203 protein-coding genes, 1 pseudogene and 1 riboswitch (2 of these 205 running past the window's edge) are annotated in these 227,345 nt (G+C 72.4%); of the genes and pseudogenes, 89 read left to right on the top strand and 115 right to left on the bottom strand.

Going from position 1 to position 227,345, the window contains the following annotated elements:
- The 3 genes from GTY67_RS22445 to GTY67_RS22435 all read left to right on the top strand — a co-directional run.
- Positions 1–416: the 3' end of a hypothetical protein gene (locus GTY67_RS22445; protein ID WP_093690694.1), read on the top strand. 688 nt of this gene lie to the left of the window's left edge; only the last 416 of its 1,104 coding nucleotides appear in the window; the start codon falls outside the window, past its left edge; the stop codon is at positions 414–416.
- 124 nt (positions 417–540) lie between these two features.
- Positions 541–1,206 carry a peptide-methionine (S)-S-oxide reductase MsrA gene (gene msrA, locus GTY67_RS22440; RefSeq protein ID WP_093690692.1) on the top strand — a complete coding sequence of 222 codons (666 nt, stop codon included), beginning with the start codon at positions 541–543 and terminating at the stop codon, positions 1,204–1,206.
- 64 nt (positions 1,207–1,270) lie between these two features.
- Entirely contained in the window at positions 1,271–1,705 is a 435-nt protein-coding gene (locus GTY67_RS22435) for a VOC family protein (protein WP_161279783.1), read from the top strand.
- A 90-nt stretch (positions 1,706–1,795) separates the two neighbouring features.
- Here the strand turns inward: GTY67_RS22435 and GTY67_RS22430 are convergent, their stop codons facing one another.
- The 4 genes from GTY67_RS22430 to GTY67_RS22415 all read right to left on the bottom strand — a co-directional run bounded on the left by GTY67_RS22430 (position 1,796) and on the right by GTY67_RS22415 (position 5,046).
- Entirely contained in the window at positions 1,796–2,557 is a 762-nt protein-coding gene (locus GTY67_RS22430) for an isocitrate lyase/phosphoenolpyruvate mutase family protein (RefSeq protein ID WP_093690688.1), read from the bottom strand.
- A 37-nt stretch (positions 2,558–2,594) separates the two neighbouring features.
- The gene (locus GTY67_RS22425) at positions 2,595–2,996 is read right to left on the bottom strand and encodes a helix-turn-helix transcriptional regulator (protein ID WP_161279782.1); all 402 of its coding nucleotides are present in this window, start codon (positions 2,994–2,996) and stop codon (positions 2,595–2,597) included.
- A 148-nt stretch (positions 2,997–3,144) separates the two neighbouring features.
- Positions 3,145–4,524 (bottom strand): NADP-specific glutamate dehydrogenase, encoded by a 1,380-nt coding sequence (gdhA, locus tag GTY67_RS22420; RefSeq protein ID WP_093690684.1) that lies wholly within the window; start codon positions 4,522–4,524, stop codon positions 3,145–3,147.
- Positions 4,525–4,692: 168 nt separating this feature from the next.
- Positions 4,693–5,046 carry a hypothetical protein gene (locus GTY67_RS22415; RefSeq protein ID WP_093690682.1) on the bottom strand — a complete coding sequence of 118 codons (354 nt, stop codon included), beginning with the start codon at positions 5,044–5,046 and terminating at the stop codon, positions 4,693–4,695.
- Between the two features lie 264 nt (positions 5,047–5,310).
- On the opposite strand from GTY67_RS22415, the gene GTY67_RS22410 reads away from it, so the two are divergent.
- Positions 5,311–5,799, top strand: a complete 489-nt coding sequence (locus tag GTY67_RS22410; protein WP_093690922.1) for an RDD family protein — start codon at positions 5,311–5,313, stop codon at positions 5,797–5,799.
- On the opposite strand, the gene GTY67_RS22405 is transcribed toward GTY67_RS22410, so the two are convergent.
- From GTY67_RS22405 to GTY67_RS22395, 3 genes are all read right to left on the bottom strand, one after another.
- Positions 5,763–6,158, bottom strand: coding sequence for a DUF1330 domain-containing protein (locus GTY67_RS22405; protein WP_093690680.1), 396 nt, complete (start codon positions 6,156–6,158; stop codon positions 5,763–5,765). The genes GTY67_RS22410 and GTY67_RS22405 overlap by 37 nt on opposite strands.
- Before the next feature lie 198 nt (positions 6,159–6,356).
- On the bottom strand, positions 6,357–7,622 hold the full coding sequence (locus GTY67_RS22400; RefSeq protein ID WP_093690678.1) for an Ig-like domain-containing protein: 1,266 nt from the start codon (positions 7,620–7,622) through the stop codon (positions 6,357–6,359).
- Between the two features lie 236 nt (positions 7,623–7,858).
- A complete protein-coding gene (locus tag GTY67_RS22395; protein ID WP_093690920.1) occupies positions 7,859–8,263 on the bottom strand; it encodes a hypothetical protein in 405 nt (134 codons plus the stop codon).
- A 153-nt stretch (positions 8,264–8,416) separates the two neighbouring features.
- On the opposite strand from GTY67_RS22395, the gene GTY67_RS22390 reads away from it, so the two are divergent.
- Positions 8,417–8,740, top strand: a complete 324-nt coding sequence (locus GTY67_RS22390; protein ID WP_161279781.1) for a hypothetical protein — start codon at positions 8,417–8,419, stop codon at positions 8,738–8,740.
- A gap of 85 nt (positions 8,741–8,825) precedes the next feature.
- On the opposite strand, the gene hutH is transcribed toward GTY67_RS22390, so the two are convergent.
- From hutH to GTY67_RS22365, 5 genes are all read right to left on the bottom strand, one after another.
- Positions 8,826–10,376, bottom strand: a complete 1,551-nt coding sequence (gene hutH / locus GTY67_RS22385; protein WP_161279780.1) for a histidine ammonia-lyase — start codon at positions 10,374–10,376, stop codon at positions 8,826–8,828.
- A 77-nt stretch (positions 10,377–10,453) separates the two neighbouring features.
- On the bottom strand, positions 10,454–11,608 hold the full coding sequence (locus tag GTY67_RS22380; protein ID WP_093690672.1) for a diguanylate cyclase: 1,155 nt from the start codon (positions 11,606–11,608) through the stop codon (positions 10,454–10,456).
- Between the two features lie 97 nt (positions 11,609–11,705).
- Positions 11,706–12,518: an enoyl-CoA hydratase-related protein gene (locus GTY67_RS22375; protein ID WP_093690670.1), complete on the bottom strand. Its 813-nt coding sequence runs from the start codon at positions 12,516–12,518 to the stop codon at positions 11,706–11,708.
- A 124-nt stretch (positions 12,519–12,642) separates the two neighbouring features.
- Positions 12,643–13,842, bottom strand: coding sequence for an adenylate/guanylate cyclase domain-containing protein (locus GTY67_RS22370; RefSeq protein WP_161279779.1), 1,200 nt, complete (start codon positions 13,840–13,842; stop codon positions 12,643–12,645).
- Between the two features lie 214 nt (positions 13,843–14,056).
- On the bottom strand, positions 14,057–14,968 hold the full coding sequence (locus GTY67_RS22365) for a biotin--[acetyl-CoA-carboxylase] ligase (protein WP_093690666.1): 912 nt from the start codon (positions 14,966–14,968) through the stop codon (positions 14,057–14,059).
- Positions 14,969–15,175: 207 nt separating this feature from the next.
- Here GTY67_RS22365 and GTY67_RS22360 point away from each other — a divergent pair, with 207 nt between their 5' ends.
- The 4 genes from GTY67_RS22360 (at position 15,176) to GTY67_RS22350 (ending at position 17,899) form a co-directional block, all read left to right on the top strand.
- Positions 15,176–16,756 carry an acyl-CoA carboxylase subunit beta gene (locus GTY67_RS22360; RefSeq protein WP_093690664.1) on the top strand — a complete coding sequence of 527 codons (1,581 nt, stop codon included), beginning with the start codon at positions 15,176–15,178 and terminating at the stop codon, positions 16,754–16,756.
- A gap of 43 nt (positions 16,757–16,799) precedes the next feature.
- Positions 16,800–17,006 carry an acyl-CoA carboxylase epsilon subunit gene (locus GTY67_RS22355; RefSeq protein WP_161280224.1) on the top strand — a complete coding sequence of 69 codons (207 nt, stop codon included), beginning with the start codon at positions 16,800–16,802 and terminating at the stop codon, positions 17,004–17,006.
- 86 nt (positions 17,007–17,092) lie between these two features.
- Positions 17,093–17,221: a hypothetical protein gene (locus tag GTY67_RS35340; RefSeq protein ID WP_093690662.1), complete on the top strand. Its 129-nt coding sequence runs from the start codon at positions 17,093–17,095 to the stop codon at positions 17,219–17,221.
- Between the two features lie 66 nt (positions 17,222–17,287).
- A complete protein-coding gene (locus tag GTY67_RS22350; protein ID WP_161279778.1) occupies positions 17,288–17,899 on the top strand; it encodes a nucleoside triphosphate pyrophosphatase in 612 nt (203 codons plus the stop codon).
- A gap of 105 nt (positions 17,900–18,004) precedes the next feature.
- On the opposite strand, the gene GTY67_RS22345 is transcribed toward GTY67_RS22350, so the two are convergent.
- Positions 18,005–18,442, bottom strand: coding sequence for a hypothetical protein (locus GTY67_RS22345; protein ID WP_161280223.1), 438 nt, complete (start codon positions 18,440–18,442; stop codon positions 18,005–18,007).
- A gap of 391 nt (positions 18,443–18,833) precedes the next feature.
- Between GTY67_RS22345 and GTY67_RS22340 the strand changes: the two genes are divergently transcribed.
- Entirely contained in the window at positions 18,834–20,588 is a 1,755-nt protein-coding gene (locus GTY67_RS22340; protein WP_093690658.1) for a biotin carboxylase N-terminal domain-containing protein, read from the top strand.
- A 118-nt stretch (positions 20,589–20,706) separates the two neighbouring features.
- Positions 20,707–21,303 carry a TetR family transcriptional regulator gene (locus GTY67_RS22335; RefSeq protein WP_093690656.1) on the top strand — a complete coding sequence of 199 codons (597 nt, stop codon included), beginning with the start codon at positions 20,707–20,709 and terminating at the stop codon, positions 21,301–21,303.
- Between the two features lie 300 nt (positions 21,304–21,603).
- Here GTY67_RS22335 and GTY67_RS22330 read toward each other — a convergent pair whose 3' ends face one another.
- The gene (locus tag GTY67_RS22330; RefSeq protein ID WP_161279777.1) at positions 21,604–22,575 is read right to left on the bottom strand and encodes a DeoR/GlpR family DNA-binding transcription regulator; all 972 of its coding nucleotides are present in this window, start codon (positions 22,573–22,575) and stop codon (positions 21,604–21,606) included.
- Positions 22,576–22,794: 219 nt separating this feature from the next.
- The gene (locus tag GTY67_RS22325; RefSeq protein ID WP_093690652.1) at positions 22,795–24,234 is read right to left on the bottom strand and encodes an NAD(P)H-quinone dehydrogenase; all 1,440 of its coding nucleotides are present in this window, start codon (positions 24,232–24,234) and stop codon (positions 22,795–22,797) included.
- Between the two features lie 346 nt (positions 24,235–24,580).
- On the opposite strand from GTY67_RS22325, the gene GTY67_RS22320 reads away from it, so the two are divergent.
- The 3 genes from GTY67_RS22320 (at position 24,581) to GTY67_RS22310 (ending at position 27,804) form a co-directional block, all read left to right on the top strand.
- Positions 24,581–25,018 carry a gamma-glutamylcyclotransferase gene (locus GTY67_RS22320; RefSeq protein ID WP_015610940.1) on the top strand — a complete coding sequence of 146 codons (438 nt, stop codon included), beginning with the start codon at positions 24,581–24,583 and terminating at the stop codon, positions 25,016–25,018.
- A gap of 104 nt (positions 25,019–25,122) precedes the next feature.
- Positions 25,123–25,947 carry a purine-nucleoside phosphorylase gene (locus GTY67_RS22315; protein ID WP_093690649.1) on the top strand — a complete coding sequence of 275 codons (825 nt, stop codon included), beginning with the start codon at positions 25,123–25,125 and terminating at the stop codon, positions 25,945–25,947.
- Positions 25,948–26,163: 216 nt separating this feature from the next.
- Positions 26,164–27,804, top strand: coding sequence for a phospho-sugar mutase (locus GTY67_RS22310; protein ID WP_161279776.1), 1,641 nt, complete (start codon positions 26,164–26,166; stop codon positions 27,802–27,804).
- A gap of 77 nt (positions 27,805–27,881) precedes the next feature.
- Here the strand turns inward: GTY67_RS22310 and GTY67_RS22305 are convergent, their stop codons facing one another.
- Entirely contained in the window at positions 27,882–28,532 is a 651-nt protein-coding gene (locus GTY67_RS22305) for a PH domain-containing protein (protein ID WP_161279775.1), read from the bottom strand.
- 195 nt (positions 28,533–28,727) lie between these two features.
- On the opposite strand from GTY67_RS22305, the gene deoC reads away from it, so the two are divergent.
- From deoC to GTY67_RS22290, 3 genes are read left to right on the top strand one after another with little or no spacing between them, the layout of a single operon-like run.
- A complete protein-coding gene (gene deoC / locus GTY67_RS22300) occupies positions 28,728–29,714 on the top strand; it encodes a deoxyribose-phosphate aldolase (protein ID WP_237502876.1) in 987 nt (328 codons plus the stop codon).
- A 6-nt stretch (positions 29,715–29,720) separates the two neighbouring features.
- Positions 29,721–31,157 carry an aldehyde dehydrogenase family protein gene (locus tag GTY67_RS22295; RefSeq protein WP_093690645.1) on the top strand — a complete coding sequence of 479 codons (1,437 nt, stop codon included), beginning with the start codon at positions 29,721–29,723 and terminating at the stop codon, positions 31,155–31,157.
- Positions 31,150–32,067: an aldehyde dehydrogenase family protein gene (locus GTY67_RS22290; RefSeq protein WP_161279774.1), complete on the top strand. Its 918-nt coding sequence runs from the start codon at positions 31,150–31,152 to the stop codon at positions 32,065–32,067. Before GTY67_RS22295 ends, GTY67_RS22290 begins: the two co-directional genes overlap by 8 nt.
- Positions 32,068–32,133: 66 nt before the next feature.
- Here the strand turns inward: GTY67_RS22290 and GTY67_RS22285 are convergent, their stop codons facing one another.
- On the bottom strand, positions 32,134–32,556 hold the full coding sequence (locus tag GTY67_RS22285; protein WP_093690641.1) for a hypothetical protein: 423 nt from the start codon (positions 32,554–32,556) through the stop codon (positions 32,134–32,136).
- Between the two features lie 126 nt (positions 32,557–32,682).
- Here GTY67_RS22285 and GTY67_RS22280 point away from each other — a divergent pair, with 126 nt between their 5' ends.
- Positions 32,683–33,333, top strand: a complete 651-nt coding sequence (locus GTY67_RS22280; RefSeq protein WP_256062276.1) for a uridine kinase — start codon at positions 32,683–32,685, stop codon at positions 33,331–33,333.
- 47 nt (positions 33,334–33,380) lie between these two features.
- Here GTY67_RS22280 and GTY67_RS22275 read toward each other — a convergent pair whose 3' ends face one another.
- Both GTY67_RS22275 and GTY67_RS22270 read right to left on the bottom strand, forming a co-directional pair.
- Positions 33,381–33,833, bottom strand: a complete 453-nt coding sequence (locus tag GTY67_RS22275; protein WP_237502667.1) for a hypothetical protein — start codon at positions 33,831–33,833, stop codon at positions 33,381–33,383.
- 458 nt (positions 33,834–34,291) lie between these two features.
- On the bottom strand, positions 34,292–35,092 hold the full coding sequence (locus tag GTY67_RS22270) for a SigE family RNA polymerase sigma factor (protein WP_161279773.1): 801 nt from the start codon (positions 35,090–35,092) through the stop codon (positions 34,292–34,294).
- Positions 35,093–35,310: 218 nt separating this feature from the next.
- Here GTY67_RS22270 and afsQ1 point away from each other — a divergent pair, with 218 nt between their 5' ends.
- From afsQ1 to GTY67_RS22245, 5 genes are all read left to right on the top strand, one after another.
- Positions 35,311–35,988, top strand: coding sequence for a two-component system response regulator AfsQ1 (afsQ1, locus tag GTY67_RS22265; RefSeq protein WP_078533099.1), 678 nt, complete (start codon positions 35,311–35,313; stop codon positions 35,986–35,988).
- Positions 35,985–37,547, top strand: a complete 1,563-nt coding sequence (locus GTY67_RS22260; RefSeq protein ID WP_161279772.1) for a HAMP domain-containing sensor histidine kinase — start codon at positions 35,985–35,987, stop codon at positions 37,545–37,547. Before afsQ1 ends, GTY67_RS22260 begins: the two co-directional genes overlap by 4 nt.
- An 86-nt stretch (positions 37,548–37,633) precedes the next feature.
- Positions 37,634–38,242: a hypothetical protein gene (locus GTY67_RS22255; protein WP_343238725.1), complete on the top strand. Its 609-nt coding sequence runs from the start codon at positions 37,634–37,636 to the stop codon at positions 38,240–38,242.
- Positions 38,243–38,438: 196 nt separating this feature from the next.
- Positions 38,439–39,011, top strand: a complete 573-nt coding sequence (locus GTY67_RS22250) for a VanZ family protein (protein ID WP_161279771.1) — start codon at positions 38,439–38,441, stop codon at positions 39,009–39,011.
- Positions 39,012–39,143: 132 nt separating this feature from the next.
- Positions 39,144–39,350 (top strand): PspC domain-containing protein, encoded by a 207-nt coding sequence (locus tag GTY67_RS22245; protein ID WP_161279770.1) that lies wholly within the window; start codon positions 39,144–39,146, stop codon positions 39,348–39,350.
- Positions 39,351–39,439: 89 nt separating this feature from the next.
- Here the strand turns inward: GTY67_RS22245 and GTY67_RS22240 are convergent, their stop codons facing one another.
- Positions 39,440–39,742: a hypothetical protein gene (locus GTY67_RS22240; protein WP_093690629.1), complete on the bottom strand. Its 303-nt coding sequence runs from the start codon at positions 39,740–39,742 to the stop codon at positions 39,440–39,442.
- A gap of 134 nt (positions 39,743–39,876) precedes the next feature.
- Complete coding sequence (locus GTY67_RS22235; RefSeq protein WP_093690627.1) at positions 39,877–41,031, bottom strand: adenosine deaminase; 1,155 nt, start codon at positions 41,029–41,031, stop codon at positions 39,877–39,879.
- Between the two features lie 197 nt (positions 41,032–41,228).
- Here GTY67_RS22235 and GTY67_RS22230 point away from each other — a divergent pair, with 197 nt between their 5' ends.
- A complete protein-coding gene (locus tag GTY67_RS22230) occupies positions 41,229–41,906 on the top strand; it encodes an alpha/beta fold hydrolase (RefSeq protein ID WP_093690625.1) in 678 nt (225 codons plus the stop codon).
- Between the two features lie 740 nt (positions 41,907–42,646).
- On the opposite strand, the gene GTY67_RS35335 is transcribed toward GTY67_RS22230, so the two are convergent.
- From GTY67_RS35335 to GTY67_RS22215, 4 genes and pseudogenes are all read right to left on the bottom strand, one after another.
- Positions 42,647–42,769 (bottom strand): hypothetical protein, encoded by a 123-nt coding sequence (locus GTY67_RS35335; RefSeq protein ID WP_272925806.1) that lies wholly within the window; start codon positions 42,767–42,769, stop codon positions 42,647–42,649.
- A gap of 606 nt (positions 42,770–43,375) precedes the next feature.
- Positions 43,376–43,579, bottom strand: coding sequence for a hypothetical protein (locus GTY67_RS22225; RefSeq protein ID WP_161279769.1), 204 nt, complete (start codon positions 43,577–43,579; stop codon positions 43,376–43,378).
- A 317-nt stretch (positions 43,580–43,896) separates the two neighbouring features.
- Positions 43,897–45,183 (bottom strand): annotated as a pseudogene (locus tag GTY67_RS22220) (DNRLRE domain-containing protein); the annotation flags it as partial.
- Positions 45,184–45,302: 119 nt separating this feature from the next.
- Positions 45,303–46,256 (bottom strand): LysR family transcriptional regulator, encoded by a 954-nt coding sequence (locus GTY67_RS22215; protein ID WP_093690623.1) that lies wholly within the window; start codon positions 46,254–46,256, stop codon positions 45,303–45,305.
- 62 nt (positions 46,257–46,318) lie between these two features.
- On the opposite strand from GTY67_RS22215, the gene GTY67_RS22210 reads away from it, so the two are divergent.
- The 5 genes from GTY67_RS22210 to GTY67_RS22190 all read left to right on the top strand — a co-directional run bounded on the left by GTY67_RS22210 (position 46,319) and on the right by GTY67_RS22190 (position 51,263).
- Positions 46,319–47,632 (top strand): MFS transporter, encoded by a 1,314-nt coding sequence (locus GTY67_RS22210; protein WP_093690621.1) that lies wholly within the window; start codon positions 46,319–46,321, stop codon positions 47,630–47,632.
- 155 nt (positions 47,633–47,787) lie between these two features.
- A complete protein-coding gene (locus GTY67_RS22205; protein WP_161279768.1) occupies positions 47,788–48,504 on the top strand; it encodes a L,D-transpeptidase in 717 nt (238 codons plus the stop codon).
- A 121-nt stretch (positions 48,505–48,625) separates the two neighbouring features.
- Entirely contained in the window at positions 48,626–49,666 is a 1,041-nt protein-coding gene (locus GTY67_RS22200; RefSeq protein WP_093690617.1) for a sigma-70 family RNA polymerase sigma factor, read from the top strand.
- A 130-nt stretch (positions 49,667–49,796) separates the two neighbouring features.
- Positions 49,797–50,408 (top strand): TetR/AcrR family transcriptional regulator, encoded by a 612-nt coding sequence (locus GTY67_RS22195; protein ID WP_161279767.1) that lies wholly within the window; start codon positions 49,797–49,799, stop codon positions 50,406–50,408.
- A gap of 120 nt (positions 50,409–50,528) precedes the next feature.
- Entirely contained in the window at positions 50,529–51,263 is a 735-nt protein-coding gene (locus GTY67_RS22190) for an SDR family oxidoreductase (RefSeq protein WP_093690613.1), read from the top strand.
- Here GTY67_RS22190 and GTY67_RS22185 read toward each other — a convergent pair.
- Positions 51,260–52,160, bottom strand: a protein-coding gene (locus GTY67_RS22185) for an IS5 family transposase (protein ID WP_202461527.1) whose coding sequence is annotated in 2 segments (ribosomal slippage) — positions 51,260–51,319 and positions 51,321–52,160 — 900 coding nt in all. Because the reading frame shifts where the segments join, the coding sequence is not laid out codon by codon here. The genes GTY67_RS22190 and GTY67_RS22185 overlap by 4 nt on opposite strands.
- Positions 52,161–52,249: 89 nt before the next feature.
- Positions 52,250–52,606 (bottom strand): STAS domain-containing protein, encoded by a 357-nt coding sequence (locus GTY67_RS22180; protein WP_161279766.1) that lies wholly within the window; start codon positions 52,604–52,606, stop codon positions 52,250–52,252.
- Positions 52,607–52,755: 149 nt separating this feature from the next.
- Here GTY67_RS22180 and GTY67_RS22175 point away from each other — a divergent pair, with 149 nt between their 5' ends.
- A complete protein-coding gene (locus tag GTY67_RS22175; RefSeq protein WP_161279765.1) occupies positions 52,756–56,100 on the top strand; it encodes a S8 family serine peptidase in 3,345 nt (1,114 codons plus the stop codon).
- A 116-nt stretch (positions 56,101–56,216) separates the two neighbouring features.
- Here GTY67_RS22175 and GTY67_RS22170 read toward each other — a convergent pair whose 3' ends face one another.
- From GTY67_RS22170 to GTY67_RS22135, 8 genes are all read right to left on the bottom strand, one after another.
- Positions 56,217–56,807, bottom strand: coding sequence for a Uma2 family endonuclease (locus GTY67_RS22170; RefSeq protein WP_161279764.1), 591 nt, complete (start codon positions 56,805–56,807; stop codon positions 56,217–56,219).
- A 100-nt stretch (positions 56,808–56,907) separates the two neighbouring features.
- Positions 56,908–58,185, bottom strand: a complete 1,278-nt coding sequence (locus tag GTY67_RS22165) for a thymidine phosphorylase (protein ID WP_161279763.1) — start codon at positions 58,183–58,185, stop codon at positions 56,908–56,910.
- Positions 58,186–58,295: 110 nt separating this feature from the next.
- A complete protein-coding gene (locus GTY67_RS35105) occupies positions 58,296–58,718 on the bottom strand; it encodes a cytidine deaminase (protein ID WP_093690605.1) in 423 nt (140 codons plus the stop codon).
- On the bottom strand, positions 58,715–59,977 hold the full coding sequence (locus tag GTY67_RS35100; RefSeq protein WP_093690603.1) for an ABC transporter permease: 1,263 nt from the start codon (positions 59,975–59,977) through the stop codon (positions 58,715–58,717). Before GTY67_RS35100 ends, GTY67_RS35105 begins: the two co-directional genes overlap by 4 nt.
- A complete protein-coding gene (locus tag GTY67_RS22150; RefSeq protein WP_161279762.1) occupies positions 59,974–61,089 on the bottom strand; it encodes an ABC transporter permease in 1,116 nt (371 codons plus the stop codon). The genes GTY67_RS35100 and GTY67_RS22150 overlap by 4 nt, the downstream gene beginning before the upstream one ends.
- On the bottom strand, positions 61,086–62,618 hold the full coding sequence (locus GTY67_RS22145; protein ID WP_256062274.1) for an ABC transporter ATP-binding protein: 1,533 nt from the start codon (positions 62,616–62,618) through the stop codon (positions 61,086–61,088). Before GTY67_RS22145 ends, GTY67_RS22150 begins: the two co-directional genes overlap by 4 nt.
- Positions 62,619–63,031: 413 nt before the next feature.
- Entirely contained in the window at positions 63,032–64,078 is a 1,047-nt protein-coding gene (locus GTY67_RS22140) for a BMP family ABC transporter substrate-binding protein (RefSeq protein WP_161279761.1), read from the bottom strand.
- 174 nt (positions 64,079–64,252) lie between these two features.
- Entirely contained in the window at positions 64,253–65,488 is a 1,236-nt protein-coding gene (locus tag GTY67_RS22135; RefSeq protein ID WP_161280220.1) for an amidohydrolase, read from the bottom strand.
- Positions 65,489–65,746: 258 nt separating this feature from the next.
- On the opposite strand from GTY67_RS22135, the gene GTY67_RS22130 reads away from it, so the two are divergent.
- Entirely contained in the window at positions 65,747–67,408 is a 1,662-nt protein-coding gene (locus GTY67_RS22130) for a VCBS repeat-containing protein (RefSeq protein WP_161279760.1), read from the top strand.
- An 82-nt stretch (positions 67,409–67,490) separates the two neighbouring features.
- Here the strand turns inward: GTY67_RS22130 and GTY67_RS22125 are convergent, their stop codons facing one another.
- Genes GTY67_RS22125 through GTY67_RS22110 form a run of 4 tightly spaced genes read right to left on the bottom strand, consistent with a single transcriptional unit; the run spans position 67,491 to position 72,128 of the window.
- On the bottom strand, positions 67,491–68,525 hold the full coding sequence (locus tag GTY67_RS22125; RefSeq protein ID WP_161279759.1) for a hypothetical protein: 1,035 nt from the start codon (positions 68,523–68,525) through the stop codon (positions 67,491–67,493).
- Positions 68,526–68,535: 10 nt separating this feature from the next.
- A complete protein-coding gene (locus tag GTY67_RS22120; RefSeq protein ID WP_093690595.1) occupies positions 68,536–69,468 on the bottom strand; it encodes an N-acetylneuraminate synthase family protein in 933 nt (310 codons plus the stop codon).
- A gap of 12 nt (positions 69,469–69,480) precedes the next feature.
- Positions 69,481–70,719, bottom strand: a complete 1,239-nt coding sequence (locus tag GTY67_RS22115; RefSeq protein WP_161279758.1) for an acylneuraminate cytidylyltransferase — start codon at positions 70,717–70,719, stop codon at positions 69,481–69,483.
- 20 nt (positions 70,720–70,739) lie between these two features.
- Positions 70,740–72,128 (bottom strand): DUF6716 putative glycosyltransferase, encoded by a 1,389-nt coding sequence (locus GTY67_RS22110; RefSeq protein ID WP_161279757.1) that lies wholly within the window; start codon positions 72,126–72,128, stop codon positions 70,740–70,742.
- A gap of 424 nt (positions 72,129–72,552) precedes the next feature.
- Here GTY67_RS22110 and GTY67_RS22105 point away from each other — a divergent pair, with 424 nt between their 5' ends.
- From GTY67_RS22105 to GTY67_RS22090, 4 genes are all read left to right on the top strand, one after another.
- The gene (locus tag GTY67_RS22105) at positions 72,553–73,053 is read left to right on the top strand and encodes an RICIN domain-containing protein (RefSeq protein WP_093690906.1); all 501 of its coding nucleotides are present in this window, start codon (positions 72,553–72,555) and stop codon (positions 73,051–73,053) included.
- Entirely contained in the window at positions 73,041–75,314 is a 2,274-nt protein-coding gene (locus GTY67_RS22100) for a sialidase family protein (RefSeq protein WP_161279756.1), read from the top strand. The genes GTY67_RS22105 and GTY67_RS22100 overlap by 13 nt, the downstream gene beginning before the upstream one ends.
- A gap of 219 nt (positions 75,315–75,533) precedes the next feature.
- Positions 75,534–76,517 carry a glycosyltransferase family 2 protein gene (locus GTY67_RS22095; protein ID WP_161280219.1) on the top strand — a complete coding sequence of 328 codons (984 nt, stop codon included), beginning with the start codon at positions 75,534–75,536 and terminating at the stop codon, positions 76,515–76,517.
- Entirely contained in the window at positions 76,514–77,887 is a 1,374-nt protein-coding gene (locus tag GTY67_RS22090) for a polysialyltransferase family glycosyltransferase (RefSeq protein WP_161279755.1), read from the top strand. Before GTY67_RS22095 ends, GTY67_RS22090 begins: the two co-directional genes overlap by 4 nt.
- A gap of 85 nt (positions 77,888–77,972) precedes the next feature.
- Here GTY67_RS22090 and GTY67_RS22085 read toward each other — a convergent pair whose 3' ends face one another.
- Positions 77,973–80,300: a glycosyltransferase gene (locus tag GTY67_RS22085; RefSeq protein WP_161279754.1), complete on the bottom strand. Its 2,328-nt coding sequence runs from the start codon at positions 80,298–80,300 to the stop codon at positions 77,973–77,975.
- Positions 80,297–81,850: a glycosyltransferase family 29 protein gene (locus GTY67_RS22080; protein ID WP_161279753.1), complete on the bottom strand. Its 1,554-nt coding sequence runs from the start codon at positions 81,848–81,850 to the stop codon at positions 80,297–80,299. The genes GTY67_RS22085 and GTY67_RS22080 overlap by 4 nt, the downstream gene beginning before the upstream one ends.
- Positions 81,851–82,238: 388 nt before the next feature.
- On the opposite strand from GTY67_RS22080, the gene GTY67_RS22075 reads away from it, so the two are divergent.
- Together GTY67_RS22075 and GTY67_RS22070 are read left to right on the top strand one after the other, a co-directional pair.
- Entirely contained in the window at positions 82,239–83,303 is a 1,065-nt protein-coding gene (locus tag GTY67_RS22075) for an acyltransferase (RefSeq protein WP_161280218.1), read from the top strand.
- 86 nt (positions 83,304–83,389) lie between these two features.
- The gene (locus GTY67_RS22070; protein ID WP_161279752.1) at positions 83,390–85,324 is read left to right on the top strand and encodes a sialidase family protein; all 1,935 of its coding nucleotides are present in this window, start codon (positions 83,390–83,392) and stop codon (positions 85,322–85,324) included.
- A gap of 48 nt (positions 85,325–85,372) precedes the next feature.
- On the opposite strand, the gene GTY67_RS22065 is transcribed toward GTY67_RS22070, so the two are convergent.
- A complete protein-coding gene (locus GTY67_RS22065; protein WP_093690579.1) occupies positions 85,373–86,020 on the bottom strand; it encodes a TetR/AcrR family transcriptional regulator C-terminal domain-containing protein in 648 nt (215 codons plus the stop codon).
- A gap of 38 nt (positions 86,021–86,058) precedes the next feature.
- Here GTY67_RS22065 and GTY67_RS22060 point away from each other — a divergent pair, with 38 nt between their 5' ends.
- The gene (locus tag GTY67_RS22060) at positions 86,059–87,516 is read left to right on the top strand and encodes an FAD-dependent monooxygenase (protein WP_161279751.1); all 1,458 of its coding nucleotides are present in this window, start codon (positions 86,059–86,061) and stop codon (positions 87,514–87,516) included.
- Between the two features lie 4 nt (positions 87,517–87,520).
- Here GTY67_RS22060 and leuE read toward each other — a convergent pair whose 3' ends face one another.
- On the bottom strand, positions 87,521–88,180 hold the full coding sequence (gene leuE, locus GTY67_RS22055; protein WP_161279750.1) for a leucine efflux protein LeuE: 660 nt from the start codon (positions 88,178–88,180) through the stop codon (positions 87,521–87,523).
- 201 nt (positions 88,181–88,381) lie between these two features.
- On the opposite strand from leuE, the gene GTY67_RS22050 reads away from it, so the two are divergent.
- Positions 88,382–89,368: a L,D-transpeptidase family protein gene (locus GTY67_RS22050; RefSeq protein WP_161279749.1), complete on the top strand. Its 987-nt coding sequence runs from the start codon at positions 88,382–88,384 to the stop codon at positions 89,366–89,368.
- Positions 89,369–89,569: 201 nt separating this feature from the next.
- Here the strand turns inward: GTY67_RS22050 and GTY67_RS22045 are convergent, their stop codons facing one another.
- The gene (locus GTY67_RS22045) at positions 89,570–90,688 is read right to left on the bottom strand and encodes a hypothetical protein (RefSeq protein ID WP_093690571.1); all 1,119 of its coding nucleotides are present in this window, start codon (positions 90,686–90,688) and stop codon (positions 89,570–89,572) included.
- The gene (locus GTY67_RS22040) at positions 90,688–91,467 is read right to left on the bottom strand and encodes an RNA polymerase sigma factor (RefSeq protein ID WP_093690569.1); all 780 of its coding nucleotides are present in this window, start codon (positions 91,465–91,467) and stop codon (positions 90,688–90,690) included. Before GTY67_RS22040 ends, GTY67_RS22045 begins: the two co-directional genes overlap by 1 nt.
- Positions 91,468–91,808: 341 nt before the next feature.
- Here GTY67_RS22040 and GTY67_RS22035 point away from each other — a divergent pair, with 341 nt between their 5' ends.
- From GTY67_RS22035 to GTY67_RS22025, 3 genes are all read left to right on the top strand, one after another.
- Positions 91,809–92,984 (top strand): UDP-N-acetylglucosamine--N-acetylmuramyl-(pentapeptide) pyrophosphoryl-undecaprenol N-acetylglucosamine transferase, encoded by a 1,176-nt coding sequence (locus GTY67_RS22035; RefSeq protein WP_161279748.1) that lies wholly within the window; start codon positions 91,809–91,811, stop codon positions 92,982–92,984.
- Positions 92,985–93,099: 115 nt separating this feature from the next.
- Positions 93,100–93,822 carry an HNH endonuclease family protein gene (locus GTY67_RS22030; RefSeq protein WP_161279747.1) on the top strand — a complete coding sequence of 241 codons (723 nt, stop codon included), beginning with the start codon at positions 93,100–93,102 and terminating at the stop codon, positions 93,820–93,822.
- Positions 93,823–93,835: 13 nt separating this feature from the next.
- Positions 93,836–94,123 (top strand): hypothetical protein, encoded by a 288-nt coding sequence (locus tag GTY67_RS22025; protein ID WP_093690565.1) that lies wholly within the window; start codon positions 93,836–93,838, stop codon positions 94,121–94,123.
- Between the two features lie 4 nt (positions 94,124–94,127).
- Here the strand turns inward: GTY67_RS22025 and GTY67_RS22020 are convergent, their stop codons facing one another.
- The 3 genes from GTY67_RS22020 to GTY67_RS22010 all read right to left on the bottom strand — a co-directional run bounded on the left by GTY67_RS22020 (position 94,128) and on the right by GTY67_RS22010 (position 97,339).
- Positions 94,128–94,709 carry a hypothetical protein gene (locus tag GTY67_RS22020; RefSeq protein WP_093690563.1) on the bottom strand — a complete coding sequence of 194 codons (582 nt, stop codon included), beginning with the start codon at positions 94,707–94,709 and terminating at the stop codon, positions 94,128–94,130.
- Positions 94,710–94,784: 75 nt separating this feature from the next.
- Positions 94,785–95,591: a DUF4328 domain-containing protein gene (locus GTY67_RS22015; RefSeq protein ID WP_161279746.1), complete on the bottom strand. Its 807-nt coding sequence runs from the start codon at positions 95,589–95,591 to the stop codon at positions 94,785–94,787.
- Positions 95,592–95,728: 137 nt separating this feature from the next.
- A complete protein-coding gene (locus GTY67_RS22010) occupies positions 95,729–97,339 on the bottom strand; it encodes a family 20 glycosylhydrolase (RefSeq protein WP_161279745.1) in 1,611 nt (536 codons plus the stop codon).
- A 481-nt stretch (positions 97,340–97,820) separates the two neighbouring features.
- Here GTY67_RS22010 and GTY67_RS22005 point away from each other — a divergent pair, with 481 nt between their 5' ends.
- From GTY67_RS22005 to GTY67_RS21960, 10 genes are all read left to right on the top strand, one after another.
- Positions 97,821–98,351, top strand: a complete 531-nt coding sequence (locus GTY67_RS22005) for a 2-oxo-4-hydroxy-4-carboxy-5-ureidoimidazoline decarboxylase (RefSeq protein ID WP_343238756.1) — start codon at positions 97,821–97,823, stop codon at positions 98,349–98,351.
- A gap of 227 nt (positions 98,352–98,578) precedes the next feature.
- Entirely contained in the window at positions 98,579–98,959 is a 381-nt protein-coding gene (gene sdhC / locus GTY67_RS22000) for a succinate dehydrogenase, cytochrome b556 subunit (RefSeq protein WP_026241188.1), read from the top strand.
- A 5-nt stretch (positions 98,960–98,964) separates the two neighbouring features.
- On the top strand, positions 98,965–99,447 hold the full coding sequence (locus GTY67_RS21995) for a succinate dehydrogenase hydrophobic membrane anchor subunit (RefSeq protein ID WP_093690555.1): 483 nt from the start codon (positions 98,965–98,967) through the stop codon (positions 99,445–99,447).
- Positions 99,448–99,476: 29 nt separating this feature from the next.
- Positions 99,477–101,231: a succinate dehydrogenase flavoprotein subunit gene (sdhA, locus tag GTY67_RS21990; RefSeq protein ID WP_093690553.1), complete on the top strand. Its 1,755-nt coding sequence runs from the start codon at positions 99,477–99,479 to the stop codon at positions 101,229–101,231.
- Complete coding sequence (locus GTY67_RS21985; protein ID WP_073877834.1) at positions 101,231–102,007, top strand: succinate dehydrogenase iron-sulfur subunit; 777 nt, start codon at positions 101,231–101,233, stop codon at positions 102,005–102,007. The genes sdhA and GTY67_RS21985 overlap by 1 nt, the downstream gene beginning before the upstream one ends.
- Positions 102,008–102,142: 135 nt before the next feature.
- Positions 102,143–102,745, top strand: coding sequence for a hypothetical protein (locus tag GTY67_RS21980; RefSeq protein WP_093690551.1), 603 nt, complete (start codon positions 102,143–102,145; stop codon positions 102,743–102,745).
- An 18-nt stretch (positions 102,746–102,763) separates the two neighbouring features.
- Positions 102,764–103,606 carry a hypothetical protein gene (locus GTY67_RS21975; RefSeq protein ID WP_161279743.1) on the top strand — a complete coding sequence of 281 codons (843 nt, stop codon included), beginning with the start codon at positions 102,764–102,766 and terminating at the stop codon, positions 103,604–103,606.
- Between the two features lie 95 nt (positions 103,607–103,701).
- Complete coding sequence (locus GTY67_RS21970) at positions 103,702–104,142, top strand: hypothetical protein (RefSeq protein ID WP_093690547.1); 441 nt, start codon at positions 103,702–103,704, stop codon at positions 104,140–104,142.
- Entirely contained in the window at positions 104,139–104,576 is a 438-nt protein-coding gene (locus GTY67_RS21965) for a DCC1-like thiol-disulfide oxidoreductase family protein (protein ID WP_093690898.1), read from the top strand. The genes GTY67_RS21970 and GTY67_RS21965 overlap by 4 nt, the downstream gene beginning before the upstream one ends.
- A gap of 10 nt (positions 104,577–104,586) precedes the next feature.
- Positions 104,587–105,357 carry a TetR family transcriptional regulator gene (locus GTY67_RS21960; protein ID WP_093690545.1) on the top strand — a complete coding sequence of 257 codons (771 nt, stop codon included), beginning with the start codon at positions 104,587–104,589 and terminating at the stop codon, positions 105,355–105,357.
- 40 nt (positions 105,358–105,397) lie between these two features.
- Here the strand turns inward: GTY67_RS21960 and GTY67_RS21955 are convergent, their stop codons facing one another.
- The 3 genes from GTY67_RS21955 to GTY67_RS35095 all read right to left on the bottom strand — a co-directional run bounded on the left by GTY67_RS21955 (position 105,398) and on the right by GTY67_RS35095 (position 108,951).
- Positions 105,398–106,951, bottom strand: a complete 1,554-nt coding sequence (locus tag GTY67_RS21955) for an ABC transporter substrate-binding protein (RefSeq protein WP_093690543.1) — start codon at positions 106,949–106,951, stop codon at positions 105,398–105,400.
- 299 nt (positions 106,952–107,250) lie between these two features.
- Entirely contained in the window at positions 107,251–108,672 is a 1,422-nt protein-coding gene (locus tag GTY67_RS21950; RefSeq protein WP_161280217.1) for a metallophosphoesterase, read from the bottom strand.
- Between the two features lie 33 nt (positions 108,673–108,705).
- Entirely contained in the window at positions 108,706–108,951 is a 246-nt protein-coding gene (locus GTY67_RS35095; protein WP_015610857.1) for a hypothetical protein, read from the bottom strand.
- Positions 108,952–109,084: 133 nt separating this feature from the next.
- Between GTY67_RS35095 and GTY67_RS21945 the strand changes: the two genes are divergently transcribed.
- On the top strand, positions 109,085–110,494 hold the full coding sequence (locus GTY67_RS21945; protein WP_343238724.1) for a D-alanyl-D-alanine carboxypeptidase: 1,410 nt from the start codon (positions 109,085–109,087) through the stop codon (positions 110,492–110,494).
- On the opposite strand, the gene GTY67_RS21940 is transcribed toward GTY67_RS21945, so the two are convergent.
- Positions 110,491–111,435 (bottom strand): YihY/virulence factor BrkB family protein, encoded by a 945-nt coding sequence (locus GTY67_RS21940; RefSeq protein ID WP_161279741.1) that lies wholly within the window; start codon positions 111,433–111,435, stop codon positions 110,491–110,493. The genes GTY67_RS21945 and GTY67_RS21940 overlap by 4 nt on opposite strands.
- A gap of 186 nt (positions 111,436–111,621) precedes the next feature.
- On the opposite strand from GTY67_RS21940, the gene GTY67_RS21935 reads away from it, so the two are divergent.
- Together GTY67_RS21935 and GTY67_RS21930 are read left to right on the top strand one after the other, a co-directional pair.
- Positions 111,622–113,007 (top strand): FAD-binding oxidoreductase, encoded by a 1,386-nt coding sequence (locus GTY67_RS21935; RefSeq protein ID WP_161279740.1) that lies wholly within the window; start codon positions 111,622–111,624, stop codon positions 113,005–113,007.
- A gap of 45 nt (positions 113,008–113,052) precedes the next feature.
- Positions 113,053–113,808 carry a decaprenylphospho-beta-D-erythro-pentofuranosid-2-ulose 2-reductase gene (locus GTY67_RS21930; RefSeq protein WP_161279739.1) on the top strand — a complete coding sequence of 252 codons (756 nt, stop codon included), beginning with the start codon at positions 113,053–113,055 and terminating at the stop codon, positions 113,806–113,808.
- A 16-nt stretch (positions 113,809–113,824) separates the two neighbouring features.
- Here the strand turns inward: GTY67_RS21930 and GTY67_RS21925 are convergent, their stop codons facing one another.
- Together GTY67_RS21925 and trpS are read right to left on the bottom strand one after the other, a co-directional pair.
- Complete coding sequence (locus GTY67_RS21925; protein ID WP_161279738.1) at positions 113,825–114,415, bottom strand: 2'-5' RNA ligase family protein; 591 nt, start codon at positions 114,413–114,415, stop codon at positions 113,825–113,827.
- Positions 114,416–114,517: 102 nt separating this feature from the next.
- Positions 114,518–115,585, bottom strand: coding sequence for a tryptophan--tRNA ligase (gene trpS / locus GTY67_RS21920; RefSeq protein WP_202461520.1), 1,068 nt, complete (start codon positions 115,583–115,585; stop codon positions 114,518–114,520).
- Positions 115,586–115,958: 373 nt separating this feature from the next.
- On the opposite strand from trpS, the gene rocD reads away from it, so the two are divergent.
- Positions 115,959–117,164, top strand: coding sequence for an ornithine--oxo-acid transaminase (rocD, locus tag GTY67_RS21915; RefSeq protein WP_161279737.1), 1,206 nt, complete (start codon positions 115,959–115,961; stop codon positions 117,162–117,164).
- Positions 117,165–117,182: 18 nt separating this feature from the next.
- Here the strand turns inward: rocD and GTY67_RS21910 are convergent, their stop codons facing one another.
- On the bottom strand, positions 117,183–118,370 hold the full coding sequence (locus GTY67_RS21910) for a glutathionylspermidine synthase family protein (protein ID WP_161279736.1): 1,188 nt from the start codon (positions 118,368–118,370) through the stop codon (positions 117,183–117,185).
- A 5-nt stretch (positions 118,371–118,375) separates the two neighbouring features.
- Complete coding sequence (locus tag GTY67_RS21905; RefSeq protein WP_093690527.1) at positions 118,376–118,684, bottom strand: hypothetical protein; 309 nt, start codon at positions 118,682–118,684, stop codon at positions 118,376–118,378.
- 152 nt (positions 118,685–118,836) lie between these two features.
- Here GTY67_RS21905 and GTY67_RS21900 point away from each other — a divergent pair, with 152 nt between their 5' ends.
- Positions 118,837–119,706: a hypothetical protein gene (locus GTY67_RS21900; protein WP_161280216.1), complete on the top strand. Its 870-nt coding sequence runs from the start codon at positions 118,837–118,839 to the stop codon at positions 119,704–119,706.
- Between the two features lie 6 nt (positions 119,707–119,712).
- On the opposite strand, the gene GTY67_RS21895 is transcribed toward GTY67_RS21900, so the two are convergent.
- Positions 119,713–121,113: a PLP-dependent aminotransferase family protein gene (locus GTY67_RS21895; protein WP_161279735.1), complete on the bottom strand. Its 1,401-nt coding sequence runs from the start codon at positions 121,111–121,113 to the stop codon at positions 119,713–119,715.
- A 47-nt stretch (positions 121,114–121,160) separates the two neighbouring features.
- Here GTY67_RS21895 and GTY67_RS21890 point away from each other — a divergent pair, with 47 nt between their 5' ends.
- Positions 121,161–121,685, top strand: coding sequence for a carboxymuconolactone decarboxylase family protein (locus tag GTY67_RS21890; RefSeq protein WP_161279734.1), 525 nt, complete (start codon positions 121,161–121,163; stop codon positions 121,683–121,685).
- Between the two features lie 75 nt (positions 121,686–121,760).
- On the opposite strand, the gene GTY67_RS21885 is transcribed toward GTY67_RS21890, so the two are convergent.
- From GTY67_RS21885 to GTY67_RS21855, 7 genes are all read right to left on the bottom strand, one after another.
- Positions 121,761–122,777: a serine/arginine repetitive matrix protein 2 gene (locus GTY67_RS21885; RefSeq protein WP_161279733.1), complete on the bottom strand. Its 1,017-nt coding sequence runs from the start codon at positions 122,775–122,777 to the stop codon at positions 121,761–121,763.
- Between the two features lie 3 nt (positions 122,778–122,780).
- Positions 122,781–123,215, bottom strand: coding sequence for a hypothetical protein (locus tag GTY67_RS21880; protein WP_202461518.1), 435 nt, complete (start codon positions 123,213–123,215; stop codon positions 122,781–122,783).
- Entirely contained in the window at positions 123,212–125,107 is a 1,896-nt protein-coding gene (locus tag GTY67_RS21875; protein WP_161279732.1) for a hypothetical protein, read from the bottom strand. The genes GTY67_RS21880 and GTY67_RS21875 overlap by 4 nt, the downstream gene beginning before the upstream one ends.
- Before the next feature lie 215 nt (positions 125,108–125,322).
- Positions 125,323–126,312 carry a malate dehydrogenase gene (locus tag GTY67_RS21870; RefSeq protein WP_093690517.1) on the bottom strand — a complete coding sequence of 330 codons (990 nt, stop codon included), beginning with the start codon at positions 126,310–126,312 and terminating at the stop codon, positions 125,323–125,325.
- Between the two features lie 291 nt (positions 126,313–126,603).
- Complete coding sequence (locus GTY67_RS21865) at positions 126,604–127,932, bottom strand: XRE family transcriptional regulator (protein ID WP_161279731.1); 1,329 nt, start codon at positions 127,930–127,932, stop codon at positions 126,604–126,606.
- A gap of 447 nt (positions 127,933–128,379) precedes the next feature.
- Entirely contained in the window at positions 128,380–129,147 is a 768-nt protein-coding gene (locus GTY67_RS21860; RefSeq protein WP_161279730.1) for a DUF3017 domain-containing protein, read from the bottom strand.
- Positions 129,148–129,170: 23 nt separating this feature from the next.
- Positions 129,171–130,052: a bifunctional methylenetetrahydrofolate dehydrogenase/methenyltetrahydrofolate cyclohydrolase gene (locus tag GTY67_RS21855; protein WP_093690511.1), complete on the bottom strand. Its 882-nt coding sequence runs from the start codon at positions 130,050–130,052 to the stop codon at positions 129,171–129,173.
- A 218-nt stretch (positions 130,053–130,270) separates the two neighbouring features.
- On the opposite strand from GTY67_RS21855, the gene GTY67_RS21850 reads away from it, so the two are divergent.
- A complete protein-coding gene (locus tag GTY67_RS21850) occupies positions 130,271–130,897 on the top strand; it encodes an RDD family protein (RefSeq protein WP_093690509.1) in 627 nt (208 codons plus the stop codon).
- A gap of 165 nt (positions 130,898–131,062) precedes the next feature.
- Here the strand turns inward: GTY67_RS21850 and GTY67_RS21845 are convergent, their stop codons facing one another.
- The 3 genes from GTY67_RS21845 to purN all read right to left on the bottom strand — a co-directional run bounded on the left by GTY67_RS21845 (position 131,063) and on the right by purN (position 135,015).
- Positions 131,063–132,586, bottom strand: coding sequence for a DUF2079 domain-containing protein (locus GTY67_RS21845; protein ID WP_161279729.1), 1,524 nt, complete (start codon positions 132,584–132,586; stop codon positions 131,063–131,065).
- Positions 132,587–132,818: 232 nt separating this feature from the next.
- Positions 132,819–134,372, bottom strand: coding sequence for a bifunctional phosphoribosylaminoimidazolecarboxamide formyltransferase/IMP cyclohydrolase (purH, locus tag GTY67_RS21840; protein ID WP_093690505.1), 1,554 nt, complete (start codon positions 134,370–134,372; stop codon positions 132,819–132,821).
- Positions 134,359–135,015 carry a phosphoribosylglycinamide formyltransferase gene (purN, locus tag GTY67_RS21835; RefSeq protein ID WP_093690503.1) on the bottom strand — a complete coding sequence of 219 codons (657 nt, stop codon included), beginning with the start codon at positions 135,013–135,015 and terminating at the stop codon, positions 134,359–134,361. The genes purH and purN overlap by 14 nt, the downstream gene beginning before the upstream one ends.
- 274 nt (positions 135,016–135,289) lie before the next feature.
- Between purN and GTY67_RS21830 the strand changes: the two genes are divergently transcribed.
- Complete coding sequence (locus GTY67_RS21830; RefSeq protein ID WP_093690501.1) at positions 135,290–136,207, top strand: hypothetical protein; 918 nt, start codon at positions 135,290–135,292, stop codon at positions 136,205–136,207.
- Between the two features lie 26 nt (positions 136,208–136,233).
- Here the strand turns inward: GTY67_RS21830 and GTY67_RS21825 are convergent, their stop codons facing one another.
- A complete protein-coding gene (locus GTY67_RS21825) occupies positions 136,234–137,931 on the bottom strand; it encodes a DUF6350 family protein (protein WP_161280214.1) in 1,698 nt (565 codons plus the stop codon).
- 126 nt (positions 137,932–138,057) lie between these two features.
- Here GTY67_RS21825 and GTY67_RS21820 point away from each other — a divergent pair, with 126 nt between their 5' ends.
- On the top strand, positions 138,058–139,413 hold the full coding sequence (locus GTY67_RS21820) for a helix-turn-helix domain-containing protein (protein WP_161279728.1): 1,356 nt from the start codon (positions 138,058–138,060) through the stop codon (positions 139,411–139,413).
- An 87-nt stretch (positions 139,414–139,500) separates the two neighbouring features.
- Here the strand turns inward: GTY67_RS21820 and sucD are convergent, their stop codons facing one another.
- The 6 genes from sucD to GTY67_RS21790 all read right to left on the bottom strand — a co-directional run bounded on the left by sucD (position 139,501) and on the right by GTY67_RS21790 (position 147,394).
- Positions 139,501–140,385 carry a succinate--CoA ligase subunit alpha gene (gene sucD, locus GTY67_RS21815; RefSeq protein WP_093690497.1) on the bottom strand — a complete coding sequence of 295 codons (885 nt, stop codon included), beginning with the start codon at positions 140,383–140,385 and terminating at the stop codon, positions 139,501–139,503.
- Positions 140,386–140,404: 19 nt separating this feature from the next.
- Positions 140,405–141,586: an ADP-forming succinate--CoA ligase subunit beta gene (sucC, locus tag GTY67_RS21810; RefSeq protein ID WP_093690495.1), complete on the bottom strand. Its 1,182-nt coding sequence runs from the start codon at positions 141,584–141,586 to the stop codon at positions 140,405–140,407.
- A 284-nt stretch (positions 141,587–141,870) separates the two neighbouring features.
- Positions 141,871–143,100 carry a VWA domain-containing protein gene (locus tag GTY67_RS21805; RefSeq protein WP_237502869.1) on the bottom strand — a complete coding sequence of 410 codons (1,230 nt, stop codon included), beginning with the start codon at positions 143,098–143,100 and terminating at the stop codon, positions 141,871–141,873.
- 92 nt (positions 143,101–143,192) lie between these two features.
- Positions 143,193–145,679: a DUF5682 family protein gene (locus GTY67_RS21800; RefSeq protein ID WP_237502666.1), complete on the bottom strand. Its 2,487-nt coding sequence runs from the start codon at positions 145,677–145,679 to the stop codon at positions 143,193–143,195.
- The gene (locus GTY67_RS21795; protein ID WP_093690491.1) at positions 145,676–146,800 is read right to left on the bottom strand and encodes an AAA family ATPase; all 1,125 of its coding nucleotides are present in this window, start codon (positions 146,798–146,800) and stop codon (positions 145,676–145,678) included. The genes GTY67_RS21800 and GTY67_RS21795 overlap by 4 nt, the downstream gene beginning before the upstream one ends.
- 135 nt (positions 146,801–146,935) lie before the next feature.
- Complete coding sequence (locus GTY67_RS21790) at positions 146,936–147,394, bottom strand: MmpS family transport accessory protein (protein ID WP_161279726.1); 459 nt, start codon at positions 147,392–147,394, stop codon at positions 146,936–146,938.
- A 153-nt stretch (positions 147,395–147,547) separates the two neighbouring features.
- On the opposite strand from GTY67_RS21790, the gene GTY67_RS21785 reads away from it, so the two are divergent.
- On the top strand, positions 147,548–149,122 hold the full coding sequence (locus GTY67_RS21785) for an SWIM zinc finger family protein (RefSeq protein ID WP_161279725.1): 1,575 nt from the start codon (positions 147,548–147,550) through the stop codon (positions 149,120–149,122).
- A gap of 135 nt (positions 149,123–149,257) precedes the next feature.
- The gene (locus GTY67_RS21780; protein WP_161279724.1) at positions 149,258–150,925 is read left to right on the top strand and encodes a DUF5691 domain-containing protein; all 1,668 of its coding nucleotides are present in this window, start codon (positions 149,258–149,260) and stop codon (positions 150,923–150,925) included.
- 425 nt (positions 150,926–151,350) lie between these two features.
- Here GTY67_RS21780 and GTY67_RS21775 read toward each other — a convergent pair whose 3' ends face one another.
- Positions 151,351–151,764: a cobalamin B12-binding domain-containing protein gene (locus GTY67_RS21775; protein WP_031127384.1), complete on the bottom strand. Its 414-nt coding sequence runs from the start codon at positions 151,762–151,764 to the stop codon at positions 151,351–151,353.
- Between the two features lie 283 nt (positions 151,765–152,047).
- On the opposite strand from GTY67_RS21775, the gene GTY67_RS21770 reads away from it, so the two are divergent.
- Both GTY67_RS21770 and GTY67_RS21765 read left to right on the top strand, forming a co-directional pair.
- Positions 152,048–152,896, top strand: coding sequence for an alpha/beta fold hydrolase (locus GTY67_RS21770; protein WP_161279723.1), 849 nt, complete (start codon positions 152,048–152,050; stop codon positions 152,894–152,896).
- A 207-nt stretch (positions 152,897–153,103) separates the two neighbouring features.
- Complete coding sequence (locus tag GTY67_RS21765) at positions 153,104–154,834, top strand: peptidoglycan DD-metalloendopeptidase family protein (protein WP_093691851.1); 1,731 nt, start codon at positions 153,104–153,106, stop codon at positions 154,832–154,834.
- 87 nt (positions 154,835–154,921) lie between these two features.
- Here the strand turns inward: GTY67_RS21765 and pcrA are convergent, their stop codons facing one another.
- Complete coding sequence (gene pcrA, locus GTY67_RS21760) at positions 154,922–157,363, bottom strand: DNA helicase PcrA (RefSeq protein ID WP_093691887.1); 2,442 nt, start codon at positions 157,361–157,363, stop codon at positions 154,922–154,924.
- A gap of 259 nt (positions 157,364–157,622) precedes the next feature.
- Positions 157,623–157,789: riboswitch (cyclic di-AMP (ydaO/yuaA leader) on the top strand.
- Here pcrA and GTY67_RS21755 point away from each other — a divergent pair.
- Positions 157,788–159,008 carry a C40 family peptidase gene (locus GTY67_RS21755; RefSeq protein ID WP_176727510.1) on the top strand — a complete coding sequence of 407 codons (1,221 nt, stop codon included), beginning with the start codon at positions 157,788–157,790 and terminating at the stop codon, positions 159,006–159,008. (Overlaps the previous riboswitch by 2 nt.)
- 50 nt (positions 159,009–159,058) lie before the next feature.
- Here GTY67_RS21755 and GTY67_RS21750 read toward each other — a convergent pair whose 3' ends face one another.
- On the bottom strand, positions 159,059–159,412 hold the full coding sequence (locus tag GTY67_RS21750) for a hypothetical protein (protein WP_161279722.1): 354 nt from the start codon (positions 159,410–159,412) through the stop codon (positions 159,059–159,061).
- A 265-nt stretch (positions 159,413–159,677) separates the two neighbouring features.
- Here GTY67_RS21750 and GTY67_RS21745 point away from each other — a divergent pair, with 265 nt between their 5' ends.
- Positions 159,678–160,778: a C40 family peptidase gene (locus GTY67_RS21745; RefSeq protein ID WP_161279721.1), complete on the top strand. Its 1,101-nt coding sequence runs from the start codon at positions 159,678–159,680 to the stop codon at positions 160,776–160,778.
- Between the two features lie 40 nt (positions 160,779–160,818).
- A complete protein-coding gene (locus GTY67_RS21740) occupies positions 160,819–161,580 on the top strand; it encodes a GNAT family N-acetyltransferase (protein WP_093691857.1) in 762 nt (253 codons plus the stop codon).
- Positions 161,581–161,651: 71 nt separating this feature from the next.
- On the opposite strand, the gene GTY67_RS21735 is transcribed toward GTY67_RS21740, so the two are convergent.
- Positions 161,652–162,347, bottom strand: a complete 696-nt coding sequence (locus tag GTY67_RS21735; protein ID WP_093691859.1) for a response regulator transcription factor — start codon at positions 162,345–162,347, stop codon at positions 161,652–161,654.
- On the bottom strand, positions 162,344–163,642 hold the full coding sequence (locus GTY67_RS21730) for an ATP-binding protein (protein ID WP_093691861.1): 1,299 nt from the start codon (positions 163,640–163,642) through the stop codon (positions 162,344–162,346). The genes GTY67_RS21735 and GTY67_RS21730 overlap by 4 nt, the downstream gene beginning before the upstream one ends.
- A gap of 243 nt (positions 163,643–163,885) precedes the next feature.
- Between GTY67_RS21730 and GTY67_RS21725 the strand changes: the two genes are divergently transcribed.
- On the top strand, positions 163,886–165,232 hold the full coding sequence (locus GTY67_RS21725) for a PspC domain-containing protein (RefSeq protein ID WP_161279720.1): 1,347 nt from the start codon (positions 163,886–163,888) through the stop codon (positions 165,230–165,232).
- A complete protein-coding gene (locus GTY67_RS21720; RefSeq protein WP_161279719.1) occupies positions 165,219–165,482 on the top strand; it encodes a hypothetical protein in 264 nt (87 codons plus the stop codon). The genes GTY67_RS21725 and GTY67_RS21720 overlap by 14 nt, the downstream gene beginning before the upstream one ends.
- Here the strand turns inward: GTY67_RS21720 and GTY67_RS21715 are convergent.
- The 4 genes from GTY67_RS21715 to guaA all read right to left on the bottom strand — a co-directional run bounded on the left by GTY67_RS21715 (position 165,389) and on the right by guaA (position 169,916).
- Positions 165,389–165,898: a DoxX family protein gene (locus tag GTY67_RS21715; protein WP_093691891.1), complete on the bottom strand. Its 510-nt coding sequence runs from the start codon at positions 165,896–165,898 to the stop codon at positions 165,389–165,391. The genes GTY67_RS21720 and GTY67_RS21715 overlap by 94 nt on opposite strands.
- A 108-nt stretch (positions 165,899–166,006) precedes the next feature.
- On the bottom strand, positions 166,007–167,275 hold the full coding sequence (locus tag GTY67_RS21710) for a hypothetical protein (RefSeq protein WP_093691867.1): 1,269 nt from the start codon (positions 167,273–167,275) through the stop codon (positions 166,007–166,009).
- A 112-nt stretch (positions 167,276–167,387) separates the two neighbouring features.
- Positions 167,388–168,176 (bottom strand): class II aldolase/adducin family protein, encoded by a 789-nt coding sequence (locus GTY67_RS21705; RefSeq protein ID WP_161279718.1) that lies wholly within the window; start codon positions 168,174–168,176, stop codon positions 167,388–167,390.
- A gap of 153 nt (positions 168,177–168,329) precedes the next feature.
- The gene (gene guaA / locus GTY67_RS21700) at positions 168,330–169,916 is read right to left on the bottom strand and encodes a glutamine-hydrolyzing GMP synthase (protein ID WP_093691871.1); all 1,587 of its coding nucleotides are present in this window, start codon (positions 169,914–169,916) and stop codon (positions 168,330–168,332) included.
- Positions 169,917–170,246: 330 nt separating this feature from the next.
- On the opposite strand from guaA, the gene GTY67_RS21695 reads away from it, so the two are divergent.
- A complete protein-coding gene (locus tag GTY67_RS21695; RefSeq protein WP_161279717.1) occupies positions 170,247–170,549 on the top strand; it encodes a chorismate mutase in 303 nt (100 codons plus the stop codon).
- A gap of 337 nt (positions 170,550–170,886) precedes the next feature.
- On the opposite strand, the gene GTY67_RS21690 is transcribed toward GTY67_RS21695, so the two are convergent.
- From GTY67_RS21690 to GTY67_RS21655, 8 genes are all read right to left on the bottom strand, one after another.
- Positions 170,887–172,572 carry a peptidase gene (locus tag GTY67_RS21690; protein ID WP_161279716.1) on the bottom strand — a complete coding sequence of 562 codons (1,686 nt, stop codon included), beginning with the start codon at positions 172,570–172,572 and terminating at the stop codon, positions 170,887–170,889.
- Between the two features lie 128 nt (positions 172,573–172,700).
- A complete protein-coding gene (locus GTY67_RS21685) occupies positions 172,701–174,581 on the bottom strand; it encodes a GMC family oxidoreductase (RefSeq protein WP_161279715.1) in 1,881 nt (626 codons plus the stop codon).
- A 47-nt stretch (positions 174,582–174,628) separates the two neighbouring features.
- Positions 174,629–176,245: a succinic semialdehyde dehydrogenase gene (locus tag GTY67_RS21680; protein ID WP_161279714.1), complete on the bottom strand. Its 1,617-nt coding sequence runs from the start codon at positions 176,243–176,245 to the stop codon at positions 174,629–174,631.
- A gap of 173 nt (positions 176,246–176,418) precedes the next feature.
- A complete protein-coding gene (locus GTY67_RS21675; RefSeq protein ID WP_161279713.1) occupies positions 176,419–178,089 on the bottom strand; it encodes a serine/threonine-protein kinase in 1,671 nt (556 codons plus the stop codon).
- A 166-nt stretch (positions 178,090–178,255) separates the two neighbouring features.
- On the bottom strand, positions 178,256–179,929 hold the full coding sequence (locus tag GTY67_RS21670) for a serine/threonine-protein kinase (protein WP_161279712.1): 1,674 nt from the start codon (positions 179,927–179,929) through the stop codon (positions 178,256–178,258).
- Between the two features lie 144 nt (positions 179,930–180,073).
- Complete coding sequence (locus tag GTY67_RS21665) at positions 180,074–183,439, bottom strand: protein kinase (RefSeq protein ID WP_161279711.1); 3,366 nt, start codon at positions 183,437–183,439, stop codon at positions 180,074–180,076.
- Positions 183,440–183,649: 210 nt separating this feature from the next.
- Complete coding sequence (locus tag GTY67_RS21660; protein ID WP_161279710.1) at positions 183,650–185,839, bottom strand: serine/threonine-protein kinase; 2,190 nt, start codon at positions 185,837–185,839, stop codon at positions 183,650–183,652.
- A 262-nt stretch (positions 185,840–186,101) separates the two neighbouring features.
- Positions 186,102–187,808 carry a glycerol-3-phosphate dehydrogenase/oxidase gene (locus tag GTY67_RS21655; protein WP_093692737.1) on the bottom strand — a complete coding sequence of 569 codons (1,707 nt, stop codon included), beginning with the start codon at positions 187,806–187,808 and terminating at the stop codon, positions 186,102–186,104.
- Between the two features lie 246 nt (positions 187,809–188,054).
- On the opposite strand from GTY67_RS21655, the gene GTY67_RS21650 reads away from it, so the two are divergent.
- Together GTY67_RS21650 and GTY67_RS21645 are read left to right on the top strand one after the other, a co-directional pair.
- Entirely contained in the window at positions 188,055–189,317 is a 1,263-nt protein-coding gene (locus GTY67_RS21650; RefSeq protein ID WP_093692738.1) for a nucleotide sugar dehydrogenase, read from the top strand.
- Between the two features lie 200 nt (positions 189,318–189,517).
- Complete coding sequence (locus tag GTY67_RS21645; RefSeq protein ID WP_343238723.1) at positions 189,518–190,141, top strand: hypothetical protein; 624 nt, start codon at positions 189,518–189,520, stop codon at positions 190,139–190,141.
- Positions 190,142–190,224: 83 nt separating this feature from the next.
- On the opposite strand, the gene GTY67_RS21640 is transcribed toward GTY67_RS21645, so the two are convergent.
- From GTY67_RS21640 to GTY67_RS21625, 4 genes are all read right to left on the bottom strand, one after another.
- Positions 190,225–191,349, bottom strand: a complete 1,125-nt coding sequence (locus GTY67_RS21640) for a GuaB3 family IMP dehydrogenase-related protein (protein WP_093692739.1) — start codon at positions 191,347–191,349, stop codon at positions 190,225–190,227.
- Positions 191,350–191,455: 106 nt separating this feature from the next.
- Positions 191,456–192,958 carry an IMP dehydrogenase gene (guaB, locus tag GTY67_RS21635; RefSeq protein ID WP_161279709.1) on the bottom strand — a complete coding sequence of 501 codons (1,503 nt, stop codon included), beginning with the start codon at positions 192,956–192,958 and terminating at the stop codon, positions 191,456–191,458.
- Positions 192,959–193,087: 129 nt separating this feature from the next.
- Positions 193,088–193,663: a sigma-70 family RNA polymerase sigma factor gene (locus GTY67_RS21630; RefSeq protein WP_084748752.1), complete on the bottom strand. Its 576-nt coding sequence runs from the start codon at positions 193,661–193,663 to the stop codon at positions 193,088–193,090.
- A gap of 278 nt (positions 193,664–193,941) precedes the next feature.
- Complete coding sequence (locus GTY67_RS21625; RefSeq protein WP_003948568.1) at positions 193,942–194,553, bottom strand: response regulator transcription factor; 612 nt, start codon at positions 194,551–194,553, stop codon at positions 193,942–193,944.
- Between the two features lie 451 nt (positions 194,554–195,004).
- Between GTY67_RS21625 and GTY67_RS21620 the strand changes: the two genes are divergently transcribed.
- Complete coding sequence (locus GTY67_RS21620) at positions 195,005–195,346, top strand: WhiB family transcriptional regulator (protein ID WP_093692761.1); 342 nt, start codon at positions 195,005–195,007, stop codon at positions 195,344–195,346.
- A 90-nt stretch (positions 195,347–195,436) separates the two neighbouring features.
- On the opposite strand, the gene GTY67_RS21615 is transcribed toward GTY67_RS21620, so the two are convergent.
- The gene (locus GTY67_RS21615) at positions 195,437–196,327 is read right to left on the bottom strand and encodes a LysR family transcriptional regulator (protein ID WP_161279708.1); all 891 of its coding nucleotides are present in this window, start codon (positions 196,325–196,327) and stop codon (positions 195,437–195,439) included.
- Between the two features lie 81 nt (positions 196,328–196,408).
- Here GTY67_RS21615 and GTY67_RS21610 point away from each other — a divergent pair, with 81 nt between their 5' ends.
- The 8 genes from GTY67_RS21610 to GTY67_RS21575 all read left to right on the top strand — a co-directional run bounded on the left by GTY67_RS21610 (position 196,409) and on the right by GTY67_RS21575 (position 204,720).
- The gene (locus tag GTY67_RS21610; RefSeq protein WP_161279707.1) at positions 196,409–197,077 is read left to right on the top strand and encodes an MOSC domain-containing protein; all 669 of its coding nucleotides are present in this window, start codon (positions 196,409–196,411) and stop codon (positions 197,075–197,077) included.
- 385 nt (positions 197,078–197,462) lie between these two features.
- Positions 197,463–198,137: a PQQ-binding-like beta-propeller repeat protein gene (locus GTY67_RS21605; RefSeq protein WP_343238722.1), complete on the top strand. Its 675-nt coding sequence runs from the start codon at positions 197,463–197,465 to the stop codon at positions 198,135–198,137.
- A gap of 170 nt (positions 198,138–198,307) precedes the next feature.
- A complete protein-coding gene (locus tag GTY67_RS21600) occupies positions 198,308–199,081 on the top strand; it encodes an SDR family oxidoreductase (protein WP_093692743.1) in 774 nt (257 codons plus the stop codon).
- Positions 199,082–199,192: 111 nt separating this feature from the next.
- Positions 199,193–200,317 (top strand): substrate-binding domain-containing protein, encoded by a 1,125-nt coding sequence (locus tag GTY67_RS21595; protein ID WP_161279706.1) that lies wholly within the window; start codon positions 199,193–199,195, stop codon positions 200,315–200,317.
- Positions 200,318–200,442: 125 nt separating this feature from the next.
- Positions 200,443–201,777, top strand: coding sequence for a sugar ABC transporter substrate-binding protein (locus GTY67_RS21590; RefSeq protein WP_161279705.1), 1,335 nt, complete (start codon positions 200,443–200,445; stop codon positions 201,775–201,777).
- Positions 201,778–201,968: 191 nt separating this feature from the next.
- Positions 201,969–202,841, top strand: coding sequence for a sugar ABC transporter permease (locus GTY67_RS21585; protein ID WP_161280211.1), 873 nt, complete (start codon positions 201,969–201,971; stop codon positions 202,839–202,841).
- Positions 202,838–203,707: a carbohydrate ABC transporter permease gene (locus GTY67_RS21580; RefSeq protein ID WP_093692746.1), complete on the top strand. Its 870-nt coding sequence runs from the start codon at positions 202,838–202,840 to the stop codon at positions 203,705–203,707. Before GTY67_RS21585 ends, GTY67_RS21580 begins: the two co-directional genes overlap by 4 nt.
- A gap of 26 nt (positions 203,708–203,733) precedes the next feature.
- Positions 203,734–204,720, top strand: a complete 987-nt coding sequence (locus GTY67_RS21575; RefSeq protein ID WP_161280210.1) for a hydroxyacid dehydrogenase — start codon at positions 203,734–203,736, stop codon at positions 204,718–204,720.
- A 78-nt stretch (positions 204,721–204,798) separates the two neighbouring features.
- Here GTY67_RS21575 and groL read toward each other — a convergent pair whose 3' ends face one another.
- Both groL and groES read right to left on the bottom strand, forming a co-directional pair.
- Positions 204,799–206,424 carry a chaperonin GroEL gene (gene groL, locus GTY67_RS21570; protein WP_093692747.1) on the bottom strand — a complete coding sequence of 542 codons (1,626 nt, stop codon included), beginning with the start codon at positions 206,422–206,424 and terminating at the stop codon, positions 204,799–204,801.
- A 98-nt stretch (positions 206,425–206,522) separates the two neighbouring features.
- Entirely contained in the window at positions 206,523–206,831 is a 309-nt protein-coding gene (groES, locus tag GTY67_RS21565) for a co-chaperone GroES (protein ID WP_003966899.1), read from the bottom strand.
- A gap of 278 nt (positions 206,832–207,109) precedes the next feature.
- Between groES and GTY67_RS21560 the strand changes: the two genes are divergently transcribed.
- Positions 207,110–207,448 (top strand): hypothetical protein, encoded by a 339-nt coding sequence (locus GTY67_RS21560; RefSeq protein ID WP_161279704.1) that lies wholly within the window; start codon positions 207,110–207,112, stop codon positions 207,446–207,448.
- 35 nt (positions 207,449–207,483) lie between these two features.
- Here the strand turns inward: GTY67_RS21560 and GTY67_RS21555 are convergent, their stop codons facing one another.
- Complete coding sequence (locus GTY67_RS21555) at positions 207,484–208,407, bottom strand: polysaccharide deacetylase family protein (RefSeq protein WP_093692749.1); 924 nt, start codon at positions 208,405–208,407, stop codon at positions 207,484–207,486.
- Between the two features lie 183 nt (positions 208,408–208,590).
- Here GTY67_RS21555 and GTY67_RS21550 point away from each other — a divergent pair, with 183 nt between their 5' ends.
- Positions 208,591–209,814 carry a methyltransferase domain-containing protein gene (locus GTY67_RS21550; protein ID WP_161280209.1) on the top strand — a complete coding sequence of 408 codons (1,224 nt, stop codon included), beginning with the start codon at positions 208,591–208,593 and terminating at the stop codon, positions 209,812–209,814.
- 80 nt (positions 209,815–209,894) lie between these two features.
- Here GTY67_RS21550 and GTY67_RS21545 read toward each other — a convergent pair whose 3' ends face one another.
- The 3 genes from GTY67_RS21545 to GTY67_RS21535 all read right to left on the bottom strand — a co-directional run bounded on the left by GTY67_RS21545 (position 209,895) and on the right by GTY67_RS21535 (position 212,798).
- The gene (locus GTY67_RS21545) at positions 209,895–210,581 is read right to left on the bottom strand and encodes a hypothetical protein (protein ID WP_161279703.1); all 687 of its coding nucleotides are present in this window, start codon (positions 210,579–210,581) and stop codon (positions 209,895–209,897) included.
- A 179-nt stretch (positions 210,582–210,760) separates the two neighbouring features.
- Entirely contained in the window at positions 210,761–211,225 is a 465-nt protein-coding gene (locus GTY67_RS21540; protein WP_093692765.1) for a VOC family protein, read from the bottom strand.
- 88 nt (positions 211,226–211,313) lie between these two features.
- Positions 211,314–212,798, bottom strand: a complete 1,485-nt coding sequence (locus GTY67_RS21535) for an MFS transporter (RefSeq protein WP_161279702.1) — start codon at positions 212,796–212,798, stop codon at positions 211,314–211,316.
- Between the two features lie 114 nt (positions 212,799–212,912).
- Between GTY67_RS21535 and GTY67_RS21530 the strand changes: the two genes are divergently transcribed.
- Positions 212,913–213,617 (top strand): TetR/AcrR family transcriptional regulator, encoded by a 705-nt coding sequence (locus GTY67_RS21530; protein WP_093692752.1) that lies wholly within the window; start codon positions 212,913–212,915, stop codon positions 213,615–213,617.
- Here GTY67_RS21530 and GTY67_RS21525 read toward each other — a convergent pair whose 3' ends face one another.
- The 5 genes from GTY67_RS21525 to tsaB form a co-directional block, all read right to left on the bottom strand.
- Entirely contained in the window at positions 213,618–214,193 is a 576-nt protein-coding gene (locus GTY67_RS21525; protein ID WP_161279701.1) for an alpha/beta hydrolase fold domain-containing protein, read from the bottom strand.
- Positions 214,194–214,409: 216 nt separating this feature from the next.
- The gene (locus GTY67_RS21520) at positions 214,410–214,679 is read right to left on the bottom strand and encodes a hypothetical protein (protein ID WP_093692753.1); all 270 of its coding nucleotides are present in this window, start codon (positions 214,677–214,679) and stop codon (positions 214,410–214,412) included.
- Entirely contained in the window at positions 214,676–215,785 is a 1,110-nt protein-coding gene (tsaD, locus tag GTY67_RS21515; protein WP_093692766.1) for a tRNA (adenosine(37)-N6)-threonylcarbamoyltransferase complex transferase subunit TsaD, read from the bottom strand. The genes GTY67_RS21520 and tsaD overlap by 4 nt, the downstream gene beginning before the upstream one ends.
- On the bottom strand, positions 215,785–216,258 hold the full coding sequence (gene rimI, locus GTY67_RS21510) for a ribosomal protein S18-alanine N-acetyltransferase (RefSeq protein WP_161280208.1): 474 nt from the start codon (positions 216,256–216,258) through the stop codon (positions 215,785–215,787). The genes tsaD and rimI overlap by 1 nt, the downstream gene beginning before the upstream one ends.
- Before the next feature lie 29 nt (positions 216,259–216,287).
- On the bottom strand, positions 216,288–216,935 hold the full coding sequence (tsaB, locus tag GTY67_RS21505) for a tRNA (adenosine(37)-N6)-threonylcarbamoyltransferase complex dimerization subunit type 1 TsaB (RefSeq protein WP_093692768.1): 648 nt from the start codon (positions 216,933–216,935) through the stop codon (positions 216,288–216,290).
- A gap of 189 nt (positions 216,936–217,124) precedes the next feature.
- Between tsaB and GTY67_RS21500 the strand changes: the two genes are divergently transcribed.
- Positions 217,125–217,673: a hypothetical protein gene (locus tag GTY67_RS21500; RefSeq protein ID WP_161280207.1), complete on the top strand. Its 549-nt coding sequence runs from the start codon at positions 217,125–217,127 to the stop codon at positions 217,671–217,673.
- 43 nt (positions 217,674–217,716) lie between these two features.
- On the opposite strand, the gene GTY67_RS21495 is transcribed toward GTY67_RS21500, so the two are convergent.
- The 8 genes from GTY67_RS21495 to glmS form a co-directional block, all read right to left on the bottom strand.
- Positions 217,717–217,902 carry a hypothetical protein gene (locus GTY67_RS21495; protein ID WP_093692755.1) on the bottom strand — a complete coding sequence of 62 codons (186 nt, stop codon included), beginning with the start codon at positions 217,900–217,902 and terminating at the stop codon, positions 217,717–217,719.
- A gap of 165 nt (positions 217,903–218,067) precedes the next feature.
- The gene (gene tsaE, locus GTY67_RS21490) at positions 218,068–218,604 is read right to left on the bottom strand and encodes a tRNA (adenosine(37)-N6)-threonylcarbamoyltransferase complex ATPase subunit type 1 TsaE (protein ID WP_161279700.1); all 537 of its coding nucleotides are present in this window, start codon (positions 218,602–218,604) and stop codon (positions 218,068–218,070) included.
- Complete coding sequence (locus tag GTY67_RS21485; RefSeq protein ID WP_161279699.1) at positions 218,570–219,832, bottom strand: alpha/beta hydrolase; 1,263 nt, start codon at positions 219,830–219,832, stop codon at positions 218,570–218,572. The genes tsaE and GTY67_RS21485 overlap by 35 nt, the downstream gene beginning before the upstream one ends.
- Complete coding sequence (gene alr, locus GTY67_RS21480) at positions 219,829–220,998, bottom strand: alanine racemase (RefSeq protein WP_093692758.1); 1,170 nt, start codon at positions 220,996–220,998, stop codon at positions 219,829–219,831. Before alr ends, GTY67_RS21485 begins: the two co-directional genes overlap by 4 nt.
- A gap of 60 nt (positions 220,999–221,058) precedes the next feature.
- Positions 221,059–221,442, bottom strand: coding sequence for a DUF488 family protein (locus GTY67_RS21475; protein WP_161279698.1), 384 nt, complete (start codon positions 221,440–221,442; stop codon positions 221,059–221,061).
- A 139-nt stretch (positions 221,443–221,581) separates the two neighbouring features.
- The gene (locus GTY67_RS21470) at positions 221,582–223,039 is read right to left on the bottom strand and encodes an NAD(P)H-hydrate dehydratase (RefSeq protein ID WP_161279697.1); all 1,458 of its coding nucleotides are present in this window, start codon (positions 223,037–223,039) and stop codon (positions 221,582–221,584) included.
- Positions 223,040–223,438: 399 nt separating this feature from the next.
- Positions 223,439–223,807, bottom strand: a complete 369-nt coding sequence (locus GTY67_RS21465; RefSeq protein WP_093693534.1) for a holo-ACP synthase — start codon at positions 223,805–223,807, stop codon at positions 223,439–223,441.
- 45 nt (positions 223,808–223,852) lie between these two features.
- Positions 223,853–225,700, bottom strand: a complete 1,848-nt coding sequence (gene glmS, locus GTY67_RS21460) for a glutamine--fructose-6-phosphate transaminase (isomerizing) (protein ID WP_093693533.1) — start codon at positions 225,698–225,700, stop codon at positions 223,853–223,855.
- Between the two features lie 151 nt (positions 225,701–225,851).
- Between glmS and GTY67_RS21455 the strand changes: the two genes are divergently transcribed.
- The 3 genes in view from GTY67_RS21455 to GTY67_RS21445 are tightly spaced (at most 16 nt apart) and all read left to right on the top strand, a layout consistent with a single transcriptional unit that may run on beyond the window.
- Complete coding sequence (locus GTY67_RS21455) at positions 225,852–226,724, top strand: VanZ family protein (protein ID WP_161279696.1); 873 nt, start codon at positions 225,852–225,854, stop codon at positions 226,722–226,724.
- Positions 226,725–226,740: 16 nt separating this feature from the next.
- The gene (locus GTY67_RS21450; protein WP_176727587.1) at positions 226,741–226,962 is read left to right on the top strand and encodes a type II toxin-antitoxin system VapB family antitoxin; all 222 of its coding nucleotides are present in this window, start codon (positions 226,741–226,743) and stop codon (positions 226,960–226,962) included.
- On the top strand, positions 226,959–227,345 hold the 5' portion of the coding sequence (locus GTY67_RS21445) for a PIN domain-containing protein (RefSeq protein ID WP_161279695.1). Its footprint extends 24 nt past the window's final position; 387 of the gene's 411 nt are visible here — the first part of the coding sequence; the start codon lies at positions 226,959–226,961; the stop codon falls past the right edge of the window. The genes GTY67_RS21450 and GTY67_RS21445 overlap by 4 nt, the downstream gene beginning before the upstream one ends.

The raw sequence follows: 227,345 nt of genomic DNA, 5'->3' as shown, positions 1-227,345 counted from the left end.
GCAAGGACGCCGACGCCTTCGCCACGGCCGCCGCCGCCCGCGCCCCGCAGGGCTCGCTGCTGGCCGCGCTGCCGCTGTTCGCGGTGTACGAGCACCTGCCGGAGGTCAACCTCGTGCAGGGCTTCTACCGCAGCCAGGTGGTGACCAGGGCGGTCGAGGGCGCGATGTTCGCGGTCCACGCGGCCCGCCCGGACGACCCGATGCTCGCCCACGTACGCCACCTTCTGGTGCTGTTCCTGGTCCACATGGAGCGCTGGTCGGAGGCGATGCACCAGCTGGTCCTGATCGACGGCCACGTGGGCGCCCTGCCGTGGACGGCGGACCCGGACCCGGCGGCGCAGTACACGGTCTACCGGGCGCTGGCGGTGGCGGGCTACGAGGCGAACGGCGGCTCCCCGGCGACGCTGCCGCAGTGAGGGGGGGCGGGGGCCTTGTCGCCCCGGGCTCCTGGAGGCGGCACCCCTGGGGCCGGCCGGAATCCCGGTGAAGGCTCCCTTGTTGTACGTACCGAACCCCACCGACCCCGGAGGAGCCACCCGCATGTTCCTGAACCGCCGCACCCCCGAGCTCCCCACCCCGGAGCAGGCCCTGCGCGGCCGCCCCGTCCCCGAGTTCACCGTCCCCTCCCGCCACACGGTCCTGGGCAACCCGCTGGTGGGCCCGTACCCGGAGGGCCTGGAGGTGGCGGACTTCGCGCTCGGCTGCTTCTGGGGCGCGGAGCGCAAGTTCTGGCAGACCGAAGGCGTCTGGACGACGCTGGTCGGCTACCAGGGCGGCTACACCGAGAACCCGACGTACGAGGAGGCCTGCTCGGGCCTGACCGGCCACACGGAGGCGGTCCGCGTCGTCTTCGACCCGGCGGTCGTCAGTTACGAGGAGCTGCTGAAGCTGTTCTGGGAGTCCCACAACCCGACCCAGGGCTTCCGCCAGGGCAACGACGTGGGCACCCAGTACCGCTCGGCGATCTACACCCACTCCCCCGCCCAGGCAGCGGCGGCCGACGCCTCCCGCGAGGCGTACCAGAAGGTTCTGACGGCCTCGGGCCACAAGGAGATCACCACGGAGATCCTCCCGGCGGAGGGCCGCCCGTTCTGGCCGGCGGAGGCGTACCACCAGCAGTACCTGGACAAGAACCCGGGCGGTTACTGCGGGATCGGCGGTACGGGGGTGTCCTGCCCGATCGGCGTGGCGCCGGTCGAGGGCTGAGCGGCCGCCCCGGGGCGGATAAACCCAGGTGCCGGTGGGCGGCACGCGCCGTTAGGGTGCCCGGATGGCAGAGATCAGGAAGCTCCAGGTCACCTTCGACTGCGCGCAGCCCGAGCGCCTCGCCCGTTTCTGGTGCGAGGTGCTGGGGTACGTCGCCCCGCCGCCACCGGAGGGGTTCGCGACCTGGGACGCGTACAACCGCTCACTGCCGCCCGAGGACCGGGACGCGTGGTTCGCCTGCTCCGATCCCTCGGGGGTCGGCCCGCGCCTGTACTTCCAGCGCGTTCCGGAGGGGAAGGTCGCCAAGAACCGGGTCCACCTCGATGTGCGGGCGGGTATCGGGCTCGTCGGTGACGAGCGGCTCGCCGCGCTAGAAGCCGAGCGCGACCGGCTGGTGGCGCTCGGTGCGGTGTGCGAACGCGTGCTGCTCGCGGACGAGGAGAACGAGTCGTGCATCGGGATGCAGGACATCGAGGGCAACGAGTTCTGCCTCGACTGAGGCCCGTGTGAGGCCTGTGCCGTACGACGGCGGCGGGCGCGGACCTACGTACCTTCCGGACGCCGCGCCGCCGCCGAACAGCGGGACGGGCTACGGCGCCCAGGGGCCGAGCATGTCCTTCATCGCGTCCGTCAACGCCAGCTGGAGCAGCGGGCCGTAGGTGATCCGGCGGACGCCGAGGCGGCGGAAGCGTTCGAGGTCGTGCTTGACGGGGTGGGCCGTGGAGTTCACAGGTACGGAGACGGCGGCCGTCACCGCCGCGAGCAGCTCGTCGTTGTCCTGGATCTTCACCGGGTAGACGCTGTCCGCGCCGGCCTGCTCCAGGGCCCGCAGCCGTTCGATCGCCTCGTCGAGGACGGCGGCGGCGTCGTCCGCGTGCAGGAAGAGGTCGGTCCGTCCGTTGATCCAGACCGGGACGCCCGCGTCGTCGGCCGCCGCGCGCAGGCCCGCGATGTAGCTCGCGTGCTCCTCCGTGGTGCGCACCCGGCCGCCCTCCGAGTGGACGGTGTCCTCGATGTTGAGGCCGACGCCGCCGACCTCGACGAGTCCGGCGATGAGGTCCGCGGGCTTCTGCCCGTACCCGGCCTCCAGGTCCACGGAGACGGGGATGTCGACCGACGCGATGATCGGCCTGACGGCGGCGAGCACCTCCTCGAAGGTCTGCCCCTCCTGGTCCTCGGCCCCCCGGGAGTCGGCGAGGGGATGGCTGCCGACCGTCAGCGCGGAGAACCCGGCGGCGGCCGCCGTCCGGGCCGACCAGGCGTCCCAGACGGTCGGCAGCACGAGCGGCTGGTGGTCGGCGTGCAGGTGCCTGAGGCGCTGAGCGCGCTCAACTGTGGTGCGAGAGTCCATGTCCAGGACCGTACCCCCGGACCGGCCCGATACCCGTTCAGGCGGCCAGCCGCACGCCCGTCGGCCCCGCCGGGCGGCCGGGATGTCCTGCCCGCCCGCCGCCGAGGCTCCGGGCCCGCGCCCCGGAGAGCCTGATCAGCTCCCCCTGGGCCAGCGCGAGGACGTCGGCGAGGCTCAGGCCGAGCGCCTGGGCGGCGGCCGCCAGCACCTCGGAGGAGGCCTCCTTGCGGCCGCGCTCCACCTCGGAGAGGTAGGCCATCGAGATCCGCGCGGCGTCGGCCACGTCCTTCAACGTCCGCTCCTGGGAGTGCCGTTCCTTCCGCAGTACGTCCCCGACGAGGTCGCGCCAGAGCGGCTCCCGGGACGGAGCGGGCCCGGGCGGGGCCGGGAACGGGCGCAGGGGGATGACGCGGGCCTGGTTCATCGCTCGGATGGTCACCGCTCCAGCCTAGGAGCGGTACACCCGGCAGGCACGGCCCGGGCGTTGCGCTCCGGGCGGATCTGCTGACGGCGAAGTGGCGTGACGGAGCGGCGAGACGTCGGCCCGGCGGACGATCCCGTACGGGCCGACGCGCTCGTGCATACGGTCAGATCAGCCCCTGCGCCAGCATCGCGTCCGCCACCAGCTCGAACCCCGCGATGTTCGCGCCCACCACGTAGTTGCCCGGGCTGCCGTACCGCTCGGCGGTCGTGTAGCAGGAGTCGTGGATGTGGCGCATGATCTCGGCGAGGCGCTCCTCGGTGTGGGCGAAGGTCCAGGAGTCGCGGGACGCGTTCTGCTGCATCTCCAGGGCGCTCGTGGCGACCCCGCCCGCGTTGGCCGCCTTGCCGGGCGCGAAGGCGACGCCCGCCTCCTGGAGGACCCGGACCGCGTCGGGGGTGGTGGGCATGTTGGCGCCCTCGGCGACCGCCTTGACCCCGTTGCGTACGAGTTCGAGCGCGTCGGCCTCGTGCAGCTCGTTCTGGGTGGCGCAGGGCAGGGCCACGTCCACGGGGACCGACCACACCCCCGTACCGGCGACGAACCGGGCGTGGGCGCCGCGCCGTTCGGCGTACTCGGAGACCCGGCCCCGGCCCGCCTCCTTGACCTCCTTGAGGAGGGCGAGGTCGATGCCCTTCTCGTCGACGACGTAACCGCCGGAGTCCGAGCAGGTGATGACGGTCGCGCCGAGCTGCTGGGCCTTCTCGATGGCGTAGACGGCGACGTTGCCGGAGCCGGAGACCGCGATGGTCTGGCCCTCCAGCGACTCGCCCCGGCTGCGCAGCATCTCGGCGGTGAAGAGGACCGTGCCGTAGCCGGTGGCCTCCGTACGGGCCTGGGCGCCGCCCCAGCCGAGGCCCTTGCCGGTGAGGACGCCGGACTCGTAACGGTTGGTGATCCGCTTGTACTGGCCGAAGAGGTAGCCGATCTCGCGGCCGCCCACGCCGATGTCACCGGCGGGGACGTCGGTGTACTCGCCCAGGTGGCGGTGGAGTTCGGTCATGAAGGACTGGCAGAACCGCATGATCTCGGCGTCGGAGCGGCCCTTGGGGTCGAAGTCCGCGCCGCCCTTGCCGCCGCCGATGGGCATGCCGGTGAGGGCGTTCTTGAAGATCTGCTCGAAGCCGAGGAACTTCACGATGCCGAGGTTGACGGAGGGGTGGAAGCGCAGGCCGCCCTTGTACGGGCCCAGCGAGCTGGAGAACTCGACCCGGAAGCCCCGGTTGACGTGGATGTCGCCGGAGTCGTCGGCCCACGGCACCCGGAAGATCAGCTGGCGCTCGGGCTCGCATATCCGCTCGATGATGCGGGCGTCCACGAACTCGGGGCGCTGTGTCAGCACGGGGCCGAGCGTCTCCAGGACCTCGCGGACCGCCTGGTGGAACTCCTTCTCACCCTGGTTGCGCCGCAGGATCTCGGCGTAGAGCGGCTCGATCACCCGGTGGGCGGACTCGGGCGTGCGGGCGGGGTCGGGGATGACCGGCATCTGATCAAGACCTTCCGTGGTCGGCTCGTGCGCGTCGGCGCCCTCGTCCCGGAGGGTGCCACCGTCGTACGTCCCGATTGTCCCGCGCCGCCCGATGATCTTCGACGCCCATCCACATGCTGGCCACTCCGGGCGCTACAGCCCCTCCCCTGCCCCACAGCCCCTCCCCTACAGCCCCTCCTCGGAGAACGGGGTGTCGCTCCACCGGAACCAGGCCCGGTCCCCCTGGATGTGCAGCAGGAACTCGGCGACCGCCTCCCCCTCCGGGCCGGCCAGAGCGAGCGTGCGGTTCACCTCGTCGCAGACCCGCTCCCAGGCCTCGGCGCTCTCGTCGCTCTCGTCCTCGTCCAGCCTTTCCAGGAGGGCCAGTTCACGTTCGAAGAGCTCGTGCGTCCCGGTGTCGTAGGCCGGGCCGGGGGTGAACCGGCCGTGCAGCCAGGGGAAGTCGGGGCTGTCGACGGCGATCTCCCCGACGAGTTCCGTGCCGCGCCGCAGCCTCCATATGGTCCCGTTGAATCCCATCGCCGCCCCCGTACGCGTTCGTTCATCCGTTCCCGTCACGGTAAGGGATTGGTGAAGGCCGGTAAGGGCACGGGAGTTACCCGTCAGGAACCACGACACCCCGCCTGACGATCAGTCATGATGCTCCCCATGACGAAGCGACGGGGGCGTCGAAGAGCGCAATCGCCTTATCAGCCAAGGTTGTTGTACGGAACCGGCCGGACCGACGCCCCTCCCGCGCGGCAGCGGCCGACACCGTACGGAGCACCGGCGCGCCAGCCCCGTATCCCCAGGGGCACGGGCGAGACGCGCCGCTATCTGGCGGTCGGGCTGGACTGCTACCTCTGCCTGCTGGTCGTCGGCCTGCTGGTGCACTCGTGCCTGGGCCCGGCGCACGCGGGCGCGGGCCGGACGGCGGCACTGCTCATCGGCCACCTGACCGTGCTGTCCTTCGCCAACCAGGTGCTGCTCACGATGGCCGTACGGGCGAGCGCCGGAAAGCTGATCATGGGCGTACGGGTGATCCGGCTGCCCGACGCGGGCCGCCCGGAGTTCCGCCGCCTGGTCCTGCGCTGGCTGTACGGCCTGTTCTGGCTCCCCCTCCAGCCCTGGCACCACCTCCGCCGCACGACGACCGCCGAGCCCCCGCCCCGGGAGCGCCTGGGCGGCTGTCCCCGCACCGCGCCGGACACGGACCTGGCGGGGGTCCGCCAGGTCCACCGCAGCGACCTGCGGTACTACCGGGAGGCGGTGGAGGGGCGCAGCACAGGCTGACCCCGCTCCGCGCGGTCCCGGGCCGCCCGCATCGCCGCGGCGGTCGCCGACGCGTCGTACTCCGGCCCGACGCCCGGGACGATCACCACATCACCGTCGAAGTGCCGGGTGCGCAGCGGCAGGATCTCCCGGTAGGCGGGGGACGCGTACCAGGCGCGGATCTCCTCGACCCCGGGAAAGGCCACGAGGACCAGCGCCCCCGGCCACTCCCCCTCCACCACCTCCACCTCGGCCCCGTGCACCAGGAAGCGGCCGCCGTAGGGCTCCATGGTGGCCTGGACGCGCTCCAGGTAGCTCAGCACCTCGTCGTGGACGGGGCCGTCGGCGGGGCGCAGGTGGGCGATGGCGTACGCGGTCATGGTCCGCTCCTCCGGGGTGGGTGGCGTCGGGGTGGCCCCCCTGACACCTCCGATGCTGCCGGGCGGGGCGGAGGGCGTCGATTACCTCGGAGGTCATGACGGCGGCCCTGACGGCGGCCACACGCCGAAGGCGGCGGCCCCCGGAGCGTTCCGGGGTGCCGCCGCCTTCAGCAGGTGGGGACGGGGGTGGAGCGGGGGTCAGACGGCGGAGCCGGCCTTCCACTGGGACCAGTCCATGTTCCAGCCGTTGAGGCCGTTGTCCGGGGTGATGGTCTTGTCCGGGGAGTTCTTGACGATGACCACGTCGCCGATGAGCGAGTTGTTGTAGAACCAGGCGGCGGGCTGGTTGTCGTCGTTCGCGCCCTTCACATCCGCGAGGCCCACGCAGCCGTGGCTGGTGTTGGCGGTGCCGAAGATGCCCTTGCCCCAGTAGTTGCCGTGGATGAAGGTGCCCGAGGTGGACAGGCGCATCGCGTGCGGCACGTCCTTGATGTCGTACTCGCCCTTGCCGTCGTCATCGGTGAAGCCGACGGTGGCGCCGTTCATCCGGGTCTCCTTGTGCTTCTCGGAGATCACCATCTGACCGTTGTACGTGGGGTTCTCGGGGGCGCCCGCGGAGATCGGGATCGTCTTGACCGTCTTGCCGTCGCGGGTGACCGTCATCATCTTGGTCTTCGCGTCGACGGTGGAGACCTGGTTGCGGCCGACCTTGAACGTCACCGTCTTCTGCTGCACACCGAAGACGCCGTCCGCGCCCTCGACGCCGTCCAGCGCGAGCTTCAGGGTGACGGTGGAGCCGCCCTGCCAGTAGCTCTCGGGGCGCAGGTCCAGGCGCTGGGCGTTGAACCAGTGGCCGACGACCTCCTGGCCGCTGCTGGAGGTCACGGTGATGCCGTCCTGGACGGCCTTCTTGTCCGTGATCGGCTTGTTGAAGTTGATCGAGACCGGCATCCCGACGCCGACGGTGGAGCCGTCCTCGGGGGTGAAGTTCCCGATGAAGCTGTTGTCGGGCGAGACGGTGGTGAAGGAGCTGTTCTCGTGGGCCTTGCGGCCCTTCGCGTCCTCGGCCGTGGCGTCGATCTTGTACGTGGTGGAGCGTTCGAGCTGTCCGGCGGGCTTCCAGCTGGAGCCGTCGGCCGCCAGCGTGCCCTCGACCGTCTTGCCGTCCGCCGTGGTCATGACGACCTCGGTCAGCTTGCCCTTCTTGACGGAGACCTGGGCGGCGTTGTTGATGCTCGCGTTGGTGGCACCGTTCTTCGGCTGGATCGCTATCTGGGCCTCGGACGCGTCCTCGGCCGCGGCCTTGTCCACCTCCTGGGCCTGCGACGACTCCGAGCTGCCGGCACCCGCCTTCTTGTCGCCGTCGTCGGTACAGGCCGAAAGCACCAGCACGCCGCCGAGCAGTGCGGACACGGCCGCGAGGCCCCTGCGCCGCTTGCTGTCCGTCATCACACGCTTCTCCATCGTTGCCGATTCCCCAAAATCCCCGGACGGGGCCGCCAGGCGGCGATTCCCCGTCGATGTTCCAAGAACACCCGGAACGGGTGCTCCGTTCCACATCCGCCAGGGATGTGGGGAACACCACTCATCGACGCGGCTGCGCCACCGGTGGTTCCCGCTGTCGAGGCCGTATACGGAACTGCCGCACAGCACGGCCCCGGTCCGCGGTGAAGCGGGGCCGGGGCCGGTGTTCTCACACGTCAGGCCCGCTGCGCGAGGTCACCGTCCTCGCCGTCGTTCTTCCCATTGTGCGCGACCGCGTCGCCGTACCCCTCCTCGTCGTCCCCGATCCCGGCCAGGAACGGTCCGTCCTCGTCGTCCTCGTCACCGTCCCAGCCCTCGGCGTCGGGGTCGTAGTCGACGCTCTCGCTGCTCCAGGAAGCCTGCGCGAGCTCCACCCCGGGCACCTCGCTGACCAGGTCGAACGGATCGATCAGCGAGGCGAGGGCCTCTGCTCCGTCTGCCCGGACGGTGGCCTCGGCATGCATCCGCTCCTCGGCGGTGTCGCTCTCGGTGATGCCGGAGACCGGCTCCCCGTACTCGGCGGCGATGGATTCGAGGGCGGTGCCGGTGAGGGCGTCGAGGTCGGTGACCTCCAGCACCATCTCCACGCGAACCCGAACGAATCTGGATGTCTCTTCTGTGCTCATACTCCGGAGCGTATGGCTCGTGGAGGCCGCGACTTTCCACCGACCCGCTGCTTTGCTTAGCATCGGCCCACGGGGCTAACTCATGGTTGTCGCAAGGGGATCGAAACTGTGTCCGTCACTCGCCGCACGCTCCTGACCGCCACCGCCGCGGGAACACTGCTGGCCGCTCTCTGGTTCGTCCCGTCGGCCAACGCGACCGTCGAAAGCGCCTCCCGGAGTGCTGCGGCCACCGGGTCCGGCACCGCGCCCGGCCAGGGCATATCGCCCACCACCGGGGAGGCCGTCGAGGATGCCTCCGGGCCGCAGCTCGCCGAGACCGGGCCGGGGGTGGACACCACCCCGTATCTGATCGGCGGCACGGCGCTGCTGGGCCTCGGCGCGGGCTTCGTCACCTACTCGGTGCGCCGCTCGGGAGCGCTCCCGGCGGCCTGATCCCGTACACAATCCTGTACGTACGAAGAGGGCTGCCGCTCCCCCCGGTGCGGCAGCCCTCCGTACGTGGGGAACCGGCTCAGGCTCAGGCCAGCGGCCCCGTGACCGGCTCCACCGCCGCCACCAGACGCCCTTCCCGTACGAACGTGTCGGCGGCGGCCAGGTCCGGCGCGAGGAAGCGGTCCGGCCCCGGGCCCTCGGCTCCGGCTCCCCGCAGCGCGGCCACGGCGGCCTGCGAGGCAGGGGCGGGAACCAGCCCCTCGGCGGCACGCAGCTCCACCGCCCGGGTCGCCGCGTACAGCTCCACGGCGACGATCCGCGCCAGGTTGTCCACGGCGGTACGGAGCTTGCGCGCGGCCGACCAGCCCATGGAGACGTGGTCCTCCTGCATCGCGGAGGACGGGATGGAGTCGGCGGAGGCGGGAACGGCCAGCCGCTTCATCTCGCTGACCAGGGCGGCCTGGGTGTACTGGGCGATCATCAGGCCCGAGTCGACCCCGGCGTCGTCCGCGAGGAACGGCGGCAGGCCGTGCGAGCGGTTCTTGTCGAGGAGCCGGTCGGTGCGGCGCTCGCAGATGGAGCCGAGGTCGGCGGCGACGATCGCGAGGAAGTCCAGGACGTACGCGACGGGCGCGCCGTGGAAGTTGCCGTTGGACTCGACCCGGCCGTCGGGCAGCACCACCGGGTTGTCGACCGAGGAGGCCAGTTCGCGCCCGGCGACCACGGCCGCGTAGTCGAGGGTGTCCCGTCCGGCGCCGTTGACCTGGGGGGCGCAGCGTACGGAGTAGGCGTCCTGGACCCGGGGCGCGTCGTCCTGGTGATGGCCCGTGAGCCCCGAACCGGCGAGCACCCGCAGCATGTTGTCCGCGCTGACGCCCTGGCCCGGGTGCGGGCGGATGGCGTGCAGCTCGGGGGCGAGGACCTTGTCCGTGCCGAGCAGCGCCTCCAGGGAGAGGGCGGCGGTGATGTCGGCGGAGGTGTAGAGGTTACGCAGGTCGGCGAGGGCCATGACCAGCATGCCGAGCATGCCGTCGGTGCCGTTGAGGAGCGCCAGGCCCTCCTTCTCGCGCAGCTCCACCGGGGTGATGCCGTGCGCGGCGAGCAGCTCGCCCGCCGGGCGGACCGTGCCGTCGGGGCCCTCCGCGTCGCCCTCGCCCATCAGGGTGAGCGCGCAGTGCGAGAGGGGCGCGAGGTCGCCGGAGCAGCCGAGGGAGCCGTACTCGTGGACGACGGGCGTGATGCCCGCGTTCAGCACGTCCGCCATGGTCTGCGCGACCTCCGGGCGTACGCCGGTGTGGCCGGAGGCGACCGTCTTGAGCCGGAGGAACATCAGCGCGCGCACCACCTCGCGCTCCACGCGGGGGCCCATGCCCGCCGCGTGCGAGCGGACGATGTTGCGCTGGAGCTGGGCGCGCAGCTCGGTGCTGATGTGGCGGCTGGCGAGGGCGCCGAAGCCGGTGGAGACGCCGTAGACGGGCTCGGGCTTCGCGGCGAGCGCGTCCACGATGAGGCGGGAGGCGGCCAGCGCGTCCACGGCTGCGGTGGAGAGCTCCACCCGGGCGCCGTGGCGGGCCACGGCGACGACGTCCTCGGCGGTGGTTCCGGACGTCCCCACCACGACAGTGTGCATATCCATATTCAGCAGCGTACGGATTGAAACCGGTTATGTCACTAGTGGTTCCGTGTTGGGACCCTTACCGGCCCGTCCTACGGTCACGGCCGGTTGCCGCGCAGCCTGCGGCGGTCGTGGGCCGACTTCGGCGGGGAGTCCGCGAGCCGGATGACCTCGCCGTCCCGCCCGGCCACCACCGGCCGCAGCGAGCGGGCGGCCTTGGCCCGGTACTGGGCCGCGTCCGCCAGCCGGAACAGCCGGCGGGCCGAGCGCACCGGGCCGATCGGGTCGCCCGTCGACGCGACCCCGCAGGCCACCCCGTTGCCCAGCTCGATCACCGCCGCCCGGTCGCACAGCTCGGTGGCCACCCCCACCACGTCGTCCGCCTCGGGCCCGTCCGCCACCAGGCAGAACTCGTCGCCGCCGAGCCGGGCGGCCAGCGCGTCCGGGAGCATCGCCCCGCAGAGGGAGAGCACCGAGCCGAAACGTTCCAGCAGACGGTCGCCGACCGCGTGGCCGTGGGTGTCGTTCACCGCCTTGAGGCCGTTGAGGTCGCAGACGACGAGGCTGACGACGACCCCGGCGGTGCGGTGCGCCTCGACCGCCTCGTCGAGGCGGATGTCGACGGCCCGGCGGTTGGCGAGGCCCGTCAGCGGGTCGGTGAAGGCCAGCTTGCGGACCTCCTCCAGGCGTTCGGTCTGGGCGATCCCGGAGGCGACCACGGCGGCGAGCACGGTGGCGAAGTTGGCGTCGTCCCGGTCGAAGACCGGCTTCCCGGCCTGCCGCGCCACATACAGCTCGCCCCAGGCCCGCCCGTGCAGCACGATCGGCGCGACCACACAGCAGCCCCGGCCCCGCCTGCGCAGCGCCGCCACCCGCTGGTGGCAGTACGGGCGGGCACCGCGCGCCGGTCCGCCCGCGCCGGGCAGGCCGTCGGCGGTCTCCACCCAGGCGTCGGGCTCACCGCCGCCGGCCCAGCGTTCGTGCAGGAACTCGGTGATCTCCGGGAACTCGTGGACCGGGTAGGCCTCCTCCTCGGGGAACTCCTCCTCCCCCTCGGCCCGCTGCCCCGCGTTGACCAGGACCCGCAGCCTGCCCCGGTCCCGCTCCCACACCGAGAGTGCGGCGAAGCTGCCGCCCAGCGCCTCGCAGGCCCCCAGCGCGGCCGCCCGCCACGACTCGCGCGGTGTGTAGGCCGCGGCCATCGTCTGCGCCAGCGAAACCACGGCCCGCAGCCGAGCATCCTCTTCACCCATTTATCCAGCTTATGTAGATTTGTTCCCTTTTGATCAGTTTGATGCGCAACTAATTTTCGGCGTCACCCGGCGGGCGCCTCACGGCATGCGGGCGCGATCACTCACCCGGCCACTGCGGGCTCCGCTTCTCGTTGAAGGCGGCCACGCCCTCCGCCCGGTCCCCGGAGAAGGCCACCGACCGCCAGGCCGCGTCCTCCACCTCCAGCCCCGCCCGCAGGTCGAGGCCGTGCCCCAGCCGGAGCGCCTTCTTGGCCGCCCGCAGTCCGACCGGCGAGTTGGCGGCCATCCGGGCCCCCAGCGCGAGCGCCTCCTCCCGGTCCCGGCCCGCCGCCACCAGCTCGTCCACGAGCCCCAGCTCCCGCGCCTCGGCCGCCTCCACCCGCCGCGCGGTGAAGACCAGCTCGGCGGCGCGGGCCGCCCCCACCCGGCGCGGGAGCAGCTGCGTACCGCCGCCGCCGGGGATGACGCCCACGGACACCTCGGGCAGCCCGACCTCGGCGGTGGCGTCGGCGACGATCACATCGCAGGCGAGGGCCAGTTCGAAGCCGCCGCCGAGGGCGAAGCCGTGCACGGCGGCGATCGTCGGCATCGGCAGCTCCAGGACACCGGTGTAGGCGGCCCGGGCGGTGGGCCGCTGGCGTACCAGCTCGGCATCCGTGAAGGAGTTCCGCTCCTTGAGGTCCGCGCCCACGCAGAAGGCCCGCTCATGGCTGGAGGTGAGGACGGTGACGCGGACGTCCCGGTCGGCGCCGAGGGCCTCGCAGGCGGCGGCGATGGAGCGGGCCATGTCGGTGGAGACGGCGTTCATGGCCTTCGGCCGGTCGAGGACCAGCTCGGCCACGTGCTCCTGGCCCGCGTGCCGCCGTACGGCGACGAACTCCCCGAACCGCTGCTCGGACGTGACGGTCATGACTGCACCCCTGTCGGTCGACTGCCGGTGAACGCCGGTTAACGCGCGTCATCGACAGGGATCCTAGACAGGGCGTCCGGGGAACCGACAGGGCGAGCCGGGCCCGAGAACGTAAAGACGCGGCTCAGGACCCCGTCTTCCCCCGCCGCGCCAGCAGCCACGGCTCCACCACGCCCAGCCCGCGCACCGGCCGCTGCCACATCGGCTGGAGACCGAAGCGGTACGTGGGCAGCGGCGGCTCGTCGACCGCCTCGCGGCCCTCCTTCTCGGCCAGCCGCGCCCGCTCGGCGGCGGCCGCGACCTCCTCGGCGGCCTGGGCCTCCGACTCCGGGGCGTCCCCGTGCCGGACCAGCTCCTTGGCGAACGCCCCGTCCACCAGGACGGCGTCCTTCGGAGCTATCGAGGTGAGCCGGCTGGCGAGGTTGACCGTGGTGCCGAAGACGTCCCCCATGCGGGTGGTGACCGTGCCGAAGGCGATCCCGACGCGCAGGGCGGGCATCGTCTCGTCCTGGGACATGGCCTCGATCAGCCGGAGCGCTATCTCGGCGGCGGTGCCCGCGTCGTCGGCGGCGAAGAGCACCTCGTCGCCGAGGGTCTTGATGAGCCGTCCGCCGTGCGCGGCGACCAGGTCGGCGGCGGTCGTCTCGAAGGACTCGACCAGCTCGCCGAGCTCCTCCTCCTCCAGCCGCCGGGTCAGCCGGGTGAAGCCGACGAGGTCCGCGAAGCCGACGGCCAGGCGCCGGTCGACCATCTCGTCGTCGTCGGCCGCCTGCACGACCCGCCCGGTCGCGGCGGCCAGCTGGCGCCGCCACACGTAGACGAGGAACTCCTGGAGCTCCGGCAGCAACAGCTCCACCAGCGGATACGTGACCTCGGTCCGCGTCATCCCCGGCTCGGGCGGCTCGGTCAGCCCCTCCAGGAACGAGTCGATCTGCCACTCCGCCAGCCGAGCGGTGGTCTGCCCGGTGGAGCGGGCCACCTGGATCGCCATCGGCTCGCTGAGCAGCCCCGCCTCCACGAGACCCGCGAGCCGGCGCAGGGCCAGCACGTCGGCCTCGGTGAGCGCCTTGGCCTGGCCGATGTCGGCGAACCCCATGGCCCGCCAGAACCGGGAGGCCAGGTCCATGGAGACCCCGGCGGTGCGGGCGGCCTGGAAGGGGGTGTAGCGGCGGTCGGCGCCGAGGATCAGCGCTTCGAGGCGGATCGCGAGGGGGTCGTCGGTCGGTTCGGCCGTGTGGTCGACCTCGTGATGCGGGGTGGCATGGACCGAGGAGTCCGACGGGCGCTCCTCGCCCGCGCCGGACGTCGTGTCGCCGACGGTCACCAGCCGCCTCCTGCCCGTTCCCTGCGCACTGCCTGCCGATCTGTCGCTGATCGCCCCAACAGTGATCTGTCGCTGGATCGCCTCAACAATACGGCAGGTGTGCCCTAGCTCACGTCCTTCGTCGCCCGATACGGGTGCGTCGCGCGTGACATCCGCCGGTTACGCGCTGTCCACCCCATACCCGGACCCCTCGGCGTACGGGCATCCGGTCCTCTCAGGTCAGCCCGCCCGCCGCACCCCGCAGGTGGACGATGTCCCCGGCCGACACCGGCTGCTGGAGCCCGTCCTCGGTGGAGAGCACCAGGCGCCCGTCGCCGTCGATCGCGACGGCCTGCCCGACCAGGGAGTTCCCGCCGGGCAGCTCGGCCCGTACGGTCCGGTCCAGGGTCGCGCACCCGGCCGCGTACGCCGCCTGGAGTCCGCTGGCCGCCGCGTCCCCGCCGGCCGCCTTCCACTCCCCGTACCAGTGCTCCAGCGAGCGCAGGACGGCCCGCAGCAGGGTCTCCCGGTCGGTGGATACGGCTCCGGCGAGCGCCAGGGACCCGGCGGTGGGGGCGGGCAGCTCGTCCGCGCGCAGCGAGACGTTGATGCCGAGGCCGACCACGATGCCGTCGCCTGCGAACTCCCCGAGGATGCCGCCCGCCTTGCGCTCCTCGCTCGGTGGGGTCTCCCCTGGACGGAGTTTGCCGGAGCCCTTGGGGACCGTCACCAGCAGGTCGTTGGGCCACTTGAGTGAGGTGTCGACGCCCGCCGCCTTGGCGAGGCCGGTCGCGGCGGCCACCCCGGCGAGCAGCGGCACCCACCCCCACCGCTCCACCGGCACATCGTGTCCGGGCTCCAGGTAGACCGAGAGGAACAGCCCGGAACGCGGCGGCGCGGTCCAGCTGCGCTCCAGCCGGCCGCGCCCGGCGGTCTGCTCCTCGGCGACCAGGACCGTGCCCTCGGCCAGGTCCTCGGAGCGGGCCCGCTCCGCGAGGTCGGAGTTGGTCGATCCGGTGGTCTCCACGACCTCCAGCTCGCTCCAGAGCGACTCGGGCCGCAGCAGTCCACGGCGCAGCGCGGTCACGTTCAGGGGCGGCCGGTCCAGGTCCGACCAGCGGTTGTGTGACGCATCCGGTGGTGTCATGCAAGCCACCCTAGGTGTGGCAAAGGACGCACTGCCTTTCCGGAGGCGCGCCGATACCCTACGAGTCAGTAGCCGGAGAGTTACGTACGAGAGTTGCGTAACCAGAAGTTACGAGCCAGTAGCCGCAGAGCCGGACAGACGACCGGTCGTCCCCCCGTGACCGCTACCGATCGTCGTCCCCGTGATCAGGCAGGGAGCCGCCCCCCGATGTCCGAGCCGCAGAGCGACATCCACACCACCGCGGGCAAGCTCGCGGACCTGAGGCGCCGCATTGACGAAGCGACGCACGCGGGTTCGGCCCGCGCGGTCGAGAAGCAGCACGCCAAGGGCAAGCTGACGGCCCGTGAGCGGGTCGACCTCCTCCTCGACGAGGGCTCCTTCGTGGAACTCGACGAGTTCGCCCGGCACCGCTCCACCAACTTCGGCATCGAGAAGAACCGCCCGTACGGCGACGGTGTCGTCACCGGGTACGGCACGGTCGACGGCCGCCCCGTCTGCGTCTACTCGCAGGACTTCACCATCTTCGGCGGCTCGCTCGGCGAGGTCTACGGCGAGAAGATCGTCAAGGTCATGGACTTCGCGCTGAAGACCGGCTGTCCGGTCATCGGCATCAACGACGGCGGCGGCGCGCGCATCCAGGAGGGTGTGGCCGCCCTCGGCCTCTTCGCCGAGATCTTCCGCCGCAACGTGCACGCCTCCGGGGTCATCCCGCAGATCTCGCTGATCGTCGGCCCGTGCGCGGGCGGGGCGGTCTACTCCCCCGCGATCACCGACTTCACGGTGATGGTCGACCAGACCTCGCACATGTTCATCACCGGCCCCGACGTCATCAAGACGGTCACCGGCGAGGACGTCGGCTTCGAGGAGCTGGGCGGAGCCCGTACGCACAACACCACCTCCGGGGTGGCGCACCACATGGCGGGCGACGAGAAGGACGCCATCGAGTACGTCAAGTCCCTTCTCTCCTACCTCCCTTCGAACAACCTCTCCGAGGCCCCGGCCTTCCCGGAGGAGGCGGACCTCGCGGTCACCGACGAGGACCGGGAGCTGGACACGCTCATCCCGGACTCGGCGAACCAGCCGTACGACATGCACACCGCGATCGAACACGTCCTGGACGACGCGGAGTTCCTGGAGACCCAGGCCCTGTTCGCGCCGAACATCATCACCGGGTTCGGGCGGGTGGAGGGCCACCCGGTCGGGATCGTCGCCAACCAGCCGATGCAGTTCGCCGGCTGTCTGGACATCGACGCGAGCGAGAAGGCGGCGCGCTTCGTCCGGACCTGCGACGCGTTCAACGTGCCGGTCATCACCTTCGTGGACGTGCCGGGCTTCCTGCCGGGCGTGGACCAGGAGTACGGCGGCATCATCCGGCGCGGCGCCAAGCTGATCTACGCCTACGCGGAGGCGACGGTCCCGCTGATCACGGTCATCACCCGCAAGGCGTTCGGCGGCGCGTACGACGTGATGGGCTCCAAGCACCTGGGCGCCGACCTGAACGTGGCGTGGCCGACCGCCCAGATCGCCGTCATGGGCGCCCAGGGCGCGGTGAACATCCTGCACCGCCGCACCATCGCCGCCGCCGAGGACCCGGACGCCACGCGCGCCGAGCTGATGGCGGACTACGAGGACGCGCTGCTCAACCCGTACGTGGCGGCCGAGCGCGGCTACGTCGACGCGGTGATCATGCCGTCCGAGACCCGGGCCCACATCGTGAAGGGGCTGCGTCAGCTGCGGACGAAGCGGGAATCACTGCCCCCGAAGAAGCACGGCAACATCCCGCTGTAGAACTGGCCGCCCGCTCGCCCGCTCACAGAAAGGTCTGCCCATGATGATCAAGGTCGTACGGGGCAACCCGACCCCCGAGGAGCTGGCCGCCGCCCTGGCGGTGGTCCAGGCCCGCGCCGCGGCGAGCGCCGCCGTCTCGTCCGGCGCGCCCGTCCCGACCGAGCAGTGGTCCGACCCGGGCCGCATCGCCCGTACGGGCCGCCCGCAGCCGGGCCCGAGGGCCTGGGCCCGGACGTACTGGCCGGCCTGAGCCACGTGTCTCCGGCCCGGGCGCCGCTGCCTCTTGAGTACCCGTACTCAGGCGCATCGGCGCCCGGCGGGGGCAGGATCGGAAGCATGCTGTGGTCCGACCCCGAGAACAAGCCGCCGAAGGAACTGCGCGACGCCCAGGACATGATGCGCAGAGCGGGCTTCGTGCTCGCGCTGGCGATGCTGGTCGCGATGTTCGTGCTCGGCACCCGCTGAGCCCTCACCAGGGTCTACGGGGTCAAGGGTCTACGGGGTCTTTCGAGGGCGCGGGCTCCTTCTACGATGGCCGGTATGACTGATCAGCGCCGTCTCGTGCTCGCCTCCGCCTCCCCCGCCCGCCTCGGCCTGCTCCGCCAGGCGGGTTTCGCCCCCGAGGTGATCGTCAGCGGGGTCGATGAGGACGCCCTGAGCGCCCCGACCCCGGGTGAACTGGCCCTGGTGCTGGCCCGGGCCAAGGCGGCGGCGGTCGCGGAGCGCCCAGAGGCGGCGGGCGCCCTGGTCATCGGCTGCGACTCGGTGCTCGAACTGGACGGCGAGGCGCTCGGCAAGCCGGCCGACCCCGAGGAGGCCACCGCCCGCTGGAAGGCGATGCGCGGCCGCTCCGGCATCCTCCGGACCGGCCACAGCGTGATCGACACCGCCTCGGGCCGCCACGCCTCGGCGGCGGCGTCCACGGTCGTACGGTTCGGCGAGCCGAGCGACGCGGAGGTCGCCGCGTACGTCGCGTCGGGCGAGCCGCTGCACGTGGCCGGAGCCTTCACGCTGGACGGCCGCTCGGCGCCGTTCGTCGACTCCATCGAGGGCGACCACGGCAATGTGATCGGCCTCTCGCTGCCGCTGCTGCGCCGCCTGCTGGGCGAACTGGGCATCTCCGTGACGGAGTTGTGGGTCTGAGCCGTTGCGGGTGTGAGCCCGGCTTCCGCGAGGCGGGCGGCGGGCGGCGGGCGGCGGGCGGCGGGCGGCGGGCGGCGGGACAGCCTCCACGGGACGGGCCCCGGCTCAGACCGCCGCCGGGACCGCCTCGTCGCCCACCCGGTCCTCGCCACGGCCCTCGGGCCCGTACGAGAGCAGGGTGAACACCAGCAGGGCCAGCACCACCATCATGAAGGCGAACGCGGCCCAGCCCACCAACCCCACGGTCACCGCGCCGAGCACCCCGTGCACCACCGCGCAGCCGATCAGCGTGATCCGCCCGAACCGCCCCGGCGAGCGGTCCCGGACCCCGGCGAGCAGCGCGATCAGCCCGCACCCGATCAGGAGCAGGGCGGAGACCCCGCCCAGCACCCAGGTCCCGGTGGTCATGGCCTTCGGGTCCATACCGGCCAGCGACATGTTCTGGTTCTCGGCGACCGTGGCGAGGACGGCGTTGACCGCGAAGATGCCCGCCGCCTCCCCGAACAGCACGAGCGCGGTCACGATCGCCACCGATCTGCGCAGCACGGCGCCTCCCCTGTCTCCCTGCTTTGTCACCTGCGGCCCACCTGCGGCCTGTTACCCGCAGTACGTGCGTGTCGCGGACCTTACTCACCGGTATTCCTTCGGACAAGGGGTTCGACCGTCCCGCACGCCGCGCAAAGAATCCCTCGGCCGTTCGTAGGGACTCCACAAAGAAACGCCGTGAGGCGTTGACCTTAAAGACAGAGACCTGCACCACACCCGATGGTTACTGTGCGGTTGTAGAACCCGGCGTACCGTGGTGCCACAAGGGATTTCACTACTGGGGCAAGCCTCGGATCACACTCCGTGTGGGCAAGCTCACCATTGGGGACGGGTCGTAGCGCCGTGTCGGTAGTCCCTAAACTCAGCTTGTTTCAAGGAGGGAGTCATCGTGCGCAAGGTGCTCATCGCCAACCGTGGCGAAATCGCTGTCCGCGTTGCTCGGGCGTGCCGGGACGCGGGGATCGCGAGCGTGGCGGTCTACGCCGATCCGGACCGGGACGCGTTGCACGTCCGGGCCGCCGACGAGGCGTTCGCTCTGGGCGGTGACACCCCGGCCGCCAGCTACCTGGACATGGCCAAGGTGCTCCAGGCCGCCGCGGACTCCGGTGCGGACGCCGTCCACCCCGGCTACGGGTTCCTGTCGGAGAACGCCGAGTTCGCCCAGGCCGTCCTGGACGCCGGGCTGACGTGGATCGGCCCGCCGCCGCAGGCCATCCGGGACCTGGGTGACAAGGTCGCCGCCCGCCACATCGCGCAGCGCGCGGGCGCGCCGCTGGTGGCCGGTACGCCGGACCCGGTGGAGGGCTCCGCCGAGGTCGTGGCGTTCGCCGAGGCCAACGGGCTCCCGATCGCCATCAAGGCCGCCTTCGGTGGTGGCGGGCGCGGGCTGAAGGTCGCCCGCACGCTGGAGGAGATCCCGGAGCTGTACGACTCCGCCGTCCGCGAGGCCGTCGCCGCGTTCGGGCGGGGCGAGTGCTTCGTGGAGCGCTACCTCGACAAGCCCCGCCACGTGGAGACCCAGTGCCTGGCCGACCAGCACGGCAACGTGGTCGTCGTCTCGACCCGTGACTGCTCGCTCCAGCGCCGCCACCAGAAGCTGGTGGAGGAGGCCCCGGCCCCCTTCCTGACCCAGGCACAGAACGACGAGCTGTACGCGGCGTCCAAGGCGATCCTGAAGGAAGCCGGTTACGTCGGCGCCGGCACGGTCGAGTTCCTCGTCGGGGTCGACGGCACGATCTCCTTCCTGGAGGTCAACACCCGCCTCCAGGTGGAGCACCCCGTCACCGAAGAGGTCACCGGCATCGACCTCGTACGCGAGATGTTCCGCATCGCCGACGGCGAGGAGCTCGGCTACGGCGACCCGGCCGTGCGCGGGCACTCCTTCGAGTTCCGGATCAACGGCGAGGACCCGGGCCGCGGCTTCCTCCCGGCTCCCGGCACGGTGACGACGTTCGCCCCGCCGACCGGCCCCGGTGTCCGTCTGGACGCGGGCGTCGAGTCCGGCTCGGTCATCGGCCCGGCGTGGGACTCCCTCCTCGCCAAGCTGATCGTCACCGGCGCCACCCGCGAGCAGGCCCTCCAGCGCGCCGCGCGTGCGCTGGCGGAGTTCCAGGTCGAGGGCATGGCCACCGCCATCCCCTTCCACCGCGCCGTCGTCGCCGACCCGGCCTTCACCGCGGACCCGTTCACCGTCCACACCCGGTGGATCGAGACGGAGTTCGTCAACGAGATCAAGCCGTTCGCCGCACCCGCTGACGCGGACGCCGAGGACGAGGCCGGTCGCGAGACCGTCGTCGTCGAGGTCGGCGGCAAGCGCCTGGAGGTCTCGCTGCCGTCCTCGCTCGGCATGTCCCTGGCCCGTACGGGCCTGGCGGCCGGTGCGAAGCCGAAGCGCCGCGCGGCGAAGAAGGCCGGCTCCGCGGCCTCCGGCGACTCCCTCGCCTCCCCGATGCAGGGCACGATCGTCAAGGTCGCGGTCGAGGAGGGCCAGGAGGTCAAGGAGGGCGACCTCGTCGTCGTCCTGGAGGCCATGAAGATGGAGCAGCCGCTGAACGCGCACCGCTCCGGCACGGTCAAGGGGCTCACGGCGGAGGTCGGCGGTTCCGTCTCCTCCGGCGCCCTGATCTGCGAGATCAAGGACTGACGGCTCAGTTCGTACGGAGGGGCCCGGCCGGCGTCGTCACGACGCGGCCGGGCCCCTCCGCGTGCAGTGGCATCCTGGACCCCACGAGAGGTGCGCGGACCGAGGGAGGGCGGGAGCCATGGCAGGGCCGATCTCGATGGAGACGGGCACTTCACGGCCGCCGGAACGGCCGATGCGCGCGGACGCCCGCCGGAACCACGAACGCCTCGTCGGCGTGGCCCGTACGGCCTTCGCCGAGCACGGCACCGATGCCTCGCTGGAGGACATCGCGCGCCAGGCGGGCGTGGGCATCGGCACCCTCTACCGCCACTTCCCCCACCGCCACGCCCTGATGAACGCGGTCTTCCAGGACGCCCTGTGCTCCCTCCTGGACCGCTCCCGGGAGCTGGCGGGCGCGGAGGCCCCGTGCCAGGCGCTGGTGGACTGGCTGGGGGCGATCATCACTCATGCGGGTGAGTACCGCGGCCTGGCCCGCGCGCTCATGTCGGCCTCGCGGGACGAGAGTTCGGCGCTGGCCCAGTGCCATCTGCCGTTGCGGGAGGCGGGGGCGGGGCTGTTGCGGCGGGCGCAGGAGAGCGGGTCGGTGCGGGGGGATGTGTCGATCGACGACCTGTTGCAGCTGACGAACGCGATCGCGCTGGCGGCGGAGCAGTCGCCGGATGATCCGGGGCTGGCGGGGCGGTTGCTGCGGTTGACGTTGCGGGGGTTGAAGTAGGGCCCACCCGGGCCCGTCTCTTCCCGGAACCGGGGCGCTGCCCCGGACCCCGTCTGTCCTCAAGCGCCGGACGGGCTGAGGTTTCGGGGCTCCGCCCCGTACCCCGCTCCTCAAACGCCGGAGGGGCTGACATAGCGCACCTCGCCCGTCGAACGCCCGCTGACGGCAGACAGCCCGGTCGGCTGACACAGCGCCGCATCTCCGTCACCGAGGGCGGAGGACCGGCAGATCCAGCCCCTCCGGCGTTCGAGGAGCGGGGGTCCGGGGGCAGCGCCCCCGACCGGGCCCCGGGCCCCGGGTCTACCGGCGCCGCAGGTCCGCCACCCTCGCCCGCTCCCCCGACGACGGCGCCTGGTCGGACAAGGAGGACGTGCTGCGGAGCTGCGGGCCGAGACCGCCGTTCCGGCCCGTCGTCGTCCGGCGCTGGCCCGGGAGCGGCATGTCCCGGCGGGGGCCGCGGTCGCCGGACGGGCCGTCGGACGCGTCCGCGTCGGGGCCCGCAACCGTGACCTCCACTCCCTGGTCCGCCAGCGCCTGGAGCTCCGCGGCCGCACGCTCGTCGTGGAGTGGGGGCTCGTCCGTCACCAGGCGGGTGATCAGCTCCGTGGGCACCGTCTGGAACATCGTGTCGGCGCCCAGTTTCGTGTGGTCCGCCAGCACGACCACCTCCGCGGCGGCCTGCACGAGGGCCCGGTCCACGCTGGCCGAGAGCATGTTGGAGGTGGACAGGCCGCGCTCGGCGGTGAGGCCGCTCCCGGAGAGGAAGGCCCGGGAGACCCGCAGCCCCTGGAGGGACTGCTCGGCCCCGCTGCCCACCAGCGCGTAGTTGCTCCCGCGCAGGGTGCCGCCGGTCATGACGACCTCCACCCGGTTGGCATGGGCCAACGCCTGGGCGACCAGCAGCGAGTTGGTGACCACGGTCAGGCCGGGGACCCGCGCGAGCCGGCGGGCCAGCTCCTGCGTGGTCGTACCGGCGCCGACCACGATGGCCTCGCCCTCACCGACCAGCGAGGCCGCCAGATCGGCGATGGCCGTCTTCTCCGCGGTGGAGAGATGGGATTTCTGCGGAAAGCCGGACTCCCGCGTAAAACCGCCCGGCAAGACCGCACCGCCGTGCCGGCGGTCGAGGAGTCCTTCTGCCTCCAGTGCCCGCACGTCCCGCCGTACGGTCACTTCGGAGGTCTGGACGACGCGGGCGAGCTCACGGAGCGATACCGCCCCGTTGGCACGCACCATTTCGAGGATCAACTGACGACGTTCTGCAGCGAACACGAAACTGACAGTAACCTGGCCGCCGGTGAGTTTTCAGCAGTTTGCGCCGAATAACGGAAGTTGTACATCCGGCGGACCTGCAAGTGGTATACGGACTTTCGTTGTTGTCCGGGTGTGATCACCGAGCGGTCACCACCCTCGTCCGGAGTGACGGGGGTTGCCGGGGAATGTCGGAATTCCCCGGCAACCGCAAGGCCTCCACCAGGACTTGACCCGGCGTCAGCCCTCGTCGGTCAGCTTGCGGGTGTGCAGCTGCCGCGCCACTTCCGCGATCGATCCGGACAGCGACGGGTACACGGTGAACGCCTTTGCGATCTGTTCCACGGTCAGGTTGTTGTCGACCGCGAGCGAGATCGGGTGGATCAGTTCGCTGGCGCGCGGCGCGACGACGCAGCCGCCGACCACGATCCCCGTACCGGGTCGGCAGAAGATCTTGACGAAGCCGTCGCGGATGCCCTGCATCTTGGCGCGCGGGTTGCGCAGCAGCGGCAGCTTCACCACCCGGGCGTCGATCTTGCCCGCGTCCACATCCGCCTGGCTGTAGCCGACGGTGGCGATCTCCGGGTCGGTGAAGACGTTGGCGGAGACCGTCTTGAGGTTCAGCGGGGCGACCGCGTCGCCGAGGAAGTGGTACATCGCGATCCGGCCCTGCATCGCGGCGACCGAGGCGAGCGCGAAGATGCCGGTGACGTCACCGGCCGCGTAGACGCCGGGGGCGCTGGTGCGCGAGACCCGGTCGGTCAGGATGTGGCCGGAGTCCTTCAGCCGTACGCCGGCCTCCTCCAGGCCCATGCCCGCCGTGTTCGGGATCGCGCCGACCGCCATCAGGCAGTGCGAGCCGGTGATGACCCGGCCGTCGGCGAGCGTCACCTCGACCCGGTCGCCGACCCGCTTGGCGGACTGGGCGCGGGAGCGGGCCATCACGTTCATGCCCCGGCGCCGGAACACGTCCTCCAGCACGGCGGCCGCGTCCGGGTCCTCGCCCGGCAGCACCCGGTCGCGGGAGGAGACGAGGGTGACGCGGGAGCCGAGCGCCTGGTAGGCCCCGGCGAACTCGGCGCCGGTGACACCGGAGCCGACCACGATCAGCTCCTCGGGGAGCTCGTCGAGGTCGTAGACCTGGGTCCAGTTCAGGATGCGCTCGCCGTCCGGCTGCGCGTCCGGGATCTCGCGGGGGTGCCCGCCGGTCGCGATCAGCACCGCGTCGGCGCTGAGCCGCTCCTCGGTGCCGTCGGCGGCGGTGACGACGACCTGGCGGGAGCCGTCGGCCGCCTGGAGCCCGTCCAGCCGGCCACGGCCGCGCATCACGCGGGCGCCGGCCCGGGTGACGGAGGCGGTGATGTCGTGGGACTGGGCGAGCGCGAGGCGCTTGACGCGGCGGTTGACCTTGCCCAGGTCGACGCCGACCACCCGCGCGGCCTGCTCCTTGTGCGGCGTGTCGTCGGCGACGATGATCCCCAGCTCCTCGTACGAGGAGTCGAAGGTCGTCATCACCTCGGCCGTCGCGATCAGGGTCTTCGATGGCACACAGTCGGTGAGTACCGAGGCCCCGCCGAGGCCGTCGCAGTCGACGACGGTCACCTCCGCGCCGAGCTGGGCGCCCACCAGAGCCGCCTCGTAGCCGCCGGGGCCGCCGCCGATGATCACGATCCGGGTCACGAAAAGTCCGCCTCGCGTGGGTGTCATCCCCACGGCCGTCTGCCGCCCCGGCCGGGGGTCCGGGGGATCGCCCCGGGGGAATGCAGTACGTACTCCATTGTCCCGCACGCGCCAAACAGATTCGCCCCGGGGCCCTCCATACGGGAGCGGAGGCTCCGGACGTACGGGAGCCGAGCCTGCTGACGCACGGGAGCGGAGGCTCCGGACGTACGGAAGCGGAGGCCGCTGACGGACGGGAATCGCCCCGCCCGCACAGCCCTTCGAACCCCCGCCCGGCACTCCCCCGACCGGGGCCTTCGTCACAGGAACCGGCACTCCCGCGCCCCCCTCCCGTACCCTCGGTCCCATGTCGCTCTACGCCGCGTACGCCGGCAACCTCGACGCGCGGCTCATGACCCGCCGCGCCCCGCATTCCCCGATGCGCAGCACCGGCTGGCTCAACGGCTGGCGGCTGACCTTCGGCGGGGAGCAGATGGGCTGGGAGGGGGCGCTGGCCACCGTGGTGGAGGCGCCGCGTTCCCAGGTCTTCGTCGCGCTGTACGACCTGGCGCCGATGGACGAGGACTCCATGGACCGCTGGGAGGGCGTCGGCCTCGACATCTACCGGCGCATGCGCGTGCGCGTGCACACCCTGGACGGCGAGGAGCCGGCCTGGATGTACGTGCTGAACGGGTACGAGGGCGGCCTGCCCTCCGCGCGCTACCTGGGCGAGATCGCCGACGCCGCCGAGTCCGCCGGCGCCCCCCACGACTACGTGATGGGCCTGCGCAAGCGCCCCTGCTGAGCGGTTCCGCGCGGCGGCTTTCGTGCGAAGCCACAAAGCCACCCGGCGAGTCTTTGCACCGGTACATCTACGCGCGTAGGCATTCAGCGGTTACGCTCTTCCGCGTGAACGCATCAGTTATTCCGGACAACATCCAGGGCGACCCGTACGCAGCCGCTGCCGGGGCCGCCGCCCGCCTGCGCGAGCTGACCGGCGCCGAGACCCACGACGTCGCCCTGGTCATGGGCTCCGGCTGGGCGCCCGCGGGCGAAGCACTCGGCGAGCCGGAGGCCGAGTTCCCCGTCACCGCGCTCCCCGGCTTCCCGGCGCCCGCGGTCGAGGGCCACGGCGGCACCATCCGCTCGTACAAGATCGGCGACAAGCGCGCGCTGGTCTTCCTCGGCCGCACGCACTACTACGAGGGCCGCGGCGTCGCCGCCGTCGCCCACGGAGTCCGTACGGCGGTGGCCGCGGGCTGCAAGACCGTCGTCCTGACCAACGGCTGCGGCGGCCTGCGCGAGGGCATGCGCCCCGGCCAGCCGGTGCTGATCAGCGACCACATCAACCTCACGGCGACCTCGCCGATCGTGGGCGCCAACTTCGTCGACCTGACCGACCTGTACTCGCCGCGCCTGCGCGCGCTGTGCAAGGAGATCGACGACACCCTCGAAGAGGGCGTGTACGTCCAGTTCCCCGGCCCGCACTACGAGACCCCGGCCGAGATCAACATGGTCCGGGTCCTGGGCGGCGACCTGGTCGGCATGTCCACGGTCCTGGAGGCCATCGCGGCCCGCGAGGCGGGCGCCGAGGTGCTGGGCCTCTCCCTGGTCACCAACCTGGCGGCGGGCCTCTCCGGCGAGCCCCTGAACCACGAGGAAGTCCTCCAGGCGGGCCGCGACTCGGCCACGCGGATGGGCGCCCTGCTGGCCCAGGTGCTGGACCGCATCTAAGCCCACTCGGGCCACCCCCCAGCCCGTCCGGCGTTTGAGGACCGGGGTCCGGGGCGGAGCCCCGGTTTCGGGAAGGGGCGGGGAGGGGAACAGCCCGCGCAGCGCCCACCCCACCCCACCCCACCCGGCCCCACGCCGACGCCCGGCCCCGCACCGACACCCGCCCCCGCACCCACCCCCGTACGCCCCCTCCGCACACCCCGAAAGGCGGACCCCGTGCAGCACGACCTCATCGCGCAGGCCAGGACCTGGCTGGCCGAGGACCCCGACCCCGAGACGCGCGACGAGCTGGGCGCCCTCATCGAGGCGGGCGACACCCAGGAGCTCGCCGCCCGTTTCGCGGGCACGCTCCAGTTCGGCACCGCCGGGCTGCGCGGCGAGCTGGGGGCCGGGCCCACGCGGATGAACCGGTCCGTGGTGATCCGGGCGGCGGCGGGCCTCGCCGCGTATCTGAAGGACCAGGGCCAGGAGGGCGGGCTCGTCGTCATCGGCTACGACGCCCGCTACAAGTCGGAGGACTTCGCGCGCGACACCGCCGCCGTGATGACCGGCGCCGGACTCCGCGCCGCCGTGCTCCCCCGCCCGCTCCCCACCCCCGTACTCGCGTACGCCATAAGGCACCTGGGCGCCGTCGCCGGCGTCGAGGTCACCGCCAGCCACAACCCGCCCCGCGACAACGGCTACAAGGTCTACCTCGGCGACGGCTCGCAGATCGTGCCCCCGGCCGACGGCGAGATCGCGGCCGCCATCGCCGCGGTCGGCCCGCTGGACGGCGTGGTCCGCCCCGAGGACGGCTGGGAGACCCTCGGCGAGGAGGTCCTGGCCGCCTACCTCGCCCGTACGGACGCGGTCCTGGCCCCCGGCAGCCCCCGTACGGCCAACACCGTCTACACCGCGATGCACGGCGTCGGCACCTCCGTGCTGACCGCCGCGTTCGAGCGCGCCGGGTTCCCCGCACCGGTGCTCGTCGCCGAGCAGGCCGAGCCCGACCCCGCGTTCCCCACCGTGGCCTTCCCCAACCCGGAGGAGCCCGGCGCGATGGACCTCGCCTTCGCCACCGCACGCCGGGCGGCGCCGGACCTGGTCATCGCCAACGACCCGGACGCGGACCGCTGCGCCGTCGCCGTACCCGACCCCGCCACCGAGGGCGGCTGGCGGATGCTGCGCGGCGACGAGGTCGGCGCGCTGCTCGCCGCGCACCTGGTGGAGCGGGGCGTCAGCGGCGTGTTCGCCGAGTCGATCGTGTCGTCGTCGCTGCTCGGCCGGATCGCGGAGAAGGCGGGCCTCGGTTACGAGGAGACGCTGACCGGCTTCAAGTGGATCGCCCGGGTGGACGGCCTGCGGTACGGGTACGAGGAGGCGCTCGGCTACTGCGTCGACCCCGAGGGCGTCCGCGACAAGGACGGCATCACCGCCGCCCTGCTCGTCGCCGAGCTGGCCTCCGTACTCAAGGAGCAGGGCCGTACGCTGCTGGACCTGCTGGACGACCTGGCGCTCGCCCACGGCCTGCACGCCACCGACCAGCTGTCGGTGCGGGTGGAGGACCTGACGGTCATCGCCGACGCCATGGCCCGGCTCCGCGAGCAGCCGCCGACCGCGCTGGCCGGCCTCCCGGTCACCTCGGCCGAGGACCTGTCGCAGGGCACGCCCGCGCTGCCGCCCACGGACGGGCTGCGCTACCAGCTGGAGGGGGCCAGGGTGATCGTCCGCCCGAGCGGCACCGAGCCGAAGCTGAAGTGCTACCTGGAGGTCGTGGTCCCGGTCGCGGACGCCGCCGGGCTGCCCGCCGCACGGGCCCGGGGCGCGGAGCTGCTCGCCGGGATCAAGCGGGACCTGGCGGCGGCCGCCGGGATCTGAGGCGTGCGTACGGAAGAGGACCGGCACCCGGCAGAAGCGCTGGGTGCCGGTCCTTACGCGTCGGACGGACGGGCTCCTCAGCCGATCGCCACCAGCACCGCGAACAGCACCACCCCCACGACGGCCGGGGCGACGACCTCGTACGCCCAGCGCACCGTGCCGGTGGTGGTCCCGCCGGCCGCCTCGCCCGCCCTCTCCGCGAGCCCCCGCAGCTCCACGATCGTCTGGTCGGCGGCGGCGATGGGCGGCGCGCTGTGCCGGTGGGCGTCGGAGCCCGCGCCCGCGCCGGGCGAGAACCGGCCGTAGGCGTCCTTGTGCGGCGCCCGGCCCGCCGCGCGCGAGGCCCGCTTGCGGTCGCGCAGCGAGACGGGGACCGCCCACAGCTGGTACTTGGTGCCGCCGGCCGCGGTCAGCTCGGAGGAGTACCCGGCCCGGACGTCGGCGACCTCCGTCCAGGGCAGCTGGATCGTGCGGAACGGGTTGCGGATACGGATGCGCTCGTCGTTCACGAAGACGGCGGGCCGCAGGGTGAACGCCACGATCAGCGGCACGGCGGTGAGCAGGGCGGCCAGGGCCAGCCACGGGGCCTGTCCCTCGCCCCGGAGCAGGGCGTCCCCGGCCATCACGGCGACCAGCACAAGGAGCAGCACTCCGCAGACCAGCGCGGATGTCGAGCGGTAGGTCCGGTCGGCGAACTGCGGTTCTGCGGGGGGTGTGGGGCTCGTCATGGGGGCGATTCTGCCTGACGGGCCCGAAGGAGCGGCCTCCGACCACCCGGGCCGGGCATCCGGGCCCGGTGGCAGGCACGGGGAAGGGGCCGGGCGGAGGGGGCATCCGCGCCGAGCGCATGTGTGGCGGTGCGCACGGTTGAGCGGGACCCCTGTACAGGTCGCTACGCGCGTAGATATGCTCCCCTGGTGACCATGCCCACCACTGCTCCCTCCCCCAAGCTCTCAGCTGCGTTCGAGCAGGGAGGTACCCCCCTCTCCGACGCGACGGCGTCCGACAGTTCGCTGCGCCGCTTCCTGTTCGGGCTGCCCGGCGTCGACGCCGTCGGCCTCGAAGCGCGCGCCGCCTCCCTCGGAACCCGTTCGATCAAGACGACGGCCAAGGCGTACGCCATCGATCTCGCGATCTCGATGATCGACCTGACGACGCTGGAAGGCGCGGACACCCCGGGCAAGGTCCGGGCTCTCGCCGCCAAGGCCGTCCACCCCGACCCGACCGACCGCACGACCCCGCGCACCGCCGCCGTCTGCGTCTACCCCGATATGGCCGCCACCGCCGCCGCCGCGCTCGCCGGTTCCGGTGTGAAGGTGGCGTCCGTGGCGACCGCCTTCCCGGCCGGCCGCGCCGCGCTGGACATCAAGCTGGCCGACGTCCGTGAGGCCGTGGCGGCGGGGGCCGACGAGATCGACATGGTGATCGACCGGGGGGCCTTCCTCTCCGGCCGCTTCATGAAGGTCTACGAGGAGATCCTGGCCGTGAAGGCCGAGTGCGGGACCGCCCGCCTCAAGGTGATCTTCGAGACCGGTGAGCTGTCCACGTACGACAACATCCGCCGGGCCTCCTGGCTCGGGATGCTGGCGGGCGCGGACTTCATCAAGACCTCGACCGGCAAGGTGGCCACCAACGCCACCCCCGCCAACACGCTGCTGATGCTGGAGGCCGTCCGCGACTTCCGGGCGCAGACCGGCGTGCAGGTCGGTGTGAAGCCGGCCGGCGGTATCCGCACCACCAAGGACGCGGTCAAGTTCCTGGTGCTGGTGAAGGAGACGGCGGGTGAGGACTGGCTGGACAACCACTGGTTCCGGTTCGGCGCCTCCAGCCTTCTCAACGACCTGCTGATGCAGCGCCAGAAGCTCAGCACCGGCCGTTACTCCGGCCCCGATTACGTGACGGTGGACTGATAAGCCATGGCATCCGCATTCGAGTACGCACCGGCGCCGGAGTCCCGTTCCGTCGTCGACATCGCCCCTTCGTACGGGCTGTTCATCGACGGTGAGTTCACCGAGGCCGCCGACGGCAAGGTCTTCAAGACCGTCTCGCCGAGCACCGAGGAGGTGCTCTCCGAGGTCGCACGGGCAGGGGCGGCGGACGTGGACCGGGCCGTGAAGGCGGCACGGAAGGCGTTCGAGAAGTGGTCGGCGCTGCCCGGCTCCGAGCGCGCGAAGTACCTCTTCCGGATCGCGCGGATCATCCAGGAGCGCAGCCGTGAGCTGGCCGTCCTGGAGACCCTGGACAACGGCAAGCCGATCAAGGAGACCCGCGACGCGGACCTCCCGCTGGTCGCCGCGCACTTCTTCTACTACGCGGGCTGGGCCGACAAGCTGGACCACGCGGGGTACGGGGCCGACCCCCGGCCGCTGGGTGTGGCGGGCCAGGTCATCCCGTGGAACTTCCCGCTGCTGATGCTGGCGTGGAAGATCGCCCCGGCGCTCGCCACGGGCAACACGGTGGTGCTGAAGCCCGCCGAGACGACCCCGCTCTCCGCGCTCTTCTTCGCGGACATCTGCCGCCAGGCCGGGCTGCCCAAGGGTGTCGTCAACATCCTCACGGGTTACGGGGACGCGGGCGAGGCCCTCGTCACGCACCCGGACGTCGACAAGGTCGCCTTCACCGGTTCGACCGCCGTCGGCAAGGCCATCGCCCGCTCGGTGGCGGGCACGGACAAGAAGGTCACGCTGGAGCTGGGCGGCAAGGGCGCCAACATCGTCTTCGACGACGCCCCCATCGACCAGGCCGTCGAGGGCATCGTGACCGGCATCTTCTTCAACCAGGGCCAGGTCTGCTGCGCGGGCTCCCGGCTGCTGGTGCAGGAGTCGGTGCAGGACGAGGTGCTGGACGCGCTGAAGCGCCGCCTGTCCACGCTGCGCCTGGGCGACCCGCTGGACAAGAACACCGACATCGGCGCGATCAACTCCGCCGAGCAGCTCGCCCGGATCACCGCGCTGGTGGAGACCGGTGAGGCGGAGGGCGCGGAGCGCTGGAGCGCCCCCTGCGAACTGCCGTCGTCGGGCTACTGGTTCGCGCCGACCCTGTTCACCAACGTCACCCAGGCCCACACGGTCGCCCGTGACGAGATCTTCGGCCCGGTGCTCTCCGTGCTCTCGTTCCGCACCCCGGACGAGGCGGTCGCCAAGGCCAACAACAGCCAGTACGGCCTCTCGGCGGGCATCTGGACGGAGAAGGGCTCCCGCATCCTCGCGGTGGCGAACAAGCTCCGCGCGGGCGTCGTCTGGGCCAACACGTTCAACAAGTTCGACCCCACGTCGCCGTTCGGCGGCTACAAGGAGTCGGGCTACGGCCGCGAGGGCGGCCGCCACGGCCTGGAGGCGTACCTCGATGTCTGAGCAGAACCGACTTGGCGTCTTCAAGACCTACAAGCTGTACGTCGGGGGCAAGTTCCCCCGCTCCGAGAGCGGCCGGGTGTACGAGGTGACCGACTCCAAGGGCCAGTGGCTCGCCAACGTGCCGCAGTCCTCGCGTAAGGACGCACGCGACGCGGTCGTGGCCGCGCGGAAGGCGTTCGGCGGCTGGTCGGGCGCGACCGCGTACAACCGCGGCCAGGTCCTCTACCGCGTCGCCGAGATGCTGGAGGGCCGCAAGGAGCAGTTCGTCCGCGAGGTCGCGGCTGCCGAGGGGCTGTCGAAGTCCAAGGCGGCGGCCGTGGTGGACGCGGCGATCGACCGCTGGGTCTGGTACGCGGGCTGGACCGACAAGATCGGGCAGATCTCCGGCGGGGCGAACCCGGTCGCGGGCCCGTTCTTCAACCTCTCCACGCCCGAGCCGACCGGTGTGGTGACGGTCCTCGCGCCGCAGAAGTCCTCGCTGCTCGGCCTGGTCTCGGTGATCGCCCCGGTCATCGCGACCGGCAACACGGCGGTCGTCATCGCCTCGGCCGACGCCCCGCTGCCCGCGCTCTCGCTGGGCGAGGTGCTGGCCACCTCCGACGTCCCCGGCGGCGTGGTCAACATCCTGTCCGGCGCCACGGCCGAGCTGGCTGCCCCGCTCGCCGCCCACCAGGACGTCAACGCGATCGACCTCACCGGCGCGGGCCCGGAGCTGGCCAAGGAGCTGGAGATCGCGGCGGCGGACAACCTGAAGCGGGTCCTGCGCCCGCGGCCTGCCGAGGCGGACGGCTCGGACGCGTCCACCGACTGGCTGGCCGCGCCCGGCACGCACCGGCTGACGGCGTTCCTGGAGACCAAGACGGTCTGGCACCCGACGGGTGCGCTGGGGGCGTCAGGTTCGTCGTACTGACGTACGTCCAGCCACCCGAAAGGGGCCGCCCCGGTGTGGGGCGGCCCCTTACGGCGCGGGTAGGCGTCAGCCCGTGACCAGGCGGGTCACCTGCCCCACCACCGGCAGGTCGTTGATCGCACCGCCGCTGGTGAGCGGGTCGGTGAGCAGGGCGGTCGACACCGGCTGGAAGTCGGCGACCTGGGTGCCCACCGCGTTGTCCAGCGGGTCCACCCCGGTCTTGGCCAGCGGGTGCAGCTGGAGGTTGGTGACGGGACGGATGCTGTTGGTCAGCGAGGTCCCGAGCGCGCTGGTCACCGCGGGCCCGGCGCTCTCGGTGACCGCCTGGACGGCCGTGAGGCCCTGCTCGGGGATCTCGGCGACCGGAGGCAGCTGGGGAGCGGCCTGCGCGGAGCCCGCACCGGCCCCCAGGGCCGCTCCCAGCGCGGTCACGGTCAGACCGGCGCGCAGCAGGGCGCGGCGTTCGGGCTTGCGTGCGTGAAGTGCCATGTTTCCACCTGATCGACCTGGTCGGGTAATCGTCCGTACGCGCAGAGTAGTTGAGGTGTGACGCTGGATACCAACAGGAGGCCCGGGTGGTCCCCTGCGCGGGTCAATGCCTCACACTTCTGTTCTGTGAGTTCCCGTTCCCTCCCGATCCCGACCCGCGTCGTGCTGCTCGCGGGCCCCTCCGGCTCCGGCAAGTCCGTCCTGGCCGCCCGCACCGGCCTCCCGGTGCTGCGCCTGGACGACTTCTACAAGGAGCACGACGACCCGACGCTGCCCCGGGTCCCCGGCTCCACGGACATCGACTGGGACTCCGCCGCGTCCTGGGACGCGGACGCGGCGGTGGCGGCCATCGCCGAGCTGTGCCGGTCGGGCCGTACGGACGTTCCGGTGTACGACATCGCCACCAGTTCCCGTACGGGCCACGAGGGCTTCCACATCGATCGCTCGCCGCTCTTCGTGGCCGAGGGCATCTTCGCGGCGGACATCGTGGGCCGCTGCCAGGAACTGGGCCTGCTGGCGGACGCGCTGTGCCTGCGCGGCCGCCCCTCCACCACGTTCCGCCGCCGCCTGGTCCGGGACCTGCGCGAGGGCCGCAAGTCGGTCCCGTTCCTGCTGCGCCGGGGCTGGCGCCTGATGCGGGCCGAACGCCGCATCGTGGCCCGCCAGACGGCTCTGGGGGCGTACCCGTGCGCCAAGGACGAGGCGCTGGGCAGGCTGGCGGCAGCGGCGGCGGGGCGGTGCCGACGGGTGACGGTGGGGGCGCGGGTCCCAAAGTAGCCGCCCGCCTCAGCCGGTGGCGCAGCCGAAGGTCTTGGCGGCGGCTTTCACGAAGGGGGCGAAGCACGCGTCCGGTGCGGCTCGCGCGCTTCCAGGTACCGCAAGCCCGGCCTGACCGCCAGATAGAGCGGATCACCCTGGGCACAGGGCAGGATCATCTTCTGCGCGTTCACGACTTCGGCCGCACCGCCCTCCGGGGCCTTGCCCCGGGCCGTGCCCGGCGCCTTCCGCACGGCGGCGGCGAACAGCGGGTCCCGGGAGGCCGTGTACGTCATGAAGCCGGCCGCACGGACGATGCCGGACGGGCCGTCGTCCAGGAACAGGCGGCAGGACCACGGACCGGACGGGGCCTCGTCGGAGACGGGCGGCACGAGCGGTCCGGGCTTCTGGGGCAGATCACCGCAGTGCGCGGCGGCCGCGACGGAGCGAGCGGTGCCGGTGGTCAGTGCGGCGAACGCGGCACGGTCGGAGATGGGCCCGGTGGTGCTGACCCTGACCATCACGGGCTGCTTCGCCGTCCAGCACATTCGTGTTGCGCCAGGCGTGCAGCAGCCCCGCGACCACCAGGACCACAGCGGCCACGACCGCCCAGACCTTCCACGCCGGACGCGTACGGCCTGCTGCGCCTGCTGTGCTCACACGCTCACTTCCTGGTTCGCCGAAGCCGAGGGCATCGTTCGCCGGGGCCGAGGGCATCGGCGGCGACCACACCGTAACGGCCACGGCGCACAGCGAACGGGGCCGTACAGGACCCCCCGGCCCGTACGACCCCGCTGCCTCTCCCCCGTGTCCCGCGCCTCCCCCGAAGCGGCGGGCCGTTCCCCCGTGTTTCCCCCGGACCCCCTCGGATCCCGTTTTCACTGCTCCCCCGTGGTTCCCCCGCACATCCCCCGTGGGTTCCCCGCTTCTCCCCCGTGGCCCCTGCCTCCCCCGAAGCAGTGGCCGTTCCCCCGTAGCCTCAGGCCACCAGCTCGCCGAAGGACTCCTGCTCGTCACGGCCGAAGCTGAGGACCTCGTCCTCGCGCAGCCGGCGGAGGGACCGCCAGATGCTGGACTTCACCGTGCCGACACTGATGTCGAGGATCGACGCGATCTCCGGGTCGGTGCGGCCCTCGTAGTACCGCAGGACCAGCATCGTGCGCTGGAGTTCGGGCAGCCGGGCGAGTGCCTGCCAGAGCACCGCCCGCAGCTCCGTGCCGCGCATCGCGTCCGTGTCGCCCACCGTCTCCGGCAGCTCCTCGGTCGGGTATTCGTTCAGCTTGCGCCTGCGCCAGGCGCTGATGTGCAGGTTGGTCATGGTGCGGCGCAGATAGCCGCCGACCGCCGCCTTGTCGCTGATCCTGTCCCACGCCCGGTACGTCGAGAAGAGGGCGCTCTGGAGCAGGTCCTCGGCCTCGAACCGGTCGCCGGTCAGGTGGTAGGCGGTGGCGTACAGGGAGGCCCGCCGCTCCTGGACGTAGGCCGTGAACGCCGCTTCGGCGCCCTCGGTCTCCGTTCGGGTGCGGTCCCCCGTGACCTCCCCGTACGCGCTTCCCCCGTGGTCCCCCGTGCTTTCCCCCGTGGGCGCCTCGACCACCGTCATGTACGGCTTGCGCGGCTGCTCCGCGGCCGGCTGCGACGGCAGGTGATGACGCCCTGCGCTCCGAACACACCCCCGCAGGTTCGTCGCGTTCATCGCACCGGACTTCTCCGCGCTCCGGCCGACATCGTGGAGACGCGTCACAACTGCGCTTGAGCTGGTGCTGTGCAGTGCGTTCATCTCGCGCCCCCTATCGGTGGAGATCGGTGAAGTCCTTCGTTCGTTTTCCTGCTGACCAAGAGCTTGCCGGGGCAGTTTCATGGCGCTGTCCCCCGACTGTCACAGGCCTGTCACAGGGGCAGTTGTGGCCGTGCCCGGCACGGTTCGCGGCCGTGCCCGGAGAACGGGAGGGGGCCACAGGTCGAACTGAAGCGCCACCATGGGCCAGAATGACGCTCGTGCCTTTCCTGTTGCTGATCGAGGACGACGACGCCATCCGCACGGCCCTCGAACTCTCGCTGTCACGCCAGGGCCACCGTGTGGCCACCGCGGCGACGGGAGAGGACGGCCTGGAGCTGCTGCGCGAGCAGCGCCCCGACCTGGTCGTGCTGGACGTCATGCTGCCCGGGATCGACGGTTTCGAGGTGTGCCGGCGCATCCGGCGCACCGACCAGCTGCCGATCATTCTGCTGACCGCGCGCAGCGACGACATCGACGTCGTGGTGGGACTGGAGTCCGGCGCGGACGACTATGTGGTCAAACCCGTCCAGGGCCGGGTGCTGGACGCCCGGATCCGGGCGGTGCTGCGCCGGGGGGAGCGCGAGTCGACCGACTCGGCGACCTTCGGCAACGTGGTCATCGACCGCTCCGCCATGACCGTCACCAAGGGCGGTGAGGATCTGCAGCTCACGCCGACCGAGCTGCGGCTCCTGCTGGAGCTGAGCCGCCGGCCCGGCCAGGCCCTCTCCCGCCAGCAGCTGCTGCGCCTGGTGTGGGAGCACGACTACCTGGGCGACTCACGCCTCGTGGACGCCTGTGTGCAGCGGCTGCGCGCCAAGGTGGAGGACGTGCCGTCCTCGCCGACCCTGATCCGTACGGTGCGGGGCGTGGGCTACCGGCTGGACTCGCCTCAGTGACGGAGAGAACCAAGCGGTCGATCCGGGCCGGTCTGCGCTGGACCAGCCTGCGGCTGCGGCTCGTCGTGGTGTTCGCGCTGGTCGCGCTGACCGCCGCGGTCTCCGCCTCGGGAATCGCGTACTGGCTCAACCGCGAGGCCGTGCTGACCCGTACGCAGGACACCGCTCTCGACGACTTCCGGCGGCAGATGCAGGAGACGGCGGCGACGCTGCCGGTGCGGCCCCCCAAGGACGCCCTCCAGCGGGCCGCCGGGCAGATGGCCTCCGGCGGCCCCGGCTACAACGTGCTGCTGGAGGACGAGCGCGAGCGCGGCAAGCCGATCGTCGGCTACTCGGACCTGGACGCCTTCACCCTGGACGACGTACCGGAGTCGTTGCAGAAGCAGGTGGCCTGCAAGCAGCCGCTGACCTCGAACAACGAGCACGAATACCACCTGTTCTGGCAGCGTACGAGCATCGCGGGCACCCCGTACCTCGTCGCCGGTACGCGGATCATCGGCGGCGGCCCCACCGGGTACATGCTCAAGTCCCTCGACCAGGAGCGGCAGGACCTCAACTCGCTGGCCTGGTCGCTGGGGATCGCCACCACCCTGGCGCTGATCGGTTCGGCGCTGCTGGCCCAGGCCGCCGCCACGACGGTGCTGCGCCCGGTGCAGCGGCTCGGCGACGCGGCCCGCAAGCTCGGCGAGGGCAAACTCGACACCCGGCTCACCGTCTCCGGTACGGACGAACTCGCCGATCTCTCCCGTACGTTCAACAGGACCGCGAGCTCGCTGGAGAAGAAGGTCGCGGACATGAGCGCGCGGGAGGAGTCCAGCCGGCGGTTCGTCGCCGACATGTCGCACGAGCTGCGCACCCCGCTGACCGCGATCACCGCGGTGGCCGAGGTGCTGGAGGACGAGGCGGACAGCCTCGACCCGATGATCGCGCCCGCCGTGCACCTCGTGGTGAGCGAGACCCGGCGGCTGAACGACCTGGTGGAGAACCTGATGGAGGTGACCCGCTTCGACGCGGGCACCGCGCGCCTGGTCCTGGACGACGTGGACGTGGCCGACCAGGTCACCGCGTGCATCGACGCCCGGGCCTGGCTGGACGCGGTGGACCTGGACGCGGAGCGCGGCATGATGGTCCGCCTCGACCCGCGCCGCCTCGACGTGATCCTGGCCAATCTGATCGGCAACGCGCTGAAGCACGGCGGTTCGCCGGTGGGGGTCCGGGTGCGGACCGAGGGCGAGGAGCTGGTCATCGAGGTACGGGACCACGGCCCCGGCATCCCCGAGGAGGTGCTGCCGCACGTCTTCGACCGGTTCTACAAGGCCAGCGCCTCCCGGCCGCGTTCGGAGGGCAGCGGGCTCGGCCTCTCCATCGCCATGGAGAACGCGCACATCCACGGAGGCGACATCACGGCCGCCAACTCCCCCGACGGCGGTGCGGTGTTCGTCCTGCGGCTGCCGCGCGACGCCGAGAAGCTGACGGGGCGCGGGGCGTCGTCGGACCAGGACCCGAACGGGCGGGACGGGGGCGCCGGCGGCAAGGGCGAGGACGGTGGGGTGTCATGAGGGGTGGTTCCCGGTTGCTCGCGGGTCCGTCCCGGCTGCCGCGGGGTGCGGCCGCCGTGTCCCGGCCGCGCAGGCGTGGTGCCGTCGTGTCCCGGCTGCGCAGGCGTGCGGCCGTCGTGCTCGGCGCCGTGCTGGCCGTCGCCGCGCTGGCCTCGGGGTGCGGGATCCGGACGACGTCCGTGCCCGTGGACGCCGGTGCCGCGCCCTCCCGGGGGCCGTGCAAGGTGCCCTCGGCGGATGTCACGACCCGGTCGCCGGAGAGCGTGGCGGCGTCGGTGTACCTGTTGTGCGCCTCGCAGCTGGTGGCCGTGGACCGGCCGGTGCCCGCCGTCGCGTCCGGCTCGGGCCGGCTGGCGGCCGCCCGCGCCCTGCTGGAGCAGGTGCAGCAGGCACCGCCCGAAGACGAGCGCGTGGCCGGGTTCTCCACGGCGGTCCCCTCCGGGCTGCGGGTGGCGCCCTCGCGCTCCGGCGACCCGGCGGGCACCCTGCGGCTGAGCAGCCAGCCCGAGGACCTGTCGACGGAGGCGCTGGCGCAGCTGGTGTGCACGTACGCGGAGAACGAGGCGCTCGTGACGAACGGCACGGTGGTGCTGGGCGGGCCCGGGGAGTACCCGCCGCGCGGCTATCTGTGCACCTCGCAGACGAAGTCCCGGCCGCAGGACGTGACGACCCCGGACGCACTCGAACTGGACTGAGGGCCGACCGGACCGGACCGGACGACGGTCGGCCGAACCGGACTGAGGACCGGCCGAACCGGACCGGGGGCCGGTCGAACCGGACCGAGGGGCGGCCGGACCGGACCGAGGGCCTGGTCGAACCGGGCCAAGGGCCGGTACGCCGCAGACCCCCGGCGAAGTCACCGGAACCGATCCTGCCGCTCGGGGCGTCCTGGTGGATGTGCGTCAAGGTTCGGACGGTCAGACCGTCATCCACTTCCGCGCGGCGGGGGTCACTCTCCTCTTCGCGCATCTGCTGCTCGTCGGGTGGCTGACGCTGCGCCCGCTGGACGTGCCCTGGATCACCGCCGCCAACTTCGAGCCGCTCGCCTCCATCAGGGCCGACCTCGCGCTGGGCCCGGTCGAGGCCGCGCGCCGGATCGGCGGGGCCCTGGTCCTGCTGGCCCCGCTCGGGGTGCTGCTGCCGATGGCCGGGGGCCGGGTCTTCGTCTCCCCCTGGGTGTCGCTGCTGCGGACGGTGGCGGCCGGGGCGCTGATCTCGCTCGCCATCGAGTTGGGCCAGACCGGGGTGCCCGGCCAGGTGGTCGACATCGACTCGGTGCTGCTGAACACCACCGGTGTGGTCCTGGCCCATCTGCTGGTCGTCCCGGTCTGCCGGGCGCGGCTGCGCCGCCGGGGGGTGCCGGGCGTACGGGACCTCCCCCGGTACCGGCAGGAGGCCCGTCTCAGGGACGAGGCCCCTGGGGGGTCGACCCCGACGATTACCAGGGTCGGCATCGCCCCGTAGAGCGATGCTTTGTCCCCCTCGGCCGAGGCACCATGGATACATCGGGAGCGGCACAGACCGGCTCCCGGCTTCCCGGCGGAGCAGGACACGACAGACCCGCTCCCACCGCTACGTCTCGCGAAGGAGCCCACCATGGCCGCACTGGTCCGCCCCACCGGAGGCCGCATGATCGGCGGAGTGTGCGCGGGGCTGGCACGGCGCTTCGGCACCTCGGCCGCCACGATGCGCGTCATCTTCGTCGTCTCGTGCCTGCTGCCCGGCCCGCAGTTCCTGGTCTATCTGGCCCTGTGGGCGCTGCTGCCCTCGGAGAAGTCCTCCTCGTCCGCGACGGCCTGGTGACGCGAGGGGCCGAGGCGGCCTCCGTACACACGCGTGTGGGGCGCACACCCTGATCAGGGTGTGCGCCCCACACGCGTCTACGGGTTCGGTCAGCCGCCGAGCGGGATGCCGTTGGCGGTCAGGCCCTGCGTGGGCAGTCCGCCGAGCAGGCCGGTGACCGGGGCGGCGGCGTCGGTGGCGTCGCCGCCGAGGACCTTGCCGACGGTCTCCTGGACCGGCGCGTTCTGGGCGGCCTTGGCGACGGTGTCCAGCGCCATGGTGGAGACGGGGAGCGCGCCGGCCGCGGTGTCGAGGGGCAGCGAGGGGGCAGCGGAGGCGCTCCCGGCGGCGGCAGCGGCGAAAGCGGCACCGAGGGCGGCGACACCGAGAGTCTTGGCAGCGGTCTTCTTCATGAAGAATTCATCCTTGGGGAGGGGGATGTGAGCGGCTCTGCACGGTAGTCATCCCGCGGCCCCGTCCGCAAACATCCCGACACGCAGAAGATGGCCGGGATTTCGTATCCCGGCCATCTTCCGTGTCCCGAACGTCAGCTCGCCGAAGCGGCAGAACCGCTGGTCACAGCGGTCTGCCGGAAAAGCCACTCGGACTTCAGCTCGGCATAACCGGGCTTGACGACCTCGTTGATCATCGCGAGACGTTCGTCGAAAGGAATGAAAGCTGATTTCATCGCATTGACGGTGAACCACTGCATGTCGTCGAGTGTGTATCCGAATGCCTCGGTCAGCAGCTCGAATTCACGGCTCATGCTCGTTCCGCTCATGAGGCGGTTGTCCGTGTTCACGGTGACGCGGAAATGCAGCTTCCGCAGCAGCCCGATGGGGTGCTCGGCGTACGAGGTGGCGGCGCCGGTCTGGAGGTTGGACGTCGGGCACATCTCCAGCGGGATGCGCTTGTCCCGTACGTAGGAGGCGAGGCGGCCGAGGGAGACCGAGCCGTCCTCCGCGACCTCGATGTCGTCGATGATCCGCACCCCGTGGCCGAGCCGGTCGGCGCCGCACCACTGGAGGGCCTGCCAGATCGACGGCAGGCCGAAGGCCTCGCCCGCGTGGATGGTGAAGTGGTTGTTCTCCCGCTTGAGGTACTCGAACGCGTCGAGGTGGCGGGTGGGAGGGAAGCCGGCCTCGGCGCCCGCGATGTCGAAGCCGACGACTCCCTGGTCGCGGTAGCTGTTGGCCAGTTCGGCGATCTCCAGCGCGCGGGCGGCGTGCCGCATCGCGGTGAGCAGGGCGCCGACCCGGATGCGGTGGCCGTTGGCGCGGGCGATGCGCTCGCCCTCGCGGAAGCCCGCGTTGACCGCCTCGACGACCTCTTCGAGGGTCAGGCCGCCCTCCAGGTGCTGCTCGGGGGCGTACCGGATCTCGGCGTACACGACGCCGTCCTCGGCCAGGTCCTCGGCGCACTCGGCGGCCACCCGGAAGAGCGCGTCGCGGGTCTGCATGACGGCGCAGGTGTGGGCGAAGGTCTCCAGATACCGGGGCAGCGAACCGGAGTCGGCGGCCTCGCGGAACCAGATGCCGAGCTTGTCGGCCTCGGCCTCGGGGAGGGAGTCGTAACCCTGCGCGCGGGCCAGCTCGATGATCGTGCCCGGCCGCAGGCCGCCGTCGAGGTGGTCGTGGAGCAGCACCTTGGGGGCGCGCCGGATCTGGTCGGAATCAGGGACATTCGGGGTCTGGCTCGTCATCTTGGCACTCTAGCGCCTACGCGCGTAGAGCGCTTGTCGGCGCTAGTCGTCGATGCGCAACAGTGACCGGAAAGTCGGGTGGAGTACACCTGCTCTTCTGAGACTGTTCTGTCATGGCACAGCGCGCACTCCCCCTGCCTGCTGCGAGGCTGGGACGGGCCGTACAGACGGCCGGAGCACCATACGAGGTCAGCGGCGTGGTCCTGCTGCTCCCGGACGGCGAGCCCGACTCACGGCGCCGTCCCTCCCCCCTGTCGTACGCGATCCAGCTGCCGTTCGCCCGTGCGCTGGCGCGCGCCGGGGAGGGCGACGGGCTCGCGGTGCACGTCCTGCGCTACCGCTGCCGGGGCTGGAACGACACCGACGCGCATCCGGCGCAGGACGCGGCCTGGGCGGTCGACGAGATCCAGCGGCGGTACGGGGACGTGCCGGTCTGCCTGGTCGGCCATGGCATGGGCGGCCGTGCGGCGCTGCGGGCCGCCGGGCACGGGTCGGTCACCTCGGTCCTGGCGATGGCGCCTTGGCTGCCGGACCACGCCGCCGCCGAGCCGGAGCCGGTGAAGCAGCTGGTGGGACGGCGGGTGCTGATCGTGCACGGCACCAACGACGAGCGTACGGACCCGGAGTTGTCGTACCGGCTGGCCGAGCGGGCGAAGAAGTCCAACCGGGACACCTGCCGCTTCGAGGTCCACTCCGACGGCCACGCGCTGCGCCAGCACCGCTCCGAAGTGGTGGCGCTGGCGGCCGACTTCGTACGGGGTTCACTCTTCGCCCGCTCGTACGCCCGCCCGGTCAAGGACGCGCTGGCCGCACCGCCGCCGCTGGGGCTGCGGATGCCGCTGGCGGCGGGTTTCGGACGGTCGCTGCGGCACTGAACGCGCGGCGCCTCACGGGGCGGAGCCCGTACGATGGGCCAGGCGGAGCCCGTACGACAGGCTGGACGGGGCCCGTACGACAGGCCACGACTCGGGCCGTACGTCAGCCCGGCCTCAGGCCGTACGTTCCCCTCCCAGGCGCCGCACCAGCAGCACCCCGGCCGTCCACGCGACCGCGCAGCCGGCCGCGGCGGTCAGCAGGGCCAGCCCCACGGCGAGTTGGGCGGTGGCGGTGTTGCCCGGCTTCGTGGTCGTGGGCTGGCGCAGATCGTTCTCAGGGGGCGTCAGCCGCGCTTCTTCTTTCGGCGTTCCTTCTTCTCACCAGAGCTGATGTACGCGCGGGGGTCGGTCAGGTGCGGTGGAGGAGCGTCATCGGTCCACGCTTCGAAGAACGCGTCCACGTGTGCCTGCAAGCGGGCGAGTTGAGGATCAGGGCCCGCCCCGTGACTGACGTGAAAGCTCCGCGTGGTTTCGTCCCAGGCGCACAGCAGGGGCCGGGCAACCCCCGTCGAAAGCCACTGCGATGTCGTCCAGGAAGGCCGGCTCGGCGCCCTGTTGCAGCTCGCGGAGGGACGTATAGGCGCAGAGCCACTCGTCGTCATCCACGACAAGGAGTGGATCGGACACCTGCCGCTCCGGTCGCTGTTCCACTGCCGAAGCCCTCTCTCCTACCACCACCCCTCCCAGGGACGGTGATTGCCGATGCCCCCCTTACCCCGACGGTGGTATTGGATGAACTTTCAGCGGGACTTGTTCTTGATCCCATGGCTGTGCAGCCCGAACTTGCGGGTGCCCTTCCAGGCGAAGCCGGTCCCACCGCCGCCTCCTCGGCTGAACTTGAGGCCGACGCGCCAGGTCTTCATACCGTGTCCGATGATGCGGCCCGCGGTTCCGTAGGCTCCGATCGACGCGCCGCAGGCCACGGCACCCACGGTGCCCGCAGTGATGGCGCCACACTTCAGGGTCTTGCGCCACCAGGACTTGCCGTCGAGGTCGTACTGGCTGACGGGGTCGCCAGGCTAGCCGTAGCGGTTGTCGCTGCATCCGCCTCCCTCCCCGACCTGGCCCGGACCGCGTCGGCCACGAACAGCAGGGCAGAGGCGGGGAAGACGGAGAGGGAGAGGGTGAGAACGGCATCGAACGAGGCACCGAAGAGGTGGTCGAGGAGCATTCTCGACATGATCCCGAAGGCCGCCGGAAAGGCCCGACAAGCCGCCGCGAGGGAGAATATGTCGTAGGCCTATTCGGCATCGGACCCGCCCCGCTGGGCTTGGCGAATCCACGTCGTCAAGTCAGGCTGCAAGCTTGCCGACTTTCCCCCTGCCGAAATTCCTGAGGATGGATCGGTACAGGATTCGAGCGACGGCGACCGGTACCGCCTCTACCATTCCGACGCACCGGTCGAACGCACTTCTCGTGGCCCTTGCCGGGCACCGATCCACTCTCTTGGCCCCCTGATGCGCCGTGTGCTACTTCGGCGAACCTGCGGAGCGGTCTTCGTTCTTCGATGCTCTTTCAAGAACCCACGCGATCGCCAACACCAGCGTCGAGCAGAGGAAGAGTCGCTTGCTGTCTGAATCCCCATACAGCACGGATGCCACAATACCCAAGGCGAGCGCAATCAGCCCAGCCGTAAATACTGCTGTTGAAGCTCTCTTCGCTTGGTTTGCCATAATTACTCCCGAATCGCGGGGCCGGCCGACCAGAAGGAAATGGCCGGCCGGCCCTGAGCAGTGCAGGTCGACTACGTCAGCGGGTCATTCACCAACGCCATGACCGTGATTTTCTGTGATTGCGGAAATGTTTCGCGTGCTTCCCGCTCCGGGGGGCCCATCTGACCAACGCACGCCCCGCCCCATAGCGGACTCCGGCCCCGAGTCCGAACCCGAGGGAGGCTGTGCCTCCGCCGTAAATCGCGGCACGCCCGACTTGACCCCAGGTTGCCTTACGGTTGCCGAGCTTCTTTGCAGCTCCCCCAGCGATCATACCGACGCAGCCCCATGTGGGACTTGGCCGCCTTGGCCGAGGCCCACTCCTGAACCATGGTCGTGACGTCGGCGTTGATCCACCCGTCCGGGGCCGCGGTGCAGGACGGGTTGCCGTTCGTCTCCGTCGAGGTGGCCCTCTTCGCCGTCCACGCCGGCTGCGCGGTCCAGCGCGAGGAGGTGGGGGCGGCTCCGGCCGCCCAGACCTCCCAGGACTGCGCCTTGCAGTCGGTGTTACCCGAATGGAAGTTCCACAGCGACAGCTTGGCGTCCGTCACCAGGGCGTCGGCGATCGGTGCGGTGTTCCAGGAGATGAAGGAACGGGCCGTACGGGGGGTGCCGTTGGCGTTCGTCGTGCCCGGGTTCCCGAGGTCCAGCTCCACATCGGTGGACCAGTCACGGGTCTCGCCCTGCTGGACGTAGGTGTCGAAGACGTTGGAGAGGGCGGACGTGGAGGGGTCGACGGTGACCGGGTACTTCGTCTCCGGGTCGGCGAGGAACGTCGCGTCCGGCGTGACGACCAGGTCCACGCCCTCGTCGTTCTTCACGACCTTCATCGCCACCGGCACGCGGCGGGTGTGCTCACCGGAGACCTCGTCCACGGTGGCGTCCCACATCACCGGGGCGGGCATGACGGCGGTCTTCTTGTTCTTCTCGTCGGTGAACACCACGCTGCCATCGGCCTGTTGCTCGGCCTCCAGGCCCTTCGCCTTCAGCGGCAGCGTGTAGGTGTAGCCGTCGGCGGCCGGGCGCTGCTTGATCTCGACGTACTGCTCGAACCCGGTACGCGTCGCCTCCACGACCACATCCGCGCCGGGCACGGCGTTCACATACTCGGCGCGGGTGCTGTCCAGCTTCGGGGCGGGCAGACCGCCCTTCCACTGGAGGGTGATCTGCTCATCACCCTCGCCCAGGCTGACCAGGTCACTCGCCTTGGCCGACTGGGCCGCCTTCAGCGAGGCGGGCAGGGTGCCGGTGCGGCCGGAAAGCTTCAGCCCCTCCGGGTGCGCCTTCGGCTCCACCGAGCCGTCCGCCTGCGCGACCAGATCCAGATCGACCGTACGCCAGTCACCGGTCGCCTCGTCCTCGAAACGGACCGGACCCGCCGTCAACTCCGTGGTCAGCGAACCGTCCTTGTTCGCCCACGTCGTCGACGTCTCCGTACGCTCCGACAACGCCTCCACCCGCTTGCCCGACAACCGGGCAGCCACCCGGGCCGACGAAACGTCAGCGGCCTGCGTGACAGCAGCGGCCTTCTCCGGGACGGCCGGCTCCTGGCGCTGGGCCGCCATCGCGGCACTACCGTCCAGCAGCGTCACGGACAGGGCCAGAACCAGACTCCCCGCCAGATAGGAAGACTCCCCCCGAATCTCCGTGATGCGAAATCGATGAACCCAGGGCACGCACCCCCTCAGTCCGGCAGCAGATTCCCCCGCCGCGAGAGCAGGAACCGCTTGAAGGCGGCGACCGGCGGGGTGTCGGGGTGGCCGTCCAGCCAGGCGACGCCGATCTCGCGGACCGCGCGCGGGGCGGTGACCGTCAGTTCGACCACACCCGGGCGGGCAACGGCCGGGGGCGGCAGCAGGGCGACGCCCAGCCCGGCGGCGACCAGGCCGCGCAGGGTTTCCGCCTCCTCGCCCTCGAAGGCGACGCGCGGGGTGAAACCCGCCTCCGTGCAGAGGTCGTCGGTGATGCGGCGGAGCCCGTAACCGGGTTCGAGCGTCACGAACGTCTCGTCGGCGGCCTCCGCGAGGCGGATGCGGCGGCGGGAGGCGAGGCGGTGGTCGTCGGGGACCACCAGGCGCAGGCGCTGTTCGTCCAGGCGGCGGGTGACCAGGTCGGGGGCGTCGGGGACGGGTGAGGTGAGGCAGAGGTCGAGGCCGCCCGCGCGGAGGCGTTCGATCATGGCCTCGCCGTAGTTCTGCACGAGCTGGAAGCGGACCCTCGGGTGGTCGGCGCGGAAGGCGCGGATCAGGGCGGGTACGGTCTCCGAGCCCATGGTGTGCAGGAAGCCGAAGGAGACCCGGCCCGTCGTGAGGTCGGCGTCCGCGCGGACCGCGTCGGCTGCCTTCTCCACCTCGGCCAGGGCCCGTTCGGCCGAGGTGAGGAAGGTGCGGCCGGCCGGGGTGAGCGAGACCGTGCGGCCCTTGCGGGCGAACAGGGCGACGCCCAGGTCCGCTTCGAGCCGGACCATGGCCCGCGAGAGCGTGGACTGCGGGACGCCGAGCTCGTGTGCGGCGCGGGTCACATGCTCGTGGCGGGCGACCGCCTCGAAGTACGCGAGGCGGGGCGCGAGGACGGCCCGGATGTCTTCTTCGTAACTGCTTGGTGACAGCCGGGGCTGTGAGCTGCGTTGATGCGCCATGGGATCGATTATGGCGGTTTCGTGCATTGGACGCATGAAACGCGGCGCTCTACGTTCGTCGTATGCCTCCCGCCGATACCGGGGCATCCACCGTGATCGTGGATGCCTCTGCCCCGTCGTCCCCCGTCATCACCTCCCGCGCCGCCGCTCCCGCTGCCGCCACCGAGCGCCTGGAGCCCGGCCGCCCCGGCTACCGCAAGATGAGCTTCGCGCTCTTCGCCGCCGGTGTCGCGGCCTTCGCCCTCCTCTACTCCACCCAGGCCCTGCTGCCCGCGATCTCCGCCTCGTACGGAGTGAGCGCCGGTCAGGCGAGCTGGACGGTCTCCGCGGCGACCGGCGCCCTGGCACTGTGTGTGCTGCCGCTGAGCGCCCTGTCGGAGCGGTTCGGGCGGCGGCAGATGATGACGGCCTCGCTGACGGTCGCGGTCCTGGTCGGGATGCTGGTGCCGTTCGCCCCCTCGATCGGCTGGCTGATCGCGCTGCGGGCCATCCAGGGTGCGGCGCTCGCCGGGCTTCCGGCCTCCGCGATGGCGTACCTCGCCGAGGAGGTCCGGCCCAAGGCGCTGATCGCCGCGATCGGGCTGTTCGTCGCGGGCAACAGCATCGGCGGCATGAGCGGCCGCATCCTCACCGGCTGGGTCGCCCAGGCCTGGGGCTGGCGCGCGGCGCTCGCGGCGGTCGGTCTGCTCGCGCTCGCGTGCGCCGTCGCCTTCCACTTCCTGATCCCCCGGGCCCGTAACTTCACCCCCGGAACGCTCAACCCGAAGGCGCTGGCGAAGACCGTCGCCACGCACCTCGGCAACCCGCTGCTGGTGCGGCTGTACGCGATCGGCGCGCTGTTCATGACCGTGTTCGGCGCGGTCTACACGGTGATCGGCTACCGGCTGGTCGAGGAGCCGTTCTCGCTGCCGCAGGGCATCGTCGGGTCGATCTTCCTGGTCTACCTGGTCGGTACGGTCTCCTCCGCCGCGGCCGGACGCCTGGTGGCCCGCCTCGGCCGCCGGGGCGCGCTCTACCTCGCGGTCTCCACCACCACGGCCGGGCTGCTGCTCTCGCTCGCCGACCAGCTGGCCTCCGTACTGCTGGGCCTGGTGCTGATCACGGCCGGGTTCTTCGCGGGGCACGCGGTCGCCTCGTCCTCGGTGAGCCGGACCGCCACGACGGGCCGGGCGCAGGCTTCCGCGCTCTACCAGTCGGCGTACTACCTGGGCTCCAGCGCGGGCGGCACACTCGGCGCGGTCGCCTTCCACGCGGGTGGCTGGGCGGCGACGGTGGCGCTGGGCCTGCTCGCGGTCCTCGGCGTCGTCTCCATCACCCTGTACGGGACCCGGGTGGCGCGGGCCGAGCGGCGGGCGCTGATTCCGGCGACCCGCTGACCCGCAGAGAGCCCGTCCCGGAGTTCCGGAGGCTGTAATTCCGGCTATGCCGGAACGCGACGCAACCGAGACCTGCCCCGTGCAACCTCCCCTCCCCTTCGCGCGTCTACCAGGCGTAACCACAAAACCACTGTGGGCGAAGGGGAGTTGGGCACATGGGAGTGATCGCGAAAGTACCGGGAGGGCGGCTGCGACGCGGGGCCGCGCTCTCCGTGGCCGGTCTGGTGGCGGCACCCGCCCTGGTCCTGGGCACCGGCACCACGGCCCAGGCGGCCTCCTGCACCACCTCCACCGGGCCGCACCAGAAGCAGGTCGAGAAGTTCCTGAAGCGGCCCGTCGACGGCAAGCAGTCGGCGGCCGACTGCAAGGCGATCCAGAAGTTCCAGAAGGCCCACGGAATCACCCCCACCATCGGGTACGCGGGGCCGCTGACCTGGCGCACGATGAACACGATGCTCGCCCAGAAGGCGGCCGGGAAGAACCCGAACAAGGCCGGGAAGTGCCCCACCGACAAGGGGCGCATCGCCTGTGTCGACCTGACCCGGCAGCTGAGCTGGATCCAGGACGGCAAGAAGCTGAAGTACGGTCCGGTGCCGGTGCGGACCGGCCGGGACGGCGCGGAGACGCGTACGGGCGCCAAGAAGATCTACTGGCGCAGCATCAACCACTGGTCGACGATCTACAAGGTGTGGATGCCGCACGCGCAGTTCTTCGACGGCGGCCAGGCGTTCCACTCGGTCACCAAGTCCATGTACAACCCGCCGGGCTCCGGCGGCTGCGTCAACATGCGCCCCGCCGACGCGAAGGCATACTGGAAACTGCTGAAGAACGGCGACGACGTGTACGTCTACGGGCGCAAGCCCGGGACCTGACCGGGCCTGACCGGCGATCGCCCATCGGCCTCTTTCCACCCCTGTTGTCAGTGGCCTGCGGTAGCTTCCGACGTACCGGGTGACGGATGCCGCGGCGCGGCCGCGGGACAGGGGTGGAGCGATGAGCGATCTGACCACGAGGACGGCCGCGGGGGCGGGGGCCGGCGCTGCGGACGGCGCGGGCCCCACGGATGTCGACGCCCGCCTCGAAGGCCACCGCACCGAGCTGACCGGGTACTGCTACCGGATGCTCGGCTCGGCGTTCGAGGCCGAGGACGCGGTGCAGGACACCCTGGTGCGGGCCTGGCGCAACTTCGACAAGTTCGAGGGCCGCTCGTCCTTGCGCTCCTGGCTCTACCGGATCGCCACCAACGTCTGCCTGGACATGCTGAGCGCGGGCAACAAGCGGGCCCGCCCGGTCGACCTGACGGGCCCGACCCCCCTCGCCCAGGCCGCCCTCAGCCCCCGGCCGGAGAATGTCTGGCTGGAGCCGATGCCGGACGGCCGCATCCTGCCGACGGTCGAGGACCCGGCGGAGGCGGCCGTGGCGCGGGAGTCGGTGCGCCTGGCGTTCGTCGCCGCCCTCCAGCACCTGCCGCCCAAGCAGCGTGCCGTGCTGATCCTGCGCGAGGTGCTCGCCTGGAAGGCCGCCGAGGTCGCCGAGCTGCTGGAGACCTCCGTCGCCTCGGTCAACAGCGCCCTCCAGCGGGCCCGCGCCACCCTGACGGAGACGGAGGGGCGGGTCCCGGACGCGGCGGACCCCCTCGACGAGGAGCAGCAGAAGCTTCTGGAGCGCTATGTGAAGGCGTTCGAGGGGTACGACATGGCCGCCCTGACCGCGCTGCTCCACGAGGACGCGGTCATGACGATGCCGCCGTTCGACCTGTGGCTCCAGGGCACCTCGGACATCACGGGCTTCATGACCACCATGGGCGCGTCCTGCGCGGGCTCCCGGCTGTTGCCCGTGTCGGCCAACGGCTCCCCGGGCTTCGCGCACTACAAGCCCGACCCGGAGGGCGGCGGTTTCGTGCCGTGGGCGGTGCAGGTCATCGACGTGCAGGACGGGGCGATCTCGGGGATGCACTGCTTCCTGGACGTGGAGCGCTGGTTCCCGCTGTTCGGCCTGCCCGACCGGCTTCCGGCAGCGACGGACGAGGGCTGACCGGACCGGTACGAGGGCGGACCGATTCGGTACGAAGGCTGACCGACGCGCTACTGGGGCCTGTTGCGAAAGTGGAATCTGTTCCTAGATGAAAATTTGGCCATATGGTCAGTAACGTAACCTTGGACGCATGCCGCGCCCTCGCAAGTTCGAAGAACGTGACGTCATCAGTAGTGCCAGCGAGGTGTTCGTCGTGAACGGCCTCGCTGCCACGACCCTTGACGATTTGGTGCGAGCGACCGGGTTGGGGAAGCAGAGCCTTTACAACGCGTTCGGAGGAAAACGAGAGCTGTTCCTGCGGGCACTCTCGGAGGATCGCGACGAGGCGGCGCGCGCTGTCTCGGAAGCGCTCCAGCACGGCGACGCGTCCCCGTTGGAGCGGATCCGGGGCCACATGCTGCGCATGGCGATCGAGTTCAGCCGCAGCGATAGCCGGGTCTCACTCGCCACGCGTGCTCTCGTCGAGTCGACCGGCGAGCAGGATCAGCTCTCCACGGTCACCAGGGCCGGCATCGAGGAGCTCGCCGGAATCTACGCGCACTGCCTAGAGGACGCCCAAAAGAGTGGCGATCTGCCGGCGGACGCGAACCTGACGTCGCTGGCGATGTACTTCGTCGCCGTCATCCGAGGGATGGAGCTGGTCGGCCGGGCGGGAGTCGGTCGTGCCGCGCTCACCGCGGTCGCACTCGACGCACTCCGCGTGCTCCCGGGCCGAGCGGACGCGGATCCCGCGCAGGCGTAGAGCCCTCCACGTCCGCCCTCCGCCGCTTATGGCATCGGTCACATCTCCGGTCTAGTTTTTGTCTCCATGGTCAAAAAATGTTTTATTGACCATGGAGACAAAAACTAGGGAAGAGTGATCATGAACTCTCTAAAGGGCAAGGTTGCGGTCGTGACCGGCGGAAATGCGGGCATCGGCCGGGCGATCGCACAGGCGTACCACGCCGAGGGCGCGCGGGTGTTCGTTACCGGTCGCCGCCAGGCACAGCTCGACGAGGTCGAGGCCGAACTCGGCCCCCAGGTGACCGGGATCCGCTGCGACGTGGACCGGCTCGACGACCTCGACAGCCTCTACAGGACGGTCGTCGAACAGGCCGGACACATCGATGTCCTGGTCGCCAACGCCGGCATCGGGATCGCCGCCCCGCTCGGGGAGATCACCGAGGAACAGGTCGACGCCATGCTCACCACCAACGTCAAGGGCCCACTGTTCACCCTGCAGAAGGCGCTGCCGCATCTGTCTCCGGGAGCCTCGATCATCTTCACCGGATCGTCGGCCGCCACCCGACCGCAACCGGCCCTGCCTGTCTATGGGGCGACCAAGGCAGCGCTGCGCAACCTGGTCCGCGGATTCGCCCACGGCGCCGGGGCGGGCGGATATCGCATCAACATGCTCTCACCTGGCGGCACCCGCACTCAGGGCCTGATCGACCTGATCCCGGCCGAACAACTCGCCGCCGCCGGAGCTGCGATCCCCCTCGGCCGCCTGGCCGAACCCGAGGAGATCGCTGCAGCAGCCGTCTTCCTCGCCTCTGACGCCTCCAGCTACCTCAACGGCTCCGAACTCGCCGTCGACGGCGGCAGCGCACAGATCTAAGTCTGGTGTGAAAGTGCTGCTCGCAGCCACTCGTTGATGGCTGCGACCAGCACGGTCGCCTCGTATCGAGACTGGGAGTTTCTCGTATCGCGTAGCGACGGCGCGGTGCCTCTTGAGACGGTTGATCCCGCACTCGACCGCATGGCGCTCACGGTAGTCAGCCTTGTCGAACTCCGGCGGCCGACCGCCGCGGGAGCCGAGCTTGCGCCGGTTGCGCGCCTGGTCGGTCTTGTCCGGGATGGTGCAGCGGATCCCGCGACGGCGCAGGTAGGCGCGATTCTCGCGGGAGGCGTACGCCTTGTCGGCTCGCACGCGATCGGGGCGGACGCGTGGCCGGCCCGGCCCGATGCGGGGCACGCGGACTTTCTCCAGCACTGGTTCGAACTGCGGCGAGTCTCCGCGCCGCCCGGCCGTGATCACGGTCGACATGGGCCTTTGGCCCTGCTCGACGGCCAGGTGCAGCTTGGTGGTGAACCCACCGCGCGAACGTCCCAGCCCGTGATCACCGGGCTCGGTGAACACGCCGCCTGGCGGTTCCTTCCGCAAGTCGCCCTGTCTGCGGCCCCCAGCCGCGTGCTGGTGGGCGCGGCACACCGTGGAGTCGACACTCAGATCCCACACGATCGTGCCTTTCGCGTCGGCCAGGGACTGGAGCCGGATGAGGATCCGCTGCCAGGTACCGTTCCGCTGCCACCGGCGGAACAGGCCGTAGACCCGGCCCCACGGCCCGTACTCGACGGGTACGTCCCGCCACGGCACACCGGTCCGGACCCGGAACCGTATGCCGTCGATCAACTGCCGCCGGGACCAGACCGGTGGACGCACCGGCTTCCTCCCCTTCGGCAACAACTGCGCCAGCACCGCCCACTGCTCGTCCGTGAGATCTCCGCGCGCCATGAACCGTGATCATCCACAGCCCAAGAGCCACTTTCGATACACGGCCTAAGGCTGACCGGACCGGTACGGACGCTGTCCGGCCCGGTCGGTCACGGGCCCGGCACGCGCTCCTCCGGCCCCTCCAGGGCGACCACGTCCGCCAGCCCCACCAGGTCCAGCAGCCCCTGGAGTTCGGGGCCCACGCGGCGCAGCCGCAGCTGCCGTCCGGCCCGGCGGGCGACGAGTGCCAGCCGGGCCACGGCCTCGACCAGGACCAGGTCCGCCCGGTCCGCACCGCCCACATCGCACTCGACCAGCGCGGCGGCGCCCCGGGGGCCCTTCAGCAAGGTCTCCAGCTCCGCGCAGAGGGCCGGTACGGCGTCACGGGTGAGGTGTCCGGTGACGACGAGGACGATCGGATCGATGGCTGCCACAACGGGAGGACCGGTCCGGCGACCGAAACTCATCGCCGCCCCGGGGCGGTTTCCAGCCAGAGAGAGTCAACTCACAACTCATACACATCCCTTGCGAACCCCTTCACGATTTTCACCCTCTAGATTGAGTGAACGGTTCAGAGGAACCGCCTCATTCTCCAGGGGGAGAGTTGCACAGACATGTGAAGAGGGTGGGGGTCCCGGCTGTCGCCGCTGCCGCCGCCGTCGCGCTCGCCGCGGGCATGACCACGCCCGCCGCCGCCCAGCCGGTCGCGCCCGCAGCCGCGGGCAAGGCGGTCCCGGGCCCCGCGGGCAAGGCCGCGCACCAGCTGACGCTGATCACCGGTGACCGGGTGTCCGTGGACGCCAAGGGCCGGGTCGTGGGCTTCGAGCCCGCGGAGGGACGCGCCGGGATACCGGTGCACAAGCGGATACGTGACGGGCACACGCTCGTCATACCCGCCGACGCCCAGCGGCTCATCGCCTCGGGCAAGCTGGACCGGCGGCTGTTCGACATCACCGAGCTGAACCGGCCGGAGAACCGCCGGGCCCAGAAGAAGGACCTGCGGCTCATCGTCAGCTACCGGGGCGCGCAGAGCGCCCGGGCGAAGGCGGAGGTCCGGGACGCGGGCGCCACCCGGATCGGCCGGAGCCTGGCGTCGCTGAACGCCGAGTCGGTCGAGACGCCGAAGGCGGACGCCCCGGACCTGTGGGAGGCGCTCACCAGCGAGCAGACGGGCGACGTCCAGCGCACCACCGCCGCCGGCGTCGACCGGATCTGGCTGGACGGCAGGCGCAAGGCGTCCTTGGACCGCAGCGTCGCCCAGATCGGGGCGCCCACCGCCTGGAAGGCCGGTTACACCGGCAAGGGCGTCAAGATCGCGGTCCTGGACACCGGCGTGGACGGCACCCACGACGACCTCAAGGGCAGGGTCGCCGCGGCGAAGAACTTCACCAAGTCACCCGACCTCAAGGACCGCATCGGTCACGGCACCCACGTAGCCTCGATCGCCGCGGGCACGGGCGCCAGGTCCGGCGGCAAGTTCAAGGGGGTCGCCCCGGACGCCAAGCTCCTGGCCGGCAAGGTGCTCGGTGACGACGGGTTCGGTGACGACTCCGGCATCCTGGCCGGGATGGAGTGGGCGGTCGCCCAGGGCGCCGACATCGTCAACCTGAGCCTCGGCGGCGAGGACACCCCCGGGGTGGACGCGCTGGAAGCCGCGGTCAACAAGCTCTCGGCCCAGAAGGGCGTCCTGTTCGCCATCGCGGCGGGCAACGAGGGCAGCGGGGCGGGCACCGTCGGCTCGCCGGGCAGTGCGGAAGCCGCGCTGACCGTCGGCGCGGTCGACGTGAGCGACAAGCTGGCGGGCTTCTCCAGCCGTGGCCCGCGCGTGGGCGACGGCGGCGTCAAGCCCGATGTCACCGCCCCCGGCGTAGCGATCACGGCGGCCTCCGCCAAGGGCTCCGAGATCGCTGCGGAGGTCGGCGAGAACCCGCCCGGCTACCTCACGATCGACGGTACGTCGATGGCCACCCCGCACGTCGCGGGCGCCGCGGCCCTGCTCAAGCAGCAGCACCCTGAGTGGACGTACACGCAGCTGAAGAGCGTGCTGGCGTCCTCCACCAAGCCCGGCGCGTACATCCCGTTCCAGCAGGGCACGGGCCGGATCGCGGTGGACCGGGCGCTCACCCAGTCCGTCGTGAGCGAGCAGGCCTCGGTCAACCTCGGTGTGCAGCAGTGGCCGCACAACGACGACGTCCCGGTCACCAAGCCGGTCACCTACCGCAACCTGGGCACCACGGACGTCACACTCGACCTGACGGTCGACGGCACCGGCCCGAAGGGCAAGCCCGCTCCGGCCGGTTTCTTCACCCTCGGCGCCTCGCAGGTCACCGTGCCCGCGGGCGGCACCGCCCAGGTGGCGCTGACGGCGGACACCCGGCTCGGCGGCGCGGAGGTGGGCTCGTACTCCGCGTACGTCGTGGCCACGGGCGAGGGCCAGAGCGTCCGTACCTCGGCCGCGGTGGACCGTGAGCGCGAGTCGTACGACGTCACGCTGAAGGCCGTCAGCCGCACGGGCAAGATCCCGGCCGCGGCGGACGTCGAACTGGACGACCTGGGCGGGAGCGCCGACGGCGCCTCCTTCACCTCGGCCTTCAAGAACGGCGTGGCCACGGTCCGGGTGCCCAAGGGCACCTACGTCCTGAACGGCAGCGTCGTCACGGACCCCAAGAAGAAGGGGGACGTCGACTGGCTCGCCCAGCCGAAGCTGAGCGTCACGAAGAACACGACGCTCACGCTGGACGCCCGGAAGACCAAGCCGGCCGCCGTCACCCTTCCGGCGAAGGGGGCCAAGCTCCGCGGCATCCAGACCGAGTACTCGGTCAAGACCAAGCAGTTCGAGATCACCTACGGCTGGATGGTCGGCGCCAAGGGGACCCTCCGCACCGCCCACATGGGCCCGAAGATCACCGACGGCTCGCTCAGCCAGCGGTGGGCCGGCAGCTGGAACACCGGCGGGTCGGGCGACTACAGCATCGCGACCGGCGGCAAGGCCACCCAGTTCGCCACGGGCTTCAAGCGGACGTACAAGGCGAACCAGTTCGCCACGGTGAAGCTGACCATGGGCGTCGGCGCGGTCAAGAAGAAGACCGCTGAGGTCTACCCCGTCGCCGCGCTGCCGGGCGGCTACGAGATGTACGGCGCGCCCGCCAAGCAGGCGCTGCCGGGCGTCCGTACGATCCGCCTCGCCACCACCGACAAGACCCGCTGGGGCCTGGACTTCGCCCAGGTCGGCGGCAAGGACAAGAAGGGCTACCCGGTCTACGAGGCGGCGTACTCCCTCGGGAACCCCGTCGCCTACAAGGCCGGCAAGTCGTACGCGAAGACCGTGAACACCGGGGTCTTCGGCCCCCGGCTGACCGGGTACGACGGCATCTACCGCGACGACAACGAGATCGCCGGCCTCCTTCCGCTGCTGGCGGACGGCAAGGGCAACGACGGTGCGCCGGAGTTCTCCTCGGTCGCGACGGTGCTCCACCGCAACGGCAAGAAGTACGCCCAGATGAAGGACCCGCTCCAGGGCTGGGACTACTTCACGGTTCCGGCGGGCAGCGCCGACTACAAGCTCACCTCGTCGGTGAAGCACAGCGCGAAGATCGGCGCCCTCTCCACCCGGGTGGACGTCAGCTTCTCGTTCCGCTCCAAGAAGGGGTACACGAAGCTCCCGGCCTCCACCGTCCGCTTCACCCCCGCGCTCTCCACGGACGGCCGGGCCGCGGCGGGCAAGACGGTCTCCGTGCCGGTGACGGTGCAGGGTTCGGCCGCCGGGAAGAACCTCAAGTCGCTGACGACGTACGTCAGTTACAACGGCGGCAAGACCTGGAAGAAGGTCACCGTGAAGAAGGGCAAGATCACGGTGAAGAACCCGGCCAAGGGCAAGGGCATCTCCTTCTCCGCCAACGTCACCGACAAGAAGGGCAACAAGTCCTCGGTGAAGATCTACAACGCGTACCTGGGCAAGTGACCCGGTAACGCGGGCGGTTCACCCCACCCGCACGCAACGGCGGCCCGCCGCACGGAACTTCTTCCGTGCGACGGGCCGCTCGCTTGTGCCCGGAGCCCAGGTGTCAGCTGGAGGTGTCAGCTGACCGGGAAGACGCCGGTGTCCAGGTCGAGTCCGAAGGGTTCGGGGAGGCTGATCCTCCCGCCGTACTCGACCGTTTCCAGCACCCGGTAGGTGCCGCCCTCCGGCTCCCCGTAGAGCGTCGCGGTCGGACGCCCGGAGTGCCAGGGGTCGAGGAGCAGGAACAGCTCCACCCCGGCCTTCGCGTAACCGTTGACCTTGCTGACGCGGTCGTGGTTGGCGTTGGCCCGGGAGGTGATCTCGACGACGAGGCGGGCCTCGGCGGCGGGCACGTCATAGCCCGGCCCGGAGACCGCTGTGCGAGGCAGGACGACGAGGTCGGGGACGTAGATCCCGCCCCGTACCGGCAGGGCGACGCCGAGGGTCTGGTAGATACCCCAGTCCTCCGGGATGACGCCGTACAACCTCCGTTGGATCAGGGCGACGGTGCTGTGGTGATCCTTGGACGGCGGCGGTGACACGGTGACGATCTCGTCGATGATCTCCACTCTGCATCCCTTGGGCGCGTCCGTCTCCTCACGGATCCGGACGAGGTCGTCCCAGTCATGGCCGGGGTCCGGTGCGGGTTGGCCGGCGCATGCGCTCATGACGGTGTCTTCCTCTGTCGGCACGTCACCGAGTCCAGCATGCCGAACGGGACCGGCGGCAGTCCACCGGTCCCGTTCACCCGTACGAGGAAACCGCAGGTCAGGCGATACGTTCCCGCACCACCGGCAGCGGGGCGAACGACGTGCCCGCCGGGGCGATGTCGTACGCGTCCGGCAGGGCCTTGAGGGCGTAGTCGAACTTCTCCGGGGTGTCCGTGTGCAGCGTCATCAGGGGCTGGCCCTCGGTGACCGTGTCGCCGGGCTTGGCGTGGAGTTCGACGCCCGCGCCCGCCTGGACCGGGTCCTCCTTGCGGGCGCGGCCCGCGCCCAGGCGCCAGGCGGCGACGCCGACGTCGTAGGCGTCCAGGCGGGTCAGGACGCCGGAGGAGCGGGCCGTCACCACGTGCTGCTCGCGGGCGGTGGGGAGGGGGGCGTCCGGGTCGCCGCCCTGGGCGGAGATCATGCGGCGCCAGACGTCCATCGCGGAGCCGTCGGCGAGCGCCTTCTCCGGGTCGGCGTCCTTGAGGCCCGCCGCGTCCAGCATCTCGCGGGCGAGGGCCAGGGTGAGGTCGATGACGTCCTGGGGGCCGCCGCCTGCCAGGACCTCGACGGACTCCCGTACCTCCAGGGCATTGCCCGCGGTGAGGCCGAGCGGGGTCGACATGTCGGTGAGCAGCGCGACCGTGCGGACGCCGCTGTCGGTGCCGAGGGCGACCATGGTGGAGGCCAGTTCGCGGGCGTCCTCGATGGTCTTCATGAAGGCGCCGGAGCCGACCTTGACGTCCAGGACGAGCGCGCCGGTGCCCTCGGCGATCTTCTTGGACATGATGGAGCTGGCGATCAGCGGGATGGCCTCGACGGTGCCGGTGACATCGCGCAGCGCGTACAGCTTCTTGTCGGCGGGGGCCAGTCCGTCACCGGCGGCGCAGATGACCGCGCCGGTGGTGTCGAGGACGTTGAGCATCTCCTCGTTGGAGAGGTGGGCCCGCCAGCCGGGGATGGACTCCAGCTTGTCCAGGGTGCCGCCGGTGTGGCCGAGGCCCCGGCCGCTGAGCTGCGGTACGGCGGCGCCGCACGCGGCGACCAGCGGGGCGAGCGGCAGGGTGATCTTGTCGCCGACGCCGCCGGTGGAGTGCTTGTCGGTGGTGGGGCGGGAGAGCGCGGCGAAGTTCATCCGCTCGCCGGAGGCGATCATCGCGGCGGTCCAGCGGGCGATCTCGGTGCGGTTCATCCCGTTGAGCAGGATCGCCATGGCGAGGGCGGACATCTGCTCGTCGGCGACCTCGCCGCGGGTGTACGCGTCGATGACCCAGTCGATCTGCTCGGGGGTCAGCTCGCCTCGGTCCCGCTTGGTGCGGATGACGGAGATGGCGTCCATGGGAGTCCTTCCGGCCGGTGCGTATGCAGGAGTCCTGTCGACTCTACGCGCATAGAGGGTGGGAATGGCGGTGGCCCTTCCGCGCGGGAAGGGCCACCGGAATTACAGATTCAGCCGAGGTGCTGCGGGCCGAACGACTGCGGCAGCATCTCGTCCAGCGTGCGTCGGCCCTCCGGCGTCTCCAGGAGGAGTTCGGGGCCGCCGAACTCGTACAGGAGCTGCCTGCACCTGCCGCACGGCACCAGGACCGACCCGGTGCCGTCCACGCAGGTGAAGTGGGTCAGCCGGCCGCCACCGGTCGCCTGGAGGGTGGAGACCAGGCCGCACTCGGCGCAGAGCGAGAGGCCGTAGCTGGCGTTCTCGACGTTGCAGCCGGTGATCGTGCGGCCGTCGTCCACCCGGGCGGCGACCCCGACCGGGAAGCCCGAGTAGGGGGCGTACGCCCGGGACATCGCGTCCCGGGCCGCGACCCGCAGGGCCTCCCAGTCGGCCTCGCCGAAGGGAGCCGCCTGCTCCGGGGCGGGCGAGGTCACTTGCCCTCGCCCTTCCGATAGGGCACGCCGTTCGCCTTCGGCATCCGCAGCCGTTGCGCGGAGAGCGAGAGGACCAGCAGCGTGGTGACGTACGGGGCGGCGTCGACGAACTGGCTCGGCACCTGGTCGGTCAGCAGGTACCAGGTGAACAGCAGCGCCGAGACGGCCGCCGAGATCACCGCGGCGACGTACTTCTTCTTGTAGAGCTGCCAGAACACCGCGATGACCAGCAGGATCGCCAGCAGGAGCAGCATCGCGTGGACGTTCTCCGCGCCGCCGCGCAGCTTGAGGCTGTCGGTGAAGCCGAAGAGCCCGGCGCCCAGCGCCATACCGCCCGGCATCCAGTTGCCGAAGATCATGGCGGCGAGGCCGATGTAGCCGCGGCCGCCGGTCTGGCCCTCCTGGTAGATGCCGGTGGCGACGATCGCGAGGAACGCGCCGCCGAGACCCGCGAGCCCGCCGGAGACGGTGACGGCGATGTACTTGTACTTGTACACGTTGACGCCGAGCGTCTCGGCGGCCACCGGGGACTCACCGCAGGAGCGCAGCCGCAGCCCGAACGAGGTGCGCCACAGGATCCACCAGGTCGCCGGGATCAGCAGCAGGGCGAGCAGGGTCAGCAGCGAGAGGCCGGTGACCAGGCCGCCGATGATGCCCGCGATGTCGGAGACCAGGAACCAGTGGTGCTGCTGGAGGTCCTGCATCCAGTCCGAGAGCCCCGGAATGGTGATCTTGTCGATCGGGTCGATGCGCGGGGACTGCTTGGAGGAGCCGCCCTGCACGCCGTCGAAGGCGAAGTTGGAGAGGTAGCGGGTGACGCCGACGGCGAGGATGTTGATCGCCACACCGGAGACGATGTGGTTCACGCCGAAGGTGACGGTGATGACCGCGTGGAGCAGGCCGCCCAGGCAGCCGCCGAGGATGCCGAAGAGGACACCCATCCACGGACCCCACTGGAATCCGGCCCAGGCACCGAACCAGGTGCCGAGGATCATCATGCCTTCGAGGCCGATGTTGACGACGCCCGCGCGCTCGGCCCAGAGGCCGCCGAGTCCGGCGAGGCCGATCGGGACGGCGAGTTCCAGCGCGCCGGCGACCTGGCCGACCGAGGTGACGTCGTCGGCGCCGCTGATCAGGCGGACGAGCGAGACGAGGGCGAGGCCGCCCGCGATGATGAGCAGGACGACGGGCAGGGTGAGCTTGCGGCGGCCGCCCTTCTTGGGGGCGTGGCGTGCGGCGATGGCTTTGCTGGTGCTCACAGGGCCGCCTCCTTCTCGGTCTTGATGGCGTGGCCGGCGGCGAGCTCCTCGCCCACCTTCTGCTGCTGGCGGCGGACGCCGTAGCGGCGTACGAGCTCGTAGGAGACGACGACCGAGATCACGATCAGGCCCTGCATGATCGTGGCGATCTCCTTCTCGTACCCGAACTGGTCGAGAGAGGCCGACGACTTGTCGAGGAAGGCGATCAGCAGGGCGCTGAAGGCGATGCCGAGCGGGTTGTTGCGGCCCAGCAGCGCGATGGTGATACCGGTGAAGCCGATACCGGTGGGGAAGTCGAGGCTGTACGTGTGGGTGTCGCCGAGCAGCGTCGGCAGGCCCGCGAGGCCGGCCACCGCACCGGAGATCAGCATCGAGGTGAGGATCATCTTCTTGGCGTCCACACCGGAGGCCTGGGCGGCGCTCTCGCTGGCGCCCGTGGCGCGCAGGTCGAAGCCGAACCGGGTGCGGTTGAGGACGAACCAGTACAGCAGGCCGCAGCCGGCGGCGACGAAGGTGAAGCCGTAGATGTCCCCGCCGTCGCCCATCGGCAGACCCGGGAATGAGCCGGACTCCGCGATCTCACCGGTGGTGAGGTTGTTGGATCCCGCGGGCTGCTCGCCGAAGTTCTTCGGCAGGATCAGCCAGGCGACCAGCGCGGTGGCGATCGAGTTGAGCATGATCGTGGAGACGACCTCGCTCACCCCGCGGGTGGTCTTGAGGAAGCCCGCGATACCGGCCCAGAAGGCACCGACGAGCATCGCGACGATGACGATCAGCGCGATGTGCAGCGGGCCCGGCAGGGTGACGCTGGCGCCGACCAGCGCGGCCATCATGGCGGCGAGGCGGTACTGCCCGTCGACGCCGATGTTGAAGAGGTTCATCCGGAAGCCGACGGCCACGGCGAGTGCGGCGAGGTAGTACGTACCGGCCTGGTTGATGATCAGGACCTGTACGTCGACGTAGCTCGCCGACTCGAACATGATCCGGTACGGCTCGAACGGGTTGCGGCCGGAGGCCAGCAGCACCACGGTCGTCAGCGCGAGGGCCACGACCAGGGCGAGCACCGGGCCGGCGAGGCCCAGGATCAGCCGGTCCTTGTCGAATTTCTTCATCGGGCCTCGTCCTCCGGGCTTTCGAGGTGACCGGTGGCGGCACCGGTCATGGCCGAGCCCAGCTCCTCGGGGGTGATGGTGGCCGGGTCGGCGTCGGCGACCAGTCGGCCGCGGTACATGACGCGCAGGGTGTCGGAGAGCCCGATCAGCTCGTCCAGGTCCGCCGAGATCAGCAGGACGGCGAGCCCTTCGCGGCGGGCCTCGCGGATCTGGTCCCAGATCTGCGCCTGCGCGCCGACGTCCACGCCACGGGTGGGGTGGGCGGCGATCAGGAGCTTGGGGGCGTGGCTCATCTCGCGGCCGACGATCAGCTTCTGCTGGTTGCCGCCGGAGAGGGAGGCCGCGGTGACCTCGATACCGGGGGTGCGGACGTCGTACTCGCGCACGATCCGCTCGGTGTCGGTGCGGGCCGCCTTGTTGTCCAGCAGCCAGCCGTGGCTGTTGGGCTTCTCGGTGACGTGGCCGAGGATGCGGTTCTCCCAGAGCGGTGCGTCCAGCAGGACGCCGTGGCGGTGCCGGTCCTCGGGGATGTAGCCGATGCCGGACTCGCGGCGCCTGCGGGTGGGGGCGTGCGAGATGTCGTCGGTGTCGAGGGTGATCACCCCGCCGTCCGGGTCGCGCATGCCCATCAGGGCCTCGATCAGCTCGGTCTGCCCGTTGCCCTCGACGCCGGCGATCCCGAGGACCTCGCCCTTGTGGATGGTGAAGCCGACGTTCGTGAGGACGTCGCGGACGGTGCCGTCGGGGTCGGTGACGGTGAGCGCCAGGTCCTGGACGCGCAGCATGGGCACGTCGGTGACGGTGGACTCGCGGGTTTCCGGCGAGGGCAGCTCGCTGCCGACCATCAGCTCGGCGAGCTGCTTGGTCGTGGTGGTGGCCGGGTCGGCGGTGCCCACCGTCGTACCGCGGCGGATCACCGTGATGTCGTCGGCGACCGAGAGCACCTCGCCCAGCTTGTGCGAGATGAAGATGACGGTCAGGCCCTCGGCCTTGAGCTCGCGCAGGTTGGCGAAGAGGGCGTCGACCTCCTGCGGCACGAGGACCGCGGTCGGCTCGTCCAGGATGAGGATGCGGGCGCCCCGGTAGAGGACCTTGAGGATCTCCACGCGCTGCCGGTCGGCGACCCCGAGGTCCTCGACGAGCGCGTCGGGGCGGATGCCGAGACCGTACGCGTCGGAGATCTCCTTGATCTTCCTGCGGGCACCGGCGCCGATGCCGTACAGCTTCTCGCCGCCGAGGACCACGTTCTCCAGGACGGTGAAGTTGTCGGCGAGCATGAAGTGCTGGTGCACCATGCCGATGCCGCGCTCGATGGCGTCGCCGGGGTTGGAGAAGGAGACCTGCTCACCGTTGATGGCGATGGTGCCCTCGTCCGGCTTCTGCATGCCGTAGAGGATCTTCATCAGGGTGGACTTGCCGGCACCGTTCTCACCGACGAGGGCATGAACCGTGCCCTTGCCGATCGTGATGTCGATGTCGTGGTTGGCGACGACGCCGGGGAAGCGCTTGGTGATGCCGTGCAGTTCCACGGCAGGGGGGCTGCTGGACGCGTTGATGACGCACTCTCCTTGGCCGGACAGGAGCGGGGGCGGAGGGGCTGAAGGGGGTGAAGTTATCGCGCCGGAGGGCCGTCTACACGCGTAGAGCTGCCAAATCTTGAAACACAGGCGCACGTCACAGTCCGGACGCGGGGTCCGGGACCGGTGGGAGAGCACTGCGATAGGCGGATCTTCTTCGGTACCGCTGTTCTGACTGCTGTTCTGACCGCTGTTCTGCGGGTGCTGCTGACGTGCTGCTGCGGGCGCCGCCCCGGTTGCGGGTGGGGGCCCGGCGGGCCCTGTCCGCCCGCCGCGCCGTTGTCGGGCGGAGCGGGCGGACAGGGCCTGGGGAAACCAGCCGGAGGACCTGGCCCGGAAGGCCGGGGCCGATTCGACCGACCTTGTTACGGGGCGGTCTTGACGGTGATCTTGCCGTCGATGATCTCCTGCTTGGCCTTGTCGACCGCGGCGATGACGTCCTTCATCTCGGTGAAGGCCGGGTTGGACATCGACAGGCCGACGCCGTCCTTGTCCAGGCCGTAGCGGATCTCACCGGACTGCGGCTTGCCGTCCTGGACCGACTTGATCAGGTTGAAGACCGAGTCCTCGACGTCCTTCGTGACCGAGGTCAGGATGGACTCCTTGTAGTTGGCGAGGCCCGCCTGGTTGTACTGGTCGGAGTCGACGCCGATGTTCCACTTGCCCGCCTTGGAGGCGGCCTCGATGGCACCGGAGCCGGCCAGACCGGCGGCCGAGTAGATGACGTCGGCCTTCTTGTCGAGCTGGCCCTGGGCGGCGGCCTTGCCGAGGTCGGGCTTGGAGAAGCCGTCGAAGTTCGGCGGCTGGGTCAGGTACTGCGGGAGCACGCTCACCGACGGGTCGGTGTCCTTGACGCCCTGGACGTAACCGGCCTCGAACTTCTTGATCAGCGGGGTCTCGACGCCACCGATGAAGCCGACCACCTTCGTCTTCGTGACCTTGGCGGCGGCGACGCCGGCGAGGTAGGAGCCCTGCTCCTCGTTGAAGACGATGTTGGCGATGTTCTTGCCGGTCACCGAGGCGTCGTCGATGATCCCGAAGGTGGTCTTCGGGAACTTCGGCGCGACCTTCTTGATGGCGGGCGCGTAGGCGAAGCCGACACCGATCACCGGGTTGTTGCCGGCGCGGGCCAGCTCGGTGAGGCGCTGGACCTTGTCGGCGTCGCTCTCGCCGTCCGACGGCTCGGCCTCGTTGCCGTCGATGTCGAGGTCCTTCTCGGCCTTGGCGAGACCGGCGTAGGCGGCGTCGTTGAACGACTGGTCGCCGCGGCCACCGATGTCGTACGCGATGGCGGCCTTGTCCGAACCGTCGGAACCGGAGTCCGACGACGTTTTTCCGCCACACGCGGTGGCGCTGAGCGCGAGGGCCGCTGACGCGACACCCACGGTGGCAATCCTGGTGATCCGGCGCAAGGGAAGGCTCCTTCAAACCTGACCGAAGCGCCTCTTCCGGCGCTGGTTTCGCGGCGATCGTAACGCGCGTAGATGTCAGATAAGAGCACGTACGGAAGCCGTTATCGGATCGTCGCGAACAGAAGGTGTCGCGGCCGTCCATGGATGGCCCACGAACAGTTCGTTACGGCAGCCCTAAGACCGTCCGGCCAGCAGGGCGGCGGCCGTGAACAGCTCAACCCCCACGGTGATGGCTTCCTCGTCCACGTCGAAGTTGCCCCGGTGCAGGTCCAGACCGCGCGTGTCGCCGGGCGGCCGGACCCCCAGACGGGCCATCGCGCCGGGGACGCGCTCCAGGTACCAGGAGAAGTCCTCGCCGCCGAGGCTCTGCTCGGTGTCCTCGATCGCATACGAACCGCGGCGCTCGGTCATCGCCGCGTCCAGCAGGCCGATGGACTCGGCGTCGTTCACCACGGGCGGCACGCCCCGTACGTAATTGATCACCGTCTTGGCCCGATGCATTCCGGCCACCTCGTCGATGGCGGCGTGCACCAGGTCGGGCGCGTCCCGCCAGGCGTTCAGGTCGAGGCAGCGGACCGTGCCGGAGAGCTCGGCGTGCTGCGGGACGACGTTGGGGGCGTGGCCGGTGTGGAGGCGGCCCCAGGTGAGGACGAGCCCCGAGCGGGCGTCGACGCGGCGGGAGAGCAGCGCGGGGACGTCCACGGCGACCCGGGCGGCGGCGGTGACCAGGTCGGTGGTGAGGTGCGGGCGGGCGGTGTGGCCGCCGGGGCCGTCGAGGGAGATCTCCAGGCGGTCGCAGGCGGAGGTGATGGGGCCGATGCGCAGCCCGATCTTCCCGGCGTCCACCTTCGGGTCGCAGTGGACGGCGATGATGCGCCCGACGCCCTCCAGCACCCCGGACTCGATCGCGTCGACCGCGCCGCCCGGGAGGACCTCCTCGGCGGGCTGGAAGACCAGGCGCACGGCGTTGGGCAGGAGCCCCTGCCGGTGCAGCCCGGCGAGCACCAGGCCGGCGCCGAGGACGGTGGTGGTGTGGACGTCGTGCCCGCAGGCGTGGGCGCGGTCGGGGACGGTGGACCGGTAGGGGACGTCCACCTTGGTGTCGGGGATCGGCAGCGCGTCGATGTCGGCCCGCAACGCCAGCATGGGCGTCACCCCGTCCCACTCCCCCACGTCGCAGACGAGCCCGGTCCCCACATCGAGGACGCGCGGCTTCAGCCCGGCCTTCTCCAGCCGGTCCTTGATGGCGGCGGTGGTGCGGAACTCCTGGTTGCCCAGCTCGGGGTGCATGTGCAGATCCCGGCGGAAGGCGATCAGCTCGGCCCGCAGCTCGTCACCGAGCCTGCCGGGCAGCCCACCTCCCCCCGGCTGGTCGACCAGGTCTTCGGGGCGGGAGGCGCGGGACTTCAACTGGTTCACCTTGTGAAGGGTAGGCCCCTTCGTCCCTCAACTGGCCACAGATCAACAAAACTTCAGCCGCACAGGGGAACGAAAGGCGGGGTGGGGGCGTGTGACGGGGGTCCTGGATGGGTACACTCCCGGGCCTTTCGGCGGGCTGGGCACCGGCCGCAGGCCGCCCCACCTGGAGCCGGACCGAAAATCCGTTCCGGCCCGTCGGCGGCCTCCATAGGATCACGAAGAAATCATGAATTTCCTGTGAGGAGTCCTATGAACAGCACGTCCAGCTCCGCCCCGAAGAGGAAGAGACTCCGCCGCGGCCCGGTCCTGGTGGCCGTCGTCGCGTCGCTCGGCACCGTCGCCGCCCTGGCCCCGCCCGCCGCGGCTTCGGCGGACGGCGCCCGCTCCACCGCCTCCGCCGTGCGCGCGTCCGCCGCGAACACGCCTCCGCGGATACCCGACCGCCTGGCCACGAGCCCGGCCACCGAGTGCGCCGGGGGGTTCGTCGGCAACACGCAGCTGACGCTGCTGGCCCGGGTCAGGGACGCCGACTCCCTCTCCCTCACCGCGCAGTTCCAGATCTTCGCCTCCGGCGGGACGGAACCGGTCGCCGACGCCTCGGTCGGCGCCACAGCGGGCTCCACCGCCTCCTACCGGGCCGATCTGCCCTCGGGCGACTACCGCTGGCGGGTCCGGGCCGAGGACGCGGAGGGGGCGGCCTCCGCCTGGACCGGCTTCTGCACGTTCTCGGTGGACCGCGTCCGCCCCGACAAGCCGCCGACGGTCTCCTCGGTGGAGTTCCCCGACGGGTCCGGCGGCTGGCCGGCCGAGACCGGCGACGCCCGTACGCCCGGCACCTTCACCCTGGGCGCGGCCGGTGTGGACGACGTCGTCGGGTACGTCTGGCACACCTCCTTCGACCCGGAGCAGCGTGAGGTCTCCGTATCCCCCGGCGGGACGGCGGACGTGACGGCCACTCCGCTGACCGGCGGACCGCACATGCTGTACGTCCACAGCGTCGACCGGGCCGGCAACCGCTCGGACACGGCCACGTACCACTTCTACGCCCGGAGCACCGGCCTCGACGCCCCCGGCGACCTCAACGGCGACGGTGCCAAGGACATCTGGAGCCTGGACGCGCAGGGGAAGCTGCACACCTACGCGGGACGCGGCGACGGCACCTTCGCCCCGGCGGCCGACGGCAACCTGACCGTGCCCGACGCCCGGGACGCCTCCTACCGCACCGACTGGGACGGTGACGGATACGTCGACCTGGTGACGCTGGAGTACGACCCGTACGAGCAGCGGCAGAAGCTCTGGGTCCACTCCAACAACGGCCTGGGGACGGTCAACTCCGCCGCGGGCCGGCAGGAGCTCACGGTCTTCTGCCCGGTGCCGGACGAGAGCTACGGCTGCGTGGGCGAGCCCGGCTGGACGGGCGACGACCACTGGGGCGACGCGGACCAGGTCATCGCCCCCGGCGACCTGAACGGCGACGGCCGGGGCGACCTCCTCGTCCAGGAGGGCGGCGACCTGTGGGTCTACCACGGCCTGTGGGGCCAGATGCTGGACGCCCCGGTGCGGGTCGGAGGGACGGACTGGGACGACTACACCGTCCTCGCCCCCGGTGACCTCGACGGTGACGGCCTGGCGGACCTGTGGCTCCGCGAGAAGGCCACGGGCGACCTCTACAGCGTGCCCGGCACCGACGGCCCCGACGGCACCACGTGGGACGCCCCGGCGGACCGCGTGAAGATCGGCGCGGGCTTCACCCCGGCCACCCACCCGGCGCTGGACACGGTCGGCGACCTCGACGGCGACGGCATCGCCGACCTGCACGGACGTACGCAGGACGGCACCGTGACCGTGTGGCCGGGCCGCGTGAGCGCGGGCGGCGGCTTCGGTTTCGGGGACGGGCAGGCGATCGGCTGACGCGTCGAGGGCCCTCGGAGTGACCGGGGGCCCGGGCGCGGGCGCCTGACGCGTCGAGGGCCCCCGGGGTGACCCGGGGGCCCTACGCGTGTGCCGTGGACGTCAGCCGCTGCACCCCCCGCGCCGTCTCCGTGACCCCGCTCAGGAACCCCTGGGCGCGGGGCGAGGCCGTGGTGCGGAGCCATTCCGGGGCGATGTCGCAGACCGCGATGTTCACGCCCGTGCCGGCCAGGGCCAGGGGGAGGGTGTGGACCACCGTCGAGGGGAAGCTCACCACCGTGTGGCCGATGGGGCCCCGGCGGGCGATGAGTTCCAGGGGGAGGTCCGGGCGGACTATCTCCAGGCCGGTGGCGGCTTCCAGGGCGTGGAGCTTCTCGGCGGACTCGCGGCGGTGGGCGAAGTAGCGGGTGGCGCCGTGGGTGCGGGCCAGGGACGCGACCGCCTCCTGGTACGGGACCGCGTCGACCACGCCCGTCTCCACCAGGGAGGTGCCGACCAGGTCCGCGCCCTTGCCGACGCTCGGCGGGCCGAAGCGGGCGCGGGTCCAGGCGAAGGTGTTGGGGGTGACGGTGACGCCCTTCGGGGGGTCGACCGGCATCGCGGTGAAGACCTCCACCTCGTGCCGGGCCGTCGGGGTGAAGCGGCGCCGGGCGGTGGCCGTGACCGGGGCGAGGAGCAGTTCGCGCGGTCCGCCGCGGCCCTTGCGGTGCCAGCGGGTCAGCCGCTCGCCCCGGGCCAGCTGGGTGACGAACTCCATGGTGGCCGTGCCGTCGTCGACCACCGTGAGGCGCTCGGCGCGGACCAGGGTCAGCAGGAGCTGCACATAGCGGGAGAACGGGTCGCCGATCACTATGTGGTCCGCCCGCCTGACCAGCCCGGCCAGGGCGCGCAGGGCCTTGAGAGGCGCGCCGGAGTCCCCGCGCGCCTCCTGCCAGCGGACGGTGATGCCCTCGTCGCGGGCCAGCTCCGCCATCCTGCGCAGCTGGCCGCGCGACATCGGGTCGACCGGGGGGAGGACGACGACCGTGGTGCCGGCCGGGTCGTCTCCCCCCATGGCGTGGGTCCACTCCAGGACGTTCAGGAGCTGGACCGGGCTCTCGACGAAGGCGAGGTTCACCGGTCGGCGCTCAGACCGCGACCGGCTCGGGGGCCGCCGCGTTCTCGGTCTCGGCGACGACGCCCGCGACGCGGCGGAGCTTCTTCATCGGGCCGAGCTCGGACTCGTACACCTTCTTGACGCCGTCACCGAGGGAGGCCTCGATGGTGCGGATGTCGCGGACCAGGCGGGTCAGGCCCTGCGGCTCCACGGAGGCGGCCTGGTCGGAGCCCCACATGGCGCGGTCCAGGGTGATGTGGCGCTCCACGAAGGTGGCGCCGAGGGCGACGGCGGCGAGGGTGGTCTGGAGGCCCGTCTCGTGGCCGCTGTAGCCGATCGGGACGTTGGGGTACTCCTGCTGGAGGGTGTTGATGACCCGCAGGTTGAGCTCCTCGGCCTTGGCCGGGTACGTCGAGGTGGCGTGGCAGAGCAGGATGTTGTCGCTGCCCAGGACCTCCACCGCGTGGCGGATCTGCTTCGGGGTGGACATGCCGGTGGAGAGGATGACCGTGCGGCCGGTGGCGCGCAGGGCGCGCAGCAGCTCGTCGTCGGTGAGGGAGGCGGAGGCGACCTTGTGGGCGGGGACGTCGAACTTCTCCAGGAAGGCGACGGCCTCGGTGTCCCACGGGGAGGCGAACCAGTCGATGCCGCGCTCGGCGCAGTGCTCGGAGATGGCCCGGTACTCCTCCTCGCCGAACTCGACGCGGTGGCGGTAGTCGATGTACGTCATCCGGCCCCAGGGGGTGTCGCGCTCGATGTCCCACTGGTCGCGCGGGGTGCAGATCTCCGGGGTGCGCTTCTGGAACTTGACCGCGTCGCAGCCGGCTTCGGCGGCCACGTCGATCAGGGCGAGGGCGTTGCCGAGGTCGCCGTTGTGGTTGATGCCGATCTCGCCGGTGATGTAGACGGGGTTGCCGGGTCCGGCGGTACGGGTCCCGAACGTGCGCAGGCGGGAGGTGCTCATGGTGGTGCTTCCTTACTTGGTGGGGACGGTGGGGGCAGGGGTGGTGGTCGTGGTGAGGGTGGGGCCCAGCAGCCAGGCCGCGATCTCGCGGATGGCGCCGTAGCCGCCGGGGGTGGTCGTGACGGCGCGCGCCGCTGCGCGTACCGAGTCGTGGGCGCTGCCGACCGCCACGGGCCAGCCCGCGAGCGCGAAGCAGCCCAGGTCGTTGACGTCGTTGCCGACGTAGAGGACGCGGTCGGGGGCGATGTTCTGCTCGTCGCACCACTGCTTGAGCGCCTCGTCCTTGCGGTCGATGCCGTGCAGGACGGGGACCTGGAGCTTGCGGGCGCGGGCGGCGACGACCGGGTTCTGTTCGGTGGAGAGGATCAGCAGCGGCACGCCGGCCTTGCGCAGGGCGGCGATGCCGAGCCCGTCGCCCCGGTGGACTGCGACGGTCTCGCGGCCGTCGGAGTCGACCATGACCCGGTCGTCGGTCTGGGTGCCGTCGAAGTCCAGGACGACCGCGTCCACGTCCCCGAGGGAGGGCAGCGGCGAGGGGTCCAGGAGCGGGGCGAGCGCGCGGGCGCGGGCCAGGTCGTGCGGGTCGTCGATCTCCAGCACCCGGGCCGGGTCGGTGGGGACCAGGGCGGTGTGGCCGAAGAAGCGGTGGCGGTGGGTACGGAAGCCCGCCGCGTCCATCGCGTACGCGGCGCCCGTCTCCAGGTAGTCCTGGGGGCGGTCCTGGCGGCGGGGGCGTACGGACTTGTCGTGGTTGACGCCGTACGTGCCCTCCTCGACCGCGGCCCCGTCGCGCCAGACGAACCCGTGGAACGGGGCGACGGTGACGGCCGTGTCGGCGCCCTCGTGGACGACCGCCCGGGCCACCCCGTCGATGTCCTCGCGGGAGACGAAGGGGCTGGTGCACTGGACGAGGAGGACCACGTCGACGCGCTCGGCGCGCTCGGCCTCGTACGTGTCCAACGCGTGCAGCACGGCCGCCTCGCTGGTGGCGGTGTCGCCCGCGATGGCGGCGGGGCGCTCCACGCAGTGCAGCCGGTGGGCGGCGCCGAGGTGGGCGGCGGCGGTGCGGGCGGCCTCGGCGATGGTCCCGTCGTCGGTGGTGACGACGACATCGGTGACCTCGGGGGCGCCGAGTGCGGCGCGGACCGCGCGGGCCACCAGCGGGATGCCGCCGACCTCGGCGAGGTTCTTGGCGGGGACGCCCTTGGATCCGCCGCGGGCGGGGATCACGGCGAGCACGGTCGATGTCATCGAGGCTCCTGAGGTGGTGGTCACAGCTCTCCCATCCGGCGGATCACCGGGGCGACGCGCTGGACGCCGTGCCGGTAGGCGCCGCGCGCCGCGTTGCGTACGGTCTCCCGCACCGCGCCCCGCACCCGGCCGGTCTCCTGCGGTGCGGCGGCGCCCGGCAGGGGCGTGCCGTCGGGGGCCAGGTGGTGGCGGGCGAGGATGGAGGGGAGGTAGCCGGGGGCGGTGGCGGGCGTGTAGTAGGGCGCCAGGGGCGGGAGTTGGGCTTCGTCCAGCAGCTCGACCACCTTGGCGCGGGCGGTGTCGTAGGCGGTGGCGTACGAGCCGTCGGCGGCGACGCCCTGGCCGGCGAGCCACTGTCCGTCGGGGCGCGGGCGGAACCCGCCGTCCAGCCGGTCCCAGGAGGTGAGGAGCCCGGAGCCGACGAAGTGGTGGTTGCCGAGCGTCTCCCGTACGCCGAGGTCGGTGAGGATCGCGGTCGGGATGCGGCGGTGCAGGGACTCCAGGGCGGCGGTCGAGGAGACGGTGACCAGGAGGTCCGTGCGGTCCAGGACCTCGCCCATGTGCCCGTAGACCAGGCGGAAGTTGGGCGGCAGCCCGCCGGGCACCTTCTGCGCGAGCTTCTGGTATGGCAGCTCCTCGATGTGCGTGGTGTGCTCGCCGGGCTTGGAGCGCAGCTTGAGCAGCACCTCGCGGCGCGGGTGCAGCCGGGCGTGCTCCACGAGCCGCCGGAGCAGGTACGTACGGTCGGCGCGGGAGGCCGGTACGGAGGGCTGGGCGGCGAACACCACGGTGTCGCGGCCCTCTTCGGGGCGGTACGGGGCTCCGCCGAGGAAGGGCAGCGCGGCCTCGGTGACGGCGGAGGCGTCGGCGCCCACTCCCTCGTACACCGCGCGGAAGCGCTCCGCGTCGTGGGCCGAGTTGGCGAGGACGATGTCGGCGCCGTGGCGGAGGAGGAGGCCGTCGGCGAGCTTCTCGTAGACGACGCCCACGTAGCCGGTGACGACGACGGGGCGGCGCGTGAGGTCCAGTGCGGCCAGTCCGTGCAGCATGGCCTGGACGCCGCCGCCGACGAGGGCGAGGACGACGACGTCGTACCCCTCGTCGCGCACGGTGTGCAGGAACTCGACCGCGGTGACCTCACGGACCCGCCCGGCGTCGATCCCGACCTCGCCGACCTCCGCGAGCTGGCGGGGTGTCGGGGTGGCCCGGCCGCGCAGCAGCAGCCCGCTGACCTCGACGGGGCGCGCGCCCCGCCCGCCCCCGTCGGCCTCGGCGGTCAGGCGGCGCGCGGTGAGCGCGCCCCATTTCCACCGGGTGTCGGAGTCGGCGAGGACGGCGACCCGCAGCGCCGGGCGGGGCTCGGCGGGGGTCGGGGCCGGATCGGCCGCATTGCTGGTACGTGGGGGCACGTCCTAGAAGTTAGGAAGGCATTTCGATCCGCGGCCCAACGCGACGGCAACAGATGGTTAACAGCGAGCCGACTATTGGCGATTCGGCGGACCGGACCCGTAAAAAGGATTCCCTTGGGGGCCAGTTCACCTCTATTCCATTCACCGTTCACCTGCCGTGGGGCGGGTGGCGGAGGAGACCGGCCGGCGGGGCCCGTCGCGCGGTGCGCTGCGGGCCAAAACACCTATGCAGAGCGCGAGTTCACCCGGAGGGCGGTCGGCCTTCACGCTCCCCCTCGGTGGCGCTTTCGGGCCACGGCGATCACTCGATTAATTGATTGTCCGCACACGATCATCCTGCGATGCTCCTCGGCGATCCCGTAACCCGGACCGGGACCGGGAGTAAATCCATCCTGATGAGCGGAGTGAAATCACCATGTTCCGTATGAGCGGCGTGAAATCCAAGGCGGCGGCAGCGGCTCTGGCCGGTGCGTCGGTCCTCGCCTTCTCCCCGACGGCGTCGGCCGCGCCCACCGCCGTGTACGCGTCGCTGTACAACGCCGGTACCGGGCGCTGTCTCGCGGTGCCCGGCTCCAGCACGGCGAACGGCACCGAGCTGGTGCAGTGGACCTGCACCACCAACAACGACCAGTTCTGGTCCCTGGAGAGAGTCGCGGGCGGCAACGGCGACCGGGTGAGAATCCGCAACCTCAACAGCGACAAGTGCCTGGCGATCGGCGGCTCCAGCACGGCCAACGGCGCCAACGCCATCCAGTGGACGTGCGGCACCAACACCGACCAGGTGTGGATCTACGACAGCGCCTACCGGCTGCGCAACCTCAACAGCGACCGCTGCCTGGCCATCCCGAACTCCAGCACCACCGCGGGCACCAAGGCCGTCCAGTGGACGTGCGGCACCAGCGCGGACCAGCAGTGGGTGTGGTAGCCACGCTGCTGCGGCGGCTGCCCGTCCGTGGCGCGCCGGCCCTCCGGGGCCCGCGCCGCGGACGGCGGTTCGGGCTCGTCCCGGCCGCCGCGCTCCTGGCCTGCCTGGCAGGAGCCGTTCCCCCGGCGTACGCGGAGGGGACGGCGGCGGAGACGACGGTCCACAGGGACACGGTCAGCCAGGGGGACGGGACCCGCACCCCCGACATCATCGCCACCGGGGAGAACAGGGCGGTGGTGGCCTGGCGCGAGGGGATCTGGCCGGGGAAGGTGGACCAGGGGCACATCCGTTACGCCTACACCACCGACGGCGGAGCGACCTGGAGCACGCCCCGGCATCTGGCCCAGGCCACGTCCGAGGCGATGTGGCACTACGTGATCCTGTACCAGGACGGCGGCACGCTGTACGCGTTCCTCGGCCGCACCTCGCCGCAGTCCAGCTCGGGGCTGCCGGTCACCCTGGTCGCCAGACGCAGCACCGACGAGGGCCACACCTGGCAGGACCACCCGGTCGACGTGCCGCAGAACATCGCGAACCTCGTCGTGGCGGGCCGCCCGCTCAGGCTGGCCGACGGCACGCACGTCATCCCCTTCTGGTCCTCCGGCCAGCGCAGCGGGGTGCTCCGCTCCTCGGGCGGGAACCTCTCCACCTGGACGGCGGGCGCCTTCGTCCCGGACCCGAACGGGCTGCGGGCCGGTGAACCCCAGATCGTGGCGTCGCACGACGAACCGGGCACGCTGATCATGACCGCGCGCCCCACCTACCCGCCGGCCTCGGACTACCTCACCAAACCGACGTACGCCGCGACCGCGAGGAGCACCGACGGCGGGCTGAGCTGGTCCCCGTTCGTCCTCGACACCGAGCTGCCCAACTACAACACCAAGGGCTTCCTCACCAAGGGCGCCGACGGGCAGTACCTCACCATCTACAACACGGCGGGCCGGGCCTGGACCGGCCCCGAACCGGCGCTCGCCCGCGAGGTGCTGCACTACAAGGTCAAGCGCCCCGGCGAGCGGTGGAGTTCGGGCCGGTTCTTCGCCGACGGGCCCCGGGTGACCTCCGGCACCGGGGCGGGCTGGGACACCTACGCGATGGCGGACGAGTACGCACCCGGCAAGTTCTTCGTCACCTGGGAGCACGACACCTCCGCGATCAAGGTGAACCGGCTGGACGTCTCCGACGCGTTCACCAACACCTCCACCGGGTTCGACACCCCGGCGGGCTGGACGGCGGTCCCGGGAAGCGGTACGGCCGAGGTGACATCGGGCGGTGAACTGCACCTGGCGGCAAAGGACTTGGCGGGCGCGTCGGCCGAACGCCCCTACGCGCCGCCCGGCGCCCTGGTCGCGACCGTACGCGGCAGGGTCAGCGACTACTCCCGCCTCGACCCGGCCACCGGGGCCGGAGCGACCCTCGCCCTGAGCGTGCACACCGGGACCCGGCGCCTGGCGTTCACCGTCCAGGAGGACGGGGTCCACGCACTCCGGGCGGGCGAGCCGGGGTGGACCCGGGTGCTCGCCACCCCCGGCGACGCGGCCCCGCACACCTGGAAGGCCGTGGTCGACGCCCAGGGCCGGGCCACCCTCTACCGGGACTCCCAGGAGACCGGCGCCCACTGGAACCTGCCGGAGAGCACCGCACCCCCGGGCATCAGGCTCCGGTCCTCGGGCTCCGCCGCCGATCCGGCCGAGGCGTGGATCGACAGCGTGGGCGTGGAGAGCGGGATCGCCGCCTCCACCTGGGACGACCTGGCCGGCTGGAGCGCGGCGCCGAACGGCGGGACGGCGGCGGTGACCGGGGAGAGCCGGCTGCGGCTGCGGAGCGCCGACGGCTCGGCCGCCACCGTCCGGCACGGCACACCCAAGCTCTGCGACCCGACCGTCGACTTCCGGGGCCAGGTCACCGACCCCGGCGCCCTCGATACGGCGACGGGCGCGGGCGCCTCGATGGGCGTCCGGGTCGACACGGGCGCCCGGCGGCTGATGCTCACGTTCCAGGCGGACGGCGTCTACGCGATCCGCAAGGGGGAGACGGCCTGGTCCAGGGTCTACGCGAGCACCTCCGCCACGGCGCCCACCTCCTGGAAGGTGGTCACGCGCAGCGGGGGCGAGGCACGGCTCCACCGGAACGGCGCGGACACCGGCGCCACCTGGACCGTCCAGGACCTGGCGACCACGCCGGGGGTGACGCACTGGGTGCAGGGCACGGCGGCCGACCCGGTGGAGTCGTTGGTGGAGTGGACCCGGGTGACGTGCAGCTGACCCGGGCGGCCCGAGGCCGCCGAGAAGGCGGGCTCCGAGCGGGAACCCGGCGCTCCGGGTGATTCCTTCAGGAACACCCGGAGTGCCGGGAACACCCCGGAGCGCCAGGAACACCCCGGAACACCCGGAGCACCGGTTCACCGCCTCGACCGCCGCCGTTCACCTGCCTTACCCACCGGCGACAAGGTCCGTGCCGCGACCTGCCCTAGCGTCATGCGCGTGGTTAAGCTCTCCGTCATCGTGCCGTTCTTCAACGTGCAGACATACGCGCCAGACACCCTCAGGAGTCTTCGGGCCAATATCCGTGAGGACTTCGAGTTCATCCTTGTCGACGACTGCTCGACCGACGGGACGGCGGACGTCCTGCGCCGTGCCCAGGACGAGATCCCGGGGGCGGTCGTGCACAGACACGAGCGGAACGGGGGGCTGGCCACGGCCCGCAACACCGGGCTGGACGCGGCGCGCGGGCAGTACATCGCCTTCCTGGACGGCGACGACTGGGTCGCCCCCGGCCACTTCGCCGAGGTGCTCGCCCGCACCGAGGCCCTGGGCTGCGACTTCGTCCGTACCGACCATGTCCAGGTCGAGGGCAGCAACCGTACGGTCCACCGCGTCCCGCACGGCCGGCGCGACACCGTGACCGATCCGCGCACCGCCATCCTGCCCGCCGACCGGACCACTTCGGTGGACTACGCGTACGCCTGGGCCGGCCTGTACCACCGCAGGCTGCTGGACCGGGGGCTGCTGCACTTCACCGACGGGCTGCGCACGGCGGAGGACCGGCCGTGGATCTGGCGGCTGCACCGCCGCGCCGAGTCCTTCGCGGTGCTCAGCACGCTGGGCATCTTCTACCGGCGGGGCGTGGCCTCCTCGCTGACCCAGATCGGTGACGTCCGCCAACTCGACTTCATCCGCTCCTTCGACCAGGTCATCGGCGAGACGGCCGAGGACCCCGAGGCGGACGCGCTGCTGCCCAAGGCGGTCCGCACGTACTGCGCCATCATCTTCCATCACCTGAACTCGATCGCGAGGTTCGAACCGGCGGTGGCCCGCATGCTGAAGGCACGGAGTTCACAGGCGCTCGGCCGGATGCCGCAGCCCGTACTGGACGAGGTCCTCGACTCGATGGACGTGGAGCGCGCCACGGTCCTGCGCCGGCTGCGCCGCAGGCCCGTCGCCGCGAAGGAGGTGGCGACGGCATGAGCAGCGCCCCCGCCCGCCGCACCACACAGCTCTTCGCCGCCTCCACCCTCTACGGCGCGGCCACGCTCGCCGCCGCCCTGGACACCGGCTGTTTCGGCCCGGCCGACCGCCGGGTGCTGGTGGTCTGCAACAACGCGGCCGTCCCGGAGACGACCCCGGCCCTCGACGCGATGCCCGGCTTCGAGCGGCTGCGCGGCCGGTTCGACGACGTCATCTCCTGGAACGAGACCATCGCCCCCTTCCACCCGAGCGGCTGGTCCCCGCGCCCGGACGACGTACCCCTGTGGGAGCGGCATCTGCGGCTGGCCTGGGGGCTGGGCGACGACGACGTCGAGTTGGCCGTCGAGTCGATCCAGGTCAACCCGGCGATGGCCATCACCGGGATCTTCACCGGCGCCCCGATCGATGTGTACGCCGACGGGCTGATGAGCTACGGGCCCACCCGCAGCAAACTCGATCCGCTGACCGGGACACGCATCCGGCGGCTGCTGCACCTGGACCTGGTGCCCGGGCTGAAGCCGCTGCTGCTGACCGAGTTCGGGGTGGAGCCGCTGGTCGTGGAGACCGAGGGGTTCCTGAAGGTGCTCGGTGAACTGGCAGCGGCCCCCGCCGAGTTGCCGTCCGTCGAGGCCCCGGCCCTGCTGCTGGGGCAGTACCTGTCCGCGCTGGGGCTCATCTCGGCGGCCCAGGAGGAGGAGCTGCATCTGCGGATGATGCGGGGTGCGGTCGCCCTCGGCCACACCCGGCTGGTGTTCAAGCCGCATCCGACGGCTCCGGCCCAGTGGTCGCGGTCGATGGAGGCGGAGGCGGAGCGGCTCGGCGCGGAGCTGACCGTGCTGGACACGGGGGTTCTGCGGGCTCCGGTGCTCGCCGAGGTCATCTACGAGCGGATGCGGCCGGCCCTGGTGGTGGGCTGCTTCTCGACGGCGCTGCTCACCGCGTCGGCGTTCTACGGGCTGCCGGTCGCCCGGGTCGGCACCGAGCTGCTGCTGGACCGGCTCACCCCGTACGAGAACAGCAACCGGATTCCGGTCACGCTCGTCGACGCGCTGCTGCCGGAGCTGGACGACAGGGCCGCGGTGGAGGAGCGCCGGCCGTCGGACAGTGCCGAGCGGGAGGTCGCCGCGCTGGTGGAGGCGGTCGGGTTCGCGATGCAGCCGAAGATCCACCCGGGGCTGCGGCCGGCGGCGGAGCGGTATCTCTCCGCCCGCCTCACACCGGTGACCTGGCGGTACTTCAAGCGGCGCCGGCTGACCTCGCTGGGGCTGCCGGGCGGGGTGCCGGCGCAGTTCTCGTTCCTGCCGCGCAGTGCGGCGGTACGCAGGGCGGTGCGCCGGGCTCGGTCGCTGCGGCGGGCGGTGCGCCGGTAGGAGCGCCCCGGAGGGGGATACGGCGGTGGGGCGGGTCCGTGCATCGGACCCGCCCCACCGTCGTACTGCCGTAGTGCCGTACGGGCTACCGGCCCACGATCACCCGGAGGTCCGCGGCGTTGGCCTCGGTGACCTTCCACAGCTCCTGCTGGCGGCCGTGCACATCGGCGACGGTCGCCGCGTGGTCGGCCAGCAGCTCGGTCGCCCGTTCCGTGAGGCGGGCACCGAGGTGGCGGTCGTGGACGGAGATGCCCCACTCGGGGCGTTCGATGTCGGCCAGGAAGTAGGCCATCTTGGGGTGCGAGATCAGGCTGATGATCGGCGTGCCGCAGCCGAACGGGATCATGCCCGCGTGCCCCCGCATGCCGATGACCAGCTTCGTGCGGGCGTAGACGTCACGGATGGCGTCGTTGTCGAAGTCGTACATCGGGATGACCGGCAGCGAGATGCCGTGCTCGCGCCGCAGGTCGAACGCGATCCGCTCGTCGTCCAGCGAGTGGGCCACGCACTTCACCTCGGCCTGTTCGCCCAGCGCGGTGACCGCGGTGGCCATCTCGCCGAGGAAGTGCCCGTAGTCGTGGCCGAAGCGCAGACCGGCCCGGTCGTAGGCGGCGTTGACCAGGATGGTGTTCTCGCGCTCGGCCGGGTCGCGCCAGCCCTCGACCAGCTGGCGGGTGACCGTGGTCGGGCAGGGCTGGAAGCGGACCTTGTCCTGGAGCTCCGGCGGCAGCAGGTCGCGGACCTTCTCGATCGAGCCGTGATTGCGCAGCCCGAAGAAGGCGGAGGCCTCCACCAGCTTGCGCAGGCTGGACAGGAACCGCTTGCGGCCGTGTCCGTAGGCCTGGCCGTCGAAGGCGTTGAAGCCGACGGCGTACACCATGACGGGTACGTCGATCCGGCCGAGCAGCTCGTCGGAGACGTTCCACTGCCAGCCGCTGTTGCCGTTCGGCGCGGTGTCGGGGATGAAGAGCCCGCCGCCGCCGATGACCAGGCCCCGCCGGGCGTTGACCCGCTCCAGGGCCGCCTCGTCGAAGAGCCGGTGGGCGTGGACCGAGTGCCAGCGGCCGGGCCCGGTGTCCTGGCCGAAGGCCAGCCGTACGCTCTCGGGGAGCAGCTTGTCGCCCGCGTTGCCCTGGCGCTCCATGTAGAAGGCGACATGGGCCAGTTGGCCGGAGGCGGGGTCCTCGGCGGGCCGGGTGAGGCCGGTGGTGCGCAGGTGCATCAGCCGGTTCGCCCGGTGGGTGGGGTCGACGCCGAGCCCCTGGAGCGCGAGGCGGGAGGCGCCCTCGTCGTCGCCGTGGATCCAGGCGATCTGGGCGAGCCGCCCGTAGGCGGTGGCTGCCCGGTTGGGGGCGGACGCGGCCAGCTGGAGCTGGGTGCGGGCCTCGTCGTACCGGGACACGCTCATCAGGGCGTGCCCGAGCACCTCGTGCGGCCAGGACTCGTCGACCGGGATGCGCAGCGGGCCGAGCAGGTCGACGGCCTCCTGGTACTCGCCGGCCAGGATGTGGGCGGCGGCCACCTTGCGGGCGCTCTCCAGGTCGCCGGTGCGCTTCACGTGCGGGGTGCCGTAGTGGACCAGCAGGTCGTGGTGCTTGGTGCCGCCCGCCGCGAGGTAGGCGGCGTGGAACTCGGCGTCGGGCAGGTCGAACTCGTGCCAGCGCGCCTCGGCCTCGCCGTACCCGGCCTCGCCGCCCTGCCAGGGCTTGTGGCGCCCGGTGAAGTGCAGGATCGCCGTGTCCTCGGGGACCGGGAGGTCGCCGGAGAGGCGCCGCTTGACGAAGTTGTAGCGGGCGTCGAGGTGGATGAAGTCGCCGTCCAGCACGGCGTTCAGGATGCCCTGGTCGTGCTTGTCCAGCTCGTACGAGCCGGCCCGGCCGACCCGGTCCAGCTCGGCGCAGAAGGTGTCGGTCAGATACTCGCGCTGGATGACCAGCAGCCCGCTGTTCAGCTTGTGCTGCCCGTAGAAGAACTGCGGGACGGCGGCCAGTCCCTCGCGCAGCCGCAGCAGCTCGCCCAGGTCGTCCAGGACGACCATGTCGGTGTCCAGGGTGATCACGGTGTCGTAGTCGCGGACCCGGAACACGTCGAGGATGAAGTAGGCCTTGCGCACCAGGTAGTTGTCCTGGTCGCCCTTGGCGTACGTGTCGTAGTGGTCGGCTTCCACCCGGCGGAAGTCGGTGCGCGGGTGCAGGGCGCGGATCTTCGCCACGGAGTCGGGGCGCAGTCCGTCGTGCAGGACGAGGAAGTCCTCGCAGACGTTCGGGTTGGACAGGGCGAGGCTGCGCAGCAGGGTGAGGAAGCCGGGCAGGTAGTTCTCGTCCACGAAGCTGGCGAAGGCGATGCGGCGCTTCCCGGTCAGCGCGTTCGCGGGCGCCACGGGGGCCGCGGTGGAGGTGGTGGGCATCGTCATCGCAGTCGGATCCTCGTGTCGGTGACGCTCTGGGCCCGTTCCATGACCCACGCCTTCTCGCTGGTGTACTCGTGCACGGACGTGATGGGCATCCGCATCGCGGCGGGCAGCCGGTAGGCGCCGCTCTCGTAGAAGTCGAAGCCGATCAGGTCGAGGCGCGGGCTCACGTCCAGGAAGTCCAGCAGCCAGAGCATGTTGAAGCCGCTGGTGGGGATCGAGGACCACACGTCCCGGCCCAGGCGCCCTATGTCCCGCACCGGCCAGCGCAGGGACTCGTCCCCCAGGTAGGTCTGCGCGCCCGGGACGAGCCGGTTGCGCAGCGAATACTTCCAGTCGCCGGAGATCCCGCCGAAGATCAGCCGGGTGTCGACGTGCTGGTCCCAGTTGAACCCGTGCTTGTGGATGCTGACGTGGATGTCGGTGCGCCGGCCGGTGGCGGCCGGGTCGATCCGGTACGAGTTGAAGCGGACGACCAGGTCGTAGTCGTCGATCTCCTTGCCGAGCGAACTGTTGCCCACCCGCTGGGAGTTGGCGATCAGGCAGATGGACTTCCCGGCGATCCGGTTGCGGAACTCGCCCAGGGTGAGCCACTGGACGCCGCCGAAGGTGGGGTCGTCGACCGGGCCGCGCATCCGGGCCCTGCGCTGCTCGGCGTAGAGCGTGGTGAGGGCGGTGAGCTCGGCGAGCGCGGAGGGGTCGCCGGGGCCCGTGGCGGGCGCGCTCCCGCCGCCCGCGACACCGGTCTCCTCGCGGAGCAGGCCGAGGTAGTGCGCGATCGTCTGCTGGATCTCCTGCACCGGGGCGTCGGCCGCGATCTGGCCGAGCAGCGCGCCGATCAGCAGCGGGCGGGCCTCGTGCCGGGCGCCCCGGGCGTGCGCCTCCAGGCCCTGCGCCCAGGAGTCGGTGACCGAGCGGTCGGCGAACTCCCGGGCCTCGGGACAGCCGGCGGCGAGCCGCTGGACCAGCTCCGCCTGGAGCCGGGCGCCCTCGCGGAGACCGGCGACCTTGGAGGCCACGCCGAAGCCGTCCTCCTCGGTGAGTTCGAGGTAGCGCTCGAACGCGGCGACGGCGGCGCTCTCGGCGCCCATGGCCTCCAGCACACGGGCGCGCAGCCGCCAGCCGGCCCGGGAGCCCTTGCGCTGGGTGAGCACGGTGTCGGCGACCATCAGGGCGAGCTTCGCCTCGTCCTCGTAACCGCAGTCCAGGGCCTTGTTGCCGACGGCGAGCAGCGGGTCCAGGAGCGCCTCGCCGAGCAGCAGCGCGGAGCCGGACGAGGCCTTGGCCGGGCGTCGCAGCAGCGGCAGCGGGCTGGTGCCCGAGGTCGCCGGGACGGTCGCGGCATGGGTGGCGAGGAGGTTGCGGAGCGCCTCGGCCAGGGCGTTGCGCCGCCGGTCCAGGCTCGCGACGAGCTTGGTGCTGTGCGCGGCACAGGCACTCAGGCAGGTCTCCAGATCCATGGCGTCGACCCGGTCGGCGGCCACCGTCTCTCCGGACGGTGTCGGGGCCTCCGCGTCACGTTGCCGTGGCCAGCGGGTGCGGGCTTTCGTCATGGCGCTCCAAGCGTCTGGTGCCCGTGGGGGGAGGGGGCTTCGGTTCGCGCGCGGGGTCCGGGGGCTCCTGCCGGGGTGACCGGGAGTGAGGTTCCGCGCAGTGATTTTCGGTTCCGCGTCACCGTAGGAAACCTGGACGACCGAAGGATGAACTCCCCCTGTCGGGCCGGGAAACGGCGCGCTTCCCGGGCGTTCGGGGCCCTTCGGCCGCTCTACGCTGGCGCGGCGCGACGGCCGAATAAGGGGAGCGGTTTTGACCACCACACAGCAGGATCCGACCATCACGCCGCAGGATCCGGCCATCACGCCGCCGGGGGCGGCGGCACGGGCGGCACCACCCGGGGGCGGCCTCCCGGAGCGGGGACGCACAGCGGCCGCCCGGCCGAAGGTGCGGCTGCGCGCTCTGGACGGGCTGCGGCTGCTGGCCGCGCTGATGGTGGCCGGGTACCACTACGGGGGCCGGGGCGGCGAGATCACCACGGCCTGGGGCAGCTCGCCCACCACCCAGTTCCCCACGGCCCACACCTGGCTGGCGTACGGCTGTCTCGGGGTGCAGGTCTTCTTCGTGATCAGCGGGTTCGTGATCTGCATGAGCGGCTGGGGGCGCACCCCGCTGGCGTTCTTCGCCTCGCGCGCCTCCCGGCTGATGCCGGCGTACTGGGCGGCGGTCGTGCTGGTCACCCTGGTGTTCGCGCTGCCGATGGTCGCGTACGAGGCGGTCTCCCCCAGCGACGCGCTGCTGAACCTGACGCTGTTGCAGCAGCCGCTGGGCGTCGACCGGGTGCTGGGGGTGTGCTGGACGCTGTGGGCCGAGGTCCGGTTCTACGCGCTGTTCGCCCTGTGCGTGGTGCTGCCGGGGGTGAACCGGCGCCGGGTGGTGCTGTTCTGCGCCGGGTGGACGCTGGCGGCGGCCCTCGCGCGGGCCTCGGGCGAGCCGTTCCTCGATGTGCTGCTGATGCCGCAGTACGCCCCGTACTTCATCGGCGGCATCGGCCTCTACCTGGTGCACCGGGACCGCCGTGACGCGCTGGCCTGGGGCATCGTCGCGGTCAGCTGGCTGCTGGGCCAGCACTACGCGGTGGCGGAGCTGTGGCGGCCGGAGAGCCCGGACGCGTTCTCCTACCGCTCCTCGGCGGTCATCATCCTGATCGTGACGGCCGGTTTCGCCGCCGTCGCGGCCGTCGCGCTGGGCGCCCTGAACCGGATCGACTGGCCGTGGCTGACGGTCGCCGGGGCGCTCACCTACCCGTTCTACCTGGTCCACGAGCACCTGGGCTGGGTGGTGGTGGGCGGCCTGCACCGGGGGCTGGGCGTGCCGTCGTGGGCGACGTTCGCGCTGACCCTGGCGGCGATGCTGGGGCTGGCGTGGCTGCTGCACCGGTACGTGGAACGCCGCTTCACGCCGCTGCTGCGGAACGCCTTGGCGGGGGGCCTGGGCGGGCGGCGCCGCTGACGGCTTCGGCGCGCCGGACCGCGCCCCCTCCTCCACCACACGCCCTCTGCACTCCCGCGCACACCACTCACCGGAGGATCACCACCATGCCCCTGTTCAGACACCGACCGCGCTCCCGGCGCCCCGGAGGGCGGCTGGGTACGGCCGCCCTCACCCTGCTGCTGTCCGCCACGGCCCTCGGCTCCCCCGCACCCGCCGCGACGGCGGCACCGGCAGCGGCGGCCGCTGCCGTTCCGGCGGCGGTGGCCACCCCGTTCAAGGCGAACACCGAGGGCTACCGCTGCTTCCGCATCCCCGCGCTCGTCACCACCCCCTCGGGGGCCCTGCTGGCCTTCGCCGAGGGCCGGGTCGCCACCTGCCACGATGTCGGGCACAACGACATCGTGATGAAGAAGTCAACCGACGGCGGCCGGAGTTGGGGCCCGCTGAAGGTCGTCGTGGGCGCGGGCGACCAGGACGCGCACGGCAACCCGGCGCCCGTCGTGGACGCGGCCACCGGACGGGTGTCCCTGCTGTACGCGACCGGCGGCTGGAGCGGCACCCCGGAGGAGCCGACCCGCCTGCCCCGCAGCCTGCGCGTCGTCCACAGTGTGAACGACGGCACCACCTGGACGGCCGGCGCCCCGCTCCCCCATCTCAAGCCCGCCGGCCGGTCGTGGATCTCCACCGGCCCCGGTCACGGCATCCAGCTCGGCCGGGGCCCGCACCGGGGCCGGCTCGTCGTCCCGGGCGACTACACCACCACGGACGGCCGGGCCGGCGGCCAGCTGTTCCACAGCGACGACGGCGGGCTGACCTGGGCCCTGGGCGCGCAGGCGGACGTGGACAGGAACACCGCCCCCGCCTACCCGGCCGAACTCACCGTCGCGGAGACCACCGGCGGCGGCGTGTACGTCAACGCCCGCAGCTCCGCCCGGTGCGGCACCAACGACCACCGGATGGCCGCCACCAGCAGCGACGGCGGGGCCACGTTCGACGCGCCGTTCGCACCGGTCTCCGGCCTCGACACCGCACCCGTCTCCGGCTCGCTGCTGCGGCTGCACGCGAAGGAGCTGGGCGCCGCGCAGAACCGGCTGCTCATCTCGCTCCCGTCGCGGCTCGGCCCGCACACCCTGGAGGACCGCCGCGAGCTGGCGATCCGCTCCTCCTACGACGAGGGCAGGACGTGGCGGACGGTCGGCACGGTGGTGACGCCGGGCCGGTCCGGCTACTCCGACCTGACGCAGCTGTCCACCGGCGCCGTCGGGGTGCTCTACGAGACGGCGGGGAACATCCCGCACAGCGACATCGTCTTCACCTCGTTCACCGAGGCGGCGATGGACGCGGCCCAGCGCGAACTGCGCCTGCCCCGCACGTCCGACACCGGCCCGGGCCAGTACGGCAACCACGCGGTGGTCCACGGAGGCGCCCAGCTCGGCACCCGCAACTCCGGCAAGGCCATGGCCTTCGACGGCCAGGACGACTACCTGCGCCTGGTCTCCTGCTCCGACTCGCTGCGCCTGGGTACGGGCGACTTCACCGTCACCGCCTGGTTCCAGCACTCCGCCACGACCGGGGCGCGGCCCATCATCTGGGGTTACGGGATGGGTTCGGGCGTCAAGCAGTTCTGGCTGCGGGCGGAGCCGGCCAGCGGCACCCTGCGCGCCGCGATCGACACGGGCGGCTCCTTCGCCGACGTACGGACCACCTCGGCGTACAACGACGGGCAGTGGCACCACGCGGTCTTCAAGCGGCAGGCGGGCCGGCTCCTGCTCTCCGTGGACGGCGGGCAGGAGTTCAGCGCCGCGGCTCCGGCGGGCGACATCACCCCGTCCGCGCAGTTCTCCGTCCACATCGGGGCCCGCCCGGACTTCCCGAACCAGCCGGCCGGGGTCGCGGAGCTGTTCCGCGGCGGCCTGGACGACGTCCGGATCTTCGGCCGCGCCCTGACAGCGCAGGAGGCGGCACAGGTCAAGGGCGGGGCACTCGACGTCGCCAATGAGCAGGAGAGGGTGCGGCTGGGCTTCTCCGGCATCTGGTAGGAGGGATGGGTCGGAGGGGGCGGTCATCCGGTCAGAGGGACCGCCCCCTCACCCCACCCCGTACCGTGCCTCGATGCCCGCGACGATCAGCAGCAGGCCGTCCTCGAAGCGCTCGTCGTAACCGCTGAAGATCTCGCTCCCGGCCGCCGCCGCGAGCGGGAACTCGGCCATGCCCGCGGCCCGTTCACCGATGTCGAACCCCTCGCGCCGCTCGCCGGGCATGGGCCGGACGCCCTGCTCCTCGGTGACGAACCCCATCGTGTACGAGAACGCGGTGGTGCCCGCGCGGACCGCCTGGCGCAGGGTGAACCCCGCCCCGGTCATGGTCCGCAGATGCGCGTCGAGGCCGGGGGCGTGGTCGGTGCCGGTGAAGCGGGCGCCGCTGTAGACCTTCGCGCCGTCGCGGTAGCGCAGGAGCGCGGTGCGCAGCGCGGTGTTGAACGCGACGAGCTGGGCCTGCCAGGTGGTGACGGCGGCCGGGTCGGGGAGGTCGTCGGCCAGCATCCGGCGGTACATCAGCGTGGCCATCTCGTCCAGGAGGGCCTGCTTGTCCTTGAAGTGCCAGTAGAGGGCGGGCGCCTTGACGCCCAGCTCCCCGGCGATGGCGCGCAGGCTCAGCCCGTCGAGCCCCACCTCGTTCAGCAGCCGCAGGGCCGTGTCGGCCACCCGTGCCCGGTCGATCTTCGTCGTACCCACCTTGACAACTTAACAGCGTTAAGCGCAGACTCCGAATCATGGAACTTAACGGTGTTAAGGAAAGGGCCGGAGACCCCGCCCCGCTCCCCTCCGAGGTCGATGTGCTGATCGTCGGCGCCGGACCCAGCGGCCTCGCGCTCGCCGTCGACCTGGCCCGCCGGGGCGTCCCCGCCCTGGTCGTGGAGCGGGCCGCCGCGCTCTTCCCCGGCTCCCGGGGCAAGGGCGTCCAGCCCCGCACCCGCGAGGTGTTCGACGACCTCGGGGTGGGGGACGCGGTGCGCGCGTACGGCGGGTCCGCGCCGGTCGGGATGGTGTGGGCGGACGGCACACGGCAGGGCCCGTACGAGATGTTCCGCCGGGCGGCGCCCACCGAGGCGGAGCCGTACGGGGAGCCCTGGCTGCTGCCCCAGTGGCGGACCCAGGAGATCCTGCTCACCCGGCTGCGCGAACTCGGCGGCGAGGTCGCCTTCTCCACCGCGCTGACCTCGCTGGCCCAGGACGCCGACGGGGTCACCGCCGAGCTGACGACCGGCTCCGTCCGGGCCTCCTGGCTGGTGGCGGCGGACGGCGGGCGCTCCACCGTGCGGCGGGCCCTCGGGATCGGCATGACGGGCGGGAGCGTGGACCCGGCGCCGATGCTGGTCGCCGACGTACGGATCGCGGCGAGCGCCCTCGACCGGGAGAACTGGCACATCTTCACGGGCGAGGCGGGCCACACCGCCCTGTGCCCGCTGCCCGGCACGGCGGACTTCCAGCTGGTCGCCCAGTTCAAGCGGGGCGCGCCCGACCTCGCGCCGGAGGCCGTACGCGCCCTGGTCGCCGACCGCACCCACCTGGCCGCCGGGGAGGTCACCGAGGTCCGGTGGTCCTCCGACTTCCGCCCGCGCGCGGCGCTCGCCGACCGCTTCCGGGCGGGCCGGGTGCTGCTCATGGGGGACGCGGCGCACATCCACTCCCCGGCGGGCGGCCAGGGCCTCAACACCAGCGTCCAGGACGCGTACAACCTCGGATGGAAGCTCGGCCAGGTGCTGCTGCGCGGGGCGCCCCCGGCCCTGATCGACAGTTACGAGCAGGAGCGCCGCCCGGTCGCCGAGGCGATGCTGGGCCTGTCGACCCGCATCCACCAGGGCCGCCAGGAGCGCGGCCGGGACACCCAGCAGCTGGGGCTCGGCTACCGGGGCGGCCCCCTCGCCGCCGGCCGGGCGGGCGTCCTGGAGGCGGGCGACCGGGCGCCGGACGGGCCGGCCGGTGCGCAGGGGCGGCTGTTCGACGTGTTCCGGGGCCCGCACTTCACGCTGCTGGCGCTGGACACGGACGCGGCGCTCCCCTCGGCGGCGGACGCGTCGGTGCGTACGTACCGGGGTACGGCTCCGGAGTCGTACGGGAGCGGGCTCTTCCTGGTCCGGCCGGACGGCTACATCGGCTGGGCGGGCCAGGACCCGTCCGGACTCGCCGCGTACGCCGAACTCGTGGGCCTTGGCCTCACATCGGCTTGAGGGTCTACACGCTGCTGAGCGACAGCTTCGCCGCGAACCCCAGGAACAGTACGCCCGCCGCCGAAGTCGCCCCCGCCGAGAGCCTCTTGCGGCGGCGGAAGGCGGCGGCCAGGCGGGTGCCGCCGAAGATCAGCGTGGAGAGGTAGAGGAAGCTGGCGAGCTGGAGCAGCGTCCCCAGCACCAGGAACGACAGCGCCGGGTAGGCGTAGCCGGGGTCGACGAACTGCACGAAGAACGAGATCAGGAACAGGATCGCCTTCGGGTTGACCAGGCTCACCACGAGCGCCCGCCGGTAGGGGTTCTCCGCAGCCGACCCCGACTCCTCGGCCGCCTCCGCCAGTTCGGCCGTACGCCGGTGCCGTTCGCGCCACAGGGAGAGCGCGGCCCGCAGCATGCCGATCGCCAGCCAGGTCAGATAGCCCGCGCCCGCGTACTTGACGATCGCGAAGAGCAGGGGCGTGGTCCGGAGCAGCGAGGCCGCGCCGAGTGCGGCCAGCGTCATCAGGACGGCGTCCCCGGTCCACACGCCCGCGGCGGCTTTGTAGCCGGTGCGTACGCCGCGTCGCGCCGCGACGGAGAGCACGTACAGCGAGTTCGGGCCCGGCAGGAGAACGATCAGCAACAGGCCCGCGAGGTAGGTCGGAAGGTCGGTGACACCCAGCATGGACGGAGTTTCGCACATCTGTCCGCCGCGTCGTCCAGCCGTCTCGCCGTGACCTTTCGGCCGTCCTGCCGTGACCTGAGGGCACTAGCGTCGTGGACAGGATTCGACCACCGGGCAGGACGGGCATCCCGTCAGGGAGTACCGGTGAGGCACCGGATCGATCGGACGGTGGGCCGGACACGGCCCGGGGGGACGGCGGGGATGACGGACAGCGGTATGGGCTCGGCGAGCGGTGCGTACGGGCGTGGAGGCGGCGGCGGACGCTCCGGGCGGGCGGTCGCCGTGACGGCCGCCGGGGTGCTCGCGACAGCCGTCCTGGCGGCGGGGTGCGGGCCGCTGGACCCGGAGGCGGACGCGCAGAGGCAGCCGCCGGTCCGGGCCACCACGGCACCGCCCGCGCCCTCCCCCACCGACGACGGCAAGGGCGCGGCCGAGCCGGCCGCCACCGCGCCGCCCGCGAGCCCCTCCGCCCCGCCCCCGTCCACGGAACCGGTCACCGCACCGCCGCCCACGCCCTCCTCCCCCGCCCCCACACCGAGCACCGCCCCACCGGCACCGCAGATCCTGATGCGGACCGGGTCCGAGGGCGCCCAGGTGCGGGAGTTGCAGGCCCGGTTGCGGCAGATCGGGCACTTCGGGCGCAACCCCACCGGCTACTACGGCACGGTCACCGCCGACGCCGTCCGGTCCTTCCAGGCCAAACGGGGCACCGGGGCCACCGGCTCCACCGACGCGGTCACCTGGCGGAAGCTGCTGGCCATGACCCGTACGCCAACGGCCGACGAGCTGGACCCGCCGACCGAGCGGCCCGTGGCCAAGCCGGACAAGCGGTGCCTGACCGGCCGGGTGCTCTGCATCAGCAAGAAGAGCCGGACCCTGGCGTGGATGATCGACGGCCGGGTCGTCTCCGCGATGGACGTGCGCTTCGGCTCGGAGTACACGCCCACCCGGGAGGGCGAGTTCCCGGTGTACTGGAAGTCCCGGGACCATGTGTCGACGCTGTACGACACCCCGATGCCGTACGCCCTGTTCTTCAGCGGCGGCCAGGCCGTGCACTACTCGGCCGACTTCGCGGCCAACGGCTACGGCGGCGCCTCGCACGGCTGCGTGAACGTCCGGGACAAGAAGAAGGTCGCGGCCCTGTTCGACCAGGTGAAGAACGGCGACAAGGTCGTCATCTACTGGTGAGGGCTCCGCAGGGCTGAGAGGGCGCGGGCGGGACCGGGGGAACGTGTCCCGCCCGCGCCGATGCGCTGAGCCGAAGGTACGGGGGGAACCCCGGCTCGTCGCGCGGCCGATGACCAGTCGGCTCACTCTGTACTGCGCCCGGCGCCCCAAAAACGTCACACTTGTTGGCGGCGCACCTCAAGCCGGAGGGAAAAGCGCAGGTCAGCGGGTGAGCACGGCTGTCGGTGCGGTCGGTGCGGGGGTCGCCGGGCGCAGCGGAACGACGCCCTCCGCCCGTACGCCGGCATCGGCCCGGCGGTCGCTGTCCGCGACGGACGGGGCGGGCTCGAAGGAGACGGGCGGCAGCGAGCCGCCGTCGCCGTCACCGGGTCCGTCGTGGTCCCCGCCGCCGGAACCCCCGGAACCGGGACCGCCGGAGCCACCGCCGAGGAGCCGGTCGCAGAAGCGCTCCAGGTTCTCCTCGCCCTTGGCCAACTCGATCAGCTGGCGCCGGCTCCGCTCGTCGAGGGTGCCGGCGCGGAAGGCCTTGCAGGCCTTGACGGACTTCTCGTACCAGGTGCCGCCCTCGTCCTTGCCGCCGGAGCCGCCGGGGTGGTCGTCGCGGCCGGTCGCCGGGTCCTTGGTCGCGTCCGTGCGGCCCGAGCCGCCCGGGCGGTTCCCGTCGCCCGTACGGTCGCCGTCCGGCGCCGGGGCGGTTGCGCCGGGCGTCGCTCCCGAGGGCTCCTCCGACGCGGCGGGCTGCCGGCTCTCGGGCGAGGAGAGCGGTTCGGGCTCCTCGACCGGGGAGGGTTCGGCCTCGGCGGACGGGTCGTCGGCGGGCAGCCGGGACATCAGCGGTTCGGGGGTCGCCGCCGATACGGAGGAGGCGGGCGCGGGTGAGTCCGGGCCGCCGAAGGGGCCCGGGAACATCCCCGTACCGGCGGCGACCGCCACCCCGCCGAGCGCGCAGCCCGCGAGCGAGACGGCCAGGCCGAAGCGGACCGGGCGGCTCCAGCGCGGCCGGCGGGGCGGGACGGCGGGGGCGGCGCCGATGTGGACGGAGTGCAGCGTTCCGGGGCGGCCGGGGAGTGCGGGACCCGCGCTCCGCCCGGCGAGCCGGTCGCCGCCGGTGCGGGCGGCCTGCCGGAACGCGGTGAGCACGGCGTCCTCGCCGGGGAGTTCACCGGCCGGGGCGCTGCGGGTGGCGCGGGCCGCGCCGAGTGCTTCGGCGAGCCGGAAGGCGTCGTCGCGGGCCTGGTCGCCGAGGGGTACGACCGGCTCGCCGCGGAGCAGTTTCTCCGCCGCGTCCTTGTCGAGCCACTCGTACTGCTCGTCGGCCATCACATGTCCCTCTGCGTCCACGGTCGCGAATGCGTCACACCGGGAGTGACCCCGGCCGGCGCCGCCGGACCGCCCCTACCGGGGCGCTGAGAGGGTACGGCACCGAGCCCCGAACCACCGCCCTGGCCCTGACCTGCGTCGCTCCCGGACCCCTGGCCCGGCGCCCGGTCCGGCCCCTCGGGGCCGCCGCCGGGGGCGGGCGCACCGGCGGGGCGGGGGGCGTCGGGGTGTTCGGCACCGAGGAGTTCGGCGAGGCGCTTGAGGCCCCGGTGGGCGGCGGTGCGTACGGCGCCGGGGCGCTTGCCGAGGGTCTGGGCGGCGCTCTTGGCGTCCAGGCCGACGACGACGCGCAGCACGACGGCCTCGGCCTGGTCCTGCGGGAGCTGGGCGATGAGGGACATGGTGCGGTCGGTGTCCAGCGCCTCCATGGCGTCACCGGCGGTGTCGGACTCGGCGGGCCGGCCGGTCAGCTCGGTCTCGTCGCCGCCGATCGCGGGGCGGCGGCTGCGCATCCGCAGATGGTCCAGCGACCGGTTGCGGGCGATCCGGGCCGCCCACCCCCTGAAGCGGTCGGCGTCACCGCTGAACCGGTCGAGGTCGCGCGCGATCTGCAGCCAGGCCTCCGACGCCACGTCCTCGGCGTCCGGCTCGCCCACCAGCGTCCGTATGTAGCCCAACAGCCGTGGCTGTACTGCGCGGTACACAGCACGGAAGGCGTCCTCGTCCCCGTCCTGTGCCGCGAGCACCGCGGCGGTCAGCTCCGCGTCGTCCCCCAGCACTCCCTCAACCCGCCCTGCTGTCCTCAATCGCAGCTGGTCACACTGCTGCGCCACTCTGCGCGACTCAGCACGCTACGTGGTCGGCAGGGGTCACGTCCATGACTTGTACAACTCGCAACAATTCGCGGTCCTCGGTGCGGTGTGACAGAAAACGCAGGCGCGGCGCTGAGATGAGTACGGGGTCGTGCTGCGACCCCGTGGAAGACGGCCGGGGCCTCTCCTGTGGGGGGTGGCGGCCCCGGTCGTCGCTCCTCCTCCCCACGCCCAGGTCACGGGCGCCCCCGCGGCGCAGGCCGCCGCCGCGATGATCACTGAGTGCGCCGGCCACTACGCTGCCCCGCGTGAACATCGCTTCCCAGCAGTCCCGCGCCTTCCGCCTGATCGTCACCGGGGGCGGCACCGGCGGGCACACCTACCCAGCTCTCACCGCGATCCGCACCTTGCAGGCCCGCCTGGCCGCCTCCGGCCGCACCCTCGACGTCCTGTGGATCGGCACGGCCGAGGGCCTGGAGGCCCGGGTCACCAGCGCGGAGGGCATCCCCTTCACCACCGTCGCCACGGGCAAGATCCGGCGCCACGCCAACCCGCTGAAGATGGCGTCACCGGCCAACGTCCGGGACATGGCGCGCGTACCGCTCGGGGTCGCCCAGGCGCGCAAGGCGGTCTCCGGCTTCGGGCCCGACGTCGTCCTCGCCACGGGCGGTTACGTCGCCGTGCCGGCCGGGCTCGCCGCCCGGATGTGCCGGGTCCCGCTGGTCCTCCACGAGCAGACCGTCCGGCTCGGCCTCGCCAACCGGAAGCTCGCCGGTTCCGCCGCGCGGATCGCCGTGTCCTCGGAGTCGACCCTGCCGCTCCTGCCGGAGGGCGTGCGGTCGGCGGCGGTGGTCACCGGCAACCCCGTACGGCCGGAGGTCCTGTCCGGCCACCCGGACAAGGCCGTGACCGCGCTCGGCCTCCACGCCTTCGACCGGCGCCTTCCGACCGTGTACGTCACCGGCGGGGCGCAGGGGTCGCAGCAGATCAACGACGTGGTCGGCGGTGAACTGCCGTGGCTGCTGGAGCGCGCCAACGTGGTGCACCAGTGCGGCCCGGCCCATGTCGCGGCGCTGTCCGCCCGCGCCGCCGGGCTGCCCGCCGAGCTCGCCGCCCGCTACCACCTCACCCCGTTCGTCGGACCGGAGCTGCCGGACGTGCTGGCCCTGGCCGATCTGGTGGTCTCCCGTAGCGGTGCGGGCACCCTGGCCGAGCTGACCGCCCTGGGCAAGCCCGCCGTATTCATCCCGCTCGCGACGGCGGCCGGGAACGAACAGGCCCACAACGCACGCCACTTGGAGGAGTCCGGGGCGGCGGTCGCCCTGCTCGGCGACGTCACCGGCGCGCAGCTGCGTGAGGCGGTCGGCCCGCTCCTCGACGACCCGGCGCGCCGGGAGGCGATGGCCTCGGCCGCCAGGGCGCACGGGCGCCCGGACGCTGCGGAGAGGCTCGTGGACGTGATCCTGTCGGCGGCCTCCCGGTAACGGCTCGGTCCGTCGCCGGGCGGGGCTCGGCGACGGCGCCGTGAGAGGGGGTGGGGGCCGATAGGCTGCGCGGACCAAGGGAATCAGCGGCGAACTGCGTGGGGTGGGCCAGGTCATGACGAGTCGGCAGAACTGGTGGCGACGGGGGCTGGCGGCCGGAGTCGTCCTCCTGGTGGCCGGATGCGCGGCGATCGAGGACGCGACGACGCCCGAGCCGGGCGACGGGAAGCCGTCCGCCTCGGCCTCGGCCGGGGCAGGCGGCGGTGCGGCGGCCGACGACACGAACCTGCCGGGCATACCGTCCGCCGGGCAGGCCAGGGAGGAGCTGGCCGGGCTGAAGGTGGCCCCGCACGGTTCGATGTCCGGTTACAGCCGGGCGAAGTTCCCCCACTGGGCCGCGCAGGGCGAGTCCTGTGACACCCGGGAGACCGTGCTGGAGCGGGACGGCACCGATGTCGAACGGGACCCGCAGTGCCGGGCCGTCTCCGGGAAGTGGACCAGCGTCTACGACGACGAGGAGTTCAGCGAGGCCCGCGACCTGGACATCGACCACATGGTCCCGCTCGCCAACGCCTGGCGCTCCGGGGCCAGGAGCTGGACGCAGGAGAAGCGCAAGGAGTTCGCCAACGACCTGACCCGCCCTCAGCTGCTGGCGGTGTCGGCGTCGTCGAACCGCTCCAAGGGCGACCAGGGGCCGGACGAGTGGCAGCCGCCGTCCAAGGCGTACTGGTGCACCTACTCCCGTGCTTGGGTGTCGGTGAAGGCGTCGTACGAGCTCTCCGTCACGGAGGCGGAGAAGGGCATGCTGACGGAGATGCTGGACACCTGTAACCCATGAACGGAAGAACCTCATGAGCGGACCTGACCCGGCACAGCCTCAGCAGTTCGTGGACGACGTCAAGGCGGGCCCCGGCGGCGCGATGACCGACGAGGTGGGGGTCGTCACCGGTGAGCTGACGGTCTCCACCACGCTGCGGCCCGACGGGCGCGCGGAGATCGCCGTCCAGTACACCGGCGCGGAGGAGTGGTACGTCCTCACCGGCAGCCCCGTCCCGCTGCCTCCGGCCGGACTGGAGGCCCTGCACCACGAGATCCTCGACCGCATCCGTCAGGGAGGCGGAGCGCAGGCCGGGTCCTGACCGGTCAGCCCCTGATGCGGGCCCGCCGCGACATCACCGCGCGCAGGACCCGGCGGCCCTCGACCGACAGGTCCAGGGCCTTGCGTACCCCGGCGCCGCTGCCCGTCGTGCCGGTGGTCTCCTCCAGGATCTCCAGGATGCGCACCTGGCGCTCCAGCTCCCCCGCCACCAGCGGGCCCACGCCGCCCGGCTCTCCGGCGCGCGCCGCCTTCAGCAGGTCGGCCGCGTCCTGCGGGACCTCCCCGTCCGGGGCGTCGAACCGGCCGTGGATCTCCAGCGCGACCAGCGAGCAGGCGTCCGCCCACTCCCGCAGCGGGGCGGGGGCGAAGTCGGAGGGGGCGGCCCCCAGCATCGCGCGCACCCGTGCGGCCGGTCCATCGGTGACGGCCTCCTTGTCCAGCCCCGTACGGACGGCCGCGAGGCGAATGGCCCATTCCCGCCCGTCCTCACAGCTCGCCCAGAGCGGGCGCAGCGGTTCGGGCCCGTCCGGTCCCGCCAGCAGCGGCAGGCAGCGGTCCAGGCAGGCCACGGCACTGGCGGCGAGCGCTCGCTCGTCGGCGCGTTCGATCAGTTCCAGCAGACTCATCGACGTCTCCCTCGGTCTACCGCGTACTGCGCCGAATGGCTGAAAAGCGTCACTATCGGCGTCAGCCGGCCCCGGCTACACGGCGACGGGCTGCGGTGCGCGGAGCGCCGCGCGCTCCACCTGCATCCGGTTCAGGGCGCGGACGAAGAGGATGGCCAGTACGGCGGCGGCGATGTCGAGCGCGTCGGCGGCCATCACCAGGGCGAGGCCGCCCACGATCTCCCCCGGCTCCTCGGCCAGGCCCCACATCCGTGCGGCGATCCGGTCCAGGGCCACGGCCGCGACCCATGCGGCCCACCAGAGGTTGAGCGGTGCCCGTGAGACCGGGAGCCGGGCACCCTCCGGGCCCACGGGGGTGCTGGCCCTCCAGCTCCCGGCGGCGACCCGGTAGGGGAACCACAAATTGGCCACGGGGACGAACCAGCCGCCCACCGACCAACCCGGGCCCATCGTGAGGGCGGTCGGGTCGAAGACCTCGGCGTTCCGGCTGGTGCGGTGGAACCAGACGACGAAGACGACGGCGGTGGCGAGGAAGGCGATGAGCTGGGCGACCGCGGTGGCGCCGTAGAGCACTTCGGCCCAGTCGCCCCGGCTGCCGAGAACGGCCCGGTCGCCGCCGTCCGCGTACCCCGCCCACAGCCCGTGCAGGTGGAGCCCGGAGGCGAAGGCGGCCAGGTCGGTGGCGATGACCGTACCGAGCAGCGCGGTCACCGCCCAGGACAGGCCGACCGGTGAGCGCGGCCAGTCGCCGACGCCCCAGCCGCCGGGGCCGGTGGCCCGGGGCGCCAGGTAGCCGGGCAGCGGGGGCCGGGTGCCCGAGCAGAAAGTGCAGAGGTCTTCGTCGGTGACGGCCGTTCTGATGCGGCATCGGGTACAGAGCATGAGGCGTTCCCCCCGGGGCGTGGTCGTGGTCGGTGACCTCTCACGTCCCTCCCCAGGAGCGCGCGGTCGGCGGACGGTAGCCCGCGCACGGCTCCGATGTCCACGGGCTTACGTTCCGCCGGCCGGCCCGGGTGCCGTCAGCCCGCGCTGCCCGTCCGGCCCGCCAGCTCCTGGAACTGTGCCCAGGTCAGCTCCGGCTTCCGCGGGTCCCACAGCTTCTGCGAGGTCGCCACGAGCGGCATCCGGATGCCGTCGGCGACCTGCTGGGTGGTCTGGGCGTTGGGCAGGTCGCCCCAGACGGCGAACCGGCCGCCGAGGATCTGCGGCGAGTAGCGCTCCGCCACCGGCTCGGTGCCGCGCAGGACCATCGGGGTCCACTGCTCGTAGATCCGCTTGCCGGTCGGGTAGACGAACTGGTTCGGCTCGCCGAGCACGTAGTACAGGAACTCGTCGTTGAGGTTGAGCATCTTGTAGCCCTCGGCGAGGTACTCCTGCGGCGGCCGGGCACCGATCTCCTTGCCGGTCCAGTATTCGATCTCGATGTTCTTGGCGGCCTTGACCTTCGAGTCGCGGAAGAGCCCGTCGTTCCACGCCTTGGCGGTGCGGCCCTTGGGCTCCACCACCTCGGCCCGGTCGTTCAGCCACCCCGTGGCGAGGTCCTCGATGGTGGCGCCGGAGCCGTGCTTCTGCTCGGCGGCCCGCTGGAGCTGCGGGTAGGAGGCGGCCGGGTCGCTGACCATCAGCGCCTGGTACTCGTCCGCGCCCAGGTGCCAGAACTTGCCGGGGAACAGCTCGGTGTACTCGTCCAGCAGCTCGTCGACCAGCTTCGCCGCGCCCGGCTTGGAGATGTCGATGGACCCCCGCGATTCGCGGCCCTGGGTGTTGCGGAGCTGGAGGTCGGGGTGAGCGCGCAGCACCGCGCCGAGGTGCCCGGGCGAGTCGATCTCGGGGACGACCTCGATGTGCAGGCTGTTGGCGAGGCCGACGATGCGGCGGACCTCGTCCTGGGTGAGGGCCTCGTCCGAGACGACCTCGGGGTGGGTCTTCGACTCGATCCGGAACGCCTGGTCGTCGGAGAAGTGCAGGCCGAGCTGGTTGAGCTTGAGGTCGCCCATCTCCCGTATGCGGTCCTCGATCCACCCCGCGCTGTAGTGCTTACGGGCGATGTCGAGGTTGAGCCCGCGCTGCGGCCGGTCGGGCCGGTCGTTGACGACGCCCTCCGGCACGGTCCTGTCGGCCTTGAGCGACTGCTTGAGGGTGCGGGTGCCGTAGAACACGCCCGACTCGTCGGGGCCGGTGATCTTCACCTTCCGGTCGCGCACGGTGAGCGTGTACGACTCCGCGGGCCCCTGGTCCTTCGCGCCGAGCGCCAGCTCCACGTCCCCCGCGCGGGGCGCCTGGGCCCCCCGGTAGGGCAGCTTCAGCTCCTTGGCGAGCAGCTGGGCCTCGTCGGCGAGCAGCTGGCTGCCCTTGGCTATGACGACGGAGCTGCCCTTGCCCGGCTGCCAGCCGGGCCCGCGCGCGGCGGTGTGCTCGCGGACCGCCGGGATGGTGCTCGGCGTGGTGGAGAGCGGATAGCTGCGGGAGGGCGACGGGGCGGCCGCCGTGGCGGAGGTCCCGGACGGTGACGCCGCGTCGCGGGAGGGGTGGCTCCCGGAGCCTTCCGGCCAGACGACGACGGTGAGGACGACGGCGGCCGCGGCGGTGACAGCCGCGCCGGTGACGAGGGCACCTCGCGTGGGCGACATCGGTCAGATTCCTCCGGAATAGGGGCCAGGGGACAGGTAGAGGGTCAAGGGTGAGTGGATAGGCTGAAAGGCTAACATTTTTACCGCCGGTCTGCCCACCGAGAACGAGCGCGGAGCGTACAGAACCCCGGACCTCGCAGGTCAGGCGGCCGTCAAACGTTCCGAAACTCTCCCGTTCGGGTGATTTTTGGCCGTTCCCCCGGACGGCCGCCGACCGATCTCGCTAGCGTTGCGGCACATTCGTCCCTCTCTTCACTTCCACCCCGAGAACCCCTTCACCTCCACCCGGGAACGCCACACTCCCACCCCATGTACGTCTCGGTTTCATCTCGTACACGCCCCGGTCGGGCAACCTTGTTGCCCTCCTGCCCGTCTCCGGGGTCATAGATGTCGTTGATTCGAGGAGTCCACGCTGTCCAGGTCCAGCGAGTCCCCCGCCGGCCTGCCCACGCAGTCCACGCCCCCGGCCGGGCCCTGCGCCATACCCGTGCAGCACCGCCGTCCGCCGCAGGTCGGCGGTGCCTTCGGCGTATCCCCCGCCGACCTGGCGGCCGGTCTCGCCCGGTTCAACGAGGCGCCCTTCACCACCGCCGAGGCCGCGCTCCTGGAGTGCTGCGGCAGCCGCCGCTGGGCCCACCGCATGGCCGCCCACCGCCCCTTCCCGGACCTGGCGTCCCTGCTGGCCGCCTCCGACGAGGCGGGGTACGACCTGGCCCCCCGCGACATCGCCGAAGCGCTCGCCGCCGAGCCCGCCCCCTGCCTGCACCACGACGCGCCCCGCGCCGCCCACCTCGCGCTGCGGGCGGCGCACGCGGCGTACGAGAGCAGATTCGGCCATTCCTTCGTGATCTGCCTGGACACCTGCCCGCCCTCGCAGGAGGTGGACCAGGTCCTGGCCTCCATCCGGGTCCGGCTGACGCACGAGGTGGACGAGGAGCGGGCGGTGACCGCCGACGAGCTGCGGCGACTGGCCCGGAGCAGGCTGACCGAGCTGGTGGCCGAGGGCTGGTGACCCGGGCGGTGCCCGGGTCGGGAAGGCCTCGGGGACAGCGCCCGGGAAAGGGCCGCTCTAGCCCGTACGTGCCTGTTTGATTGCCACTTTGATCACACCAGAGGCCCCGGCGCGAACGAACCGACAAAGCGTCGCTACGATGGCCGGGGCCGGTGGACCGTACCCGGCCGGGTCAGACCGACAGTCAAGCCGGCCGACCCCAATCCCCGCTCCCGGAGGGTTCTTCCGTGCCGGCTGGAACGCTGTACCGCGGCCGGGAAGGCATGTGGTCGTGGGTGGCTCATCGAGTCACCGGTGTCCTCATTTTCTTCTTCCTGTTCGTACATGTCCTGGACACCGCACTCGTCCGCGTCTCCCCGGAGGCCTACGACGAAGTCGTGGCCACCTACAAGACGTGGCCCGTCGCGTTCCTCGAATACGGCCTCGTGGCCGCCATTCTCTTCCACGCGCTCAACGGTCTCCGGATCATCGCCGTGGACTTCTGGGCCAAGGGCCCGCGCTTGCAGAAGCAGATGCTCTGGACCGTGGTGGGCATCTGGATCGTGCTGATGGTCGGGGCCCTGTACCCCGTCCTCGGCCACGCCGTACGTGAAATGTTCGGGAGCTGAGGCCCATGTCCAGCGAGACCTCTTCCGCAGCCGCGATCGGCGATGTCGAAGGCGTGAGCCTGTACGACGTCGACCACCCGGCCCCGGTGATCGAGCCCCCGCGCAAGCGCACCGGCAAGACGCCCAAGGCGTCGCGCGGCAACTTCGAGATGTACGCGTGGCTCTTCATGCGCCTCTCGGGTGTCGTCCTGGTCGTCCTCGTCATCGGCCACCTGCTGATCCAGCTGGTACTCGACGGCGGCGTCTCCAAGATCGGCTTCGCCTTCGTGGCGGGCCGCTGGGCCTCGCCGTTCTGGCAGGCCTGGGACCTCATCATGCTGTGGCTCGCCATGCTCCACGGCGGCAACGGCCTGCGTACGGTCATCAACGACTACGCCGAACGGGACAACACCCGCTTCTGGCTGAAGATGCTCCTGTACACCGCCACGGTGTTCACCGTCCTGCTGGGCACGCTGGTGATCTTCACCTTCGACCCGAACATCCGCTAGGCGCCGGGACAGAGGGACCAGAGGAAACCATGCAGATCCACAAGTACGACACCGTCATCGTCGGCGCCGGCGGCGCCGGCATGCGCGCGGCCATCGAGGCCACCAAGCGCAGCCGCACCGCCGTGCTGACGAAGCTCTACCCCACCCGCTCCCACACCGGTGCGGCGCAGGGCGGCATGGCCGCCGCGCTCGCCAACGTGGAGGAGGACAACTGGGAGTGGCACACCTTCGACACGGTCAAGGGCGGCGACTACCTGGTCGACCAGGACGCGGCCGAGATCCTGGCGAAGGAGGCCATCGACGCCGTCCTCGACCTGGAGAAGATGGGCCTGCCGTTCAACCGGACGCCCGAGGGCCGCATCGACCAGCGCCGCTTCGGCGGTCACACCCGCAGCCACGGTGAGGCCCCGGTCCGCCGGTCGTGCTACGCCGCGGACCGCACCGGCCACATGATCCTCCAGACGCTGTACCAGAACTGCGTCAAGGAGGGCGTGGAGTTCTTCAACGAGTTCTACGTCCTGGACCAGCTGATCACCGAGGTCGACGGGGTCAAGAAGTCCGCCGGCGTCGTCGCGTTCGAGCTGGCGACCGGCGAGATCCACGTCTTCCAGGCGAAGTCGGTCATCTACGCCTCCGGCGGCACCGGCAAGTTCTTCAAGGTGACGTCCAACGCGCACACCCTGACCGGTGACGGCCAGGCCGCCTGCTACCGGCGCGGCCTGCCGCTGGAGGACATGGAGTTCTTCCAGTTCCACCCGACGGGCATCTGGCGCATGGGCATCCTGCTGACGGAGGGCGCCCGCGGTGAGGGCGGCATCCTCCGCAACAAGGACGGCGAGCGCTTCATGGAGAAGTACGCGCCCGTCATGAAGGACCTCGCCTCGCGTGACGTCGTCTCGCGCTCCATCTACACGGAGATCCGCGAGGGCCGCGGCTGCGGTCCGGCCGGCGACCACGTCTACCTGGACCTCACGCACCTGCCGCCGGAGCAGCTGGACGCCAAGCTCCCGGACATCACGGAGTTCGCGCGTACGTACCTCGGCATCGAGCCCTACACGGACCCGATCCCGATCCAGCCGACCGCGCACTACGCCATGGGCGGCATCCCGACCAACGTCGAGGGTGAGGTGCTGGCCGACAACACCACCGTCGTCCCGGGCCTGTACGCCGCCGGCGAGGTCGCCTGTGTCTCCGTGCACGGCGCCAACCGCCTGGGCACCAACTCGCTCCTGGACATCAACGTCTTCGGCAAGCGCTCGGGCATCGCCGCCGCCGAGTACGCCGCGAAGAACGACTTCGTCGAGCTGCCCGAGAACCCGGCCCAGCTCGTCGCCGACCAGGTGGAGCGGCTGCGCAACTCCAACGGCACCGAGCGCGTGGCGGCGCTGCGCCTGGAGCTCCAGGAGTGCATGGACGCCAACGTGATGGTGTTCCGCACCGAGCAGACGATCAAGACGGCGGTCGACAAGATCGCCGAGCTGCGCGAGCGGTATCTGAACGTGTCCATCCAGGACAAGGGCAAGCGGTTCAACACCGACCTGCTGGAGGCCATCGAGCTGGGCAACCTCCTCGACCTGGCCGAGGTCATGGCGGTCTCCGCGCTCGCCCGCAAGGAGTCCCGCGGCGGTCACTACCGCGAGGACTACCCCAACCGCGACGACGTCAACTTCATGCGCCACACCATGGCGTACCGCGAGGTGGCCGCCGACGGCGCCGAGTCGATCCGACTCGACTACAAGCCGGTCGTGACGACCCGCTACCAGCCGATGGAGCGTAAGTACTGATGGCTACCCCGACCCTGGACAAGACCGACGGGACCGCGAAGCCCGAAGCCGGTTTCGCCGACTCCCCGTTCATCACGGCCACGTTCCGGATCCGCCGCTTCAACCCCGAGGTGTCGGACGAGGTCCAGTGGCAGGACTTCCAGATCGAGATCGACCCGAAGGAGCGTGTCCTCGACGCCCTTCACAAGATCAAGTGGGAGCTGGACGGGACCCTGACGTTCCGCCGTTCCTGCGCGCACGGCATCTGCGGTTCCGACGCGATGCGGATCAACGGCAAGAACAGGCTCGCCTGCAAGACGCTGATCAAGGACATCAACCCGGAAAAGCCGATCATGGTGGAGGCCATCAAGGGCCTCACGGTCCTCAAGGACCTCGTGGTCGACATGGACCCGTTCTTCCAGGCGTACCGCGACGTCATGCCCTTCCTCGTCACCAAGGGGAACGAGCCGACCCGCGAGCGCCTCCAGTCCGCCGAGGACCGTGAGCGGTTCGACGACACCACCAAGTGCATCCTGTGCGCCGCGTGCACGTCCTCGTGCCCGGTGTTCTGGAACGACGGGCAGTACTTCGGCCCGGCGGCGATCGTCAACGCGCACCGCTTCATCTTCGACTCGCGCGACGAGGCCGGCGAGCAGCGTCTGGAGATCCTCAACGACCGTGACGGCGTGTGGCGTTGCCGTACGACGTTCAACTGCACGGACGCCTGCCCGCGTGGCATCGAGGTCACCAAGGCGATCCAGGAGGTGAAGCGCGCGCTCATCACGCGTCGCTTCTGACCCCGCGCACCACCTTCACGGGCCCCGCCCGCCGTCGTCGTCATGACCTCGGCGGGCGGGGCCCGTTGCTGCGTCCGGGCGATACGGGCGGTACCGTCGTGCGGAGCTCACGACGCGCAGAGAACGGGGATCCCCATGAGCGAGCCGAATCCTTCACCTGGCGACGCGTACAAGTGGGGTCCTCCCCAGCAGCAGCCGGGCCACCCGCCGACGATGGCCGACGGCCAGGCGTACGGGTACCCGCCGCCGGGCGGCGCGCCCGCGTACGGCTATCCGCAGCCGCTGCCCGAGTCGGCGACCCAGCCCGGCCCCGGTTACGGGTATCCGCACCCGGGGCAGCCGACGATGCCGGGCCAGTACCTCCCCGTACCGCACGAAATGGCCGGACACGGCGGTGTCCCGGTGCTGGCGATCGGCGACATCACCGTCATGAGCGACGCGATCGTCACCCCTTCGGGGACGATGCCGCTCAAGGGCGCGGTCTGGACGGCGACCGACATGTCGCGCACCGAGGAGAAGATCCCGGCGCACGCGATCGTGCTGGCGATCGTCTTCGCCCTGTTCTGCCTGATCGGCCTGCTGTTCCTGCTGATGAAGGAGAAGCGGACCGTCGGGTTCGTCCAGGTCACGGTGACCAGCGGCGGCCGCCACCACGGCACGATGATCCCCGCGATGGGCCCGCACACCTTCCCCGCCGTGATGGGCCAGGTCAACCAGGCCCGTTCGATGAGCGCCTGAGCGGCGGGCTTTCCGGTCATGGCACGTTTCGAGCACACCGTCACCGTCGCCGCCCTGGACCGCCACTGGTTCGAGGAGGCCGCCGGGCATGTGGTGGACCTCTTCGACGCCTCCCGCGAGGAGGGCGGCGAGATCCTGCTGCCCGACGGGCGCCCCGTATACGGCCTCCGGCTGCTGAAGGGGCGTCACCTCCAGTCGGGGGCGCAGTACGGGGAGGACCCCGCGCAGAAGGACAGGGAGGGCGCCCCGGAGGTCGCCGTCCTGCGGGAGTGGCGGCCCTCGCGCACCGTCGAGGTGGAGAGCCGTGTGGCGGAGGAGGGCATGTCCATGCGGGTGGGGGTGCGGCTGCGCGAGCCCCGTACGCCCAAGGCGCTGGAGGTCTCCCTCGACGGGCACAACCCGCAGGGCGGTTCGCTGTACCGCTTCTCCGGCCGCGCCAAGGCCGACCTGCACGCCTGGTGGGCGGCGCTGGAGCAGCCCTCTTCGGCGCCCCCGGCCGCCCGGGCGCCCGTCATCGGCAAGGCGGTGCACCGGCTGGGCAAGGCCCGGCTGACGGTGACCCCGCGCCCGGCCGAGGACTCCACCTGGCGGGTCACCGTGGTGCTGAGCGTGCGCGGGCGGTGGCTGCTGCGGCCGGTCGCGGCGGTGGGGCTGTTCTTCGCCCGCAAGCCGATCGCGCGGGGGTTCCGCGAAGGCGTGGACGACGCCGCCGAGGAGTGGGCCGAGCTGCTGGCGGAGCTGCCGTCGCTGCACGGTGAGGCGCTGCGCGCGGAGATCGCGGACGCGCTGACCGAGCCGCCGGAGCCGGTGGATCCGCCGGACCCGGCGGAATCGCCCGGGCCGCCGCCCAAGGTTCTCTGACACACACCCTGTAGACCCCTTCTTGAACATGTTCAAGAAGGGGTCTACAGTCATGCCCAAGAGCAGTTTTGAACACGTTCAAAGGAGTGTGGGGCATGGACCTCACCGTGGTCGCATACGTCCTCTACCTGCTGATCAGCGTGGCGCTCACCGTCTGGGTCGCCCGCACCCTCAGCCGTAACGGGCGGGTCTTCCTCGCCGACGTGCTGCACGGGAACGAGAAGCTCGCCGAAGCCGTCAACCACCTGCTGGTGGTGGGCTTCTACCTGGTCAACCTGGGATTCGTCACGCTCTACCTGAAGAACGCCGACGGGGTCGCCAGCGCCCGCGAGCTGTTCGAGGCGCTCTCGGTGAAGGTCGGCGTGGTCCTGCTGGTGCTCGGCGTCATGCACCTGGGCAATGTGTACGTGCTCAGCCGCATCCGCCGCCGCAGCGCACTGGAGCGCGAGCAGACCCCGCCCGTACCGCCGCAGGGCTGGACCAAGCCGGGGACGCCGGGCCCGTGGGCCGCGCCCGCCCCCACGCCGGGGCAGTGAGCCCGGTGACCGCCGCCTGGCCCGTCCGCCGGCTCACCGTCCTCTACGACGCGCAGTGCCCGCTCTGCACCCACCTGCGCCACTGGCTCGGCCGCCAGCGCCAGCTCGTCCCGCTGGACCTCGTACCGGCCGGATCGGACGAGGCACGGCGGCGGTTCCCGGAGCTGGACCCCGCCGCCACCTACGCGGAGATCACCGTGGTGGGCGACCTGGGGCAGGTCTACCAGGGGACGTCGGCCTGGATCGTCTGCCTGTGGGCGCTGGCGGGGTACCGCTCGAAGGCCCACTGGCTGACCACCCCGGCGGGGGCTCCCTTCGCCCGGGGGACCGTGCTCGCCGCGGCGAAGTACCGCTCGGTCACGGCTCCCCGGTGCGGGCCGCGGCAGGCGTGCGCCGTACCGCCGGGCGGACAGTGGGCTCCCCGTCAGGGCTAACCTTGGGCCCGTGGTGAAGGAAGAGAAGAACGTGCAGGAGAACGGGGCCGCGAAGCCCGCCAAGGCGGCCAGGGCCGCCGCGTCCGGCAAGGCCGCGAAGAGCGAGCAGACCCGCACGCTGATTCTCGAAACGGCGCTCCGCCTCTTCGCCGAGCGGGGGTACGACCGGACGACGATGCGGGCGATCGCCCAGGAGGCGGGCGTCTCCACCGGGAACGCCTACTACTACTTCTCCTCCAAGGAGCACCTGGTCCAGGGGTTCTACGACCGCATCTCCGGTGAACACGCGGCGGCGGTGCGGCCCGTCCTCGCCGAGGAGGCGGAGCTGGCCGCCCGGATCCGGGGGGTGCTGCTGGTCTGGCTGGACGTGGCGGAGCCGTACCACCGGTTCGCCGCCCAGTTCTTCAAGAACGCGGCCGACCCGGAGAGTCCGCTCTCCCCGTTCTCCGACGAGTCGGTGGCGGCCCGGGAGGCGGCGATCTCCATCCACCGCCAGGCCCTCGCCGGCTCCGACACCAAGAGCGACCCCGAACTGGCGCCGCTGCTGCCGGAGTTGCTCTGGCTGATGCAGATGGGCCTGGTGCTCTTCTGGGTGTACGACCGCTCGCCGGGCGCCGAGCGCAGCCGGCGGCTCGTGGAGCGCACCGCGCCGATCGCCGCACGGGCGATCGGGCTCTCCCGCTTCCGGGTGCTGCGACCGCTCGTACGGCAGGTTCACGCGCTGCTGGTGGAGTTCATGCCGGGCCCGGCGGCCGGGAGCGAGCCCCGGCCGGCCGGCTGACCGGCCGCGTCCCGGCCGGGGAGGCCGGGACGGCCCGTCATCAGATCCAGCTGAGTTCCCACAGGCGCCAGAAGCCGGTGCCGTCGGAGAGGTACTGGGAGCCGGCGACGTCCGTCTTGGCGACGACGTAGTCCTTCTTCTGCCAGAGCGGCAGCAGGGGGACGTCCTCGCCGACCAGCTTCTGCATCTCCTTGAAGTCGTTGGAGGTGCGGCCGCGGTCGCTGAACTGCTGCGTGGCGGTGATCAGCTGGTCCATCTTCTTGCTGGAGTAGCCGCTGTGCAGGACGTTGTCGGTGCCGACGAGCGGCTGGCTGAAGGTGTCGGGGTCCGGGAAGTCGGGGAACCAGCCGACGGTGTACATGTCGTACTCACCGGCCGCGTAGCCCTTCTGGTACCGCGTCCACTCCACGGCCTTGACCGAGACCTTGAACAGCCCGTCCTTCTCCAGCTGGCGCCGCAGCTCGGCGGTCTCCTTGGTGTACATGTCGCCCTCGCGGTAGGCGAAGTTGACCGCGACCGGCGTCTGGACCCCGGCCTGCTGGAGCAGCTGCTTGGCGCGCTTGGGGTCAGCGGTGGGGTAGGCGTCGAAGAAGGGGGTGCTGTGCCCGATGTAGCCGGTGGGGATCAGCGAGTACAGCGGGTCGACCGTGCCCTGGTAGACCTTGCTGACCAGCGGCCCCCGGTCCAGGAGCGCGGCGACGGCCTGACGGACCTTCTTCTCGCCGAACGGGGAGTTCTGCCGGGTGTTGAAGATGATGTTGCGGATCTCGGCCGTGGCCGCCTCGGTCACCCGCATCTCCGGGTCGCCCGCGTCCAGTTCGGCGAGCTTCGAGGCCGGCAGCTGGCGGTGGGCCACATCGACCTCGCCCTTGTTCCAGGCGGTCAGCAGGTCCTCGGACGCCTTGAAGTAGCGGATGTCGACCGCTTCGCCGATCTTCTTGAGCGCGCCCTTGTACTTCAGGTTCGGCACCAGCTCGGCCCGGTTGTTCGGCTCGTACGACTTGAGGACGTACGGGCCGGAGCCGTCGACCTGGTTGCCCTTGCGGAGCTCGTTCTTGGGGTACTTGGTCGAGTCGACGATCGCCGCGGCGCCGGTGGCGAGCTTCTGCGGGAAGGTCGCGTCCTTGCCGGACAGGTTGAACGTGATCGTCCGGCCCTCGGTCGAGACCGTGTCGAGGGTGGGGAAGAGACCCGCGGGGCCGACGTCCGACTTGATCGCGAAGATCCGGTCGAAGGAGTGCTTGACGTCCTCGGCGGTGATCTTCCGGCCGTTGGAGAAGACCAGGTCGTCACGGAGCTTGCACTGGTACGTCTGGAGCTTCTGCCCGATGAACGCGCAGCTCTCGGCCGCGTCCGGCTCCGGCACGATGGCCCCGGGCTTGAACGTCATCAGCGACTGGTAGATGTTGCTGTAGATCGCCCAGGAGCCCGCGTCGTACGCGCCGGCCGGGTCCAGCGAGGTCACGATGTCCGATGTCCCGACGGTGACCGCGTCGGTCTTCGCCTCCCCCGACGGGAGCAGTTGCCAGGCGCCGACGCCTGCGATGACCAAAACCGCGAAAATCGCGAGAATCCGTACCCGGACCGACCGCATTGCCGTGCTCTCCCTTACCAGCCCCACCACGGCAGTTGCGCTCAGACACGCACATCGCCGCATGTTCGCGCTTACCCAATCACACGATTTTCACATCTGGAAGAGTAAATGGGGCGCTCACAGCCTTTTGTTGGACACGTTCGACGGAGCGTGTCCGAAAAGGCCGTTTCCCGCCTCCCACGTGCGGATTTCCGTAGCTCAGCGTGACACTACGGTGCGGTTTTGTTGAATGCCGCATGATCGCAACCGCAACGCCCGCGAGGGCGGGAGACGGGGTTTCAGGACCGGCGCACGGGCTCCTAGGCCTGGCGCGAGGCGAGTTCGACGACGGTGATGTCGGCCGGGGCGCCGACGCGGACCGGCGGCCCCCAGGCGCCCGCCCCGCGCGAGACGAACAGCTGCGTGTCGCCGTACCGTTCCAGCCCGGCGACGGTCGGGTTGGCCAGCTCGGCGAGGTAGTTCCCCGGCCAGAGCTGCCCGCCGTGGGTGTGGCCGGAGAGCTGGAGGTCGACCCCGTGCTCCACGGCGTCGTGGATGACGACGGGCTGGTGCGCGAGGAGGACGGCGGCCCGGGAGCGGTCCCGGTCGCCGAGCGCGCGGACGAAGTCGGGGCCCTGGCCCTCGGTCTCCCCCGCGACGTCGTTGACCCCGGCGAGGTCGAACCCGCCCATCTCCACCCGGGCGTTCTCCAGCGGGATCAGCCCCAGTTCGCGGACGTGGTCCACCCACTGCTCCGCGCCGGAGAAGTATTCGTGGTTGCCGGTGACGAAGAAGCTGCCGTGCGGTGCCCGCAGGGCGGCCAGCGGCTCGGCGGCGGAGCCGAGGTCGGCCACGGAGCCGTCGACGAGGTCACCGACGACGGCGACCAGGTCGGGCGAGGTGGAGTTGATCGTGTCGACGATCCGCCGGGTGTGGGCACGGCCGAGGATCGGGCCGATGTGGATGTCGCTGACCACGGCGATCCGGAAGCCGTGGGCGGCGCGGGGCAGTTTGGCCAGCGGCACGGTGATGCGCTGGACGCTCGGGCCGCGCAGCACGTTGGCGGTGCCGTGCCCGACGGTGGCGAGCCCGGCGGCGGCAGCGGCGCCGCCGACGACCCGGGAGACGAAGAGGCGGCGGGAGGGGTGGGGGGCGGCCGGGGTGGTGGCGACTGCCGGCTCCCGGTCCGCCGGTTCCGTTTCCGCCGGTGCCTTCGGTTCCGTATCGCGTACCGCTTCCGGTTCCGGTTCGGTGGCCGGTGCGGTCACGGGGGCCGGGTCGGCCGAGGTGGTGGGGCCGGTGCGGCCCGCCGGGACGAGTTCTTCCGTACGGGGACGGGTTCCGCTCGCGGTCGCGGCCACGGTTCCGTCCACCGCCGGAGCGGAGGTTCCGGTTCCGGCCGTGGAGCGGGCCGCGGCCGCCGCGTCGCGCCGGGCGAGCGCCCGGGTCAGCAGCGGGCGGACGACCTCGCCGACCAGCAGGGCCAGCGTCAGGTACATCAGGGCGGCCAGCCAGAGGAACCCGGGCCAGGCGAGCACCTGCTGGAGCCAGAAGGGCGCGCCGATCCTGCCGGAGGTCATGGCGCCGACGCTCAGCAGGGGCAGCACGAAGGCGGCGACGGTGCCGACCTTGCGCAGCGTGCTGCCGGGTGCCGTCGTGTCACCGACGAACCGGCGCCACACATAGCGGTGCACGCTCGCCAGCAGCGCCAGCACCACGAGCGCCACCACGACGAAGATCACTGCTGCCATCCGCGCTTCCCTACGTTCCTGTCGTCATGCGCGCTCGTCGCGCAAAGCCCGGACACCACGCAACCCGATCGCGCCGACCACCGTCCCCAGAAGAAAGGACGTGATGGCGAGCAGCAGGTGGACCCAGAAGTACCCGGTCGGCTCACCCGCGTCGTCGAACGCGAGCCCGCTGCCGTCCTGCCACAGGTTCTTGACGAAAGTGATCCAGATGAACCAGCTCCACACCCCGAAGACGAGCAGGAACCAGGAGACGGGGCGGCTGAGCTTCATGGGTCCAGTATCGCCGCCGCCCTCCGGGCGCCTCGCCCGGGGTGGCGTCCGAAAGGGGCAGTCCCGGCCGTCCCTCCGGCGGGTCAGCCGGTCCGGGTCCTCATCCACATTTTCGCCCTGTACGTTTTCGACCGTGCCTGCTCTGAAAAAGATCGCTTTGACGGTCGCCTCCGCCGCCGTGCTGTCCACTCTTGTCCTCGCTCCCGCGTCGGCGGCCGAGAAGGACAAGGAGAAGGACAAGGAGCCCGTGCCGAACCACATCATGTCGAGCGTCGGGGGCGAGCAGCTCTCCATGAACGGCACGCAGGTCAACCTCGGCCCGGGGGCGCCCGTGCTGCCGAAGGGGCTGACCGCCCGCTCGTGGATCGTCGCGGACGCGGAGAACGGCCAGGTGCTGGCGGCGCACAACTCGCACTGGCGGCTGCCGCCCGCCTCCACCCTCAAGATGCTGTTCGCGGACACGGTCCTGCCCGCGCTCCAGCCCACCTCCCTGACCCACACGGTGAAGGAGAGCGACCTGGCGGGGGTCGGTGAGGGCAGCAGTCTGGTGGGCGTCAAGGAGGACCACACGTACACGGTCCACGACCTGTGGCTGGGGGTCTTCCTCCGCTCGGGCAACGACGCGGTGCACGTGCTGTCGGAGATGTACGGGGGGATCCCCCAGACGGTGACGGCGATGCAGAAGCACGCCGAGGAGCTCCAGGCGCTGGACACGACGGTGGTCTCGCCGGACGGGTACGACGCGCCGGGCCAGGTGTCCAGCGCCTACGACCTGACGCTGATCGCCCGCAGCGGGATGCAGAAGAAGGACTTCCGCGAGTACGCGGCGACGGCCTCCGCCGACTTCCCCGGCGAGAAGAAGAAGGGGAAGAAGCGCGAGACCTTCGAGATCCAGAACACCAACCGGCTGATCACCGGGGACAACGGCGTCGACCCGTACAAGGGCATCGCGGGCGTCAAGAACGGCTACACCACCCACGCGGGCAACACCTTCACCGGTGTCGCCGAGCGCGACGGCCGGGTGCTGCTGGTCACGGTGATGCACCCGTCGGCGGACGAGAGCCACGCCGTCTACAAGGAGGCCGCCCACCTCCTGGACTGGGGCTTCGCCGCGAGCGGCAAGGTGCGGCCGGTGGGCTCGCTGGTGCCGCCGAAGTCGGTGGACACCGGCGCGGGCACCATCTCCGGCGGCAAGGGCGCGCAGCCGGCCGCCGGGGCGGACCAGGGCTCCGGCGGCCAGGCGAAGGCCGCGCACGCGGCGGCGGCCGGGCAGGGCTCCGGCGGGGTCGGGATCGCGCTGGCGATCGTCGGCGGCGTGCTGGTGCTCCTGGCGGCCGGGGTGTTCCTGGTGAACCGCCGCTGGCCGCTGGCGGGTCTTGGCCGCCGTACGCCGGCCACGGGCGACGCGGGCGCCGTGGGCGAGCCCGCCACGCCGACCGATGCGGGCGACGCCGGCGATGCGGGCGAGCCGAAGGCTGCGGTCGAGGCGAAGCCTGCGGTAGAGGCGACGACCGAATCGACCGGCCCGGCCGAGAAGTCCTAGGCGCGGGTGGAGCCGCCCGGTGCGACGGCGCCGGGGGCATCCCCCGTGCCGGTCTCCGGTGCGTCCTCCGTCCGGCCCACGCCCTCCTCCGCCTTGGAGCCGGTCGCGGTCCAGGCGGCGCAGAACAGCAGCAGTTTCGCGGAGAAGTTGATCCACAGGAGCAGCGCGATCGGCACGCCGAACGCGCCGTACATGCTCTTGCCCGCGACCCCCTTCATATAGCTGCCGAGCAGCAGCTTGAGCAGTTCGAAGCCGATCGCGCCGATCAGGGCCGCGACGACCAGCCGGCGCCGGGGCGGCTCCACCCCGGGCAGCAGCGTCAGCAGGTAGAGGATCAGCAGGAAGTCGGCGATGACCGCGACCACCAGGGCCGCCAGCCGGAGCAGGATGCCGCCCGCGCCGCCTTCGGGGATGCCGAGCTGGTCGGCGGTCCAGCCGACGGCGGTCGTCCCGACCGTGGAGACCGCCAGGGTGGCGAGCGCCGCTCCGCCGAGGCCGACCAGCAGCACGGCGTCCTTGAGCTTGGCGACGACCGGGTTGGCCTCCTGGACATCGTCCAGCTCCCAGACCGCGCGCAGGCACTCCCGCATCGATCCGATCCAGCCGACACCGGTGAACAGCAGCAGCGCACCGGCCACCAGACCGACCGTGCCCGCGTTGGCCACCAGACCGTCGATGCCGAGCTGGTCGGAGATGCCCGGCACCTGCTCGGCGAGCTTCTCCTCGATGGTGTCCAGCTGCTTGTCGCTCAGCAGCGCGGCCGCGATCGCCGCGCCGACCGCGATCAGCGGGAAGAGCGCCAGGAAGCTGATGAAGGTGATCGCGGCGGCGAGCCTGGCCCAGTGGACCCGGTCCAGCCGCTCGTAGGAGCGCCAGGCGTGCGTCTCCATCAGCCGGGAGACGAGCGGCCCGACGACGGGGAGTTTCTTGAGCCAGTCCATGAACGTACGCGTACCCTCCCGGGCCCGGAAAACCTGCGGGCCGCACCGCGGACTCTTCCGGACTCGTCCGGAAGGCCTGCTCCCCGCCCCGGTGACACGCTCTCCATCACCCGTTCCGGTGAGTGGTGTAACAAAGGGTACGAATAGGTTTTCCCGGACGATACGCCCGGGGCTACGGTCACGGGCATGTCCGTCGACACGGTGTCCTTGACCGGCTGGGGCCGCACCGCCCCGACCACCGCCGTACGGTTTCGCCCCCGTACGTACGAGGAAGCGGCTGCCGTGGTCCGGGGCCGCGGTCCCCGGGGCGCCCTCGCCCGGGGGCTCGGGCGGGCGCCCGGTGACGCGGCGCAGAACGCGGGCGGCTCGGTCCTCGACATGACGGGCCTGGACCGCGTCCGCGCCCTGGACGAGGCGGCGGGGACGGTCCGCTGCGACGCGGGGGTGAGCCTGGACCGGCTGCTGCGGATGCTGCTGCCGCGCGGCTGGTTCCTGCCGGTCGTCCCGGGCACGGGCCGCATCACCGTGGGCGGCGCGATCGGCTCCGATGTGCACGGCCGCGACCATCCGGGGGCCGGTTCGCTGGCCCGGCACATCGACGCGCTGGAGCTCCTCACGGCCGACGGCGAGGTGCGTACGGTGACGCCCGGCGCCGCCCTCTTCGACGCGACCACCGGCGGTCTCGGGCTGACCGGGGTGATCCTCTCCGCCACCCTCCGCCTGAAGCGGGTGCCGTCTCCGCTGGTCTCCGTCTCCACGGAGCGGGCCACGGACCTGGACGATCTGCTGGCCCGTTTCACCGCGGGCAGCGGCGACTCTCTGCCGTACGCCTCCGCCTGGGTGGATCTGCTCGCCCGGGGCCGGGCGACCGGGCGAGGCGTCCTCACCCTCGGGGAGCACGCGCCCCTCTCCGCGCTACCGGCGCACGCCCGGCGCACGATGCGCGCCCCGCGCACTGCTGCTCCCGGCCGACGCGACCGGTGGCCCGCCGTACCGGGCCTCCCCGGCGGCCTTCCCCTCGGAGACCTCCTGGGCCCGACCGCCGCCGCTCTCCTCAACGAGGTCCGCTACCGGAGTGCGCCCCGCTCCCGGACCGGCGAGCTCCGCACCACCACCGCCTTCTTCCACCCCCTGGACGCCCTCCCCGACGGGAACCGGCTGCACGGCGGGCGGGCCGGGCTCGTCCGCTACCGGTTCACGGTCGGGTACGGGCAGGAGGAGGCGCTGCACCGCGTCGTGCGGCGGATCTCGGCGCGGCGCTGCCCCGCCCTCCGGGCCGAGCTCCAGCGGTTCGGCGCCCCTTCGCCGGGGTGGCTGTCGTTCCCCGTGCCCGGCTGGACGCTCGCCCTCGACCTGCCCGCCGCCCTGCCCGGCCTCGGCCGCCTCCTGGACGGGCTGGACGAGGAGGTGGCGGCGGCCGGGGGCCGGGTCTGCCTGGCGGCCGACTCCCGGGTGCGGCCGGAGACAGCGGCCGCGATGTACCCGCGGCTCGGGGAGTTCCGGGAGCTGCGGGCGGAGCTGGACCCGACGGGGGCGTTCCGCTCGGACCTGGCCCGCCGGCTCGCCCTGTGACGTACCGGCATCACCGCTCCCCCACCCCCTGAACAGGAGAGTTCCGTGAAGGACGCCTTCGGTGCCCCGCAGTCCCTGCTCGTCCTCGGCGGCACCTCCGAGATCGCCCTGGCCACCGCGCGCCGCCTGATCGCCCTGCGCACCCGCCGGGTCTGGCTGGCCGGGCGCCCCTCCCCCGCCCTGGACGCGGCGGCCGTCGAACTGCGCGACCGGGGTGCCGATGTCCGTACGGTCGCCTTCGACGCGCTGGATTCGGCCAGGCACGAGGAGGTGCTGGGCAAGGTCTTCGCGGAGGGCGACATCGATGTGGTGCTGATGGCGTTCGGGATCGCCGGGGACCAGGCGCGCGACGAGGAGGAGCCGATGGCCGCCGTCCGGGTCGCCCAGACCAACTACACCGGGGCGGTCTCGGCGGGGCTGGTGTGCGCGGGCGCACTCCAGGCGCAGGGGCACGGTTCGCTGGTGGTGCTGTCCTCGGTGGCCGGGGAGCGCGCCCGGCGGGCCGACTTCATCTACGGCTCCAGCAAGGCGGGGCTCGACACCTTCGCCCAGGGGCTCGGGGACGCCCTCCAGGGCACCGGCGTACAGGTGATGGTCGTGCGCCCCGGCGCCGTACGCACACGGTCCGTGGCCGGGCAGCCGGAGGAGCCGCTCTCCACCACGCCGGAGGCGGTGGCCGGGGCGATCGTGACGGGGCTGCGGCGGCGCTCGGAGACGGTGTGGGTGCCCGGTTCGCTGCGGGTGGTGATGTCGGCGCTGCGGCATGTGCCGCGCCCGCTGTTCCGGCGGCTGCCGGTGTGACCAGCGGGAGCGGGGATCAGGGGCGCAGCGACGGCGCGTCGACCGAGTAGCCGCCCTGGGCCGGGACGGCGGGGGTGGAGCCGCCGGTCTCGAACGGGAAGTCCCGGAGCTTGCGCCAGACGGCGTCCGCGCCCTGTTCGTACAGGGCGAAGGAGCCGCAGGTCCAGGCCGCCTCGTAGTCGGCGAGCTCCGCGTACGCCCGGTCCATCGCCTCTTCGGAGATGCCGTGCGCCACGGTGACGTGCGGGTGGTACGGGAACTGGAGCTCGCGCACCAGCGGCCCCGAGGCGTCCCGGACCCGCTTCTGGAGCCAGGAGCAGGCCGAGGCGCCCTCCACGACCTGGACGAAGACCACCGGGGAGAGCGGCCGGAACGTGCCGGTGCCGGAGAGCCGCATCGGGAAGGGGCGGCCGGCCATGGCGATCCGGTCGAGGTGTGCCTCGATCGCCGGCAGGTCGGCCGCCTCCGCCTCGGTCGGCGGCATGAGGGTGACGTGGGTGGGAATGCCGTAGGCGGCAGGGTCCCCGAAGCTCGCGCGCCGCTCCTGGAGCAGGCTGCCGTAGGGCTCCGGGACCGCGATCGAAACGCCGAGCGTTACGGTCCCCACGTCGTTCTCCTCCATCGTCGATGGTCGATTTCCGGCCTTGCGCCGCGACCCGCCGCCGCAAGTGTGGCCCCTGGGGCAGTGATCTCGCCAGGGTCCTTGGACTCAGTGCTTGGCGGGCAGGAAGCCCATCCGGTCGTACGTCTGCGCCAGGGTCTCGGCGGCGACGGCCCTGGCCTTCTCCGCTCCCTTGGCCAGGATGGAGTCCAGCGTCTCCGGGTCGTCCAGATATTCCTGGGTGCGGAGCTGGAAGGGGGTGACGAATTCCACCATGGCCTCGGCGAGGTCGGTCTTCAGCGCACCGTAGCCCTTGCCCTCGTACTTCCGTTCCAGGTCCTCGACGGTGCTGCCGGAGAGGGTGGAGAGGATCGTGAGCAGGTTGCTGACGCCCGGCTTCTTCTCCTCGTCGAAGCGGATCACCGTGTCGGTGTCGGTGACCGCGCTCTTGACCTTCTTGGCCGTGGCCTTGGGGTCGTCGAGGAGGTTGATGAGGCCCTTCGGCGTGGAGGCCGACTTGCTCATCTTGACCGCCGGGTCCTGGAGGTCGTAGATCTTCGCCGTCTCCTTGAGGATGTACGGCGCCGGGATGGTGAACGTCTGCCCGAACCGGCCGTTGAACCGCTCCGCGAGGTCCCGGGTCAGCTCGATGTGCTGGCGCTGGTCCTCGCCCACCGGGACCTGGTTGGCCTGGTAGAGCAGGATGTCGGCGACCTGGAGGACCGGGTAGGTGAAGAGGCCGACGGTGGCGCGGTCGGCGCCCTGCTTGGCGGACTTGTCCTTGAACTGCGTCATCCGGGAGGCCTCGCCGAAGCCGGTGAGGCAGTTCATCACCCAGCCGAGCTGGGCGTGCTCGGGCACATGGCTCTGGACGAAGAGCGTGCACCGCTCCGGGTCCAGACCGGCCGCGAGCAGCTGCGCCACGGCGAGCCGGGTGTTGGCGCGCAGCTCGGCGGGGTCCTGCGGGACCGTGATCGCGTGCAGGTCCACGACCATGTAGAAGGCGTCGTGCGTCTCCTGGAGCGCCACCCACTGGCGCACCGCGCCCAGGTAGTTGCCGAGGTGGAACGAGCCTGCGGTGGGCTGGATCCCGGAGAGCACACGGGGCCGGGCGGGCGCGCCGGTGCGGCCCGTCTGCGGCTGGTCGGTGGAGAGCGCGGAGCGATCAGAGGCCATGGGCCCATTGTCTCAGGTGCGGGGGCGATCTCCGGCAGCCGGTGCGGGGCGCAGCGGGGGCGCACCCGCTCGGGCGCGGGGTCCGCTCACGCCCGGGGAGCGCGCACCTGAGACGAAGCGCACATTCCGCCCGCCGGAGCGTGCGCGGGACGGCGCGGGGAGCACGGGGAAGCGCGCGGTCCGGTGCGAGGCGCACGGGAAGCGCGCCGGTCGAGGCCGAGAGCACGCGGGAGCACGCCGGTCGAGGAGCAGAGCACGCGGGAGCACGCGCGGGCGGGCGCGCCGGAGAGTGAAGGTTTCCCTGCGCCGGATGCGACCGACGATACAAAGTGGGCACCACCCCCGCCCACGCCGCACGACGAACGGAGATCCCGTGTCGATCACGGAAACTGCCATCGCCTCCGCCGAGGCGCACAGCGCGCACAACTACCACCCGTTGCCGGTCGTCGTGGCCTCGGCCGAGGGTGCCTGGATGACCGATGTCGAGGGGCGCCGCTACCTCGATCTGCTCGCCGGGTACTCGGCGCTCAACTTCGGCCACGGCAACCGGCGGCTGATCGACGCGGCCAAGGCCCAGCTGGAGCGGGTGACGCTGACCTCGCGGGCCTTCCACCACGACCGGTTCGCCGAGTTCTGTACGCGGCTGGCCGAGCTGTGCTCCATGGAGATGGTGCTGCCCATGAACACCGGGGCGGAGGCCGTGGAGACGGCGGTGAAGACCGCCCGGAAGTGGGGCTACCGGGTCAAGGGCGTCCCGGACGGGATGGCGAAGATCATCGTGGCCTCGGACAACTTCCACGGCCGCACCACGACGATCATCAGCTTCTCCACGGACCCGGAGGCGAGGGCCGACTACGGCCCGTACACCCCGGGGTTCGAGATCGTGCCGTACGGGGATCTCACCGCGCTCCGGGAGGCGATGACCGAGAACACCGTGGCGGTGCTGCTGGAGCCGATCCAGGGCGAGGCGGGCGTGCTGGTGCCGCCCGCCGGTTATCTGCCCGGGGTGCGGGAGCTGACCCGGGAGCGGAACGTGCTCTTCATCGCGGACGAGATCCAGTCGGGCCTGGGGCGTACCGGGAAGACGTTCGCGCTGGAGCACGAGGGCGTGGTGCCGGACATGTATCTGCTGGGCAAGGCGCTCGGCGGCGGGGTGGTCCCGGTGTCGGCGGTCGTCTCCTCGGCGGAGATCCTCGGGGTCTTCCGGCCCGGCGAGCACGGCTCCACCTTCGGCGGGAACCCGCTGGCGTGCGCGGTGGCGCTGGAGGTGATCGCGATGCTGCGGACCGGCGAGTACCAGGAGCGCGCCGCCGAGCTGGGCGACCACCTGCACCGGGAGCTGGGGCTGCTGACCGGGGGCGGTGCGGTGGAGGCCGTACGGGGCCGGGGGCTGTGGGCGGGCGTCGACATCGCGCCCGCGCTCGGCACCGGCCGCGAGATCTCCGAGCGGCTGATGGAGGAGCGGGTGCTGGTGAAGGACACCCACGGCTCCACGATCCGGATCGCGCCGCCGCTGGTGATCAGCAAGGAGGACCTGGACTGGGGCCTCGACCGGCTGCGGACGGTGCTGAGCGCCTGATCCGTCGAAAAGGAGGGTTCAGAGGATGACGTGGGGCAGGAAGCGGGCGTACTCGTCCGTGACCGGCCCCGCCGACTCCCGGATGCCGAGCCCCGCCGCCTCGTCCTCCACCACCCAGGCGCCGAGCACCACCCGGTTGCCGTCGATGTCGGGCAGCGGCGCCAACTCCTGGTAGCAGCACGGCTCCTCGCGCAGATGGGCCGGGGAGCCGGGCCCGTACAGATCGACCCCGGCGCCCTCGCGGCCCAGCAGCGGCTTGGAGACGTACCCCGCCCCGCCGGGTCCGGCCAGCTCGCGCGGCCCGTCGAGATAGGCGGGGAGCAGGTTCGGGTGGCCCGGGTACAGCTCCCACAGGACCGCCAGCAGCGCCTTGTTGGAGAGCAGCATCTTCCAGGCGGGCTCTATCCAGCAGGTGGTGCCGGAGCCGCCGCCGTTGTCGAGGGTGTCCAGCACCTGCGGCCCGAAGCGGTCGGTGGTCAGCCACTCCCAGGGGTAGAGCTTGAAGCAGCTGCGGATGAAGCGGAGCCGGTCGTCCACGAACCGCCCGCTGAGCCGGTCCCAGCCGATGTCCTCCACGGAGAGGGCCTCGGTGTCGAGTCCGGCCTGCTGGGCGGTCTCGCGCAGATACGCGACCGTCATCAGGTCCTCGCCGGCCTCGTCGCCCTCCGAGTGCACGAAGTGCAGCGGCCCCGGCGGCAGCAGGTGGGCCTGGCGCTTCCAGGCGTCGACCAGCCGTTCGTGGAGCGAGTTCCACTGGTCGGCGCCGGGGAACCGCTCCTCCATCCAGAACCACTGCGGGCTGGCGGCCTCCACCAGGGAGGTGGGGGTGTCGGCGTTGTACTCCAGCATCTTCGCCGGGCCGCCGCCGTCGTAGCGCAGGTCGAACCGCCCGTATACGGAGGGCAGTTCGGCGCGGCGGCGCCAGGACTCGGCGACCAGGGAGGCCAGGCGCGGGTCGGTGATCCCGAGGTCGGCGAAACGGTTCCGCTCCACGATGTGCGCGGCGGCCGCCAGGCACATCGTGTGCAGCTCCTCGACGGTCTCCTCCAGCACCTCGACCTCGGGCAGCGAGAAGACGTAGTAGGCGCTCTCGTCCCAGTAGGGGCGCAGCGAACCGTCCGGGTAGCGGGTGAGCGGATAGACGAGCCCCTGGGACTCGACGGTCTCCTGCCAGCCGGGGCGCGGCGTGATGGTGCGGCGCTCCACCGGGCTCAGCCTCCGCCGGACCTGGTGCAGCCGAAGCCGCCCCGGTCGACCGCCGACTTGTCGAAGCTGCCGCCCTGGACCTTGCCGTCGTAGCTGCTGGTGGAGCCGCCGTAGTAGTACGAGCCCCGGCCGCCGCCTCCGCCCGAGCCGCCACTGCCGCTGCCGCCCCGGCACTCGTAACTGGGCAGGGTTTCGCGGGTCGTCCGGTCGGCGCACCGCCGGTCCGGTTCCGATCCGCAGGATGTGATCGTCAGGGCGAGCAGCCCCATGCCGCCGAGCACGACCGTGCTCGACCTCAGCCTCCGCTTGGCCATGTTCAGTTCTCCCCCGTGGCACGTGTGACACGGTCCGGCTCCCCGTTCACCGCCGGACCGCTCGTCAGAATAGTTGTACGGTGCGCCGGTTCGGAAGCCGGAGGCGAGGAGTGCCGACCTCCGCCCGGTACATTCCCTTTGTGCTCCTGGGAATGATCTGTGCGCTCGGTGCCGCCCTCTGCTACGGCACGGCCTCCGTCCTCCAGGCGATCGCCGCGCGGGCCGCCACCCGACCCGGTTCCGGGGCGGGCGTGGACCCCGCGCTGCTGCTGCGGGCGGCGCGGCAGTGGCGTTACGCCGCCGGACTCGCCCTGGACGGACTGGGCTTCGTGCTCCAGATCGCCGCCCTGCGCGCGCTGCCGATCTACGCCGTGGGGGCGGCGCTCGCCGCGTCCCTCGCGGTCACGGCGGTGGTCGCGGCCCGGCTGCTGGCGGTCCGGCTGAGCGCCACGGAGTGGGCGGCGGTGGCGACGGTCTGCGCCGGGCTCGGGATGCTGGGGCTGGCGTCGGGCGTGGAGGGCGACCGGCCGGGCCCGGACTGGCTCCCATGGGCGACGATCGCCGCCGCGCTGGGGGTGCTGGTGCTCGGCGCGGGGGGCGGGCGGCTGCCGACGCGGCCGCGTGCGCTGGCGCTGGGCCTGGGGGCCGGGTTCGGGTTCGGGGTGGTGGAGGTGGCGGTGCGGCTGGTCGACGAGGTGTCGCCGGGGGCGTTGGTGCGGAACCCGGCGGCGTACGGGCTGCTGCTGGGCGGGGCGGCGGCGTTCCTGCTGCTGACGTCGGCGCTGCAAAGGGGTTCGGTGACCACGGCCACGGCCGGGATGGTGCTCGGGGAGACGGTCGGGCCCGCGCTGGTGGGGGTGGTGTGGCTGGGCGACGGGACCCGGGCGGGGCTGGGGTGGCTGGCCGTCACCGGTTTCGCGGTGGCGGTGGCGGGGTCGCTGGCCCTGGCGCGGTTCGGGGAGGCGCCGGGGGTGGAGGCGGGGCCGGAGGCGGAGGCGGGGCCGGAGGCGGACCAGCTGTAAGGCCGTCTACGGCAGCACCCGGCACAACGCGTCCAGCGCGCCCGCCCACGCGCTCTCCGACGGTGAGCCGTAGCCGATCACCAGCGCGTCACGGCCCGCCGGGGCGTCGGGGTGCCGGTAGGTGGCGAGGCCCTCCAGCCGCAGGCCCTGGAAGGCCGCCGCCTGGATCACCGATCGCTCGGTCCCCGGCGGGAGTTCGAGGACCGCGTGCAGCCCGGCCGCGATGCCGCTGACCCGGATGCCCGGCGCGCGTGCGGCGAGCGCCGCGACGAGCTGGTCGCGGCGGCGCCGGTAGCGCAGCCGCATGGAGCGCACATGCCGGTCGTACGCCCCCGAGGCGATGAACTCCGCGAGCGTCAGCTGGTCGAAGGCGCCGGACATCCAGTCGTACGCCCCCTTCGCCGCCACCACGTCCGCCACCAGGCCCCGGGGCAGCACCATCCAGCCCAGGCGCAGGCCGGGGGCGAGCGACTTGGAGGCGGTGCCGAGGTACACGACCCGTTCGGGGTCCAGGCCTTGAAGGGCGCCCACGGGTTGGCGGTCGTATCTGAACTCCCCGTCGTAGTCGTCCTCCAGGATCAGCCCGCCGGTGGAGCGGGCCCAGTCGACGGCGGCGGCCCGCCGGTCCGGGTGGAGGGGTACGCCGGTGGGGAACTGGTGCGCCGGGGTCAGCAGGACCGCCCCCGTACCGCGCATCGAGGCCAGCTCCCCGGTCCGCGAGCCGAGGTGGTCCAGCTCCAGGAAGGGGGTGGCGAGACCGGTGCCGGTGAGGAGGTCGCGGTGCAGGTCGAGGCCGTACGACTCGACGGCGATCTCCCGCACCCGGCGCCCGCGCAGGGCCGTGCCCAGCAGCCTCAGCCCGTGGACGAAGCCGGAGCAGATGACGATGCGTTCCGGGTCGGCGTACACACCGCGCGAGCGGGCCAGGTACTCGGCGAGCACCGTGCGCAGTTCGACGCGCCCGCGCGGGTCGCCGTAGTCGAGTGCCTCGTCGGGCGCGGCGGTGAGCGCCTTGCGGGCGGCCCGGAGCCAGGCGGTGCGCGGGAACGACGACACGTCCGGGGAGCCCGTCTTCAGGCTGTGGCCGGTACGCGGCCGGGCCGGGCGGGTGCGGGCCGCCACCGGGTCCGCCCGGCGCGGCGCGGACCGCTGGGCGACCCGGGTCCCCGAGCCCTGGCGGGCGGTGAGCCAGCCCTCGGCGACGAGTTCGGCGTAGGCGTCGGCGACCGTGTTGCGGGCGACGCCCAGGTCGGCGGCGAGCGCCCGGGAGGACGGCAGCCGGGTCCCGGGGGCCAGCCGCCCGCTGCGCACCGCCTCCCGCAGGGCCTCCATCAGCCCGCTGCGCAGCCCCGTACCGACCGGCTCCAGATGCAGGTCGGCGCCGAAAGTGGCCCAGGAATCCGTCATGGGAATGGACCATACCGGGGTGCCACCGGGCCCGTAGCGTCGTTGCCATGACGTCGACACACGCACACCACACCCCCAACGGCACCGACACCCCGTACGCCTCCGAGCACCCCGCCCGGATGCCCTGGGCCCAGCTGGCCCCCGAGGTCTACAAGGCGATGGTCCGCCTGGACGCCGCCTCCCGGAAGGGCCTCGACCCGCTGCTCCTGGAGCTGGTGAAGGTCCGGGCCTCGCAGCTCAACCGGTGCGCGCTCTGCCTGGACATGCACTCCAAGGACGCCCTCGCGGCGGGCGAGAGCGTGGAGCGGATCGTCCAGCTGAGCGCCTGGGACGAGTCGCGCCACTTCTACACGGAGAAGGAGATCGCGGCGCTCGAACTGACCGAGGCCGTCACCGTCCTGACCGACGGGTTCGTCCCGGACGACGTGTACGCGCGCGCCGCCGAGCAGTTCGAGGAGACCGAACTGGCCCAGCTGATCGCCGCGATCACGGTCATCAACGCCTGGAACCGCTTCGGCGTCGCCACCCGCCAGGTCCCCGGCCACTACACGCCCGGCGACCTCAAGCACTGACCGCCGCACCGGCCCCGGCCGCTCCGCGTCAGAAGGGGCTGTCGTACGGGGATCGGAAGGGGCTGTTGCCGGGCATCAGAACGGGCTGTCGTACGGGTCGAAGTGCGTCACGGCGGTGGCGAGGATCTCCTCGTGGCGCGGCCACTGCTCGTCGGGGGCGGCGACCAGCACCGCGTAGAGGCGGCCGTCCGACGCGGTGAAGACCCGCTCCAGGACCCGGCGGCGGCCGTCGTAGTCCTCGCTGTCGTACGCGTACACCAGCTCGGCCGCCTCGCCGCCGAGCGGGTTGTCGACGGCGCCGATGCGGACCTCCTCGAAGCCCGCGCTCACGCTGCGGTCCTTCGAGGCCGCGCGCACCGCCTCCAGCGCGGTCATGCCGGGCTCGGACACCCGGAAGACCTGGAGGAGTTCACCGGAGCCGAAGGGCTCGTAGAACACCCCGCCGGTCTTCTTCGTGCGCTCGCTCCACTCCTCGGGCACCGCGATCCGGAAGCCCTCCTCGTCATCCTGCATGACGAACCCGGGCGGCGGATCGCCGGCGTCCGGGGACTCGGTGCCGGTGTCGGTGGCCGTGGCGTCGGTGGGTTCGGACGCGGCGTCCCCGGTGCCGTCGGGGAAGCCCGCGTCCGGGTCGCCGCCGGGGTCGGTGGCCTCCTCCGCCGGGGCGCTCGCCGTCCGGCCCCGGGCGTCGTCCCGGTCGTCACCGCCACCGCCGCCGACCGTGAACCAGAGCGCCGCCGCACCGGCCGCGAGCACGGCCACGGCGAGCCCGGCGGTCAGCGGGGTGATCCGCTCCCGCACCGTCCGGGCGGTGGTCTCCGGCCGGTGGGTCCCGGTGATGTTGTTGTACGCGCCCGTCGGCGGCCCCTGCACGACGTAGGGCCCGGTCTCCGCGTACGGGTCGGGGACCGTGGGCAGCACGGTGGGGACCACGGAGTCCTCCGCCGACGCGGCCGGGGACCCCGGCGGCATGGGCGGCACCACGGGGGCCGCGGAGGGCGGCGGAGGCGGTGGCGGGGTGTAGGCACGCCTCGGCTCGGTCTCCCAGCTCTGGGTCTCGTCGTTCCAGCGCACCCCGCCGCCCCCGGTCACCGGTCAGCCTCCCAGGAGGGCGCGCAGCGCCTCGGCCACGGCGACACCGGACGCCAGGGTTCCGGTGACGGCCCCGGCGGCGGTCAGCGCCTGCTGGAGACGGGCCAGGCGGCCCGGCCCGGCCGCCCCCGACGTCTCGATCTCGTCCACCACGGAGACCAGTTCGGCGTCCAGCACCTCCGTGTCGTCGGAGGTGACGAACCGGGCGAGATCGGCGCGGAGCTCCTGCACCGCCCGCAGCAGTTCGGCCTGGGCCTCGTCGGCGGGGCCGGCGTGCTGGTGCTGGGTGACGGTGTTGTGGTCGCCGACGGCGAAGGCGCTGCCGGTCACCGAACCGATGTGCACGGTGGGCTGGGGCTGCGGCTGTCGGGAATGCTGCGGCTGCGGCTCGTCGGGGGTCGGTCCGGAGGAGGGGGCGGGGGTCGGGGCGGGGCTCATTTCTCTCCTGCTTTCCGCTGGGGGCCGGGGGTCGCGGCGGGGCCCTTCCCGGCGCCGGGGCTCCTGTCCGTGCCGGGGGCCTTCGTGGCGCCGGGGGCCTTCCCGCTGCCGGGGCCCTTCTTCGCGCCGGGGGCGGCCGGGGCGGACGGGGCGGTGCGCCTGATGTCGTTGTGGTCGCCGATGCCGATCGCGCTGTCCTTCGCGGACCCGATGAACACCCCGCCCGCACCGATGTTGATGATCTTCTGCTCGAACTCGTCGGTCTCCCAGCCCGCTTCCCGCAGCGCGAGCCGGACCCCGCCGGTCACCCGGTCCTCGATGCTCTTCAAGTACCGGTTGATGTCCATGTCCTGGAAGAGCGAGGCCTCCTCGTCGGCGCCCAGCTCCCGGACGGAGAACGCCGGGCCCTCGGCCAGCGCACCGCTGTTCCCGGCCGTGAGGAGCTTCCAGCCGCTCGCCACGCCCCGGCCCAGGGTGACGACCGAGCGCGCCAGCGAGGCCGGGGTGCGGGTCAGCGCCCAGACCGCCTTGCCGAACCAGTTGTTGTTGCGGTGCCGGTGGGCGGCCCGGTCGGCGTCGCGGAAGAGCGGGTGCACGGGCATCAGGACGTGCGGGGCGACCTCCAGCATCAGCATCCCGCCCTGGGTGTGGACCCGGACGAAGACGGTGACGACGACCTCCTCGCCCCAGCCGCCGACCCGGATGCGCAGGAAGTGCCGCCGCCCCTCGCCGCCCTCCTCGACGGCGCGGCCGCGGTGCTCCTCGAACCCTCCGGGGCCGTACGGGGCGCTCTCGCGCCGGGGCAGGCCGGCCGCCGGCAGGAAGACGCACTCGTCGATCACCATCTCGCGCAGCCGGTCCCGGACGGCGGCCGCGCCCTCGGGCGAACCGTGCGGGGACGGCACCCGCAGGGCCTCCAGCAGCGGCACGATCCGGCGCAGGATCTGGGCGTTGTCGAGGGGCTCGGTGGGGCCCTCCTCGCGCGGGCGGAGTTCGACGGCGAGGTTCCACGTGCCGTAGGGCGTGCCCATCCCGCAGAACGGGTTCCGCTCGTCGTACAGGATGACGGGGGCGTGCTGCTCCAGCCGGATCCGCTGCTGGAGCCGCCGGAAGCGGTCGCCCGCCGCGTGCTCGGCCTGGTCGGCCGCGAGGTCGGGGAAGTGCTTCCGGGACAGCTCCTGCGTCATCACCCGGGCGAACTGGCCGCGCTGGAGGCCGACCAGGCCCGCGATGACGGCGAGGAAGAAGAGGGCCGCCCAGGCGGCCCCGGTGCCGGACCCGCCCGAGAAACCGCCGGTGAGCAGGGCGAAGCCCAGGTCCGAGGCGTCCGGCAGGGCGTCGGAGAAGCTGTCGGAGCCGGAGGACCCGGGGCCGTACGCGCCGGAGAACCCGTCCGGGTCGGAGTCGCCGCCGAACCCGCCGAAGGCCGAGATCAGCACCCAGAACCCGACGAGGAACAGGAAGAGCCGCCCGTACCAGCGCATGAGGAACGCCGCGGCCCGCCGGTAGACCGGAGGGTTGGGTGCGGAGCCCCGGATCCAGGGCGCGAGGGCCAGCAGGACGCACGGGACGAACAGTGCGCCGATGACGCCCCCGGTGAGGACGGCGCCGAGCAGCCAGGCCGCCAGGATGCCTCCGGCCCAGCCGAGTTCGGTGCGGCGGGCGCGCAGGGCGTGGGCGAGGACGCGGGCGGCGTCGAAGCCCGTCGACGGGGCGACGAAGCACTGCTCCTGGACGTACAGCTGGTCGATGACCGCGTCCCGGTAGCCGTCGTGCAGATGGACCCCGGCGCACAGCAGCCTGCTGGCCTCGCTCGTGGCGGGGTGCACGGGGGGCTTCCCGAGCAGATCGTCCTGCCCCTGCGACGGCCGCGGCACGGCACTCCCGGTCACCGGCTCCTCTTTCCCCTGCTGCCTCGCGCTGGCCACGGCCCTGCGGGGACCGAAGATCGAAAGGGGCCAATGTAAGCGAGGCGGGGACCGCCCCGGGAGTCGATTGTCGGCCAACTCGGACAGGGCTGGAGGCCTGGCGGGGAGCGGGCGGGGAACGCCGAAGCGCCCCCTTCGGCGTGGGCCGACGGGGGCGCTTCGTATGCCGCGGGTGCGGGTCAGATCAGGCCGAGCTCGCGGACCGCGTCGCGCTCCTCGGTGAGCTCCTTGACCGACGCGTCGATGCGCGCACGGGAGAACTCGTTGATGTCCAGGCCCTGGACGATCTCGTACTTTCCGTCCTTCGTGGTGACCGGGAAGGAGGAGATGATGCCCTCGGGGACGCCGTAGGAGCCGTCCGACGGGATGCCCATCGAGGTCCAGTCGCCCTCGGCGGTGCCGTTGACCCAGGTGTACACGTGGTCGATGGCGGCGTTGGCGGCCGAGGCGGCCGAGGACGCGCCACGGGCCTCGATGATCGCGGCGCCGCGCTTGGCGACGGTCGGGATGAAGGTGTCGGCGAGCCACGCCTCGTCGTTGACGGTCTCGGCGGCGTTCTTGCCGGCGATCTCCGCGTGGAAGATGTCCGGGTACTGGGTGGCCGAGTGGTTGCCCCAGATCGTCAGCTTCTTGATGTCGGAGACGGCGGCACCGGTCTTGGCGGCCAGCTGCGAGATCGCGCGGTTGTGGTCCAGGCGGGTCATCGCGGTGAAGCGCTCGGCCGGTACGTCCGGGGCGGCGGCCTGCGCGATGAGCGCGTTGGTGTTGGCCGGGTTGCCGACGACGAGGACCTTGATGTCGTCCGCGGCGTTGTCGTTGATGGCCTTGCCCTGCGGCTTGAAGATGCCGCCGTTGGCGGCGAGCAGGTCGCCGCGCTCCATGCCCTTGGTACGCGGGCGGGCGCCGACGAGGAGGGCCACGTTCGCACCGGCGAAGCCGACGTTCGGGTCGTCGGTGATCTCGATGCCGCGCAGCAGCGGGAAGGCGCAGTCGTCGAGCTCCATCGCGGTGCCCTCGGCGGCCTTGAGGCCCTGCGGGATCTCCAGGAGGCGCAGGTTGACCGGCACGTCCGGGCCGAGCAGGTGGCCGGAGGCGATGCGGAAGAGCAGCGCGTAGCCGATCTGGCCGGCAGCGCCGGTCACGGTGACATTCACGGGAGTGCGGGTCATGGCGGTCTCCGTTAGACAGCTGGCGGTGGGGGTCCCGGCCCCTGGTGCCGGACCCTGGTGCGGGAGACCCCTTCGCGCCCGACGCGTCGTCCGACGAATCTTGACGTGAAGAGATATCCGGCGGCCAGGCTATCGGACCCGGCGGGGCCGGACCGCCCGGCCCCCTGTGGCACCGCACACAACCCGTCACACAGAGCATGCGGGGCACCGTTGCGTGATGCGCCCGCGGGCCGTGCACCCCTTTCAGGTGGTGCACCCGGAAGGTCATGCACCCCTCAGGCGGTGCGTCCCTCAGGCGGTGCATCCCTTCGTGCCGGCGGTGAGCGTCGCGCAGGCCTTCGCGTCGGCCGCCTTCTTCACCGCGACCATCGGCGTGTACGCCTCCGAGACGGTGACCCGGCCGTTCTGCGCGTCCGCCGCCGCGCCGCCGGTGATCGTCACGGTGTCGCCGGTCCCCGCCTCGGTCAGCCGGGCCCAGGCGGCGGAGCACACCTCGCTGTACCGGACCTCGACGCGGGAGCCGCCGACCTGGGCGGTGGAGACCGTACGGGCGTGGTCGCCGCCGCACCCCATCTCGTCGGGGTTCTGTCCTGCGCAGTCGGCGCCCTGGCACTCGACCCCGGCGGGCAGTTCGGGGGCGGGCGCCTCGGTGGAGGGGTCGGCCGTGGGCGTGGGCGCGGCGGTCGGGGGCGGGGTGGCCTTGGCGGGCTCGTCGCCGCTGGGCGCGAGCATCAGCGCACCGACGACGACGATGACCGCTCCGGCCGCACCGACGGCGAGCATGGCCACCTTGTTGGGGCCGCCGGGCACCCGGCCGGGTGCGCCGCCGCTGCGGTTGGCGTCCGCCTGCCGTCCGGACTGCCGCTGCTGCGGGACCGGAGGGACGGTGCCGCGCTGGGTGGGGACGAAGGGGGCGCGGCCGTCGGTGCGGTGGGGGTCGGTGGTGAACGGGTCGGTGCCGTACGGGTCGGAGGTGAACGGGTCGCTGTCGTACGCGTCGGAGCCGTACGGGTCCCTGCCGTGGCCGCCCGGGCGGCCGGTGTGCGGGTGGTCGGTGTACGGGGAGTCGGCGTCCGGGCCGTGCCGGTCGGAGCCGTAACCCTGCGGCCCGTAACCATCCGGCCCGTAGCCGTCCGGTCCACGGCGGTCGGTTCCGTGACCGTCCTCCGCTCCGTGGCCGTCCGTCCCGGTCGCGGTGGAGCCGCGGCCCGCCGAACCGGCCGCGCTGTGCCGGCCGCCGGCGGACCGGCCGGAGCCGCTCCTGCCGCCGCCCGCCGGGTCCGTGGCGCTGAGCGCCTCGCGGGCCTGGCTGATGCGGATGGCCTCGATCGTCCTGTCGTGGCGCATCTCGGCCCGGCTCCAGGCGCGTTCGGCCAGCTCCCACATGGTCGTGAGGTGGTGCTGCGGGGTGCCCGTCACATCGGCGAGGGCCACGACGGCACGGCGCGGGGGGAGGAGGCGGCCGTTGAGGTACCGCTCCCAGGACGTCTTGCTGAATCCCGTACGGTCGGCCACCGCGTTGATGTTCAGCCCGCTGCGGTCCACGAGCCTGCGCAGCTGGCTGGCGAACTCCCTGATCTGCGGGTCGAGTTCTTCCGGCAGCGCCTTCCAACGAGGCATCGCGATTCCCCTTGTCGTCCCCTGCACCCCCCGGTGCGTCCCCGGACGTGCTTCCTGTGGCCCCGCTGCGGCCGGTCCTGCCGGCCTGGTGTGTCCCCCGGGCCGGCCCGCTGTCCGTCCTGCCGGCCGTCCGACCTGTCCGTCCTGTCCGCCCGTCGCGCCGTGACAGTCTGCCATCGTTGCGCGGCGATCACACCGTGCCGGAATGGTCACTTCCGTGCCACAGGCCCCAGGTGAACCTTGTAGCGGCCTTCCCCGTCCCTGACGCTGGAACCGGGACGGGGCAAGGCCGCTCACTCCGCCGTAAGCCGGGGGCTGTCGTCCCCGGAAGCCCCGCACCGTGCTGTCCGTCCCTCCTCGGGGGTGGGGACGGGCACCCCGGGCGGGCACCTCCTGACGGGTGCCCGCCCGGGCCCGCACCCGTCGGCGGCGAGGCGGCCGGTGCGCCTACCGGATCGTGAAGCGGACCGCGTCCTCCAGGATCGGCACGTCCAGCCACGGCCTCGGCTGCGCGACCAGCGCGAGCAGCACGATCAGGGTGCCCATCAGCCCGTACGTCACCAGGTCGGTGAAGCGGGACCGCACCGCGAGCATGCCGACCGACGGCACCACCCAGCGCAGCACGGCACCGGCGATCAGGGCCGCGCCGATCAGGATGGTGCCGATCCGGAACGCCTCGGCGAACGGGTCCAGAGCCACGATCAGCAGGCCGACGCCCGCCGTGCAGAGCACGGTGAGCAGCGGCCACTGCCGGGCCGGGGCGGGCGCGTCCCCCGAGGCGGCCCGGCCGCCGCCCTCGGGCCGGGCGGTGTCCCGTGTGAAGAGCGGAAACCGCCGGGACCTGCGGCCGGCCGGGGCGGGCTCGCCGCCCGCCTCGGCGGCGGTGGAGCCGCTGCCCTGTTCGGCACGCTCGGGCTCGGTGAGGTTGTCGCCCGCACCCGCAGGTGCCGTGGAACCGCCGCCCGTTTCGGCCCGCTCGGGCGCGGTGGAGCTGTCGCCCGCACCGGTACCCGCAGCGGCCGTGGAGCCCCCGCCCGTTTCCGTACGCTCGGGCCCGGTGGAGCCACGGCCCGCCTCCGCACGCTCGGGCGCCGTGGAGTTGTCGCCCGCCCCCGCGCTCCCGGGCTCCGTGGAGCCGCTCTCCGTGGCCGGATCCGGCCCGTCGGGCGCCCGGCCCGCGGGGGCCGGGTCGGCCGGACTCGTACCAGCACCCATGGGGTTCCCTCCGGATCCGGCCGTCAGCTCGCGGCAGCCGCGTCGGCGGCCTCGGCCGCGGTCCGCTCGGCCGCCTCGACCACGTTGACCAGGAGCTGGGCGCGGGTCATCGGGCCGACACCGCCGGGGTTCGGGGCGACCCAGGCCGCCACCTCGCGGACCCCCGGGTGCACATCGCCGACGATCTTGCCGTTCTCGTCCCGGCTGACGCCGACGTCGAGTACGGCCGCGCCCGGCTTGACGTCCTCGGGCTTGATCAGGTGCTGGACCCCGGCGGCGGCGACGATGATGTCGGCCTGCCGCAGGTGCGAGGAGAGGTCCCGGGTGCCGGTGTGGCACTGGGTCACCGTGGCGTTCTCCGACTTACGGGTCAGCAGCAGCGGGATCGACCGGCCGATGGTGACACCGCGTCCGACGACGACCACATGCGCCCCGTCGATCTCCACGCCGTGCGCGCGCAGCAGCTGGACGACGCCCTGCGGGGTGCAGGGCAGCGGGCCCGTCTCGTTGAGGACGAGGCGGCCGAGGCTCATCGGGTGCAGCCCGTCGGCGTCCTTCTCCGGGTCCATCAGCTCCAGGACCCGGTTGGTGTCGATGCCCTTGGGCAGCGGCAGCTGGACGATGTAACCCGTGCACTCCGGGTTGGCGTTGAGCTCCCGTACGACGTCCTCGATCTCCTCCTGGGTGGCGGTGTCGGGGAGTTCGCGCTGGATGGAGCCGATGCCGACCTCGGCACAGTCGCGGTGCTTGCCGTTCACGTACCAGCGGCTGCCCGGGTCGTCCCCGACGAGCAGGGTTCCGAGGCCGGGAGTGATCCCCTGCGCCTTGAGGGCCGCCACACGGACGGTCAGATCGGATTTGATCGCGGCAGCGGTGGCCTTGCCATCGAGAATCTGGGCAGTCATGGCCCCATCCTCGCGGATGACCCCGCCCGCATACCAATTGCCTGCGCCCCGCCCGTGGCCGAGATTGCACTTGCACAACGTCCGCCGCCCCGGACTGGACAAACGCGGGTCGCCCTTATAACGATGAAGGCCGCGGTTGTACGGGGGGTGGGCCGCCGACGTCGTCCTTCCTCCGTGTGGCCATCCGTCCCCACACGTCTGTTGAAGGAACACCCCTTATGAGCTTCGGCGACCCCAACAACCCGTACGGGCAGCAGCCCGGCCAGCCTCCCCAGGGACCGCCGCAGGGCCAGCCGGGCTACGGCTACCCGCAGCAGGCTCCGCAGGGCGTTCCGCAGCAGGGCTACGGCTACCCGCAGCAGCAGCCGGGGTACCCCCAGCAGCCCGGCCAGCCCTACGGCAGCGGCTACCCGCAGGGGCAGCCCGGCTACGGCGGCATGCCGGAGCTGGCGCACTGGGGTCTGCGGGCGGGCGGGCTGATCATCGACGGCCTCATCATCGGCGCGCCGTACCTCGTCTTCGTCGGCATCGGCGGCGCCATCGGTGACGCGGCGGGCGGCTTCATCGCCCTGATCGGCTTCCTCCTGATGATCGGCCTCTCCCTCTGGCAGCTGTACCAGGAGGGCACCACCGGCCAGACGATCGGCAAGAAGGCCGTGGGCATCCGGCTGCTGCGCGAGGCCGACGGCCGCCCGCTGGGCTTCGGCATGGCCTTCGTGCGCCGCCTGGCCCACTTCCTGGACAGCCTCGCCTGCTACATCGGCTGGCTGTGGCCGCTGTGGGACGAGAAGAAGCAGACGTTCGCGGACAAGGTCTGCTCGTCGGTGGTCATCCGCTCCAAGTGACCCCCGCCGCACGGCGCTCAGCGCGCGATAGCGCGGTTTCGAAGGCCGCACCCGTCCACCGGGTGCGGCCTTCGCGCGTACGGGCCCACGTCCGCGCTCCGTCCCGCGCGGGCCCGCTTCGTCCCGCGCGGCCCGTTCCGCCCGATCAACCCACGGAGGCCGGGCTCAGTCCCCCCGTACGCCCGGGATCTCCGCCGGCTCCGGCGTCGTACGCTCCATCACCACGAAGCTGCCGCCCCGGTGCTTGAGCCGGTAGCGCGCCTCGGGGTGGAGCTGCTGGGCGTACGCCACCGGGTCCTCGATCGGCTGTGACCAGCCGAAGTCCAGGTTGATGGCGACGATGTCGGGCGCGGTGCCGGGGGCGCCCCCGATCCAGTACACGGTCCGGTCGGAGGTGAGGTGCGCCATCAGCGTGATGTCGGTCTCGACCCGCGCCCCGGCCGGGATGGCCTTCAGCGCCTCCCGGGCCGCCTCCGTACGGGCGTCGGTGCGGTACGACTCAGGGCGCAGCAGGTCGCGCAGCGGCAGGTGCTGGGTCATCGCGACCGCGATCGCCGTCGCGACCGGGACGGCGACCTTCGCGTACGAGGCGAGCCAGGGCCGGTGCGAGCCGCGGCTGCGGCGGACGCCGTCGGCCATCGCCAGGAAGAGCACCGGCATCAGGATGGCGCTGTAGTGCCAGACCATGCCCCAGTGGTTGCTGTCCTGGGAGAGCAGCCGCCAGCCGAGCGTGGGGACGATCAGCAGCGTCAGCGGTGACCGCAGCGCCATGAAGCCGGTGATGCCGATGAGGAAGACCAGCATCTCGATCTTGGTGGCGGAGTTCAGGACGCCGAGGAGCGAGTCCAGCATCGAGACGTCCTGCTCGCCGTTCTTGTCGATCTTCTGCCAGTAGTCGTACGTCCCCGCGCTGGAGGCCGCCGGGATGAGGACCATCAGGGTCACCACGAAGGCGGCCACCCCGTACGCGGCGAGCAGCGCGCCCTGGAGGCGGCGCCCGTACACGAAGAGCAGGAAGCCGACGACGGCGACGGTCGCGCCCAGGTCCTCCTTGACCAGGACCAGCGGCAGCGACCAGAGCAGAGCGGCCGTCCACCGCTTCAGGAGCAGCGCGCGGCAGACGAGCGCGAGGAGCGGGACGGCGAAGGCGATCTCGTGGAAGTCGGACTTCACCGCCTCCTGGATGCCCCAGGAGAGGCCGTACGCGACGGTGACGCAGAGCCCGGACCGGCCGCCGAGGAGCTGCTGCGTGGTGCGGCCGACGATGACCGCGCCCAGGGCGAAGAAGGCGGCCTGCGCGAAGAGCAGGGATGCGGCGGAGGGCCAGAGCCAGTACAGGGGGGCCAGCAGCGCGACGATCGGGGAGAAGTGGTCGCCCAGGATCAGATAGCCGGGGCCCTTGATGTCGACGATCGGCGCCCGGAGGCCGGCGTACGCCCGTACCTCCTGCTCGAAGATCCCGAGGTCCCAGGAGGGCGAGCCGAACCGGCTGTACTGGAGGTAGGAGTAGAGGAAATAGAGCCCGCACAGGATCGCGCCGACGATCAGGTACGGCCGCAGGGGTACGCGTTCGGCGGCGGCTTCCGGGCTCGGGGAGTCTCCGGCCGGGAGGGCGTCGGGACCTGCTCCCTGGGCGGGCAGCCGCCCCGCCTCCGGCCGGTCCGTTCCACTCTTGTTCAGCTCAAGCACGGTGACTGCCCCCGCTAGGGATTCCTGCTGTTCTTCGGATACGGCCGCTCATCGGATACGGCCGTTCATTAGAACAGAGCGGTGAAACGATTCCGTACGTCGGACACGGCGGAGGCCGCACCCCGGAACGCCGGGGTGCGGCCTCACATCGTGATCGGCGGAACAAGTGCTGCGCCGTGATCAGCGGAACAACTGGCGCGTCGTGATCAGTGGAAGAAGTGGCGCGTCGTGATCAGTGGAAGAAGTGGCGCGTCCCGGTGAAGTACATCGTGACGCCCGCCTTCTTCGCGGCCTCGACCACCAGCTCGTCGCGGACCGAGCCGCCGGGCTGGGCGACCGCCTTGATGCCCGCGGCGGTGAGGATCTCCAGCCCGTCCGGGAACGGGAAGAACGCGTCGGAGGCCGCGTACGCGCCGGCCGCCCGCTCCTCGCCCGCCCGCTCCACGGCGAGCTTGGCGGAGTCGACGCGGTTGACCTGGCCCATGCCGACGCCGACCGAGGCGCCGTCCTTGGCGAGCAGGATCGCGTTGGACTTGACCGCGCGGCACGCCTTCCAGGCGAAGGCCAGCTCCTTCAGCTCGGCCTCGGAGAGCGCGTCGCCGGTGGCGAGGGTCCAGTTGGCCGGGTCGTCGCCCTCGGCCTGGAGGCGGTCGGTGACCTGGAGGAGCGCGCCGCCGTCGATCGGCTTGACCTCGGTGGTGGCGGCCGGGGCCTCGGGGGCGCGCAGCACCCGGATGTTCTTCTTCCGGGCCAGCACCTCGACCGCGCCGTCCTCGTAGGCCGGGGCGACGATGACCTCGGTGAAGATCTCCGCGACCTGCTCGGCCAGCTCCACCGTCACCGGGCGGTTGACGGCGATGACCCCGCCGAACGCCGAGAGCGGGTCGCAGGCGTGGGCCTTGCGGTGCGCCTCGGCGACGTCGTCACCGATCGCGATGCCGCACGGGTTGGCGTGCTTGATGATCGCGACGCACGGCTCGGCGTGGTCGTACGCGGCCCGGCGCGCGGCGTCGGTGTCCGTGTAGTTGTTGTACGACATCTCCTTGCCGTGCAGCTGCTCCGCCTCGGCCAGACCGCCGGTGCCCGAGGTGTAGAGGGCGGCGGGCTGGTGCGGGTTCTCGCCGTAGCGCAGGACGTTCTTACGGGTGAGGGCGTCGCCCAGGAACTCCGGGAGGCCCGAGTCGTCGGCGGGCGCGTAGCCGTCCACGAACCAGGAGGCCACGGCCACGTCGTACGCGGCGGTGTGCTGGAACGCCTCGGCGGCCAGCCGCTTGCGCGCGGTGAGGTCGAAACCGCCCGCCTTCACGGCCGCGAGGACGTCCGCGTACCGCTCGGGGCTGGTGACGACGGCCACCGACGGGTGGTTCTTGGCGGCGGCGCGGACCATCGAGGGGCCGCCGATGTCGATCTGCTCCACGCACTCGTCGTCGGAGGCGCCGGATGCGACGGTCTCCTTGAACGGGTAGAGGTTGACGACCACCAGGTCGAAGGGGTCCACGCCCAGCTCGGCCAGCTGCTCGCGGTGGGCGTCGAGGCGGAGGTCGGCGAGGATCCCGGCGTGGACGCGGGGGTGCAGCGTCTTGACCCGGCCGTCCAGGCACTCGGGGAAGCCGGTCAGCTCCTCGACCTTGGTGACCGGGACACCGGCGGCGGCGATCTTCCCGGCGGTGGAGCCGGTGGAGACGAGTTCGACGCCCGCCTCGTGCAGACCGCGGGCGAGGTCTTCGAGCCCCGTCTTGTCGTAGACACTGACCAGGGCGCGGCGGATGGGCTTATTCACCGACATGACCGAGATGAACCTTTCGTCCCTCAATGCGATGGCCGTCACGGGCGATCCGCCCCACGGCCTCGACGAGCAGCGAGCGCTCGACTTCCTTGATGCGTTCGTGAAGGGCGGCTTCGCCCTCCGGGGTGTCCTCCTCGGTCACCTCGACCACGCCCTGCGCGATGATCGGACCGGTGTCGACACCGTCGTCGACGAAGTGGACGGTGCAGCCCGTGACCTTGACGCCGTACGCGAGTGCGTCACGCACTCCGTGGGCGCCGGGGAAGCTGGGCAGCAGGGCGGGGTGGGTGTTGACGAACCGGCCACCGAAGGCGGCGAGGAACGCGGGGCCCACGATCTTCATGAAACCGGCGGAGACGACCAGGTCGGGGCGGTGCTCGGCGACGGCCGCGGTGAGCGCCCCGTCCCACTCCGTACGCGTCGCGTGGTCCTTGAGCTTGCACACGAACGTGGGGATTCCGGCCCGCTCGGCACGCTCCAGACCACCGGTCCCGTCACGGTCCGCACCGACCGCGACGATCCGCGCCCCGTACGCCGCCGGGTCGTCGCCGATGGCGTCGAGGAGGGCCTGGAGGTTCGTACCCGACCCGGAGACCAGCACGACCAGCCGGGCGGGAGGGGCGGAGGGAGGCGGGGAGGCCACGTCGGGGCCCTTTCTCACGTGATGACCGCGCGGTGACGCAGGTGCGGCGAACTCTTGCGGCGAACTCTTTGTAGGGTCGTACGAAAGAATCGCTTCGCCCGATACGGGGAACCCTACGAACGGGCCGACCGTCAGCAACGATACCGGCACACCCGGCGGCCCCCACGGGACGGGGGCCGGGCCGGGAGGTAGCGTCAGGGGACAGCGAGCCGTCCACCGGGCGGACGAACCGCCCTCCGGGCGGACATGACGAGATGGGGAAGACGTTCACCACATGCCGGACCGACGCCGTCGCACCGCCTTCCGCCTGCCGTCGCCCGCACGGGCCGCACTGCTGATGCGGGAACGCCAGTCCTCCTCGCCGGACTCCGCCCCGGGGACGCCGGACTCCTCCGGAGGGTCGCCGTCCGCCTCCGGTTCGCCCGCTTCCGGGTCACCCTCCGGTTCCACCGATTCCGCTGCGCCGGACGCGCCCGCGAAGCCCGCCGACGACAATCCGTTCGCCCCGCCGCCGGCCGACCGGCCCGACCAGCCGTGGCAGCCGCGCCACCCCTCGGGGTCGGAGGACGGCGACGAAGGCTCCGGCGGCCGTCCGTCCTGGGGCAGCCAGTGGAGCAACAAGCAGCCCGGCCGGGGTGGCGGCGGCTTCGGCGGCCGTTCCGGTTCGAACGGCCCGGGCGGCAAGGGCGGGCCCGACGGCGGCCCCGGCGGAATGCGCTGGGACCCGACCGACCCCGTGCAGCGGCGCGCCCGCTACGCCCTGCTCGGCGGCATCTGGGCCATCTTCTTCGCCCTCTTCGACTTCCCGGAGATCGCCCTGCTGCTGGGCGCGCTCTCGGTGTACTGGTCCATCAGCTCGCTGCGCGCCCAGCCCAAGAGCCCGTCGACGAGCGACCGTACGGCGGTCGGCGCCGCCCCGGGCGCCGGGGCTCCGGCCACGGGTGACGGGGGCGCCTCGCCGTCGGCCGCCCCGGCCCAGACCGGCGACCGCCGCCCGCAGACCACGGCGGCCATCAGCGGCCTGGTGACCGCGCTGCTGGCGCTGATCATCGTGATCACGACGTACACCGTGCAGCTCGTCTACCGCGACTACTACACCTGCGTGAACGACGCCCTGACCAAGACGGGCGCGGTGGCCTGCAACGACCAGCTGCCGAAGCCGCTGGAACCGCTCTTCGGCGTCAAGGACTAGTCCCTCCTACGCGGACGGCCGGGGCGTCAGGAAGAAGCGGGGCCCCGGCCGTCGGCGTCGGAGGGCTTGGCGTCCGCCGGCTTCGCGGGCGGCTCCTCGGAGCGCAGGGCGGCCGGTAGGCGGGCGGGGAAGTCGGCCATCAGTCCGCCGGAGCTCTGCTTGAGGGAGGCCCACCGGGCCTCCCTCGCCTCTTTCCCGTGCCAGGGATCGCCCGGCAGCTCATGCCAGGGGTCGGTCGGCAGGAAGTCGTACGGCTCGAAGCCCGCGTCGTCGTCCGCAGCCTCCTCGTCCTCCGCCCACTCCTCCCTGTCCTTCCTCCCCTTCCTCGCCTTGTCCTTCGGCGCGAGGCCCGGCTCGCGGGTGGCGGCCGCGCTCTTCGGGTTGACGGGTGCCGCCGCCTTCTCCCCGGACTCCTCCTGTGCGTCCCCGGCCGCTTCCGGTACGTCCCTGCGCCAGGCCCAGCCCGGTTCGCGCAGCCGCCACCACCGCAGGAGCAGGGCCGCCGGTACGCCGATGGCCGCCGTCCACACCAGCGCCGCCGGTCCCGTCAGCCACCACACGGGCCCGAACGCGCTGAGCGCCCTCGTCCCCAGCGGGCCGCCCGCCACCGCCGCGAGCAGCGCCGTACCGGCTCCGCACCCCAGCGCGGCGAGCCCGGTCACCAGCACCGTCTCGCGCGGGCTCCAGGCCCTCGCGCGGGGGGCGTCGGCGGGGGCCGCCCTGCGTACGGTGCACCAGGCGAGCGCCAGGGCGGCCACGGCCGGTACGGCGAAGGCCGCCCAGTTCAGCGGGGTGGCCGGGCCGGGCTCCGGGACCGCCGCCAGCAGCGGGAAGTGGGGCGCGGCGGGGGTCCCGGTCAGGCCCAGCGGGGTGGCCGTGGCTCCCGTACCGAGCGCGAAACCGGGGCCGAGCCCGTACGCGGCGCCCCACAGCGCGGCGTTCGGCACCAGCGACACGGCGAGCAGCAGCACCGCCACCCGCCCCGACCAGTCCCCGGCGAGCGCCAGGAAGGATTCCTGCGCCGCCGCCATGTCCCGCCCCAGGGCCACCGCCACCAGCAGCGCACCCCCGCCGATCAGCACCGCCAGGCCCACCGCCGCGGCCCGGCACGCGGCCTCGGCCCGGTTGCGGAAGAGGGTCCGGGCCACGGCCTCTTGGAGCACCAGGGGCGACCAGGACGGCAGCGGCCCGAACGGGCGCCCTGCCGCCGTCCACACCCCGGCCGCCGCCGCACCGGCCACCACCAGCGCCACCGGAAACGCCAGCGACTCCGGCACCACGCGCAGCGCCCCGCCCCGCGCATAGGCCGCCGCCCCCGCCGCGACCAGCAGGTATCCCGCGGTCACCGCACAGAACGCACCGGTCTGCGAGGGCCTGGCCCGCCCCTCCTCCGGCTCCGCCGCATCGCGCGCCGCCCGGTGCGCCAGCCAGAGGGGGCCCACCACGAGGAGCAGCGGGACCACGCCGACCGGGGCGGGGACGCCGCTGAGGGTGTCGGGGCGGACGAGTTCGGCGCCGTGCGCCAGCAGCCAGACCGCGGCCGCCGCGCGCAGCGCACCGCCGGGTCCGCTGTCCGGGTACGGGGAGCTGATCCAGAACACCATCACCAGCACGGCCAGCGAACCGAGACCCAGCCCGGCGGCGGCCACACCCCGCAGAAAGGCGGAGGCCAGGGCGAGGGTCCTGGTCCGTTCGGGCGGCAACATCGGGCTGCGTTCGGTCATTTGGGTCACGGCGCCCATGCTCCCAACGACACGCGCTTATCCCGCGTAACGCGCGAACAGCCGCCGTGTCGCTCAATATACGTTTATGTACTTTTTCTCCCAGTGCAGCGCTGCCGGGGGTCGTCCATGACCCGGAGCACCACCGACGAGGCCGCTGCACCGCCGCTGCCCTCCCCCAAGGAGCGGCGCAGACTGCGCGAGGCGAAGTCGCTGACCGAGCAGCAGGTGGCGGAGGCCATGGGCGTCACGCGCGCCACCGTGCGCTCCTGGGAGACGGGGCGCACGAGCCCGCGTGGCCGCAAGCGCGCGTTGTACGCCAGGCTCATCGCGCCCGAACCCAAGGCGGACCCGAAGCCGAAGCGGCCTCCCACGCCCCCTCCCGTGAGCGGGCCCGAGCCCGCGTCCGTGATCGCACACGAGCCGGCCCCCGCGAGCGCGCCCGGGCCCGCTTCCGTGAGCCCGCCCGAGCCCGCCCCCGCCAGCGCGGCCGGACCCGCTTCCGTGAGCCCGCCCGAGGCCGCTCCCGCAAGTGCGCTTGAGGCCGCGGGCCCGTCCGAGCCCGGGAGCGGTTCGGTGCCGGAGGGTGCTTCGGCGGCCGCGTCCCCACCCCCCGTACCGGCGGCCCCTCCCCCGCCCCCCGAGCCCGCGCCCCGCACGCCCCCGCTCTCCCCCGACGAGGCGTTCGACGCGCTGTATGCCCACGCCGCCCCCGGACTCGTACGGCAGACCTACCTCCTGACCGGCCGTCGCAGTCTGGCGCGGGAGTCCGTGGAGCGGGCCTTCCAGCTGGCCTGGCACCGGTGGCCCGAGGTGGCCGTGGACCGGGACCCGGTGGGATGGGTGCGCGCGGCGGCGTACGAGTACGCGATGTCGCCCTGGCACCGGCTGCGCCGCGTCCACCGGCAGCCCGACGCCCCGCCCTCCGAACCGGCCCGGCGGGCCCTGTTCGAGGCTCTCCTCGATCTGCCCCCGGCCTACCGGCGCACCCTGCTCCTCTACGACGGGGTCGGCCTGGACCTGCCGGAGACGGCGGCCGAGACGGAGGCGTCCACTCCGGCGGCGGCGGGGCGGCTGGAGGTGGCCCGGGCCGCCGTCGCCGAGCGGGTGCCCGAACTGGCGGCGGCCGCCTCGCCCGCCGAACAGTCCGAGCTGCTCCACGACCGGCTCGGCGGGCTCGCCCGCGCCGAACACGTCCCGGCCCCGCCGCCCGCCCGCACCGTGCGCACCGGCAGCGAGGACAAGGCGCGGCTCTGGACCAGGGCCGCCATCGCCTTCGCCGCCCTGCTCATCGGCGCGACCGCGCTCACCCTGCACACGGCGCCCACGCACTACGAGCCGCCGATCTCACCCCCCGAACAGGTCGGGGGCGTACCGCCGCGCGGTGGTCCGCAGAAGCTGACCGCCCAGGACCTGAAGCTCCAGAAGTCGCTGAACGAGCAGCTGGCGCACGGCCCGGAACGGCTGGTGCCCCGTATCCCCTGAGCGGTGGACGACGAACGGCGCGGGCCCGCACCCCTGGTCGAAAGGGGTGCGGGCCCGCGCCGTTCACGCGTGGAGCGGCTGCCTGAATCAGGCGCCGAGGATCTCGCGCGCCAGCTTGGCGGTCTCGGTCGGCGTCTTGCCGACCTTCACGCCGGCGGCCTCGAGGGCCTCCTTCTTCGCCTGGGCGGTGCCGGAGGAGCCGGAGACGATGGCGCCCGCGTGGCCCATGGTCTTGCCCTCGGGGGCGGTGAAGCCCGCGACGTAACCGACGACCGGCTTCGTGACGTTCTTCGCGATGAAGTCGGCGGCACGCTCCTCGGCGTCGCCGCCGATCTCGCCGATCATCACGATGAGGTCGGTCTCGGGGTCGGCCTCGAACGCCGCGAGGGCGTCGATGTGCGTCGTACCGATGATCGGGTCGCCACCGATGCCGACGGCGGAGGAGAAGCCGATGTCACGGAGCTCGTACATCATCTGGTAGGTCAGCGTGCCGGACTTGGACACGAGACCGATGCGGCCGGGCTTGGTGATGTCGCCCGGGATGATGCCGGCGTTGGACTGGCCGGGGGTGATGAGACCCGGGCAGTTCGGACCGATGATCCGGGTCTTGTTGCCCTTCTCGTTCGCGTACGCCCAGAAGGCGGCGGAGTCGTGAACGGCGATGCCCTCGGTGATGACGACCGCGAGCGGGATCTCGGCGTCGATCGCCTCGACGACGGCGGCCTTGGAGAAGGCCGGCGGGACGAAGAGGACGGAGACGTTGGCGCCCGTCTTCTCCATCGCCTCGGCGACGGAGCCGAAGACCGGGACCTCGGTGCCGTCGAAGTCGACGGAGGTGCCGGCCTTGCGCGGGTTCACGCCGCCGACGATGTTGGTGCCGTCGGCCAGCATGAGCTTGGTGTGCTTCATGCCCGTGGCGCCGGTCATCCCCTGGACGATGACCTTGCTGTCCTTGGTGAGGAAGATAGCCATGGTGTGGAGTCCCTCGTCCTTACTTCGCAGCCGCGGCGAGCTCGGCGGCCTTGTCGGCCGCGCCGTCCATGGTGTCCACGCGCTGCACGAGCGGGTGGTTGGCGTCGGAGAGGATCTTGCGACCGAGCTCCGCGTTGTTGCCGTCGAGACGCACGACCAGCGGCTTCTCGACCTTCTCGCCCTTGGACTCGAGCAGCGCGAGCGCCTGCACGATGCCGTTGGCGACCTCGTCGCAGGCGGTGATGCCACCGAAGACGTTGACGAAGACGGACTTGACGTCCGGGTCGCCGAGGATGATCTCCAGGCCGTTCGCCATGACCTCTGCGGAGGCGCCGCCACCGATGTCGAGGAAGTTGGCGGGCTTCACGCTGCCGTGGTTCTCACCGGCGTACGCGACGACGTCCAGGGTCGACATGACCAGACCGGCACCGTTACCGATGATGCCGACCTCGCCGTCCAGCTTGACGTAGTTGAGGTTCTTGGCCTTGGCGGCAGCCTCGAGCGGGTTGGCTGCGTCCTTGTCCTCGAGGGCCTCGTGGCCCGGCTGGCGGAAGTCGGCGTTCTCGTCCAGCGAGACCTTGCCGTCCAGCGCCAGGATCCGGCCGTCCTTGGTCTTGACCAGCGGGTTCACCTCGACGAGGAGCGCGTCCTCGGCGACGAAGGTGTCCCACAGCGTCACCAGGACCTCGGCGACCTTCTCGGCCACCTCGGCCGGGAACTTCGCCTGGGCCACGATCTCGCGGGCCTTGACGATGTCCACACCGGAGTTGGAGTCGACCGGGACCTTCGCGAGGGCCTCGGGGGTCTTCTCCGCGACCTCCTCGATGTCCATGCCGCCCTGCACCGAGGCCATGGCCAGGAAGGTGCGGTTGGTGCGGTCCAGGAGGTACGAGACGTAGTACTCCGCCTCGATCTCCGGCGACAGCTCGGCGATCATCACCTTGTGGACCGTGTGGCCCTTGATGTCCATGCCGAGGATGTCGGTCGCCCGGGCGACCGCCTCGTCGGCGTCGGCGGCCAGCTTGACGCCACCGGCCTTGCCGCGGCCGCCGACCTTCACCTGCGCCTTGACGACAGACTTGCCGCCCAGCTTCTCGGTCGCCTCGCGGGCTGCCTCAGGCGTGTCGATGACTTCACCGGCCAGCACCGGTACACCGTGCTTGGCGAAGAGGTCCCTCGCCTGGTACTCGAACAGGTCCACGCGCGTCCGTCCCTTTTAAGTGGTATCGCGGTTCGTTCTTCTGCGTGGGCGTGCCGCGAAGGGCAACGTGACTGCTCTGTCACTAGGGAGGCGCACACGGTGTCCGAGTACGCGGCATGTCCATCCGGCAGGTTATCCCCGCACTCCGTGTGACCCTAAATCGCAGATCACACCTGAGCGGTGATAACGGTCACAGAGGGTGCCGGGCGGGCGTGTCCCGTGGGGTGTCCGTGGGGGTCTCGTGGTGCGTCTACTGCGGTGTCCGCGGGTGTCTCGTGGTGCGCCTACGGCTGGGTCTCCTTGTCCGGTATGGGCAGGGGCCGCTTCTCGATCGCGGCGGCCATGATGTCCGGGAAGAGGTCCGGCGTACAGGCGAACGCGGGGGCGCCCAGCGCGCCGAGTGCTGCCGCGTGCTCGTGGTCGTAGGCGGGGGCGCCCTCGTCGGAGAGGGCGAGCAGGGTCACGAACTGCACGCCGGACGCCTTCATCGCCGCGACCCGCTTGAGCATCTCGTCCCGGATGCCGCCCTCGTAGAGGTCGCTGATGAGGACGACGACGGTGTCGGCGGGGCGGGTGATCTTCGACTGGCAGTAGGCGAGCGCCCGGTTGATGTCGGTACCGCCGCCGAGCTGGGTGCCGAAGAGGACGTCGACCGGGTCGTCCAGCTGGTCGGTGAGGTCGACGACGGCCGTGTCGAAGACGACGAGGCGGGTGGCGAGGGTGCGCATGGAGGCGAGGACCGCGCCGAAGACCGAGGCGTAGACGACGGACGCGGCCATCGACCCCGACTGGTCGATGCAGAGGATGACGTCCTTCTTCACCGACTGCGAGGCGCGTCCGTAGCCGATGAGGCGCTCGGGGACGACCGTGCCCGTGTCCGGGGCGCCGTCCGTTCCGGGGACGGTCAGGTAGTTCTTCAGGTTGGCCCGGATGGTGCGGTCCCAGTCGATGTCCCGGTGGCGCGGGCGGCTGATGCGCGCGGAGCGGTCCAGGGCGCCGGTGAGGGTGGCCCGGGTGCGGCTCTCCAGCCGCTTCTCCAGGTCGTCGACGACCTTGCGGACGACGGCGCGCGCCGTCTCCTTGGTCGTCTCGGGCATGGCCTTGTTGAGGGAGAGCAGGGTGCCGACGAGATGGACGTCGGCCTCGACGGCCTCCAGCATCTCCGGCTCCAGGAGCAGCGCGGAGAGGCCGAGCCGGTCGATCGCGTCGCGCTGCATGACCTGGACGACGGAGCTGGGGAAGTACGTCCGGATGTCGCCGAGCCAGCGGGCGACGGAGGGGGCCGACGCGCCGAGCCCGGCCGAACGCCCGCCGCCCCGGCCGCCGGGCTTCTTGCCGCCGCCCCCGCCGTAGAGCGCGTTGAGTGCGCCGTCCATGGCGACGTCCTGGCCGGTGAGGGTGCAGCCGGTGCTCTCAGCGCTGTCCGCGCCGAGCACCATGCGCCAGCGCCGCATCCGCTCGCCGTCGGCGGGGCGCGGTGAGGGGGGTGTCGGCTCGGTCTCCGTCTCCACCATGCCTGTGTCCGTGTCCACCGTCTCCCCCGTTCGGTCGTGGTTCTGTGTGGTGTGCCGGGTGGCCTGCTGTGTTGTGGGTGCCGCTCCCGTGGTCATGCGGTCGCCTCCGCCCGCTCGGGCGCCGGGGCGAGGAGCAGGTGCAGCACCTGCTCCACCGCGTCGGCCCGGGCCGTGTCGAGGCCGGGGCCGAAGCCCGGGTACGCGTGGTCCGTGGCGTCGCCCCCGGCGCGCTCGGGGGCGGGGCCGCGCCGGACCAGCTCGCCGAGGGTGCGGCGTACGCCCGGTTCGTAGGCGGAGAACGTACGGCGCAGGAGCGGCAGCACGTCGGTGAACGTGTCGGCGGGTACGCCGGTGAGCCACGCGTCGACCAGGGCGAGCAGCCGCTCGTCGTGGACCAGCAGCATGCCGCCGCCGGACGCCCCGCCGACGAACCCCTCGATCCAGGCCGCCGCGTCGGTGGGCGGGGTGCCGGGTGAGAGGGCCAGGCCCATCAGGCGGGCCGCCTCGTCCTCGGTCAGCCGCCCCTCGTCGAGGAGGAGCCGGGTGGCGCGGCCCCGGATGATCCCGGCGACCGTGTCCCGGCCGGCCAGCTTGCGCAGGACGGTGCCCCAGCGGTCCCGGAGCCCCTCGGCGGGCGCGGCACCGGCGACGAGCAGCCCGATCGCGCTGTGCACCCCGTCGATCTGGCGGCGCAGGGCCTCGGCTCCGTCCGCGTCGAGGCCGGTGCAGGCCGGGGGCAGGCCGACGCAGATCCGCTCGGCCAGTCCGGCGGCGACCTCGGCGAGCGCGGCGGTGTCCGTGGAGCGCACGTCCCCGTAGCGGAGGGAGCGGGCGAGGGCGGGGAGGGCGTCGGCGAGGTGGCCCACGTCCGCATCGAGTGCGGCGCGGTCGGCGAGGGCCTTCATGACGACGGGCAGCGCTTCGGGCAGTCCGGCCAGGAGGCAGTGCTCGGCGAGTGCGGTGACCTCGGAGAGCGCGGTCGCCGCGAGGGCCTGGGACTCGGCCTTCGCCGTGGCGGCGGTCTCCACCGTGGTGCCCCACACCCCGGCCTCGGCGACCCGGACGTGCAGCTCCGGCTCCCAGCGCAGCCGCCAGCTCTCCCGGAAGGTGCCGGTGCTGCGGCTCTGGCTCTCGGCCGGTTCGCCCCAGCCGATACCGAGGAGGCGCAGCCGGTGCAGGAGCCGGCTCTTGGCCGCGTCGGTCTCCTTGCGCAGGTCGAGGTCCAGCTCCTTCTCCAGCGCCTCCGGCTTGAGCCTCAGGGTGCGCTGGCTGCGGGTCAGGTCGCGCTGGAGCGGGACGGCGGGGGCGCTGTCGGGCACCTCGCCGAGGGTCTCGCCGACGACGAGGCGGTCCTGGATGAGCGCGAGGGGTACGTCGGAGCCCTCGCACATCACGGCCCGTACCGCGTCGGTGGTCTCGCTCAGCCCCGCCAGTGGGCGGCCCCGCATCGCCGCGAGCGTCTCGGCGAGCCGGACGGCCTCGATGACATGGGCGGTGGAGACGAACCGGTCCTCCTCCCGGAGCAGTCCGGCGACCTTGGTCATCCAGCGTTCGATCGGCCGGTCCGGGGCGCCGAAGAGATGCCCGTACCAGCCGGGTGAGTCGATCCCGGCACCGTAACCGCTGTGCCGGGCGAGCCTGCGGTGGGTCCACGGCACCCAGGTCATCTCGGCCTTGACCTTCGGGAGCCCCTTGAGGAGGGCGCGGTCGGCGGCGAGGGTGGTGCGGGCGGCGAGCGCGGGAACGTGCCAAGCGCCGCAGACGACGGCGACGGCATCCCCGAACTCCTTGCGGACCGTACGCAGTTGGACCCGCATGTACGCCTCGCGCACGGCGTCCCGGGGGTGCCCGCCGTCCCCGTACGCCTCGCGCAGCGCCGTCATGGCCTCGGCGAGCGCGGTGAACGGCGTGAGCGCGTCGGCGGTGGCGTCGGCGGCCGGTGAGCGGTGTTCGACGACGTCCTCCCACCAGCGCTCGGGGTCGTCGTATCCGGCGGTCTCGGCGAGCACCCGGATCGGGTCGACGAGGGGGCTGACCGTGGCCTCCTCGTCGGAAGCCTCGGGGGCAGAGGCGGTCTCAGAGGCCTCAGGGGTCTCAGAGGTCTGAGGGGCGGGTGCGGTCTCCTCGCCGGGCTGTTGTTCGCCGTGGGGCTCCTTCAGGGCGAGGGAGTGGGTGGCGGGGAGGTCGATGAAGCGGACCGGGACGTCGTGGGCGAGGGCCCAGCGGATCGCCACCCACTCCGGCGAGAACTCGGCCAGCGGCCAGAAGGCGGCCCGCCCCGGGTCGTCCACGGCATGGGCGAGCAGCGCGACGGGCGGCCGCATCTGCGGGTCGGCGGCGAGCGGCAGCAGCGCGTCGCCCTCGGGCGGCCCCTCGATGAGGACGGCGGCGGGCCGGGCGGCTTCGAGCGCGGCCCGGACCGCGCGAGCGGAGCCGGGGCCGTGGTGCCGCACCCCCAGGAGCAGCGGCCCGGCGGCGAACGCGGCGGCCACGGGGGCGGTGGTGGCAGGGGCGGTGGTGTCCTGGCCAGCGACGGCCGGGGCGGCGACGGCAGGTCCGGTAGTGATCTCGCCGCTCATACGGAGACCTCGCGGCAGGCGCGGTAGAAGTCCTTCCAGCCGTCCCGCTCGCGCACCACGGTCTCCAGATACTCCTGCCAGACCACGCGGTCCGCGGCCGGGTCCCGGACGACCGCGCCGAGGATGCCCGCCGCGACATCGCCCGGGCGCAGGATGCCGTCGCCGAAGTGGGCGGCGAGGGCGAGACCGTTGGTGACGACGGAGATCGCCTCGGCCGTGGAGAGCGTGCCCGAGGGCGACTTGAGCTTGGTGCGCCCGTCTGTGGTGACGCCGTCGCGCAGTTCGCGGAAGACCGTCACCACGCGGCGGATCTCGGAGAGCCCCTCCGGCGCGGCGGGCAGGTCCAGCGAGCGGCCGATCTGGTCGACGCGCCGGGAGACGATGTCGACCTCGGCGTCGGGCGTCGCGGGCAGCGGCAGGACGACGGTGTTGAACCGGCGGCGCAGCGCGCTGGAGAGCTCGTTGACGCCCCGGTCGCGGTCGTTGGCCGTGGCGATGACGTTGAAGCCGCGGACGGCCTGCACCTCCTGGCCCAGCTCCGGGATGGGGAGGGTCTTCTCGGAGAGGATCGTGATGAGCGAGTCCTGCACATCGGCGGGGATGCGGGTCAGCTCCTCGACCCGGGCGGTCATGCCCTCCGCCATGGCCCGCATGAGCGGGCTGGGCACCAGCGCGTCGCGGCTGGGGCCGTGGGCCAGCAGCTGGGCGTAGTTCCACCCGTAGCGGACGGCTTCCTCCGGGGTGCCGGCGGTGCCCTGCACAAGGAGGGTGGAGTCGCCGCTGACGGCGGCGGCGAGGTGTTCGGACACCCACGTCTTGGCGGTGCCGGGGACACCGAGCAGGAGCAGCGCGCGGTCGGTGGCCAAGGTGGTCACGGCCACTTCGATCAACCGGCGCGGGCCCACGTACTTCGGTGTGATCACCGTTCCGTCGGGCAGTGTCCCGCCCTGGAGATAGGTGGCGACAGCCCAGGGCGAGAGGCGCCAACGGGCGGGCCTGGGACGGTCGTCGGCGGCGGCGAGCGCCTTCAGCTCGTCGGCGAACGCGTCCTCGGCGTGCGGGCGCAGGGCCTCGGCGCCGGACGCCTGGCCGGCTGCGGTGGTGTTTTCGGGCACGGTCATGGATCCCCCTCCAGATCGTCGACTGATCGGTCGACCTGATGTGGTTCCCACCGTGCACCATGCCACTGACAACGGGCCCTGAGCTGGGCTTTTCAGGGGCCCTGACCACAGGTCAGGGCCCCTGCCCGGCCTCGGTCAGCCCACGATCGGCGACACGGCGACGCAGCCGCCCGCCGTGAGCATGCCCTCGCCCTTCGCCTCCTTGATGACCTTGCCCTGGTACGTGATGGCGCAGGTGACGTCGGTACCGTCGGCCTCCACCGCCATCGGCATGACGGCGGGCGGCATGATGCCGCGCAGCGTCACGGTCTTCTTCCACGGCAGGGTGGGCGAGGTGACGGTCTCCAGCTTCGGGTCCATGGCGTCGCCGCCCCCGCCGTGGAACGCGATCTCGTCGACGCTCGTGCCGGTGACCTCGTACGTGACCTCGTACGTCTCGTCCACGGTCTTGTCGACCGCCTTGGCGACCGCTTCGTCCACCGACTCGGCCGAACAGGCGCCGAGGCCGAACACGAGGCCGGTGACCGCGAGGGCGCACACGGCCGTGCGCAGGCGGCGGTCGGCGCCGGTGGTGGTGCGGGTGGTGCGCTTCATCTGGGATCCCCCCTGGATCGGTCCGCGGCCGGATCCGTTCCAGGCGCGGAGATCGCAGGAAAACATAAAGGGAAGGCAAAGTCACGTCAGTTGCCGAGCAGCGAACGCGCAGGTCAGAGCGGACTGTCAGTGGTGGCCCCTACCGTCGTTGCCATGCTGCTATCTCACGGGGGAGAACCCTTGCCCGCCACGGAATCGGTGGCGCGCTGGACGGTGGAGCAGGTGCTGTCCCTGGCTCCTGACGACGCATCACGCAAGGCGGGGAACAAGCTGGCCGCGGCCGGGCACTGGTCGGGGACCGGCTTCGACGGATCGGGGGCGGTGTGGGGGCTGTGCAAGGGAAGCGGGAGCAAGCCGTATCAGACGGTGGTCGACACCACCGGCCCCGCGTACAAGTGCAGTTGCCCGAGCCGTAAGTTCCCCTGCAAGCACGCGCTGGGGCTGCTGCTGCTCCGCGCCTCCGACGGCGGCGCGGTCCAGCAGGGCGAGCCGGCCGACTGGGCCGAGCAGTGGCTCACGGCCCGCCGGGGACGGGCGGAGGCGAAGCAGGCCAAGCAGGAGGCCGCCGCGAGCGGGGAGCCGGCGCCGGGCCCTGCCGACGGTGCCGCCGCCAGGAAGCGGGCGGAGCGCCGGGCCGAGCGGGTCACCAGCGGGGCGCTGGAGCTGGAGCAGCGCCTGACCGACCTGCTGCGGGGCGATCTCGCCACGGCCGACCGCGCGGGCTACACGCTGTGGGAGGAGACCGCCGCCCGCATGGTCGACGCCCAGGCGCCCGGACTGGCGGGCCGGGTGCGGGAGTTGGGCGCCATACCGGGCTCCGGTCCTGGCTGGCCGGTGCGGCTGCTGGAGGAGTGCGGCCTGCTCCATCTGCTGGACACGGCCTGGCTGGGCCGGGAGCGGCTCCCGGAGCCGCTGGCCACGACGGTGCGTACGCGGGTGGGGCTGCCCCTGTCCGCCGAGGGCCCGCCGGTCCGCGACCGGTGGCTGGTCCTCGCGCAGTACGACACGGCGGACGGCCGGCTCACCACACGGCGGATCTGGCTGTACGGGAGGGAGTCGGGCCGCACGGCCCTGCTGCTCTCCTTCGGCGCGGCGGGCCGCGCCCCGGAGCTCGCGCTGCCGGTGGGCGTCACGATCGACGCCGAGCTCACGCCGTACCCGGGCGGCGGCCTCCGGGCCGATCTGGGCCGCCAGTTCGCCACGCCCGGTGCGCTCGGTGTGCCTGGTGCACCCGCCACGCCCGGCGAGCCCGGTGCGGCCGGTGCGCCCGGTGCGGCCGGTGCGGCCGGTATGCCCGGTGCACCCGCCACGCCCGGCGGGCCCGGTGCGCCCGGTATGCCGGATGCGTCCGCCCCGGTGCAGGGCACGCCGCCGCCGGGAGGCTCCACGGCGGCCGCCCTCGCCGCGTACGGGGAGGCGCTGCGGGGCGATCCCTGGCTGGACGCCTGGCCGGTCACCCTGCGGGACGTCATACCCGTGCCGTCCGAGGGCGGCTGGCAACTGGCCGACGCGGAGGGCGAGTCCGCGCTGCCCCTCTCCTCGGCGGCGCTGTCCCGCCCGGGGCTGTGGAAGCTCGTCGCCCTCTCCGGCGGCGGCCCGGTGACGGTCTTCGGCGAGGTGGGCCACCGCGGCTTCGACCCGTTCGCGGCGTGGGGCGGGGGCGGGGGCCGGTCCGGGGCCGCCTCAGGGCCCGGGGGTGCGGCGGATGGGACCGTACGGCTCATCTGACCGGGGCGGGCGACCTCGGGCGCGCGCCTCATGGGCCACCGCCCGGCCCCGCCAATCGTTCCTGCCCCGCCCGCTGCCCCACCACAGACTGCCGAACCCGCCACGACCGCCATGAACTTCACCGAAGGGGACCCGATGCCTCGCACCACCACCGGCCCGACCGGGCCCACGCCCGCCACCGCCGACCCGACCACCACCGCAGCCCACGCCCTCGCGTCCCTCCCCTGGGAGGAGCTGGTCACCTCGGCGCTGCTCGGCACCGACCGCCGACCGCCGACAGCACCCGGGGGCGCGGTCCCCGCCGACGGCCCGGCCGCCCTGCTCGGCGCCGCCGCCCTGCACACCGTGCGGCGGCGGGCCGGGCTGCTGCCCGCCGTGGCGGGGGCCAGGCCCGCCCCCGCGCCGCAGGACCCGCGCCCGCGCCTCCCCGAGGCGGCCCGGCACCGGCTCGCCCAGCTGCTGGCCGACCGGGCCGCGCCGACCGCTTCCGGGCGGCGCGGGGCGACGCCCGACCTCACCGAGCTGATCCCGCAGTGGCTGGCCACCGCCAACCGGCGGGGGTTCCGGGCCCCGGCCGACCTGGTGCCGCCGCTGCTGGACGCCGCGCGGGCCCGCACCGACCTGCGCCCGCAGGCGCTCACCTTCGCCGGGCCGCTCGGGCTGTGGCTGGCCGCGCTGAACCCGGAGTGGAAGTTCGCGCTGCGCGGTTCCGCGGGCGGCTCGCTCGTGCCCGACACCGGCGATCCGGAGGCGGTGCGCCGACTGTGGGAGGAGGGGCTGTTCGCGGAGCGGATCGCGCTCCTCGACGCCGTACGGGCGCAGGATCCCGCCGCCGCGCTCGCCCTGCTCACGACGACCTGGTCCACCGAGCGGGCCGAGGACCGGCTGATGTTCCTGGACTCCTTGCGGGCCGGACTCGGCCCCGGTGACGAGGAGTTCCTGGAGCAGGCGCTCGCCGACCGCAGCCGCAACGTGCGCGCCACGGCGGCCGAGCTGCTCTCCGCCCTGCCCGCCTCGGCCCTGGCCGGGCGGATGGCGGCCCGGGCGACGTCCTGCGTCAACCCGGACCGTACGGGGGCGGGCGCGTCCATCGCCGTGGAGGCGCCGCACGAGTGCGACGCCGGGATGCAGCGCGACGGGGTGGCGGCCGTTCCGCCGACGGGCCGGGGCGAGCGGTCCTGGTGGCTGGGGCAGTTGGTGGAGGCCACCCCGCTCGGGGTCTGGCAGGAGCGGTTCGGCGGACGCCCGGCGGCGGAGATCGTGGCGCTGCCGGTCGCCGACGACTGGGCGGGCGAGCTGCACGCCGCCTGGTGCCGGGCCGCGGTGCGCCAGCGGAACCCGGAGTGGGCGCGGGCCCTGCTCGGCGTGGCCTCGGCGCCCCCGGCAGGCTCCCCCGGGCCCGCCTCGATCGCCGAGCGGTCCAAGCTCCTGGCGGTGCTGTCCGAGGCCGAACGCGCGGACTGGGTGGCCGCGTTCATAGCCGCGCACGGGCTGTCCGAGGCGTTCCAGCTGCTCGGCGTCTGCGCGGTGCCGTGGACGGGCCCGCTCGGGCGCGCCGTGGTCGACGCCCTCGACATCGCGCGGGACGGCGGGAGTTACCCGTGGAGCTTCAGCGGGGTGATGGGCCTGGCCGAACGCTGCCTGGACCCGGCCGAGGCCGACCGCCTGGAGGTCCTCACGGCCACCCCGGACGAGCAGGAGGGCGCGTCGCCGGGGGCGGGGGGCTACTGGGCCGAGGCGTTCCAGCGCCTGGTCTCCACGCTGCGCCTGCGCGCCACGATGGAGGCGGAGCTGACGGCCTGACCTCCACCCGGGCCGGGCACCTGGGCCGCCTGGGCGTGCCCGCCCCGGCCCGGCCGCACACCGGGTCCCGGACCCGGCGGTGCACCCGGCCTCAGTGGCGTACCCGGACCGCCCCGCCCACGTGCGCCTGCCCGCACCCGGCAACGTGCCCGGCCCGCCCCGGCAACGTACGCGTGCCCGCCCGCCCCGGCCCGCGCGCCCGACCCGGCAACGTAAGCGCCCCGCCCTGCCCGGCCGTGCACCCGGCCCCGGTAACGCACGCACCCCGACCCGGCCGCGCGCGCCCGACCCGGGCAACGTACGCGCCCCGCCCCGACCCGCCCGCGCGCCGCCAGCAACGTACGCAGGCCGTCCCCGACCCGACTACGCCCCCGACCCCGCACACATGCCCGCCCCCGACCTCGTACGCACGCGCGGCCCCCGCGTCAGGTCTGCGCCGGCTGGCGGACGTTCGCGTTCACCCAGGTGACGATCTCGGTCGTCGTCGCGCCCGGGGTGAAGAGCTCCGCCACGCCCAGCTTCTTCAGCGGGGCGATGTCGTCCTCCGGGATGATCCCGCCGCCGAACACCTTGATGTCCTCCGCCTCCCGCTCCTTCAGCAGCTCGATCACCTTCGCGAACAGCGTGTTGTGCGCCCCGGAGAGGATCGAGAGGCCGATGGCGTCGGCGTCCTCCTGGATCGCCGTGTCGACGATCTGCTCGGGTGTCTGGTGGAGCCCCGTATAGATGACTTCCATACCGGCGTCCCGCAGCGCCCGCGCGATCACCTTGGCCCCGCGGTCATGGCCGTCGAGTCCCGGCTTGGCCACCACCACACGGATCGGACCGGTCACACCCATCACTGCCTCCACATGGTCTCCCGCGCCTGAAGGGCCGGGGATGTGAACGAACGTTATCCACAGCATCCCGCAAGCCGCCGTTTCGCGGCAGGCGGGGAGGGGGAAATCACACGTGGGACATGTTCGCCAGGCGTCGCCCCCCGTGGAACGCGGCAATCCGGCCGCGCGGGACCGGCGCAGGGAGAGCCGCTACGAGGTCGCCGTACCACCGCGCCGCCAGCCGCACGGCACGGTGGTACGGCCTCATCGCCGCCTCCCCGGTGCGCCAGTGCAGGAGGTCGGCGTGAAGGTCCTCCCTTTCCTCTCCCTACTGCCCCGGCTCCCCGGACTTCCGGGCCCCCGGCTCTCCACCGCGCTGCTCGGCGCCACCGTGCTGGAGCTCGTGGTCCTCACCGGCCACCTGGCCGTCTACCCCTTCGGCCTCACCCAGGAGCGCCGCGCCCCGGGCCCGCCGCCCGGACCACCCACGCTGCCCGGCTCCCCCGCCGCCGAGCGCCCCGTCGTCCTCCTCCACGGGTTCATCGACAACCGCTCCGTCTTCCTGCTGCTGCGCCGCGCACTCGCCCGGCACGGCCGCCGCCATCTGGCCTCCCTCAACTACTCGCCGTTCACCCGCGACCTGCGCACCGCCGCCGAGTTGCTCGGCCGCCATGTGGAGGAGCTCTGCGCCCGCACCGGGCAGCGCGAGGTCGACATCGTCGGGCACAGCCTCGGCGGCCTGATCGCCCGCTACTACGTGCAACGGCTGGGCGGCGACCGCCGGGTGCGCACCCTCGTCACGCTCGGCACCCCGCACGGCGGCACCGCCGTCGCCCCCGGGGCCGGACTTCACCCCATCGTGCGGCAGATGCGCGGCGGGTCCACGCTGATCGAGGAGCTGCGCCGCCCCGCCCCCGGCTGCCGGACCCGGTTCGTCAGCTTCTGGAGCGAGCTGGACCAGGTGATGGTTCCGGTCGGCACGGCCTGCGTCGACCACCCCGATCTCGACGCCGTGAACGTACGCGTCACCGGAATCGGGCATCTCGCGCTGCCGGTGCACCCGGCGGTCGCCGCCGCGGTCCTCGACGCTCTGGAACCACCGGAGGCCCGGGAGGGCACAGCGCCCTCAACCGGAACGACCACTGTCGCTTAAAAATAGAACAACTCTCGAACATAGGGCCAAGCATCTGCCTGCCGTCCACCGAAAGACGGCCGATTGCCCGTTTCCTGAGGACGCAAAACCTGCCGAAGATTGTCGTCCTCACATACTGCCGGGTACAGTCGCGGCCACTGCTTCCCCCATGGGACCCCCCTCACCGGGACCCAGAACAGTCCTGCTGCCGAGGCGAGAGAGAAGTTGGTGAACGACCAGCACCCCCACGCCGGGCCCGTCGGGTACGACACCCGATCGACCGGCAGCTTCGACACCGACCCGCTCTTCGGTTCCCTCCCGGGTGGTTCCGACACCGCGGACTACGCGGCTTCCGGTTACGACACCTCTTATGGTGCCCAGACCGGCTCATACGATTCCTCCGCCTGGGACACGGGCGCACAGCAGACCGTCACGTACGACGCGTACGCCGCCCCGGCGGAGCACGCCTCCGCCCAGCAGTGGGACACCGGCGCGACGCCGGTCTGGCAGCAGCAGCCCGCCGAGCACGACACGACCGGCCAGTGGGCGACCGCCGACACGGGCGCCTTCCCCACCGCCGGGTTCACCACGGCCGCGTACGGCACCGCGCCGTACGGGACGGGCGCGTACGAGGCGGAGAGCGGCACGTACGAGAGCGACGGGTACGACACCGGCGCGTACGCCACCGCCATGTACGGCACAGGCACAGGCACAGGCACCGCCTACGTGACCGACGGCTCGTACGGGACGGACGCCTACGGGACCGGCACGTACGACACCACCGCGTATGCCACCGGGGCGTACGACACCGGCGCGTACGACACGGGGACGTACGACACCGGCGCCTACGACGCGACCGCCTGGAACACCGGCGCCACGCCCGGGGACGCCGCGTACGAACCCGAACAGACGTCGCATCAGCTGTACGAACAGCAGACGCCCGAAGAGGGCGGCACCGCCGAGTTCCCCGTCATCGAATCCGAGCTCGGAACCGGTCACGACAGCGGCCTCGACAGCGGTCTCGAAGCCGGCCGTGAATTCGGCTTCGAGGCCGATCACGAAACCGCTCACGAGGCCGGTCGCGGAGTCGGCCACGAAGCCGGGCACGAAGAGGGCCTCGCCCCGGAGGCCGCCACCGCGCCGGACGACGGCGGCGCCCCCGGCCCCGCCCCGCTCTCCGTGGACCGCACCGTGGTCCGCGCCCCCGCCCCGCGCAACCGGGCCCGCCGCCGCAGCCCCGCCAAGCGGTCCGCCCTCCTGACCGTCGCGGTCCCCTCCGCCTGCGTGATGAGCGTCGCCGGTATCGCGGCCGCCTCCGTCAGCGGCATCAGCGACGACGACAAGCAGGAGAAGACCACCTCGCTGGCCATCGCCGACCCGAGCACGGTCAAGCCGGTCGCCGCGAACAACAAGCTGGACAGCCAGCTGGAGCAGCTCTCCGAGGGCAGCGACGACTTCCGCCAGCGCGCGAGCCGCACCCAGGAGCGCATCGACCTCAAGCAGCGGCAGGTCGAGGAGAAGAAGAAGCGCGAGGAGGAGGCCGCACGCCGCGAGGCGCTGCGCCCCAAGTTCGTCCTGCCGGTCAAGCAGCACGGGCTCAGCGCCTACTACGGCCAGGCGGGCGTCAACTGGATGTCCGTGCACACGGGCATCGACTTCCCCGTGGGATACGGCTCCCCGGTGATGGCCGCGACCGACGGCACCGTGCGCACCCAGTACAACAGCGCCTACGGCAACATGGCGATCGTGACCATGGCCGACGGCACGGAGACCTGGTACTGCCACCTCAGCAGCACCAAGATCCGCTCCGGCCCGGTGAAGGCCGGCGACGTCATCGCGTACGCGGGCAGCTCGGGCAACTCCACCGGCCCGCACCTGCACTTCGAGGTCCGCCCCGGCGGCGGCGCGTCGGTGGACCCGCTGGCGTGGCTGCGCAGCCACGGCGTCGACCCGACCTGAGGCCTGGCTTGGCCTGGCCTCACAGCGACACGACAAGAGGGGCGGGACGGCTTCGACAGCCGTCCCGCCCCTCTCGCGTACGTCCTCCTACAGCTTCTCGACCGGTGCGTACCGCAGGAGCAGCTTCTTCGGGCGCTCGTCGCCGAAGTCCACCGTCGCCTTGGCCTGGTCGCCGAACCCCTCGACGGCCGTCACCGTGCCGAGCCCGAACTGGTCGTGCGTGACCCGGTCCCCGACCACCAGTGTGACCGTGGGCTTCTCCGTACCGCGCCGGGTCGCGAAGCCCGAGGGGCCGGAGCGCGAGCGCGAGGAGGAGAGCGAGGACGTGATGCCCGAGGTGGGTCCGGCCGGGGCCGCCATCGGGCCCTTGCGCTTCCACTCCAGGTGCGCTTCCGGGATCTCCTCCAGGAACCGCGAGGGCGGGTTGTACGAGGGCTGGCCCCAGGCGCTGCGCATCGCGGCCCGGGTCAGGTAGAGGCGCTCACGGGCGCGGGTGATGCCCACGTACGCGAGGCGCCGCTCCTCCTCCAGCTCCTTGGTCTGGCCGAGGGCCCGCATGTGCGGGAAGACGCCGTCCTCCATGCCGGTGAGGAAGACGACCGGGAACTCCAGGCCCTTCGCCGTGTGCAGGGTCATCAGCGTGATGACGCCGGAGCCGTCCTCGTCCTCGTCGGGAATCTGGTCCGAGTCGGCGACCAGCGCGACCTTCTCCAGGAACTCCGCGAGCGTGCCGGTGCCCTCCTCGTCGCCGCGCTCCTGCTCGAACTCCAGGGCGACGGCGGCGAGTTCCTGGAGGTTCTCGATACGGGTCTCGTCCTGCGGGTCCGTGGAGGCCTGGAGCTCGGCGAGATAGCCCGTGCGCTCCAGGACGGCTTCCAGCACGACGGCGGGTCCGGCGCCGGACTCGACGATCGTACGGAGCTCCTCCATCAGCGTGTTGAAGCGCTTGACGGCGTTGGAGGAGCGGGCGGCCATGCCGTACGCCTCGTCGACGCGGCGCAGCGCCTGCGGGAAGGAGATCTTCTCGCGCATCGACAGGGCGTCGATCATGGCCTCGGCGCGGTCGCCGATGCCGCGCTTGGGCACGTTGAGGATGCGGCGCAGCGGGACGGTGTCCTCGGGGTTGGCGAGGACGCGGAGGTACGCCAGGACGTCCCGGACCTCCTTGCGCTCGTAGAAGCGCACACCGCCGACGACCTTGTAGGGCAGGCCGACGCGGATGAAGATCTCTTCGAAGACACGGGACTGGGCGTTGGTCCGGTAGAAGACGGCGACGTCGCCCGCCTTGGCGTCGCCCGCGTCGGTGAGCCGGTCGATCTCGTCGGCGACGAACTGCGCCTCGTCGTGCTCGGTGTCGGCCACATAGCCGGTGATGCGGGCGCCGGAGCCTGCGTTGGTCCACAGGTTCTTCGGGCGGCGGCTCTCGTTGCGCTCGATGACGGCGTTGGCAGCGGAGAGGATCGTCTGCGTGGAGCGGTAGTTCTGCTCCAGGAGGATTGTCTTCGCGTCGGGGTAGTCCTCCTCGAACTGGAGGATGTTGCGGATGGTCGCGCCGCGGAAGGCGTAGATCGACTGGTCCGCGTCACCGACGACGCACAGCTCGGCCGGAGCGTCGGCGGCCTCTCCGGACGGGCCGACCAGCTCCCGTACCAGCGTGTACTGGGCGTGGTTGGTGTCCTGGTACTCGTCGACCAGGACGTGGCGGAAGCGGCGGCGGTAGTGCTCGGCCACGTCCGGGAAGGCCTGGAGGAGGTGGACCGTCGTCATGATGATGTCGTCGAAGTCCAGCGCGTTGGCCTCGCGCAGCCGGGCCTGGTAAAGCGCGTACGCCTGGGCCAGGGTCTTCTCGAAACCATCCGCTGCCTGCCCGGCGAAGGTCTCCTCGTCGATGAGCTCGTTCTTGAGGTTGGAGACCTTGGCGGTGAAGGACTTCGGCGGGTAGCGCTTGGGGTCCAGGTCGAGATCGCGGCAGACCAGGGCCATCAGCCGCTTGGAATCGGCGGCGTCGTAGATCGAGAACGACGAGGTGAAGCCGAGCTTCTTCGACTCGCGGCGCAGGATGCGGACGCACGCGCTGTGGAAGGTCATGACCCACATGGCGTTGGCGCGCGGGCCCACCAGCTGCTCCACGCGCTCCTTCATCTCGCCCGCGGCCTTGTTGGTGAAGGTGATCGCGAGAATCTGCCCCGGGTGCACCCCGCGCTCGGCCAGCAGGTGGGCGATGCGGTGGGTCAGCACCCGGGTCTTGCCGGAGCCGGCCCCGGCGACGATGAGCAGCGGGGACCCGGCGTGCACGACGGCGGCGCGCTGCTCGGTGTTCAGCCCGTCCAGCAGCGCCGCGGCGTCGATCACGGGGCGCGGGTGGCCGTCCCGGTAATACCCGTCCCGGGGCGGCGGGGGCGCGTCGAAGACACCCTCGAAGAGACCCTCCGGCACCGCTTCGGGTGCGTGGTCCTCGGGGGGAGGCGGCGGGCCGTCCTCCGCGGACTGGAGGCCGGTCAGGAAACTGTCGTCAAAGAGGCTGCTCATCGCCATCCGAGTCTAGGGGGCCGCACCGACAACGTTCGGCCGAAGGCCGGAAGCGGTCGTTCCCGGCCGTACGCACGGAGAGCGGACTCTCACGTTCCGTGAAGGAGTGCCCGGTCGGAGGGGGTACGGGGCCCCTGATCCGAAAAGGTCACGAAAATGTATCGGGCATATCGCTCATCCTCCTTCCCAGCGGTGCCACGCGTTGGCTAGCGTGCTCGGTCAGGTGATCCGTAATCTCCCTGAGACGACCCGCGTCTCACGGTCACCTCTGCCGAATCCGTGCTGCCCTCCCGGTAGTTCGGAACCGGGGACCCACACGCACAACCGGGGTGAATCGGTCCGTACGCTCGCATCCGGACCGTAGGACAGCCTTCCGTTCCGTCCGAACCCGACAGCTAACCCGGTAGGCGGTCCACGGAAGGAGATGCCGGTCTTGGCATCGCATCGCAAGCCGCGCACGAAGGTGCGCACCACCACCCCCGCCGTCGGGTTCACGACGGCCGCGCTGGCCTCTGTGACGCTGCTCTCCACGCAGAGCGCGACCGCCGCCCCCGCCGAGCCGAAGCCGGCCATCGAGGACGTCCAGAAGAAGGTCGACGAGCTCTACCGGCAGGCGGGCAGCGCGACCCAGCAGTACAACCGGGCGAAGGCCGCCTCCACCGCCCAGCGCGCCAAGGTCGACACACTGCTCTCCGATGTGGCGAAGCGGACCGAGAAGATCAACGAGGCCCGCCGGGAGCTGGGGTCCTACGCGGCCGCGCAGTACCGCACCGGCGGCATCGCGCCCACCGCGACCTTCTTCCTGGCGGACGACCCGCAGGCGTACTTCGACCAGAACCAGGTGATGAGCCGGTCGACGGAGCGGCAGCAGAAGGCCGTCGACGACTTCCGTGAGCAGCAGGCCGCCGCGTCGAAGAAGCGCGCGGAGGCCGTGAAGAGCCTGGAGTCGCTCACCGAGACCCAGGCCACCCTGCGCTCCAGCAAGCAGAAGGTGCAGACGAAGCTCACCGAGGCCCGGTCCCTGCTCTCGAAGCTGACCGCCGAGGAGAAGGCGCGGCTGGCGGAGCTGGAGCGCAAGAAGGAGGCCGAGGCGAAGGAGAAGGCGGAGAAGCTGGCCCGCCGCCAGGCCGCCGAGGCCAAGGAGCGCGAGGCGGCGGAGAAGAAGGCCCGCGAGGAGGCCGCCAAGGAGTCGGACGGGGACAGCGGTTCCGGTTCCGGCAGCGGTACGGGTACGGGGACGAGCCCGGGGTCCGGTACGGGCACGGGCTCGGGGACCGGAGCGGGCAGCGGCTACGCCGCCAAGGCCGAGAAGGTGCTGGCCTTCGCCCGCGCCCAGATCGGCAAGCCGTACGTGTGGGGGGCCTCGGGCCCGGCCTCGTACGACTGCTCGGGGCTGACCCAGGCGGCCTGGCGGGAGGCGGGGGTGACGCTGCCCCGGACCACCTGGGACCAGGTGAAGGTGGGCACGCGGGTCGCCACGTCGGACCTCCAGCCCGGGGACCTGGTCTTCTTCTACGACGACATCAGCCACGTCGGCATCTACAAGGGCGACGGGATGATGATCCACGCCCCGAAGCCGGGGGCGAACGTCCGCGAGGAGTCGATCTACTACATGCCGATCTACGGCAGCGTGCGTCCGGCGTAGCGCCGGGGAGCAGGGGTGGCCGCCTGACCGGTGGCCACCCCCGGGGTCCCTCAGGTCCAGAGGGTCGCGATGAAGATGTTGGCGACCGTCAGGGCCCCGACCGCCGCGAACGCGCCCTTCTCCACCTTCTCCTCGTCCCGCTTGACGTAGACGAGCGCGAGGATGACGACGAGGAGCGCCAGCTTCACGCCGATCTTGATGTTGTTGACGGCCTGGTCGTCGGCCTGGTTGAGCCCGACCAGGGCGACGCCGGTGACCAGCATGGTCAGGGCGCCGTGCAGCATGGCGGGGACGAAGCGTGCGGTGCCCGCGCCCATGGCCTTCATCTGGGTCAGGAAGCCGCCCAGCAGGGAGGCGATGCCGACGATGTGCAGGGCGACCAAGACGCCGATGAGTGCGTTCATGGCTCCGGAGCCTAGCCATGGCCAGAGCGTCGCCGATCAGTGAGGTAAGCCTTTCTCCGGCCCTTCGCCGGAACTGTCCGCCCCGCGCCCGAACCTGCCGGAATGATCAGTTCCGTCTCCGCGTCTCCGGTCATTCGGCGACGAAGAAACGTCACATCCGGGCAATAGCTGTCATGGCGAACCTTTTCCGTGCGCCCGGATTAGCGTCCCTGGCGGGCCTGCCGGTATCCCCCGGCGGGCAGCCGACAGGAAGGATGCCGCCCCCGTGGCCGCGCACCGGAAATCCGCTCACCGGAAACCCAAGCAGCGCCCCTTCACCGGCCCTGCTGCCCGCACCGCCGCCACCCTGGCGCTCGCCGGGGCCGCCACCGCCACCTCGGCCACCGGCGCCGGCGCCGCACCCGCCGAGCCCGCGCCCACCGCCGCCCAGGTCCGCGCCAAGGTCGACCGGCTCTACCACGACGCCGAGGTCGCCACCGAGAAGTACAACGGGGCGAAGGAGAAGGAGGCCGCCGCCACCAAGGCGGTCGACACCCTGGCCGACGAGGCCGCCCGCCGCACCGACCGCCTCAACACCGCCCGCCACACGCTCGGTTCGATGGCCACCGCCCAGTACCGCACCGGCGCCCTCGACCCCGCCGTACAGCTGGCGCTCTCCTCGGACCCCGACAGCTACCTGGAGCGCGCCGCCCACCTCGACCGGGCGGGCGACCGGCAGGCGAGCCTGCTCAGCTCCATCCGGCGCCAGCTCTCCGGCATCGCCCGGGTCAAGGCCCGCGCCGACCAGGAGACCGCAGCGCTCGCCGCCCGCCGGGCTGAGCTGCAAGAACACCGCACGGCGATCCGGACCAAGCTGGCCGACGCCCGCACGCTCCTGGCCACCCTCACCGCCGCCGAGCGCGCCGCGTACGAGCGCTCGGCCGACGCGGCCCACGGCGGCGGCCCCGCGACCCCCGCCGCCCGCTCCACCGCCCACGCCGACCGCTCGGCACCCCGCGCCTCGGCCGCCGCCCCCAACTCCCGGGCGGCCCGGGCCGTCTCCTTCGCGCACGGGGCGATCGGCAAGCCGTACGTCTGGGGTGCGACCGGCCCCAACGCCTTCGACTGCTCCGGGCTGACCCAGGCGGCCTGGCAGGCGGCGGGCGTCAGCCTGCCCCGCACCACCTACACCCAGATCAACGCGGGCCGGCGGGTATCCCGCTCCGAACTGGCCCCCGGCGACCTGGTCTTCTTCTACTCGGGCATCAGCCACGTCGGCCTCTACATCGGCGGCGGCCAGATGATCCACGCCCCGCGCCCCGGAGCACCGGTGCGGATCGCGCCCATCGATCAAATGCCTTTCGCCGGAGCGACCCGGGTGGCATAGTCCCCGGCGCCGGTCCCTCTCCCGCCGAAGGAACTCCCGTATGCCGATGGCGAACGCCGTCCAGGATTACGCCCGCACGCTCACGCTGCGCACCCCCACCCACTACCGGGTGGGCCCGTTCACCGTCCGGTACAACCCGGGCTGGGAGCTGAAGTACGCCAACTTCGCCATCCCCGACCAGGACGCGGAACCCACGGCGGACGACGTGGCGGCCCTGGTCGCCGCGTTCCGGGAGCGGGAGCGGCTGCCGCGCCTGGAGTTCCTGCCCTCCTGGGCCCCGGCCGTCGAACCGGCCCTGCTGGCCGCCGGGTTCACCGTGGAGAGCCGGGCCCCGCTGCTCGTCTGCGACCGCGCGGACCTTCGTACGCCGAAGCCGGTCGACGGCCTCCGCATCGCCGTGCCCGCCACCGGGACGGACTTCCTCGACGCCGCCCGCGTCCAGCACCACGGCTTCGGCGGCGAGGGCGAACCCGAGCTGGGCACCATCACCTGGCTGCGCTCGGCGGCGGCCGGTGACGGGGTCGCCGCCCTGGCGGTCCTGGACGGCGCACCGGCCGGGGCGGGCGGCTGCTCCGTCCCGATCGACCGCCTCAGCGAACTGGTCGGCCTAGCGGTCGCCGCCCCCTTCCGCCGCCGGGGCATCGGCGCCGCGCTCTCCGCCTGGCTGACCGAACGGGCCCTGGACCAGGGGTGCCGGGCCGTCTGGCTGGAGCCGGGCGACGCCGATGTGGAACGGATCTACGCGAGCATCGGCTACCGCCGGATCGGCGAGAAGGTCAACATCGCGCTGGAGCCCGCCTAGCTCTTCCGGCCCGCCCGGCCCGGATCAGCTCGGCTCACCGGCCCGCCCAGATCAGCTCAGCTCGGCTCGGCTCAGACCAGTCGTCGCGCCGTCGCCCACCGGGTCAGCTCGTGCCGGTTGGAGAGCTGGAGCTTCCGGAGCACCGCCGAGACGTGCGACTCCACCGTCTTCACCGAGATGAAGAGCTGCTTCGCGATCTCCTTGTACGCATAGCCCCGGGCGATCAGCCGCAGCACCTCGCGCTCGCGCTGGGTGAGGCGGTCCATGTCCTCGTCGACCGGCGGGGCGTCCGTGGAGGCGAAGGCGTCCAGCACGAAACCGGCCAGGCGCGGGGAGAAGACCGCGTCGCCCTCCTGGACCCGGAAGATGGAGTCGACGAGGTCGGTGCCGGTGATCGTCTTGGTGACATAGCCCCGGGCGCCGCCCCGGATCACGCCGATGACGTCCTCGGCGGCGTCCGAGACGGAGAGCGCGAGGAAGCGGACCGGGTCCTCGGCCGCGCCCATCAGCGGGGCGCAGCGGCGCAGCACCTCGACACCCCCGCCGCCGGGGAGGTGGACGTCGAGGAGGACGACCTCGGGGCGGGTCGCCGTGATGACGGTGACCGCCTGGTCGACGTCGGCGGCCTCGCCGACCACTTCGACGCCGGTCTCCTCGGTGCGGCCGATCTCGGCCTGCACACCGGTGCGGAACATCCGGTGGTCGTCGACGAGCACGACCCGTACCCGTCGCTCCGGGCCCCCGGTGGCTTCGGTGTTCTCGGTCATTCGCTCGCCCTTTCCATCTCCAGCTCGACCTCGGTGCCCCCGCCGGGCACCGAACGAAGCCGGGCAGTGCCGCCGTTGCGCTGCATCCGGCCGATGATTGATTCTCGTACGCCCATGCGGTCGGCAGGAACCTCGTCCAGGTCGAAGCCCGGACCCCGGTCCTTCACGGAGACGAAGACCGTGGCGCCCTCGACCTCGGCGAAGACCTGCACGGCACCGCCCTCGCCACCGTACTTGGCGGCGTTGACCATCGCCTCGCGCGCGGCCTGCATCTGTGCGCCCAGCTTGTCGTCGAGGGGGCAGTCGCCGACGACCACCACCTCCAGGGGGACGCCGTGCTTGTCCTCCACCTCGGCGGCCGCCCGCTTCACCGCCTCGGCCAGGGTCTCCGGCTCGTCGTCCTCGTCCTTGCCGGTGCCCTCGGGGTTGTAGAGCCAGTTGCGCAGCTCGCGCTCCTGGGCCCGGGCCAGCCGTCTGACCTCGCCGCCGTCGTCCGCGTTGCGCTGGATCAGGGTGAGGGTGTGCAGGACGGAGTCGTGGACGTGGGCGGCGACCTCGGCGCGCTCCTGGGCGCGGATGCGCATCAGGCGCTCCTCGGAGAGGTCCTGGACCATCCGGACCAGGTAGGGCCCGGCGAGCAGGGCGATGCCGGTGAGGACGGCGATGGCGGCGGTCAGGACGTTGCCCAGCTGGGCGGCCGAGCCGCGCACCACCATGAAGACGGCGAGCCCGAGGCCCACGAGGGCGACCCCGGCGAGCGCGCGGGCCAGTTGCAGCAGCCTGCGGCGGCGGCCGACCTCCATCCAGCGGGCGCGCCGGGCGTTGTCCGCCTGGCGCCAGACGAGGACGGAGCCCGCGCCGATGAGGAGCGTCGGCCAGATGTAGCGGTCGGCCTTGCTGCCCATGTCGACGTTGGCGACGAAGACGACGGCCCCGACGAGCAGGGCGACCAGCGCGAAAACCTGGCCCGGGTCCGGTTTACGGAGCTTGCGGCGGCCGTCAGCGGCCGTCTCGAACACCGAGCGCGGGGCGTGGACGCCGCCGACACCGCCGACGCCGAGAGGGACGACGATCCAGAACACCGCGTACAGCAGGGCGCCCAGGCCGTCGCTGAGGAAGAGCCCGAGGAAGACGAACCGGACCCAGGCGACCGGCAGCCCGAGGTGTCCGGCGAGCCCGCGCGCGACGCCGCCCAGCATCCGCCCGTCGGCGCTGCGGTACAGCTTGCGCAGCGGCGGCTCCTCCGGGTCGGAGGCGAGTGAGCTGTGCCCGGCTCGGGCGGTGGCGGCTGGCATACCCCGATCGTCACACGCGGCGGGGGCAGGGGGCATCAGGGTAGTCCCCCTGATCGACCCTGATGCCAGCCCCACCCCGAGGGCCCGCCGTCGCATGGCCGCCTGCCGCGCGACGCCTGGTCCTCGGGGCCCCTCGCGGGAAACCTCCCGGCTCTCCCCCTGCGGGGCCCCCGGGGCAAAATCAGGGACCGGCCAGGGTCGGCGCGGCTCCCACCAGCCGGTGCGGGCCGTCACCATGGAGGCATGACCGCTCCTTCGGACGCCTCCCCCGGCGTCGCACCCCCCGACGCGCCCAGGCCGCAGCTGCGGCGCAGCCCGCGGCAGAAGATGGTGGCCGGGGTCTGCGGCGGGCTCGGCCGGTACTGCGACGTGGACCCGGTGATCTTCCGGATCGTGCTCGGCGTCCTCTCGGCGACCGGCGGGATCGGCCTGATCTTCTACGGCTTCGCCTGGCTCCTGCTGCCCCTGGAGGGCGAGGAGGAGAACGAGGCGCGCCGGATGCTGTCGGGCCGGGTCGACGGGGCGTCGCTGGTGGCGCTGCTGCTGGCGCTGATCGGCTGCGGGCTCTTCCTGTCGATGCTGGGCAACCGGGGCATGCTGGCGTTCGCGGCGCTGCTCACGGTGGCCGTGGTCGGCTGCTCGGTGTGGACGCAGTCCCGCAGGACGGCGGCGCCGGAGGACCCGGCGGCCCCGCCGGGCGCCCCCGCCGCCCCGGCCCACCCGCACACGGGCGGCCTCGGCACGCCCCCGCCGGAGGTGAAGGCCCCGCCGACGCCGGGCGGTCCGTCGTGGTGGCGGGACCCGATCGTCAAGGACGGCACGACGGGTCCGGTCGGCCCGGGCTATCTGTGGGGCCCCCAGGACACCGATGTCGGCTCGGCGCAGGCGGAGGTGCGGGCCGGGCGGCCCAGCCCGGACGCCCCGTTCCGGCCGCCGGCTCCGGCGCCCGCCCCGCCGGGACCGCGGTCGATCGGCGGCCTGGTCTTCCTGACCGCGCTGGTGGCGGGCGGCCTGGGCACCGGGCTGAGCTGGGAGCACCAGCCGCTGGGTACGGCGTTGCAGATCGGTCTGGTCGCCGCGCTCGCTGTGTTCGGGCTCGGTCTGCTGGTCTCCTCGGCGCTGGGGCGGACCGGGTTCGGGACGGTGATGATGGCGACGGTCACGGCGGTGCTGCTGGCGGGCGCGACGATGGTGCCGAAGGAGATCAGCACGGACTGGGCCCGCCAGGAGTGGCGTCCGGCCGAGGCCGCCGCCGTACAGCAGCGGTACGAGCTGGGCAGCGGCGATGCCCGGCTGGACCTGTCCGGGGTGGTGGTCCCGCCGGGCGGGAGCGTACGCACCCGGCTGGAGGTCGGGGCGGGGCGGGCGGCCGTCGTCGTCCCGAACGACGTGACGGTGAAGGTGCGGGCCGAGGCGGGGCTCGGGGAGATCCGGCTGGAGGAGGGGCAGCGGGTCCAGGTCCGCATCAACAGCGACCAGTCGACGCAGCGCACGCTGCCGCCGCCCGAGGGAAGCAAGCCGGCCGGGACGATCGAGCTGGAAGTGGAAGTCGGAGTCGGACAGGTGGAGGTCAGCCGTGCTGCGTCATGAGTTCCGGCCCGGACGGGCGGTGGCGGGTCTGGCGATGCTGGCCCTCGCCGGGGGGTACGCGGCCGACGCGGCCGGTGCGTGGGAGGTGCCGTGGACCTTCTTCCTGGCGGTGTTCCTCGGCGGCCTGTGGCTGGCCACCACGGCGACCTGGACCGCCTACATGCTGCGGCGGCGCCGTGACGCGAGGAAGGCGTCGACGGAGAACATCGAGGCCCCCGCGAGCACCAGGGGCAGCCACGCCATCAGGTAGGGCAGGTCGTTGCCGTAGTAGTACGGGGTGGCCTGCCAGCTCACCGTCAGCCACAGGCTCAGGGAGATCAGCGCGCCGCCGAGCGCGGCGAGCCGGGCCCAGAGGCCGACGAGGGTGCCGAGGCCGACGAGGAGTTCGCCGATGGCGATGGCGTAACCGAACCCTTCGGGGCTCTTGAGCGCCAGGTCGACGAGGGCGGGGATCGCGGAGGAGTCGCGGACCCCGCGCATCATCTCGCCGATGGAGCCGGGGCCGGTGGCGGAGAGGAACCCGCTGTCCGTCAGCTTGTCGAGACCGGCGTAGACGAAGGTGACACCGAGGAAGAGCCGCAGCGGCAGCAGGGCGTACTCACGCGCCCGCTCACGCAGCCCTTTCCGCTCGCCCGGACCGTACGAACCGCCGCCGTAACCGTTCATCACCACTGCCCCGCTTCCCGAAGACCCGTCACCTGACCATACGTACGCCTGTACGGCGCCGCTCACCAGGGCTGCGAAGCAATCAGTGGAAGAAGTCGGAGGGCGGGGTCAGTCCGTCACGTCGATGGAACAGCGGTTGGTCTCCACCCCGGCGGCCGTGACGACCTGGACGTCGACGGTCCCCGGTTCGACCTCGACCGGGACCGGGACGGTGAGGACGGTGTCGGTCGGGTTGGCGAAGCCTCCGGCGACCGGGATCAGCGGTACGTGGACGTGGACCGTGCCGATCCGTACGACGAGCCGGGCCAGCCGGTCGGGGCTGCCCGCGCCGGGCGGTACGAAGCCCGCGCCCCGGATCTCGATGTCGTCACCGGTCCGGATCGGGGCGTCCAGGTCCCCGGCCTCCCGGGCGCGCACGACGGAGAGCACGACGGGGCGGCCGCCCTCCGCGTACTTCCCGGCGAAGTACGTCGCCGCCGAGACGGCCACCAGGAGGGCGAGGCCCCACGGCAGGTCGGGCAACTGCTCGGGGCGGCGGGCCAGGCGGACGGCGGCGAACAGCACGGCGACGGCGCTGACCAGCACGTACTGCACATCGGTGAACGAGCCGCGCCCGGAGTCGTCGGTGAGCAGATCGGCGGCGCGCGGCCGGTCCGCCCGCAGCTTCTGGAGCCGCTGGCCCAGGACCCGTACGGTCACCACGCGGCGTACGACGACGGCGACCGCGCACACCAGCGCCAGCACGGCCAGCACCCCGGCGGACCGCACCAGGTCCAGCCCCTCGATCAGCTCGTCGCGCTTGCGGTGATCGGAGGCGCCCGCCAGCTGGAGGGCGAGGACGAGCACGGCGAAGACGGCGAGCAGGACCCAGGCGGCGGCGACGGCCCTGGAGGTGGAGAGCCGGTTGTCCTCGCCGATCAGCGGGGCGAGGAGGCCGCCCCGGGCGCGGTGGAAGCGGGCGGCGAGGGTCAGCAGGGCGGCGGTGAGTACGGCGGCGGCCAGGGCGGCGGTGCGGGCGGTGGTCCAGCCGGGCCCGATCGCGGTGAGGCTCGCACCGACGAGCAGGGCGACGACCGCGCCCCACACCACGAACAGGGTGCCCCGCCACACATGGTGCAGCCAGACGTCCCCGGCGGCCCGGCCCCGGTCGGCGACGGTGCGGGCGGACTCGGTCAGCTCGTCGGAGACCCACTGCCGCGAGGCGGAGGGTGACTGGGCGACCCCGGCGGGCAGGCCGTGGCCCGCCGCCAGTTCGTCCCGCTTGGCGAGGAATGCGGCGACCGCGCGCCGGTGCCCCTCGCGTGCGCCGTGCGGGCAGTCCCCGCACGTACACCCCCCGCCGTGCGTGCCGCCCACTCTCGCCTCGTCCAACGCCACGGAGATTTACACCCTTTCCCACCCCGGTACAGCCAACTCACCTGTGATACCAGCGAATTGTGCCGTACGGGACGGGCGTCCCCCGCATCGGGTCGGACACGAACGCATACCGTCAGAACGTTCGACTGATCCGCTGCCACAGGGGCTGGTAGTTGATCCACGCCACCAGGTCGCTGCCGAGCTGCTCACGGGTGGTGACGGCGTCCCGGTGGTCGATCAGCACGGGCTTCCCGGCGGCGCGCGCCAGCAGCTGCACCTGGCAGGCGCGCTCCATGGTCAGGAACCACCAGGCGGCCGCGTCCACGGAGTCCCCCACGGTCAGGAGCCCGTGGTTGCGCAGGATGACGGCCTTGCGCTCCCCGAGCACCTCGGCGATGCGCCGCCCCTCCTCCTCGTCCACGACCACACCCGTGTACGCGACGTAGAGCGCATGGTCCTCGTAGAACACGCAGGCCTCCTGGGTGATCGGCTCGATCAGCTCCCCCAGCGCGGCCAGCGCCCGCCCGTGCGTGGAGTGGGTGTGCGCGACGGCGACAGCCCCCGGCCGGGCCCGGTGCACGGCCGCGTGCACGGCGAAGGCGGCCTGGTTGACGTGGAAGCGCCCCTGCACGACCTGCCCGTCCCCGTTGACGAGGATCAGGTCCTGCGGCGCGATGTCGGCGAAGGGCGCCCCGAACGGGTTGACCCAGTAGCAGTCGTCCAGCTCCGGATCGCGCACGGTGAGATGCCCGGAGACCCCGTCCTCGAACCCGTACTCCCCGAACAACCGCAACGCCCCCGCGAGCCGCTGCCTGCGGTACGCCCGCTCCTCGTCCGGCGACGCGTGCACGGGCGGCATCGCGAAGTGCAGCTGCTCCACGGGGATGGGCGCGGGGGCGGGCACGGCGGGCGGCTCGGACATGGCGGGCTCCTCACTTTCCCGGGGGCGTACGGGATCGGAAGTTACCGGCGGGTGGGGGTGAGGGGGAAGGGGTGGGAATACGACAATGCCGCCGCTCAAACGAATGAGCGACGGCATCGGCGTTGACCTAGGGGTTCACACGAACCCGGGCGGTCACTCCCACTCGATCGTCCCCGGCGGCTTGCTCGTCACGTCGAGGACGACCCGGTTGACGTCGGCGACCTCGTTGGTGATGCGGGTGGAGATCTTCGCCAGCGTCTCGTACGGCAGGCGCGACCAGTCGGCCGTCATGGCGTCCTCGGAGGAGACCGGGCGCAGCACGATCGGGTGGCCGTAAGTGCGGCCGTCGCCCTGGACGCCGACCGAGCGGACGTCGGCGAGGAGGACCACCGGGCACTGCCAGATGTCGCGGTCCAGGCCGGCCGCCGTCAGCTCCTCGCGGGCGATGGCGTCGGCCTCGCGGAGCAGGTCCAGGCGGTCCTTGGTGACCTCGCCGACGATGCGGATGCCCAGGCCGGGGCCGGGGAACGGCTGGCGCTGGACGATCTCCTCGGGGAGGCCCAGCTCCTGGCCGACCATCCGGACCTCGTCCTTGAACAGCTGGCGCAGCGGCTCCACGAGCTGGAACTCGATGTCGTCGGGGAGGCCGCCCACGTTGTGGTGGGACTTGATGTTGGCGGTGCCGGTGCCGCCGCCGGACTCCACCACGTCCGGGTAGAGCGTGCCCTGGACCAGGAAGGCGACCTCGGGGCCCTCCTCCTGGAGGATCTCCAGCTGGGCCTGCTCGAAGACCCGGATGAACTCGCGGCCGATGATCTTCCGCTTCTGCTCCGGGTCGGAGACCCCGGCCAGGGCGTCGAGGAAGCGCTTCTCGGCATCGACCACCTTCAGCTTCGCGCCGGTCGCGGCGACGAAGTCCTTCTCGACCTGCTCGGTCTCGCCCTTGCGCATCAGGCCGTGGTCGACGTAGACGCAGGTCAGCTGGGAGCCGATGGCCTTCTGGACCAGGGCTGCCGCGACTGCGGAGTCCACGCCGCCGGAGAGGCCGCAGATGGCGCGCTTGTCGCCGACCTGCTCGCGGATGAGGGCGATCTGCTCCTCGACCACGTTGGTGGTGGTCCAGTTCGGCTCGATGCCCGCGCCGCGGTAGAGGAAGTGCTCCAGGACCTGCTGCCCGTGGGTGGAGTGCATGACCTCCGGGTGGTACTGGACGCCGTACAGCTTCTTCTCGTCGTTCTCGAAGGCCGCGACCGGGACCACGTCCGTGGAGGCCGTGACGGTGAAGCCCTCGGGCGCCGCCGAGCAGGCGTCGCCGTGCGACATCCACACCGGCTGCTCGGTGGGCGTGCCCTCGAAGAGCGTCGAACCCGCCTTCGTGACGTGCAGCGGGGTGCGGCCGTACTCACGGGCGCCGTTGTCGTCGACCGTGCCGCCGAGCGTCGTCGCCATCAGCTGGAAGCCGTAGCACATGCCGAAGACCGGGACCCCGGCCTCGAACAGCGAGCGGTCCAGGGACGGCGCGCCCTCCGCGTAGACCGACGACGGGCCGCCGGACAGGATGATCGCGCGGGGGTTCTTGGCCAGCATCTCGGCCACCGGCATGGTGGACGGGACGATCTCGCTGTAGACCCGGGCCTCACGGACACGGCGGGCGATGAGCTGGGCGTACTGCGCGCCGAAGTCCACAACGAGGACCACGTCGGCCGTGGTGTCGGGGGCGGCGGGGGGTGCTGCTGGCACGGGGCGGCCTTCCGGCGGTGGTGAAGGGGGTCGGTTCTTCCGATTCTACCGGCCGTGCGCACACCCTCCGCCGGGCCGGCCACGGGGCTCCCCGTCTCAGGATCCGGGCCCCGGCTTGGTGGGCCCGGCGGGCCGGGCCATACTGTCCCCATGCGTCAGCACACGACCTTCGTCTTTACCTATGGCATCCGGCCCGCCGGCTGCCATGGTCGTGCTGCTTGAGCTACTGACAAGCAACGTTCCAGGCGCCCCGGGCCATCAGGCCCGGGGCGTTCTGCGTGTCCGGGCCCATCGCCCCGGGTGGCCTCCGACCCACCAGGAGTCACCACCATGAGCAACACGACCACGGCCACCACCCCCGCCGAGCGGACCGGCGCCCACACCGACGAGGCCGCCGCCCTGATCGGCGGCGCCCGCGAGCGCATCGACACCCTCGACGACCGGATCATCGGCCTCGTCCAGGAACGGATGGCCGTCTCGGCGGTCATCCAGGAGGCCCGCATCACCTCCGGCGGCCGCCGGGTCAACCTCTCCCGCGAGACGGCCGTGCTCGGCCACTACAGGGACGCGCTGGGCAAGCCGGGCACCGCGCTGGCGATGACCCTGCTGGAGCTGTGCCGCGGGCGGGTGTGACCCACGGGACGGCGGCCGCAGGACCGTATCTGCGTTCGGTGCCCGTCTCACCCGTACGGCGCGTGACCGGGACCGGCGTGCCTTCGTTGGTCCCGGTGTCCGTGCCAACCAGGGGCGGCATCGGTAGAAAACCACGCGTGGCTCCGCCGGGACGTGTGACGTACTGCAAGTACGTCGTGGGACCACTTCCCGGCGCAAGTGACCGGTCCGCAGGGGACAGCAGCCCGGTCACCCCATGTGCGGCCGTACCCGGGGACGCCCGGGTCGGTCGCATCGGGACCCCGAACGAGGTGGAGGCGTTCCCCCTCCCCCGCACACACTCACCAGCCGGTCCGGTTCAGGACCTCCGCCGCCCGGCCGCCATGAACAGCGCCAGGCCCGCCGTCAGCGCCGCGATCGCCATCGCCATCGCCGTCAGGGCGGCGGGCGATCCGGTGGAGGCCAGGGTGCCGCCGCCGTTCCCAGCCACCCGGGGTGCGCCCGTGCCGCCCGCTCCCGGGGTGGCCGTGGCGGAAGGAGCCGTTCCGGCACCCGCGCCCGGCCCGCCCTTCGTCGGAGGAGCGGGCGACGGTGACGGCGTCGGGACGGCGCCGCTCCCCCCGTTCAGCACCACCCGCGCCGTGTTGTTGCCCGGCTTCGGGTCGAACGGCAGCCCCGGTGCCTGGAGCCCCGGGCCCCGCACCGTGACCCGGCCCACCGCGCCGGTCAGCACCTTGTCGATCCGGAGCCCGAAGGCGAGGTCCAGGCCGCCGCCGTCGCGGACGGCCGCCGGGGTCGGGCAGACGTAACGCGGCGCGGGGGCCTGACGGTCCTCCCGATACGCGCCCTCGGCACTCACGCCCCGGCACCCCTTCGGCGCGGAGGTGACCGTCGCGCCCTGCGGGACGGTGAAGTCGACGGCTGCGACGGTCTCGCCGGAGCGGAGGTACCCGATCCAGGCCGGGCCGTCGTTGCGGAAGCCGAGGCGCACGGTGACCGTGGCACCGGCGGGCCCGGAGGCCTCGTCCCCGTACGCGATGAAGTCGGCCGTGTTCGCCGTACGGAAGTCGGCCTCCTGCTCGTTGTCGCCCGGTTCGAGGTCCACGGCCCGGGCGGACATGCGCTGCTTCACGGGTACGGCCCTGAGCACCGCGCCCGGCCCGCGCTCGGCTGAGGTGGCGGCGGCCAGGCGCCGGACGGAACCCGCCTCGTGGATGCCGTACGCGAAGATGTCGCGGTACGCCCGGGCCGTGGCCTGGAGGGTCAGCGGGGCGGCCAGGGTGTAGGTCGCGCCCGCCTCGAATGCGCCCTCGACGGAGCAGCGGGCCGTGGTCCAGGTGGCGTCCGTCGTGTAGGCGCAGTTGGAGTAGCGCTGCGGGATGTCGAGGCCGCGCGAGTACCGCAGGGTGAGCACGACCCCGTCGGCGTCGCGGCTGCCCCGGTTGGTGAAGGTGATCGGCGCCTGCTGCTTCTGCCCGGGGGTGGGCTCGTGGTCGAAGGGGAGCCGGTGCATCACCAGGTCGGGGCCGCCGACGGTGACCTGGGTGGTGAAGGGGGTGAAGGCCGCGCCCCCGGCCTCGCCGGTGACCCGGATCGCGCCGGATGCGCCCTGCCCGCTGCCTTCGGCGGCGCTGAGAAGGAGTTCGGCGACGGTGGAGAGGCCGGGCGCTATGCCGTGGCCCGTGCAGACGGTGGCCCGGGGGCCGGTGGGCGCGCACTCCACTCCGGCCCGCGCGTCGAAGGCCACGTCGGCGACGCCCGCGATCCCGGTCAGGTCGAAGGTGACCGTGAACTCGCCCTCGTACCGCTCGTCGGCCGTCCCCGTCACCGTGATCCCGGCCGTCGACCGCTTCTGTTCGCCGCCGCCCTCCGCGTACGGGTGCAGAGCCGTCTCGGCCGGACCGCCCAGGGCGTACACCGGGTCGGCGGCGCGGGCCGGGGCGGCGGCGGCCACGGTGAGCGGACCGGCGGCGAGCAGCAGGGCGGTGGCGGCGAGGCCACCGGCCCTGCGGAGCGGCGCGGTTCGCGGGGAGAAGCGTGTCATCGCGGACCTCTGGTACTCGGCAGGAGCTGTGCGACCGCGTTCACCGTGGCGGTGAGGCGGTCAGGCTTTCGACCCCGCAGCGTACGGGGTCGGCCGCACGGCTCTCCGAAGAGCGGCCCACGATCCGGTCACGGATTGGGTACGGGGGTGTTCCCGACGCCCTTCACCTCGGCCCCGGCCTCCACCGTCCCCTTCGGCGGTACGACGGGGATGCCCAGGAACGGCAGCTTCAGCGCCCCGAACGCCTCCCTGGGCACGGCCGGCGCCAACGGCTCCACGGGGGCCAGGCGTTCGTAGGCCGCGCCCTGCTCCGGTCGCGGGTCCGCCTCGCCCTTGTTGGGCCAGAAGGACATCGCGCGCTCGGCCTGGGCGGTGATGGTCAGCGAGGGGTTGACGCCCAGGTTGGCGGAGACCGCCGAGCCGTCGACGACGCTGATGCCGGGGTGGCCGTACAAGCGGTGGTACGGGTCGATGACGCCCTCCTCCGCGCTCGCGCCGATCGGGCAGCCGCCGAGGAAGTGGGCGGTGAGCGGGGTGCCCATCAGCTCGCCGACGTTGGAGCCGGCGAAGCCGTTGATCTCCTCGGCGAGGAGCGTGGCGCTGCGGGTGGCCTCGGGGATCTGGGTCGGGTTGGGCGCGCCGTGGCCCTGGCGGGCGGTGAGCAGGCCTTTGCCGATGCCGCCCGGTTTGCGGTACGTCGTCAGGGAGTTGTCCAGCGACTGCATGACGAGCCCGATGATCGTGCGCTCGGACCAGTGGTGGTTGGAGAGCGAACGGACGGCGAGGGTGGGGTGCTTGACCATGTTGGCGAGCCAGCCGCGCACCCGGCGGCCGCCGTAGGGGACCTGGAGGATCGACATCGCGCCCATGGCGTTGGAGCCCTTGCCGTAACGCACCGGTTCGATGTGGGTGTTGTCGTCCGGGTGGATCGAGGAGGTGATCGCGACGCCCTGCGAGAAGTCGGCCTTGGCGATGCCGTGCTTCTTGCGGTAGCGGCGGTCGCTGGTCTGGGAGCCCACCAGCGCCTCGGAGTTGGTGCGGGTCAGCTCGCCGAGCCGGGTCGAGAGCCGGGGCAGCAGGCCGCGGTCCCTCATGGTGTGCAGCAGGGTCTGGGTGCCGTACGTGCCCGCCGCGACGACCACCTTGCGGGCGCGCAGCCTGGTGGGCTTCGCCTTGCGGCGGCGGTCGGTGGGGACGGTGAGGACCCGGTAGCCGCCCTCGGGGTCGTCGGTGACGGCGACGACGGAGGTCATCGGGTGGATGACCGCTCCGGCCTTCTCGGCAAGGTGGAGGTAGTTCTCGTTGAGGGTGTTCTTCGCGCCGTGGCGGCACCCCGTCATGCACTCGCCGCACTCGGTGCAGGCCTTGCGGGCGGGTCCGGCGCCGCCGAAGTACGGGTCGGGGACGGTGTCGCCGGGCTTGGCCTTCGCGGTGCCGTCGGCGTCCTTGCCGTCGCCGAAGAAGACGCCGACCGGGGCCAGGTGGAAGGTGTCGCCCACGCCCATGGCCTCGGCGGCGGCCTTGAGGTGGATGTCGGAGGGGGTCATGGTCGGGTTGAGGCGGACCCCGAGCATCCGGCGGGCCTGGTCGTAGTACGGCTTCAGCTCGTCCTGCCAGTCGGTGATCGAGGCCCACTGGCGGTCCTCGAAGAACGGCGCGGGCGGCACGTACAGCGTGTTGGCGTAGTTGAGTGAGCCGCCGCCGACCCCGGCGCCCGCGAGCACCATGACGTTGCCGAGGAGGTGGACGCGCTGGATGCCGAAGAGGCCGAGCGCGGGGGCCCAGAGGTAGTTCTTCAGGTCCCAGGAGGTCTTGGGGAGCGTGCCGGGGGTGAAGCGGCGGCCCGCCTCCAGGATGCCGACGCGATACCCCTTCTCCGTCAGCCGGAGCGCCGACACCGCGCCCCCGAACCCCGAGCCGACGACCAGGACGTCGTAGTCGTACGCGGCGTCGTCCTCGGCCGGGACGTGGCTCACGGGCTGTTTCTGGGCAGGGCTGTCCTGGGACATGGCGCTCCTCACTACGGAATCGGAACGAAAAGGGCGAAAGGCTGCTCTCAGCGCAGCCGGAACGCCTTCATCACCTTGAGGCTGCGGGTCATGAACGCGGCGTACTTCTCGTCGTCCATGCCGAAGGACGGGGCGAGCGGGATCAGCCGCTGCTGGGCGACGGTCTGGGCCTCGGTGTACTTGAGGATGCCCTCGGAGCCGTGCCGCCGGCCGAGGCCGGAGTCCTTCATGCCGCCCATCGGGGACTGGACGCTGCCGTAGGCGGGGGCGTACCCCTCGTTGATGTTGACGGTGCCGGTCCGCAGCCGGGCGGCGACCTCGTGGCCGCGCTTGGAATCGGTGGTCCAGACGCTGGAGTTGAGGCCGTACGGGGTGGCGTTGGCCAGCGCGATCACCTCGTCCTCGTCGGTGAAGCGGTAGATGGAGACGACCGGGCCGAAGGTCTCCTCGGTGCAGACGGCCATCGGCGCCTCGACGCCGTCGAGGATGGTCGGCTCGTAGAAGAGCGGGCCGATGTCGGGGCGCGCGACCCCGCCCGCGATGAGCGTGGCGCCCTTCTCGACGGCCTCGGCGACATGGCGGCTGACCGTCTCCAGCTGGCGTTCGCCGACGAGGGAGCCCATGTCGGCGCCGTACGCGAGGGAGCTGCCGAGCCGCATGGCCCTGGTCCGGGTGGCGAACCGCTCCACGAAGTCGTCGGCGACGGACTCGTGGACGTACAGCCTCTCGATGGAGATGCAGAGCTGTCCGGCGGAGGAGAAGCAGGCGCGGACGGCGCCCGCCGCCGCCTTCTCCACGTCGGCGTCCTTCAGGACGAGCATGGCGTTCTTGCCGCCCAGCTCCAGGGAGACGCCGACCAGCCGGGAGGCGGCGCCGATCGCGACCTCGCGGCCGGTGCGGGTGGAGCCGGTGAAGGAGACGTAGTCGGCGCGGCTGACGACCTCGGGGCCGACGACGGGTCCCTCGCCCAGCACGACCTGGAAGACCTCGGCGGGCAGCCCGGCCTCGATGAGCAGGTCACGGGCCCAGAGCGCGGTGAGCGCGGTCTCGGTGTCGGGCTTCATCACGACGGCGTTGCCGGAGACGAACGCGGGCAGCGCGTCGCCCACGGACAGCTCGAAGGGGTAGTTCCAGGGGGCGATCTGGCCGACGACCCCGCGCGGCTGGCGCAGCTCGGTGACCTTGGTGAGGGTCGGGACGACACCGGTGTGGCGGCGGGGCTTGAGGTAGGAGGCGGCCTTGCGCCCGTAGTGGCGGGCGGCGACGGCGACGGCCTGCACCTCCTCGTGGGCGTGCAGGCGGGCCTTGCCGGTCTCCAGCTGGATGAGGTCGAGGACCTCGGACTGGCGGCTGAGGACCAGGTCGTGGAAGCGCAGCAGGATCGCGGCCCGCTGCCGTACGGGGGTGGCGGCCCAGGCGGGCTGGGCGGCGCGGGCCCGGTCGAAGGCGGTGGCGACGTCCTCCGGCGTGGACTCGGGCAGGTCGGCCAGCTTCTCGCCGGTGAACGGCGCGTGGTTGACCGTACGGCCCGATCCGACGACGCCGCGGATCAGCTGGGCGATCACCTCGGGGGTGACCACATCGGCGGCCGTGCGCACGCCGGCGGGGGCGACCGCGACGGGGTTCGTACCGAGAGGGGCGTCAGGGGCCTGCGAGTCCGTCATGAGGCCGAGAGTATGTCCAGCCGCACCCTTTGGGTACCCGTCGGTAACAGTTTTTCACAGGACCCGCCGCCCGCCCGGAGCCACCGCCGCGACCGAGCCAGTGATCGCTGGCGACATAACCGCTGATCAGTGGCTATGCGACAGTCCAGCCACCCGCGCCGCACCCGCCGCGCTCAGGAATCATGAATCTTCAGCCCGTCGGTGACCTCGGCGAAGATCTTGGCCCCGTCCTTCACCGCCTGCCCCTTCGCGGGCATCCGCACCCGCACATGCCAGTAGGGGTCGGCCGGGCCCTTGCCGGGGATCAGCAGCTCGTGGAAGCGGTAGCGCACCGGGTCGTCGTCGGAGGAGGAGGCGTACGGGATGTAGTCGGTGATCATCTCGACGGCGTCGCGCCCCTGGTGCGTGACCTTCTTGTACGTGACGGAGGCGTCCTCCATCTGTGTGGTGTCGGCCCCGCCCTTCTCGTAGTACGTCTTGCGGGCCGCCGCGTCGGGGCCGGGGTTGTCGCTGTCCGAGCTGTCCTCGCTCTTCAGCGTCCGGTGCCAGAAGTCGATCTCGAAGACGCCACTGGGGTCCGCGTACCAGACCAGCTCCCCGCCGTCCTCCTGCACCCGCTTGTACTCCTCGGGCACCGCCACGTCCGCCGACAGCACCTCGTTCTCCGGCCGGATCTGCCACCCCTCGGGCGGCCCGTCGCCAGCGAACGGGTTGACCAGGACGAGGACCAGCGCCAGGACGACCGCCAGCGCCCCGCCCGCCAGGCCGAACTGGGCGGCCCGGTTGCGGTGCAGCACCGGCGGCACCCACTTGCTGCCGCCCTCCTTCACGGCGAAGGCCTCCGTGGCGCGCGCAGGGGCGGCGATCTCCTGGAGGACCTGGCGGACCTCGGCGGCGGTCGGGCGGGCCGCCGGGTCCTTGCGGAGCAGCCGCATCACGAGCGGCCCGAAGGCGCCCGTGGCCCGGGCGGGCATCTGCGGTTCGGCGGAGAGCACGGCCTGAAGGGTGGCCGGGGTGTTCGAGCGGCGGTACGGGGACATGCCCTCGACGGCCGCGTACAGCACGACCCCGAGCGACCAGAGGTCCGAGGCGGGGCCGGGGTGCTGGCCGAGGACCCGCTCCGGCGAGATGTACTCGGGCGAGCCGACGAACGCCCCCGTCTCCGTCAGCCGCTGCTCCCCCTCCACCTGGGCGATCCCGAAGTCGGTGAGGACGACCCGGTCGGCGGTGCCGAGCAGCACGTTGTCCGGCTTCACGTCCCGGTGCAGGACCCCGGCGTTGTGGGCGGCGGCCAGGGCGTCGAGGACGGCGAGACCGATCCTGGCGGCCTCGCGGGTGTCCAAAATGCCTTCCCGGAGGCGGTCGCCGAGCGACTGGCCGCGCACCAGCTCCATGACGATCCACGGCCGCCCGTCCTCCACGACGACGTCATGGATGGTGACGACCGAGGGGTGGTCGATCCGGGCTGCGGACCGGGCCTCCACCTGCATCCGCCGGTGCGCGGTGGCGTGTTCACGCTCGCCCAGGTGGTCCGGTACGCGGGGCTCCTTGACGGCCACCTCACGGTCGACGACCTGGTCGTGGGCCCGCCACACCGTGCCCATCCCGCCGTGCCCGAGCCGGGCCAGCAGCCGGTAGCGCCCGCCGACGACCCGGTTCGCGGCGCCGTCGAGGGCGGTCGCGGGGACGGTGGGGGCGGGGACGGGGGCGGGGGGTGTGGAAGGCGGGGAGGGCGCATCGGCGGGCGGCGGAGGGGCCGGGGGGCCGGCGGCGGGCGGCGGTGTGCGCGGCGGCTGGAGTTCGTAGCTGGTGGGCTCGTTCGCCCGTCCCCCGTCATGGCTCATGGGGCCCATCCTGGGTCACGCCCGGGGGCGGGCACCACAGAGGCCGGTCAGCGGATGCAGAGCCGTGACGTACGGGGGGTCCGGCGGCCGTCACGTACGGGCGGGCGGCCGTCACGTACGTACGGGCGGGCAGGCGGCCGTGACGTACGAAGAGGGCGGCCGCCGATCAGTTCTGCGCGCCCGGCGCCCGCCAGCTGCGCAGCATGATGTCGAACTTCTCGCGGCTGTCCGCCCAGCCCTCCTGCGGCGCGGTCAGGTACAGCGCGTACTCGGGGCCGCCGGGCCCGCCGTAGTACATCTGGTCGATCCCGTGCCGGGGCCCCGCGTGGTCCTTGGTCTCGTGCCAGGTGAACTCCCAGAGCGAGCCCGGCCGGTCGCGGAAGGTGTTCTTCTCCAGCCTGATCCGCTGGTAGCCCGGCAGCCGGTCGGCCAGCTGCTCCTCCATGTTCTGCATGTGCAGATACGGATGGTCGAAGTCCGGGTCCGGGTCGACGCTGATCCGGATGCGGTGGGCCCCGTCGTCCGGGGTGTAGTCGATCTGCCCGTCGTTCACCTGGCGCGTCCAGTCCTTCGGGACGACGAGGCTGAACCCGGCGGGGTCGTCGACCCGGTGCCAGCCGTCGGGTATCTCCGGCGTGCCCTGGGCGGGAGCGGTGCCGGAGGGCGCCGGAGTGGTCCGCGGGGCGGAGGGGGTGGTGGGGGCGGTGGACGTGGTCGTCCGGCCGTCGGCCGACGCGCCCTGCCCGTACTTCATCGCGGCGAGCCCGGCCGCGCTCCCGAGGACCGCCGCCGCGACGACCACGACGAGGACCGTGCTCCAGCGTCCGGAGCCGGCGCGCCGGGTGACGGGGGCGGAGGTGTAACCCGTGACGGGGGTGGTCGGGGCGGGGGTGGAGGGGGCCGTTCCGGGGAGCCGGGCCGTGGAGCCGTCCGCGCTCGCGTACGCGAACCTCTCCTCCTCCACGACGCGTTGGGTCGGCACATGCGCCTGCGCCGAGCGCGGCTCGCGGCCCTCCATGGCGTCCAGCAGCATCTGCTCGGTCTCGGCGGCCGAAGGGCGTTCGGCCGGGTCCTTGCGGAGCAGCGCGGTGATGACGGGTCCGAGGGGACCGGCGTTGACGGGTGCGGGCGGTTCGTCGGTGACGACGGCCTGCATGGTGGAGATCGGGGACGTACGGCGGAACGGCGAGCGCCCCTCCACCGCCGTGTACAGCGTCGCGCCGAGCGACCAGAGGTCGGAGGCGGGGCCGGGGTCGCCGCCGCGTACCCGTTCGGGCGCCAGATAGTCGATGGAGCCGACCAGTTCACCGGTCCGCGTGATCGTGGAGTCGCCCTCGATCGCGGCGATCCCGAAGTCGGTGAGGAGCACCTGCCCGTCGCGGGCCAGCAGGACGTTGCCGGGCTTGACGTCGCGGTGCAGCACCCCGGCCCCGTGGGCGGCGCGCAGGGCGCTCAGGACGTGGAGGCCGATACGGGCGGCCTCACGCGGGGCGATGTCGCCCTTCTCCTTGGCCTCGTCGGCGAGCGAGGGCCCGTCGACGTACTGCATGACGATCCAGGGGCGCTTGTCGTACTCGATCACGTCGTGGACGGTGACGACGCCGGGGTGGGTGATACGGGCGGCGGCGCGCGCCTCCTTCTGGGTGCGGGCGTGCAGCACGAGCCGGTCGGCCTCGGCGACGTACAGCCCGGCGGTCAACTCCTTGACGGCGACTGTGCGGTGCAGCACCTCGTCATGGGCGCGCCACACCTTGCCCATGCCCCCGCGGCCCAGCACCTCGCCCAGCCGGTACCGCCCCGCCAGCACCAGACCCGCAGCCGTGCCCTGTGATCGATCCACGTGTGTCCCCGCCCCCGTTCCTCAGCTTGCCAGATTACGGAGCGCGGACGGCGGGGCGGAACGGGGGATCGCCCACGAGACCGCACTGTGATGGTTGTCGGCATCGCACAACGGCCGTGGTGACCGGCGCCCGATGACGTGCGGTCAGGGGTTGACCCGGTAGGAGGCGATGGCCTGCTGGTAGATCTCGGTGACCTTGTCGCGGTCGTTCACCGGCCCGATGACCTGGACGATGTGGTAGCGGCCGTCGACGATCATCACGAGGTTACGGGCGAACACCTCACGGCCGCCGCTCTCCAGCCAGGTGAACTGCCCCTCGGCCATGGCCTGTCGGCCCACGTCGACCCGGCGCAGACCGGACGAGGTGGACCAGCCGGAGTCCCGGAACGGCTGGAGTTCGGGCTCCTTGACGCGCTGGTAGTCCAGCGGGTCGCCGCCCGCCGCCTTCACGGTGTCCCGGCCGGGCACCACGAGGAGCGTGAACCCGTCGCTGCCGTACCGGATCTGACGGTCCGCGTTGGCGGGGCTGCGCTGCCAGTCCTTCGGTACGCCGACCTCGAAGCCCTCCGCGTCCTTGCGGAGCACATAGCCGGGGGCGAGGGCCACGGCGGAGCGGCTGGTCTGCGGCTGCTGGGAGCCGGGGTCGGTGCTCGTCCCGTCGGAGGGGGCGGGCGAGCCGGAGGCGGCGGGGGGCGGCGCGGCGGAGTTCGTGGGCTGTCCGGGCGCGCCCTGCTGCGTGCCCGGCTCCTGCTTCGGCATGAACATGAAGGCGTACGCGATCGCCGCGGCCATCAGCAGCAGGACCAGGATCAGCAGCAGCCGGCCGAGCTTGCGCGGCGAGCGCCCGTCGCGCGGCCGGGCGGGCTCGCGCAGCACCCTGGGGCCCTTGGGCTCACGGGGTGCGCGGGACGGGCGGGGTTCCCAGGCGTCGACGGGGTGGGCTCGGCCCTGCTCGGGATCGGGGGGCAGCAGCGACTCGTGGCGCGGCGGCGGCTGCCGCAGGTCGTGGCGTTCGGCGGCGCGCTGCTTCTCCAGCTGCTGCCGCTGCCGCTTGCCCTGCCGGTGGCGGCCGTGCGTGGAGCCCGAGCCGAACCGGCCCCGGCGCCTGCGGACCAGCTCGCCCCGGCGGCGTACGACGGGGAGCCGGGTGGCGTCGGGCGCGGGCAGCGGGACGACGTCGGCGCCCGCCTCCGGCTCGGGGGCGGACCGCACGAGCGAGCGCAGCCAGCCGCGCAGCTCCTCGAAGTCCGGCCGCTCGGTGGGGTCCTGGCGCAGCAGCGACTCGACTACGGGCCGCAGCGCGCCGCACTCCTCGGCGAAGGCGGGCGGCTCGGCGCAGACCATCTGGACCAGCTCGGCCGCGTTCTCCTCGGGGTAGGGGGCGTGGCCCTGGACCGCGCGGTAGAGCAGCGCGCCGAGCGCCCACAGGTCGGTGGAGGGGCCGATGGGCGGCGCGAGCTGCCAGTTGTCGTGGACGGGACCGGCCTGCTCGGGCGCCCAGCGCTCGGTGACGGGCCCGACGACGGCGATCCGGGCCTGCCGGGCGCGCTCGGCGGCGAGCGGGGTGGCGGGGCCCCGGTAGACGGCGGCCTTACGGCTGCCCGCGACGGCCTCCTCCCAGGCGCTGGAGGGGGCCCGCTCGGCCGGGAGCCGGGTGGCGGGGGCGATGGCCGCCTGCGCGGGGCGGCGGGAGTCGGCACGCAGCGCGTCCGCGCCGGAGCCGCCCGCGGGCACGGGCCGCCCGGCGCCGGGCCCGTCGTCCCAGGTCCCGGCGAGGTGGACGCGGCGGGGCGGGCGGGGGCCCTCCTCGTCGTCCTCGTCGTCATCGTCGTCGTAGGGATCCTCGGGGGGGCTGCCCCAGGGAGCGGTGAGACGGGGGCCGGGGAGGCCGGCGGAGGTGGGGGCGGGGGTGGTGGTTCCTGGGGTGGTGGCGTCAGGGGCGGACGTGCCGGGGGTGGTGGCTCCGGGGGCCGTGGTGCCGGGGTCGGTGGCTCCTGGGGTGGTGACGCCCGGGGCCGTGGCTTGGGGGGCGCTGACGTCGGAGGCGGTTGTTCCGGGGGGCGTGGCCTGGGGGGCGTTGTCGGAGGGGGTGTTGGCGTGGGGGGTGTTGGCGTGGGGGCCCGGCTCGGAGGTGCCGGGCTCGGGGCGCTGGACGGGCAGGATGCCGGGCGCGTACTGCTGCGGGCCTTGCGGCTCCTGCGTCTCCTTCGCAAGGTTCGCGGGGGTGCTCCCGGCCGCCTGCTGGCGGTCCTCGGTGACCCGGGCGGCGGCGCGGGCACCGGCCCGGTAGGCGGCGATCGCCCCGGCGCGCGCGGCCCGCAACTGAGCGGCACTCGCGGCTCCCGGCTCGGCGGGGGGCCTGGGGGCGGCGGTGTAGGGCACGGCGGGCGTGGCGGGCCGGGGAACGAGCTCCTGCCCGCCGGGCGTGCCCGGTGCTCGGTCCCGGCTGCCGGACGCGTCCGGGGCGTGGTTCTGGCCGTCGGGCGCCCCGTACGCCTCCTGTGCTCCGGGCGCCTCGTGGACACCGGGCGCCTCACGGGCCTCACGCGCCCCGGGGCCCCAGGGCGCCCGCCCCTCGCCCCGGTCCGGCCGGTACGCGTCGTCCTGCGGCGGCTGTGCCCGTACATACGGCGGTACGAGCGGGAGTTCCTGGCTGTCGTAGCTCTCGCCCGGCGGCAGCGAGTAGGCCCTCCGGCCCTCCGGCCCTCCGGGCCGCCCGTCCGGCAGCTCACCCGGCTCGTCGGCGTCGACCGCCTCGACGACCGGTATCCCGAGGGTGTCGTCGGCCGCACCGACCCCGGGCGCCTCATAGCCCCCCGGCGCCTCGTACGTCTCCGACGCCCCGTCATACGCGTCCGACGCCGACCCGTACGCGTCCGACCGCCCCCCGTACGTCTCCCCCGCCGGCTCGTCGTCGGGCAGCGGCTCGGGGGCGTACCCGCAGAGCGCCTCCTCGGCGGCGCCCGCTGCCAGGCCGGTGAGCATCACGCGGCCGTCGTCGCAGACCAGGACCGTGCGGGCGGTGATGTTGCGGTGGGTCCAGCCGTGCGTGTGGAGCACCCGCAGCGCGGTGAGCACGTCGGAGCCGATCTCGGCGGCCCGGTAAGGGTTCAAGGGGCGTTCGGCGAGGAGCGCGGCGAGCGGGCGGGCCGCGACCAGCTCGCTGACTATCCAGAGCGAGCCCGCCTCCGCGAACACGTCGAAGACCTGGTCCAGCCGGGGGTGGTCGGGCACCTGGGCGGCGGCCTGCGCGGCCTCGATCGCCCGCCGGACCGCGGGGTCCGTACTGCGGCGCACCGCCCGCCCGGTGGTGCGGCCGCCAGCCGACGACCGGCCGTCGGCGTCCAGTACCTCGGCGTCCACGATCTCCGGCAACGGCACCTGGCGGACGAGGACTTCCTGGCCGCTGTAGGTGTCGAACGCCCGGGTCTCGACCAGTTCGAACCCGTCGGACGGGGGCAGCGGAAGGCGGTAGCGGTCGGCAAGCACCCGACCCGCGTAGTCGTCCACGACGCCTCCCCAGAGCGCGCTGTTCCCCCGGCCATCGGACCGTGCGAATCAGTCAGTTGTGGTCATTCGGCGGGCAATTGACCCACTGTTCCGGCTGCGTACGGTCTCCGTCGTCTTACGATACGTGGCAACGCGGGCCAACGGGCCGGGTCGCACCAACCCGGCCCACCCAATACGCCTCGCGACCGGCCCCGCGCTGCCTCCCGGCGGCTACTTCGTGGGTGTGAAGGTGGCGAACGCCGTCTCGCGCAGCGTGCGGCACTCGTCGCCGTCCCACTCGTCCACCTTGCAGCTGATCATGATCGAGTAGCCGCGCTGGGCGTCGACCTTGAAGCCGCGGTTGAGCACCCGGACCCGGACGCCGTTGTGGCTGCGCTCGAACGTCCAGTCGGCGACGGTCGGATACCCGTTGTACTCGACCTTCTCTATGCTCACGTGCTTGTAGTTGTCGCTGAGGACCTTGGCGCTGGCGACGGCCCCGCGCCAGGCGGCGGCCGCGTCGTCCTTGGGCGAGCTGTTGAAGTCGACCTGGACCCGGGGGAAGCCGCCGCGCTCGGCGTTGTAGATGCCGCCGGAGTTGGCGCCCGCTATGGCCGTGCGCTTGAAGGTGCCCGGCATCGCCATGGTGAAGTGGAACCGGTCGTCGGTGACCGGCTTGTACCCGGCGGGCAGCGCGCCGCCCGGGTCATCCGTCTTCGAGTCGTCGCCTGCGGGGTCGTCCGTCTTCGGGTCGTCGCCCGACGGGTCGCCGGTCGGGTCCTCGGGCGCCTTGCCCTCCTCGGTGCCCTGGCCTTCCTTCTGGCCGCCCTCCGAACCGCTGCCCTTGTCGTCGCCCTCGCCCTCGGACCCGCCCGCCGCGGCTCCGGCGGAGGCCGCCGTGTCGCCCTTGCCCTCACCGGCGTTGGCCTTGTCGTCACCGCCGCCCAGGGTGAGGGCCAGAACGGTGCCGAGGATCGCCAGCACGACGACGGCCGCGATGATCGCGAGCGTGCGGCGCGGCACGACATCGGTGATCGAGGCGCGGGTGGCGGCCGGTGAGGTCGGCGGGCGCTGCGGGGGTACGGCCGCGCCCGAGGCGGCCCCGGCACCGGCCGGCTTGCCTGCGGACGTCGGGCCGGAGGCCAGGGCGGTGGTGACCCCGGGCCCGGACGGCGAGGCGGTCGCGGCCTTCCCACCGGAAGTACCGGAAGCTCCAGAAGTACCGGAGGCAGCGGAAGCGCCCGAAGTGCCCGGCGTGCCGGGAGGCGTGGCGGGCTTGGGCGGGGCGGCCGGGGAGCCGGTCGCCGGGGAGGCCGCGGCCGGGGAAGCGGAGAGCGCCGCCGCACCGGCCGCGCCCGCCGCGACACCGGAGGCCGCCTTCGCGCCGCGTACGGAACGCAGCGCTCCGCGCAGCCGGTCGCGCGCGCCCTCACCGGTCTCGCCCGACGCACCCGGCTGCTTCGTCAGCTTGGGGGACTTCGCCGTCTTCGCGGCCTTGCCGGCGCCGAGTTCGGCGTCGGGGACCGTCGGCAGGGCCATGACCTGGGTGGAGTCGGCGGGCGGGACGACAGGAGCGTTGATCACCTTGTTGAGCAGCGCCCGCGCTCCGGCGTCGTCGAGGCGCTGGTCGGGGTCGCGGGCGAGGAGCCCGTAGATGACCTCGGTCAGCGGGCCCGCGTTCTTCGGCGGGTCCAGCGGCTCGGTCATCACGGCCGTCAGCGTGGCGATGGCCGAGCCCTTGTCGTACGGCGGGCAGCCCTCCACGCTCGCGTACAGCAGTCCGCCGAGCGACCACAGGTCGGCGGGCGGTCCCGGCTTGTGGCCACGGGCCCGCTCCGGCGAGATGTACGAGGGGGCGCCGACGAGCATGCCGGTGGAGGTGACCGAGGGGTCGCCCTCCACCTGGGCGATGCCGAAGTCGGTGAGCACGACGCGGCCGTCCTCGGCGATCAGCACGTTGGACGGCTTCACATCGCGGTGCAGGATGCCCTCGCGGTGCGCCGAGCGCAGCACGTCGAGGATGGCGAGCCCGACCTCGGCGGCCCGCCGGGGCGTCAGGGTGCCGTCCTCGCGGATCGCTTCGGCGAGCGACTTGCCCTCGATCAGCTCCATCACGATCCACGGGCGGTCGTCCTCGTCGACCACGTCGTAGACGGTCACCGCGCCGTTGTTGCGGATCCGTGCGATCGCCTTCGCCTCGCGCAGGGTGCGCGTGATCAGCCGGCGCTTCTCGTCCTCGTCGATGGCGGAGGGGAACCGGAGTTCCTTCACCGCCACCGTGCGGCCGAGCGTCTCGTCCTCGGCGCGCCAGACCGTACCCATGCCGCCCCGGCCGAGCACTCCCCCGAGCCGGTAGCGCCCCGCGAGGAGACGACCGTTCTTGTCCCCTTGGGGCTCCCGTGCCTGCTCCGCCTCCGACATGCGTCCCCTCTGCGATCAACCCGCCCTGGCAGAGCGTTCATTGTCCCTCACCCCGGGACCGGTCCTGGTGCCGGGTCCGGGGTCCGCCGCGCTGCCGCGGTACGGCCCGAGGAGGGAATCTCCCACAGCCTCCTACCAACCGGGCCTCCCCGTCCAGCACCGACCGGACGGCCACCGCCGCGGAGCCGGGAACGTTCCGCTCAACTGGCCGGGACCTGAAGGGCGGTGGCCGCCCGGGTGAACGCGGGCCGGACGCGCTCCACTAGATCGGCACGATGTCCGGCGCACCGAGCCGCGCCGCGTCGGCGGTGAGGTCGTCGGGCTGGCGCTGCGACTCGCGCTCGGCCTCCACCCGCTTCTCGTAGTGCTCCACCTCCCGGTCGATCTGCCCCTCGTCCCAGCCCAGCACCGGCGCCATCAGCTCCGCGCAGAGGCGGGCGCTGCGGGTGCCCCGGTCGAAGGTCTCGATGGAGATCCGGGTCCGCCGGGTGAGGACGTCGTCCAGGTGCCGGGCGCCCTCGTGGGAGGCGGCGTAGACGATCTCGGCGCGGAGATAGTCGTCGGCGGCCGGCAGCGGTTCGCCCAGGGTGGGGTCGGCCAGGATCAGTTCCAGAATTTCCTCCGTCATTGAGCCGTACCGGTTGAGCAGGTGCTCCACCCGGACGACATGGAGGCCGGTGCGGGCCGCGATCCTGGCCCGCGCGTTCCACAGGGCCTTGTATCCCTCGGCGCCCAGCAGCGGGGTGTCCTCGGTGACGCAGGCGGCGACCCGCTGGTCGAGTCCGTGCACCGCCTCGTCCACCGCGTCCTTGGCCATGACCCGGTACGTCGTGTACTTGCCGCCCGCCACGACGACGAGGCCGGGGGCGGGGTGGGCGACGGTGTGCTCGCGCGACAGCTTGCTCGTGGCGTCCGACTCACCGGCCAGCAGCGGGCGCAGCCCGGCGTAGACGCCTTGGACGTCGTCCCTGGTCAGCGGGGTGTTGAGGACGGAGTTGACGTGTTCGAGCAGATAGTCGATATCGGCGCTGGAGGCGGCCGGGTGGGCCTTGTCCAGGTCCCAGTCGGTGTCCGTGGTGCCGATGATCCAGTGCCTGCCCCAGGGGATCACGAAGAGCACGGACTTCTCGGTGCGCAGGATGAGGCCGGTGGAGGAATGGATGCGGTCCTTGGGGACGACCAGGTGGATGCCCTTGGAGGCCCGGACGTGGAACTGTCCGCGCTCGTTGATGAGCCCCTGGGTGTCATCCGTCCATACGCCGGTCGCGTTGACGACCTGCTTGGCCCGGACCTCGTACTCCTTGCCGCCCTCGACGTCCTGCACCAGGGCGCCCACCACCCGCTCGCCCTCGCGGAGGAAGCCGATCACCCGGGCGCGGTTGGCGACCTGGGCCCCGTAGGAGGCGGCGGTGCGGACCAGCTCGGTGACGAAGCGGGCGTCGTCCATCTGGGCGTCGTAATACTGCAAGGCGCCGACCAGGGCGTCCTTCTTCAGCGCGGGGGCGACGCGCAGGGCGTGCTTGCGGGTGAGGTGGCGGTGGACGGGCAGACCCCGGCCGTGGCCCGAGGAGACCGACATCGCGTCGTACAGCGCGACGCCGGACCCGGCGTAGAACCGCTCCCAGCCCTTGTGCTGCAACGGGTAGAGGAAGGGCACCGGCTTCACCAGGTGCGGGGCGAGCCGCTCCAGGAGGAGCCCGCGCTCCTTCAGCGCCTCGCGCACGAGGGCGAAGTCCAGCATCTCCAGATAGCGCAGCCCCCCGTGGATCAGCTTGCTCGACCTGCTGGATGTGCCGGACGCCCAGTCGCGCGCCTCGACCAGGCCGGTCGAGAGTCCTCTGGTGGCGGCGTCCAGCGCCGTGCCCGCGCCGACGACGCCCGCCCCCACGACCAGCACGTCCAGTTCACGCTCGGCCATGGCGGCGAGCGCGGTGGTGCGCTCGGCGGGTCCCAGTGTCGCTGTCCTCACTGCTGCCTCCCGGTGGATCGGGGTGGTCGGACACGGGAGTGCCACCCGGCCGAGGGGCCGGCCGCCCGTGTCCACTCCTCGATTCTGTCCGCGCTCCCCGACTTCAGCCACCGCCTGTGGACAACACCCGGGCGACAGGCGTCACACAATGCGACATATAGGTCATATTTACGCCTAGTCTGACATTGCACTGTCCACAGCGGTTGCGCTTTTCGCACTCCGGTCTTAGGGAAGGCGGCCTTCGACATGCCCGCAGACCTCGCCGTCATCGGACTCGGCCACCTCGGCCTCCCTCTCGTGCAGGCCGCCGTGGCCGCCGGGATCGACACCGTCGGCTACGACACCGACCCACGCCCCTGCGCCGAGCTACGCGCGGGCCGCACCCCCGTCGAGGGCTCCCTCACCGCGTCCGACATCCGCCGCATGCTCTCCGGCGGTTTCCGCCCCACCACCAGCGCCGCCGAGCTGGGCCGGGTCCGTACCGCCGTGATCTGCTCCCCCACCCCCCTCGGCCCCGACCGCACCGTCGACCTCACCGCCCTCGGCGACGCCGCCCGCGCCCTGGCCGCCCGGCTGCGCCCGCACACCACCGTGCTGCTGGAATCCGCCGTACCGCCCGGCACCACCGAAAACTTCCTGCGCCCCCTGCTCGAAGAGGGCTCCGGGCTCACCGCCGGACGCGACTTCCACCTCGCCTGCTCCCCCAGCCGCCTCGACCCCGGCAACCGCACCCACACCTACGCCTCCACCCCCAAGGTCATCGGCGGCCTCACCTCCGCCTGCACCGAGTCGGCCGCCGCCTTCTACGGGCGCCTCACCGACAAGGTCGTACGGGCCCGGGGGCCGCGCGAGGCCGAGATGACGAAGGTGCTGGAGACCAACTTCCGGCACGTCAACATCGCGCTGGTCAACGAGATGGCGGTGGCCTGCCACGACCTGGGCGTCGACCTGTGGGACGTCATCCGGTGCGCCGAGACCAAGCCCTTCGGCTTCCAGCCCTTCCGCCCCGGGCCCGGCGTCGGCGGCCACGGCGTGCCGGTGGACCCGGGCTGCCTCCCGTACAGCAGCCGCACGCCCGGCCACCCGCTGCGGATGGTCTCGCTGGCGCAGGAGATCAACGACCGGATGCCCAGTTACGTCATCCAGCGCTGCGCCACCCTGCTGAACGAGCACGGCAAGTCCGTCCGGGGCGCCCGCGTCCTGCTGCTCGGCGTCACCTACAAGCCGGACAGCGCCGACCAGGAGGCCGCGCCCGCCCGGGAGATCGCCACCCGGCTGATGGACATGGGCGCCCAGATCGGCTACCACGACCCGCACGTCCTGGACTGGCGGGTGCGCGAACGCCCCGTCCCGCGCGCCGACTCGCTGTACGAGGCGGCCGCCGCGGCCGACCTGACCGTACTGCTCCAGCAGCACCGCACCTACGACCTCCAGGGCCTGGCGGTCAAGGCCCAGCTGCTCCTGGACACCCGGGGCGCCACTCCGGCGGGGGCCGCACACCGGCTCTGAGGGCACGTACCGGCCACCAGGACGTGCGCCCTGTCGGCCATCAGGACGCGCGTGTATCGGCCACCAGGATGTGTGCGTATCGGCCACCGGATTGCTAGTGACCAATTCCGGTGCGTACTGCTACCGTGCGGCGTCACAGAGCGCACACATGTTCGCGTCAAGTACGCGCATGCGCATTTCGCCCCAGGGGGAGACCCACCGTGAGCCAGCCCGTGCAGCCGCCGAACCAGCCCCAGCAGCCGTACGGCGGCCAGCCCGTAGACGGCAACCCGTACGCGGCCGGGCCGGGCGCCCCCGCCCCCGCCGCCCCCACGGGCAACCCCTACGGCGACCAGCCCCCGGCGCCCACCGGCAACCCCTTCGGGAACCCGCAGGGCCAGCCCGCCCCGTTCGGCGGCGCCCCCTTCACCCCGGCTCCCTCGGCCCGCAACAACCTCGCCGTCGGTGTGCTGGTGGCCCTCGGCGCGGCGATCGTCGCAAGCATCCTGTACGGCGTGCTCCTCGGGTCGATCGAGCGCGAGATCGGTTACGCGGCGGTCGGCGTCGGCTTCCTCGTCGGCTTCGCGGCGGCCAAGCTCGGCGGCGCCAACCCGGTGACCATCGCCGCAGCCGCCGTCTTCTCCATCGGCGCCGTCTACTTCGGCCAGCTCATCGCCTACGGGATGATGATGGCGGAAGCCGCCCGGGTGCCGTTCTCCGAGGTCTTCCTCGACCACTTCGACACCGTGACCCGGGTCTGGAAGGAAGAGGCCGACTTCATGCGGTACCTCTTCATCGCCCTCGGCGCGATCGCCGCGATCGGCGGCGCCAAGAAGGCGGGCTGACCCCCGGCAGAGGCAGGCGGAAGGGCCCGTACCGCCGTGGCGGTACGGGCCCTTCCGTATATCTGCGAGATATCTGCGAGCGGTCAGCGGCGGTGCTGGGAGTCCGCCACCGTCACCTCGACGCGCTGGAACTCCTTCAGGTCGCTGTAGCCGGTGGTGGCCATCGCGCGGCGCAGGGCGCCGAAGATGTTCATCGATCCGTCCGGGGTGTGCGAGGGGCCGGTGAGGACCTCCTCGGTCGTCCCGACCGAGCCGAGGTCGACCAGCTTGCCGCGCGGCACGTCCTCGTGGACGGCCTCCATGCCCCAGTGGCGGCCGCGGCCCGGCGCGTCCGTCGCGCGGGCCAGCGGGGAGCCCATCATCACGGCGTCCGCACCGCAGGCGATGGCCTTCGGCAGGTCGCCCGACCAGCCGACGCCGCCGTCGGCGATGACGTGCACGTACCGGCCGCCGGACTCGTCCATGTAGTCGCGGCGGGCGCCGGCCACGTCCGCGACGGCGGTGGCCATCGGGACCTGGATGCCGAAGACGTTGCGCGTGGTGTGCGCGGCGCCGCCGCCGAAGCCGACGAGGACACCGGCCGCGCCGGTGCGCATCAGGTGCAGGGCCGCGGTGTACGTGGCGCAGCCGCCGACGATGACCGGGACGTCCAGCTCGTAGATGAACTGCTTCAGGTTGAGCGGCTCGGCCGCGCCCGAGACGTGCTCGGCGGAGACCGTCGTACCGCGGATGACGAAGATGTCCACCCCGGCGTCGACGACGGCCTTGGAGAACTGGGCGGTGCGCTGCGGGGAGAGCGCGGCGGCGGTGACGACACCGGAGTCGCGCACCTCCTTGATGCGCTGCCCGATCAGCTCCTCCTGGATGGGGGCGGAGTAGATCTCTTGGAGCCGGCGGGTCGCGGAGTCGACCGGCATCTCGGCGATCTCGTCCAGCAGCGGCTGCGGGTCGGCGTGCCGGGTCCAGAGCCCTTCCAGGTTGAGGACGCCCAGGCCGCCGAGCTCACCGATGCGGATGGCGTGCTGCGGGGAGACCACGGAGTCCATGGGAGCGGCCAGGAACGGCAGCTCGAAACGGTAGGCGTCGATCTGCCAGGCGATCGAGACCTCCTTCGGGTCCCGGGTGCGGCGGCTCGGTACGACAGCGATGTCGTCGAATGCGTAAGCCCGGCGGCCGCGCTTGCCGCGCCCGATCTCGATCTCAGTCACGATGTGTGGCCTTTCCCTCTACGTCTGCGCTGACCAGTATCCCCGACACGCACCTGAGGGGCGGTACCGGGAACTCCGGTCCGCCCCTCAGCCGCGCGCCGCTGTGTTACTTCCGGCTGTAGTTCGGTGCTTCCACCGTCATCTGGATGTCGTGCGGGTGGCTCTCCTTGAGACCCGCCGAGGTGATCCGTACGAAGCGGCCCTTGCTCTCCATCTGGTCGACGGACTCGGCGCCGACGTAGCCCATGGTCTGGCGCAGGCCGCCGACGAGCTGGTGGAGGACGTTGGCCAGCGGGCCGCGGTAGGGCACCTGGCCCTCGATGCCCTCGGGGACGAGCTTGTCGTCGGAGGAGACCTCGGCCTGGAAGTAGCGGTCCTTGGAGTACGAACGGCCCTGGCCGCGCGACTGCATGGCGCCCAGCGAGCCCATGCCGCGGTACGACTTGAACTGCTTGCCGTTGATGAACATCAGCTCGCCCGGGGACTCCTCGCAGCCCGCGAGGAGGCTGCCCAGCATGACGCTGTCGGCACCGGCGGCGAGCGCCTTGCCGATGTCGCCGCTGTACTGGAGGCCGCCGTCGCCGATGACCGGGACGCCCGCGGCACGGGCGGCGAGCGCGGCCTCGTAGATCGCGGTGACCTGCGGGACGCCGATACCGGCGACCACACGGGTCGTACAGATGGAGCCGGGGCCGACGCCGACCTTCACGCCGTCGACACCGGCGTCGATGAGCGCCTGGGCGCCGTCGCGGGTGGCGACGTTGCCCCCGATGACGTCGATGGGGACACTCGACTTGATCTTCGCCATCCAGTCGAGGGCGTTGCTGTTGTGGCCGTGCGAGGTGTCGACGATCAGGAAGTCGACCCCGGCGGAGGCGAGCGCTTGGGCGCGGTCCAGCGCCTCGGGGCTGGCGCCGACGGCCGCGCCGACCAGCAGCCGGCCTTCGGCGTCCTTGGCCGCGTTCGGGTACTGCTCGGCCTTCTTGAAGTCCTTGACCGTGATGAGGCCCTTGAGGATGCCCGCGTCGTCGACCAGCGGCAGCTTCTCGATCTTGTGGCGGCGCAGCAGCTCCATGGCCTCCACGCCGGAGATGCCGACCTTGCCGGTGACGAGCGGCATCGGCGTCATGACCTCGCGCACCTGGCGCGAGCGGTCCGACTCGAAGGCCATGTCGCGGTTGGTCACGATGCCCAGGAGCTTGCCCGCGGCGTCGGTGACCGGCACGCCGCTGATGCGGAACTTCGCGCAGAGCGCGTCCGCCTCGCCGAGGGTGGCGTCGGGGTGCACGGTGATCGGGTCGGTGACCATCCCGGACTCGGACCGTTTGACCAGGTCGACCTGGTTGACCTGGTCCTCGATCGAGAGGTTGCGGTGCAGCACGCCGACGCCGCCCTGACGGGCCATCGCGATGGCCATCCGGGACTCGGTCACCTTGTCCATGGCGGCCGAGAGCAGGGGGATGTTCACCCGTACGTTGCGCGAGATGAGGGACGAGGTGTCGACCGCGTTGGGCAGGACCTCTGACGCGCCCGGCAGCAGCAGCACGTCGTCGTATGTCAGCCCGAGCGTCGCGAACTTCTCAGGCACTCCGTCGACGTTTGCAGTCATGACACCTTCCCCAAATGGTCTTGATCGGTGCGGATGTCCATGCTAACGGGCTCCACGGGTGTCTCATTCCACGATCAAGATCAGTTGGGCGTTCTGTAGCTTTCTACGGAACACCCTGCGGGGGCGCGGCTACTGCTCGGCCAGCGCCCGCAGCCGGCTGAGCGCGCGGTGCTGGGCGACCCGGACCGCGCCCGGGGACATCCCGAGCATCCGGCCGGTCTCCTCGGCGGTCAGCCCGACCGCGACCCGCAGGACCAGCAGCTCGCGCTGGCTCTCCGGAAGGTTGGCGAGGAGCTTCTTGGCCCAGGCGGCATCGCTGCTGAGCAGGGCGCGCTCCTCCGGGCCGAGGGAGTCGTCGGGGCGCTCGGGCATCTCGTCGGAGGGGACGGCGGTCGACCCGGGGTGGCGCATCGCGGCGCGCTGGAGGTCGGCGACCTTGTGGCCGGCGATGGCGAAGACGAAGGCTTCGAAGGGCCTGCCGGTGTCCTTGTAGCGCGGCAGCGCCATCAGCACGGCGACACAGACCTCCTGGGCGAGGTCCTCCACGAAGTGACGGGCATCACCGGGCAGGCGGTTGAGCCGGGCGCGGCAGTAGCGCAGGGCGAGGGGGTGGACATGGGCGAGCAGATCGTGGGTGGCCTGCGCATCGCCGTCGACGGCACGGTGCACGAGTGCACCGATCACCGTGGTCTCGTCCTCGCGCATCGGACCATGGTGCCCTGATGCCGCAAGGTCCGCTCCATCGCGTCCCGAGTTGTGCACCGAAGCGTTATGAGCGGGTGCGCCGGATGTCATGTCCTGCGCCCTCCCCTTCCGCTCGACCGAATCGTTCCTGAGGAACTCCACGACTCAAGGATGCGTCATCGGCCGGGAAGCGTCACATGGCGCCGTCGGCGGGCACCCGGATCCGGGGTCGTACCGCTGGTGACCCGTCCCGTCGCCCCGTCCGCCGCTCTGCGGACGGGGGCGGTCCGGGCCGGGCGTCAGCGGACCAGCCCCCAGCGGAAGCCCAGGGCCACCGCATGGGCGCGGTCCGAGGCCCCGAGCTTCTTGAACAGCCGCCTGGCGTGGGTCTTGACCGTGTCCTCGGAGAGGAACAGCTCACGGCCGATCTCCGCGTTGGAGCGGCCGTGGCTCATGCCTTCGAGCACCTGGATCTCGCGCGCGGTGAGCGTGGGGGCCGCGCCCATCTCGGCGGACCGCAGCCGGCGCGGGGCGAGCCGCCACGTCGGGTCGGCCAGCGCCTGGGTGACGGTGGCCCGCAGCTCGGCGCGGGAGGCGTCCTTGTGCAGATAGCCGCGGGCACCGGCGGCGACCGCGAGCGCGACCCCGTCCAGGTCCTCGGCGACGGTCAGCATGATGATCCGGGCCCCGGGGTCGGCGGAGAGCAGCCGCCGGACCGTCTCCACACCCCCCAGACCGGGCATGCGTACGTCCATCAGAATCAGGTCCGAACGGTCGGCCCCCCAGCGGCGGAGGACTTCCTCGCCGTTGGCCGCCGTGGTCACGCGCTCGACACCGGGCACGGTGGCCACCGCGCGACGGAGCGCTTCTCGGGCGAGCGGGGAGTCGTCGCAGACGAGCACAGATGTCATGACCGTCCTCCGCAGCTGATGCGCGTCACCTTGAGCCTCCAGGCTGATACAAGTCGTCACCTGTGCGGTTGACCCCTTCGGACATGTGCCCGAGCTCGTTCTCCGTCAACCGCATCCGCCCTCTTAACGATGGTCACTCGAAAGAGTTACGGGTCGGACCTTCGGGTTCGGCACTCTACGTGAGGGCCCGCACACGGAGGAGAGCGACGCGGGTGATTCACCCGTCAACCGAATCTTCACTCCCTGGCTTGCCCTATTTGGCGAGATTTCTTCCCTTTTGAGGGTGTCTGTGGCTAGATTCGCAAACAGTCATATTTACATCTACTAGCACCGCAGATGTACGGTCGAGACTCAGGTCACCGAAGAGACGATCGCCGATCACGGATCGCCGGTTCACCGGCGGTCGAGGATGCCGCTTCCGACGCAGCACGGCTTCGAGGGGACAAGCGCAATGGCAGATTTCTCCCGCCTTCCCGGACCCAACGCAGACCTGTGGGACTGGCAGCTGCTCGCCGCCTGCCGAGGCGTCGACAGCTCCCTGTTCTTCCATCCCGAAGGTGAGCGCGGCGCCGCCCGCAGCGCTCGCGAGACCTCCGCGAAGGAGGTGTGCATGCGGTGCCCGGTACGCGCCGAGTGCGCGGCCCACGCCCTGGCCGTCAGAGAGCCCTACGGGGTGTGGGGCGGCCTGACCGAGGACGAGCGCGAAGAGCTCATGGGCCGGGCCAGGACCCGGCTGATCACCGCGGCGCCCTCGGGCGCCACCGCCACCACCACGGGCTCACGCCCGACCTGACACCCGACAGCCCGAGTCGAACGCAGAAACGTTTCCCCAATACGGCCACCGGCCCCGCCACCGCCGCCCTGTCCCCGGCCGCGCGGATCCTCAGCGGGCGGCCGCCAGGGACAGCTGGTCCAGGGTGGCCGCCACCGCCGGGACCCGGGCCAGGTCCGGGAGGGTGAGCGCCACGATCTCCCGCGCGATGGCGGGCTCCACCACGACGGTCCGCGCCCCCTTGGGCCGTACCGACTCCACCGCGAGCTCCGGCAGCACCGCCACGCCGAGCCCGGCCCCCACCAGGCCCATCACCGCCGGGTAGTCGTCGGTGGCGAAGTCGATCCGGGGCGTGAAGCCGGACTCCTCGCACACCTCCACCAGCTGGCGGCGGCAGCGCGGGCAGCCCGCGATCCACGACTCCTCGGCCAGCTCGCCGATGGAGACGCTGGGCGCGTCCGCCAGCCGGTGCCCCTCCGGGACCAGGCCGATCAGCCGGTCGGTGAGCAGCGGCCGGACCACCAGGTCGTCCCATTCGCCGCCGGTGGTGCCGTAGCGGAAGGCCAGCGCGATGTCGCAGTCGCCGTCCCGCAGCAGGTCGACCGAGCGCGGCGGCTCGGCCTCGACCAGCGAGACCCGGGTCCCGGGGTGCTCGGCCCGCAGGGCCGCCAGCGCTCCGGGGACCAGGGTGGAGCTGCCGCTGGGGAAGGAGACGAGCCGGACCCGGCCGGCCCGCAGCCCGGCGATGGCGGCCACCTCCTCCTCGGCCGCGGTCAGCCCGGCGAGGATGCCGGAGGCGTGCCGCACCAGCGCCTCGCCCGCCTGGGTGAGGCGCATCTCCCGCCCGGTGCGGATCAGCAGGGTGGTGCCGGCGGAGGATTCCAGCGCCTTCATCTGCTGGCTCACCGCGGGCTGGGTGCAGCCGAGTTCGCGGGCGGCGGCGGAGAACGAGCCGGTGGCGGAGACGGCGCGCAGGACACGGAGGTGGCGTGCTTCGATCACCCCACCACCATAAGAGCTTCTTGGGTGAGAGGCGAATTAATGGCGTACCCCTTTGAGGGTTGAGCCATTAGCGTGACCCGTATGAGATTGCTGAGCGTGAACATCGGCCGCCCCACCCCCCTCCCGTCCGCCGGTGGCCCCGGTGGTCTGTCCGGGATCGACAAGCGGCCGTTCGAGGGAAGCGTGCGGGTCTCCGACCCCGGCCCCAAGGGGACGGGCGGCAGCGGGCTCGCCGGGGACGCGGTCTGCGATCTGCGCAACCACGGCGGCAGCGACCAGGCGGTGTACGCCTTCGCCCGGGAGGAGCTGGACGCCTGGGAGCGGCAGCTCGGCGGCCGGGAGCTGGCGAACGGGGCGTTCGGCGAGAACCTCACCACCCTCGGGGTCGATGTGAGCGGGGCGCTGATCGGGGAGCGCTGGCGGGTGGGGGGCGAACTGCTGCTGGAGGTGACCTCCGGCCGTATCCCGTGCCGGACGTTCGCCGACCACATCAAGGAGGAGAAGTGGGTGCGGCGGTTCACCCAGGAGGCGGTGACCGGTGCGTATCTGCGGGTGATCGAGCCGGGCACGATCCGGGCCGGTGACCCGGTCGAGATCGTGCACCGCCCGGACCACGAGGTCACCGCGGCCTTGCAGTTCCGGGCCGTCACCACCGAGCGCACCCTGCTGCCGTCGCTGCTGGCCGCCGCGTCGGCGCTGCACCCGGAGGCGCTGCGCAAGGCGCGGGAGTACGTGGCGGTGCAGGGCTGAGGGGGTCACGCAGGACTGCATGACGGTCAGTCATCAGGTGTACGCGCACGCCCTGTTGGGGGAACTGCGTCCGCGTACGGCGCGTCCCCCGCTGGTGACCTGTGCTCGGCCGGACCGTCGGCGGAGCGATGCAGCACGTCTGAGATACACGTCTGAGATAGCGGCACGTCCCAGACGCAGGCACGTCTCAGGGGGAAGATCGTGACCGACCGGCCGCAGCCCTGGTACGCACCGGGCCCGCCGCAGGAGCCCGTACCCGGCAATCCGTACGCACAGGACGGCTACGGGCCACCACCACCGCCGCCACCGCGCCGCAGACGCTTCGGCGGGGCGCCGGCCGTCGCCGTCGTCGTCGCGCTGCTGCTCGTGGCCACGGTGGGAGGGGGTGTACGCCGTCACCGACGGGAGGTGGGGCCGGTCCGCCGCGCCGGACAAGGTCCATGACCTGTGGACCGTCGACGGCATCGTCGTCCAGGCCCTGTACCGGAAGGTCGCGGCCTACCGGCTCTCGGACGGGGCAGAGGTCTGGAGCGTGCCGCTGCCCTCCGCCGTCTGCGAGACCCCGGCCGACCCCACCCCCGACGGCAAGGTGGTGATCGTCCGCCAGGAGAGGCCGGACGACGAGCGGGGCAACCGGTGCAACCAGCTCCAGATGATCGACCCGCGCACCGGCAAGGTCCTGTGGCGTCACCGGACCGCTCCCGGTCGGCAGTTCGGCAGTCTGATCTCCGTCGATCCGGTCGTCTTCACCACTGTGAACGCCGAGGACACCACGGCCGACTGGCGGGTCGTGGCCCTGGGCCCCGGAGGGAAGCTCCGCACCACGATCGACCCACGGGACAAGGGGCTCAAGCACTGCGCCGGGAGCGGGTCCGGCGCGGCGCTCGTCTACGAGTCGGCGTCGCCGGACGGGCCGGGCCGGACCTTCCTCATGGGCCCGGGCGGTGCGGGCACGGAGAAGGTGCTCCTCCGGCACCCGGCGGCGGCCTCGGCCCCCGAGACCTGGATGGGCGGCGGGCCTATGTGGACGGCCGGGTCGTCGTCATGCCCTCGGGCGTGAGCGGCACCGGCAGTGACCTCCAGGCCAGCATGCTGTCCTTCGCCCCCGACCGGACCTGACCGGCCCTGACCTGCCCCGACCGGGCCCGATCGGGCCGCCCGCCCGGGGTCGCGGTGCCGCGACCACGGGTGGGTGAAACCGGGGGCGCGCGGGGCACTAACGTGCCGCGTATGACGACTGCACTGATTACGGGCGCGACGGCGGGTATCGGGGCGGCCTTCGCGCGGCGGCTCGCGGGCCAGGGGCACAACCTGGTGCTGGTGGCCCGGGACACCGCCCGGCTGCACGAGCAGGCCACCGAACTGCACGACCGGCACGGCATCGAGGCCGAGGTGCTGCGCGCGGACCTGTCCACGGACACCGGGATCGAGGCGGTCGAGAAGCGGCTCGCGGACCGCACGCACCCGGTCGACCTGCTGGTCAACAACGCCGGGTTCGGCAACAAGGGGCGCTACCTGGACGTGACCATGGCCGACGAGCTGACGATGCTGAAGGTGCACTGCGAGGCGGTGCTGCGGCTGACGTCGGCCGCCGCCACGGGCATGAAGGAGCGCGGCCGGGGCGGGGTGATCAATGTGGCGTCGGTGGCGGCGTTCGTGCCGCGCGGTACGTACGGGGCGTCCAAGGCGTGGGTCGTGCAGTTCACCCAGGGCGCGGCGAAGGACCTCGCCGGTTCGGGGGTGCGGCTGATGGCGCTCTGCCCGGGCTTCGTCCGTACGGAGTTCCACGAGCGGGCCGGGATGGGCACCGGCAACATCCCGGGGTGGATGTGGCTGGACGCGGACAAGCTGGTGGCCTCGGCCCTGGCGGACCTGGCCCGGGGCAGGTCGGTGTCGATCCCGGACCCGCGCTACAAGGCGCTGATGGGGCTGGTCAAGGTGACGCCGCGCAGTCTGCTGGGCGGGGTCACCTCGCGTACGGGACGCAAGTACGGGCCGCAGTAGCGCGTCGGGCCCGCCGTTCGTACCGGGCCCTCCCGTCCCCCGACCCTGTTGTGATCGAATGATCGGCCATCACCCATGGTTCGATCATTCTGCTCAAGGGGGGCTGTCACCGTGCGCGAAGGTGGGGCCGAACGACATGACCGGCTGCTGAACCTGGTCCGCGAGCGCGGCACCGTACGGGTGTCGGACCTGGCGGGACGCCTCGGTGTCTCGGTGGTCACGGCCCGGCGCGATGTCGAGGCGCTGGCCTCCCGGGGGCTGCTGGACCGGACGCACGGCGCGGTGTCCTGGCCCGCCGACCGGGGCCCGGCCGGTACGCCGGTGGGCGGCGGGCCCGTCATCGGGATGCTCGCACCGGCGGCCGCGTACTACTTCGCCGAGGTCATCCGGGGCGCCCACGAGGCGGCCGCCCGGCTCGGCGCCCGGCTGATCCTGCGCGTCACCGACTACCGCCCCGAGGACGACGCCGCGCACGCCGCCGGGCTGCTGGCGGCCGGGGCCCAGGGGCTGCTGCTGGCGCCGAGCTGGACCGAGCCCGAGCACCGGGCGCGCTACAGCGACTGGATCGCCCGGCTGCCGGTGGAGAAGGTGCTGGTGGAGCGGGAAGGGGAGCCCGGCGGTCCGCTGGAGGGGCTGGACCGGGTCGGCTCCGACCACGCTCACGGGGTGCTCCTGGCCGTACGGCATCTGGTGCGGCTCGGGCACGGGACGCCGATGCTGGTCGCGCGGACGGACAGCCCCACCGCCCGGGCGGTGCGCGCCGGTTACGGGCGGGCGCTGGAGACCCTGGGCCTGGCCGGCACCGAACCGCTGATCGCCGCCACCTCCGCCGAGCGCGACCCGGCCCTCTTCGAACGCTCCGCGCTGGCCGTGCGGAACGCGGTGCGCGAGCGGCGGGCGAGCTCGGTGCTGGTGCACAACGACGAGGACGCCATCCGCATGGTGCGCCGCCTGGCCGAGCTGGGCGTGCGGGTCCCGGACGACCTGGCGCTGATCACGTACGACGACGAGGTCGCCGCGCTGGCCGACACCCCGCTCACCGCGGTGGCCCCGCCCAAGCGGGAGGTCGGGCGGTGCGCGGCGGAGCTGCTGGTGGAGCGGTTGTCCGGGCCCCGGTATCCGGGGAGCGGGGAGGCCGCGCCCCGGCGCCGGGTGGCGCTGCTGCCGACGTTGCGGGTGCGGGGGTCGTGCGGGCGGCCGGGGGCGGAGGAAGCCGACCGCCTTGCGGCGGTATGACCCTCTTTGCGGCTCCTTGAATCGATCATTATTCGATCATTCAATCTTTCGCTCTTGACTTCGCTCAGGCGGGATCGAAATATCGCGGCTACCCCCGCCCGTACCGTCCGTACAGGAGCCGTGCCGTGAGCCTCAGTTGGTCCCGTTCCGTCCATGCGCTGGTCGGCGCCGCCACCGCTCTCGCCGTTCTCACGGCGTGCGGCGGCGCCGACGACTCCCGCGTCCGAGGTACCGCCGACGACCCGGTGACCGTGTCCTTCTGGGCCTGGACCAGGGGGTCGCAGGAGGTGGTGGACGCGTTCAACGCGACCCACAGGACGATCAAGGTGGAGTTCGAGGAGATACCGTCCGGCGGTCTCGGCGGCTATCCGAAGATCGCCAACGCGGTGAAGGCGGGCATCGCCCCGGATCTGCTCTCCATCGAGTATCCGCAGCTGTCCGCGTTCGTCAGCCAGGGCTCGCTCCAGGACATCAGCGGCTATCTGACCGAGGACATCAAGAAGAAGTTCCTGCCGCAGACCATCGAGATGACCACGCTCGGCGGCCGGAACTGGGCGGTCCCCTTCGACGCCGCGCCCCAGGTCTTCTACTACCGCAAGGACTTCTTCACCGAGCACGGCATCACCCCGCCGGCCACCTGGGACGGGTTCCGGGACGCGGCCGAACAGGTGCGTAAGGCCTCGCCGAAGACCCGGATCGCCACCTTCTTCCCCGACGATCCGACGTTCTTCCAGGCCATGGCGTGGCAGGCGGGTGCGCAGTGGTTCCGGGCCGACGCGGGCACCTCCGCCTGGCGGATCCACACCACCGACCCCGCCTCCACCCGTACCGCCGCGTACTGGCAGGGCCTGATCGACGACCGGCTCGTCTCCACCGCCTCCTCCTTCAGCCCCGAGTGGACCGGCTCCCTCAAGCAGGGCACCACCGTCGGCTACCTCGGGGCCTCGTGGGGCGCGGGCGTGCTCGCGGGCATCGTGCCCGAGCAGAAGGGGAAGTGGGCGGCGGTGCGGCTGCCGTCCTGGGAGGCGGACCGGCCGGCCAGCGGGATGATCGGCGGCTCCACGTTCGCGGTCAGCAAGGGCAGCACCAAGACGGCGGCGGCCGTCGAGTTCGCGCTGTGGATGTCGACGCACGAGGACGCGATCAAGGCGCGGATCGGGGCGAGCGCCTCCAGCGCCCTGCCCGCCTCCCCCGCGATGGTGCCGATCGCCAAGGAGGCCTTCGACACGAGCTTCTACGGGGGCCAGGACCTGTACGGGCTCTTCGAGGAGGCGGGCGCGTCCATCGGGCCCGACTGGGTGTGGGGCCCGAGCCCCGGCGCCACCAACTCGGCGCTGGGCGACGCGCTCGGCGAGGTGGTGGGCGGTGCGTCGACGCTGCCGAAGGCGATCCGGCGGGCCCATGACGCCACGGTCGCCGACCTGCGCAAGCGCGGCCTGAAGGTGGAGGACCCGGCATGAGCGGCACGCCTGATCCCGTACGCGGTACGCCTGGTCGCGTGACCGGCACGCCTGATCCCGTACACGGCACGCCCGATCCACTGACAGGCCCGCCCGATCCCGTACGCGCCAACAACAGCAAGCGGCCGTCCAGAGCGCTCAGTTCACGAGGCCGCCCCGCGAAGGCGCTCAGCACCCAGGCCCGCACCCGGCTGGCGGCCGGTACCCTCCTCGCCCCCTTCTTCGCCCTCTTCACCGTGGCGATGATCGTCCCGGTCGCGTACGCGCTCTGGCTCAGCCTCTTCACCGAGAAGCAGTCCGGCCTCGGCTTCGACGGTCCGCGTACCGTCTTCGACGGGCTCGGCAACTACGCGAGCGCCCTCGGCGACCAGGCGTTCCGCGACGGGTTCTGGGTGCTGCTCGGCTACTGCGCCTTCTACATCCCGCTGATGGGCGGCGGCGCGATCGTCCTGGCCCTGCTGCTGGACACCGCGCTGGCGCGCGCCCGGCGCTTCTTCCAGCTGGCGCTGTTCCTGCCGCATGCCATCCCCGGCCTGATCGCCGCGCTGATCTGGATCTACCTCTACACCCCGCAGCTCTCCCCCGTGGTCGCCGCGATGGAAGCGGGCGGGATCGGCTTCGACTTCTTCTCCTCCCAGGGCACGCTCCCCTCCATCGTCAACATCGCGCTGTGGGAGTGGCTCGGCTACAACGTGGTGATCTTCTACGCCGCGCTCCAGGCCGTGGACCGCTCGCTGCTGGAGTCCGCGACCGTGGACGGGGCGGGGAACTGGCGGATCGCCTTCTCCATCAAGCTCCCGCTGATCCGCTCCTCGCTGGTGATGGTGCTGCTCTTCACGATCATCGGATCGCTCCAGCTGTTCACCGAGCCCCTGATCCTCAGCCGCGGCTCGGGCTCCGCGGTGACGAGCACCTGGACCCCGAACATGTACGCCTACAGCGCCGCGTTCGAGCGCAACGACTACGGTCTCGCGGCCGCCGCCTCCGTCCTCATCGCGCTCGTCGCCGCCGCGCTCTCGTTCGCCGTCACCCGCTTCACCAACCGGAAGGAGGCCAGGTCATGACCTCCGCCACCTCCAGAACCTCCGCGACCTCCGGCCGATGGCTGTCGAAGACCGCGGTCAACGGTGTGCTCCTGATCGCCGCCCTCTACACGCTCTTCCCGCTGGTCTGGCTGCTCACGGCCGCCACCAAGGACGCCGGGAACCTGCTGGGCGGTGACGTCTTCTCCTTCGAGGGCTTCGACCTCGCGCACAACCTGTCGGAGCTGACGGCGTACCAGGACGGCATCTACTTCCGCTGGTACGGCAACTCCCTGCTGTACGCGGGCATCGGGGCGCTGGGCTGCTCGCTGGTGAGCGTGGCCGCCGGGTACGCCTTCGACAAGTACCGCTTCCGGGGCAAGGAGAAGCTGTTCGCCCTGGTGCTGCTGGGCGTGCTGCTGCCCTCCACGGCCCTGTCCCTGCCGCTGTATCTGCTGGCCGTGGAGACCGGCACCGTCAACACCTACTGGGCGGTGCTGATCCCGGCGCTGGTCAACCCGTTCGGCGTGTACCTCTCGCGGATCTTCAGCGCGGGCTACATCCCCGACGAGGTGCTGGAGGCCGCCCGGATCGACGGGGCGGGTGAGCTGCGGACCTTCTGGTCGGTGGGGCTGCGCATGGTCATGCCCGGGTTCGTGACGGTCTTCCTCTTCCAGTTCACCGCGATCTGGAACAACTTCTTCCTGCCCTTGGTGATGCTGTCGGACAAGGACCTCTATCCGCTGAGCCTGGGCCTGTACAACTGGCACAGCAACGCCAACGCCGACCCGGCGTTCTATCCGATGGTCGTGACCGGCTCGCTTCTGGCCGTCACGCCGCTGATCATCGCCTTCGTCGTGCTCCAGCGGCACTGGAAAGCCGGACTGACCGCAGGGAGCCTCAAGTGACACCCACCCCCGCCGCCCTCCTCGCCATGGGCCCGGGCATCGCGGACCGCCTCTTCACCCCCGTACAACGGGAGCGGCTCACCGCGCTCGTGGAGACCGATCCGGCGCTGGTCGCCCACCGGCTGGCCGGTCCGGAGCCCGAAGTCGCGGCCGCGCTCGCCGGGGCGGAGCTGCTCATCACCTGCTGGGGCGCGCCCCAGCTCACCGCCGAGGTCCTCGCCGCCGCTCCCCGGCTGCGGGCCGTCGTCCACGCGGCCGGGAGCGTCAAGCACCACATCACCCCGGCCTGCTGGGAGCGGGGCATCCAGGTCACCTCGGCGGCCGGGGCCAACGCACTGCCGGTCGCCGAGTACACGCTGGCCGCGATCCTGTTCGCCGGGAAGAACGTGCTGGGCGCCGCCCACCGCTACCGGCAGCTCCGGGCCCCGCACGACTGGCGCGCGGAGCTGGACGGGCACGGCAACTACCGGCGGTGCGTGGGGATCGTGGGCGCCTCGCGGATCGGGCGCCGGGTGATCGAACTGCTGCGCCCGTTCGACCTGGACGTGCTGCTCTTCGATCCGTACGTGGACGCGGGGGCGGCGGCCCTCCTCGGCGCGGCGAAGGTGGGCCTGGACGAGCTGTGCGCCCGCAGCCGGATCGTCTCGGTCCACGCGCCGGAGCTGCCCGCGACCCGGCACATGATCGGCGCCGCCCAGCTGGCGGCGATGGCGGACGGCACCACGCTGATCAACACCTCGCGCGGTTCGCTGGTCGACGGGGAGGCGCTGCTGCCGGAGCTGGTGTCGGGGCGGCTGAACGCTGTCCTCGATGTGACGGAGCCGGAGGTTCCGCCGCCCGGCTCCCCGCTGTACGACCTGGAGAACGTCCTGCTGACCCCGCATGTGGCGGGGTCGCTGGGGGACGAGATCCACCGCATGGGGGACTTCGCGCTGGAGGAGATCGCGCGGTACGTACAGGGGGTGCCGTTCGCCGACCCGGTCACCCCGGACGACCTGGCCCGCAGGGCGTAGGCGGACAGCCGGAACGCACCGAGGCCCGGTGCCCCCGCGACGGGGGTACCGGGCCTCAGGCGTACGGAAAGCCGCGTACTAGTGGGAGTGGCCGTGGCCGCCGTGACCGGCGTCGGCCTCTTCCTCGGCCGGCTTCTCGACGACCAGGGTCTCGGTCGTGAGCAGCAGCGACGCGATGGACGCGGCGTTCTCCAGGGCGGAGCGGGTGACCTTGACCGGGTCGATGACGCCGGCCTTGACCAGGTCGCCGTACTCGCCGGTGGCGGCGTTGAAGCCCTGGCCCTTGTCCAGCTCGGAGACCTTGGAGGTGATGACGTAACCCTCCAGGCCGGCGTTCTCGGCGATCCAGCGCAGCGGCTCGACGGCGGCGCGGCGGACGACCGCGACACCGGTGGCCTCGTCGCCGGTCTTGCCGAGGTTGCCCTCCAGGACCTTCACCGCGTGGACGAGGGCGGAGCCACCGCCGGAGACGATGCCCTCCTCGACCGCGGCGCGGGTGGCGGAGATGGCGTCCTCGAGGCGGTGCTTCTTCTCCTTGAGCTCCACCTCGGTGGCGGCACCGACGCGGATGACGCACACGCCGCCGGCCAGCTTCGCCAGGCGCTCCTGGAGCTTCTCGCGGTCCCAGTCGGAGTCCGTGGACTCGATCTCGGCCTTGATCTGGTTGACGCGGCCCTTGACGTCGTCGGAGTTGCCCCCGCCGTCGACGATGGTCGTGTCGTCCTTGGAGACGGTGACGCGGCGGGCGGTGCCGAGCACGTCCAGACCGGCCTGGTCCAGCTTGAGGCCGACCTCTTCGGCGATGACGGTCGCACCGGTGAGGGTGGCGATGTCGCCGAGCATGGCCTTGCGGCGGTCACCGAAGCCGGGGGCCTTCACCGCGACGGCGTTGAAGGTGCCGCGGATCTTGTTGACGACGAGGGTGGAGAGCGCCTCGCCCTCGACGTCCTCGGCGATGATCAGGAGCGGCTTGGAGCCACCGCTCTGGATGACCTTCTCCAGCAGCGGGAGCAGCTCCTGGATGGAGCCGATCTTGCCCTGGTGGATCAGGATGTACGGGTCGTCGAGGACGGCCTCCATACGCTCCTGGTCGGTCACCATGTACGGGGACAGGTAGCCCTTGTCGAAGGCCATGCCCTCGGTGAACTCCAGGTCCAGACCGAAGGTGTTGGACTCCTCGACGGTGATGACACCGTCCTTGCCGACCTTGTCCATCGCGTCCGCGATGAGCTCGCCGACCTGGGTGTCCTGCGCGGAGAGCGCGGCCACGGCGGCGATGTCGGACTTGTCGTCGATCGGGCGCGCGGTGGAGAGGAGCTCCTCGGACACGGCCTTGACGGCGGCGTCGATGCCCTTCTTCAGGGCGGCCGGGGAGGCGCCCGCGGCGACGTTGCGCAGACCCTCGCGGACGAGCGCCTGGGCCAGGACGGTCGCGGTGGTGGTGCCGTCACCCGCTACGTCGTTGGTCTTGGTCGCCACCTCCTTGACGAGCTGGGCACCGAGGTTCTCGTACGGGTCGTCGAGTTCGACCTCGCGCGCGATGGTGACGCCGTCGTTGGTGATGGTGGGTGCGCCGAACTTCTTGTCGATGACGACGTTGCGGCCCTTGGGGCCGATCGTCACCTTGACCGTGTCGGCAAGCTTGTTGACGCCGCGCTCAAGGGCGCGACGGGCGTCCTCGTCGAACTTCAGAATCTTCGCCATGGGCTGTACTTCCCTCTCGGACGAACTGCGCCCCTCGCCACCCGGCTAGTTATTTCGCAGGGGGCCAGGGGCGCAGAACACAAGCAAACGTGGGTGAATTACTTCTCGACGATCGCGAGGACGTCGCGGGCCGAGAGGACGAGGTACTCCTCGCCGTTGTACTTCACCTCGGTGCCGCCGTACTTGCTGTACAGGACGACGTCGCCGGTCTTGACGTCGAGCGGAAGACGCTCGCCGTTCTCGAAGCGGCCCGGACCAACGGCGAGGACGACGCCCTCCTGGGGCTTCTCCTTCGCGGTGTCCGGAATGACCAGGCCGGAAGCCGTGGTCTGCTCGGCGTCGAGCGGCTGGACCACAATGCGGTCCTCAAGCGGCTTGATCGCAACCTTGGAGCTGGTGGTCGACACGATCCGGTCTCCCCCTTCGGAGATCTCACGGGGTTTAGCAGTCAGTGGGCGGCGACCAGACCGATCCGTCGTCGCGGGTGCCGGACCTGCCCTGTCGCACAGTGTGGTGCTGGCACTCTCCAGGGGGGAGTGCCAGACCTGAGACTATGACCGCGATTAGCACTCGGTCAAGCGGAGTGCCAATTCACCACCCTCGCGCCGTCTCGGTCGGGGCTCCGTCGGATCACCGTCGGGACAACGCCGGGGCGGAGCTTCGCGTTCCGTACGACGGTACGGAGATGACGCATCCCGAGAGCGGCCTGCCCGGAGGACCGCCCGGAAGACCCGGAAGACCGGCCGGGAGGGTCGCGGGGCGGCCGTCGGCGCCAGGTGGCCGCGCGGACCTGCTGCTGGGCCTGGTGCTGGTGGTCGCGGAGGTGGCGGCCGGGGCCATATCGGCCCTGTGGCTGGGGATGCGCGGCTGGGCGCGGTCCCACGAGGCGACCGCCGGCACGATGTCCGCGCCCCTCCCCACCGCCCCGGGCGTGGACTGGACCCCCGCCATCGCCCCCGCCTGGAACTCCCCGCCCTGCCGCAGCGGGGGCACCAGCGACGAATGCGCGCGCAGCGGGGGCTGAGCGCGCATTCGGGGGCGTACGTCAGGAGGCGGGGGTCAGACGTAGTCCTCCAGCTTCGCCACCGCGTACCCCTTGTCCGTGATGGTCTTCATGACCAGGCGGATCATGTCGGGCATCGTGCCCTTCCAGGCGCCCTTGCCCCGGAAGTGGGTGAGGACGATGTCGCCGGGGTGCAGGTCCCGGTCCCACTCGCGCCACTCCATGTGGTCGGCGAAGGCCTCGGCGGACCACAGGGGCACGGCGGTGATGCCGCAGCTCTTGGCGACGACGAGGGTGTCGCGGTTGTAGTTGCCGTAGGGCGGGCGGAAGAGGGTGGGGCGCTTCCCGTAGTTCTTGAGGATCTTCTCCTGCTGGCCGCAGATCTCCCGCTTCTGCTCGGCGTAGGAGAGGCCGGGCAGATAGCGGTGGTTGAGCGTGTGGTTGCTGATGACCACCCCGCGCTTCTGCATCTGCTGGAAGTACGCGTAGTTGTCGTTGGTGACGTAGTCGCTCAGGAAGGCGCTGTAGGGGATGTCCAGTTCGGTCATCATCCGCAGCAGCGCGGGGTCCTTCTCCGCCCCGTCGTCCATGGTGAGGAAGACGATCTTCTCCTTGGTGGGGACGGTGGTGAAGACGGGCGGCAGCCCCTTGTCGTCCCGGACCTCGAACCCCTTGCGGGTGGTGATGCGCGGCTTCACCTCCGGCGGTTCGGGGGCGGCGAGCGGGGTCTTGGCCAGCCCCCACTTCTTCGCGGCGACGGCCCGTGCGGCCTGTCTGCGCTTGAGTTCCTCGGCGTACGTGTCCAGAGCGCGGGCGGGCCCGGCCTGCGGGGCGGCCTCGTTCGGCTGCCCGGCGGCGGGCTTCGCCGGTCCGCCCGGGGCTCCCGCGCCGCCGCCACCCGTCTCCGACGCGCAGGCCGAGGTGATGGTGGCGGCCAGGAGGGCCGCCAGCACGACGGAGACCGGCCGGTGCCGCTTCATGGGTGATTTTCCTTTTTGTCGTACTAGCTGCATGGCGCCGCATCCTGCCAGCCGCCTACGCGCCTCCCGCCCCGACACCGCGAGGGGACCGGACCCGTCCCCCGACCGGCCCATAGGGTTGACGTGTCACCCTTCAAGAGCCCGCGTCGGCCCATGGGCGCCCGCCTGCGCGCACCGGCCACAATGGACCGGGTGAACGCATCGACCCCCGCCACCCCGGCCGACGACCCCGCTCGCGCCGCCTTCGCCGCCCTGCGCACCCCCGAGGGCGAGCACCTGCTGGCCGAGCTGCGCGACCACGACCCCGCCGCCGAGCTGGCCACCGCGACCCGGCTGCGCCGCACGCACCCGGCGGAGCTGGTGTCGGCGGCGCTCGGCCAGGCCCGGCTGCGGCAGCGGGCGGTGGCGAAGTTCGGGGCGGAGGACGCGTACCGGATGTACTTCACGCCCAACGGCGTCGAACAGGCCACCCGCACCTCGGTCGCCGCCCACCGCGCCGCCAGGTTCGCCGCGCTCGGCGTGCGCAGCGTGGCCGACCTGTGCTGCGGCATCGGCGGCGACGCCATCGCGCTGGCCCGCGCCGGGATCACCGTCCTCGCCGTGGACCGCGACCCGCTCACCGCCGAGGTGGCCCGCGCCAACGCCGGGGCGCTCGGCCTGGGCGCGCTGATCGAGGTGCGGTGCGCCGACGTCACGGAGATCGACACCTCTCCGTACGACGCCGTCTTCGTGGACCCGGCCCGGCGGGGCGGACGCGGCCGGATCTTCGACCCGGAGGCGTACTCACCGCCGCTCTCCTGGGCGGTGGCCGCCGCGCTGAAGGCCCCCCGCGCGGCGCTGAAGATCGCGCCCGGCATCCCGCACGAGGCGATCGGCCCGGAGGCGGAGGCCGAGTGGATCTCGGACGGGGGCGACGTGAAGGAGGCGGTGCTCTGGTACGGGGAGGGGATCGCGCCCGGCTCGTTCCGGGCCACCCTGCTGCCGTCCGGGGCCACCCTCACCGCCTCGGCCCCGCTGGACGCCCCGCCGGTGGGCCCGGTCGGGCGCTATCTGTACGAGCCGGACGGCGCGGTGATCCGGGCGCACCTGGTGGCCGACATCGTGGAGCGGTGCGGCGGGCGGCTGGTGGACGAGACGATCGCGTACGTCACGAGCGATGTGCCGTACTCCTCGCCGTACGTCGCCGGGTACGAGATCACCGACCGGCTGCCGTTCAACATGAAGAAGCTGAAGGCGCTGCTGCGGGAGCGCGGGGTGGGCGTACTGACCGTCAAGAAGCGGGGCTCGGCGGTCGAACCGGAGGAACTGCGCCGCCGGATGAAGCTGAGCGGGCCCAACTCGGCGACGGTGTTCCTGACCCGGGTGGCCGGGGCCCCGACGATGCTGATCGGGCATCCGCTGGGGTGACGCCCGACGCCCGACGCCTGAACGCTCCGGCCGATGTCGGTCCGGTGGGTCGGTGAGCCGACGGGTCGGAACGTACGGCGTCAGCGGTGCGCCGGGGCGTGCGCCGAGGCGTCGGCCACAGCGTGCGCCAAGGCCTGCGCCGGTGCTGCGGCCCCCTTCAGGACGCGCACCACCCAGCGCCGGTGCGCCAACGCCTTGACCGCGCCGATGAGTCCGGTGAGCCAGGCGACCATGCCGAGGCCCATGGCCAGGGCGACCAAGCCGTACGTGTGCTCGCCCGGCCGGGCGCTCGCCGGTGCGATCACACAGAGCGCCAGCCCGCCCGCCGCCAGGGCGAACGACAGCAGCAGCCAGACCAGGCTCGTCCCGGGCAGCCGCAACTCCCGGTCGCGCTCCGGGTCCCGGTCCAGCGCGCCCCACTCCACGAGCAGCGCGCGCACCTCCCGGTCGCGGGCGAGGTACAGGCAGACGAAGGCGACGGCCGGGATCAGCGCGGCGGCGCCGACGAGCAGGGACAGGATCCCGCCGAGCACGCTGAAGAAGTCGTGCGCCTCCTCGAACACGACGAGCGCCGACCCCACCAGCAGCCAGCCGAACGCGGCGAGCCCGGCCCACATCCCCAGCACGCCGAGCCGCCCCGGCCCCAGGTGCATCCCCACCAGCGCGCGCAGGACCAGCGCCCGGTCGGCGAGCATCGCCTCGCGGTCGGGCCAGGTCCGGATCTCCACGGGAGGCGGGGGCGGAGGCAGCGGGGCACGGCGTGACATGGCCCAGACACTACCGACAGCCGACGCGGCCCAGGAGCGGACCGGCCGGCGGGCGCGGACCGCCGGGCAGCGGACCTGCGGGCGCGGACCGGCGGGCGGACCGGCGGCCGACGGACCGGCGGGCAGCAGACCGGCGGGCGCGGACGCCCCCCGGAACGAGCCCGCAGCATCAGCCCGGCTCAGGCGTCCCGCAGCGCCTGGATGTCCAGCTTGCCCATCCCGAGCATCGCCTTCATCGTCCGCTCCGCCTTCGCCGGGTCCGGGTCGGCCAGCAGCCCCGGCAGCTCGTTCGGGACGATCTGCCAGGAGACGCCGTACCGGTCCTTGAGCCAGCCGCACTGCCCCTCCTCGCCGCCCTCGGAGAGCGCGGCCCAGAGCCGGTCCACCTCGGCCTGGTCGGCGCAGTCCACGGAGAGCGAGATCGCCTCGGTGAAGGGGAACTGGGGGCCGCCGTTGAGGCCCGTGTACTCCTGGCCCGCGAGCCGGAAGCTGACGGTGAGGACGTCGCCCGCCGTGCCGGGACCGGCTTCGCCGTAGTAGCTGATGTCCAGGACGCGGGAGTCGCCGCCGAAGATCGCGACGTAGTGCTCGGCCGCCTCCTTCGCCTGGCCGTCGTACCAGAGACAGGGGGTGATCTTCTGCATGGTGGTCGTCTCCTCGTCCGGCCGCCCCACGGTCGGGGCGTGCGCCTCGTGGGCCTCGTGGAAGGTAGACCGGCCCGCGCGCCCGGACTCATCGGTCCGCCGCGTCGCCTCCAGGCTCCGCCGCGACCGGCTGGGCGGCCACCGGGCCGCCGCCCGCCCGGCTCTCCCCCGGCAGCAGGACGTACGCCGCCAGCGCGGCGGCCGCCAGGAGCCCGGCCGCGACCCAGAACGCCGCCGCGTAACCGGCCGAGAGGTCCCTCACCCCGGTGCCGCCGCCCGTGACCTGGGCGGCGACCGTGACCAGCACCGCGAGGCCGAGCGAACCGCCGACCTGGCGGGAGCTGTTGAGCAGCCCGGAGGCCATACCGGTCTCGCCGGGCACCACGTCGGTGGTGGCCGCCGTACCGAGCGGGACGAAGCAGAGGCCGATGCCCAGCGAGCAGAGCAGCGACGGGCCGAGGATCGAGGCGAGGAAGGAGCCGTCGACCGTGGCGGTGGCCGCGAACCAGCCCATCCCGAGCGCCGCCAGCACGCCGCCCACGGTCATCAGCCGCCGGATGCCGAGCACCGCGACCGCGCGGGTGGCCAGGATGGAGCCCGCGACGACGCCCACGCAGAACGGCAGGAACGCGAACCCGGCGGCCGTCGGCCCGTAGCCGAGGACCAGCTGCATGTAGAGCGAGACGAAGTAGAACGCGCCGAACTGGGCCGAGGCCAGCAGCAGGCAGAACAGGTTGGCGGTGAGCACCGGCCGCCCCCGCAGCAGGCCGGGCCGGAGCAGAGGCGATGGCGTACGGAGTTCGACGGCGACGAACGCGGCCAGCAGGAGCACCGCCGCACCGAGCGTGGAGAGCGTGACGGCCGAGCCCCACCCGTCGTCGGATGCCCGTACGAGGCCGAGGACCAGCAGCGTCGTCCCGGCCGTGGCCAGGAGCGCCCCGGCGAGGTCCAGCCGGGCGCCGGTCCGGCGCTGCCTGCCGACCGGTCCGGTACGCGCGGCGGCGGCCAGGGCGAAGGCGACGATCGGCACGTTGACGAGCATCACGGCCCGCCACCCCGCCGCGTCGGTGAGCACGCCGCCCGCCAGCACCCCGACCGCACCGCCCGCCGCACCCGCCATACCCCAGAGCCCGAGCGCCCGGGAGCGGGCGGGCCCGGCCGGGAAGGCGAGGGTGATCAGGGCGAACGCCACCGGGGCGAGGGCGGCGGCGCCCACGCCCTGGACGGCCCGCGCCGCGACCAGCGACCCGGGCGACCAGGCGAGACCGCCGGCCAGGCTGGCGAGGCCGAAGAGGACCAGGCCCGCCGTGAGCACGCGGCGGGGCCCCGCCAGGTCGGCGAGCCGGCCGCCGAGCATGAGGAGTCCGCCGAAGGCGAGGGCGTACGCGTTGACGACCCAGAGCAGCCCGTCCCGGCCGAAGCCGAGGTCGCCGCGGATGTCGGGCAGGGCCACGTTCACCACGGACATGTCCAGCGACACCAGGAACTGCACGGTGAGCGCCACCACCAGCAGCCACCGCCCGTGTCGCGCCGCCGCTTCCGTCCCCGACCCGCCTGCCACCGTGCCGTCCATGACGCGTCCTCCCCTTGGCCAACCCTCACCGATCCCCGACCGGAGAATTACCATACACGTATAGAAAATAAACCCGCCGGTACGGAAGAGGACCCGGAAGGGGAGAATGCCCAGGTGCCAGGCAGCGAGAAGACCGAGAAGCAGACCCGGAAGACCGAGCAGAAGAAGAAACCGGTGGGCCGCCCCCGCAGGCTGGACCCGGACGTGATGGTCGCCACCGCGCGCCGCATCGTCGAGGAGGAGGGCGTGGACGCGCTCTCCATGCGGCGGGTGGCGAAGGAGCTGGGCAGCACGCCGATGGCGCTCTACCACTACGTGCAGGACAAGGACGAGCTGCTGATGCTCACCCTATCCGGCACCGCGGCCGCCTTCCCGCGCCCGGAGCTGCCCGAGGACCCGCGCGAGCGGATGGTGGCGGTGGCCGTGCACATGCACGACATCATCGGCCGCATCCCCTGGGTCCTGGACATCCTGGCGCTCGGCGAGCTGACCGACCGCAACGCGCTGTGGATGGTGGAGGAGATCGTCGACTGCGCCCTGGCCTGCGGGCTCTCCCCCGCCCGCTCGGTGCGCGCGTACCGGACGATCTGGAGTTACGTCTACGGCGACCTGGTCTTCCGCAGGGCGGCGGCCCGCCGGGCGGAGCAGCCCTCCCGGCGGGAGTTCTTCCCCGAGATGATCACGGAGAAGGACGCGGCGGAGCTGCCCCGGCTCACCGAGGTGAAGGAGCACTGGCGGGAGTACGCCGCCGACTACCAGACCGCCGCCGAGCTGGACGCGATCGTGGAGGGGCTGATCAGCCGGGGGACGCGGGGCTGATCAGGCCCCGGGCCCACCCCGCCGGACCACCCCGCCGACTCCTTCCGCTAGCCCCCCGACCCACCCCGCCAGGCCGCGGCGCAGTGTGGCGCCGAGTTCGGCTGTCTGCCGCTGGGAGACACAGGCGGAGAGCAGCGCCTGCGGCCCGTGGAAGGTGCCGGGCCACTGGTGCAGTTCGACCGGGACGTGTGCCCGCATCAGGCGCAGCCCGTAGGCGAGGCCTTCGTCGCGGTTCGGGCAGAACTCGGCGGTCGCGATGTACGCGGGCGGCAGACCCGAGAGGTCGGCGGCCCGGGCCGGGGCGGCGTACGGCGTGGCGGGTGCCGGGCCCAGGTAGTGCTGCCGCGACGCGGCGATGGTGTCCCGGTTGATCCAGGGCGTGTCCGTGAAGTTCTGCCGCGGCCAGGTGTCCGGCCGGTCGTCCAGCTCCGGCTGGTCGAGGAGTTGGAAGCGGACCGGCGGCCCCTGCTCGTCGCATGCCCGCAGCGCCGGCGCGGCCGCGAGGCCCGCACCGGCGCTGTGCCCGCCGACCGCGATCCGGGCGGCCCACGGGTGTTCGGTGTCCAGGTTCCCCATGACGAACGCGCCGCCGTGCAGCCGGGCGACGGCGCCCCCGCCCCCTGCGGGCGGTAGATCCGCACCGGCACGTCCGGGGCGGCGGGCACCGTATGGTCCTCGATCCACTCGACCGGATCCGGAAGGCCCTGGGCGTCGAACTCACCGAGCCCGCCGGACTGTCACGGGCCGGGCTCGCCCTCACCGTATGGCGGCTGCACAGGGCCTGAGGGCCCCTCAGCCCACCGCCTCGAACCGCCACCGGTGCACCGGCCGGGTGATCAGGGCGGCGTCGGGCTCGGGGAGTTCGGGGAGGTCGTCGGCGTACGAGGCGTCCTCCCACCACGTCATGACCAGCACCCGGTCCTGCGGGGCGCGCAGCAGTTCGCGGCGGGCGGGCTCGCGGGACAGCTCGGCGGACCGGGCGCGGGCCCACTCCAGGAGTTCGCCGCCCCGGCCCTCCACGGCACGGGCCTCCCACATGAGGACGACGGTCGCGGCGCTCATGAGTAGAGGTTGTCCTTGCTGATCTCGTGCACGTGGTCGTGATCGTGCGCGTGCTGGTGCTTCCCCGGAACGTGCGGCTCCGTCACCGGCAGCGAGGAGTCCGCCGACAGCTCCAGGTCGGAGGGGCGCCGGTTGCGGGCGACCATCTCCGCGCCGAGCGCCGCGACCATCGCGCCGTTGTCCGTGCAGAGCCCGGGCCGCGGCACCCGCAGCCGGATGCCCGCCCGCTCGCACCGCTCCTCGGCCAGCGCGCGGAGCCGGGAGTTGGCCGCCACCCCGCCGCCGATCATCAGGTGGTCGACGCCCTCGTCCTTGCAGGCCCGCACCGCCTTTCGCGTCAGCACGTCGACCACGGCCTCCTGGAAGGACGCCGCCACATCCCGTACGGGCACCTCCTCGCCCGCCGCGCGCTTCGCCTCGATCCAGCGGGCGACCGAGGTCTTCAGGCCGGAGAAGGAGAAGTCGTACGGGGCGTCGCGCGGGCCGGTCAGGCCGCGCGGGAAGGCGATGGACGCCGGGTCGCCCTCCTTCGCGAGGCGGTCGATGACCGGGCCGCCGGGGAAGCCGAGGTTCAGCACCCGGGCGATCTTGTCGAACGCCTCGCCCGCCGCGTCGTCGATGGTCGCGCCGAGGGGGCGGACGTCGCTGGTGATGTCGGGGGCCAGCAGGAGGGAGGAGTGGCCGCCGCTGACCAGGAGCGCCATGGTGGGCTCGGGCAGCGGCCCGTGCTCCAGCTGGTCGACGCAGATGTGCGAGGCGAGGTGGTTGACCCCGTAGAGCGGCTTGTCCAGGGCGTACGCGTACGCCTTCGCGGCCGAGACGCCGACCAGCAGCGCTCCGGCGAGCCCGGGGCCCGAGGTGACCGCGATCCCGTCGAGGTCGCGGGCGCTGATCCCGGCCTCCTTCAGGGCGCGTTCGATGGTGGGGACCATCGCCTCCAGGTGGGCGCGGGAGGCGATCTCCGGGACGACGCCGCCGAAGCGGGCGTGGGTGTCGACGCTGGAGGCGACGGCGTCGGCGAGCAGGGTGGTCCCGCGCACGATGCCGACGCCGGTCTCGTCGCAGGAGGTCTCGATGCCGAGTACGAGGGGTTCGTCGGCAGCCATCATTCAGTCCCGTTTTCCGCTACGTGTTCTTGCATGGTCAGGCGCATGACGAGCGCGTCGATGTTCCCCGGCTGGTAGTAGCCGCGCCGGAAGCCGATCGGCTCGAAGCCGAACCGCTCGTACAGCTTCTGCGCCCGTGTGTTGTCGACCCGGACTTCGAGGAGCACGGTGGCGCACTCGAAGGCGGTCGCGGCCTTCAGCAGGTCGGTGAGGAGTTCGGAGCCCAGGCCGGTGCCCCAGGCCTCGCGGCTGACCGCGATGGTCTGGACGTCGGAGAGGTCGCCGAGGGCGGCGAGCCCGGCGTCGCCGACGATCCGGCCGGTGGCCGGTTCCTCGGCGACGACGTAGTGGCGGGTGGCGCCGGGGCCGCGCGCGTGGGCCAGCTCGGACCAGAACATGCCGGGCGACCAGGCGTCCTCCGGGAACAGCGCGTGTTCGAGCTCCAGCACCGGTGCGATGTCCCACCAGCGCATCTCGCGCAGTACGGCGGTGGTGGCGGCGCTCACTTCGGGGTGACCACCTTGTAGTTCTTCGGGACCTGCGCGTCGGGCCGGCGCAGATAGAGGGGCTGCGGCGCCGACAGCTCCTGCCCGGCGGCCAGCCGTTCGGCGGCGAGCGCGGCGAGCGCCCCGGCGGCCACGTGCTCCGGACCGCGCGCGTCCGGGAAGGCGTCCGGGTAGAGCACCGCGCCCTGGCCGACCACGGGGAGCCCGGCCAGCGCCTCGGCGATGTCGGCGGGGCGGTCGACGGCGGGTTCCCCCGAACGGGTGCGGGCGTCCTCGTACCGCGCCCAGTAGACCTCCTTGCGGCGCGCGTCCGTCGCCACGGCGAAGGGCCCTTCCAGGCCGTCCTGCCCGGCGGCGTACGCGAGGCCGTCCAGGGTGCAGAGGCCGTGCACCGGTACGGAGAGGGCGGAGCCGAAGGTCGCCGCGGTGACCAGGCCGACGCGCAGCCCGGTGTAGGGGCCGGGGCCGACGCCCACGACCACGCCCGTCACGGCGTCGAGTTTCACCCCGGCCTCGGCGAGGACCCGGTCGACGGCGGGCAGCAGCAGTTCACCGTGCCTGCGGGCGTCGACCTGGCCGGAGGAGGCGATGACGGACGCACCGTCGTGCAGGGCGACGGTGACGGCGGGCGTGGCGGTATCCATGGCGAGCAAGAGCACGCAAACAGCCTACGGCTCCGCCGACGGCGGTACGGCGTCCGTACGGCGTCCCGGTCCGCCCGTCCCCTGCTGCTACCGTCACCGGGTATCCGCGGGTACGACGTAAACGCTTGTACGACATGCGGCAGGGCGCAGCCGAAAGGGGAGTTCACGGTGGCAAGGGGAAGCTCGGGAATGGTGGCCGGGCTCACTGCTGCGGCGGTCGTCGTGGTCGCCGTGCTCGCCTACCAGGCATCGGCGAACGCACCCGATTCGGTGGCGTCCTCCTCCTCGGCCACCCCGAAGGCCTCGGCCTCGGCCTCCGCCCAGCCGACCACGAAGCCGAAGCCGACGAAGGACCCCTTGGCGGTCCCGGCGGACTCGGGCACCGGTGACCGCGTCGTCTACGCGCTGAAGGACCGGCGGGTGTGGCTGGTGGAGGGGAACGACAAGGCGCTCCGTACGTTCACGGTGATGCCGAGCCCGGTGAGCCCGCCGCCCGGCACCTACCAGGTCACCTCGCGCTCGGGCACGGTCAAGGGCTCGGACGGCGTCCCCATCGAGCACGTGGTGCGCTTCGCCAACGTCGGCGAGGTCGCGGTGGGCTTCAGCGCGGCGCAGGACGGGTCGATGGTGGCCCCGGACCCGCAGTCGAAGACCGGCGGCGTACGGATGAAGCGGGCGGACGGCGACGCGATGTGGAGCTTCGCGACGGTCGGCGCCAAGGTGGTCGTCGTCCCGTAGGGCGCGGGCCTCAGGCCACCCGGCGCTCCCGCGAGCAACTCTCTTACGCCGCCCGGCGCCGCTCCGCGCTCCCGTCGCCGGTCTCCTCGTCACCCTCGGCCGCGTCCGGCTCGCTCGGTGGGGTGGAGACCGCGGTCGCCGCCGCGCCTGCGGCCAGCAGGTCCTTCATCGACAGGGCGGACGGCGTCGGCTGCTGCGGCGGCTGCTCCGCGCGCTGGGGCGTCACCATGGATGCCTCCTGGGGTTCCGGTGGAGGTCGTGGTTAGGCAGACCTAACCAGGTCTCGTACCCATGTGACCACGACCACGGTCCCGTGCGCAACAATTTACCGACAGCCCGTCGGGAAGGCGACCTCCGTGTGACGCCTCCGCTATGCCAGGTCGTGACGCCTCCGCTACGCCAGGTCCTCCCGCAGCCCCGCCCAGCGCGGGCCGATGCCCACCAGGGTCACCTCGCGCCGCTCGTCGTCCGTGTCGCCGGTCGCACGGTCGATGAGCACGCGCAGCCGGTCCTCGGAGAGCTCCTCGACCTTGCCGTCGCCCCACTCCACGACCACCACCGACTCCGGCAGCGAGACGTCGAGGTCGAGGTCCTCCATCTCGTCGAGGCCGCCGCCCAGGCGGTACGCGTCGACGTGGACCAGCGCCGGGCCCCCGACCAGGGAGGGGTGGACACGGGCGATGACGAAGGTGGGCGAGGTGACCGCGCCGCGCACGCCGAGGCCCTCGCCGAGCCCCCGGGTCAGGGTCGTCTTCCCGGCGCCCAGCTCGCCCGTGAGCATGACCAGGTCGCCGGGGGCGAGGGCTCCCGCCAGGCGGCGGCCCAGGTCCTGCATCTGTTCGGGCGACTCGACGGTGATCGTCACGGTGACGGCCTCGGGGAGGTCCGTCTCCCGGCTATCGACGGCCGGGCTGCTGTGCGGTGCTTCCATGCTCGCCAACGTTAGCGGCAGCCACCGCTCCACCGCGTACGAGCAGGTCGGCCAGCCGGTCGGTGACCGTCTCCGGGTGCTCCAGCATCACCAGGTGCCCGGCGTCCGGCACCAGGGTCAGCTCGGCGTCCGGCAGTACGTCGGCGATGGCCTCGCTGTGCGAGCTGGGGGTGACCAGGTCCTTCTCCCCCGCCAGGATCAGCACGGGCACGTCCCGGAAGGCGGGCAGCGCACCGCTCTTGTCGTGCTCGGTGAAGGCCGGGTAGAACTCGGCGACCACGTCGATCGGGGTCGACTCGATCAGCCGCTCGGCGAACCGGGCGACGGCCGGGTCCACGTCCCGCGAACTGAACGAGTACCGCTTGATCAGCCCGGCGAAGAGGTCGGCCGTGGCCCGGCGCCCCTTCTCCACCAGCTCCGCCTGCGTCCCCAGCGCCCGCAGCACCCCCGGCAGCACCCGGCGCACCGCCCGCACGCCCGCCACCGGCAGCCCGAAGTTGACCTCGCCGAGCTTGCCGCTGGAGGTGCCGACGAACGCCACGGCGGCGACCCGGTCGCGGATGAGGGCCGGGTACTGGTCGGCCAGCGCCATCACCGTCATACCGCCCATGGAGTGGCCGACGAGCACGATGCGCCCCTCGGGGGCCGCCGCGTCGATGACGGCCTTGAGGTCGCGGCCGAGCTGGTCGATGCCGAGGGCTACCCCGTCCGCCTGGGCGCGCCCGCGCTCGGAGCGGCCGTGGCTGCGCTGGTCCCAGTAGACGGCGCGGACGAGGCCGCGCAGGGCGGCGCGCTGGAAGTGCCAGGAGTCCTGGCCGAGGCAGTAGCCGTGGCTGAAGACGACGGTGACGGGGGCGGGGGCCTTGCGCCCGAAGAGCCGGCGGCGGCGGTTGCCGGAGGTGGCGGGGCCGGGGCCCTCGTCTTCCCCGGGCTGTGCGGGCTCCACCTCGTCGACCTCGTAGTACAGCTCGGTCCCGTCGTCGGCGACGGCCCGGCCCGGCGTGCCGCGCAGCGAGCCGTACGGCCCGGTCGCGTCCAGCGCGAGGCGGGCCTTCTTGCGCATGCCGCGCCCGACGGTGAGCCGCTCCACGGCGACCCCGGCCGCCGCACCGGCGGCGAGCACTCCTATCGCGGCCCCGGCCACACCCGCCCGGCGCCACCCGGCCGCTGTCGAAGCGGCGGCCGCCACGATGTCTCCCGCCGCCGCCCCCGCGCTGCTGTCGCTCACTGTGGTGCGCCCCCGGTCGGATCGGCTGTCGCGTTCACGTACACCCTCGGTACCCGGCTGCCGATCCGGGTGACGATCTCGTACCCGATCGTGCCGGCGGCCACCGCCCAGTCCTCGACGCTCGGCTCGCCCCGGTCCCCCGGCCCGAACAGCACGGCCTCGGCGCCCGCTTCGGGCCGGTCGCCGCCGAGGTCGACGACGAACTGGTCCATGGCGACGCGGCCCGCCGCCGTACGGACCTTTCCGCCGACCAGGACGGGCCCGCGCCCCGAGGCGTGGCGCGGTATGCCGTCGGCGTACCCGACGGGGATGAGGCCGAGCGTGGTCTCGGCGGGGGTGGCGTAGTGGTGGCCGTAGCTGACGCCGTGTCCGGCCGGGACGTCCTTGACCAGGGCGACGGCGGCGGCGAGCGTCATCACCGGGCGCAGCCCCAGCTCGGCGGGGGTGCCCAGCTCGGGGGCGGGTGAGACGCCGTACATCGCGATGCCGGTCCGTACGAGGTCGAAGTGGGCCTCGGGGAGCGTGAGCGTGGCCGGGGAGTTGGCCAGGTGGCGCACCTCGGGTTCGACGCCCTCCTTCTCCGCGTACGCGACCATGTCCCGGAACGCGGAGAGCTGGGCGGCGTTCGCCGGGTGGCCGGGCTCGTCGGCGCAGGCGAAGTGGGACCAGAGGCCGGTGATCCGGATGGCGCCGGTGCGCTCGGCGGCGCGGGCCTCGGCGACGAGTTCCGGCCAGTCGGCGGGCTGGCAGCCGCCCCGGCCGAGACCGGTGTCGGCCTTGAGCTGGACGCGGGCGGGTCGGCCGGCGGAGGTGGCGGCCGCGACGACCTCGCGCAGCGCCCACATCGCGCTGACCGACACGTCGATGTCCGCCTCGATCGCCTCGCGCCAGGGCCCGCCGGGTGTCCAGAGCCAGCACATGATCCGGCCGTCGAGACCGGCGGCCCGCAGGGCGAGGGCCTCGTGCGGGGTCGCGGTGCCGAGCCAGGTGGCCCCGGCCTCGCGGGCGGCGCGGGCCACGGGCACGGCCCCGTGCCCGTACCCGTCGGACTTCACCACGGCCATGAGGTGTGCCCCGGCCGCCCGCGCGCGCAGGGCGCGCACATTGGCGCGCAGCGCGGCGAGGTCGATCTCGGCACGGGCTCTCAGGGACGCTGTCTCGTTCATCGCGCCCAGTCTCTCAGAGGCGCCCGCCGCCTCCCGGGCAGTGCACGCCGGTATCCACACCTATGTACGTTTCATCACATGCGCGAGGTGGTCGACCAGGACGGGGACGTGGCTGTCGGCGACGTCCTTGACGGCGGTGATCAGCGTGACGGGCCCGCCCGCGCGCACGATTCCCGCCAGCCGGTCGACGGCCTCGGTGTGGGCGGGGTCGTCCAGTTCGGTGCGGTAGCGGGCGGCGAAGGTGTCGTGGCGGGCGCCGGAGCGGTCCTGGTGGTACCAGGAGCGCAGCTCGTCCGAGGGGGTGACGTCCTTCAGCCAGACGTCGATCGCGGCGCGCTCCTCGGAGACACCGCGCGGCCAGAGCCGGTCGACCAGGACGCGGGTGCCGTCGCCGTCCTCGGGCGGGTCGTAGACCCTGCGTACGCGTACGGGTTCGCCGCTCACAGCCTGGACCACCGCCCTTCTGCCGGGGCTTCCACGATGGCCCGGGGTGGCCGCGCCCGCGAGTCGCGCGCCGCCGCCGACCGCGTACGTCGCACGCTGCGGCCGCCCTTCGTGTCCCGGGTCCCGTCCCCGCCCCGCCTCACCCCGCCCGCACGTCGCGCCAGGCCGCCGGGATGCCGTTCGCGACGTCCTGTGCGGAGACCGGGGCCCCGTCGGAGCCGTGGCGGGCGGCGAGTCCGTGCAGATAGGCGCCGACGGACGCGGCGTCGCGCGGGGCGAGCCCGGCCGCGAGCAGGGAACCGGTCAGCCCGGAGAGCACATCGCCGCTGCCCGCCGTGGCGAGCCAGCCGGTCCCGGTCGGGTTGACCCGTACGGGGGTGTCCCGGGCCTCCGCGACCAGGGTCGTGGACCCCTTGAGGAGCACGGTGGCACGGTAGCGGGCGGCCAGCTCCCGTACGGCGGCGAGCCGCCCGGCCTCCACCTCCTCGCGCGCCACGCCGAGCAGGGCTGCGGCCTCCCCGGCGTGCGGGGTCAGGACGGTGGGGGCGGTCCGGGTCCGTACGGTCTCGGGTTCCAGCAGCCGCAGGCCGTCGGCGTCGACCAGTACGGGGACGTCGGCGCCGAGCACGTCGGCGGCGGCCTCCTCCGCCCACCGGCCGTCCCCGAGGCCGGGCCCGATCACCCAGGCCTGCACGCGTCCGGCCTTCGACGGCGGCCCGGCGTGCACCAGCGTCTCCGGGAAGCGGGCGATCACCGCGTCCGCGCCGGGCCCGACGTACCGTACGGCCCCGGCCCCGCCGTGCAGGGCGCCCGAGACCGCGAGGACGGCCGCGCCCGGGTAGCGCTCGGACCCGGCGACGACGCCGACGACCCCCCGGCTGTACTTGTCGCTCTCGGCCCCCGGCACCGGCAACAGGGCCGCGACGTCCGCGTACTGGAGCGCCTCCAGGTCCGCCGGCTCCGGCAGCTCGGGCCCGAGCCCGATGTCCACCAGCCGCAGGGCGCCCGCGTGTTCGGCGGCCGGGTCGATGAGGAGGCCCGGCTTGTACGTACCGAAGGTGACCGTCGCGTCGGCGCGGACGGCCTCGCCGTGCACCTCCCCGCTGTCGGCCTCGACGCCGCTGGGCAGGTCGACGGCGATGACGGGGGTACGGTCCCGGTCCCGGGTCACCGCCCGCAGCAGGGCGACGGCGTCCTCGCGTAGCCCGCCGCGCCCGCCGATCCCGGTGATGCCGTCGACGACGAGGTCGAGGGGCCCGGCGACCTCGTCGGGTCCGTCGAGGACCTGTCCCCCGGCGGCCAGGAACGCGGCGAGACCGCCCGCGTGCGCCCGGTCGGGCGAGACGAGGAGGGCGCGCACCCCGGCGCCCCGGCGGGCGAGGCGTGCGCCCGCGTACAGGGCATCGCCCCCGTTGTCGCCGCCGCCGACCAGGAGCAGGACCCGGGCCCCGTACACCCGGCCGTTGCGCCGCAGCAGCTCCCCGCAGGCGGCGGCGAGCCCGGCGGCGGCGCGCTGCATCAGGGCGCCTTCGGGCACCCGCTTCATGAGGGCGGCCTCTGCGGCCCGTACGGTCTCCACGCTGTAGGCACGTCGCATACCGCCCACCCTCCGCGATCACGGGGACGAACGCCACCCCCGCAGGTCCGGGTTCGGTGCGCCCGTGGCGGCAAGCGGCGCCCACCACTCCGCGACCACCACGGCCGACGCCAGCCCCGAACTCCCGCCGCTCCGGAGAGCCGTCACCCTTCGCGACCACGCGGCTGACGCCCCCAGGCAGGGCCCGGAGGCAGCTCCCCCGAGGCGGCGAGCGGCGCCCACCACTCCGCGACCACCACGGCCGACGCCACTCCCGAACTCCCGCCGCTCCGGAGAGCCGTCACCCTTCGCGACCACGCGGCTGACGCCCCCGGGCAGGGCCCGGAGAGCGACGCGCCCCGCCCGGGCGGCTCGGGCCCTCGCCCCGGGCGTCACGCATCCAGGCGCGCCCCGGCGCTCTCACCCCTCCGCGATCACCACCGCCGACGCCACCCCCGCGTCATGGCTGAGCGAGACGTGCCAGCCGCGCACCCCCAGCTCGGCCGCGCGGGCGGCCACCGTGCCGCGTACCCGGAGCCGGGGCTGTCCGCTCTCCTCGACCCAGACCTCCGCGTCGCTCCAGAGCAGCCCGCCCGGCGCCCCGAGGGCCTTGGCCAGGGCCTCCTTCGCGGCGAACCGGGCGGCGAGCGAGGCGATGCCGCGCCGCTCGCCGCTGGGCAGCGTCAACTCGCTCGCGACGAAGAGCCGGTCGGCCAACTGGGGCGTACGCTCCAGCGCGGCGCCGAACCGCTCGATCTCGGCCACATCGATCCCGACCCCAATGATCACGAACCCACCCTCGCCATCCCCATCACGCGGGGCGCGCGCCCCGGCTCACTCCACGGTCACGGACTTCGCCAGATTGCGCGGCTGGTCCACTTCGTTGCCGCGGGCCGTCGCCAGCTCGCAGGCGAAGACCTGGAGCGGCACGGTGGCGACCAGCGGCTGAAGCAGCGTAGGCGTTGCGGGGACGGTGATGAGGTGGTCGGCGTACGGGACGACGGCCTCGTCGCCCTCCTCGGCGACGACGATGGTGCGGGCGCCCCGGGCCCGGATCTCCTGGATGTTGGAGACGATCTTGTCGTGGAGGACGGAACGCCCGCGCGGTGAGGGCACGATGACGACGACCGGGAGGCCCTCCTCGATGAGCGCGATCGGCCCGTGCTTCAGCTCCCCGGCCGCGAACCCCTCCGCGTGCATGTAGGCGAGCTCCTTGAGCTTGAGCGCGCCTTCGAGGGCGACCGGGTAGCCGACGTGGCGCCCGAGGAAGAGCACCGTGTCGTGGTGGGCGAGGGAGCGGGCCAGCTCGCGGACGGGCTCCATGGTCTCCAGTACGCGTTCGACCTCGCCGGAGATCGCGGAGAGCTGGCGCACCACCGTACGGATCTCGTCGCCCCACTTGGTGCCCCGCAACTGGCCCAGATACAGGGCCACGAGGTAACAGGCGACGAGCTGGGTGAGGAAGGCCTTGGTGGAGGCGACGGCGACCTCGGGCCCGGCGTGGGTGTAGAGGACGGCGTCGGATTCGCGCGGGATCGTGGAGCCGTTCGTATTGCAGATGGCGAGCACCTTCGCGCCCTGCTCGCGGGCGTGGCGCAGCGCCATCAGGGTGTCCATGGTCTCGCCGGACTGGGAGATGGCGACGACGAGGGTGCGCTGGTCGAGGATCGGGTCGCGGTAGCGGAACTCGCTGGCCAGCTCGGTCTCGCAGGGCAGCCGGGTCCAGTGTTCGATGGCGTACTTGGCGATCATCCCGGCGTGGAAGGCGGTCCCGCAGGCGACGATGACGACCTTGTCGACCTCGCGGAGTTCGGCGTCGGGGATGCGCACCTCGTCCAGGCTCAGCGATCCCTCGCCGTCGATCCGGCCGAGGAGGGTGTCGGCGACGGCCTGGGGCTGGTCGGCGATCTCCTTGAGCATGAAGGAGGCGTAGCCGCCCTTCTCGGCGGCGGAGGCGTCCCAGTCGACGTGGTACTCGCGCACCTCGGCGAGGGCCCCGTCGAACCCGGTGACGGTGACGCCCTCGCGGCTCAACTCGACGACCTGGTCCTGGCCCAGTTCGATGGCGGACCGGGTGTGCGCGATGAAGGCGGCGACGTCGGAGGCGAGGAACCACTCGTCGGCCCCCACCCCCACGACGAGCGGCGAGTTGCGCCGGGCGCCGACCACCACGTCCGGCTGGTCCGCGTGCACGGCGACCAGGGTGAAGGCCCCCTCCAGCCGCCGGCACACCTGCCGCATGGCGTCCGCGAGGTCCCCGCCCGCCGAGAACGCCTCGGCCAGCAGATGCGCGACGACCTCGGTGTCCGTCTCCGACTCCAGGGCGTGCCCGCGCCCGGTCAGCTCGCGCCGCAGGGCCGCGAAGTTCTCGATGATCCCGTTGTGGACGACGGCGACCCGGCCCGCGTTGTCCAGGTGGGGGTGGGCGTTCACATCGTTGGGCGCCCCGTGCGTGGCCCACCGCGTATGCCCGATCCCGGTCCGCCCGGCCGGCAGCGGCCGGTCCCCCAGCTCCTTCTCCAGATTGACGAGCTTCCCCGCCTTCTTCGCGGCGGCGAGCCCGCCGTCCGCGAGCACGGCGACACCCGCCGAGTCGTAGCCCCGGTATTCGAGGCGCTTGAGTCCTGCGACGACGACGTCCTGCGCCGACTGCCCACCGACATAACCCACGATTCCGCACATAACGGCACCTTAAGGCCGGAAGCGGTCCCGGGTCAGGAAGGCGGACGACACAGGATTCCCCTGGCACACCGCTTTCAAGATCGTTTAAGGTCGCCCCTGTTGGAGTCGCCGTCGGCGCCGCCGCAACACCGCCCTCCGAGAATGAAGATCGATGATCAGCGCATCCGTAGGGGCACTCCAAGGCGTCGTGCCCCTCTTCCTGCTCCTCGCGGTTCTGCTCGCCGTACCCGCCGTTGTGATCGCACGGGCGAGGCAGGCGGCCGTCCTGCCCGGCGTGGCGGCGGCGGTGTTCTTCGCCGGGGCGTTCGCCGTGACGCTGGCCCCAGGCGGTGCCGGTGGTGCCGCCACGAACATGGCCTGCGTCACAGGGACTTCACCGGGTGAGGCCCTGCGCACCACGCCCGGCGTACTGAACGCGCTGCTGTTCGCCCCGGCCTGCTTCTTCCTCGTACGGGCCACACGCCGCCCGCTGGCCTCACTGGCCGTCATCTGCCTCGCCGTACCCGGGGTCGAGTGGGCCCAGGCGGCCTTCCCGCTGGGCAGGACGTGTACGTACTCCGACCTCACCCTCAACTGCGCCGGTGCGGCGCTGGGCTGGGCCGCCGGCCTGCTGACCGCCGGACTCGCGCGCAAGAACTCACCGCTGACGCGACGCGACCTGATCCGGGGCGGCGGCCCGGCAGCGGCGGGCACCCTCGTCATGCTCGCCCTGTTCAGCGCCCTCACGCCGATCGAGGGCCCCTCCGAAGGGCTCGGCGTCAGCGCGGCCCAGGACCGGTGGGCCCGCGAAGCCGCCGCAGGGGTGTACGGGGACGACGCGAGGGTCGTCCAGGTCCAGCTGAGGCCCGCACTCCCCCACGAGCCGGTCCGCATCGACGTCACCACCGACCTCGGCTCCCTCACCCTGGCGTGGCCCGACCGGAAGATCCTCACCCCCCGGGCGGACGACCGCCGGGACGACGGCGGAGACCAGGCCCGTACACCTTCCGCCACACCCGCCACCGTGCGGCCCGCGCAGCCGTAAGCAGCTCGCGAGAAGAATGTCGGTGACCCAGATCGACATAGACGATGAAGCCTTGGAGCGGGCGATGGCCCTCTCCAAGGCCCGGACGAAAAAGGAGACCGTCAACCTCGCTCTCCGCTTCTACGCGGAGCAGCAGGAGCGCGCGGCGCGGATCAGCCGCCACTTCGAGCGTGCGCGCGACCGGGGTGCGGTCGAGGACGCCGAGCGGCGGCACCGGGCGGAGAAGGACGGTCGGTGATCTACCTGCTCGACGCCTCGGGCCTCGTACGGCTGCTCTCCGACACCGCCCTGCAATCGGCGTGGTCGGATGCGATCGAGGCCGGAACGGTCGCCTCCTGCTGCCCGCAGCGGGCGGAGTTCCTGTACGGCGCCCGGAACGCGGGCGAGTACGACGAGATCGCGGAGATGTTCACCGACCTCTACCCGGACGTCTCCGTACCGAAGAGCGCCGGACGCTGGATCACCTCCGTCCAGCACCGCATGGCGCGCGCCGGACAGCATCGCAGCGCCTCCGCCGTGGACCTCATCATCGCCGCCACGGCGGCCCATCACGGCCTGACGGTTCTCCATGACGACCTCGGCTACCGCACGGTCGCCCGGCACGCCCCGGATCTCGGCGAA

This window comes from Streptomyces sp. SID8374, assembly GCF_009865135.1.
Classification (GTDB): domain Bacteria; phylum Actinomycetota; class Actinomycetes; order Streptomycetales; family Streptomycetaceae; genus Streptomyces.
Note: the sequence above shows the minus strand (reverse complement) of the source record. Positions and strands in the feature narration are given on the sequence as shown.

Excerpts from the sequence above, each read along its gene's own strand:
- msrA (WP_093690692.1), top strand. The coding sequence starts at position 541 with ATGTTCCTGAACCGCCGCACCCCCGAGCTCCCCACCCCGGAGCAGGCC.
- GTY67_RS22435 (WP_161279783.1), top strand. The coding sequence starts at position 1,271 with ATGGCAGAGATCAGGAAGCTCCAGGTCACCTTCGACTGCGCGCAGCCC.
- GTY67_RS22430 (WP_093690688.1), bottom strand. The coding sequence starts at position 2,557 with ATGGACTCTCGCACCACAGTTGAGCGCGCTCAGCGCCTCAGGCACCTG.
- gdhA (WP_093690684.1), bottom strand. The coding sequence starts at position 4,524 with ATGCCGGTCATCCCCGACCCCGCCCGCACGCCCGAGTCCGCCCACCGG.
- GTY67_RS22415 (WP_093690682.1), bottom strand. The coding sequence starts at position 5,046 with ATGGGATTCAACGGGACCATATGGAGGCTGCGGCGCGGCACGGAACTC.
- GTY67_RS22405 (WP_093690680.1), bottom strand. The coding sequence starts at position 6,158 with ATGACCGCGTACGCCATCGCCCACCTGCGCCCCGCCGACGGCCCCGTC.
- GTY67_RS22400 (WP_093690678.1), bottom strand. The coding sequence starts at position 7,622 with ATGGAGAAGCGTGTGATGACGGACAGCAAGCGGCGCAGGGGCCTCGCG.
- GTY67_RS22395 (WP_093690920.1), bottom strand. The coding sequence starts at position 8,263 with ATGGTGCTGGAGGTCACCGACCTCGACGCCCTCACCGGCACCGCCCTC.
- hutH (WP_161279780.1), bottom strand. The coding sequence starts at position 10,376 with ATGGATATGCACACTGTCGTGGTGGGGACGTCCGGAACCACCGCCGAG.
- GTY67_RS22380 (WP_093690672.1), bottom strand. The coding sequence starts at position 11,608 with ATGGGTGAAGAGGATGCTCGGCTGCGGGCCGTGGTTTCGCTGGCGCAG.
- GTY67_RS22375 (WP_093690670.1), bottom strand. The coding sequence starts at position 12,518 with ATGACCGTCACGTCCGAGCAGCGGTTCGGGGAGTTCGTCGCCGTACGG.
- GTY67_RS22365 (WP_093690666.1), bottom strand. The coding sequence starts at position 14,968 with ATGACACCACCGGATGCGTCACACAACCGCTGGTCGGACCTGGACCGG.
- GTY67_RS22360 (WP_093690664.1), top strand. The coding sequence starts at position 15,176 with ATGTCCGAGCCGCAGAGCGACATCCACACCACCGCGGGCAAGCTCGCG.
- GTY67_RS22355 (WP_161280224.1), top strand. The coding sequence starts at position 16,800 with ATGATCAAGGTCGTACGGGGCAACCCGACCCCCGAGGAGCTGGCCGCC.
- GTY67_RS35340 (WP_093690662.1), top strand. The coding sequence starts at position 17,093 with ATGCTGTGGTCCGACCCCGAGAACAAGCCGCCGAAGGAACTGCGCGAC.
- GTY67_RS22350 (WP_161279778.1), top strand. The coding sequence starts at position 17,288 with ATGGCCGGTATGACTGATCAGCGCCGTCTCGTGCTCGCCTCCGCCTCC.
- GTY67_RS22335 (WP_093690656.1), top strand. The coding sequence starts at position 20,707 with ATGGCAGGGCCGATCTCGATGGAGACGGGCACTTCACGGCCGCCGGAA.
- GTY67_RS22320 (WP_015610940.1), top strand. The coding sequence starts at position 24,581 with ATGTCGCTCTACGCCGCGTACGCCGGCAACCTCGACGCGCGGCTCATG.
- GTY67_RS22305 (WP_161279775.1), bottom strand. The coding sequence starts at position 28,532 with ATGACGAGCCCCACACCCCCCGCAGAACCGCAGTTCGCCGACCGGACC.
- deoC (WP_237502876.1), top strand. The coding sequence starts at position 28,728 with ATGCCCACCACTGCTCCCTCCCCCAAGCTCTCAGCTGCGTTCGAGCAG.
- GTY67_RS22295 (WP_093690645.1), top strand. The coding sequence starts at position 29,721 with ATGGCATCCGCATTCGAGTACGCACCGGCGCCGGAGTCCCGTTCCGTC.
- GTY67_RS22290 (WP_161279774.1), top strand. The coding sequence starts at position 31,150 with ATGTCTGAGCAGAACCGACTTGGCGTCTTCAAGACCTACAAGCTGTAC.
- GTY67_RS22285 (WP_093690641.1), bottom strand. The coding sequence starts at position 32,556 with ATGGCACTTCACGCACGCAAGCCCGAACGCCGCGCCCTGCTGCGCGCC.
- GTY67_RS22275 (WP_237502667.1), bottom strand. The coding sequence starts at position 33,833 with ATGGTCAGGGTCAGCACCACCGGGCCCATCTCCGACCGTGCCGCGTTC.
- GTY67_RS22270 (WP_161279773.1), bottom strand. The coding sequence starts at position 35,092 with ATGAACGCACTGCACAGCACCAGCTCAAGCGCAGTTGTGACGCGTCTC.
- GTY67_RS22245 (WP_161279770.1), top strand. The coding sequence starts at position 39,144 with ATGGCCGCACTGGTCCGCCCCACCGGAGGCCGCATGATCGGCGGAGTG.
- GTY67_RS22240 (WP_093690629.1), bottom strand. The coding sequence starts at position 39,742 with ATGAAGAAGACCGCTGCCAAGACTCTCGGTGTCGCCGCCCTCGGTGCC.
- GTY67_RS22235 (WP_093690627.1), bottom strand. The coding sequence starts at position 41,031 with ATGACGAGCCAGACCCCGAATGTCCCTGATTCCGACCAGATCCGGCGC.
- GTY67_RS35335 (WP_272925806.1), bottom strand. The coding sequence starts at position 42,769 with ATGAAGACCTGGCGCGTCGGCCTCAAGTTCAGCCGAGGAGGCGGCGGT.
- GTY67_RS22225 (WP_161279769.1), bottom strand. The coding sequence starts at position 43,579 with ATGGCAAACCAAGCGAAGAGAGCTTCAACAGCAGTATTTACGGCTGGG.
- GTY67_RS22215 (WP_093690623.1), bottom strand. The coding sequence starts at position 46,256 with ATGGCGCATCAACGCAGCTCACAGCCCCGGCTGTCACCAAGCAGTTAC.
- GTY67_RS22210 (WP_093690621.1), top strand. The coding sequence starts at position 46,319 with ATGCCTCCCGCCGATACCGGGGCATCCACCGTGATCGTGGATGCCTCT.
- GTY67_RS22205 (WP_161279768.1), top strand. The coding sequence starts at position 47,788 with ATGGGAGTGATCGCGAAAGTACCGGGAGGGCGGCTGCGACGCGGGGCC.
- GTY67_RS22200 (WP_093690617.1), top strand. The coding sequence starts at position 48,626 with ATGAGCGATCTGACCACGAGGACGGCCGCGGGGGCGGGGGCCGGCGCT.
- GTY67_RS22195 (WP_161279767.1), top strand. The coding sequence starts at position 49,797 with ATGCCGCGCCCTCGCAAGTTCGAAGAACGTGACGTCATCAGTAGTGCC.
- GTY67_RS22190 (WP_093690613.1), top strand. The coding sequence starts at position 50,529 with ATGAACTCTCTAAAGGGCAAGGTTGCGGTCGTGACCGGCGGAAATGCG.
- GTY67_RS22180 (WP_161279766.1), bottom strand. The coding sequence starts at position 52,606 with ATGAGTTTCGGTCGCCGGACCGGTCCTCCCGTTGTGGCAGCCATCGAT.
- GTY67_RS22170 (WP_161279764.1), bottom strand. The coding sequence starts at position 56,807 with ATGAGCGCATGCGCCGGCCAACCCGCACCGGACCCCGGCCATGACTGG.
- GTY67_RS22165 (WP_161279763.1), bottom strand. The coding sequence starts at position 58,185 with ATGGACGCCATCTCCGTCATCCGCACCAAGCGGGACCGAGGCGAGCTG.
- GTY67_RS22150 (WP_161279762.1), bottom strand. The coding sequence starts at position 61,089 with ATGAAGAAATTCGACAAGGACCGGCTGATCCTGGGCCTCGCCGGCCCG.
- GTY67_RS22130 (WP_161279760.1), top strand. The coding sequence starts at position 65,747 with ATGAACAGCACGTCCAGCTCCGCCCCGAAGAGGAAGAGACTCCGCCGC.
- GTY67_RS22120 (WP_093690595.1), bottom strand. The coding sequence starts at position 69,468 with ATGAGCACCTCCCGCCTGCGCACGTTCGGGACCCGTACCGCCGGACCC.
- GTY67_RS22115 (WP_161279758.1), bottom strand. The coding sequence starts at position 70,719 with ATGACATCGACCGTGCTCGCCGTGATCCCCGCCCGCGGCGGATCCAAG.
- GTY67_RS22105 (WP_093690906.1), top strand. The coding sequence starts at position 72,553 with ATGAGCGGCGTGAAATCCAAGGCGGCGGCAGCGGCTCTGGCCGGTGCG.
- GTY67_RS22090 (WP_161279755.1), top strand. The coding sequence starts at position 76,514 with ATGAGCAGCGCCCCCGCCCGCCGCACCACACAGCTCTTCGCCGCCTCC.
- GTY67_RS22085 (WP_161279754.1), bottom strand. The coding sequence starts at position 80,300 with ATGACGATGCCCACCACCTCCACCGCGGCCCCCGTGGCGCCCGCGAAC.
- GTY67_RS22080 (WP_161279753.1), bottom strand. The coding sequence starts at position 81,850 with ATGACGAAAGCCCGCACCCGCTGGCCACGGCAACGTGACGCGGAGGCC.
- GTY67_RS22070 (WP_161279752.1), top strand. The coding sequence starts at position 83,390 with ATGCCCCTGTTCAGACACCGACCGCGCTCCCGGCGCCCCGGAGGGCGG.
- GTY67_RS22060 (WP_161279751.1), top strand. The coding sequence starts at position 86,059 with ATGGAACTTAACGGTGTTAAGGAAAGGGCCGGAGACCCCGCCCCGCTC.
- leuE (WP_161279750.1), bottom strand. The coding sequence starts at position 88,180 with ATGCTGGGTGTCACCGACCTTCCGACCTACCTCGCGGGCCTGTTGCTG.
- GTY67_RS22050 (WP_161279749.1), top strand. The coding sequence starts at position 88,382 with ATGACGGACAGCGGTATGGGCTCGGCGAGCGGTGCGTACGGGCGTGGA.
- GTY67_RS22045 (WP_093690571.1), bottom strand. The coding sequence starts at position 90,688 with ATGGCCGACGAGCAGTACGAGTGGCTCGACAAGGACGCGGCGGAGAAA.
- GTY67_RS22030 (WP_161279747.1), top strand. The coding sequence starts at position 93,100 with ATGACGAGTCGGCAGAACTGGTGGCGACGGGGGCTGGCGGCCGGAGTC.
- GTY67_RS22025 (WP_093690565.1), top strand. The coding sequence starts at position 93,836 with ATGAGCGGACCTGACCCGGCACAGCCTCAGCAGTTCGTGGACGACGTC.
- GTY67_RS22020 (WP_093690563.1), bottom strand. The coding sequence starts at position 94,709 with ATGAGTCTGCTGGAACTGATCGAACGCGCCGACGAGCGAGCGCTCGCC.
- GTY67_RS22015 (WP_161279746.1), bottom strand. The coding sequence starts at position 95,591 with ATGCTCTGTACCCGATGCCGCATCAGAACGGCCGTCACCGACGAAGAC.
- GTY67_RS22010 (WP_161279745.1), bottom strand. The coding sequence starts at position 97,339 with ATGTCGCCCACGCGAGGTGCCCTCGTCACCGGCGCGGCTGTCACCGCC.
- GTY67_RS21995 (WP_093690555.1), top strand. The coding sequence starts at position 98,965 with ATGTCCAGCGAGACCTCTTCCGCAGCCGCGATCGGCGATGTCGAAGGC.
- sdhA (WP_093690553.1), top strand. The coding sequence starts at position 99,477 with ATGCAGATCCACAAGTACGACACCGTCATCGTCGGCGCCGGCGGCGCC.
- GTY67_RS21985 (WP_073877834.1), top strand. The coding sequence starts at position 101,231 with ATGGCTACCCCGACCCTGGACAAGACCGACGGGACCGCGAAGCCCGAA.
- GTY67_RS21980 (WP_093690551.1), top strand. The coding sequence starts at position 102,143 with ATGAGCGAGCCGAATCCTTCACCTGGCGACGCGTACAAGTGGGGTCCT.
- GTY67_RS21975 (WP_161279743.1), top strand. The coding sequence starts at position 102,764 with ATGGCACGTTTCGAGCACACCGTCACCGTCGCCGCCCTGGACCGCCAC.
- GTY67_RS21970 (WP_093690547.1), top strand. The coding sequence starts at position 103,702 with ATGGACCTCACCGTGGTCGCATACGTCCTCTACCTGCTGATCAGCGTG.
- GTY67_RS21955 (WP_093690543.1), bottom strand. The coding sequence starts at position 106,951 with ATGCGGTCGGTCCGGGTACGGATTCTCGCGATTTTCGCGGTTTTGGTC.
- GTY67_RS35095 (WP_015610857.1), bottom strand. The coding sequence starts at position 108,951 with ATGAAGCTCAGCCGCCCCGTCTCCTGGTTCCTGCTCGTCTTCGGGGTG.
- GTY67_RS21940 (WP_161279741.1), bottom strand. The coding sequence starts at position 111,435 with ATGGACTGGCTCAAGAAACTCCCCGTCGTCGGGCCGCTCGTCTCCCGG.
- GTY67_RS21935 (WP_161279740.1), top strand. The coding sequence starts at position 111,622 with ATGTCCGTCGACACGGTGTCCTTGACCGGCTGGGGCCGCACCGCCCCG.
- trpS (WP_202461520.1), bottom strand. The coding sequence starts at position 115,585 with ATGGCCTCTGATCGCTCCGCGCTCTCCACCGACCAGCCGCAGACGGGC.
- GTY67_RS21905 (WP_093690527.1), bottom strand. The coding sequence starts at position 118,684 with ATGGCCAAGCGGAGGCTGAGGTCGAGCACGGTCGTGCTCGGCGGCATG.
- GTY67_RS21900 (WP_161280216.1), top strand. The coding sequence starts at position 118,837 with ATGATCTGTGCGCTCGGTGCCGCCCTCTGCTACGGCACGGCCTCCGTC.
- GTY67_RS21895 (WP_161279735.1), bottom strand. The coding sequence starts at position 121,113 with ATGACGGATTCCTGGGCCACTTTCGGCGCCGACCTGCATCTGGAGCCG.
- GTY67_RS21890 (WP_161279734.1), top strand. The coding sequence starts at position 121,161 with ATGACGTCGACACACGCACACCACACCCCCAACGGCACCGACACCCCG.
- GTY67_RS21880 (WP_202461518.1), bottom strand. The coding sequence starts at position 123,215 with ATGAGCCCCGCCCCGACCCCCGCCCCCTCCTCCGGACCGACCCCCGAC.
- GTY67_RS21870 (WP_093690517.1), bottom strand. The coding sequence starts at position 126,312 with ATGACCCGCACTCCCGTGAATGTCACCGTGACCGGCGCTGCCGGCCAG.
- GTY67_RS21865 (WP_161279731.1), bottom strand. The coding sequence starts at position 127,932 with ATGCCTCGTTGGAAGGCGCTGCCGGAAGAACTCGACCCGCAGATCAGG.
- GTY67_RS21860 (WP_161279730.1), bottom strand. The coding sequence starts at position 129,147 with ATGGGTGCTGGTACGAGTCCGGCCGACCCGGCCCCCGCGGGCCGGGCG.
- GTY67_RS21855 (WP_093690511.1), bottom strand. The coding sequence starts at position 130,052 with ATGACTGCCCAGATTCTCGATGGCAAGGCCACCGCTGCCGCGATCAAA.
- GTY67_RS21850 (WP_093690509.1), top strand. The coding sequence starts at position 130,271 with ATGAGCTTCGGCGACCCCAACAACCCGTACGGGCAGCAGCCCGGCCAG.
- purH (WP_093690505.1), bottom strand. The coding sequence starts at position 134,372 with ATGTCGGTGAATAAGCCCATCCGCCGCGCCCTGGTCAGTGTCTACGAC.
- GTY67_RS21830 (WP_093690501.1), top strand. The coding sequence starts at position 135,290 with ATGCCGGACCGACGCCGTCGCACCGCCTTCCGCCTGCCGTCGCCCGCA.
- GTY67_RS21825 (WP_161280214.1), bottom strand. The coding sequence starts at position 137,931 with ATGACCGAACGCAGCCCGATGTTGCCGCCCGAACGGACCAGGACCCTC.
- GTY67_RS21820 (WP_161279728.1), top strand. The coding sequence starts at position 138,058 with ATGACCCGGAGCACCACCGACGAGGCCGCTGCACCGCCGCTGCCCTCC.
- sucD (WP_093690497.1), bottom strand. The coding sequence starts at position 140,385 with ATGGCTATCTTCCTCACCAAGGACAGCAAGGTCATCGTCCAGGGGATG.
- GTY67_RS21805 (WP_237502869.1), bottom strand. The coding sequence starts at position 143,100 with ATGGTGGAGACGGAGACCGAGCCGACACCCCCCTCACCGCGCCCCGCC.
- GTY67_RS21800 (WP_237502666.1), bottom strand. The coding sequence starts at position 145,679 with ATGAGCGGCGAGATCACTACCGGACCTGCCGTCGCCGCCCCGGCCGTC.
- GTY67_RS21795 (WP_093690491.1), bottom strand. The coding sequence starts at position 146,800 with ATGACCGTGCCCGAAAACACCACCGCAGCCGGCCAGGCGTCCGGCGCC.
- GTY67_RS21790 (WP_161279726.1), bottom strand. The coding sequence starts at position 147,394 with ATGAAGCGCACCACCCGCACCACCACCGGCGCCGACCGCCGCCTGCGC.
- GTY67_RS21785 (WP_161279725.1), top strand. The coding sequence starts at position 147,548 with ATGCTGCTATCTCACGGGGGAGAACCCTTGCCCGCCACGGAATCGGTG.
- GTY67_RS21780 (WP_161279724.1), top strand. The coding sequence starts at position 149,258 with ATGCCTCGCACCACCACCGGCCCGACCGGGCCCACGCCCGCCACCGCC.
- GTY67_RS21775 (WP_031127384.1), bottom strand. The coding sequence starts at position 151,764 with ATGGGTGTGACCGGTCCGATCCGTGTGGTGGTGGCCAAGCCGGGACTC.
- pcrA (WP_093691887.1), bottom strand. The coding sequence starts at position 157,363 with ATGAGCAGCCTCTTTGACGACAGTTTCCTGACCGGCCTCCAGTCCGCG.
- GTY67_RS21755 (WP_176727510.1), top strand. The coding sequence starts at position 157,788 with ATGCCGGTCTTGGCATCGCATCGCAAGCCGCGCACGAAGGTGCGCACC.
- GTY67_RS21750 (WP_161279722.1), bottom strand. The coding sequence starts at position 159,412 with ATGAACGCACTCATCGGCGTCTTGGTCGCCCTGCACATCGTCGGCATC.
- GTY67_RS21740 (WP_093691857.1), top strand. The coding sequence starts at position 160,819 with ATGCCGATGGCGAACGCCGTCCAGGATTACGCCCGCACGCTCACGCTG.
- GTY67_RS21735 (WP_093691859.1), bottom strand. The coding sequence starts at position 162,347 with ATGACCGAGAACACCGAAGCCACCGGGGGCCCGGAGCGACGGGTACGG.
- GTY67_RS21730 (WP_093691861.1), bottom strand. The coding sequence starts at position 163,642 with ATGCCAGCCGCCACCGCCCGAGCCGGGCACAGCTCACTCGCCTCCGAC.
- GTY67_RS21725 (WP_161279720.1), top strand. The coding sequence starts at position 163,886 with ATGACCGCTCCTTCGGACGCCTCCCCCGGCGTCGCACCCCCCGACGCG.
- GTY67_RS21715 (WP_093691891.1), bottom strand. The coding sequence starts at position 165,898 with ATGAACGGTTACGGCGGCGGTTCGTACGGTCCGGGCGAGCGGAAAGGG.
- GTY67_RS21705 (WP_161279718.1), bottom strand. The coding sequence starts at position 168,176 with ATGTCCGAGCCGCCCGCCGTGCCCGCCCCCGCGCCCATCCCCGTGGAG.
- GTY67_RS21695 (WP_161279717.1), top strand. The coding sequence starts at position 170,247 with ATGAGCAACACGACCACGGCCACCACCCCCGCCGAGCGGACCGGCGCC.
- GTY67_RS21690 (WP_161279716.1), bottom strand. The coding sequence starts at position 172,572 with ATGACACGCTTCTCCCCGCGAACCGCGCCGCTCCGCAGGGCCGGTGGC.
- GTY67_RS21685 (WP_161279715.1), bottom strand. The coding sequence starts at position 174,581 with ATGTCCCAGGACAGCCCTGCCCAGAAACAGCCCGTGAGCCACGTCCCG.
- GTY67_RS21680 (WP_161279714.1), bottom strand. The coding sequence starts at position 176,245 with ATGACGGACTCGCAGGCCCCTGACGCCCCTCTCGGTACGAACCCCGTC.
- GTY67_RS21675 (WP_161279713.1), bottom strand. The coding sequence starts at position 178,089 with ATGAGCCATGACGGGGGACGGGCGAACGAGCCCACCAGCTACGAACTC.
- GTY67_RS21660 (WP_161279710.1), bottom strand. The coding sequence starts at position 185,839 with ATGTCGGAGGCGGAGCAGGCACGGGAGCCCCAAGGGGACAAGAACGGT.
- GTY67_RS21650 (WP_093692738.1), top strand. The coding sequence starts at position 188,055 with ATGCCCGCAGACCTCGCCGTCATCGGACTCGGCCACCTCGGCCTCCCT.
- guaB (WP_161279709.1), bottom strand. The coding sequence starts at position 192,958 with ATGACTGCAAACGTCGACGGAGTGCCTGAGAAGTTCGCGACGCTCGGG.
- GTY67_RS21630 (WP_084748752.1), bottom strand. The coding sequence starts at position 193,663 with ATGCGCGAGGACGAGACCACGGTGATCGGTGCACTCGTGCACCGTGCC.
- GTY67_RS21625 (WP_003948568.1), bottom strand. The coding sequence starts at position 194,553 with ATGACATCTGTGCTCGTCTGCGACGACTCCCCGCTCGCCCGAGAAGCG.
- GTY67_RS21620 (WP_093692761.1), top strand. The coding sequence starts at position 195,005 with ATGGCAGATTTCTCCCGCCTTCCCGGACCCAACGCAGACCTGTGGGAC.
- GTY67_RS21610 (WP_161279707.1), top strand. The coding sequence starts at position 196,409 with ATGAGATTGCTGAGCGTGAACATCGGCCGCCCCACCCCCCTCCCGTCC.
- GTY67_RS21600 (WP_093692743.1), top strand. The coding sequence starts at position 198,308 with ATGACGACTGCACTGATTACGGGCGCGACGGCGGGTATCGGGGCGGCC.
- GTY67_RS21580 (WP_093692746.1), top strand. The coding sequence starts at position 202,838 with ATGACCTCCGCCACCTCCAGAACCTCCGCGACCTCCGGCCGATGGCTG.
- GTY67_RS21575 (WP_161280210.1), top strand. The coding sequence starts at position 203,734 with ATGGGCCCGGGCATCGCGGACCGCCTCTTCACCCCCGTACAACGGGAG.
- groL (WP_093692747.1), bottom strand. The coding sequence starts at position 206,424 with ATGGCGAAGATTCTGAAGTTCGACGAGGACGCCCGTCGCGCCCTTGAG.
- GTY67_RS21560 (WP_161279704.1), top strand. The coding sequence starts at position 207,110 with ATGACGCATCCCGAGAGCGGCCTGCCCGGAGGACCGCCCGGAAGACCC.
- GTY67_RS21555 (WP_093692749.1), bottom strand. The coding sequence starts at position 208,407 with ATGAAGCGGCACCGGCCGGTCTCCGTCGTGCTGGCGGCCCTCCTGGCC.
- GTY67_RS21550 (WP_161280209.1), top strand. The coding sequence starts at position 208,591 with ATGGACCGGGTGAACGCATCGACCCCCGCCACCCCGGCCGACGACCCC.
- GTY67_RS21545 (WP_161279703.1), bottom strand. The coding sequence starts at position 210,581 with ATGTCACGCCGTGCCCCGCTGCCTCCGCCCCCGCCTCCCGTGGAGATC.
- GTY67_RS21540 (WP_093692765.1), bottom strand. The coding sequence starts at position 211,225 with ATGCAGAAGATCACCCCCTGTCTCTGGTACGACGGCCAGGCGAAGGAG.
- GTY67_RS21535 (WP_161279702.1), bottom strand. The coding sequence starts at position 212,798 with ATGGACGGCACGGTGGCAGGCGGGTCGGGGACGGAAGCGGCGGCGCGA.
- GTY67_RS21525 (WP_161279701.1), bottom strand. The coding sequence starts at position 214,193 with ATGGGGAACCTGGACACCGAACACCCGTGGGCCGCCCGGATCGCGGTC.
- GTY67_RS21520 (WP_093692753.1), bottom strand. The coding sequence starts at position 214,679 with ATGAGCGCCGCGACCGTCGTCCTCATGTGGGAGGCCCGTGCCGTGGAG.
- tsaD (WP_093692766.1), bottom strand. The coding sequence starts at position 215,785 with ATGGCTGCCGACGAACCCCTCGTACTCGGCATCGAGACCTCCTGCGAC.
- rimI (WP_161280208.1), bottom strand. The coding sequence starts at position 216,258 with ATGCGCTGGTGGGACATCGCACCGGTGCTGGAGCTCGAACACGCGCTG.
- tsaB (WP_093692768.1), bottom strand. The coding sequence starts at position 216,935 with ATGGATACCGCCACGCCCGCCGTCACCGTCGCCCTGCACGACGGTGCG.
- GTY67_RS21500 (WP_161280207.1), top strand. The coding sequence starts at position 217,125 with ATGGTGGCCGGGCTCACTGCTGCGGCGGTCGTCGTGGTCGCCGTGCTC.
- GTY67_RS21495 (WP_093692755.1), bottom strand. The coding sequence starts at position 217,902 with ATGGTGACGCCCCAGCGCGCGGAGCAGCCGCCGCAGCAGCCGACGCCG.
- tsaE (WP_161279700.1), bottom strand. The coding sequence starts at position 218,604 with ATGGAAGCACCGCACAGCAGCCCGGCCGTCGATAGCCGGGAGACGGAC.
- alr (WP_093692758.1), bottom strand. The coding sequence starts at position 220,998 with ATGAACGAGACAGCGTCCCTGAGAGCCCGTGCCGAGATCGACCTCGCC.
- GTY67_RS21470 (WP_161279697.1), bottom strand. The coding sequence starts at position 223,039 with ATGCGACGTGCCTACAGCGTGGAGACCGTACGGGCCGCAGAGGCCGCC.
- glmS (WP_093693533.1), bottom strand. The coding sequence starts at position 225,700 with ATGTGCGGAATCGTGGGTTATGTCGGTGGGCAGTCGGCGCAGGACGTC.
- GTY67_RS21455 (WP_161279696.1), top strand. The coding sequence starts at position 225,852 with ATGATCAGCGCATCCGTAGGGGCACTCCAAGGCGTCGTGCCCCTCTTC.
- GTY67_RS21450 (WP_176727587.1), top strand. The coding sequence starts at position 226,741 with ATGTCGGTGACCCAGATCGACATAGACGATGAAGCCTTGGAGCGGGCG.